Here is a 227177-nt window from a genome sequence, read left to right as displayed (position 1 = left end):
ACCCCTGCCACGACGTCACCGTCCTGGCCTGCGAGTACGCCGGGTTCGCCCCCCGTTTCGCGCACGTCTCCGACGACTTCCGCGCCGTCGTCGCCCTCGCCTCCGCCTCCGCCGGGGTGGCCCTCGTGCCCCGCTCGGCGCTGCGCGGGATGGACCTCACGGACGTCGAGATCCGCCCCGTGGACGGGGTCGCCCCCACCCGCCGGGTCTTCGCGGCGGTACGGCGCGGAGCCGAGGGGCACCCCCTGATCAGCCCGCTCCTCACGGAACTGCGCACGGCGGCGACCGACTGAGGACCCCCGGGGCCGCACCGGACCGAATCGGACCGGATCGCACCGGCCGGTCAGTCCCGGGCCGCCGTCCACCCCGCCGCCTCGATCCGCGCGCCGTCCGCCGGCCGGGCCTCGTCGAACAGCGGCCGGCCGGCGGCGTCGAGGACCCGCAGCCCGTCCACGTACACCCCGCGTCCGACGTACCGCGCGTCCGTCGCGTACCGCCACCGCAGCCGTACGGGGGCGGGGCCCCGGCCCGTCCCCGGCACCTCGGCCGCGAGCCGGTGCCAGACCCGCCCGGACCAGCCGCCCACCGCCCCCGCCGGGTGCGGCGACGACGCCGCACCCGGGCGTGCGGTGACGAACGGCACCGGCTCCCAGGTCGTCCCGCCGTCCCGGGAGGCCTCCAGGAAGGCGGCGTCCGCGTCCGGTTCGGTGTCCCACCACAGCGCGCACTCCAGGCGCGCCGCGCCGGGCACCGGGGGCAGGGTGAGGGTGGCCGTGGCACCGCTCCCCATCCCCGAGAACCAGGCCGTGCGCCCCCGGGCGGGCCATACGGGCACGGCCCTGGCCAGCCGGTTCGCGGTGGCGACGCGCGGCGCGGAACCGGAGCGCCAGGAGCGCACCGGGTGCACGGAGTTGCCGAGGACGATCAGGAACGAGTCGGTCGTCGGGTCCAGGACCAGGCTGGTGCCGGTGAAGCCGGTGTGCCCGGCCGTGCGGGGCGTGGCCATCGCGCCCATGTACCAGTGCTGGTGGAGCTCGAAGCCGAGCCCGTGCGCGTCGCCGGGGAAGGCGGTGTTGAAGTCGGTGAACATCAGCTCCACGGAGGCGGGGGAGAGGATGCGGGCCCGGCCGTACGCCCCGCCGTTGAGCAGGGCGCGGGCGAGGATCGCCAGGTCCCAGGCGCGCGAGAAGACCCCGGCGTGCCCGGCGACCCCGCCGAGCGCGTACGCGTTCTCGTCGTGCACCTCGCCCCACACCATGCCCCGGTCCAGGCCCGACCAGGGCGGCCGGGCGTCCTCGGTGGCGGCGATGTCCGGCCACCAGGAGGGCGGGGGGTTGAAGCGGGTGCGGTGCATCCCGAGCGGAGCGGTGATCTCGTCGTGGAGCAGGGCGTCCAGACCGCGACCGGTGATCTCCTCCAGGACCAGTTGGAGCGAGATCAGGTTGAGGTCGGAGTAGAGGTACGCGGACCCGGGCGGGTGCGCGAGCCGCTCCTCCCAGAGCAGCCCCAGCTTCCCCTCCCGCGTCGGCTCCCGGTAGAGCGGGATCCAGGACCGGAACCCCGACGTGTGGGTCAGGAGTTGACGCACCGTCACGTCCCGCTTCCCGCCACCGCCGAACTCCGGCAGGTACGTCGTGACCCTCGCCTCCAGGTCCAGGGCCCCGCGCTCGATCTGCTGCACCGCCAGGATCGAGGTGAACAGCTTGGAGACCGAGGCCAGGTCGAAGACGGTGTCCTCGGTCGTCGGCCGCTGCCGCTCCGGCGGCAGCTCGACGCCGGTGTCGGTCTTCTCGTCGTACGCCGCGTAGCGCACGGCCGAGCCGATCGCCCGGTGCAGGGCCACGGTCCCGCCGCGCCCGGCGAGCAGGACGGCGCCCGCGTACCAGGGGTGCGCGGGGGAGGGGGCGAGGAACGCCTCGGCCTCCGTCACCAGCCCGTCGAGGTGCGGCGCGAGCAGCCCGGCCCGCGCGGCCGGACCGCGCCGCAGGGTGGTCCGCCGCGCGACGGCCCCGGCCGCGAGGCCGGCCCCCGGCACCGCGCCGATCACCACCGCTCCTCCGAGGGCCAGCAGTCCGCCGCCGAACGCGCGCCGGGTCGAACGTCCTTGTCTCGCCGCATCCTCCGTCATGCCCACTGTCATCCCACCGCCGCCCGCCGCCAAACGGATCTTCCCGGATCGAACGGCCCTTCCCGTAGTATCGGCGGTGAAGATCTCTTTGCTTTCAAAGCAAAATGAAGAGTTTGAAATCGAAATGAAAGGGGAAGTGCGCGATGCCGGACGCCCACGAGGAGGACGAGGACCCCGGACCGGATCTGGACGAGGCCGTACGCGCGCTGCTGCTGCTGATGCCTCGGACGGTCGCCCGGGTCAAGCGCGTCAGGATCCCCGAGGACCTGAGGTCGCTCACCCTCGCACCCCGTCATCTCTCCCTGCTCGCCCACCTCCTCTTCGACGGACCGCTGAGCGTCAACGAGCTCGCCGCCGAACTGGAGGTCGCCCCCACCACCGCCAGCCTGATGGTCGGGGACCTGGCGAAGAAGGGCGTCCTGGAGCGCGTCGAGGACCCCGCCGACCGCAGGCGCAAGATCGTGTCCCTCTCCGAGCGGCACCGGCCCGCCGTCGACGGCTGGCTCGGACGCAGCGCCGGCGCCTGGCGCACGGCCCTGGCTCCGCTCGACGCGAGGGAGCGGCGGATGTTCGTCGAGACGCTCGCGGCGTACGAGCGCGGCCTCACCGAACCCCTGGAATGACCGAAATCGGGCGAAAGCTCCCTTTGTGGCAGGATGCGGATCATGAGTTCGAGCACGGCGGCAATGACACGTCAGTGGACCACCTGGGGGCCAGTGGTGGCGGCGATCGCCCTGGGCGCGGCCTGGGGGCGTGACCTCCCCGGCTTCGTCGTGGGGCTCATCGCGCTCTGCCTCCTCGCGGCGGTCCTCGCGGCGGTCCACCACGCCGAGGTGATCGCCCACCGCGTCGGCGAGCCCTTCGGCTCGCTCGTCCTCGCCGTGGCCGTCACCGTCATCGAAGTCGGGCTCATCGTCACCCTGATGGCCGGAGGCGGCGAGAAGACCTCGACCTACGCCCGCGACACCGTCTTCGCCGCCGTCATGATCACCTGCAACGGCATCGTCGGCCTCTCCCTCCTCGTCGGCGCGCTCCGCAACCGCGTCGCCGTCTTCAACGCCGAGGGCTCCGGCGGCGCGCTCGCCACCGTCTGCACCCTCGCCACGATGACGCTGGTCCTGCCGACCTTCACCACGAGCCACCAAGGCCCCGAGTTCTCCGGCGCCCAGCTCATCTTCGCCGCCGTCGCCTCCCTCTGCCTGTACGGCGTGTTCGTCGGCGTCCAGACGATCCGGCACCGCGACTACTTCCTCCCCGTGCCGCGCCCCGGCCACGAGTCGGAGGACGAGCACGCCGCCCCGCCGGGCAGCCGCGAGACCTGGACCAGCCTCGGCCTGCTCCTCCTCGCCCTCGTCGCCGTCGTCGGCAACGCCAAGCTGATCTCGCCCACCATCGAGGACGGCGTCCAGTCGGCCGGCCTGCCCAAGGCGGTCGTCGGTGTCGTCATCGCCCTGATGGTGCTGCTCCCCGAGACCCTCGCCGCCGTCCGCGCGGCCCGCCGGGACAGGATGCAGACCAGCCTCAACCTCGCCTACGGCTCCGCGATCGCCAGCATCGGCCTGACCGTCCCGGCGATCGCGCTCGCCTCGATCTGGCTGTCCGGGCCCCTGGTGCTCGGCCTGGGCCCCCTCCACCTGGTCCTGCTCGCCCTCACCGGCGTGGTGAGCGCCCTGACCGTGGTGCCCGGACGGGCCACGCTCCTCCAGGGCGGCGTCCACCTCGCGATCTTCGCCGCCTTCGTGTTCATGTCGTTCAGCCCCTGACGGGCCCCGGCCGGCCGGTCCCGGACGGCCGCCACCCGCGGTGCCGGCGCGCGCGGGACGTCCTCCTCGCGGAACCGGGAGGCCGCCCGGCGCCCGCCGGCGCGTCGCCGGGTACTTGACCTCCCGTGAGGCGCGCACGCAGGATCGCGCCATGAGCCGACTCCCCAGCCGCACCGTCGACGGCGTCCTGCGCGCGAGCGCCCGGCGCGTCCCCGACCGGACCGCCCTGCGGTACGCCGACCGGAGCTGGACGTACGCGGAGCTGGACGCGGCCGTCTCCACCGCCGCTGCCGTCCTGCGGGAGGCCCACCACGGCATCGGGCTGCCGGAGTACGCCCGGGTCGCCGCCTACGGCCACAACTCGGACGCCTACCTCATCGCGTTCCTGGCGTGCGCCCGGGCCGGCCTGGTCCACGTGCCGGTCAACCACCACCTGACCGGCGACGACCTCGCGTACGTCCTGGAGCAGTCGGACAGCTCGCTCGTCCTCGCCGACCCCGCCCTCGCGGACCGGATCCCGGACGGCTTCCCCGTCAAGACGCTGCGGGACGCGCCCGGTTCGCTGCTCGACGCGCTCGCCGAACCGGAGGCGTACGACACCGACCGCGACGCCCGCGACCTCGCCCAGTTGCTCTACACCTCGGGCACCACCGCCCTGCCCAAGGGCGCGGTGATGACCCACCTCGCCCTGGCCCACGAGTACGCGAGCGCCGTCGAGGCCCTCGACCTGCGCGAGGACGACCGGCCCGTGCACGCCCTGCCGCTCTACCACTCGGCGCAGATGCACGTCTTCCTGCTGCCCTACCTCGCCGTCGGCGCCGAGAACACCCTCGTCGACGGCCCCGACCCGGCCGTCCTGTTCGACCTGGTCGAGGCGGGCCGCGCCGACAGCCTGTTCGCCCCGCCGACGGTCTGGATCGGCCTCGCCGACCATCCGGAGTTCGCCACCCGCGACCTCTCCGCGCTCCGCAAGGCCTACTACGGGGCCTCGATCATGCCCGTGCCCGTCCTGGAACGCCTGCGCGCCCGGCTGCCGGAGCTGCGGTTCTACAACTGCTTCGGCCAGTCCGAGATCGGCCCGCTCGCCACCGTCCTCGGCCCCGACGAGCACGAGGGCCGGATGGACTCGTGCGGCCGTCCCGTCCGCCACGTCGAGGCCAGGGTCGTCGACGAGAACGGCGACGACGTCCCCGACGGCACCCCCGGCGAGATCGTCTACCGCTCGCCCCAGCTGTGCGAGGGCTACTGGAACAAGCCCGAGGAGACCAGGACGGCCTTCAGGCACGGCTGGTTCCACTCGGGCGACCTCGCGGTCCGCGACGCCGAGGGCTACTACACGATCGTCGACCGGGTGAAGGACGTCATCAACTCCGGCGGCGTCCTGGTCGCCTCCCGCCAGGTCGAGGACGCCCTCTACACCCACCCCGGGGTCGCCGAGGCGGCCGTGATCGGCCTTCCCGACGAACGCTGGATCGAGGCGGTCACCGCCGTGGTCGTCCCGCGCGGCGAGGTCACCGAGACCGAACTCCTCGCCCACGCCCGCGAGAAGCTCCCCCACTTCAAGGCCCCCAAGCGCGTCCACTTCCTCCCCGAACTGCCCCGCAACGCGAGCGGCAAGATCCTCAAGCGCGAACTGAGGGACCGGTTCGCGAAGGTCTGACGACCCGAAGGTCTGACGACCCGAAGGTCTAGGGGGCGTCCGTCCGCCCGGTGGCTTCGAGGACCGAGGCCAGGAAGCGGCGCACGGTCTCCAGTTCGTCCGGCCCGAACCCCTCCGCGACCGTCACCACCCCGCCGATGACCGGTCCGAAGAAGGCCCACCCCAGCTCCACGGCCCTCTCCTCCACCCGGAGCAGGACGCGCCGCCGGTCCTCCGTGTCCCGCTCCCGCCGGACGAGCCCGAGCCGTTCGAGACGGTCCACCAGGGCGGTGGTGCCCGCGGAGTTCAGCCGCAGCCGCTCGCCGAGCCATCCGGGCGTGGCCCGGGTGCCGTCCCGTGCCGCGTCCAGCAGATGGATCAGCGCCCGCACATCGGTGGGATGCAGCCCCTCGCGCGCGGCGAACTCCGCGCCGAGCAGGTCGAACTCCACGGTGACCGCCCGCAGCAGGTGCACCAGCCGCATCGCCGGACTTCGATCGTCCACCCGCACTCCCCGTGCCCTCGAACCCTTGCGTACTCTCTCGCTGAACGAGATTATCGCTCAGCGAGAGGAATGGGTATGCCTCCGTCCGCCCACGAACGCGCCTTCGGCCTCGCCTACGACGAACTCCGCGCCCGCTGGCCCGAGTCCACCGAGGAACGGGACGTCGACACCCCGTACGGGCCGACCCGCGTCCACGTCCACGGCCCGGTGGACGGCCCCCCGCTGGTGCTGCTGCCCGGCGGCTCCGCCACCGGCCTGGTCTGGTTCGCCAACGCGCCGGCCCTCGGCGAGCGGTACCGGATCCACGCGGTCGACCTCCTCGGCGACGCCGGCCGGACCGAACGCCGGGGCAGGCCCCTGAAGAACGCCGACGACCTGACGGCCTGGCTGGACGCGCTCCTGGACGGTCTCGGCCTCACCCGCGCGCACCTGTGCGGCCACTCGTACGGCGCCTGGCTGGCCGCCCGGTACGCGCTGCACGCGCCGGAGCGGATCGACCGCCTCGCCCTCGTCGACCCCACCCGGGTCTTCGCAGGCTTCCGTCCCGGCTACCTGCTGCGCGCGCTGCCCGTCCTGGTCCGCGCGAGCGAGGCCCGCGCCCGTGCCTTCCTGGCCTGGGAGACGGCGGGCACCCGTCCGGACGAGGCCTGGCAGCGCCTCTACGCCCTCGCCTCCACCGCCCCCGGACGCAAGCTCGTCACCGGCGGACGGCCCGCGGTCGCCGGCCTGCGCGCACCGCTCCTGGTGCTGCTCGCGGAGCGCGGCCGCACCCATCGCGCCACCGAGGTCGCCGACCGGGTCCGGCGCACGCTCCCGGAGGCCGAGGTGGTCCTGCTCCCCGGCGCCACCCACCACTCCCTGCCGCTCACCGCACCGGAGCGGCTCGACGAACGCCTGCTCGCCTTCCTGGGCTGACGGCACCGGCCGCCGCACGACCCGGTGCCACCGGGCGGGCCCTACGCGGACTCCCGCAGGTCCACGATCCGCCGGATCTTGCCCACCGAGCGCTCCAGCGTCCCGGGATCGACCACCTCCACCCCGACCGAGACACCGATCCCGTCCTTGACCGCCGCCGCGACCGCCCGGGCCGCCTCCGCCCGCTGCCCGGCCGTCGCGTCCGGCCGGGCCTCGGCCCGTACGGTCAGGGCGTCGAGCCTGCCCTCCCGGGTCAGGCGCAACTGGAAGTGCGGCGCCACGGCCGGGGTGCGCAGGACGATCTCCTCGATCTGGGTGGGGAAGAGGTTCACCCCGCGCAGGACGATCATGTCGTCGCTGCGCCCGGTGACCTTCTCCATCCGCCGGAAGACCCGCGCCGTCCCCGGCAGCAGCCGGGTCAGGTCCCGGGTCCGGTAGCGGATCACCGGCATCGCCTCCTTGGTGAGCGAGGTGAAGACCAGCTCCCCCTCCTCCCCGTCCGGCAGCACCTCGCCCGTGAACGGGTCCACGACCTCCGGATAGAAGTGGTCCTCCCAGACGTGCAGACCGTCCTTGGTCTCCACGCACTCCTGCGCCACGCCCGGCCCCATGACCTCCGACAGGCCGTAGATGTCGACCGCGTCGATCGCGAACCGCTCCTCGATCTCCTCGCGCATCTCCTCCGTCCACGGCTCGGCCCCGAAGACGCCCACCTTCAGGGAGGTCGACCGCGGGTCCACGCCCTGCCGTTCGAACTCGTCCAGCAGGGTCAGCATGTACGAGGGGGTCACCATGATCACCTCGGGCCGGAAGTCCAGGATCAGCCGCACCTGCCGGGCCGTCATGCCGCCCGAGGCGGGGATCACCGTGCAGCCGAGCCGCTCCGCCCCGTAGTGGGCGCCGAGCCCGCCGGTGAACAGGCCGTAGCCGTACGCCACGTGGACCTTGTGCCCGGGGCGCACGCCGGCGGCGCGCAGGGAACGGGCCATCACGTCCGCCCAGACCTCCAGGTCGCCGTCGGTGTAGCCGACGACGGTGGGCCGTCCGGTGGTGCCGCTGGAGGCGTGGATCCGCCGGATCTCCGACTGCTCGACGGCGAACATCCCGAAGGGGTAGTGGTCGCGCAGGTCCGACTTGGCGGTGAAGGGGAAGCGGGCCAGGTCCGCGAGCGTACGGCAGTCGTCCGGGGTCACCCCGGCCGCGTCGAAGGAGCGCCGGTGGAAGTCCACGTTCTCGTACGCGTGCCGCAGGGTCGCGCGCAGCCGCTCCAGCTGGAGCGCCGCCAGCTCCTCCCGCCCGAGCCGCTCGCCGCCGTCCAGCAGTTCTTCCGTCATGCGTCGCTCCTCCAGGCTCCGCGCCACACCCTCGACAGAACCTACCGATCATTCGGTAGATCCGCTCGGGCCAGTAAAACCGGAGGTACGGGGGGCTTGGCAAGGGGTCGGCGAGAGGAAGGCGGGGCCGCCCCGCTCCCGCCCGCCAAAACCCGTTGCCGCCCTCCGGCCCGGATGCTGGAGTGACCGCCATGGAACCCCGGCACCCGCGCGAACCGCGCGACCCCAGTGCACTGCTCGCCCTGTACGACCGCCAGATGCGCCGCGATGCCCGCCCCGAGGGCCCCGGCGGCCGCGTCGAGCGCGTCGGGGACGTCGTCCGCGCCACCGGCCCCGCGCACGCGTGGAACGGCGTCCTCTGGTCCGGCCTCGGCGTCCCCGGCACCGACGCCGCCGTCGCCGCGCAGATCGACCACTACCGGGCCGCGGGCCTCTCCTTCGAATGGAAGCTGTACGGGCACGACACCCCCGCCGACCTCGGCGACCGGCTCCGCGCGGCGGGCTTCACCGCGGGAGAGCCCGAGACCCTGATGGCCGCCGAGGCCGCCGCCCTGCCCCGCGACGTCCCGCTGCCCGAGGGCGTCGAACTCCGCGCCGTCACCGACGGGGCGGGCGTACGCCAGGTGGTCGAGGTCCACGAACGCGCCTTCGGCACCGACAGCGCCGCCATCGGCCGCCAACTCCTCGACCGGCTCGCGGCCGATCCCGGCGCCGTCACCGCCGTGGTCGCCCTCGCCGACGGCGAACCCGTCAGCGCGGCCCGCCTCGAACTCCACCCCGGCACCGACTTCGCCGGCCTCTGGGGCGGCGGCACCGTCGAGGGGTGGCGCGGCCGCGGCCTCTACCGCGCCCTGGTCTCCCACCGCGCCCGCGTCGCCGCCGACCGGGGCCACCGCTACGTCCAGGTCGACGCGGCGCCCACGAGCCGCCCGATCCTCCGCCGCCTCGGCTTCCTGGAGCTGACGACCACGACCCCGTACACGTACGAGGTCTGATCAGGGCACCGCTCCTCAGGCGGTCCAGTGCGCGGGCCGCTCGAAACCCTCCGGGAGACGGGTGGCGGCGTTCCCCCGGGCCGCGTTCAGCTGGGGCTGCGTGAGGAAGAGCGCGTCCGTCAGGTCCGCGTCCGACAGATCGGCGTCCCGCAGGTCGGCGCCGATCAGATCGGCGAGCGACAGGTCCGCCCCCGTCAGATCGGCGGCGATGAGCAGCGCCCCGCGCAGATCCGTACCCCGCAGCTTCGCCCCGCGCAGCCGCTTGCCGATCAGATCCGCCCCGCGCCGGCTCCTCGGCCGGCCGCCGGCCGTGGCGCGGACCAGCTCGCTCGTCCTGAGCAGCAGCGGGTTCACCTCGGCCCGTACGGCGTTCACGTCCAGCTTCTCCAGCGCGTCCGGCGTGCCCGCCGCGAGCGCCTCGACCCGGGCGAGCGCCGCCCGCACCTCGGCGTGGACGGGACGGGCGGCGGGCAGCGCCAGGGCCTCGGTGAGGTACCGCAGCAGCTCGTGGAGCCCGCGCACCACCGGGAACACCTCGTACATCGACCGGGCCGTCTCCGGCGCCTCGCGCCAGGACACCCCGCCGAAGGTCACCCGGGACACCCGCTGACCCGCGCCGAAGCAGTCGTACACCGTGCAGCCCTGGAAACCGCTCGGTCGCAGCCGCGTGTGGATGCCGCAGCGGAAGTCCTCCCGCAGATTGCGGCAGGGCTCGCCGGAGGACTTGTCCGCGGCGAAGTCCGCCGACCTGGCGAAGGGCAGCGCCACGCAGCACAGGCCGAAGCAGTTCGCGCAGTCGCCGCGCAGCGCGGATTCCTGGGTGTCGGGCACGGTGAAACGGTTCCTTAAGGGCGAGGGAGGACGCCGGGGACAGCAGCCCGTCCACCGTATCGCGCCCGGTTCCGCGCTCTCGGCGAAATGCGTTGCCAAGATCATCGGGGCCGATGAGGACCGCCCCATGCCGACGTTCACGACGTATGACGGAACCGAACTCGCCTACCGCACGCGGGGGGAGGGCGAGCCGCTGGTGTGCCTGGCGGGCGGGCCGATGCGCGACGCCGCCTACCTCGGGGACCTCGGCGGACTCGCCGCCCACCGCACGCTCGTCCTCCTCGACGCCCGGGGCACCGGGGCGAGCGCCGAGCCCGCCGACCCCGGCACGTACCGCTGCGACCGGCAGGTCGGCGACGTCAGAGGCGCTCCGCGCCCGCCTCGGCCTGGAGCGGATCGACCTCCTCGGCCACTCGGCGGGCGGTAACCTCGCGACCCTGTACGCCGCCGCCCACCCCGGGCGGATCCGCTCCCTCGTCCTCGTCACCTCCGCCGGCCGCGCGCTCGGCGTCACCACCACCGACGAGGAGTGGGACGCGGCCGCCGAGGTCTTCGCCGACCGGCACTGGTACCCGGAGGCCAGGGCCGCGCTCGACGCGATCGGCCCCGACGCCCCGCTGTCGCGCGTGCACGCGATCGCCGCGCCCTTCTCCTACGGCCGCTGGGACGCGGCCGCCCGGGAACACGCGGCCGCCGCCGACCGGCGGACCCGCTGGGAGGCCGCCGGCGCCCACCACGGCGAGGGCGCCTACGACCCGGCGGCGACCCGCCGCGCCCTCGCCGCGCTCACCGCGCCGGTCCTGGTCCTGGCGGGGGAGTACGACGCGGGACCGACCCCCGCCAAGGCCGCCGAGGCGGCCGCCCTCTTCCCGCACGCCGAACTCCTCGTCCAGGCGGGCGCCGGGCACCACCCCTGGGCGGACGACCCGGACGCCTTCGTCCGCGCGGTCGCCGCCTTCCTCGACCCGGCCGTCCGCACGGTCGCCGTGGACGGCGTGCGCCTCGCCTGCCGGCTCGCGGGACCGGAGGACGCCCCGCCCGTCGTCCTGGTCCACGGGCGCGGCGAGAACGGCACCACCTGGGCGGAGGTGGCGGCCGACCTCGCCGCCGACCACCGGGTGTACGCGCTCGACCTGCGCGGCCACGGACTCAGCGACCGGCCCGGCGGCTACGGCTTCGACGCCTTCCGCGACGAGCTCGGCGGCTTCCTCAAGGCCCTCGGCCTCACCGGCGCCACCGTCGTCGCCCGCTCGATGGGCGCCGCCGCCGCGTACCTCCTCGCCCGGGACGAGCCCGGTCTCGTCGGCCGCCTCGTCCTGGAGGGGCCCCCGGTCTTCTTCCCGCTCGACCCGCCGCGCCCCGTCGCCGAGCGCCCCGAGGGCCCCCTCGACTTCGACTGGGAGATCGTCCCGGCCACCGACGCCCGGCTCAACGACCCCGACCCCGACCGGCGCGACCGGCTCGCGTCGATCACCGCCCCCACCCTGGTCCTGGCCGGCGGCCCGACCAGCCACGTCCCCCAGGAACGGCTGTCCTGGCCGGCCGACCGGATTCCGGGAGCCCGCCTCGTCACCGTCGACGCCGGTCACCTCTTCCACACCGACCGCCCGACCGAATTCCTTTCTCTCATAAGGTAGTTCGGCCTGCAGGGAGAAGGGCTTCCCTCATCCGCCGCGGCGTTCCCGGGCGGCCATCACCTCGTCGCCGTACTCGAAGGCCCACGCCCCGAACGCGTCGATCGGATCGAGCAGGGTCCGCCCCAGCGGGGTGAGCCCGTACGTGACCCGGGCCGCCGTCCCCGCGTCGACGCGCCGCTCCACCAGGCCGTTGAACTCCAGCCGCCGCAGCGTCTCGGTGAGCACTTTTGAGCTGATCCCGCCGACGCGCCCGCGCAGCTCGACGTGGCGGCTCGGGCCGTCGCGCAGGGCCCAGAGCACCACCGAGTTCCAGGTGTTGGCGAGCAGGTCGAAGGCCAGCCGGGCACGGCAGTCGGCGAGATGTCCGTCGGAAGTCACGTACCAGATGGTGCCCGACCGGCTCCCTAGTGTCGTTCCCGGAGTGCCGGACATCGGCGCCGGAGAACCGGACGACCAGAAGGACGGGAACGATGAGGATCGGTGTACTGGGCACGGGCAACATGGCGGACGCCCTCGCCACCCACTGGGTGCGGGCGGGCCACGAAGTGCTCGTCGGCGGCCGCGACACGCGCCGGGCGGAGCGGCTCGCCGCCCGGCTGGGCGGCGGGACGCGGCACGGGAGCCTCGACGAGGCGGCCGGGTTCGGGGCCGTCGTCCTCGCCGCGCTGCCGTACGGCGCGGGAGCGGAGGTCGTCGCGGGCGTACGGGCCTCCCTGGCCGGGCGGGTCCTTCTGGACTGCTCCAATCCGGTGGGCCCCGGCTTCCGGCTGCTCACGGACGGCGGCCCCTCCGCCGCCCGCCGACTGGCCGACGCGGCGCCCGGGGCGCGGGTCGTCAAGGCCTTCAACCTCTGCCACGAGGACGTGTGGCGGACGACCCCGCCGGTCTTCGACGGCCGGCCCCTCGCCGTACCGGTCTGCGGGGACGACGGGGAGGCGCTCGCACTGGTCGCGGAGCTGGTGCGGGACACGGGCTGCACCCCGCTGACCGGGGGCGGCCTCGACCGTGCGGGACTGCTCGAAGCGACCGCCGCGCTCTTCATCGGCCTGTGGGTCGGAGAGGGCGCGGACGCCCAGGCGATAGCCCCGCCCCTGGCCTTCGCCACAGGCCCGGCGGAGGACCTCCTGCCGCACCCGTGACCGAGCCCCGCCTACCCTGGCGCGCATGAACGCGGAACGTGACCTGAACCGGCTCCTCGCCGGCCTGCGGCCGGAACTCGACCCCGGCCGGTACGTCTTCACCACGGTGGACGGCCCCGTCCCGGCCGGGCTCGCCCCGGTGGTCACCGTCACCGAGCCCGAGGGGCTCACCCTCGTCCTGCGGCAGGATGAGGCGGACGCGGCCTCCCTCCCGTACGACTACGTGGCGGGCCGGATCACCCTGCGGGTGCACTCCGCCCTCGACGCCGTCGGGCTCACGGCCGCCGTCGCGCGCGAACTCGCCGACGCCGGCCTGAGCTGCAACGTGGTGGCCGGGTTCCACCACGACCACCTCTTCGTCGAACGCACCCGCGCCGAGGAGGCGTTGGGCCTCCTGGACCGGCTGGCGGAGCGGTCGGGCGGCGACCGGGGCGAGTGACGCGGGCGAGGCGGTTCCGGCCGGTGCGGGCCGGCCTCGCGGGGCCCGTCGGCTCCGGACCCGGTCGCCCGTGCGGCGCACCCGGTGCGATCCTCCGGGCACCCCGGGTGACCGCCGGGGCGCCGGTCGCCCCGCGCGCGAGTCTCCCGGAGCGGGCCGCCGGGCGCCCGTCCGAGCCCCGCCGAGGGCCCCTCCGGACGTGGAACGGGCACCGCGGCACACCGGTGCGGTCAGGACGGCCGTACGGAGCCGCCCGGCGCGTCGCGCCCCGCGCCGGGGCACGTACCATGGCCGTATGTCCTTCCTCCGCCGCCGCAGCGCCGCCACACCCGCGGGCCCGGACTTCGACGTCCTGGCCATGGATCCGGGGGACTGGCCCGGCAATCTCGGCGCCGGTCTGCTGCCCGCGCCCGACGGCTCCTGCCAGGGGGTGTTCCTCCGGTACGACCTGTTCGGCGGCCGCGGCCCCGCGATGATCATCGGCAATCTGCCGGAGGGCTCCCCGGCCCGTGAGCTCGCGGACGGCCAGATCCCCTTCGAGGTGGCGCAGCTCCTCGCCGCCCTGGAGAACGACGAGCCGGTCGAGGTGCTCGACACCGAGGACGTCCCCGTGATGCAGGGCGACAACCTCCTCATCGTCCGCCGCCTCAAGCTCTCCGAGAGCCGCATCTCCTGCGTCCAGTTCGACCGCAGCGACAACGTCCTCGTGACGATCGCCAGTTGGGACCGGCCGATCACCGACGACCTGTACGCGCTGCTCAAGCCGCTGCCCGCCGAGCTGTTCCAGCAGGGCTGACGGGGGAGCGGGACAGCGTGAGCGCGCGCGTCGACAGCTGGATCTGGGCGGTCCGCCTGACCAAGACCCGCTCCCAGGCCGCGGCGGCCTGCCGGGCCGGACACGTCAAGGTCAACGGCGAGCGGGTCAAGCCCGCCCAGCCGGTGAAGCCCGGCGACGAGGTCCGGGTCTTCCACGGCGGTCGGGAGCGGATCGTCGAGGTCAAGGTGCTGCACACCAAGCGGATCGGCCCGCCGGTCGCCGCCGAGGCGTACGTGGACAACAGTCCGCCCCCGCCGCCGCGCGAGCACGTCGCGGTCGCCGCCGTCCGTGACCGGGGCGCAGGCCGCCCCACCAAGCGCGAGCGCCGGGAGATCGACGAGCTGCGCGGCCGTCGCCCCTGAGGAGACGTGAGGCCCCCGGGAATCTCCCGGGGGCCTTCCGCGTGCGTCAGCGGGGCGCGGACCCCAGCAGTTCCGTCACCCGCGCGGCCGAGGTGCCGAGCCCCCTCGGGCCCCGCCCGTGCCGCAGCAGCGGGGTCCCGGCGCCCGAGCGCACGTCCTCGGCCCCGTAACGCCGTACGTTCCGGTGCCAGTTGAGGATGCCGGCGAGCCAGTCCTCCAGCTCCCGCAGATACGCCCCGAAGGCCGCCCTGCCCTCCTCGTCGAGCGCGAAGTCCTCGAAAAGAAGCGGTACTTCGTGCTTCTTCACGTGCTCGTACTGGCGCAGCCGGCCCCGCATCAGGTCGTCGACCATCGCGACCGCCGTCGGGTAGTCGCAGTCGAAGAACTTCTGCAGCACCAGGACGCCGTTGTGCACCTCGCCCTCGACCTCGACCTCCTTCTGGTACGAGAAGAGGTCGTTGAGGAGCGTCGCGTAGTCCATGACCGACCGCTCCAGGGCGCGCACCGTGCCCGTGCGGTGGAGGGCGGCCGGCAGCGCGTCGGCGTGCCGCAGCCGGCACAGCAGGGTGGTCAGCTCCGAGCCGAAGGTGGAGCGGCGCATCTCGATGTAGTCGACCGGGTCGGGCACGCGGTGCTGCGCCTGGTTGTGCAGCTCCCACAGCCAGCCGTCCAGCATGGCGTCCAGCGCGTACCGCAGCTGCCCGCGCGCCTCCGGCGACATCGGGCCCGCCGTCCGCGCCCAGAGGTCGGCGAGGGAGCGCTCCATCGGGTTCACGGCGGACGCCGCACCCAGGGCCGGGTCCTCCAGCGGCATGCAGGCCCTGAACCGCTCGGTCTGCTCCTTCGCCCCGGCGAGGTCGCGCGACCGGCCGAAGACCAGCGGGTAGTGGTCGTCGCCGTACGTGCCCCAGACGAGCCACTCGGAGCCGAGCTCCAGCTCCTCCGGGGTGGCGTCCGGGTCGAGGCCCGCCGCGCACAGCGCCAGGTCGAAGCCCTCCAGCATCGGGCGGTCCCAGATGGTGCCCAGGAGCCCCATCCGCTCGGCCCAGTCCTCCGAGCGCCGCTTCGCCTCCGCGTGGTGCGGGCTGAGCGCCAGCGGATACGGCAGCTCGAACTCCGGGAGCAGCGAGGGCCCCACGTGCCGGTGCGGCACGTGGGTGAGCGCCCGCAGCCGCGAGGCCGCCGGCCGCCCGAAGAGGTTCCGCACGTCCAGGGCCGAGGTGCCGACGATCCCGTCCAGGTGCGAAGGACCGCCCACCATCCCCTCGTTCATGTACCGGCTGGAGCGCATGTGCCACTCGTGACCGCCGGACTGCCAGTCCTGGAGCCCCTTCACGTACGCGGCGACGGCCGCGCACTCCTCCGGCGAGAGCCCCTTCTCGGCGGCGAGCGGCGGCAGTTCGGTGAGGGCCGTGTTCTCGAACTGGTGGAGCCGCGAGGTCAGCAGGTCGTTGACGGCGTTCGCCGCCTCCTGCGTCGTGCAGCCGAGGAACCGCTCCAGGACGAGCACGCCGTTGCTGTTCTCGCCCTCCTCCTCCACCTCCCGCTGGTACGAGAAGAGGTCGTTGCGCAGGTGCACCGCGTCCGAGAAGGTGTCCCGCAGCACGCACAGCGGCCGGGAGCGCGCCACCCGGTCCGGGACCTCGGCCCCCGCCGCGTACTCGACGAGCCCCGCCGACCAGGGCGCCCCGCCCACCTTGCGGCGCATCTCGATGTACTCGACGGGGTTGGCGACGCGCCCCTCGTTGATGTTGTCGAGCTCCCAGAGCGACTCGTACAGCAGGTGCTCCGTGGCCTCCGCGAACCGCTCGCGCCAGCCCTGGGACATCGAGGGCACGGTCCGCCGCCAGAGGTCCGCGAGACCCGCCTCGACCGGGTTGGTCGGCTCCGGCGTGTCCGACGGGTCCGCCGGCATGAACATCGGCAGCCGGTCCAGATAGGCCTTGCTCCCCGCCCGGTCCTGGGTGCGCTTGAAGACCTCCAGGAAGTGGTCGTCGAAGAAGAAGACCCAGGTGTACCAGTCGGTGACGAGGTTCAGGGCCTCCTCGCCGCAGTCGGGATGGGTGTAGGCGCAGAGCAGCGCGTAGTCGTGGGAGTCGAGGTCGTGCTCCTCCCAGACCCCCGAGCCCTCCAGCATCCCCCTCTCCCGCGCCCACGCGCGCGTGTGCGTGCGGGCGGCCTCCACGTGGGGGTTGAGGCGTGCCGGATGCGGGACGTAGAAATCCGGCATGACGAAGGGCTGCGGCATGTGCTGGGGGGCCTTCCGGTGCGCGAGGGTCGGGTGACCGGGCCAGCCTTACCCCTCGCCCGTACGGCGCACACGATCTCCCGAATAGTCGTATGAACGCCGACGGGGTGGTGCCGGACCGCGCGTCCGGCACCACCCCGCGCCTTTCGGTCACCGTCCCGCTAGATCCGGGAAACCCGCACGTCGGCGGCCTTCACGAAGGCCACTCGGTGGCCGAACTGGATCTCGTAGTACTCCTCCTGGCCCCGGACGACCGTGTGCCCGGTCGTGTCGAACGTCGGTGCGAAGAGGTACTCGCCCGGGGTGCGGCCGCCCACCACGTACCGCTGACCGGCGAGCAGCCGGTACGGCAGCGGCGACACCGTCTGCACCGGCACGCCCGCCGGATAGGCCGAGGCCTCCGGATAGGCCCGCCCGTACACCGGTACCTCCGCGAGGCCCGGCCCGGGCGTCAGGACGAGGCCCCGCCCGTCCACCGCCGTCGGCTGCCGGCGCGGGTTGTGGAACCACGCCTCCTGCCCCAGGTACCAGACGGCCGTCCAGTCGCCCCGGCGCTCCGCCACCGCGAAGCTCTGCCCCGTCGAGGCACGCGCGCCCGTGTCGTTGACGCCGGTGGTGGAGCCCTCCCCGCCCGGCCGCAGCCCGATGTCCTTCACCAGGGGCGCGTCCGCGTCCGGCGCGGTGTGCAGGCGCACCGCCCCGCTGCCGTGCGGCGCGCACGCCTCGCCCGCCTTCGCACAGCCCGTGTAGACCGGCCGGTGGGCGTCGTAGTCCGGCCGGATCGTCACCACGCCCGCGTGCGGACCGGCGCTCGGGACGAACGGACGGCCGAGCAGCCGGAAGTAGTGCGCCCAGTCCCAGTACGGGCCCGGGTCCGTGTGCATGCCCCGGATCGAGGAGGTCACCGTGCCCGGCACGTTGTCGTGCCCCAGGACGTGCTGCCGGTCCAGCGGGACGTCGTACCGGGCGGCGAGGTACCGCACCAGGCGCGCCGACGTCCGGTACATCGCCTCCGTGTACCAGGAGTCCGGCGCGGTCAGGAAGCCCTCGTGCTCCAGGCCCACCGACTTGGCGTTCACGAACCAGTTGCCCGCGTGCCAGCCGACGTCCTTCAGGGGCAGGTGCTGCGCCACGTGCCCGTCGGAGGAGCGCAGCGAGTACTGCCACGACACGTAGGCCGGGTCCTGCACCAGGCCCAGGGTCACGTCCCAGGTGGCCTCGGTGTCGTGGATCACGATGTAGTCGATCGACTGGGAGGCGGGTCTGTTCGCCTTGTCGTGGTTGCCGTAGTCGCCGTCGCCGAACTCCTCGTACGGCGCGGGGATCCACTCGCAGGCCACCGTCCGCGGGCACTCCACGGGCCCGGCGGCCGGCGCGCGCAGGCCGAGCGCCGCCACCTGCTCCGTGGCGGGCGCGACCGCCGGGTCGGCCGGGAGCGTCACCACCTGTCCGCCGTCCGTCGTCCGGGACTCCCCGGTCCGGATCACGTCGAACACGTCGTCCGCGTACGTGGCCGCCGTCGCCGAGTCGTCCGCGCCGGAGTAGCGCGCCACCGCCCCGTACCAGTCGGCCGGGTCCGCGCTCGCGGGCAGCCCGGCCTCCCGCTGCGCGGCGGCGAGCAGGGCCGCGCCGCCCTCGATGTTGGCGGCCGTCCGGGTCCGCAGCTCCTCGGCCGGGATCCCGGACAGCGCGGACGCCCGCTCCAGGGTCCGCAGCCGCCCGGGCAGCCGGTCGGCGGACGGCACCGGCGCCGGCGCCTCCGTGCGCGCCGGGCGCGAGGAGTCGCCGCGCGCGTCCTCCTCGCCGTCCGAGTGGTGCGGGGCGGACCGCGCCAGGGCCGTCACGGCGTCCGTCAGGTGCATCGGCCCGTACCCGCCGGTCACACTCGGCGCGCCACCGTGGCCGTCCCACCGCGACTGGAGGTACGAGACGGCGAGCAGCACGCTCTCGGGCACGCCGTGGCGGGCGGCCGCCCGGGCGAACTGCCCCTGGAGGGACCCCGCCTCGGGCGCGTCGGCGCCGGCCGGCGGCGCGGCGGACAGCAGGGGGAGCAGCAGGGCGGCGGACGCCAGGGCGACCGCCGCCCTCGGCGCGCGGACCGGCGACGTACGTCTGCGGGACCCGGAACGGGGCAAGGCGGCCTCCAGAGGCGTGGATGACACGGAGCGTGCGGGGCCGAACCCGTACAGGGGTATCGGCTCCCGGACGATCCGTCAATCACACCCGCACCGAAGGAAGTTCCCACGTCAGAGCGGGAACTGCGGCCGGACGGCGGAGTTTCGCGGCGACGGGTCCCGGGCCTGGGACGCGTCACTGGAGTGGACCACTGGAGGGGCGGCCGCCGGGGAGGGCGGGGCCGGAGACACCGGTGCGCCGCGTCCCGGTGTGTCGGCACCGGGCACACGGCGCAACCACCCCCGTGGCCGGCGGGACCCGCCCTTCAGCGCGTCCCGACCGCCGCGCGCACGGCCCGCCGTGCCATGGCGCAGTCGTCGTGCAGCCGCCTGAGCAGCAGCCGCTGTTCCTCCCCGGGAGCGAGCCCCCCCGAGGGCACCGGCACGGAACCGGCCGGCGGAGCCTCCTTCATGGTGCGCTGCACCGCCGTCTCGTAGGTGCGGATCTCCCGCGTCAGCACGATCATCAGGTTCACCAGGAAGGCGTCCCGGGAGGCCGGGCCCGCCTGCTGGGCGAGCTGACTGATCTGGCGCCGGGCCAGCGGCGCGTCACCGAGCACCGCCCACAGGGTCGCCAGGTCGTAGCCGGGCAGGTACCAGCCCGCGTGCTCCCAGTCGACCAGGACCGGGCCGGCCGGGGAGAGCAGGACGTTGGAGAGCAGCGCGTCGCCGTGGCAGAACTGGCCCGCGCCCTGGCGTCCGCCCGCGTGCGCCAGACCGTGCAGCAGCTTCTGCAGGTCGTCCCGGTCCCGGTCGGTGAAGAGCCCGAGCTCATGGTAGCGGGCGATCCGGGCGCCGTAGTCCAGCGGGGCGTCGAACGTCCCGGCCGGCGGCCGCCAGGCGTTGAGCCGGGCGATCGCGCCGAGCGCGGCCCGCACGTCGGCGCGGGGCGGGGCCTCGACGGGGTGGCGCGAGAGCGCCGCCGCCCGTCCCGGCATCCGCTCGATCACCAGCGTGCAGTTCTCCGGGTCCGCCGCGATCAACCGGGGCGCCCGCACCGGCGGGCGGTGCCGGACGAAGGCGCGGTAGGAAGCTATCTCGTGCCGGAACCGCTCCACCCAGGCCGGCGAGTGGTCCAGTAAACACTTGGCGACCGCCGTGGTCCGTCCGGTCGTCCCGACGATCAGTACGGAACGACCGCTGCGCCGCAGGACCTGCACCGGCTTGAACTCCGGACAGATGCGGTGGACCGAGGCGATCGCCATCTTCAGCTGCGCGCCCTGGGGGCCGGACAGATCGATCCTCCCGCTGACCGGCTGGGTACCGGTGCCGCCCGCCCAGCGCCGCGGCCGGACGGCCTGGGGCACGGGGGCGAGGTACGGTCCGGCGCCGGCGGGGACGATGCGGTGCTGCGGCCGGGGCGGGGCGGACACGGAGGACGATGCTGTGTACATGGAGGTGACAGATCCCTTCGTGCGCCGACGAGTTGCGTGCGTCGCCCCGCCCGCCCCCGGTCCGCACCCTGGGGAATGAGGGCCGGTCGACGGGGCGGGGTGGCGCGTTCCTACCTGACACCCGCGCGCGGGTGGCGGAACATCGGGCGCACCCTGGCGAACCCTGGCGAATAGTCGCCAGCCCCATGACAGGGGGTTACTGTCAACTCAGCCGAGAACCTGGGGGCTTAGACGTGACCGGAGAAACCAACACCCGTCTCGCGGACCTGTTCGGCCTGGCCGGCTGGTCCAAGGGCGAACTCGCGAGACTCGTCAACCGGCAGGCGGCGGCCATGGGCCACCCCCAGCTGGCGACCGACACCTCGCGGGTGCGGCGGTGGATCGACCGGGGCGAGACCCCGCGCGACCCCGTTCCCCGGGTGCTGGCAGCACTGTTCACCGAGCGACTCGGCCGTGTCGTGACCATCGAGGACCTCGGGTTCGCGCGACGCGGGCGTACAGGGAGACGGCAGGACGTCGGCAAGACGGAGAACCCTGACCAACTGCCCTGGCCACCCGATCGTACGGCGGCGGTCCTCACCGAATTCACGGGAATGGACCTCATGCTCAACCGACGCGGCCTGGTGGGCGCGGGTGCCGCGCTCGCCGCCGGCTCCGTACTCAGCAACGCCATGCACGACTGGCTGCAGACCGATCCCGCCCGTCCGGGCGCCGCTCCGCGTGCCACCGATCCCCTCCACGCCGACCCCGCCGGGTTCGACCGCTACGAGGCCGCCCCCATCGGGTCGGAGGAGATCGAGGCACTGGAGCGCTCGGTGCAGGTGTTCCGCGCCTGGGACGCGTCCCGGGGCGGCGGTCTCCAGCGCAAGGCCGTGGTGGGCCAGCTCAACGAGGTGGGCGGCATGCTCGCCTACCGCCATGCCGACCACCTCCAGCGGCGCCTGTGGGGCGTCGCCGCCAACCTGGCCGTCCTCGCGGGCTGGATGTCCCACGACGTCGGCCTCGAACCCACGGCGCAGAAGTACTTCGTCATCGCCGCCCACGCGGCCCGCGAGAGCGGCGACCGGCCCCGGGCCGGCGAGGCGCTCTCCCGCGCCGCCCGCCAGATGGTGCACCTGGGCCGGCCCGACGACGCCCTCGACCTGATGAAGCTCGCCAAGACGGGCTCGGGCGACCGCCTGCTGCCCAGGACCCGGGCCATGTTCCACACCATCGAGGCCTGGGCGCAGGCGTCGATGGGCCGGGGCCAGGCCATGCGCCGGACTCTGGGCGAGGCCGAGGACCTGTTCGTGTCGGACCGGCGCGACGAGGCGACGCCGGACTGGATGCAGAACTTCGACGAGGCCGACATGCACGGCATGGAGGCCCTCGCCTACCGCACCCTCGCCGACCACGACCCGGCCGCCGCGGTCCCCGCGCAGCGCCACGCCAAGCTGGCGCTCGAACTGCGGGGCAAGGGGCACGAGCGGTCCAAGCTCTTCGACCACATCTCCCTCGCCTCGGCCTGCTTCCTCGCCGACGACCCGGAGCAGGCCGACCGGTACGCCCGGCTCGCCCTCACCTCCATGGGGGAGACCTCGTCCCACCGGACCTGGGACCGGCTGCGGGAGATGTACCGGCTCACCGGCCAGTACGCCGACTACGCCAGGACCGACGTCCTGCGCGAGGAGATCCAGCTGGCCCTGTCCCAGTCCCCGGTGAGCCGCCCGAGGCCCGGACAGGCCTGATCCCCGGCCCCTTCGGGGGCCGGGGACCAGGACCGGGGCCTGCCGGTCGGCTCAGTGGCCGATCCGGACCACCATCACGCAGGCGTCGTCCTCGCGCGACTCCTCGCCGAACTCCTCGACCACCGCCCGCACGCCCTCCTGCGCGTCCCGGGTCCCGGCGAGCCGGGGGCCGAGGGCGAGCAGCCGCCGCGCGCCCGTGTCGTCGTCCGTGCCGCCGCCCCGGGTCAGCCCGTCGGTGTGCAGGACGAGCAGGTCGCCCGGGAGCAGCCGGGTCTCGGCCTCGTCGTACGCGGCGCCGGCCGTCGCCCCGAGCAGGACGCCCTCGGGCCGCCGGAGGGCGCGCCCCGTCCCGTCGCGGAAGAGCAGCGGGGCGGGGTGGCCGGCCTGCGCCCAGCTCAGGGTCTGGGCCACGGGGTCGTACCGGCAGCACATGGCGCTGCCGAGCGCGGGCTGTACGGAGGTCTCCAGGAGCTGGTTGAGGTGGCCCATCAGGGCGGCGGGGCGGATCCCGGCGACGGCCATGCCGCGCAGCGCCCCGAGCAGCATCGCCATCGAGGAGGTGGCGGCGACCCCGTGTCCGGTCAGGTCGCCGACGGTCAGCAGGGCGTCCCCGTCCGGCAGCGCGAGCGCGTCGTACCAGTCGCCGCCGATCAGTCCGGTGCTGGCGGCCGGAAGGTAGTGCGCGGCCACGTCGAGCGGGGCCGGGCCGTCGTGGGCGAAGCGCAGCGAGCCGCGCCAGGGCGGCAGGACCGCCTCCTGGAGCTCGACGGCGACCCGGCGCTCGGTGCGCTCGATGTCCCGGCTGCGCTCCAGACCGGCCCGGCTCTCCCTGACCGCCCGCTCGCTGCGCCGCAGTTCGCTCACGTCACGGAGGACGGCCCACATGGAGGCGGTGCAGCCGTCGGAGTCGAGGACGGGCTCGCCCGTCATGTGGACGGTGCGCACCCGCCCGTCGGTCCGCACGATCCGGAACTCGCCGTCGATCGGCTTCCCGTCGATCAGACAGTCCGTCACCATCCCCTGGAGGACGGGCTGGTCCTCGGCGAAGACCATCGTGGGCATCTCGTCGAGCGACAACGGGCCGCTCTCCCGGGTGCGTCCGAAGATCCGGTACAGCTCCTCGGACCAGCTGACCTCGTCGGTGAGCAGGTTCCACTCGGCGCTGCCGACCCGGGAGAGCAGCGCGCCGGTGCGCGCCGGCGCGGTCTCGCCGTACGCTGTGCCGGGGTCGGTCGCGAACCCCGCGCCGCTCTTCGTCTCCGGCGGGACCCCCACCGGAACGCCCGCCCGCAGTTGCCCCAACTGGGCGCCTAAATCGTCGAGTTGGTGCACGGCCAGATCGCAGAGGGCCTGCTGCCACCGCTGCCGCGGGTCGTCCTCGTCCGCCGCGGCGTCCCGGCGGACGGCGTCGACCTCGCCGCGCAGGCGGCGGGTCTGCGAGATCAGCGCGTCCACCGCGCCCGGCTCCGGCGGCTGGGCGGGACGGTCCGCGAACAGAGGGGACGGCATGTCGTACTCCGATACAGGCGCGGCGCGGCCGAAAGTGAAGAGGAGGCCCGCATACGACTGTTGCACAGCCCGGGACGGCCCGTAAGAGGTTTGGCAACACTCGATCCGGTGGTGCTTCCGGCATATGTCAAAGGCCCGGCGATTATCGGCCGCGGAGGGTCGGATCGTGCCGGAGGACGGCGGGCGGTCACGGAAACGGCCTGGTGGGAGCACGGACGAGGAAGGGAGGGGACGGATGGCGGCAAAGGTTCGGTGATCGCGGATGTGTGTACGAGACCGGTCGCGGAGAGCGACGGGCGCCGGGCCCGCTTCTCGACCCCCGGCCGCGTCCCGCCTCCGGGCCGTCCGGATGATGGCTCCCATGACTCACACCTCCCGCAGCGGCGGCACGTCCCGGCGCACCCTGCTCACCGCGCTGACCGCCACCGCGGCCGCCGTCCCCCTCACCTCGCTGGCCGCCGCCCCGGCCCGGGCCGCGCTCCCGGCCGCTCCCGCCGCCCCGGCGGGCGCCGCGCTCCCGGCCGGCCTCGACGGCCCCCGTTCCGCCGTGACCGTCAGCCCCCTCGGCGCCGACTGGTTCACCTCCGTGACCCTCGGCGCGCTCGGCACCACCGTGCTCCCCGGCACCCCGGCCCGCACCGAGGTCACCTCCGGCGGCAAGCGCGTCGCGCTCCTGACGCACGGCGCCCGCACGGTGGTCCTCCCCGGCCCCGAGCGCACCTTCACCGAGGACAAGAGACCCTTCGCCGACGACTTCCGGCGCACCCTGCCGGACACCGCCCTCCCCGAGGCCGACCGCGTGTACTGGGGCACAGCGCCCGCCGGCGGCGGCTGGACCACCCTCGGCGGCCAGGCCGGCGACTACTCGGTGACCCCCGGCGCCGGCGTCATCAACCTGACCACGGACTACGCGAGCCGCCACGCCAGCATCCGCGACGGCGAGATCACCGACGTCGACGTGCGCGCGGTGGCCTCCTTCGACAAGGTGCCCACCGGCCAGGCCTGTTCGTACGCCCTGTCCTTCGGCTACCAGGACACGCACAACAACTACCGGGCCCGGCTGTCGTTCACGACCTCGGGGGCGGTCGAGCTCCGCGTCGAGAAGGAGATCGCCGACACCGTCACGCAGCTGGCCCCGGCCGTCCCCCTGGCCACCGGGGTCGCCGCCGGCACCGAGTGGACCATAAGGGTCCGCCGCGAGGGCACCGGGATCAGGGCCAAGGCCTGGCGCACGGCCACCGCCGAGCCCGCCGCCTGGACCGTCGAGACGAGCGACGCCGCCTTCGCCAAGGGGCGGGTGGGACTGCGCGCCCTCGCCAACGACGGCTGCACCAACCTGCCGGTCAAGCTGACCGTGAGCCGCTTCGAGGTGACCGCCGCGACCTGGGAGGTCCCGCCGACCGTCACCCACGGCGACTGGGTGCGCGTCCTGGACCGGCCGTTCGACGGCACCTGGACCCCGGAGCTGGAGGAGCGGATCCGGTCCTGGGCCGGTTCCACCGCGCCCGACGTGCTCGCCTGCGCGGCGATGTTCCTGCCGGGCGGCCCGGCCGTGACCGCGGGGGCCGGCCCGGCGGCCGGCCGGCAGGTCCTCGGCCGCGCCGGCTACGGCTACCTCGACCCGCGGGGCAACCGTTACGAGGGCGCCGACTTCCACGAGTACATGAACCTCGGCTGGACCTTCCCGGACGGCACGTACACCGGTCCGTCGAGCAAGCAGATGGGCAACCTGGACTGCTCCGGCTACACCCGGATGGTGTTCGGCCACCACCACGGCGTCCCCCTGGCGGCCGGGGCGGACACCTCCGGCACCCGACTGCCCCGCAAGTCCCGCGACATGGCCGACCACGCGCCGGGCGTCCGCATCGACCGGACGGCCGGCGGCACCCCGCCGGCCGCGGCCCTGCTGCAGCCGGGCGACCTGGTCCTCTTCAACGCCGACTCGGGCGACGACGGCCAGACCGTCACGGTCGACCACGTCGGCATCCACCTGGGCACGGACACGACCGGCAGGCGCCGCTTCCTCTCCAGCCGCAAGACCTGCAACGGACCGACCATGGCGGACCTGGGCGGAGCCTCCACCCTCGACGGCACGGGCACGTACGCCGTCAAGCTCCACACCGTGCACCGCGTCTGACACGCGGCCCCGGGGCCTCCGCTCCGCGCCGGGCTGAGAGGATGGAGCGGTGCCCACCTCAGCGAGCCCGGCCCGGGCCCCCGCACCACCACCGGCGGCGCGGCGGCCGCTCCGCACCGAGCGGCTGCTGCTGCGACCCGTCCGCGGCGCCGACCTCCCGGCCGTGACACGCCTGTGGACCGACCCCGACGTACGGCGCCACCTCGGCGGTCCCGTCACCGAGCCCGTCATCCGCATCCGGCGGCGGCGGATCGTCGGGGCGCCCGGATTCCACGCCGTGATCCGCGCCGGGGACGGCGTCCTCCTCGGGCTCGTCACGGTGGAGGACGGCGGGCGGGACGGCGAGACGGAGGTCTCGTACCAGTTCCTGCCCGAGCACTGGGGGCACGGGTACGCGCGCGAGGCGGTCGGCGCGGCCGTCGCGCGGGCCCTGGAGGGCACGCCGAGCGTGGTAGCGGTCACCCAGGAGGCCAACCACCGCTCCCGGCGGCTCCTGGAGTCCGTCGGCCTGGAGCACGCCGACTCCTTCGTGGAGTGGGACGCGCACCAGGTCCTGTACCGGCGGCGACGGGACGACCGGGCCGCCTGAGGCCCCTCCGCCCGCCGCTCCCACCGTGACCGCCCGCCCGCCCGCCGGGACCCCTGCACCGAGGAGCTCCGACCCATGTCCTTCCTGGTGATCGGCGAGTGCGTCGCCGACATCGTCCGCGCGCCCGCTGGCTCCGACGGCGCCGACCGGGTCCATCCCGGCGGCAGCCCCGCCAACGTCGCGTACGGACTCGCCCGCCTCGGCCGGGACGTCACCCTGCTCACCCAGCTCGCCGACGATCCCGCCGGGCGCCTGATCGGCGACCACCTGAAGGGGGCGGGCGTACGGGTGCAGGTCGGGGGTCACCCCGAGCGCACCCCGTCGGCGGTCGTGGGGCTCGACGCGGAGGGCCGGGCCACGTACGCCTTCGACATCGCCTGGACGCTGGAGACCGGGGCGCTGCCCGGGGAGGCGCCCGCCCATGTGCACATCGGCTCGGTCGCGGCCGTCACCGACCCCGGCGCGGCGGCCGTCCTGGCCGGGGCCGAGCGGTTCCGCGACCGGGCCACGGTCAGCTACGACCCCAACGTGCGGCCCGCGCTGATGGGGGAGCACGGGCCGGCCGTGGTCCGCGTCGAACGCTGCGTCGCCCTCGCCGACCTGGTCAAGGCGAGCGACGAGGACCTGGCCTGGCTGTACCCGGCGGAGACGCCGGAGGCCGTCGCCGCCCGCTGGCTGGCCCTCGGCCCGGCCGTCGTCCTGGTCACCCGGGGCGCGGCCGGCTCCTTCGCCGTCACCCGGCACCACACGGTCGCCGCCGGGGCGTCCCCGGCGGACGTCGTCGACACCGTCGGCGCGGGCGACTCGTTCATGTCCGCCGCCCTGGACACACTGGCCGCCCGGGACCGGGCGGCCCTCGGCGCGCTCTCCGCCGGGGAACTGGCCGGGCTGCTCGCCCGGGCCGGGGCGGCCGCGGCCGTGACCGTCTCCCGGGCCGGGGCCCGGCCGCCGGACCGGGCCGAACTGGACGCGGCCTGCGAGGACTCGGCCGGAAAGTGACCTTGCCGGGGCGTGACACGGCCGTGGCCCCCGGAGGATTCCTCCGGGGGCCACGGGGATGTGTGGTGCTTCGGCGCGGGGACCGTCAGTAGGCCGGGGCCAGCTTCGGGTTCGGGCCGTACGCGTTCTGCTGCTGCTCGCCCTCGAGGCAGTTGAAGACCAGCAGGATGATGCCGCCGACGAGCGGGATCAGGGCGATGAGGATCCACCAGCCGGAACGGCCGGTGTCGTGGAGACGCCGGACGGAGACGCCGAGGGACGGCAGGAAGACGGCGAGCGCGTAGACGGCGCTCAGGATCTGTATGCCGAGGACGGCGTCCAGGATGCTGAGGATGATCACCGCGATGACGTTGAAGAGCTGGAACATCCAGAATTCCTTGCGGCGCGCCCGGCCGCTGAACACCGCGTACTTCTTGAGAACGTCGAGGTACCAGTTCACTTTGTCCCCCCAAGGACTGCGTGTGCGTGCGGGAGCCTGTCCCTGTGGAGCAAGCTTTACGCAGAACTTATGTGGCCGAAAGAGCGTGGGTCAATTCGTTACCGCGCGGATGCGGTTCGCCCACGGGGAACGGGGAACGGCGGCACCTCCCGGGAGTTGGGATGCCGCCGTTCCGGACGAGGATCAGGAGGGTGACGGGGAGGAACCGGACGTCACGTCCTTCTCCTGCTCTTGCTCATGAGCAGTCCGCCGGCGGTGAGGGCGAACAGGCAGACGCACGCGCCGGTGATGACGTTGCTGAGGATCATGCCCGTGTCGGGCCCCCGGGAGACGACCCACGGCGAGACGATCAGCCACGCGCCGAGCAGCAGGACCACGAAGTTCAGGTCCTGCGCCCGCTCGGGGACCATCGACATGCACAGGCCGAGGACCGCGAGGGCGATGCCGACGACCAGGTTGCTGACGGCGAGTTCCGGCCGGGCCGCGGCGAAGTGGACCGTCCACGCGGAGATCGCGGCGTAGACACCGGCGAGGATCACCAGCTCCTCGACCGCCGCCACATCTCGGGTCTGGAGCATGCGGGCGTAACGGTCCCGCATTTCCGGTGCGTCGGGGTGCCCCGAGATGTCACCGGGGCGATGAGAGACGTCGGCCGTGTGACTCGCCTCCTTATGGCGTCTTGCGTGTCGGGCCGCTCTCGCGGCGCATCGCGCCGCTGTTTCATTGTGCTCTTACCCGGCCTTTATGTGGAGTTCTGTCCTCGAGGAACGTGCGCGGAATCCGGACCCCGGACGTGTCGGGTTCCGCCGGAGGAAGCCGTCCGTTCGGCGAGGACCCGGCGTAGCCTGGAAGGGAACTCGGGGAATCGGCCTTCCAGCGCCGGGAGCGGACGATGACCGGCATCGTGCGGAGAAGTTTCGACTCAGCGGACGAGACCCGTCCCTTCGAGGACGGCAAGGGCAGGCTGGACCTGCTGACCAGCGCGGGCGGCCCGGTCGGCCGCGCCGTGTTCGAGCCGGGCTGGCAGTGGACCAAGCACGTCAAACCGATCGCGGGCACCGACAGCTGCCGGGCCGCGCACGTCGGGTACGTCGTCAGCGGCCGGATGAAGGTCGTCATGGACGACGGCGAGACCGAGGAGTTCGGACCGGGCGACTTCATGCGGGTCGAACCCGGTCACGACGCGTGGGTCCTCGACGACGAGCCGTGCGTGGTCCTCGACTGGGCGGGCTTCGGGGACTACGCCAAACCTGCCTGACCTATTCGATCTGTCTGGCCCACCCCACTCGCCTGACGTGCGGCCGTGTGCCTCAGCGGTGTCCGAATCTCACCCCCTCCCACGGCACCCGGTCGTGCGGGAAGGACTCCGGACGCCGCTGGTCGAGCGAGCGGGGCGCGGCCGGCTCGATCACCGGCTCGGCCCCCTCCACCCGCAGCAGCCACCCGGCCAGCGCCTCCCGCAGTCCGTCGGCCACCTCCCGGTGCGAGGCGAGCCCCACCAGGTTCTCCAGCTCGTACGGGTCGGAGGCCAGGTCGTACAGCTCCGTCTCCCGGTAGCGGTCGGCCGCCGGCTCGCGCCAGGCGTCGGTCCCGGGCGGCGCCGACACCACGTACTTCCACCGCTCGGTCCGCACCGCCCGGCCGACCAGGTCCTCGCTGATCTGGACGAAGACCGACTCCGGCCGGCCGGGGTCCGTCCCGCCGCCGACCAGCGGCAGCAGCGACCGGCCCTGCACCCCCTCGGGCACGTCGAGTCCCACGGCCTCGACCAGCGTCGGCATCAGGTCGGCCGTGGACACCGGCCGCCGGACCAGGCCGCCGCCCCGGAAGCCGGGGCCGGTCAGCGCCCACGGCACCCGCACCGACGAGTCGTGCGCCGACCGCTTGTACTCGGAGTTCCGCGTGCGGAAGTGGGAGCCGTGGTCGGCGGTCCAGGCGAGGACCGTGTCGCCCTCGATGCCCAGGGAGCGCAGCGCGTCCCGGAGCCGGCCCACCCCCTCGTCCACCCGCTTGACCTGCCCGAGGTAGCCGCCGAGGTGCCGGTGCGCGCCGCCCTGCGGGGCGCCGGGGCTCAGCGCGGCGAGGTCCGGCGGCAGCCAGCGGCCCTCGTACCGCTCCCGGTATCCGGTGGGGGCCGGGTAGTCGTCCGTCGGGTTCTGGTGGTGCGGTTCGAGCAGCGAGAGGAAGAGCAGGAACGGCCGGTCGTGGTGGTCGGCCACGAACCGGATCGCCGCGTCGACCAGGGCGTCCGAGCGGTAGCCCGGCAGCCGGACCGGTTCGCCCTCCTCGTCGTGGACCACCGTGCGGTACGCGTCCGAGGTGAACTCCAGCCGGTCCGAGGCCAGCCAGTGGGCGTAGCCGCCCCGGCGCCCGGGCGGCACGGGGCCGTCCGGGTTCTCCTCGCCGGCCAGGTGCCACTTGCCGATGTAGCCGGTCGCGTACCCCGCCGCCCCGAGCACCGAGGCGAGGGTGGGGACGTCCTCCGGCAGCGCGAGGCCGTTGCGGAAGACCCCGGCGGAGGTCGGCCAGCGGCCGGTCTGCAACGCCGAACGGGCGGGCGCGCAGACCGGGTTGGGGGTGATCGCCCGCTCGATCAGCGTGCCCTCGCGGGCCAGCCGGTCGAACTCGGGGGTCACCCCCACCGGATTGCCGTGGACGCCCGCGGTGTCCCACCGCTGCTGGTCGGTGAGGACCACGATCACCCGGGGCGGGACACTCGTCATACGGCGGCGGCCTCCGCCGCGCCGGCCGTCGTACCGTCCGCCGAGCCGTCCGCCGCGTCCGTCGCCGCCGAGGCGCCGGAGGCGATGCCGAACGCCGGGTCCGGCACGGACTCGGGCGCGAGCAGCACCGAGGAGCGCCCGTCCACGCCGACCGGCACGTCACCGTCGATGGTCACCCGGCGCAGCTTGCGGTCGTGCTCGTCGGAGTCGTCCACGCCGTAGTGCTGGGTGGCGCGGTTGTCCCAGATGGCGACGTCGCCGACCTGCCACTGCCAGCGGACGGTGTTCTCCGGACGCTCGACGTGCCGCTGGAGGAGGGAGAACAGGTCCCGGGAGTCGGCGCCGGTCAGACCGCTGATCCGCTGGACGAAGTTGCCGAGCAGCAGCGTCCGCTCGCCGGTCTCCGGGTGGACCCGCACGACCGGGTGCTCGGTCAGGAACTTCGTGGAGGAGAAGATCTCGCGGAAGCGCGCGAGCTGCTCGGGCAGGACGCCGGGACGCAGGGCCGCGTAGTCGTAGTCGTTGGAGTGCACCGCGCGCAGGCTGTCGGTCAGCACCCGCAGCGGCTCGGGGAGGTTCTCGTACGCGGTCGCCGTGTTCGCCCACAGGGTGTTGCCGCCGTACGGCGGGACGACGACCGCGCGCAGGATCGAGAAGGCCGGGTAGGCCGGGACGAAGGTGACGTCGGTGTGCCACTGGTTGGCCCGGCCGCCGAAGTCCGAGTCGATCGGCAGCGAGTAGCGGCCGTCGGCGGAGGGGACGGTGGGGTGGGCGACGGGCGTGCCGAGGAGGCGGCCGAAGGCCTCGTGGGCCTCCTCGTCCAGGTGGTCCTGGCCGCGGAAGAAGACGACCTTGTGCGCCAGGAGCGCGGCGCGGATCTCGGCGACGGTCTCGGCGGGCAGGTCGCCGCCGAGGCGGACGCCGGAGACGACGGCGCCGAGACGGCCGCCGACCTTCCGGACGGCGATCTTCTGGGCTGCGGTCTTCTGGGCGGTGTTCTTCTGGACGTCGGGGGAGACGGTGGTCGACATGAGGTGTCCTTTCGGGGATCGCGGGAGTCCAAGGGCCCCGGAGCGGGCCCGGAGCAATTAATCTCGGAGCGGAAGTAATGAGCCGACGAGTGGGCCGGCGTGGACGTACGCCTCCACCGGACGCATGCGCCGTCCGGGTCGTGGAGCGGGGTGAAGGGCCCGGAGCGGTGCGGAGCGGTACGGAAGGACGTTGTTCGGGTGCGGTGGATCCGGAAAGGGCCGGGTCACGGGAGCGGGACCGGCGGACCGGTCACGCGAGGAGTCGCGAGGGTCAGGCGCCGGAGACGGCGGGACAGGAGGAGGTCGCGAACATGTCCCGGAGCCTCGCAGCGACCGCCGTCGCGCGTCAAGCGCCCGTCCGCTCCCCGAACCGCCGCCCCCGGTGGTTGAATCGGCGCCTGGCCGACGCCGCCGACCCGGCCTTCCGCACCCGGCCGTACCCGCTTTGACCAGCGACGATCCGCTCCCGGCCGGGGAGCGGGGCCGGTGCCGGACGGCGGAGGGCGGTCGCATCGGCGGTCGTCCCGGATTTCACACCGCCGCAACAGTGACCAGAGAGGCACCCATGACCGCGACCACCCCGCACGGGCCCCGGATGGCCGGTGACGGCAGGCGCGAGGCGAACGCCGCCACCGTCCTGCGGACCGTCCTCGACCACGGGCCGGTCGCCCGCGGCGCCGTCGCCCGGCTCTCCGGCCTCAGTCCCGCCGCCGTCTCGCGCCAGGCCACCGACCTCACCCGCCTCGGTCTCCTGCGCGAGCTGCCCGAGCTCGCCGGGGGCGGGGGAGTGGGGCGACCCCAGATCCCCGTCGACCTGCACGTCGGCGCCACCGGAGGACCCGTCGTCGGCGGCGTCCACCTCGGTGTCCCCGGTTCGACCTTCGCCCTCGTCGACCTGCGCGGCCGGGTCCTGGCCCGCCACACCCACACACACGAGGGCATCGCGCCGGACGCCCTGCCCGGGGAACTCGCCCGCGAACTGGGCGGATTCCTCGACGAGCACGCCCGGGGCCGCCCCCTCCTCGGGGTCGGCGCCGCGATCGGCGGCTGGGTGGACCCCGCCGGAGGGGTGGTGGTCCGCCACGACGCCCTCGGCTGGCGCCGCCGGCCGCTCGCCGCCGAACTCGCCCGTGGCCTCGGCGGACGCACCGTGCGGCTGGACAACCACGCCCGCTCCATCGCCCAGTCGGAGATCCTCTTCGGGCGGCCCGCCGCCCGCCGCAGCCTCGTGCACCTCTTCGTCGGCAACGTCGTCGACGCGGCCGTCGGACTCGCCGGGGTCGTGCACCAGGGGCCGGGGGCGGCGGCCGGCGACGTGGCGCACCTGCCCGTCCCGGACTCCACGGCCCCCTGTCCCTGCGGGCGTTCGGGCTGCCTGGAGGCGACCGCGTCGAACACCGCCCTCGGGCGCACCGCCGTGCGCCGCGGCATCGTGCCCGAGCCCGACACCTCCCTCGTGGTGGACGCGGCCGCGGCCGGGGACCGGCGCGCCGACCGGCTGCTGCGCGAACGGGCCCGCGCGGTCGGCCGCGCGGTGGCACTCCTGCTCGACGTCCTCAACCCCGACCTGGTCGTCGTGACCGAGCAGGCCAGCGTCATCGAACCGGACTACCTGGAGGAGATCCGGGGGGCCGCGATCGACCTCTCGCACGTCTGCGGAGACCCCGAACGCATCGTCAGTCCACATGCCGGACCGGCCACACTGCCCGTCGCGGCGGGTACGGTTCTGCTGAATCCCCTGTTCAGAAGGCCTCTTGAGACCCTCGAAGAACTCCTGCCGACAGAGGCGGGCCACTGACACCGTCTCGGAATGCGGTCAACGCCGGTTGACCACTCCGCGAAGCCGCTGTCATATTGCTCCCGTGAATCCGGACATGCGCCTCATCTCCCGCAGGCACGTCGACCTCTGTCGACAGGCCAGCGCGGTCTGTGCCGTCCGCGCCTGATCCCGGCGCCGGTCGTCGCACCGGCCGCACCGCTCCCGTACCGGCCCCGCAGGACCCGGGCCGCCCGCCGCACCCCCGTCACCGACGGCCGGCGAGCGCCCCGGCGTTCCGCCCGCCGGCCGGTCGCGCCGTCACGGCTCCGTGACACGAGGGGGCCGAAGCCCCCGCCGGCTCCGTGACCCCGGCCCCGTCGCCGTACCCCTCTCTCCGCAACCCCGTATCCGGCTCCGCGTACCCCCGTACCCGGCTCCGCGCCCCCCTCCACCTCCTCGTGGCCCATTCCTTCCGCAGCGGAAAGAAATCCGCGCGCCCTGCGGACCTCCACCCCTTTCACAGGCAGGCACCGATGACCGAGCTGTACCCCACCACGCCCACCGCCCTCTCCCGGCGCACCACCCTGCGTGCCGCGGGCGGCGGCACCCTGCTGCTCGGGCTCGGCCTGGCGGGCTGCCGCTCGGCGGTCTCCGAGGCCGGTTCCGAGGCGCCCGGCACCGAGGCGACCGCGGAGCCCCGGCGCGGCGGCACCCTCACCGTCGCCGTCAACTCGGACTTCACGCCCAGCCTGCTCTTCGCCCAGAGCAGCCAGTCGCTCCAGCAGCGCCTGGTCTACAACACGCTCATCCGCTACGACGACCGGCTGAAGCCGCAGCCGGAGCTCGCCACCTCCTGGGAGTACGCGAAGGACGGCCGCTCCCTCACCCTGAAGCTGCGCACCGGCGTCACCTACCACGACGGCCGGCCCTTCACCGCCGACGACGTGATCTTCGCGGTGAAGAACCTCCAGAACCCGCTCCGCGCCGCCCAGTTGCGGTCCACCGCCGCCGCGATCACCGGCTTCGAGAAGCGCGGCGACCACGAACTCGTCCTCAAGCTCGCCCACCCGGTGAACAACCTGTTCGACCTCTTCGAGTTCATGATCATCACCGACCGCAACAGCGTCGAGGACGCCGTCGCCGGCAAGAGGCTCAACGGCACCGGCCCCTTCAAGCTCACCAAGTGGAGCCCCGGCACCGGCCTGAGCCTCACCCGCAACGAGAAGTACTGGCAGCCCGACCGCCCCTACCTGGACGCCGTCGAGTTCCGCGTCATCGCCCAGGCCGACGCCCTCCTCTCCTCCCTGCGCACCGGCCAGACCCAGCTCTCCTACGGCGTCCCCGGCCGGAACCTCGCCGTCCTCACCGCCGACCCCGAGCTCGTCATCAGCCAGTACGCCACCGGCGGCGGCGCCCACTACCTCGGCGTCAACACCACCGTGGCCCCGCTGGACGACAAGACCGTCCGGCAGGCCCTCGCGTGGGGCATCGACCGCGAACGGATCCTCAAGCAGGTCCTCGGCGGCTACGGACTCGCCTCCGCCACCCCCTGGCCCAAGTCCTCGCCCGCCTTCAGCGAGGCCGGCCGCACCCACTACACCTACGACCCGGGCAAGGCCCGCGAACTCCTCAAGTCCGCCGGCCACACCACGCTCGACCTGCCGCTCCTCCACATCAACCTGCCCGGCGACACCGCGGTGGCCGAGGCCATCCAGTACGACCTCAAGCAGATCGGCGTCCGGGTCACCCTCGAACCCACCGACCCGGCCACCGCCCAGAAGAACCTCATCTCCCAGTCCATGCCCGGCCTCTGGACCATGAGCCACGGCTTCGCCCAGGTCCAGCCCTCCACCCTGGCCGTCAGCGCCTACCCCTTCAACGAGGCCAAGAACACCTCCGGGTTCCGCTCCGCCGCCTACACCGAGGTCGTCCGCGAGGCCTGGACCACCCCCGGGACCGGCGCCCGCGCCAACGCCCTGCGGCAGCAGATCACCGACACCCTCCTCGACGAGGCGTTCATCATCGACCTCGTCATCCGGGGCTCCGTCCAGGTCGCCGCCAAGAAGCTGCACGGCGTCACCCTCAACAAGTTCGCCTACCTCAACCTCGACGACGCCTACCTGGCGGGCTGAGATGCGCGGCTACCTGCTGCGGAGGCTCCCCTCCGCGCTCCTCGTCCTCCTCGTCGCCTCCTTCGTCGCCTTCGCCGTCCTCCGGCTCGTCCCCGGCGACCCGGCGGCCGTCCTCGCCGGACCCGACGCGAGCGCCGAGACCGAGGCCGCCATCCGGGCCCGCCTCGGCCTCGACGAACCCCTGCCCGCCCAGTACCTCCACTGGCTCGGCGGCCTCCTCACCGGCGACCTCGGGCCGTCCTACGCGATCGGCGGGCAGACCGCCGACCTCATCGGCGACGGGCTCGGCGCCACCGTCGAACTCACCCTCGCCGCCCTGCTGTCCGTCGTCGTCCTCGGCGCCGCCTTCGGCATCCTCGGCGCCACCTCCCGCAGCCGCTGGGTACGCACCGCCGTACGGGTCGTCACCACCGGCGCCCTCGCCGTGCCGCCCTTCGTCACCGGCGTCCTCCTCGTCCTCCTCTTCTCCGTCCTCCTCGGCGTCCTGCCCCCGGGCGGCCGCGTCCCCCTCCTCATCGCACCCGACCTGGGCGTCCAGTACCTGCTGCTGCCCGCCCTCTGCCTCGCCCTGCCCAGCGCCGCCGTCCTCGGCCGCTACCTCAAGGACGGCATCGAACGCGCCCTGGGCGAGGACTACGTCCGCACCGCCACCGCCGCCGGCGTCGCACCCCGCAGGCTGCTGTGGCGCCACGCCCTGCCGAACGCGCTCCCGCCCGTCGTCACCCTCCTCGGCATGCAGACCGGCAACCTCCTCGGCGGCGCCGTCCTCGTCGAGGCGATCTTCGCCTGGCCCGGCCTCGGCCAGCTCGCCGAACAGGCCCTGGTCCGCCGGGACTACCCCGTCGTCCAGGACCTCCTGCTCCTCCTCGTCACCGTCTTCGTCCTCGTCCAACTGCTCACCGACCTCGTCCACGCCTGGCTCGACCCCCGGATCAGGTGGGAGTGACCGCCATGACCACCCTCACGAAAGCCGCGCCGCCCCTCGCGCGCCGGCCCCGCCACCCCTACCGGGCCGCCCTCGCCACCGCCCGCGGCCGCACCGGACTCGCCCTCGTCGGCCTGGTCGTCCTCGCCGGACTCCTCGCCCCGCTGCTCACCGGCCACGGCCCCACCGACCAGAGCGCCCTGACGCTCGCGGGACCCGGCACCCCGGGACACCCGCTCGGCACCGACGACCTCGGCCGCGACCTGCTGTCCCGGCTGCTCCACGGCATCCGCGCCGACCTCGGCATCATCGCGGTCGCCGTGCCGCTCGGCGCGCTCCTCGGCTGCCTCTTCGCCCTGGCCGCCGCCGCGCACCCGGTCGCCGACACCGTCGTCCAGCGCGCCTTCGACCTGATCCTGGCCTTCCCCGGACTGATCCTGGCGCTCGCCATCACCGCGATCCTCGGCCCCGGCCGACTGCCCGTGATCACGGTGATCGCCCTGGCCGAGATCCCCGTCTTCGGACGGCTGCTGCGCACCGGGATCCTCGTCCAGCGCGGCCGGGAGTACGTGACGGCAGCCCGCGTCGGCGGCACCTCCGGCGGCCGGATCCTCACCCGGCACATCCTGCCCAACGCCGCCGACCCGCTCGTCGTCCAGATCGCCGTCTCCCTCACCGTCGCCGTCTTCATCGAAGGCGCCATGAGCTTCCTCGGCGTCGGCGTCCGACCGCCCGAACCCACCCTCGGCGCCGTCCTCAGCCAGTCCATGCCCTACCTGGCCCAGGCCCTGCACTTCGCCGCCGGACCGCTCGTGACCGTGACCGCGCTCGTCCTCGGCCTCTCCCTGACCGCCGAGGCACTGAACCGGGAGATACGCCGATGACCACCCCTCCGCTCCTCGAAGTCCGGGGCCTGGACGTGGGGTTCACCACCCCCGACGGCCGGCCCCTGCACGCCGTGCGGGACGTCTCCTTCACCCTCCGCGCGGGCGAGACGCTCGCCGTCGTCGGCGAGTCCGGCTCCGGGAAGTCCACCACCGCCCTGGCCCTGCTCCGGATGCTGCCCGGCACCGGCCGGATCACCGGCGGCTCCGTCCTCCTCGACGGGGAGGACCTCGCCACGGCCACGGAGGAACGGCTGCGGGAGGTGCGCGGCGCACGGATCGGCATGATCTTCCAGGACCCGATGACGGCCCTCAACCCCGTCCTCGGCATCGGCCGCCACCTCGACGAGGTGCTCAGGGCGCACGGCGACCGGAACCGAGACGACAGGACGGGGAACACCGGCGGGACGACCCGCCGCGACAAGGCCGCCCGCCGCGCCCGCGCCGTCGAACTCCTGCGCCTCGTCGGCATCCCCGACCCCGAGCGCCGCCTCGACGACCACCCCCACCAGTTCTCCGGCGGCCAGCGCCAGCGCGTCCTCATCGCCATGGCCCTCGCCGGCGAACCCGACGTCCTCCTCGCCGACGAGCCCACCACCGCCCTCGACGCCACCGTCCAGGACCAGATCCTCACCCTCCTCGGCGACCTCACCCGCACCACCGGCACCGCCCTCGTCCTCATCACCCACAACATGGGCGTCGTCGCCCGCGCCTGCGAACGCGTCCTCGTCATGTACGGCGGCACCGTCGTCGAGGACGGCCCCACCGCCGAAGTCCTCACCCGGCCCCGGCATCCCTACACCGCCGGCCTCCTCGCCGCCGTGCCCCGCCTCTCCGCGCCCTCCGGCACCCGCCTCACCGGCATCCCCGGCACCCCGCCCGATCTCTCCCTGCCGCTCGCCGGCTGCGCGTTCGCCGCCCGCTGCGCCCTCGCCGAGGACCACTGCCACACCACCGCGCCCCCGCTCACCGCCCTCACCGACACCGTCCGCGCGGCCTGCCTGCCCGCCGCCGAACGGGCCGAGCCGCTGCCGCCCCCGCCGCCCGCCCGGATCGACCGACCCGCGCCCGGCGCCGTCGTCCTGGCCGCCGAGGGACTCCGCAAGACCTACCGGGGCCGGGGCCGCCGCACCTTCACCGCCCTCGACGACGTCTCCCTGACCCTCGCGGCGGGCGAGACCCTCGGCATCGTCGGCGAGTCCGGCTCCGGCAAGTCCACCCTCGCCCGGGTCCTCGCCCACGCCCACCCCTCCGACGGCGGCCGGATCCTGCTCGACGGCCGGGACGTCACCCGCCCCGGCCGCGCCGAGCTGCACGCCGTGCGCCGCCGCGTCCAGATGGTCTTCCAGGACCCGTACGCCTCCCTCAACCCCCGCATGAGCGTCGGCGAGATCGTCGCCGAGCCGCTGCGGGCCTTCGGGACCGTCGCCCCCGCCGGGCGGGCCGGCCGCGTCGCGGAGCTGCTCCGCCTCGTCGGCCTCGACCCGGCCGCCGCCGGCCGGCACCCGCGCTCCTTCTCCGGCGGCCAGCGCCAGCGCATCGGCATCGCCCGCGCGCTCGCCCCGGAGCCGTCCGTCCTCATCTGCGACGAACCCGTCTCGGCGCTCGACGTCTCCGTGCAGGCGCAGATCGTCGGCCTCCTCACCGACCTCCAGCGCGACCTGGGCCTCGCCCTCGTCTTCATCGCCCACGACCTGGCCGTGGTCCGCCAGGTCAGCCACCGCATCGCCGTGATGCACGAGGGCCGGATCGTGGAGACCGGCGTCGCCGACGAGCTGTGCGAGCGGCCCCGCGACCCCTACACCCGCGCGCTGCTCGCCGCCGCGCCCGAACCCGTACCGGTCACGGCCGCACCCGTGCCCGCCACCGCCGGGGCGGTGTCCGCGTGAGCGCCTGCTGCGCCCCCGGCCGCGGCTGCGCGGGCGGGGCCTCCCCGGCGGCCGTCGAGCCGCTTCCGCCGCCGACCGTACGGACCGGCCCGCCGGACGTACCCCTGCTCGAACTGGCGGGCGGCACCTTCCTGATGGGCGACGCCTTCGACGAGGGCTACCCCGCCGACCACGAGGGGCCCGTACGGGAGGTGACCGTCGCGCCCTTCGCGATCGGCGCCACCGCCGTCACCAACGAGCAGTACGCGCGGTTCGCCGAGGCCACCGGACACCGCACCGACGCCGAACGCTTCGGCTCCTCCTTCGTCTTCCACCTCCTGCTCCACCCCGCCGCCGGACGCCACGTCCTCGGCCGGGTCCCGCAGGCCCCCTGGTGGCTCGGCGTCGAAGGGGCCTCCTGGCACGCCCCGGAGGGCCCCGGCTCCGACCTCGAAGGCCGCGCCGACCACCCCGTCACGCACGTCTCGTACGACGACGCCCTCGCCTACGGCGCCTGGGCGGACGTCCGGCTGCCCACCGAGGCCGAGTGGGAGTACGCGGCGCGTGGCGGCCTCGACGGCGCCCGCTACCCGTGGGGGGACGACCTCACCCCGGGCGGCCGGGAGAGGTGCAACACCTGGCTCGGGGACTTCCCCCACCGCTCCGACCGGCCCGGCGGACACGTCGGGACCGTTCCCGTCACCGCGTACGAGCCCAACGGCCACGGCCTGTACAACACCTCCGGCAACGTCTGGGAGTGGTGCGCCGACGCCTTCGATCCGAGCGGCCCGGCCGGTCCGGCCGAGCGCGTCATCCGCGGCGGCTCCTACCTCTGCCACTCCTCCTACTGCAACCGCTACCGGGTCGCCGCCCGCTCCCACAACACGCCCGACTCCTCGACCGGCCACGGCGGCTTCCGCGTCGCCCGCTCGCTCCCCCCGGAAGGACCCGCCCCCGCATGACCACCGGCACCTCGCACGACCCCGCCGCCTCCCGCCGCGACCCCTACGAGGGCTTCGCCGGACGCGTCGGCCGCACCTTCGCCGAGTCCGAGCCCGCCTGGCCCGCCCGTACCGCCCCGCCCGCCAAGGCCCCCAACATCGTCGTCGTCCTCGTCGACGACATGGGCTTCAGCGACATCGGCCCCTTCGGCTCCGAGATCCCCACCCCGGTCCTGGACGCCCTCGCCGACGACGGCGTGCGACTCACCAACTACCACACCATGCCGCTCTGCTCGCCGGCCCGCGCCGCCCTGCTCACCGGTCTCAACCCGCACCGCGTCGGCTACGCCATGGTCGCCAACTCCGACCCCGGCTTCCCCGGCTACGGCATGGAGATCGCCGACGACATCCCCACCCTGGCCGAACTCCTCCACGACGCCGGCTACGCCACCTACGCCGTCGGCAAGTGGCACCTGGTCCGCGACTCCGCCTCCAACGCCGCCGACCACCGGGGCAACTGGCCGCTCCAGAAGGGCTTCGACCAGTACTACGGCGTCCTGGAGGGCCTCACCAGCCTCTTCCACCCGCACCAGCTCGTCCGCGACAACAGCCCGCTCGACATCGACGAGTTCCCCGACGACTACTACTACACCGACGACATCACCGACCAGGCGATCTCCATGGTGAAGTCGCTGCGCGCCCACGACCCCGACAAGCCCTTCTTCCTCTACCTCGCGCACAACGCCGTCCACGGCCCCCTCCAGGCCAGGGCCGAGGACATCGCCCGTCACCGGGGCCGCTACGACGAGGGCTGGGACGTCCTGCGCGAGCGGCGCTTCGCCGCCCAGCTCGCCGCCGGACTCTTCCCGCCCGGCACCGAACTCCCCGCCCGCAACAGCGAGGCCGGACTCGACGTACCCGCCTGGAACTCCCTCACCGAGGAGCAACAGCGGCTCTACGCCCGCTACATGGAGGTGTACGCCGCCCTCGTCGACAACATCGACCAGAACCTCGGCCGGCTCACCGCCACCCTCGACGCGCTCGGCGAACTCGACAACACCGTCGTCGTCTTCACCTCCGACAACGGCGGCACCGGCGAGGGCGGCGCGGAGGGCACCCGCTCCTACTTCAGCCGCTTCGTCCACCACCCCCGCCTGCCCGGCGACTGGGACCCCGACGTCGACCGCGACCCCGAGCTGATCGGCGGCCCCCGCAGCCTGGTCCACTACCCGCGCGGCTGGGGCATGGCCTCCAACACCCCCTTCCGCCTCTACAAGGGCCACACCTACGCCGGCGGCGTCCGCGTGCCCTTCGTCCTGTCCTGGCCCGAGGGCGTCCGCGACGGCCGGCTCGCCGCCGGGCTCCGCCCCCAGTACCAGTACGTCACCGACATCGCCCCCACCCTCCTCGAACTCGCCGGCCTCGCCCGGCCGGAGAGCCGCAGGGGCGTCCCCCTCCAGGAACCGGACGGCGTCAGCTTCACCCCCGTCCTCGCCGACCCCTCCCACGACTCCACCCACCCCGAGCAGTACTGCGAGATGACCGGCAACCGCAGCCACTACCGCGACGGCCACAAGCTCGTCACCCTGCACCGCCCCGGCGCCCCCTACGACGACTCCGAGTGGGCGCTGTACGACATCCGGACCGACCCCACCGAGATCTACGACCTCGCCGCCGAACACCCCGAGATCGTCAAGGAGTTGTCGGCCGCCTGGGAGGACGCCGCCTGGCGCAACGGCGTCTTCCCGCTGCCTGACCACAGCGGAGCCCTCGCCCGCCGCAACCCCGCCGAGCAGCGCCTGTCCCGCCCGCTCACCCTGCTGCCCGGCACCCCCGAGCTGGAGCGCTACCGCTCCTCCCGGCTCGTCTCCCTGCGCTCCTTCGAGATCGCCGTCGCCGTCGAGGAGACCGGCGACGGGGTCCTCGTCTCCCACGGCGACCAGGGCGGCGGCTACAGCCTGTACGTCGAGGACGGGCGCCTGGTCCTCGCGTACAACGAGTACGGCACCCTCCACGAGACCGACGCCGGACCCCTCGGCCCCGGCCCGCACGAGATCCTCGTCTCCGCCACCGCCGAGGAGGGGCTGCGCTGGCGGTTCGCCGTCACGGTCGACGGCGAGCACCGGGCCGCGCCCGACAGCGTGCACCAGCTGATCGGCATGGCCCCCTTCCAGGGCATCAGCGTCGGTGTCGACCGCAAGTCCCCGGTCTCCTGGCCGCTCTACGAACGCCACCGCTCCTTCCGCTTCACCGGCCGCCTCCGCTCCGTCACCTACCGGCCCGGCGCCCCCGGCCCCGACGCGCCCGAGGCCGTCGCCGCCGCGCTGAAGGAGGCGGCCGCGGCCTTCGAGTAGGAGCCCGGCCCCGTCCCGGCCCCGGGCCGGGGCCGGTACGGCGGCTCGGCACAATGCCCCCCATGGAACAGGAAACGCGAGCCCACACCCCCGACACCTCCGGCCACCCCGACGTCGTCGAGGCCGTCGAGGGCGAACTGCGCCTGCTCGACCCGGCCGTACGCTCCTCCCGGCCGCTCGCCGCCGAACTCCTCGACCCCGAGTTCACCGAGGTCGGGGCCTCGGGCCGGCGCTGGACGTACGAGGAGATCCTCGCCGCCCTGCCCGACACGGCCGGCGACCCCGGGGACGGAACGCACCACCGGCCGTCCGCCGTCACCGGGACGCTGCTCGCGCCCGGCGTCGTCCACCTCACCTTCGAGACGGTCCGCGACGGCCACCGGGCCCGGCGCAGCTCTGTCTGGCGCCGCGCCTCCGCGGCGGACGGCGGCCGCATGCGCATGTACTACCACCAGGGGACGCCCGTGCCCGGCGAGGAGGCTCAGCCGTAGGCGTCCGTCACGCAGTCGGCGGCGCACCGCCCGTGCTCGTACCGGCGCCGCAGCGCCGCCGCCGCGTGCCGCCGCTCCACCCCGTCGTACCCGTAGCGCTCCTCGGCCGTCCGCACCACGGCCGCCACGGTGACGATCGCCGGTTCGCCCTCACCGGCGACCCGCCGCGCCGCCGCGATCACCAGGTCCGCCGACCGCCGCAGATCACGGGCGTACTCCCGCTGGGCGAACGCACGCGCGCGCGAGGCGGCGAACGGCCGCACGGACCACCCCTCGCGGAGCAGGCCCGTCGCGATGAGCCCCACGGCGGTCAGGACGACGAGCACCCCCACCAGGGCGTCGACGCTCCACCTCATCACCGGCCCCCTTCCGCAAGGACCCGCAGCTCCGCACGAACCTCCCGATCTTAGGTCCCGCCGCCCCGGCGCACGAGCACGCGTCCGGCCGGGGCGCCCGGCCCGGTGCCGTGTCACACGTTCTTCACGTCCCGTGCATGGTCCGCCGGGGCGGGCGCGTCCATGATCGGCGGTGAGCCGCGCCCCGCCTCCGTACCCCGCCCCCGCAAGGAGCCCCGCCATGCCCAGCCGCCGCCGTTTCCTCGCCGGATCCGCCGCCACGCTCGGTCTCGGCGCCCTGCCGGCGACCGGCACGGCCGAGGCGCGGGAGACCGGAACGGCACGGGAGGCGACCGGGACGGCCGCCGTCCGGCCGCCGAACCTGATCGTCGTCCTCGCCGACGACCTCGGACACGGCGAACTCGGCGCGTACGGCCAGAAGCTCATCACCACCCCGCGCCTCGACGCGCTCGCCGCCGGCGGACTGCGGTTCACCGACGCCTACTCGACGGCCGCCGTCTGCGCCCCCTCCCGCTGCTCGCTCCTCACCGGCCTGCACACCGGGCACGCGACCGTACGCGCCAACCCGTCCGGGGCCCAGGGCTCCCTCACCGCCGCCGACACCACCTTCGCCCAGGTGCTCCGGGCCCGCGGCTACCGCACCGGCCTCATCGGCAAGTGGGGCTTCGGACCGGAGAGCGCGGGCCAGGACAGCCACCCCAACGCCCGGGGCTTCGAGGAGTTCCACGGCTACATCGACCACACCCACGCGCACCAGTACTACCCGGCGTACCTCTGGCACGACGGCGCCAAGGAGACGATCCCCGCCAACGCGAACGGCGCCAGGGGCGCCTACGCGCCGGACCTGCTGCGGCGGCGGGCCCTCGACTTCATCGACCGGCACGCGGCCGAACCGTTCCTCCTGTTCCTCACCCCGACCGTGCCGCACGCCCCCAGCGACGTCCCCGACACCGGCGCGTACGCCTCCCGGAGCTGGAGCGAGGCCGACAAGGGGCACGCCGCGCAGGTGAGCCTCTTCGACGCCCTCGTCGGCGACGTCGTCGACCGGCTGCGCGCCCTCGGCCTGGAGGACGACACCGTCCTCCTCGTCACCAGCGACAACGGCCCCCACGAGGAGGGCGGGGTCAACCCCGACCTGTTCGACGCCAACGGCCCGCTGCGCGGCTACAAGCGCAACCTGTACGAGGGCGGGATCCGCGTCCCCCTCCTCGCCTGGGGCCCCGGCCGGGTCCCGCCCGGCACCAGCGACCGCCCGACCCCGCTCACCGACCTCCTGCCCACCCTCGCGGAACTCGGCGGCGCCCCCGCCCCCACCGACGTGGACGGCCTGTCGGCCGCGCCCCTCCTCACCGGCGCCACGGACACGGCCCGCCACGGCCACCTCTACTGGTACCGCGACGAGAGGGGCGTCACCTCCCGCGCCAACGCCCAGGACAAGCAGCGTGCGACCTGGCTCGCGGAGGCGCTCCGCAAGGACCGCTGGAAGGCGGTCCGGTTCGCTCCCGTCCGCGACCGCGCGCTCCCCGACGACCAGTGGCAGACCGAGCTGTACGACCTCGCCACCGATCCCGGCGAGACCTCCGACCTCGCGGCCCGCCACCCGGCCCGGGTCGCCGAACTGGTCGCCCTGATGCGCTCCTCCTGGCGCGACCAGTACCCGCGGGCCCCGTTCGGGGCGTCCCTGACGGTGCCGTCCCTCGCCGTCCCCGGAAAGCCCTTCACCGCCACCGCCGTGCTGGCCAACGGCTCTGCGCGCCCCTGGGCCCCGGCGGCCCTCGCCCTGAAGGCCCCGGCGGGCTGGACCGTACGCCCCACCACGGCCACCGCCACCGCGCAGCTCGCCCCCGGCGCGCGGCTCACCGCCGCCTGGCAGGTCACCCCGCCCGCCTCCGCCCCGGCGGGCGCGCCCCGGACGCTGACCGCCGAGGGCACCGCCACCGCTCCGGGCGGCCCGGTGCGGTACGCCGCCGACGCCACCGTCACCACCCCGCCCCCGGCCCCCACCCGGGACGGCTACCTCTCCGACCTGCCCTGGATCAGCGCCGTCAACGGCTGGGGCCCGGTCGAACGCGACGCCTCCAACGGCAAGAACGCCGCGGGCGACGGGACCCCGATCTCCTTCGGCGGCACCACCTACCCCAAGGGCCTCGGCGTCCACGCGCGCAGCGACGTCGCCTTCCACCTGGGCGGCGCCGCCGACCGCTTCACCGCCCTGGTCGGCATCGACGACTTCTCGGCCCGCCAGAGCTCCGCCGGTGCCACCCGGGCCACCGTCCACGGCGACGACCGCGTCCTGCACACCACCGGCGTCCTGACCGCCGCCACCGGCCCCGTCCCCCTCGACCTCGACGTCCGGGGCGTCCGGGTCCTCCGCCTGGAGGTCACCGACGCCAACGGCACGACCTCCTTCGACCACACCTCCTGGGCCCTGGCCCGCGTCACGGTCGTCCAGGGAGCGTGACCCGGACGGCGAGTCGATGCACTTCCGGCGGACACCGCACGGCCCGGACAACGGCCGCTCCCATGGGCTACGTTGGGGGGATGACCACCGGGATGGCTTCGCGCCGCGCACGGATCGGTGACCCGGTGCTCCTCTGAGCACCGCGCGGGCCGGTGCGGGCCCGCTGCCGGACCGAAGATCCCGCGCCGCCGCGCGGGCTCCGCCTCCGTCGTGTTGACCACAGGCTCGACACGTCAACCACGACAGGAGACTCCATGCCCGTCAAGACACTGCGGATTCCCACCGCGGACGGCCTCGCCGACGCGTTCGCCGCCCTCCCCGACGGCGGCGGACGGCACCCGGGGGTGCTGATGTACGCGGACGGCTTCGGCATCCGGCCCGTACTGCGGAGGATGGCCCGCGAACTGGCCGGGCACGGGTACTACGTACTCGTCCCCAACCCGTTCTACCGGCACGGCACGGCACCGCTGATCGACCTTCCCGAGCACGTCGGAGAAGAGGACCGGCCCGCGCTGCTCGCCCGGTTGATGCCCATGATCGAGGCGCACACCGCAGAACGCGTCCTCAGCGACGCCGACGCCTATCTCACGTTCCTCACCGCCCAGCCCGAGGTCGGCCCCGGACCGGTCGCGGTGACCGGCTACTGCATCGGCGGCCTCCTGGCGACGCGCACCGCCGTGGCGCACCCCGGCCGGGTGGCCGCCCTCGCGGCGTTCCACGCCCCCGTGGGAGCCGACGGACCCGACAGCCTCTCCGCGCTCACCGCCGAGGTCCACTTCGGCCACGCCGAGAGCGACGTGACGCCCGGGGCCCTCGGCGAAATCGACCGGGCCCTGGACGCGGCCGGTGTCGGCCACACCTCCGAGATCTACCCCGGCACCGCCCACGGTTTCACCATGTCCGACACCGACGCCTTCAGCGCCTCCGGCCTGAAGCGCCACTGGGACCGCCTGCTCCCCCTTCTGCACCGCACCCTGGGCGACGGCTGAGCCTCCGGCCCGAAGACCGGACCCGAAGCCCACGGCGCCCGGGGTCGCATCCGCGCCCCGCCGCTCCCACCACCCGGGCGGCCGTCACTCCTCCGGCGGCACACAGAGCACCGGCACCGTCGACATGTGGAGGAGCTTGTGCGGGGTCGAGCCGAGGAGGGCGCCGCGGATCGGGCTCTCGCCCCAGCTGCCGACCACGACGACCCGGGCCGCGTGACGGGTCGCCGCGTCGACGAGGGCCTGTGCCGGTCTGTCGTCGATCACCTCGACGACGGTCGGCACGCCCGCCCGGTCGGCCTCCGCCACCGCGTGTTCGAGACCGGTGCGGCCGGCCTGCCGGATCGCGTCGCGGTGGGAGCGGTACTCCTCCCCGGTGGGGCCGGGGACCGCCGCCCCGTAGACCAGGACGAGGGTCTCGCCGAAGGCGGCCGCCACCTCGACCGCGATCCGCAGTGCGCGGGCGGCCCCGGGCGACTCGTCGTACCCGAGCACGATCGACATCTCAGCCCTTCCCTCCGTGCTCGTCCCCGCCGCCCCGGATGCCCCGGACCACGTCGGGGTCGGCCACCCCCGGGCGCTCGTCCCAGAACGCGGGCGCCCGCAGCCGCCACACGATCATGATCAGGACCCCGGCGGCGGCGATGCCGAGGCCGATGACGAGCGGCGGGCCGAGACCCAGCCACGAGTCGCCGCTGTACGAGTTCGCCGGATCGGCCATGTCGGACACCGACCGCACGAGGAGCCACGTCAGGAGTCCCGCGCCCACCAGCGGGCCGAGCCCGATCAGCAGGAGGTTGTGCAGGCTCTCGAAGAGGTGGCGGCGGTAGTAGACCGCGCAGGCCACCCCGGTGAGCGCGTAGTAGAAGGCGATGAGCAGCGAGAGGGCGGTGAGCGAGTCCAGGAGCGCGTTCTCGCTGACCTGGTTCACCGTCAGGTACCAGACGATCGCGATCCCGGCGACCCACCACGTGCTCACGTCGGGGGTGCGGAAGCGCGGGCTGATGTGCCCGTAGCGGGCGGGCAGCGCCCGGCGGCGGGCCATCGACAGGGCGGTCCGCGAGGCCGGGATGATCGTGGTCTGGGTGGAGGCGATCGCCGACGTGCACACGGCGAGGAGCAGCACCCAGTCCCAGCCGCCCAGGACGTCCCCGGCGAGCCGGGCGAAGAGGAACTCCTCCTCGTCGGCGTTCTCGGCGAGGAACGCGGGACCGGCGTAAGCCACCACCGCGAACCCCACGGTCACGTAGGTCACGAGCAGGATCACGGTCGACCACAGGCCCGCCTTGCCGGGGGCGGTCGCGGAGTCCTCGACCTCCTCGGTGAGGTTGACCGCCGACTCCCAGCCCCAGTAGATGAAGACGCCGAGCAGCAGCCCGCCGGTGAGGGCCGCGCCGCCCGCGCCGAACGGGTTCAGCCAGCCGATCGCCGGCTCCACCGAGTCGTACGCGCCGGTCCCGGCGTACACCTCGGCGAGCGCCACGCACACGAAGACCAGCAGGAAGGCGACCTGCGCCAGGATCAGCACGTTCTGCACCCTGGCCGACAGCTCGGTGCCGATGACGCACACGGCCGTCATCGCGAGGATGAGCAGCACGGTGAGCAGCTGGCGCACGAACGTGTTCTCCACCCAGCCGTCGAGACCGACGGCGAGCAGCCCGAAGCTCACGGCCACGTCGGCGAGCGAGCCGACCACCAGGACGCCGGTCATCGTGATGGCCCAGCCGCCCAGCCAGCCCGCCCAGGGCCCCATCGCGCGCGTGACCCACGAGAAGGGAAGGTGGTGCCGCAGTCCTGGTCGACCTTGTTCAGGTAGTAGAACGCCGACGCGATCAGGAGCATCGGGACGAAGGACGCGACCATCACGCCGGGCGCGTAGATCCCCGCGAGCGCGACGATCGGGCCGATGACGGCGGCGACGGAGTACGCGGGGGAGGTGGAGTTCAGCCCGATGACGAGGGCGTCGACGAAGCCGATCGCGTTGTGCTTCAGCTCCGCCGGCCGGTCCTCGGACGCGGGGTCCTCGACTGCCATGTTCCCTCGCTCCCCTTCCGCGGCTTCCGTTCCGCCGCTTCCGTTCCGGCTCGGACAGGGCAGAGGGACGTGTCCCTCCAACGATCGTAGGAAGGGGCGGTTCCGCCCGCATGCCGGACGGCCGGTGCCCTCGTCCGTCCGGGGGCGGGCCGCTAGCATCACGGAGGTCCGTCACCCCGTCACGGAATGGAACGGAACGCCCGATGTCGAAGGATCTCGCCGGCTTCGCCGAACTCTCCACGCCCCTGGTCGCCGACGCCTGCGTGCGGCTCGGTGAACCGCTGCGCGCCGCGCCCGCCGGACTGCTGCCCGTCGTCGACGGACAGCGGGTCGCCGGACGGGCCCTCCCCGTCCGGCACTACGGAAGCGTCGACGTCTTCCTGGAGGCCTTCGCGCACGCGGAGCCCGGGGACGTCCTCGTCATCGACAACGCCGGCCGCCGCGACGAGGCCTGCATCGGGGACCTCGTCGTCCTGGAGGCCGAGGCGGCGGGCGTCGCCGGGATCGTCGTGTGGGGGCTGCACCGCGACACCCCCGACCTCGTCCGGATCGGCCTGCCCGTCCTCTCGTACGGGCGCCACGCCCCCGGCCCCGTACGCCTCGACCCCCGGGAACCGGACGCGCTGGGCTCCGCGCGGTTCGGGGAGCACGAGGTCACGTCGGACGACGTGGTGTTCGGCGACGACGACGGGGTGCTGTTCGTGGCGGCCGACCGGGCCGCGGCCGTCCTGGAGACCGCGCTGTCCCTCCTCCGCACCGAACGGGAGCAGGCCCGGCGCATCGGGGCGGGGGAGACCCTGCGCGACCAGACCCGCTTCGACGCCTACTTGGCGGGCCGGGCCGAGGACCCCTCGTACACCTTCCGGCGGCACCTGCGCCGGATCGGCGGGGCGATCGAGGAGTGAGGGACCCGGACCCGGCGCGCGGGGCTCAGCCCTCGAAGCCGACCGTGCCGTCCGGCAGGACCGCCTCGACCCGGGCGCCGTGCTCCACGGTCCGGCTCACCGTGCAGAACTTCTCGTGCGTCAGGCGCACCCCGCGCGCGAACACCTCCGCGGCCTTCGGGTTGTCGCTGTCCGTCAGGTCGAACTCGTAGCTGACCCGGATCCGGCCCAGCCGGCCGTCGTCCTCGGGACCCGAGACCGACTCCACCACGATCCGCAGGTCGTCGTGGTCCACCGCCCGCGCGGTCCGGTCGATCACGAGCCCGCCGCAGCCGCCCATCGCGGCGAGCAGCAGCTCGACCGGGGTGAACGAGGGCTGCGCGCCGGCGTCGTCCGCGGCGGCCATCCGCACCTCCGCGCCCCGGTCGTTGCGGGCGGTCCAGTTCCGGTACCCGGTGCGGACGGTCTCGATCCGGTAGTCGGCCATGGCGGCGGGGCTCCTTCGTGCTCGTACGGTCGGCCCGCCCACGGTACGCCGGGCCGGGGCGGCGGGCCCGCACGGAACCCGAGTAGCACGGCACGGGCCTCTGAGTACGCCGACCGATGCGCCGCCGGTCCGCCCCCCGCTTGACTGGGGCCATGACCTCCGAAGCCCGGCGCGCCCGCCCCCTCCACCACGTCACCGCCACCGGCACGGCCCTCGCGGTGGCCCTCGGCCCGGTCCTCGTCGGCGCCCTCGTCGCCCGGTCGGTCGGCGCGGACCCGATGGCCTCCGTCAACGCCCTGATCGCGAGCGGCGGCCAGCGCGCCCGGCTCTCCCGCGCCCAACTCAGGACGGGGGCGGCACTCCGGAGGAGCCCGCGCCTGCGATTCGGCACGCGTCTCCGGCCCGGCACGCGTCTCCGGCTCCCGCACCGGGCGGGCCGACTCGACGGGACCGGCCGCGACCGGGAGCTCCGCGAGCCGGTCGGGTGACCGGCGGTGGACGTCGAGGGCGACCGCGGTCGTCCCCGGTGTACAGGTCCACCCCGAAGGCCTCGGCGTCGATGCTCCGCGGAGGGGACGTCACCCGTCCCGGACGGGGACAGGGCGGCGGCCCACCCCCGGGGAGGGGTGGGCCGCCGTGGCGCGACTTCGCCTTCGCGCCGGGGAGCGTGAACTCCCGTACGGGGGGTGCCGCCCCGGCTCGCGGGGCGGCACCGGTCGGTCGTCGGCCGGTCAGCGCTTACGGCCGCGGGCGTCGGGGTCGTCCGGGTCGTCGAGGCCCTCGACCTCGATCTCCTCCTTGTGGACCTGGCCCGAAACGGTCTCCTCCTCCGTGACCTCGTCCGTCTTGAGGCTCACCCGTTCCACCGGAACGGTCCGGGTCTCCACGACGGGGCGCTCCTCGTGGAGGATGACCTCGTGCTCGGCCTCGGTGATCTCCGGGCCGGACAGGGCCTCGTCACGGTTGGCGTCCGTGATCGGCTCCCGCTCGATCCGCACCTCTTCGTGGCTCACGGGCACGGTCTGCTGGACCTCTTCGGTCACCACGTACTTGCGCAGCCTGACGCGTCCGGCCTCCGTGCGCTCGACGCCGACGTGCATCTGCTCCTCGGAGCGGGTCATCGCGTCGTCGTCCGTGCCCCTGGCGCGTCCGGCGGTGTCGCCCGCCATGTGCCCCTCGGAGGTGCCCATGGGGCCGGTCGCGGTGCCGGTCTGCATCCCGGCCGCGGTGCCGGTGCCCGCCGCTGTTCCGGTTTCGCCGTGGGCCCAGCCACCCTCGCCGGGCTCGTTGGCCTGCTGCCAGGCGTCGTCCCAGGCGATGCCGTAGTGCTCGAAGAGACGGTGCTCCTCGCTCTCGGAGAGGTGTCCGCCGGCGTCGACGTCCACGTTGGGCGCGTCCTTGATGGTGGACTTGGGGTACGGGACCTCCAGGTGATCGTCGACCAGAGCCGCGTCCTTGATGGGGACGAAGGATTCACTGGTGCCGAACATGCCGGTCTTCACCGTCACCCACTCCGGAAGGCCGGTCGCGTCGTCGACGAAGATGTGCTTCGCGTCGCCGACCTTCTTGCCCTCCGCGTCGTAGACGGGGTGGTCCAGCACGGCGTGGATCTGCTCTCGGGCGATCATGTCGACCCTCCTGCTCTCTCGTCTCGCTTATCCACGCCTCTTACCAGACGGATCGGAGGGAAACGGGGCAAACCCATCTAATTATGTTGAATGATCAATCACCTGTGGGGTCGGTTCCTGCCGGGGACGCGAGGGGGCCCCACCGCACCGGAGCGGTGGGGCCCCCGGCGGGCTCCGGAAGGGTCAGGCGGCCGGCGGGACCCGGGACGGGCGGCCCGCGCCGCGCGTCAGGACGTAGCCCCCGATGCCCGCGAGCGCCGCGAGGACACCGCCCGCCGCGGTCCAGAGCCAGCGGTCGGACCACCAGCCGGAGGACCAGCCGTCCTCCGGCGCCGCCGCCTCGACGGCGGACGGCCGGCCCGCGTCGGCGTCCGCCTCCGCCCCGTCGGCGGTCGTCGCGCCCGGCACGAGCGGCGCGGCGAGCGCCCCGTCGGTGGCGTGGGCGCCGCCCTCGTCCTTGACGTCCGCCCCGAGCCGTGCGTCGAACGGCTGGCCGAGATCCTCGTCCGGCAGGCCCGTGACGGTCAGGCGCACGTAGTAGCTGCCGGGCAGCGGGTCGTTCGCCCAGGCGTCGGCCGAGGCGCGCACCGGGCGCAGTACGCAGGCGAGTTCCACCTTCGCGGCGTCCTTCGCCGCCGTACGGGACTGCGCCCCGTACACGCACGGCTGACGGCGCCGCAGCCCGTCGTACACGTCGATCCGCCAGGTGGAGGGCCCGTGCCGCAGGGCCGCGTCCGGCAGGGTGACGGTGGCGGCCACCGTCGGCCGCTGCCCGGTGTCCGCGGGGAACACCCAGTACAGGTAGTCGCCCGTGGCGGCCTGCGCGGTCGCCTGCTGCCCCGGAAGGAACCTCGCGGCGGTGCGGAAGGTGGTGCCCGCCTCCGTCGGACCGGCGGTGGAGCGGGTGTCCGGGGTCGCCGTGCCGGAGGGGGAGTCGGCGACGGCGGCCGGGCCCGCGAGTCCGAGCAGGGCCGCGCCCGCGAGCGCGGCCACGGCGAGCGTGCGTACGGTGCGCATCAGTGGGTCCTCCAGACGGCGACGCGCCAGCGGGACAGCCAGCCCCAGATCAGACCGGCCAGGAAGCCGGCGAGCACCAGCGCGCCGAGCAGCCACCAGCCCCGGCCGAGACCGAACGAAGCCACGTCCGAGGCGCTCGAAGGGCCGTCGACGACGTCCACGACCAGCTCGATCGGCATGCCGGGCGTCGTCTTGACCGACGGGGGAGCGGAGAAGGAGTTGCTGACCTGGAGGCAGACCGTCTCGGCGGCCGGTTCGGCGTCGTCGGAGTCGGTGTCCGGCAGCTCCGCCTTCGGATAGCGCAGCCCGGTCGACATCACGTCCGTCCGTCCGTCGCCCGCCTCGGAGCCGCGCGTGATCTCCCGGCCGTGGCGGGTGACGGCGCGCAGCAGCACCCCGTAGTCGTCGTTGACGGCGCGGTCGGCCGACACGCTGACGGAGGCGCGCAGTTCCTGGCCGGGCAGCAGGTCCACCCGGTACCAGCGGTGCTCGCCGAAGGCCTCGCGGTCCGTGTACAGGCCGGGCTTCAGCTCCGGTGCGCCGGCGCACCGCGCGGCGCCCCGGGTGGCGACGGGAGTGACGACCGGGTCGGCCGCACGGTCGACCAACTGCCGGACCCGGCGGGAGAGTTCGTCGGTGCGGTGGACCGAGGTGTAGGTGCCCCCGGTCGCCTCCGCGATGCAGGTGAGCTGCCGGCGGGTCTTGGCGTCCGGCACCAGGCCCAGGGTGTCGATGACGAGGTGGATGCCCTTCGCCGCGATCTCCCGCGCCACCTGGCAGGGGTCGAGCGGGGCACAGGTGTCCTCGCCGTCCGTGATGAGCACGATCCGGCGGGTGGCGTCACCGCCCTCCAGGTCCTCCGCCGCGCCGAGCAGTGCCGGGCCGATCGGGGTCCAGCCGGTGGGGGCCAGGGTGGCCACCGCGGTCTTGGCCTCGGTCCGGTCGAGCGGGCCCACCGGATAGAGCTGACGGGTGTCCTTGCAGCCCCGCTTGCGGTCCTGTCCCGGATAATCGGCGCCCAGGGTCCGGATGCCGAGCCGCACCTCCTCGGGCACCGCGTCGAGGACCTCGTTGAAGGCCTGCTTCGCGGCGGCCATGCGGGACTTGCCGTCGATGTCCTCGGCCCGCATGGAGCCGCTGACGTCGAGCACCAGCTCGACCTTGGGGGGTTCCTTCGCCGTCGGCGCGTCGGCGACCGCGTGCGTCGGCAGGAGCGCGGCGCCCAGAGCGGCGAGCAGCGCGCAGGCCCCGGTCGCCAGCCGTTTTCTCGTGATCATCGCCGGATCGTATTGACGATCGTCCGACAAACCAAAACGGGGGTGGCGACGGAGGCCCGGGGCGGGAGGGGCCCGGTCTCAGGCGGAAGGAGCGGCTGGGTCCTCCGCGTCGTCCTCGGGGAGGGCCCGGGCCCGCACGGCGTGCGCCGGGTCCTGGTGACCTCCGGAGGGCATGACGCGCACCTCGCCCCGGTCGCTGATCTCCGCGCGGATGATGCCGGTCGCGTCGGTGTAGACGGGATGCCCGCCGGAGCCCTTGTAGAGGGTGCGTTCCACGACCACGACGTCCTGGGTGGCGCCCGTGACGTTGGTGAACACCAGCTCGTATCTGGATATGCTCATTTGCCCTATTTTACGCCGTTACCGAAACATCCCTGTCCGGGGCGCCGGAAACGCTCTTCAGGCCGTACGGGACACGGCGTCCACCAGGTGCGCCAGGGCCGCCCCGAGGGCCGCCGCCCCCGGGCCCGCCGCACCGCCCGGTTCGGGCATGTAGAGGTCCCGGCGCATCTCGACCATCAGCGCGTGGACCCGCGGATCCCGGCCGTGGTGCGCCAGCGGGACGTAGGTCCCGGCGAACGGGCTGTCCGTCCCCACCCCGCCGAACCCGCCGAAGGCCTCCCGCGCCGCGTCGAGGAGTGCGGAAGGCGTGTGGAAGGCGTCCGTACCGAGGCAGACCGGGGGCCGGGGACCCTCGCCGTGCAGCTCGTACGGCAGCGGCTCGCTCGGGTACGAGTGGACGTCGATCACCACCGCCCGGCCCGTCGCCGCCAGCCGGTCGGCCACGGCCTCGGTCATGGCCCGCGCGTACGGCGCGAAGTACCGGTCGAGCAGCGGCGCCGGGTCGAATCCGGCCGGCCGCAGCGCGGCCCGGTGCGTGGTGCGCGTGTACACCGCCCCCATGCCGACGGCCGCCATCTCCTCCCGCTCGTCCGGGAGGCGCTCGGGGTCGACGACGAGCCGGGAGAGCAGGTTGACGAAGCGCCAGGGTGCCGTGCCGGCCGCCGCCGCGGCCGAGGCGGCGATCTCCGCCGTGTGCGCGTCGGTGATGTGGTCCAGCTCCCGCGCCAGTTCGTCGTCGCCGAGCAGGATCCCGGCCCGTACGCCGGCGGGCACCGCGCGGGAGGAGTGCGGCACGTGCAGGAGGACGGGGGAGTCCGGGGCGCCGGGGAGGAGGGTGAAGGAAGGGGAGCGGGGAGGTTCGGCCGTGGCGGCGCGCGGGGTCTCGTTCATGCCGGGATCCTCCCGCGACCCCGCCCGCGGCGCCACGAAACCGCTGGTTAGAGTGGGGGAGGTTGCGCCGCCGCACCAGGACCGGGCGCGAGACCGGGCCGACTGTCGACCACAGGGACCCGTACGACCACCCCCCGTCCCCGCTTCGCCCGGCCCACGGCCGCCTGTCCCGGAAACGCCGCATCGCATGAGTACCGACACCGCGCTGTCCCCCGACGCCGCCCCCGCTGCCACTCCCGCCCCCGTTCCCGGTCCGGAAGGCCCCCGGCGGCCGAGGATGGCCGGGCGCGCCCCGGCCCGGCCCGGCCCCGCGGCCGCCGTCCACAGCGTCAGCGCCGCCACGGCCGCCCTCCTCGGGCTCGTCGCCCTCGGCGCCCTCCTGCACGAACCCGTCCTGATACCCCCGCTGGCCGCCAGCGCCGCCCTGGTGCACTGCGCCCCCGCGCTGCCCCTCGCCCAGCCCCGGAGCGTGGTCGTCGGCCACCTGCTCGGGGCCGCCGCCGGATACGCGGTGGGCGCCGCCGCGAGCGGCAGCGCCTGGGCCGCCGCGGTCGCCGCCGGCGTCACCCTCGCGCTCACCACCCTGTCCCGGACCCCGCACTCCCCGGCCTGCGCGACCGCCGTCGTGATCGTGCTCCAGTCGCCCGCCCCCGGCCGGTTCGTCCCCCTTCTGCTCGGCTCCACGGTCCTGCTCGTCCTGACCGCGTTCGCCGCCTCACGCGTCCGGCGCGCGGCCCCGAAGTACCCCGCTTACTGGTGGTGAACCCGGGCCACCCGCCCGCGTGAGCCCCGGCCGACATCTGAGTGGGCCTCGGCCGGTCGCCCGAGTGGACCGCGAGCCGGTCGCCTGCCTGAACCGCGCCTGCCGCCCGCGTGAGCCCCGGCCGGTCGCCCGCGTGAACCGCGAACCGGTCCCTACGTAAACCGCCCCCGGCACCCGAGTGCGCCCCGAGCCGGGCGCCCGTGTGAACCCGCCCCCGGCGCCCGCGTGGCCCAAGGCCCGGCGCCCGCCTGAGTTGCGTCCGGCCCCGCCTGAACCACCCCCGCCCCCCCGCGTGACCCCCGGCCGGGCGACCGTACGCCCTCCCGCCGTCCGCGTGTGCGGGCGCCTGTGTCCCGATGCGCCCCGTCACTCCGCGCCCCCGCGCGCCCTCCGGAGGGGGGATCGCGTCAACTTCCGTCCGGTTCCAGTCGGAAACCCCCCTGAGGACCCGGGTTGTTCACGGTCCTGCCCACCAGTGCGTATTACCCTTCGTTGGTCTTCGCTTGACCACTTCTTGGTGAAGCCTGATGCCGGTGGGACTCCGGGAAGGGACGTGCCGTGCCCGGCCACGGGCCGTCCGGACCGTCCCGGTCCGCTCCGTCCGTCCGCGCGACCACCGGCCCGTCCCCGCTCCTCGGATCCCGTGAGGGGAGATCCGCATGTCGCCCTCCTCGTCCCGCCCCCGGCAGTTCCCGTACCTCCGGCAGTTCCCGTACCTCCGGCAGGACTTCGCAGCGTCCCTCGTCGTCTTCCTCGTCGCACTGCCGCTCTGCATCGGCGTCGCCGTCGCCTCCGGCGTGCCCGCCGAACTCGGCCTCATCACCGGCATCGTCGGTGGAATCGTCACCGGTCTCATGCGGGGCAGCAGCCTCCAGGTCTCCGGACCCGCCGCCGGTCTCACCGTCCTCGTCCTGGAGGCCGTCCGGGCCTTCGGCCTCGCCGCCCTCGGAGTCATCGTGCTCCTCGCCGGACTGCTCCAGATCCTCATGGGCCTGCTGAGGTGGGGCCGCTGGTTCCGGGCCATCTCCCTCTCGGTCGTCGAGGGCATGCTCGCCGGCATCGGCCTCGTCATCGTGGCCGGCCAGCTCTACGCCGCGGCCGGGCTCGACGCCCCCGACTCCGGCCTCGCCCGGCTCGCCGGACTCCCGGCCGCCCTGGTGCGCGCGCTGACCTCCACCGCCAACCTGGTCCCGCTCGCCGTCGCCGCCGGCACGGTCCTCGTGATCGTGGGCTGGCGACGGCTCCCCCCGAGGGCGCGTGCCGTGCCCGGCGCGCTCGTCGCCGTCCTCCTCGCGGCCCTCGCCACCGCCCTCCTCGACCTGCCGGTCGCCACCGTGCGGGTGAGCGGCGTCCTGGACGCCGTGCGCGTGCCCGGCGCGGACGCCTTCGCCGGCCTGGCCGACGTCGCCCTGCTCGGCACCGTCCTCGCCTTCGCGCTGATCGCCTCGGCGGAATCGCTGTTCAGCGCGGCGGCCGTGGACCGGCTGCACGACGGACCGCGCACCGAGTACGACAGGGAACTGCTCGCCCAGGGGGTCGGCAACACGATCTGCGGCGTGCTCGGCGCCCTCCCCATGACCGCGGTGATCGTGCGCAGCTCGGCCAACGTCCAGGCGGGGGCCAGGACCAAGGCGTCCCGGGTGCTCCACGGCGTGTGGCTGCTGCTCTTCGCCGCCCTGCTGCCCGCCACCCTGGAGTACGTGCCGCTCGCCGCGCTCGCCGGGATCCTCGTCCACGCCGGCTGGAAGCTGATCCCCTTCAAGGGGCTGGTCGCGCTGTGGCGCGGTCACCGGGGCGAGGCGCTCGTCCTGGTCGCGACGGCCGTGGCGATCGTCACGGTCAACATGTTCGAAGGGGTCCTGATCGGTCTCGTGCTCTCCGTCGCCAAGGCGGCCTGGGACGCCTCCCACCTCCGCGTCGAGCGGACCGACGACGGCCACGGCCCGGTGCGCGTCAGCCTGTCGGGGAACGTCACCTTCCTGCGGCTGCCGAAGATACTCGACACGCTCGAAGCCCTCCCGGGGGACCGCCCGGTCGAACTGGACCTCTCCGGGCTCCAGCACCTCGACCACGCCTGCCGCGCCGCCCTGGAGGCCTGGGTGGAACGTCACTCCGCCGCCGGCCCCGACTCCGTACGGCTGCACGGCCCGCCGGAGCACGCCCCGGACCGGCCCGCGGACGGCGAACCCGCGCGGACGGGTTCCTGACCCCCGGTCACTTGTTCGCGCCCATGAGGGACATCGGGGATGAGGACGCCGGTCCGGGGTATTCGATGACCGTCCAACCCACTAGGGAGGAATCATGGGTCTGGGAGCTTTCATCATTCTGATCGCGGTGGGGGCCATTCTCACGTTCGCGTCCGACTGGGAGATGGAGGGGGTCAACCTCGATCTGGTCGGCCTGATCCTCATGGCCGTCGGCATCATCGGCACGGCGGCCTACGTCAGCGTGCTGCGCCGTCGCCGGATGATCGTCCCCCCGGTCGCCCCCACGGTCACCACCACCGAGGACGACCGGAGGGACCTGCTCTGAGCGAATGAGCGAACGGAACGCCACCGTTGCCGTCATCGTCCCGGAGGTACGACATGGGACACGACGCGATACACGACGCGAGAGGGGTGGCCGCGCTTCGGGCGTGGTCACCCCTCTCGTACCGTTCCCGTTCCGGGCTCCGCCGCGCCCGGCGGCGCGGGCGCCGCTCACCGGTCCACCGTCACCGCCGCGTGGATGGTCTTGCCGTCCGGCCGGGCGTCCACGGTGACCTCCCGGCACAGACGCAGCACGATCGGCCAGCCGAAGCCGCCGGGGCGCAGTTCGTCGCGGAGCTCGTGGCGGCGCGGCGTCTCCCCGCTGGCGTCCGCCACGGAGACGGTCACGCGGTCGGGTCCGACGGCGATGCCGAAGTCGGTGACCCCGCCGCCGTGCCGGTGCGCGTTCGTGACCAGCTCCGACGTGACGAGCAGCAGGTCGTCGACCTGGCCCGGTGGCAGGGGACCGAGGGCCGCGAGCGTGTGGCAGACCAACTCCCGTGCCTGCGCGGGGGTGCCGATCGACGACGGCCCGTACGATCCGGCGCCGGGGCGGGCCGTCGGGGCCGCCGGCGTACGGGACCGGGTGTCACTCGAAGTGTTCATCGCGGGGTCCCTTTCTTACCGATTCCTCAACAGGTGACGGAATTCGCCTGCCCGTTCGCACAGAAGTGATGCACGCCACCCGGACGGGAGCGGACACCCCGTTTCGGAGGAGTGTGTTCGGAAAGCGGGGGTACGAGAATCGGAACGGCCGAACGGACAGTGAGAAAGAGGAGGTTGTCGCGTGCGGACCGAGACTGCCGAGGCGATGGCGACGTACGTGACGAACGGTACGTGTGAGGACATGCCCGTCCTGGAGGCTCCCCACGAGGTGGCGCCACAGGACGCACGTGCCCTGACCAAGGTGTTCCTCCGTGAGCTGGCGGAGCGGGAGGAGGGCACCGAGGCGTACCAGTACGTCCGGAACACCCTGATCGAGATCAACATGTCGCTCGTGCGGTACGCCGCGGGGCGGTTCCGCGCGCGGGCCGACGAGATGGAGGACATCGTCCAGGTCGGCATGATCGGCCTGATCAAGGCGATCGACCGCTTCGACCTCTCGCGCGAGGTGGAGTTCGCGACCTTCGCCGTGCCGTACATCGTGGGCGAGATCAAGCGCTTCTTCCGGGACACCACCTGGGCGGTGCACGTCCCCCGCCGCCTCCAGGAGGCGCGGGTGGAACTGGCGAAGGCGACCGACGAGCTGAGTTCGCGGCTCGGCCGGGCCCCCCGGGTCGCGGAGCTGGCGATGCTGATGGGACTTCCCGAGGAGGAGGTGGTCGAGGCCCAGATCGCCTCGAACGGCTACAACTCGACCTCGCTGGACGCCGCGATCAACGGCGGCGACGAGGAGGACGAGGCGGCCCTGGCCGACTTCATCGGCGGGGAGGACCCGGCCCTCGAACTCTTCGAGGACTTCCACACCCTCGCCCCGCTCGTGGTGGCCCTCGACGAGCGCGACCGGCTGCTGCTCCACCTCCGGTTCGTCGAGGAGCTGACGCAGGCGCAGATCGGCGAGCGGCTCGGCGTCTCCCAGATGCACGTCTCACGGCTCCTGGCCCGCAGCCTCAACCGGCTGCGCGAGGGCATGTTCGAGCAGCCGCGCTCCACCCGCTGAGCGGCCGGCGCACACCGACGACAGGGCTCCCGCTCCGATTCCTCCGGAGCGGGAGCCCTGTCCTTTCGCGTACGCCACGGGCTACGGGCGCGCGGCGATGAAGGAGGGGCGCCGGACCGGGGCGGCGAAGGGCGCCTCCGGCAGGTTCTCCACACTGTTGAAGACCAGGAACACGTTGCTCCGGGGGTACGGGGTGATGTTGTCGCCCGACCCGTGCAGGGCGTTGCAGTCGAACCAGGTGGCCGAGCCGGCGGGGCCCGTGAAGTGCCGGATGCCGCACGCCTCGGCGAAGGTGGTGAGTGCCTCGTTCGAGGGCGTCCCCGCGTCCTGCATCTGGAGCGACCTCTTGTAGTTGTCCCGGGGGGTCTCCCCGGAACAGCCCAGGAAGGTGCGGTGCGAACCGGGCATGATCATCAGACTGCCGTTGGTGGTGAAGTTCGGCGTGAGCGCGATCGACACCGAGACCGTCCGCATCTGCGGCAGGCCGTCCTCGGCGTGCCAGGTCTCGAAGTCGGAGTGCCAGTAGAAGCCGCCGGCGCCGAAGCCCGGCTTCACGTTGACCCGCGACTGGTGCACGTAGACGTCGGAGCCGAGGATCTGGCGGGCGCGTCCGACGATCCGCGGGTCCTCGGCGAGCCGGCCGAAGACCTCGCTGATCCGGTGCACCTCGAAGACGGAGCGGATCTCCTGGGAGCGGGGCTCGGCGATCGCCCGCTCGTCGGTCCGGACGGCGGGGTCGGTGACGAGCCGGTCCAGCTCCGCCCGGAGCTCGTCGACCTCGTCCGGGGTGACCAGCTCGTCCACCGTGACGAACCCGTCCCGGTCGTAGTCCTCCAGTTCGCGCGCCCAGAAGGGGCCGGGCGTGCCGGGCTCGGACCACACGACGGGGTCCTTGCGGCCGATCAGCTCCTCCCGGGGGCCGCGGGTGGGGTAGAGGTCGACGGGGCGGGTGGGTGCGGAGACCATGGGGCGGTGTGCCTTCCTTTCGTGCGTCCCGTACGTCTCTGCGTCTCGTACGGGGGCGTGCGGGGCAGGTGGCGGGATGCGACGCGGTGCGGGGGGCCGGGTCAGGCGGCGTCGTCCGCGGCGTCGGTGTCGGTCGGCCCGGGCTCGGTGAGCAGCGGGTAGACGCCGTTCTCGTCGTGGTCCTCGCGCCCGGTCACGGGCGGGTTGAAGACGCACAGGCAGCGGAAGTCCCGCTTGACCTTGAGGGTGTGGCGCTCGTGCCCGTCGAGCAGGTACATCGTCCCGGGCACGATCGTGTACGTGAGTCCCGTCTCGTGGTCGGTGAGTTCGGCCTCGCCGGCCGTGCAGACGACGGCCTCGACGTGGTGCGCGTACCACATGGACGTCTCGGTCCCGGCGTACAGCACCGTCTCGTGCAGGGAGAAGCCGACCCGCTCGCGGGCCAGTACGATGCGCTTGCTCTCCCAGGTGCCCGAGGCGGCCTTCACGTGCCGCTCGGTGTTCTCCAGCTCGTCGAAGGAACGGACGATCACGGGGGTCCCCTTTCGCGGGTTCTGCGGTGGCGTGCGGTGTCAGGCGGTGTGGCGGACGGAGCGGGCCAGGATGCCGAGGCCCTCGTCGAGTTCGTCGTCCGTCGCGGTCAGCGGCGGGAGCAGCTTGACGACCTCGCCGTGCGGCCCGGACGTCTCCAGGAGCAGGCCGATCTCGAAGGCCCGCCGGCACACGGCGTCGGCGCGCTCCCCGTCGGCGAACTCCAGGCCCCACACGAGGCCGCGCCCGCGCACCGCGACGCCCGACCGCTCGTCGTCCCCGCACAGGTCGAGCAGGGCGCGTTCCACCCGGCCGGCCCGGTGCAGGGTGCGCTCGCACAGGGCGCCGTCGCGCCAGTACGCGTCGAGGGCGGCGGTGGCGGTGACGAAGGCCGGGTTGTTGCCGCGGAAGGTGCCGTTGTGCTCGCCGGGCTCCCAAAGGTCGAGCTCCGGGCGGAACAGGCAGAGGGCCATGGGCAGGCCGTAGCCGCTGATGGACTTGGACAGGGTGACGATGTCGGGCGTGATGCCCGCCTCCTCGAAGGAGAAGAAGTCACCGGTGCGTCCGCAGCCCATCTGGACGTCGTCCACGATCAGGAGCATGTCGTGGCGGCGGCACAGGTCCGCGAGGGCGCGCAGCCACTCGGCGCGGGCCACGTTGATCCCGCCCTCGCCCTGGACGGTCTCGACGATGACGGCCGCCGGGTGGTCGAGGCCGGAGCCGGGGTCCTCCAGGAGCCGCTCGAACCACAGGAAGTCGGGGACCTGGCCGTCGAAGTAGTGGTCGAAGGGCATCCGGGTGGCGTGGGGCAGCGTGACGCCCGCCCCGGCGCGCTTGGCGGAGTTGCCGGTGACGGCGAGCGAGCCGAGTGACATCCCGTGGAAGGCGTTGGTGAAGGAGACGACCGTCTCCCGGCCGGTGACCTTGCGGGCGAGCTTCAGGGCCGCCTCCACCGCGTTGGTGCCGGTGGGGCCGGGGAACATCACCTTGTAGGGCAGGGCGCGGGGCTCCAGGACCGCCGCACGGAAGGTCTCCAGGAAGTCGCGTTTGGCGGTCGTCGACATGTCGAGGCCGTGGGTGACGCCGTCGCGGGAGAGGTAGTCGAGGAGGGCGCGCTTGAGAACCGGGTTGTTGTGCCCGTAGTTCAGCGAGCCGGCTCCGGCGAAGAAGTCGAGGTACGGCCGTCCCTGCTCGTCGTACAGCCTGCTGCCGGAGGCGCGCTCGAAGACGACGGGCCAGGCGCGGCAGTAGCTGCGGACCTCCGATTCGACGGTCTCGAAGACGGAGGAGGGGGCGAGGTCGGTCAGGGTCACGGAGTCTCTTCTCCAAACGTGGTGCGAATGCGGGCGGGAGGGGGCTGCCGGGCGGCTCAGAAGGCCGCGGAGTCCAGGGGGCCGATGCGGTAGAGCATCTCGGCCTCGTGTCCCGCCGTGGGGAAGGAGGCGGCCGGGAAGAGGACCTCTCGCGTCACCTCGGCGCCGTGACGGCGCGCGTAGGACCGGAACATCCGGTCGGACGCCAGGTTTCCCGGCGTGACGGTCGCCTCCACGCGATCGAGTCCGTGCTCGGCCGCCACTCGGGCGGACAGAGCGTCGAGCAGGGTCCCCGCTACCCCGCTTCCGCGGTGCGAATCCTCCACGGCGACCTGCCAGACGAAGAGCGTGCCCGGCGCTTCGGGCCGCAGGTATCCGGTGACGAAGCCCACCGGCCGTCCGGAGGCGTCACGGGCGACGGCGGTCGTGTCGGCGAAGTCGCGGCACCACAGCAGGTAGCTGTACGGCGAATTGAGGTCCAGCTCTCCCGAGCCGCGGGCGATCCGCCAGAGGTCGGCGCCGTCCTCGATTCCGGCCGGGCCGACGGAGACGCCGCTGGTCCGGCATGTCGTAGGGGCAGTGGTCTGGGCAGTGGTCATGGGCGCCGAAGCTACCCAGCGGATCTTAGAACTTCCTGGGGCTGAGGGGTTGTTCGGGAGAGGGGAACGTGATAGTTGCACATGTCGCACCCATGAGGGGAATCCCACCTTTCCCCTACGGCGAATCCGACCAGAAGTAAACAAAACGACCGTTTATAACGGATGAGTAACGGCTCCACGGTGTGGGATTCGCGCTCTCGAAAAGCGTGAGAACATTTCGATTTTCGCGTTTGAAGACGCGAGAAGCGGTCAGGTGTAGAGGTCACCCCGTGCCGCGCCGTCCTCGTGACACGGCACGGAGTGCCCCGGTCGGCCTACCAGATCGCCTCGACCCACTCCGGGTGGTCGACGAACGGGTTCCGGTTGCCCTGGTAGGTGCCGAAGATGATGTCGTTGCGGCGCTTCTCGAAGGCGCTCGGCGGGTCCAGCTCGTTCCACTGCTTCAGGACCGAGAGCCGGCCGTGGTACGGGACGCTGCCGTTGGACGTCGAGTCGTTGGGCTCCAGGTCCGCCCAGGAGTCGTCGCCCTCGTAGCGGACGGCCATGTAGAGGAGCATCCGCGCCACGTCGCCCTTGTCCGCGTCGCGCGGCTCGAAGGAGTTGCTGTCCGTGTAGCTGCCGGGCGCGCCGCCGACCGCGCTGCCGCCGTTGTCGAAGTCCTTGTTGCCGCGGATGCTGTTGACCTGGACGTCCGCCGCGCGCAGATGGTGCAGGTCGGTGCCGGGGCCGGCCGAGGTGCCGAAGTTGCCGTGGGACTGGGCCCAGGTGTGCTCCCGGTTCCAGTCGCCCACGTCGCCCCCGTTGAGGGACTTGCTGCGCGATACCCCGCTGTAGAGCAGGATCACGTTGTTGGGGTTGCCCGGGTCCTGGTCGGTGGTCTTCAGGGCGTTCCAGACCGCGTCGTAAGAGATCTTGCTCTGGCTGCGGATGATGGTGTGCAGCGAGGACTTGAGGCCCGGACCGGTCTTGCCGATCGCGTCCTTGTAGTACGTGCTGTCGTACGGGGAGGTCGTGGCGCTCGCGGGAGCCGCGGCGACCGCGGGGAGGGTGAGGGTGACGAGGACGGCCGCTATGGAGGCCGCCCAGGCCTTCCGGCGACGGGGCTGTGCAACGGACATGGGGGGTGCCCTTTCCCGGTGGGGCACGCGGCCGAACGCGGCGACCGGCTCAAGGGCACCGCGCTCTACGCGTGTTGACTTCTTGTCAGCCGGGAGCGTGGCACGGGGGAGTGGCCCACCGTGTAACCGGGAGGAGGCGTTTCCGTGACGTTCTCGCATACGCGGGCACCGGAGGCCCGCCGAACGCGTCCGGGTGTCGTCAGAAGCCCCGGACGTCCACCGGTATCCCCTTCGGCTCCTTGATCCGCTTCATGATGATCTGGGAGTTGACCTCGGTCACCCCGGCCAGCGTCGTCAGCCGCTCGATCCACAGCCGCTCGTACGCCGCCAGGTCCGCCACCGCGATCCGCAGCAGACAGCCGGGACTCCCGAAGAGCCGGTACGCCTCGATCACGTCCGGCACGTCCCGGAGCGCCTCCTCGAAGGCCTCCACCGTCTCCCGGTCCCGCCGCACCTCCACCGAGACGAGCACCTCGAAGCCCCGCCCCACCGCCTCCGGATCGATGATCGCCCGGTAGCCCCGGATCACCCCGTCCCGCTCCAGCTGGCGCACCCGCCGCAGACAGGGGGAGGGGCTGAGGCCCACCCGCTGGGCCAGCTCCTGGTTGCTCAGTCGGCCGTCGTCCTGGAGCTCGCGCAAGATGTGGAGGTCGATTCGGTCCATGGCGCAACATCCTGCCACGAAGAGACGTTTCAGCGGCCCATTCGGCAATCGCATTGCGCACCGTTTGTCCTATCCTTGCGGACCCGGAGGCCTCTGGAGGGGCCTTTCGTGAGCCCTTTCCCCACGGGGTCGGGGCCCCCTTTCGGTACGGAGTCGAGGACGGCAGCCATGAAGCGGACGCACGACGGGGCAGCGCGCAGGATCGTCGTCATCAGCACCGGCGGCACGATCGCCAGCCGCTGGCAGGGCACCGGCTACGCGGCCGACGCCTCCGGCAGCGACGTCCTGGCCACGGCCCCCCTCCCGGAGGACGTCGCCGTCGAGGTCGTCGACCTCTTCAACGTCAACAGCTCGCGCATGACCGCGGCCCACCAGCTCGCCCTCCTGCGCACCGTCCACGAGACGCTCGCCGACCCCGGCGTCGACGGCATCGTGATCACCCACGGCACCGACACCCTGGAGGAGACCGCCTTCCTCCTGGACCTGCACCACACCGACGCCCGCCCGGTCGTCCTCACCGGCGCCCAGCGCCCCTTCGGCACCGGCGACGGCGACGGCCCCGGCAACCTCTACGACGCGCTCCAGGTCGCCTCCATCGTCCGCGACCTCGGCGTCCTCGTCGTCTTCGACGGACGCGTCCACGCGGCGCGCGGCACCGTGAAGTACCGGACCCTCGCCGCCGACGCCTTCTCCGACCCGACCGGCGAGCGCCTCGGCCGCGTCGGCTTCTCCCGCGTCGACGTCGAGCGCCGGCCCGAGCGCCCGGTCCCGCTGCCCCTCCCCGCCGCCGCGCGCACGGCGGAGCCCGGCGCCACCGGTGCCGCCCCGCTGCCCCGCGTCGACATCGTCACCCACCACTCCGACGGCGACCCGTTCCTCCTGAACGCGGCCGTCGCCGCCGGCGCCCGGGGCATCGTCCTCGTCGCCACCGGCGCGGGCAACGCCACCCCGGAGATCGCCGCCGCCGTCGCGGACGCGGTCGCCCGGGGCGTCCTCGTCGCCGTCACCACCCGCGTCCCCTCGGGACCGCTCGCCGAGATCTACACCGGCGGCGGCGCGGTCGACCTCGTCGCCGCCGGAGCCCTCCTCACCGGCACCCTCCGGGCCGCCCAGGCCCGGATCGCCGTCCTCGCCACGCTCCTCGCCGAGGAGGGCGGCACGGGCGCCCGCGCCACCGCGCTCCTGCGCCGGCTCCTCGACGGCCCGGTCCGCGCCGAACCGGCCCTCGCCACCCGCGCCTGACCGGCGCTCCCGGGACCCCGCTCGTCCAGCGCCCTCCTGAAGCCCCGCCCCCCGGGCCCGGTCAACCGCTTCCGCGGGCCGCCCTGAGGCACCGGGAGGGCGCGTCCGTACGGGTGAGGGCGCGGGACCGGCGGCAGCCCCGCCCGCCGAACGGGTACGGATCGCTGCACTGTCCCTCCGGTCAGATCGCCGCCCCGCCCCCGGTCAGGAGGAATGCCGTCCCATGCCCGTCCGCAAGGGCACCCCCGCGCTGCTGAGCGCCGGCACGCTGTGTGCCGCCCTGCTGCTCACCGCCTGCGGGACTCCCGCCGCCCCGCCCGCCCCCACGACCACTCCGGCCCGCACGACCACCCCCGCCGCCGCGCCAGCGCCCGCGCCCGCCGACGGCGCCCGTCCCGCCCCGGGCGCGCCGGGCGGAGCCGTCGGCGACCCCGCCGCCGCCCCGCAGTCCGCGGCCCGGCTCCCCGGTGTCGGCCCCGTCCTCCACGCCTCCGTCCCCGACGGCACCTCCCAGGCCCTCGTGGTCATCGGCGCCTCCGCCGACTCCAGCAGCTCCACCGCGACGCTCTACTCCCGCGACCCCGCCACCGGCTGGAAGGTCCAGGCCGGCCCCTGGCCCACCCACAACGCGCTCCGGGGCTGGACCGCCGACCACACCGCGGGCGACCTGCGCACCCCCATCGGGGTCTTCCGGCTCGGCGACGCGGGCGGCCGGCTGCCCGACCCCGGCGCCCTCCTGCCGTACGACCGGGACGACCAGTTCGCGATCAGCGGCACCGGCTTCCTGGGCGAACCCCTCGAAGGCTCCTTCGACCACGTCATCGCCATCGACTACAACCGGGTGCCCGGTCGCAGCCCCCTCGACAGGGAGCGCCCCCTCGGCGCCGAGAAGGGCGGCGGCGTCTGGATCCACGTCGACCACGACGGCCCCACCCAGGCCTGCGTGACCCTGGAGCGCGAGGACCTGCGCGAACTCCTGCGCGCCCTCGACCCGGCCCGGGAACCCGTCGTGGTCATGGGCCCCGCCACCGAACTGGCCCGCTGACACCGCCGTCCAGCACACACGCCGAAGGGCGCCCGGCTCTCCGCCGGGCGCCCCTCGGGTGTGTCTCCCGTCCCTCAGTTCCCGCCGGAGGCGACCGCCCCGCGGAACGACGCCGTGTGGCTGCGGACCTGATCCGGCGACAGGTACGCGTCGGTGTACTCGAAGTCCTTCAGCGTCCCCGCCTTCGAGGCCAGGAACCCGGTCCGCACGTAGTCGTCCCCGGCCAGGGCGTTGAGCACCCAGTTCGTCATCACCCGGGTCTTGGCCACGTTGGTCCGCAGCGCGCCCCAGTGGTAGGCGCGGGCCACGGCCTGCGCCGGCATCCCGTGCAGCTCGACGCCGAGCGGCTTCGACACCCCGTCCATCCCGCCGAGGTCCACCACGAGCCCCAGGTCCTTGTGCCGGTACGGGTGGAGCGGCTCGCCGCGCAGGGTCGAGACCAGGTTGTCGGCGACCGCCTTGCCCTGCCGCATCGCGTGCTGGGCCGTCGGCGGGCAGATCGCCCCCTCCTCGCCCTTGGCGAGGTCGGGCACCGCCGCCGCGTCCCCGAGTGCCCACACCCCGTCGAGCCCCGGCACGCACATCTCGGGCGTGACGACGGCCCGGCCCTTGAGGGTCTCCGTGCCGAGCGTGCCGATCAGCGGGCTCGCCGCCACCCCGGCCGTCCAGATCAGCGTCCGGCTCGGCAGCACGCGCCCGTCCGTGAGCGTCACCGTCTTCTCGTCCACCGAGGCCACCGACACACCGAGCGACACCTCGATGCCGCGCCGGGTCAGGATGTCCGTCGCCGCCTTCCCCAGCTTCTCGCCCAGCTCGGGCATGAGCCTCGGCGCGATGTCCACCAGGTGCCACTTGATGAGATCCGGATCGAGCCGCGGGTACCGCTTGACCGCGTTGTGGGTGAGCAGCTGGAGACAGGCCGCCGTCTCCGTCCCCGCGTAGCCGCCGCCGACCACCACGAACTGCAGCCGCGCGGCCCGCTCCGCCTCGTCGTTGCTGGCGTCCGCCAGGTCCAGCTGGGCGATGACGTGGTCGCGGACGTACACGGCCTCCGCGAGCGTCTTCATCCCGCGCGCGTACTCGGTGAGCCCCGGGATGTCGAAGGTCCGGGTCACGCTGCCGGGCGCGAGCACGATGTGGTCGTACGGCTCGTTCACGTACTCCCCGGAGATCGTCCGCACCACGCAGACCTTCGCGGCCGTGTCGATGCCGACCACCCCGCCGGGGACGATCCGGGTCCGGTGCCGTTCGCTGCGCCGCAGCGACAGGGCGACCGACTGCGGGGTCAGCACCCCCGCCGCCACCTGGGGCAGCAACGGCAGATAGAGCTGGTACGAGAACGGCGAAAGGAGCGTGATGACCGCCTCCCGCTCCGCCAGCCGCCTTTCGAGCCGCCGTACGCAGGCCACTCCGGCGAAGCCGGCGCCCACCACGAGAATCCTCGGTCGCGTCACGCTGTCCGCCCTTCCGTTATGAGCGTGCATGGAGCCACTGGTTGTGGCTGAGTATGACCATGGGGCAATTTTTCGCTGATTATCCGTGGTTCACCCTTTTTATCGTCATTGCGGCAGGATCGCTCTTCGGCATGGTCCGCTTCGGCCCCGTACGGCTGGGCGCCGCCGGTGTCCTCTTCGCCGGACTGCTGCTCGGCGCGCTCGACCCCGACATCGGTCCGGCCGTTCCGGCGGGCCTCTCCGTCCTCGGCCTCGCCCTGTACGTGTACACGGTCGGCCTGGAGGCGGGACCCGCCTTCTTCCGCGAACTCCGCCCGCAACTCGCCGTGATGACCGGAGCCGTCGTCGCCCTCGTCCTCACCGCCCTCGCCGTCGGCTTCCTCGGCAGCACCGTCCTCGGCATCGACGGCCCCTATCTGGCGGGCGGCTACGCGGGCATCGGCACCACCACTCCGGGTCTCGCCGCCGCCCAGGCCTCCTCTCCCGATCCGGCCCAGCCCGCCACCGGTTACGCCATCGGCTACCCCCTCGCGGTCGTTCTCACCATCCTTTTCGTGGCCGGTGTCGCCGCCGTGCGGAACTGGCCCTCCCGCCGCGACCCCGGCAGCGGCCTCCCCGCGGAGCTGATCACCCGTACCGTCGACGTCGCCCGGCCGGTCCGCTGGGCCGACGTCCCCGGCGCCGCCGACGGCCGGCTCCTCGCGAGCGTGGACCGTCCGGCGGGCGGCGTCCCCCGGGTCGCCCGCGCGCCCGACGCCCTCGCCCCGGGCGACCAGGTCGTCCTCGTCGGCGGCCCCGAGGCCGTCGCCGCCGGGGTCGAGGCCCTCGGCACCCTGGCCCCCGCCCACCTCCTCGACCGGCGCGACGTCGTCGACTACCGGCGCGTCCTGCTCACCAACCCCGACCTCGCCGGCCGCACCGTCGCCGAACTGGGCCTGGGCGACCGCTACGGGGCCAAAGCCACCCGCGTCCGCCGCGGCGACCAGGACCTCCTGGCCCACGACGACCTGCTGCTCCGGCTCGACGACCGGATCCGCGTCGTCATGCCCCGCGAACGCACCGCCGAGGTCACCGCCTTCCTCGGCGACACCGAGGCCCGGGTCAGCGAGGTCAGCGCCGTCAGCATGGGCCTCGGCCTCGCCGCCGGATTCCTCGTCGGCATCCCGAAGCTCACCGTCGGCTCCACGGTCCTCTCCCTCGGCACCGCCGCCGGACCCCTCGTCATGGCGATGGTCCTCGGCCGCCTCCGCCGCACCGGCCCCCTCGTGTGGGTCCTCCCGACCCGGGCCAACCTCACGCTCCGCCAGATCGGCCTGCTGCTCTTCCTCGCCTGCGTCGGCCTCACCTCGGGCTACGCCTTCCGCCGGGAGGCCTTCTCCCTCTTCGGCCTGAAACTCCTCGCCGTGCTCCTCGCCGGCGCCCTGCTCAGCTACGCCCTGATGGTCCTCGTCGCCCGGCTGCTCGGCCAGAGCCGCCCCCGCACCATGGGGCTCCTCGCCGGCTACGTGGGGAACCCCGCGATCACCGCGTACGCCAACAGCCGCGTCTCCGACAGCCGGGTCAACACCGGCTACGCGACCCTCTTCGCCCTCGCGATCATCGTCAAGATCGTCTGCGTCCAGCTGATCGTCGGCCTCTGAACCCCGCCCCGGGCCCCGGTGGTCGGCCTTCACGCCCCCGCCCGGGCCCCTCCGTTCAGAGCACCACGATCCCCAGGGGCCGCGACCCCGCCGCCAGCCGGCGGGTGTCGCCCGAGGCGAGGTCCACGACGGTCAGGCCGTCCCAGTACCCGTCCCGGGTGAACCCGCCGGTCACATAGGCCGTGCGCCCGTCCCGGGACACGGCCACGCTCTCGTGCGGCCCCTCCAGCGGATACACCCGCTCCTCGCCGTCCGGCGCGCGCACCGTCAGGGACGGCCCCCGGTCCGCGTCCGGATCGATCGGCCCCGCACCCACGGCGAGCAGCGTCCCGTCGGCCGTCACGGCCACCCCGTGCTGATGGGTGTTCGCGGCCATCGGCTCGACCGCCGTCCCGCCCGTCCGGGGATCGACCACGGCGAGCCGCTCGCCCTCGAACGGCAGGAGCAGCCTTCCGTCCGAGGGCCGCACCGCCGCGTAGTGCGGCTTGAGCCAGGAGCCGAGCCCGCCCTCCGTGCCGTACGGGGCGACCTCCACCCGCCGGGGCTCCAGCGTCCCCGCCGCGACGACCGTGACGTCGAAGGAGTCGTGGTTCGTCGCGTACACCTCGGTGCCGTCCCCCGACACGTCCACGTCGAACGGGCGCCGGCCGACCGGGACCGCGTCCGTGACCCGCAGCGCCGCCGTGTCGATCACCTCCAGGGCGCCGTTCCCGCCGGGCACGTTGACCCCCACGTACGCCCGGCTCCCGTCCGGCGCGAGCGCGACGCCCATGCCGCCGCCCCGGTACTCGCCCGTGGTCACGGGCCCGGTGTCCGTCCGGTACGGGACGAGGGCGAGCCGCTTCCGGGCGGCGGTGTCCACGACCGCCACCCCCTCGGCGGTCGCCACCCAGGCGCGCCCGTCGGCGCCGAGCGCCAGACCGTACGGCGCGGTGCCCACCTCCACGGACCCGGTGGCCCCCCGTACGGGGTCGACGAAGGTGACCGTGTCGGAGCCGAAGTCGGTGACGAGGAGGGTGCCGGGGGCGGGCCCGCCCCCGGGACCGGGGGAGGGGGCCGCGGTGACCGCCGGACCGGGGGCGGAGGAACCGGGGGCGGAGGAACCGGCGGCGGGGGAGCCGACGGCGGAGGAGGACGGTCCGCCGGACGCCGCCGGGTCCGTCGCGGCCGTGTCCCCGGAGCCCCCGGCGCACCCCGCGAGCAGCACGGCGGCCACCGCGCCGGGCAGGAGCACCCGGGCGGTACGGGACGGGCGGCGGGACTTCGTCATGACGGACTCCTCGGTACGGCGGCCGCGCGGACGGCCCCGGGGAGCCGGGCCCGCGCCCTGCACCGATCCTCCGCCCCGGCCCGCCCCCGTGCGGTCCGCCGGGCGGCCCCCGCCCCGTGGCGGGACGGACGACACCGGGGTCGGCCGAACGGACGATCCCGTTCCGCCCCGGGAGGGGCGCCCCGGTGGTTACGGTGACACGATGACCGCCCTCTGGCAGGAGTCCGCCCCGGGTGTCCTGCGGCTGCCCTCCGGGAGCCTGGTGCGCGGCCGGGGCCTGCGCCACCCGCTGCCCGGGGGCCCCGCCCCGACGTACGCCGTTCATCTCCTCGGCCGGACGCCGCCCGAGGTGTCCTGGGAGTCCGTCTGGCTGCGCTGGCCGGACTTCCGGCTCCCCGCCGACCGGGACACGGCCCGCGCCGTCCTCGCCGAGGCCCTGGAGCGCGCCGCCGGGGAGCGCGTCGAGGTCGCCTGCGGCGGCGGCCGAGGCCGTACCGGCACGGCCCTGGCCGTTCTCGCCGTCCTCGACGGGGTCCCGGCCGGGGAGGCGGTCGCGTACGTGCGCCGCCACTACGACCGGCACGCCGTGGAGACCCCCTGGCAGCGCCGCTACGTGCGCCGGTTCACGCCGTGACGCCTTCCGGCTCCTCCAGGAAGGACAGCGCCCGCTCGGCGCACAGCGCCGCCGCGTCCGGCGCGTAGGACGGCGTGCCGCGCTCCGTGAAGAGGTGCGTGCTCCCCGGGTACAGGAAGAGCTCCCGGTCCGCCGCGCCCGCCACCAGCTCGCGCGCCGCCGCCAGGTCCCCCTCACCGGCGAAGTACGGGTCCGCCTCCATGCCGTGCACCTGCACGGGCACGCCCTCCGGCCAGGCCGCGCCGAACGCGTCCACCGGCACGCACGCGCTGATCAGCAGGGCGCCGAGGGCTCCGGGACGGGTCTGGGCCAGTTTCTGCGCGGGCAGCACGCCGAGCGAGAGTCCGGCGTACACGAGGGCCTCCGGCAGTTCTCCGGCGATCCGGTCGGCGCGTGCCATGAAACCGGTCTCCGAGGAGTACGCGACTCCGGCCGCCAGGTCCTCGAACACACGCCCCTCGTACAGATCGGGCACGTGCACGGTGTGCCCGGCGCGCCGCAGTCCGTCGGCGAACGCACGCACGCCCTCCGTCAGCCCGAGCGCGTGGTGGAAGAGCAGAACCTCGGCCATGTCGTCGTCTCCTGGTCGCCGTGCGCGGCCCGCCCCCTCGTGGCACGAGCCGTCCCGGGAGGCAGCATGGCGCACGGCACCGACAACGCCCCGCCCCGAGGAGAGAGGACCGCTACCGCTGCGGCCGGTGCGCGACGACGGCGCCCGCCGCCTGACCCACGACGCCCATGGGACCGGTGACGCCCATCGGACCGCCCGGACCGCCCTGCCCCATCGGACCGCCCTGCCCTATCGGACCCCCGGCACCCATCGGACCCCCCGGGCCCGCCGGACCGCCCTGGCCCATCGGGGCCCCGGCGTGCGGCGCGCCCGCGTGCGCGACGCCGCCCTGCGGCGCGGGAGCGCCCGGCGGCGGAATCCGGATGACCCGGCTCAGGTCCCGCAGGACCTCCTCCGCGGTCTGGCGGACGTCACCGGGAACATCCCCCCGTTCCCGTATGAGCTCGGCGTAGATCGGTGCCGTGCCGTCCGCGTGGTTCATGGGGCTCGCTTCCTTCGTCTGCGCCGGCGTCCGTCACCGACAGGGCGACGGCGAGTCTACGGGGCACCGCCGACACCACCGGGCCCGGGAGCCCGGTCGTCACCCCGACGGACCCCTTCCGGTCCGATAATCACTGTTCTTCCCGTCGCTCCCGCCCGAGAATGGATCATCGCGACACCACGGGAGGGGACCCCATGAGCCAGGACACCCTGACTCTGCACGACCTGATGCCGTCCGACGAGCTCGCCGCCGCCCTCGCCGACGGGCACGTGACACGGAAGCGGCACCCCGAGCTGCCGCTGTCGATCTACACGTACACGCGCGCGTGCCAGTACGCCCAGCACTGGAACCGGGCCACCCTCCGCTGCCGCGGCCTCGTCGCCGACGACGGCACCGGCCGGATCGTCGGACTGCCCCTGCCCAAGTTCTTCAACCTCGCCGAGCACGCCACCGGCAGCCCCTACGCGCCCCCGCTGCCCGACGAGCCCTTCGAGGTGTACGACAAGGTCGACGGCAGCCTCGCCGTGGTCTTCCACTACGCCGGCCGCTGGCGCGCCGCCTCCAAGGGCTCCTTCACCAGCTCCCAGGCCGTCTGGGCGCAGCGCCGCCTCGACACCGCCGACACCACGGGCCTGACGCCCGGCACCACCTATCTCGCCGAGATGCTCTACCCGGCCAACCGGATCGTCGTGAACTACGGCGAGCGCCGCGACCTCGTGCTGCTCGCCGCCTTCGGCCCGGACGGCACCGAGGTGCCCCTCGCCGAGGCCGCCGCCTCCTGGGCGCCCCTCGGCAGCGTCGTCCGCACCTGGTCCGTCGCCACCCTAGGCGAACTTGTCGCCCTCACCGAGTCCAACACCCTGCCGGGCGGCCGCCCGGCCACCGGCACCGACGCCGAGGGCTTCGTGCTCCGCTTCGCCTCCGGGTTGCGCGCCAAGGCCAAGCTGAGCGAGTACGTCCGCCTCCACAAGGTGCTCACCGGCGTCACCGAGCGCGACATCTGGCGCGGTCACGGCATCCAGCGCTTCGCCGCCCTGCCCGCCGGCCGGGTCGCCAAGGGCCTCGGCTGCTCCCTCGCCGACGTCGAGGCCTCCGGCGGCAAGCCCCTCGACGCCCTCCTGGAGCAGGTCCCCGACGAGTTCGACCAGTGGGTGCGCGGGGTGGTCGCCGGTCTGGAGACGGCCGCCGCCGACCGCGAGCGGGCCGTCGAGGAGACGTACGCCCGTCTGTCCCACCTCGCCGGCGACCGGGCCGCCTTCGCCCGCGCCGCCGCCGGCCTGCCCGACAAGGGCCTGCGCGGCGCCCTCTTCCAGCGCCTCGACGGGCGCCCGACCGACCTCCTCGTCTGGCGGCAGATCCGCCCCGAGGCCACCGACCCCTTCGCCCACGACCAGGAGAACTGACCGTGCCCGTCGTTCACGTCATGACCGGACTTCCCGCCTCGGGGAAGACGACGGCCGCCCGCGCCCTCCAGGCCGACGCCGAGGGGCGCGTGCGCCGCGTCAACCTCGACGACCTGCGCGCCATGCTCGACCTGCCCGACCCGGAGCGCGGCCGCTCGCACACCCGGGAGCAGACCGTCCTCGCCGTCCAGGACGCCACCGTCCGCGCGGCCGTCGACGGCGGCTTCGACGTCGTCGTCGACAACACCCACCTCACCCCGCACATCCCCAAGCGGCTCAAGGCCGCCGTCGCGGGCCTGGACGTCACCTTCGCCGTCCACGACTTCACCGGCGTCCCCGTCGACGAGTGCGTCCGCCGCGACGCCGCCCGCGAGCGGCCCGTCGGCGAGGAGATCATCCGGATCCTCGCCGACAAGCACGCCAAGGCCACCCGGGGCGGCTGGCGCCTGACCGCCGACTGGCTGAACGACCGGCCCGCCGTCGAGCCCTACGTCGCGGACCCGGCGCTCCCCACCGCCGTCATGTGCGACATCGACGGCACCCTCGCCCTGCGCGTCGACCGCGGCCCGTACGACTTCACCCGCTGCGACCGCGACGCCCTCAACATCTCCGTCCGCGACGCCCTGCGGGCCTTCCGGAACGCCGAGCGCGACCGGATCGTCCTCCTGTCCGGCCGCAGCGAGGACCACCGGGCCCTCACCGAGGAGTGGCTCGCCCGGCACGAGGTGCCCTACGACGAGCTGTGGATGCGGGCCTCCGGCGACGGCCGGGGCGACGACCTCGTCAAGGCGGAACTCTTCGACACCCACGTGCGCCGCCGCTACGCCGTCCGCGTCTCCCTCGACGACCGCGACCGCGTCGTGGCCCTGTGGCGCCGCATGGGCCTCCCCACCTGGCAGGTCAACTACGGCGCCTTCTGACCGGCGGCCCGGGGGCGGCAACGGCCGCCCCCGGCGCCGTGTCAGGATCGTGGGATGGTGGAAAAGATCATCGCGGCGTGCGACGGCGCGTCGAAGGGAAACCCCGGCCCCGCGGCCTGGGCGTGGGTCATCGGCCGGGCCGACGGTTCGGTCGACCGCTGGGAGGCGGGCCCGCTCGGCCGGGCGACCAACAACGTGGCCGAACTCACGGCCCTGGAAAGACTCCTGGAGGTCCTCGACCCCGGCGTGCCCGTCGAGGTCCGCATGGACTCGCAGTACGCCATGAAGGCCGTCACGACCTGGCTGCCCGGCTGGCGCCGCAAGGGCTGGAAGACCGCCTCCGGCAGCCCCGTCGCCAACAAGGACCTGGTGGTCCGCATCGACGCGCTGCTCACCGGCCGCGACGTCGACTTCGTCCACACCCCCGCGCACCAGGTCGACGGCGACCCCCTCAACGACGCCGCCGACCGCGCGGCCAGCCACAGCGCCCGCACCCAGGAGGCCGCGGGCTCCGACTCCGGAGCCCCGCTGCCCCCGCCGGAGGCGCCCGCACGGGCCTCCGCGCCCCGCTCGCGCTCCTCCGCGCCCTCCGGCTCACGGACCGGGTCCGGCAGCACCTCCTCCGCCCGCCGGACACGCCCGTCCGGCGGCACGCTCAAGGCGAGATTCGCGGGCCGCTGCCGCTGCGGAAAGGCCTACGACAAGGGCGAGACCATCAGCAGGAACCCCGACGGCTGGGGCCACCCCACCTGCGTCTGAACGGCCGGGCCGTCCGACTGGCGGGCGGCCCCGTCCGTTGCGTGAGACCGACGGGTCCGGGGCGTACGAGAGGCTTCACCCACCCGTGTACGCGGGTTCGTCCGGGGTTCTGTTCTCCGGGGGGCCGGGGCTGCATACTGTCCTCCTCGCACCGGTGACGAACCGCTCTCACCTGCTCATTCGTCGTTCTCACGACATGGTCGGCATCGGCGAGAACCTCCCTCCAGCTGCCGTCGCGGACCCTCCGCGACGGGAGCCTCCCCTGCCCGTGAAAGACCCGAGGTTCCGTGCCAGTACCTGTTCTCCTGACCGGGCGCTCCGTGCGCCTGGAGCCGCTGGCGATGCGGCACGCCGAAGCCCTCGCCCGGGCCGGCGGGGCGGACCGATCGGCCTACGCCTTCACCCCCGTGCCCGACGGCCTCGAATCGGCCCTCGACTACATCGCCCGCGCCCTCGCGGACCAGGCGGCGGGCCGTTGCCTGCCCTTCGCCGTGGTCGGTACGGCCGACGAACGGGTCGTCGGTTCGACCCGTTTCCTCGAACTCGACTACTGGCGGGGCCCGCTGGTCTGGCCGCCCGTCCCCGGCATGCCCCACGGGGATCCCCTGGCCGCCGTCCCGGACGCCGCCGAGATCGGCAACACGTGGATCGCGGGCGCCGCCCGGGGAACCGGCATCAACACCGAGGCCAAGTACCTCATGTTCCGGCACGCCTTCGAGGTCTGGGGGGTCCGGCGCATCACCCTGCGCGCCGACGCCCGCAACACCCGCTCCAGGATCGCCATCGAACGCCTCGGCGCGACCTGCGAGGGCGTCCGCCGCGCCCACTCCCGCGGCCTCGACGGCGCCGTCCGCGACACGGCCTTCTACTCGGTCCTCGACGACGAGTGGCCCACCGTCCGCGACATCGTCGAACTCCGCATGGCCGCCCCGCGCCAGGTCCGCGTCCCCCAGGACCTGCTCCCGGCCTGAGGCCCGCGACCGCCGCCCCGGGGCTCCCGGGGCGGCGGTCGCACGCGTCCCGGTACGGTGGCCGGGACAGCGAGCCGTACCGCCCGAAGGGACCGAGTGACCGTGCCGACCGGAACCACCGACGTACTCCTCCGGACGGAGGGCCGCGCCGGGTTCGTCACCCTGAACCGGCCCCGTGCCATCAACGCCCTCACCCACGCCATGGTCCTCGCCGTCGACGAGGCCCTCACCGCCTGGGAGCACCACCCGGCCGTGGAGACGGTCGTGATCGACGGGGCGGGGGAGCGCGGCCTGTGCGCGGGCGGCGACATCCGCGCCATCCACGAGGACGCCCGCGTCGGCGGAACCGCCTCCGCGGCCTTCTGGCGGGACGAGTACCGGTTCAACGCCCGGATCGCCCGCTACCCCAAGCCGTACGTGGCCCTCATGGACGGCATCGTCATGGGCGGCGGCGTCGGGGTCTCCGCCCACGGCTCCCACCGCGTCGTCACCGAACGCTCCAAGGTGGCCATGCCCGAGACCGGCATCGGCTTCGTCCCCGACGTCGGCGGCACGTACCTCCTCGGACGCGCCCCCGGCGAACTCGGCACCCACCTCGCCCTCACCGGCACCCCCGTCGGGGCCGCCGACGCGATCCTCACCGGCCTCGCCGACCGCTACGTCTCCGCCGCCGAACTCCCCGCCCTGGCCGACGACCTGACGCGCCTGCCCGCCGAGGAGGCCCTCGCCCGCCACGCCTCCGTGCCCCCGCCCGGCGTCCTGGCCGGGCAGCGGGAGTGGATCGACGCCTGCTACGCCGCCCCGACCGTCGAGGAGATCGTCGAGCGCCTCTTCGACACCGGCCTCCCCGCCGCCAAGGAGACGGCCGCCACCCTCCTCACGAGGTCCCCGAGCGCCCTCAAGGCGACCCTGGCCGTCCTCCGTCGCTCCCGCGCCCTCGCCACCCTGGAAGAAGTCCTGGACCTGGAGTACCGAGTCTCCTGCGCCGCCCTGAGCACCCCCGACCTCGTCGAGGGCATCCGCGCCCAGGTCGTCGACAAGGACCGCGACCCGCACTGGACCCCCGCCGCCCTCGAAGCGGTCACGGACGCGGACGTCGCCCGCTACTTCGCGCCGCCGCCCGGCGGAGACCTGGGACTGGCCACCAGTGGGGACGGGACCGACCCGGATCCCGGGGCCCGCGCGTGACCACGACCGCCTCCTTCCAGCCGGTGCTCGACCGCATCGCCGAGGAGATCGCGGAGCTCGCCGACCGGGGCGCCCCCGCCGACTACATCCCCGCCCTCGCCGCCGGCGACCCGGCCGACTTCGGCATGGCCGTCGCCGAACTCGACGGCACCGTCCACGGGGTGGGTGAGTGGCGGCGCCCCTTCTCCACCCAGTCCGTCACCAAGGTCTTCACCCTCGCGCTCGCCCTCGCCGGAGAGGGCGACGCCCTCTGGAACCACGTCGGCCGGGAACCCTCCGGCGACCCGTTCAACTCCCTCGTCCAGCTGGAGTACGAGAACGGCATCCCGCGCAACCCGTTCATCAACGCCGGCGCCCTCGTCGTCACCGACCGCCTGCACCGCCTCACCGGCGACGCCTCCGGAAGCCTGCTCGCCTTCCTGCGCGCCGAGAGCGGCAATCCGGACCTCGCCTTCGACCCGGACGTGGCCGCCTCCGAAGCGGCCCACGGCGACCGCAACGCCGCCCTCGCCCACTTCATGGCCTCCTACGGCAACATCACGGGCCCCGTCCCCGACCTGCTGCGCGAGTACTTCCGGCAGTGCTCCCTCGAGGCCTCCTGCGCCGACCTGGCGCTCGCCACCGGCTTCCTCGCCCGGCACGGCCTGCGCGCCGACGGCACCCGGCTGCTCACCCGCAGCCAGGCCAAGCAGGTCAACGCCGTCATGCTCACCTGTGGCACCTACGACGCGGCCGGCGAGTTCGCCTACCGCGTCGGCCTCCCGGGCAAGAGCGGCGTCGGCGGGGCCGTCGTCGCCGTCGTCCCGGGCCGCTGCACCCTCTGCGTCTGGAGCCCCGGCCTGGACAGCCGGGGCAACTCGGTGGCGGGCGTCGCCGCCCTCGACCGGTTCACCACCATCACCGGCCTGTCCGTCTTCTGACGCGGGACCCGACGGGACGCGGGACCCGACGGTACGACCGGGCCTCAGGCCCGGCGCCGGCGCGCCCGCGGCGCCTCCACCGGACCCCCGCAGACACCCCCCAGGGCCGCCGGCTCGCCCAGCGCCCCGGCCGCCGTCCGCCAGGCCTCGGTGACGGCCCCGTGCGCGAGCGCCGTCGCCTCGGCCACGTCGGCGGGAAGCGTCAGCGGCGCCCCGATGTGGACGTGGAGGCCGGGCCTGCGGACGGGCGCGGTGAGCACCCCGGCGAGCTGCTTCGCCCGCCCGCCGGAGGTGATCCGCCGGGCCCCCGCCTGACCGATCGGCACGACCTGCGCCCCGGTGGCCAGGGCGAGCCGGGCGAGCCCGGTCCGGAACGCCTCGGGAGGGTTCTCGGCGGAGTCCCGGCGCGGCGGGATGCGCCCCTCCGCGTACAGCATCACGTGCCGCCCCGACGCGAGCGCGACCGCCGCCCGGTCGAGGGCGGCCGCCGCGTGGGCCGTGCCCCGGTGCACGGGCACGTGCCCCTCGCGGGTCAGGGCCCGGCCGAGGACCGGGACCCGCCAGAGCCCCGAGGTCGCCATCAGGACGGGCTCGACCGCGAGCCGCCGGCGGAGCGCGGCGAGCACGAGCGCCGGGTCCGCGAGCGAGGTGTGGTTCACGACCAGGATGCTGCCGGGCGCGAGACGCGCCCCCGGGTCGGCGGTGACGGTCAGTCGCCCGAAGAACGGGACGACGCGGGCGGCGATGCGGCTGAGCACGGACGGGCCCCCTGGAGCCGAGGAGGATGCGCTGACCCCGTCATCGTCGCGGGACCGGGACGGCCCGGCATGAGCGGACGTACTCAACCGTCGTACTCAGCACGAGAGCCGGTGACCGGGTACGTTCCCCGCCGGTCTACGCTGACCCCGGACGGCCCGGCACGACGGGCCGCCACGGACGGGGGAGGTGCCGGGCGGTGGAGCCTTCCGCACGGCGCCTCGCGACCCTCGTCCCCGCCCTGCTCTGCGCGCTCTGGTCCCTGATCCTGACCCCGGCCCCCGCGTCGGCCTCGGACCCGGTCCCGGCGACCCGTACGGCGGTGGCCTCCCCGGCCCCGGACCCGGCCGTCAGCCGGGTGCTCCGTACGGACCCGGCCTCCCCGGCCCGTGCGGCCCGGCTTCCCGCCCCGGCCCCCGGGGATCCGGCCGCCCTTCCGACGGCCCCCACGGCTTCCGTGCCTCCGGCCGTGAACCCGGTGTCCCGTACAGCGTCGGCCGTGACCGTGAGTCCCGCCCTCCCGGACCCGGCCGCGACGCCCCGTACCGCCCCGGCCCCGGTACCGGCCCCCGCCCACCGGCTCGCGCCGCCGGAGCCCCATCTCGCGCCCGCCGCCGTCGCGGGGCTCCCGGCGGCCGTCGAGCACTCCGTGCGGTTCCCGGCGGCGCCCGCCGCCCCCGTGGCCGCGCCCGTCGACCTCTTCCTCCCCCCGCGCGGCCTCCTCGTCGGCGATCCCCGCCGCGAGCGGGCGCCGCCCGGCGGGACGCACGTCCCGAGGGACCCCCGGGGTCCTCCCTCCGCCCGGCGCAGCTGACGTTCCCCCGCGTCGCCGTCCGGGCCCTCGGCATGCCCCGGGCCGGTCGCCGACGCGCCTCCGACCGTACGCCCGGCACGGGAACGGCCCGCGCGTCCCCAGGGACCGCGCCCGCCGGCCCGTGCGCTGCCCGTGGAGACACCCATGTCCTCTCGTGCCACGCTGTGGCGCGCGCTCCTCGCGCTCGCCGTCGTCGCGCTCTCCCTCTGGATCACCCTGACCGCCCCGCCCCGCCTCGGACTCGACCTGCGCGGCGGCACCCGCATCGTCCTCCAGACCGAGGACGGCCCCACCGCCCGCGCCGACACCGCGGCCACCGACCGGGCCCTGGAGGTGCTCCGCAAGCGCGTCGACGGCCTCGGCGTCGCGGAACCCTCCCTCGCCCGCTCCGGCGAACGCCGCATCGTCGTCGAACTCCCCGGCCTGCGCGATCCGCGCAAGGCCGCCGAGACCATCGGCCGCACGGCCCAGCTCACCTTCCACGCCGTCACCGGCGAGGCGAAGGGACCGGCGGGACCGGCCGCCGCCGACGGCACGCGCGTCCTCGCCGACCCCGACGCGTCCGGCCGTCTCCTCGCCCTGGCCGCCCCCGCCCTCACCGGCGACGGGGTCGAGAAGGCGGAGGCCGTCCTCGACACCACGAGCGGCCGGGGCTGGACCGTCGACCTCTCCTTCCGCGACCGGGCCGCCGACGACTGGGCGCGGATCACCGGCGCCGCCGCCTGCGCGTCCCCCGGCGACCCGGCCCGCAGGGTCGCCATCGTCCTCGACGACCGGATCGTCTCCGCGCCCGGCATGCAGACGGGCGTCCCCTGCGGGGCGGGCATCGGCGGCGGCTCCGCGCAGATCACCGGCGGCTTCTCCGGCCAGGAGGCCCGCGACCTCGCCGCGCTCGTCCAGGGCGGCGCGCTGCCCGTCCCGGTGACGACGGTCGAGCAGAGCACCGTCGGCCCGACGCTCGGCGCGGAGGCGATCCGGGCCAGCGCCCTGGCGGCGGTGATCGGCCTCGCCTGCACCGGGCTCTTCGTCATCGTCGTCTACCGGCTCCTCGGCCTCCTCGCCACCGTGGCCCTCCTGCTGTACGGCCTGATCTCGTACGCCGCCGTGGTCGCCCTGGGCGCCACCCTCACCCTGCCCGGCCTCGCCGGCTTCGTCCTGGCCGTCGGCATCGCCGTCGACGCCAACGTCCTGGTCTTCGAACGGGCCAGGGAGGAGTACGCGGCCCTGGGCAGGACCGCCGGGCGCGATCCGCGGCGGCCGGTGACGACGGCGTTCGGCAAGGTGTGGAGCGCGGTGGCCGACTCCCACATCACCACCCTGCTCGCCGCCGGCCTGCTGTTCGTCTTCGCCACGGGCCCGGTCAAGGGCTTCGGCGTGACCCTCGCCGTCGGCGTCGTGACCTCGCTCCTCACCGCCATGGTGGTCACCCGCCTCCTCGCCGACCTGACCCTCCGGCTGCCCGCCGTGCGCAGGCGGCCGGCGGTGACCGGCATCGCCGCGCTCGGCCGGCTGCGGACCCGGCTCACCCGCCGCGTCCCGCGCCTGACGGCCCACCGCCGCCGCTGGCTGACCGGCTGCGCCGGGCTCCTCCTCGCGGCCCTCTCCGGAATCGGCGTCCGGGGCATGGAGTTCGGCGTCGAGTTCACCGGCGGCCGGGTCGTCCAGTACGCGGCCGACCGCCCGGTGGACGCCGACGCGGCCCGCGCGGCCGTCACGGCCGCCGGCTTCCCCGACGCCGTCGTGCAGACCACCGGCGACGCCGACGTGTCGGTACGGGTGAAGGAGACCGGCGACGGTGAACAGCGGGAGATCAGGGAGGCGCTCACCGGGGTCGCCGGACCGGTGACGGTCGAGCGCGACGACCTGATCGGCCCGAGCCTGGGCAGCGAGCTGCGCACTCACGCCCTGCTCGCGCTCGGCCTGGCGGTGGCGGCCCAGCTCCTCTACCTGACGGTGCGGTTCCGCTGGACGTACGCGACGGCCGCCGTCGCCGCCATGACCCAGGACGTCCTCCTGGTGATCGGCCTCTTCACCTGGCTGGGCAAGCCGGTGGACAGCGTGTTCCTGGCCGCGCTGCTGACCGTCGTCGGCTACTCGGTCAACGACTCCGTCGTGGTGCTCGACCGGCTGCGGGAACTGCGGCGCCGCGGCGGCGGCGTACCACTGACCGACCTGGCCGACCGGGCGGTGGCCCAGACCCTTCCGCGTACGGTCAACACGGGCATGGGCGCGCTCTTCGTCCTGGTGGCGCTCGCCGTCCTGGGCGGGGACTCGCTCACGGACTTCTCGGTCGCGCTGCTCGCCGGTGTCGTCCTGGGCATGGCGTCCACGGTCTTCACCGCGATCCCGCTGGCCGTGACCCTGGAGACCCGCCACCCGGCCCCCGCCCCGGCGGTTCCCGCACCGCGCCGCCGTACGGGCGCCGTCGTCTGACCCCGCCGTCCCCGTCGCGCCGCCCGGCACGGGGTGACGGGGACGGCCCCGTCCGTGGGAGCCGTCAGCCCGGCAGTTCGGCCTCGATCAGGTCGGCGGCGTGCCGCGTGCCGCCCTCGCGGGCCATCGACTGCTGGATCCCGCGCGCGCGGCGGGCCACCTCGGGGTCGTCGACGAGCGCGAGGACGGACTCCCGCAGCCGCTCGGGGGTCACCTCCTCCAGCGGCAGGTGCCGTGCCACGCCCAGGGACCGGAGCGTGTCGGCGTTGCCGAACTGGTCGGTGGCCAGCGGCACGGCCACCATGGGGGTGGCGGTGGCCAGGCCCTCCTGGCTGCCGCCCGCGCCCGCGTGGGTGACGAAGGCGTCGGCCTGACGCAGGATCGACAGCTGGGGCACCCAGGAGTGCACTTCCACGTTGTCCGGCAGAGCGCCCAGCTCGGACGGGTCGACGAACTTCCCGATCTGCAGGACGACGTGCCAGCCCGGCAGCCCGCCGAACGCCTCGACGCAGGCCCGGTAGAAGGCGGGCTGCTTGGTGAAGGCGGAACCCAGGGAGACCAGGAGCACCTTCTCCGCGCCGGCCGGCCGCTCCCACGCGCCCTGGTCGGCGCGCTCGCCCTGACAGGCTCCGACGAAGGCGTACACGGACTCGTCGACCCGGTCGGCCTGCGGCTGGAGGGCGCGGGGGATGAGGACGATCGCGCGGCGCGGACGGGCGACGAACCGGTCGGGGCGGGTGTCGATCCCGTGCCCGGCGAGCCACTCCTCGAACCGCGCGTAGTACGCCTTGCCGCGCGGCGAGGCCTTGAGCTCGGCGTACATCGGTTCGGCGACCTCCTCCTCGTACCCCTCCCAGGGCACGAGGTTCGGCCAGAGGGAGACGGCGGGGACGCCCCACGTGTGGGCGAGGACGGGGGCCGGGTACGAGGTGATGTCGTGCAGCACCAGGTCTGGCCGGTCCCCGTCGAAGGCCTCGGCGAGCTGCGGAAGCGCCTGCACGGCGTCGGCCAGGAACGGCTCGATGTTGTCGATCAGTTCGGTGCCCCAGGCGTCCGGATCGTCGTCGGTCGGGAGCGTCGAGGTGTAGACGACGGGGGTGGCCCCGGTCTCCGCGACCTTCGCGGCGAAGGAGGCGGGGACGGCGTAGCTGACCCGGTGGCCCCGGGCGACGAGCTCGCGGACGACCTCCAGGCTGGGGTTCACGTGGCCGTGGGCGGCGATGGAGAACATGGCGATGTGCGCGGGGGAGGCAGTGGTCATGACGGCCACCTTAGACGAGACGGTACGTCTCGTCTAGTGATTTTCCCGGGAGTCTCCGGTGCAACCGGTCCATCGCCGGTCGGGTGGTGTTCACCGCCGGGAGTGTGTGGCGTCTCCCGATGTTGACGTGATCATGCCACGATGGCGCATGCGCCGTGCGGCACGCGTCGACGCCCGCCGTACGCCGTGAACCCTCACCCGCCGTCCGACCCCAGGGGGACGCAGTTGAAGACACCCGTGCACGCCACCCGGGGCGCCCTCGCCCTCGCCGGCGCCCTCGCGCTGGTCATCGCCCTCCCGGGCACCGCGCTCGCCGCACCGCCCCCCGCCCTGCCCGGCAATGCCGACGCCCTGGAACAGACCTTCCAGCCGGCCTTCGACTACGACACGGACGGCTGCTACCCCACCGCCGCCATCGGCCCCGACGGCACCCTCAACGGCGGCCTCAACCCCTCCGGCGCCCTCAACGGCCAGTGCCGCGACGCCTCCGACCTCGCCGCCACCAACGGGTACTCCCGCGCGAAGTGCAACAACGGCTGGTGCGCGATCCTCTACGGCCTCTACTTCGAGAAGGACCAGGCGGTGCCCGGCAGCAGCCTCGGCGGACACCGCCACGACTGGGAACACGTCGTGGTGTGGGTGCGGAACGACCGGGCGGAGTACGTCTCCACCTCCGCCCACGGCGACTTCGACACGTACGCCCGCGACCGGATCCGCTGGGACGGCACCCACCCCAAGGTCGTCTACCACAAGGACGGCATCGGCACCCACTGCTTCCGCCCCGCCAACACCCACGACGAACCGCCCGAGAACCACCGGGGCACCTGGCAGTTCCCGACCCTGGTCGGCTGGAACGGCTACCCCGCCGGCATCCGCGAGAAGCTCGTCGCGGCCGACTTCGGCAGCGCGCACTTCGGCCTCGGGGACGGAAGCTTCGCCGACCACCTCGCCAAGGCCGAACCCGCCGGGATCACCTTCGACCCGAACGGCTGACCCGACCCCCTCCGGCCGCCCACGAAGGGATGAATCCACACCGATGGCGCCCCGCCGCACCCGGCGGGGCGCCACGCTGCCGACGTGCGCAAAGAAGGCAACAAGGCCGTCCCCGGACAGCGGAACACCGCACGGGGACCCGGAGCGGCCCGGGCCGCGAACACCACGACCCCCCGGCCCCGGCCGCCGTACCCCGCCCCCTCGGCGGAGGCACGCCTCCGCTACTGGGTCGACACCACCCTCGCCCGCGGCATGCCGGCCCTCTGCGGCTGGCTCGCCCTCGGCTGCCTGGCACTCGTCGTCCCCGTCAGCGCCCTCCTGGTGTGGACCGACCGGAGCGCCCCCGCCACCCTCGGCGCGAGGATCGCGGCGGTCTGGCGCAACACCGGGCAGACCATGCGCCTGGGCGGCGAGGTCGGACCGCCCCTGCGCGTCGTCCTGTCCGTGCTCCTCGCCCTCATCGCCCTCCTCTACGTCTCCACCCTGGTCAGCCTCATCACCACCGGCCTCACCGACCGGCTGATGGCCCTCGACCGGGGCCGGGCCACGATCCTGGAGCGCGGCCACACCGTCGTCCTCGGCTGGTCCGAGCAGGCCCCGACCGTCGTCTCCGAACTGGTCGCCGCCCGCACCGCCCGGAGCCGCCGCGTGATCGCGGTCCTCGCCGACCGGGAGAAGTCCGCCATGGAGGAGGACCTCCACACCACCGCCCGCGCCACGGGCCGCACCCGCGTCCTCTGCCGCACCGGCCGCCCCGCCGACCCCGTCGCCCTCGCCCGCGTGAGCCCGGCCACCGCGGACTGTGTCCTCGTCCTGCCGCGCGACGACCCCCGGGACGACGCCGAGACCGTCAAGACCCTGCTCTCCCTCTCGGCCACCCTGGGGGAGGACCGGAGGGTCCGCGTCGTCGCCGCCGTGCGCGACGACCGGCACCTCACCGCCGCCCGGCTGGCCGGCGGCCCCCGGACCACCGTCCTGGACGTGGACGACCTCTCGGCCCGGCTCGTCGTCGACTGCGCCCGGCAGCCCGGACTCTCCCTCGTGCACCAGGAACTCCTCGACTTCACCGGACACGAGTTCCACACGCTGCGCGACCCCCGCCTGCCCGGCCTGACCTTCGGGGAGGCCGCCGGAGCCTGCCCGGAGTCCGTCGCCGTCGGCATCGCCCACGACGACGGCGCCGTGACGCTCAACCCGCCCCTGTCCGCCCGCTTCCGGGAGGGCGACGACCTCCTCGTGATCGCGCGGGACGAGCACGCCACCCGGCTGTCCGACCTCCCCGTGCCCCACGACCCGAAGGCGCTCATTCACGCGCCGCCCCCGGCCCCCGCCCCGGCCGAACGCGTCCTCCTCCTCGGCTGGAACCGCAGGGCGCCCCGGATCGTCGACCAGCTGTCACGGCGCACCCCGCCCGGCTCCACCCTCGACGTCGTCGCCGGGCCGCGCGCCGCGACGACCGCCGCCGTCCGGTCCGCCGCCGAGGCCCTCGCCCCCCGCATGCCGGTGCGTCACCACCCCGGGGACCCCGCCCTGCGGTCGACGACGGACGCCCTCGACCTCACCCGCTACGACGTCGTGATCGTGCTCGGACCCGACCCCCGCCCCGGCCGCGGCGACCCGGACGACCGGACCCTCGTCACCCTCCTGCACCTGCGGGCGGGGGAGGAGGAGACCGGCCGTCACGTGCCCGTCGTCACCGAGATGGCCGACGACCGCAACCGGCTGATCGCGCCGCGGCACCCCGGGGCGGACTTCGTCGTCAGCGGCAGGCTCGTCGGCCTCCTCATGACCCAGATCTCCCAGAACCCCCATCTGACCGCCGTGTTCGAGGAACTCCTCTCCCCGGCCGGCAACACCCTCCACCTCCGCCCGGCCGCCCACTACGTCACCACCGGCCGGACGACCTCCTTCGCCGCCGTCGCCGCGTCGGCCGCCCGCCGCGGCGAATGCGCCATCGGCTACCGCTCCGCGACCGCCTCCGACCACGGGATGCGCATCAACCCGCCCAAGGCCCGCGTACGGTATTGGCACGCGCGGGACCAGGTCGTCCTCGTCGCACCGGGCGACTGACACCCGGACCGCCCCCTTGAGCGCGCCGGAGAACACCTATGGTGGACACGACGTCAGGGCGGGTGGACGCGCGCGTGAACACGGGGGGAAGACGATGACGACGACGGCCGGTGCCGACGGCGACGACTGTGCCGTGCCCGAGGACGACCTCATGCAGGTCGGGTACGCGTGGGACGAGGGCGACGGGCTCACGGCCGAGGCCCGCGACCACGCCACCGCCTTCCTGGAGAAGGCCCGCACCGTCTGGGGCGTGCCCGTCTCCGAGCGGGCGACGGAGCTGACACGGCTCGTCGTCAGCGAACTGGTCACGAACGCCCGCCGGCACGCCCCGGGCCCGGTGCTGCTGCAGCTGAGCATCGACGCCGGGACCGTGGACGTCGTGGTGTGGGACAGCGAACCCACGGTCCCGGCGGCGCATGCCGCCGATCCGGACCGGATCGGCCAGCACGGCCTGGAGATCGTCAAGGCCGTCGCCCGGGACCTCCGCGTCCGGCGGGAGCCGGTCGGCAAGCGCATCACGGCCCGCATCGACCTGGACTGAACCCGCCCCCTTCCGGACGTCAGGGGCGCGGGCGGGCGGCGGTGTCGAGGTAGAAGGCGTCGATGCTCTGGACGGCCTGCTCGAACTCCTCCAGGTTGACCGGCTTGGTCACATAGGCGTTGGCGTGGCTGCTGTACGCCCCGGTCACGTCGTCGGGCGCCGTCGACGTGGTCAGGACGACCACGGGAATGGTCTGGAGGTCCTCGTCGGACTTGAGGACCTTCAGCAGCTCCCGGCCGTTCATCCGGGGCATGTTCAGGTCGAGGACGATGAGGTCGGGCCGGGCGGTGTCCGCGGCGCGCAGGTGCTCGAGGGCGGCGACCCCGTCGGTGACCTGGACCAGGTTGCGGGCCCCGCGCTCGGAGAGTGCCTCCTCGATGAGCATGGCGTCGGCGACGTCGTCCTCGACGAGCAGGACGTCGAAGGGGCGGGCGGGGGTGGTCATGATCGCTTGCTCCGTGGGTTTGTCGTGTGAGTGGTCGAAGAGCCCCGGCCAGCGCCGGCGGGCTCCTTGTCGGGTCATGCCGCAGGCCGCGCCGAGCTGCGGATAGCCGGCCCCCGCGCGGGCGCCGGCCACGACCGCTTCCTGCTGGAGCCGTTCGGCGGCCTTCTGGAGGTGATCCAGGACGTGGAGCAGGGCCAGGGCCTGCGCGCGGTCGTCCGGTGCCGGTCGCGAGGGATCGTTCATGAGCCGCCGGACGAGGCGCCGCGCGAGATCGCCGACCGCCGCGTCCGCCGCGGCGGCCGTTTCCTGCGGAGTGGTCCGCAACACGAAGTCATTGCCTGGCACATCCGGCACTCTAGGTCCCCGGGGGGCCCGGCGACAACAACCGTTGTCGCCCATTACAGTGATCGCGCCGCACCTTCGGCGGCTTTCGCAGTGAGGAGCGCGCACCATGACCGGCGATGGGAAGCAACCGCGTGAGCGGGGACTGTCCGCATGGACGACCCGGCGGTGGCTTCGCGGGGGCGTGGCCATCTCCCTGGCCGTCCTGGCCCTGCTCGGCGCGACGGGAGGCTGGGTCCTCACGCGGACCGAGACGCTCGTCAAGGAACTCGTGGACGTGCGGTCCCCCGCCCTGACCACGGCGACCCGCCTGGAATCGGCGGTCCTCAACCAGGAGACCGGGATCCGGGGCTACGGCCTGACCGGCACCCCGGACTTCCTCACCCCCTACCGGGAGGGCCTCGCCGAACAGGAGACGCGGACCGCGCAGCTCTCCGCGCTCCTCGCCGACGACCGGGCCGCCCTGGCCGACCTCGGGACCGTACGGGAAGCCGTGGCCGTGTGGCAGGAGAGGATCGCGCGCCCGGTCGCGGCCTCGCAGCCCGGCGCACCCTCGCCGCTGGCCGCCGAGCGGGCGACGGAGGGCAAGGAGGCCTTCGACGCCGTGCGCGCCGCCCTGGGCGAGCAGCAGGAACGGCTGCGCGTGGAGAGCGTCCGCACGCAGAAGGACCTGATGGTCATGATCGACGTCCGGAACTGGGTGTTCAGCTCCATCGCGGTGCTCATCCTCGTGCTGACGGTCCTGATCTTCGAAGGACTGCGCCGGGGCATCAACGAACCCCTCGACCGGCTCGGCGCGGACGCCCGGGCCATCGCCGGAGGTGACTTCGACCACCCCATCACCCCGTCCGGCCCCGCCGACCTGCGGCGCCTCGGCGAGGAGATCGACTCCATGCGACGGCGCCTCGTGCGGGAACTGGCCTTCACCGAGGAGGCCCGTATGCGCCTCGACGCGCAGGCCGCGGACCTCCAGCGCTCCAACGCCGAGCTGGAGCAGTTCGCGTACGTCGCCTCGCACGACCTCCAGGAGCCGCTGCGCAAGGTCTCCAGCTTCACCCAGCTCCTCCAGCGGCGCTACGGCGGGCAGCTCGACAGCCGGGCCGACCAGTACATCGACTTCGCCGTCGACGGGGCGAACCGCATGCAGGTCCTCATCAACGACCTCCTCGACTTCTCCCGCGTCGGACGCCTGCACAACGCCCACCAGAGCGTCGACCTGGACGACGTCCTGGAGCGGACCCTGTCCTCGCTGAGCGTCGGCATCGAGGAGGCCGGGGCGGTGATCACTCACGACCCGCTGCCGGCCCTGGTCGCCGACCCCACCCAGATGGGAATGCTCTGGCAGAACCTGATCGGCAACGCCGTGAAGTTCCGCCGCCCGGACGAGACGCCCCGCATCCACGTCACGGCGGCCCGGGAGGGCGGGCTGTGGCGGTTCACCGTCACCGACAACGGCATCGGCATCGCCCCCGAGTACGCCGACAAGATCTTCGTGATCTTCCAGCGACTGCACACCAAGGACGTGTACTCCGGCAGCGGCATCGGCCTCGCGATGTGCAAGAAGATCGTCGAGTTCCACGGCGGCACCATCGCCGTCGACACCGAGTACCGCGAGGGGGCGCGCATCACCTTCACCCTGGCGCCCGAGCCGCCGGAGACCGCCGTCCCGGCCGTCGTGCCGCAGGCCGTCCGCGCGGGCACGGAGCAGGCGCGATGACCGCGGCCGTGACCGGCCGGGCCGCGGCGCCCCGCGAGCGGACGTATCGCATCCTCCTGATCGAGGACGACCTGGGCGACGCCCTGCTCGTGGAGGAGCTCCTCCACGACACGGGACTGCGGTTCGAGCTGGTCACCCGGACCACCCTGGCGGGGGCCCGCGCCGAGCTGGCCGGCACGCCGATCGACTGCATCCTGCTCGATCTGCACCTGCCCGACGTGTCGGGCACCGACGCGGTCACCACGGTCCGGGCCATGGCCCCGCACACCGCGGTCATCGTCCTGACCGGACTCGCCGAGGCGCAGGCCGGACCCGACGCCATGGCCGCCGGGGCCCAGGACTACCTCGTCAAGGGCAAGGTCGAGGCGGACCTGCTGCACCGGACGGTCCGCTACGCCGTCTACCGCAGCGAGACCGAGCGCGCGAGTTCCGAGGCCCAGGCCGCCCGGCTGCGGGCGGAGGAGAACGCGCGCCTGGAGCGCGGTCTGCTGCCCCAGCCGATCCTGGACACCTCCACGGTGCGGGTGACCTCCCGCTATCTGCCGGGCGCCTCCCTGGCACTGCTCGGCGGGGACTTCCTCGACGTGGTGGAGGGGGACGGCGGGCTGCTGCACGCCGTCGTCGGCGACGTCAGCGGACACGGGCCCGACGCCGCCGCGCTCGGCGTCTGCCTGCGGATCGCCTGGCGCTCCCTCGTACTCGGCGGGCACCGCGGCGACGACCTGCTGCACCTGATGGAGCGCATCCTGCTCGCCGAGCGCGGCGGCCAGCAGATGTTCGCCACCTGCACCCTCCTCACCCTGGACCAGAACGCCGGCACCGCCACCCTCCACCTCGCCGGCCACCACGAGCCCCTGATCACCACGCCCGGGGGGACCCGGGAGCTGGAGGCCGCCCACGGCATCGCCCTGGGCATCTTCCCCGGGCCGCACCGCTGGCCCGCCACCGTCGTCCCGCTCCCCGCGACCGGCGCCCTGACCCTCTACACCGACGGACTCACCGAGGGCCACAGCGGGGCGGCGAACGAGCGGCTCGGCGTCGAGGGCCTGCTCGACCTGATCGACGCCCTGCCGTCGGAGGACCCGGCCGTCCAGGTCGACCTCCTCATCAAGGAGACCCACGAGCTGAACGCCGGCCGGCACTCCGACGACCTGGCCGTCCTGCGCCTCGACTGGGGGAGCCCGCCGGCACACCTCTGAGCGGGACGCCCGCGCCCGTCACGCGGCGGGCCTGCGCGCCTCGATCAGGGTCCGGGCGGAGTGGGCGACGAACGGGCCCTCCGCCCGGATCAGGGCGTCGAGGTCGCGCAGCCGGGACAGATGCGCCTCGACGGTGAACCCGGGCACGATCCAGATCACCTTGCGCAGGAACCAGACGACCGCGCCGACGTCGTGGAACTCCATCCGCAGCCGTTCGGTGCGCAGGTCCACCACGTCGAGCCCGGCCGCCCGCGCCGCCGCGGCCTCGTCCTCGGGGTGGCGTGCCCGGGCCGCCTCCGGCTGCGGACCGAGGAAGTGCTCCACCACCTCCCAGACGCTGGCGGGCCCGACGTGCTGGGCGAGGTAGGTGCCGCCCGGCCGCAGGACGCGGGCGATCTCCGACCACCACACGGTCGCCGGATGCCGGCTGGTGACGAGGTCGAAGGCGGCGTCGCCGAAGGGCAGCGGCGGCTCGTCGGGATCGGCGACGAGCACCACGCCACGGGGATGGAGGAGTCCGGTGGCCCGGGCGACGTTCGGGGGCCACGACTCGGTGGCCGCCATCGTCGGCGGCAGCACCGGCACCCCGGCCAGGACCTCGCCGCCGCCCGTCTGGACGTCGAGCCCGGCCGAGGCGGTGGCCAGCCGCTCGGCGAGGAGCCGGTGGTACCCCCAGGAGGGGCGCCGCTCGGTCGCCCGTCCGTCGAGCCAGGAGAAGTCCCAGCCGGCGACCGGAGCCCCGGCGGCCTCCGCGACGAGTTCTTCGAAGGTGCGCGTCATCCCCTCATCATCACGCGCGGTCTCCGGACCCCGCACCCACGTGAATGATCACGCGATCGCGCAAGGCCGCCCCGGGACACGGCTGCCCGGCTGCGGAGCGGAAACCGGACGGCGGGGGACCGACCGGACCGGCCGGGGCGGGAGCGGCGGAACCGGCGGCTCCCGCCCCATGGTCACGGAGGCGCGCGACGGGCACCCTGGACGGCACCACGGCGGGCGACCCGAGCACCCGCCCCCGACCTGAAGGGACGGGCCCCATGCCCCCGCACTTCGGCGACTACCAGAACGAGATCTACTTCGAGGGCCTCTTCGGCACCGTCCCCGCGCTGCCGATGACCTTCGCCGAACTGGAGTCGAAGGCGCGGTCGGCGCTGTCGCCCTCGCTGTGGTCGTACGTGGCCGGCGGCGCGGGCGACGAACACACCCAGGAGGCCAACGCCACGGCCTTCCGCAAATGGGGGCTCGTCCCGCGCATGATGGTGGGCGCCGCGCGGCGCGACCTGTCGGTCGACCTCTTCGGCATGACACTGCCCTCGCCGCTGTTCATGGCCCCCGTCGGCGTCATAGGCCTCTGCGCCCAGGACGGGCACGGCGACCTGGCGACCGCCCGTGCCGCCGCCCGCACCGGCGTGCCGATGATCGCCTCCACGCTCACCGCCGACCCCCTGGAGGAGGTCGCCGCCGAACTCGGCGACACCCCCGGCCTCTTCCAGCTCTACACGCCCACCGACCGGGCCCTCGCGGAGAGCCTGGTCCACCGCGCCGAGGCCGCCGGCTTCCGGGGCATCGTCGTCACCCTCGACACCTGGATCACCGGCTGGCGCCCGCGCGACCTCGCCACCAGCAACTTCCCCCAGCTCCGCGGCCACTGCCTGGCCAACTACACCTCCGACCCCGTCTTCCGGGCCCGCCTCCCCAAGCCCCCCGAGGAGGACCCGCGCGCCGCCGTCGTGGAATGGGCCGGCGTCTTCGGCAAGCCGCTCGTCTGGGACGACCTCCCCTGGCTGCGCTCCCTCACCGACCTGCCGATCCTCCTCAAGGGCATCTGCCACCCCGAGGACGTCCGCCGCGCCCGGGACGGCGGGATCGACGGCGTCTACTGCTCCAACCACGGCGGACGCCAGGCCAACGGCGGCCTGCCCGCCCTCGACGCCCTGCCCGGGGTGGTCGAGGCCGCCGACGGCCTGCCCGTCCTCTTCGACTCCGGCGTCCGCACCGGCGCCGACGTCGTCAAGGCCCTGGCCCTCGGCGCCACCGCGGTCGGCGTCGGCCGCCCGTACGCGTACGGACTCGCCCTCGGCGGCACGGACGGCGTCGTCCACGTCCTGCGCTCGCTCCTCGCCGAGGCCGACCTGATCATGGCCGTCGACGGCTATCCCACCCTCGGCGACCTGCGGGCCGACGGAGCCCTGCGCCCCGTCTGACCCGCCGGAAGGACCACCGGGGCCGTCAGGACGGGCGGCGCGCGCGGGACGCGAGGGAGACGACCTTCTGCCTGCGCGCCCGGCGCTCGCGCGTGTGCCGGTCCAGCTCCTCCATGAGGCGACGGCCCCGGTGGCCGGGGTCCAGCTCGTTCAGGACGCGGTCGATCTCGGCGAGCAGGGCGCCGTACAACTGCCAGCGGGCCGGGTCGTCCACCGCCTCCGCCCTCAGCATCCCCGCGACCCGGTCGCGGGCCTCGCGGGCCGCCTCCAACTGCTCGGCGAGACGGTTCTCCGCCGTCTCCGCGCCGGAACTGGAGTGCGAGGTGACGAGGACCGCGAAGCTCACGAGGGTGTCCCCGAGGTGCCGCACCACCTCCTGGAGGACGAGGGACGTCTCCCGGCGGAAGAGCACCGCCCCGTCCCGCTCCCGCGCCAGGTCGGTCAGGGTCCGGGTCAGCACGCGCAGCACCACGGCGGAGATCTCCAGGGTGTCGAGCCCCGTCCGCAGCACGATCCGGTGCAGCAGCCCCTCCTTCACGCGCGGGTTCAGCCGCAGGCTGTCCTCCGCCTGCCGCAGCGCCGCGTCCACGTCGGCGACGTCGTTGTCGAGGCGCCGCGCCTCGTGGAGCCGTGCCGCCGCCAGGTCCACGGACGACGGCCCGTCGAAGTCGCCGAACGGATCGGGCTCGGCGGGAACGCCCGGGTCCGTGAGCTCCTCGCCGAGCCCCAGGAGGAGTTGGCGCATCCGCCGTGCCAGGTCCACGATCGAGTCCCCGGCGGTGTCCACCCACACCGGCGGCACGAGCACCATGTTGAACACCATGCCGACGACCGCGCCGATCAGGGTCTCCAGGACGCGGTCCCAGGCCGTGTCGGCGACCTGGGTGACCCCGAGGACCAGCATCGCGCTGATCGCCACCTCGGCGACGAACTCCTCCACTCTGACGAACCGCCCCACCACCAGCGCCGCCAGGATGACCATGGCCAGGCTCCACCAGGTCAGACCGACGAGCACGCTGAACGCGATGGCGATGAGGACGCCGACGACGACGGAGTTCACCCGCCGCAGACTCGTCACGAGCGTCGAGTACAGCGTCACCTGCACGACGAGCAGTGCCGTCAGCGGCGCGGTCAGCGGCGCCGGCTCGGAGCTGAGCCGGAGGGCGACGACGTACGAGATCGTCGCCGCCGCGGTGGAACGCAGGGTCTGGACCGCAAAGGGGTCCCGCCGCTGACGCTCCCACCACTGCCACAGGCGCCACTGGCGCGGCTGGGCGAGCGATACGGAGCGGTGGGGCATGGGGGTACTCCTCCTCCGGTGGGTGGGGGACGCGTCCCGGGCCGGGCGCGATCTTGTGCGCGCCTACCCGCCCGACGCCTCCGCACCGCGATGCTCCGTGGTGCCGCCCCGGGAAGCCGCGCCGACGCGCCGAGGGGCCCCGACGAATCCGGGGCGGCGGCCGAACCCCGAGGTCGGGCGACTGAACGGGGCCGTTCCGGGTAGCCGCCGGGTGCCCGTCCCGCACCACCCCCGTGCCCCGTGAGGAGACCCGACCATGGACCGCGACCGCGCAGCGCTCTTCGACGTCGACGGAACCCTGGCCGACACCAACCACCTGCACGCCGTCGCCTGGTGGGAGGCGCTCCGCCAGGGCGGCCACCGGGTGACCATGCACGCCGTGCACCGGGCCATCGGCCTGCCGGGCGACCGGCTCCTCGACCACCTGCTCGGACAGGACCGCGACCGGTCGGACGACGAACGCCTGAGCACCGCGCACGACACCCTCTACGGGACGTACTTCGAACGGCTCCAGGCCTTCGACGGGGCCGCCGACCTGCTGCGGAAGCTCGCGGGCGACGGCTGGAAGGTCGTCCTGGTGACCTCGGCCAAGAGTCGTGAGCTGGAAGCCCTGCGCCGGGCGATCGACGCGGACGACGCGCTCACGGACACCGCCACCTCCGACGACGTCGACGAGGGCAAGCCCGCCCCCGACCCCGTCGAACACGCCCTCTCCCTCGTGGACGTACCGGCCGACCGGGCCGTGTTCGTCGGCGACAGCGTCTGGGACATGAAGGCCGCCCGCCGCGCCGGGGTGACCGTCGTCGGGCTGCTGTGCGGCGGCATCCCCGAGGCCGACCTGACCGGGGCGGGCGCCGTCGCCGTCCACGACGACCCGGCCGACCTCCTCGCCCGCCTCGACACCAGCCCCTTCGCCTCCGTACCGCCCTCCTAGAGGGCCTCCCACCGGTCGGCCAGCCCGGGGAGTTCGACCCGGGAGCGGATGCCCAGCCGGGCGAAGACGCCCCGGAGGTGGTGGTCGACCGTACGGGGGCTCAACGCGAGCCGGCCGGCGATCTCCCGGTTGGTGGCGCCCTGCGCGGCGAACCGGGCGATCCGCTGCTGCTGCGGCGTGAGCAGGCCCCACGCGGTCGGATCGGCGGCCCCGCCGCCGGCGCCGCCCGTGGCGCGCAGCTCGGACCGGGCGTGGTCGGCCCAGCCGTCCGCGGCCGCCCGCTCGAAGGTGACGAGGGCGTCGCCCAGCGGCCCCCGCGCCGCGCCCGGACGCCGTCGGCGCCGCAGCCACGTCCCGTACGCGAGGAGGGTCCGGGCCCGCTCGAAGTCGTTGCCGCAGCCGTCGTGGCGGCGCACGGCCTCGCCGAACCAGTACGCCGCCTCCTCGCCCTGCGCGAGCAGCGCCCGACAGCGGGCGAGCAGGGCCGGTGCCGTACGGTCGACGCCCTGCGCCGTCCAGAGCGCGTACTCCCCGGCCGCCGACCGGGCCTCGGCCGCCCGCCCCGCCGCGACGGCCGCCTCCACGAAGCAGGGCACCACCAGCATCCGCAGCGCGAAGTGACCGCCCCGGGGCCCGGCGCGCACCAGCGGTACGAGCCGCGCGGCCGCCTGCGCGACCAGACCGCTCCCCAACTCGGCCCGGGCCAGCGCCCACTCCGCGAGCGTCGCCGCCTGGGCGAGGCCGTGCGGGCGCGCCGTGCCGAGGGCGAGACCCGCGTGCTCCGCCACCGCGAGCCCGTCGCCCGCCACCGAGGCCACCAGGGCCAGGACGGCGTGCTGGTGGGCGGCCACGTTCGGCTGCCCCGTCAGCTCCGCCGTGCGCAGCCCCTCCCGGGCGGTGCGCGCGGCCCTGCTGTACCGCCCGGCCCGCAGCTCGGCGTACGCGAGGTGTTCGAGGGCGCGCGGCAGCAGGGCCGTGCGGTGCTCCGCCCGGGCCCGGGCGAGCGCGCGGGCGTGGACCCGGGCCGCCGCCGCGGTGTCGCCGAGCACCAGCGCGGCCGACCCCGCCCGCAGCAGCAGCCGGGGGTCGTCCTCGGCGCCGTCCCGCGCGACCACCCGCGCCAGGGACGGGCGGGCCTCGTCGAGCCGTACGGTCAGGGCGGCGCCGAGCCCGTCGAGGAAGTCCCGCTCCGTCCCCCCGGCGTCCCCGCCGCAGCCGAGCGCGGCCAGGCACGCGTCGACGTCACCGCCCGCCCAGGCGGCCTCCATCGCGAGGAACCGGGCGTCGGACGCCTCGTCCGGCGCCCGGTCCCGCAGCAGCTCCGCCGCCCGCAGGAGCGCCTCGTGCGCGTCCATGACCGGCCCGCCCGCCAGCGCCGCCAGACCGCGCACGAGCTGCGAACGGCCCCGCACCACGGGGGCGAGGGCGCGCACGGCGGCGGGCGGTCCCAGCCGGTCGGCGCGGTGGCTCTCGCCCCGGGCGAGCGCCGACGCCGTACGGGCCGGCCGGGGCGCGCCCGCCCGCCGGACCCCGTGGCACCCGGAGGCCGGAGCCGGAGCCGACGCGAGGACGACCAGACCGAGGAACGGGTCCTCGAAGCGGAGCATCCCGTCGGTACGGCACAGCAACCCGTCCGCGACCAGCCCTTCCAGCGGCTCGGCGGGGGTGCGCGTGGCCCGCGCGCCCCCGAGTACGGCGTCGACGGCGACACCGGCGAGCCGGGGCGCCCCCGGGCCCCCGCGCACGTCCGCGCCGGTCCGGCCCGCCACCGCGCCGGCGTCCTCGTCCCCGGCGCGGCCCGCGAGCGCCACCACCGTGAGCAGCCGCCGGGAGTCCGCGGGCAGGTGCGCCAGGAAGCCGCCGTACACCTCCGCGAGGACGGCCCCGTCGACCGGCGGCTCCGGGAGGGGCGCGCCGCCCGCGAGCTGGGCGGGGGTGAGACGCCGTACCGCCGAGACGAGGACACCGGGGTTCCCGGCCGCCTCCTCGACGAGCCGTCGTACGACCGGCGGCGCCGGGGGAGGGACGCACAGGGCGCCGAGGAGGGCCCGCGCCCCGTCCGGGCCGAGCCGCCCGAGCCGTACGGTCTCCGCCCCCGGCACTTCGGGCGGCCGGTGGTGCCGGGCGGCCGACACGAGCCAGCGGGGCCCCCGGCGCCCCGGCCCGCCCGCCCGCCACGCCGCGGCGAGCGCGGCCCGCGAATGGGCGTCCCAGAGATGCAGGTCGTCCAGGCAGATCAGGACGGGACGGTCCCCGAGGAGCCCGGTCACCGCCGTCGCGAGACCGTCCTCGCTCCGCGCGGTCCGCAGGGCCCGGCGCGCGTCCGGAGCGGCGGGCGCGAGGGCGGCGAACAGGGCCCGCGCGCCGCTCCACGGCGTCCGGTGGCCGGGGGCGGCGATCCGGTGCGCCGTGCCCGGGAAGTCGTCGGCCGCCCGGGCGAGCAGGGCGGAACGGCCCTCGCCGGGGCCTCCGGTGACGAACAGGACCCCGCCGTGCCCGGTGGCGGGGTCCGTCAGACGGGCCACCGCGGCGAGTTCGGCCGTGCGGTCGTACAGCCGGGGGCCGGGGGCGGTGCCGTGCGTCGCTCCGCTCACGGCCGTCACGTTACCGACCCGTACGGAACGGCGGAAGGCTCCCGGTCCTGGGCGGTGGCCCAGAACCGGGAGCCCCGTCCTGTGACGGCGCACAGACGGCGCACAGACGGTGTGCGGAGGGTGTGCTCGGAGGGCGTGGAATCCGTCAGGAGCCGAGCGGGCAGCTGCCCCGGTACTCCTCGATCGTGAGGTCGGGCCGCGGCAGCGGGCAGAGGAACTGCTCGTAGCGGGTGTCGTCGTCGACGAAGCGCTTGAGCCACGCGATGCCGTACTTCGCGATCGTCGTGTTCGAGGTGTTCGGGGTGAAGTGCGTGGCGCCGTTCAGCTCCAGGTACGCCTTGTCGAGCGAGTCCGGGAGGCTCTCGTAGAAGGGCTCCGAGTGGGTGGCGACGGGCGCGACCGTGTCGCCGTCCGCGCCGATGACCAGGGTGGGCGTCCGGACCTCGGGCCAGGTCTTGTCGGTGTTCCAGCCGGTGAGGGGGATGGCCGCCTTGAGGGAGGGCCGGCTCTTGGCGGCTTCGAGGGTCCCTCCGCCGCCCATGGAGTGCCCCATCACCCCGAGGCGGCTCGCGTCGATCCGGCCCCGCACGGCGCTGCGCTGGGTCAGGTGGTCGAGCGCGGCGAGGAGCTGCCGGCCCCGGCTGTCGGGCTGGTCGAGCGTGGTGAGGGTGTCGATGGTGAACACCACGAACCCCTGCGAGGCGAGGCGGGGCCCGAGCCAGGCGATGGAGGACTGGTAGGCGGTGAACCCCGGCGAGATCACCACCGCGCCGAAGGTGCCGTCCGCGGTGCTGGTCGGGTAGTAGATGGTCCCGCCGCCGAAACCGGTGGCGGCGAGGGAGGAGACGCTCGTCTCGGAGACGGCGTAGGGGCCCCGGAGCGCCTCCACGCTCGCCCGGGTCGGCGCGGGACCGCGCTCGTACGGATTGGCGGCGGCGCCCCCGGCGTCGGCGGCCCGGACGCCGGGGGCGAGGAGCAGGGTGAGGGAGGCGGCGGTGGCGGTGGCGGCCGCGGCAAGGTGTCGTCTCACGACGGAGTCGTCCTCTCGTGTCGTGCGGCGGCCGCCCTCCGACAGGGAAGCGGAGAGCGGCCGGGCCTGGACTGGCCCGGCCACTCTCCGCGTCCGGCGCCCGGTCGGCATCGGCAGAACCACCGGCCTCCGCCGCCGGCGTCCCTCGGTGTCAGTCGAGGGTGTCGGGGTCCGGCCCGGTGCGCAGTCCGCGGTCGAGGCCCGCCACGGTCTCCATCTCCTCCGGGGACAGGGCGAAGTCGAGGACGTCGAGGTTCTCGCGGATGCGGGCGGGGGTGACGGACTTGGGGATGACGACGTTCCCGAGCTGGAGGTGCCAGCGCAGCACCACCTGGGCGGGGGACTTCCCGTGCCGGTCCGCGATGCCGGTGACGACCGGGTCGGCGAGGACGGCGCCCTGGGCGAGCGGGCTCCACGCCTCGGTGGCGATTCCGTGGACGGCGTGCAGTGCGCGGAGTTCGCGCTGCTGGAGGCCGGGGTGGAGCTCGATCTGGTTGACGGCGGGCACGAGGTCACTGCTGTCGAGCAGCCGCTCCAGGTGGGCGGGGTTGAAGTTGGAGACGCCGGCGCTACGGACCCGTCCGTCCGCGACCAGCGTCCCGATGGCGCGCCAGGTGTCGACGTACAGGTCGCGTGCCGGGGCGGGCCAGTGGATCAGGTACAGGTCGACGTGGTCGAGGCCGAGCCTGGCGAGGCTGTCGTCGAAGGCCCGCAGGGTGGCGTCGTACCCCTGGTCGGCGTTCCACAGCTTGGTGGTGACGTACAGCTCGTCGCGGGCGATGCCGGAGGCGGCGAGCGCTCGGCCGACGCCGGCCTCGTTGCCGTAGACGGCGGCGGTGTCCACGGAGCGGTATCCGGCGTCCAGGGCGTGGGCGACGGCGGTGGTGGTCTCGTCGTCGGGGACCTGGAAGACGCCGAAGCCGATCTGGGGGATCGCGGTGCCGTCGTTGAGGGCGACGGAGGGCACGTGGGGGAGGGACATGGAAGTGCGGCTTTCTTGTCGGAACGGTGTGCGGTGGCGGGGAGGGGTCAGTGGTGTACGGGGACGCGGGCGCCGGCGGTCTCGGCGGTCTCGTCGGCGGGGGCCCGGCGTTCCAGCGCGGCGGACCAGAGGGCGAGGCCGAGCGCGGCGGCGGCGAGGACGGCGCCGACCCAGTTCGGGGAGGTGTAGCCGAAACCGGCGGCGATGACCGTGCCCCCGAGCCAGGCGGCGAGCGCGTTGCCGAGGTTGAAGGCGCCGATGTTGACGGCGGAGGCCAGGGTCGGCGCGCCGTGCGCCTGGTCGAGGACGCGCTTCTGGAGCGGGGGCACGGTGGCGAAGCCGAGCGCGCCGACGAGGAGGACGGTGATCGCGGCGAGGACCTTGTGGTGCGCGGTCACGGTGAACAGCGCGAGGACGAGCGCCAGGCCGCCGAGGGCCGCGTACAGCAGGGGCATCAGCGCGCGGTCGGCGAAGCGGCCGCCGAGGAGGTTGCCGAGGAACATGCCGACGCCGAAGAGCACGAGCAGCCACGTGACGGAGCCGTCCGCGTAACCGGCGACGTGGGTCATCATCGGTGCGATGTAGGTGATCGCGGCGAAGACGCCGCCGAAGCCGAGTACGGTCATGGCCATCGCGAGCAGGACCTGCGGGTTGCGGAAGGCCTTGAGCTCGCCGCGCAGACGGGCGCCTTCGGGGCGGGGCGTGGCGGGCACGAGCCTGGCGATGCCAAGGAGCCCGACCACACCGAGCGCGGCGACGACGGCGAAGGTGGTGCGCCAGCCCACGGTCTGCCCGATGAAGGTGCCGAGCGGCACGCCGACGATGTTGGCGACGGTCAGCCCGGTGAACATGGTGGCGATGGCGCCGGCCTTCTTGTCCGGCGCGACCAGCTCGGCGGCCACGACCGACCCGATGCCGAAGAAGGACCCGTGGGCGAGCGAGGCGACCACGCGGCCGGTCAGCATCAGACCGAAGGTCGGAGCGAGCGCGGAGAGCAGGTTGCCGAGCACGAACAGCCCCATGAGCAGCATCAGCATCCGCTTGCGGCTGACCCTGGTCCCGAAGACGGTGAGCAGGGGAGCACCGATGACCACGCCGAGCGCGTAGCCGGTGACCAGGAGGCCGGCGGTGGGGATGGTGACGCCGTAGTCGGCGGCGATCCGGGGCAGCAGACCCATGATCACGAACTCGGTCGTGCCTATGCCGAAAGCTCCGACCGTAAGAGCGAGTAGCGCGAGCGGCATGGTTCGCCCCCTTCCAGAATTGCTTGAGCGATCCCTTTGCACGCTCCGACAATAGTTGCACGCGCGCTATATATGCAAGCGCGGGCAAGGGGTGCGGTCTGGGTGGTGTCGACTGCGGGTGGAGCCGGGCCGGGGGCTGCGAGGGGCTGCTCGGCGTCTCCGGGGGCGGAGTGGTCACGGGCACGTCGGGCCGGTGGGTCGTGAGGCGGATCGTGGGGTGGACCGGTGATCGGCCGTCCGGAGGTCGCCCGGGCGTCGCCTGCTGGTCGGCGGCCTTGCCGCCCCCGCGCGTGAGGAGGCGGACCGGGGTGTTCCGCCGAACGGGAATCCCGCTCGGCAAGAGGTCTCCCCGGTCGCCTCCGCCTCACCCCCAGCGTTCGGACAGCTGGGCGAAGAACGCCTCCGGTGTCACCGCGTAGCCGCCAGGGCCGAGCACCGCGACCGGATCGCCGTCGGCGAGCACGGTCGGCGTCGCCTCGACCCCGCCGCGCTCGAAAGCGGCGGAGACGGTGCGCGCCCAGGGCAGGTAGACGCCCCCGGACACCTTGCTCGCGAACGCTTCGGTGGCCAGCCCCGGCACCTCCTCGGCCAGCTTCAGCAGCGTCTCGTCGTCGGCGAAGCCGTCCTCCTCCTCGGGAGGCTGCTCGGCGTAGAGCAGCCTCAGGTAGAGCGCGAACGGCTCGCTCCCCTCGTCCAGGGCCGCGCCCAGCGCGGCCAGGGCGTGCAGCGACCCGCTGCCGCCGGGGTCGTCGAGGAACGTCGCGAAGTGGTACTCGACCCGGAAGCGCCCGGCGTCGGCCGCCTCCCGGATCACCGTGCCCAGTCCGTTCTCCATTCGCTTGCAGTACGGGCAGCGCGGGTCCAGGTACACGCCGAGCACGTGCGCGGCGCCCTCGTCGCCGTAGCGCACGACGGTGTTGCCGGGGCCGGAGGTGTGCGCGGGAACGGGCGTCGCCCCGCCGGGGGTGTCAGAGGTCATGCGGCCAGGCTGCGCCCGCCGCGCCACCCGCGCAAAAGGAGCGTCCCCGACGGAAGGGCGCGGTCCGGCTGCCGTACGGGCCACGCGTGGGGACCGTGTGCGGAGGTCAAAGGGCGGGGGAGGGCGGGTGGTTGGCCGGGCGGGGAGGGAATCGGGGGTATGCGGACCCGGACCCGGCTATGGACCCGGATATGGACCCGGACTCGGATGCGGTCCCGGGCGCGGGCGCCGATCTTATGGCTGGAAACGATGTCCGGATTATTGCCGTTCTTTTCTGAAAAGACGGGTATCTGGGGTCGCACGGCAATCGAATCGGATGAAGCGGGATTCACTGTTCCGCAGGGAGGGGACGTCATGGCCGTACGTATCCTGAGGAAGAACACCGTTCTCGCCGCAGCGCTGGTCTGCGCGGGTGCCACCGCTCTCGTCGGCTGCGGGGACGGCGACTCGGACGAGGCCTTCGCCGGGCAGAGCGCCGACGCCATCGCGGCCGAGGCCGTGAAGGCGACCCGTGACGCCGACTCCGTGCGGATCACCGGCACTTCACAGGTGCAGGGCGCACCCGCGGCGATGAAGACGGAGTTCCAGGTCGACGAGAAGGACAACTGTCTCGGCACGCTGTCGATGAACGACGCGAAGGCCGACGTCCGACAGGCCGGCGAGAACGTCTACGTCCGGGGCAACGAGCGGTTCTGGCAGAACGCCCTGCAGGGCCGGCCCGGCACGGACACGGCCGTCGACCGGCTCCAGGGCAAGTGGGTCAAGAGCGGGCCCGGCGACAAGTCCACCCAGGGCATGTGCGACAAGCAGACCCTCCTGGCCGCCATGGACAGTGACAAGTCCGAGCGCGACGGCATGCGGCGCGGCGCCACCACCGAGGTGGACGGCGAGGACGCACTGATCCTCACCAAGCAGCAGGCCGGCGGCGAGAAGCTGACCTTGTACGTCGCCACCGAGGGCGCCCCCTACATCCTCAAGGCGGTCTCCGAGGGCGGCAAGCAGCCCGGCGAGACGCTGTTCAGCGACTACAACGAGAAGGTCGAGGTGGAGCAGCCGCCGGCCGGCGAGGTGGTCGACCCCAAGACCGTCACCGCGAAGGGCTGACCGGACCGCCCCGGCCGGGCCCACCTCCGCCCCGATCGGCCCCGCTCCCGCCCGGGAGGCGCGCGCTTCTTCCCCGGCGTACGGATCAGAGCGGCGCGAGGAGCATCAGGATCTCGTCGCGGTCGTCGTCCGCCGCGAGCCGGAGGGCGCCCGGCCACCGGCCGACCTCCCTCCAGCCGAGCCGTCCGTAGAAGTCCTCCAGACCGAGGCCGTCGCGGACGGCGAGGCGCAGCTGTTCCAGGCCCATCTCCTCCTTGGCCACCCCGCGCGCCTCCTCCATGAGGGCACGCCCGATCCCCCGGCCGCGTACGGCCGTGCGGGTCTGGACGTGGTGGACGGTGCCCCAGTGCGCGACCAGTCCGGACGGATCGCGGCGGACGACGAGCCAGCCCGCGAGTTCCCCGTCCACGGTCGCCGTGAGCAGTCGGCCGGTGTCGGGGGAGAGCCGGCCGACGACGCGGTCGAGGGCCGGGGCCACCGTGGCGGCGTCGACGGGCGGGAACGGGAATCCCGCGGCGCCGCCCGCGTTGGTGACCTCGACCCAGCACTCGACGAGAGCGCGCCGGACGCGTGGGGTGACGTCGTCCGGAGAGGTGAACTGCCGGAAGGCGGGTGCGGAGGTCATCCTGTGATAATCGCACCCGCCTTCCGGCGTACCCGGGAGCGGCCGCATCGGGCCTGCCGGGTGCCCGGACCCGTTCCCCTGGCCCTGGCCGCCCGCCAGGCCGACCCCGCGTCGCACGACAGCCCGCCTCCCTGGTGCCGCGATCAGCCGACGAGACGGTAGAGGCTCCTGCCGACGAGCCACATCCCCAGGAGAAGGCAGAGAGACACCACGGCCGGCTCCTTGCGGCGCGGCAGCCGTTCGCGCAGACCCGGCAAGGTGCGCCGGGCCTTCTCCGGTGAGAACACCACGTACAGCTCCATGGCGAGCAGGGTGGAAGTGGCCAGCAGGCAGAAGAACGCGAGCGCCGCGAAGGACGTGCCCCGGGAAAGGTCGGCCTGGACGATGGTGGTGCCCGCGGCGCCGACCATCCCCCAGGGCTGGAGGAGTACGGCGAGGATCATGGCGGACCGGACGGTGGCGCCCTCGCCCGGTTCCTCCGCGGACATCGCGGATGTCGCGGATGTCGCGGGCGTCGCGGAGGGACCGGACGGAGGGGCGGTCGGCGTACCGGCGGCACGGCGGTTCCGGCGACGCCGCCGCTCGCCGTGAACGACCAGGCCCACGCCGATGAGCAGCGTGGCCACGAGCGCGGCGACGGACGGCGGGGAGCGGGGCGGGGGCGGCTGTCCACCGGTGAGGAGGAGGACGGCCGCCGTCACCGCCACCAGGCACGCCGGCCAGGCGAGGATGAACGCCACCCCTTTTCGCGCTCCCCGGGAAGAAGCCAGCACCGGCACGAAGGCCATGAGGGGCAACGGGAAGAGAATGACCGCCAGACCGATGAGGACCAGGTCGATCACCACGGCGTCACCAGCCCCTTCGCTCTGTCCCGAACGGAGGGACGGACCGGGTCGTCGTGGATGCCGTCCTCACGGACGGGAGGCTCGTGCAACCATCGTGGCCCAGCCCCCGACCCGGGGCAACGCGACTCCCGCCCGGCTCAGGTGTCCTTCCAGACGAGCGGGTACGCCTCGCCCCCGGCCTGCTCCACCCACCGGAGCCGGTCGTGCACGAGGGCGCGCCGGTCGCCGGGGGTCCGCTCCATCAGCCTGCGCAGGAGGTCGCGCGTCCCGCGCAGGGCCATCGGTGACCCGTGGGCGGCGAGGATCACGTCGTCGACGGCGGTCCGGACGTACTGGCCCCACCCGGGAAACGGGACACTCACCCTCGTACGCCCGTCAGGATCGTCGAACCGGCCGACGTCCAGGTCCCGGTCGGCGAGGCGTACCAGCAGGTCCTCCAGGCGGACCAGGGCGTCCACCGCCGTGGCCGGATCGTTCACCGCGGACGACAGGGCGCGGAGGGCGATGTCGGCGAGAAGCCTGAAGGGCAGCTCGGGATCCTGGTCGAAGGTCCGCTCGACCCCCGTCGACAGGACCGCGCGAAGCGCGTCCTCCCCCGCGCCGCCCGGGGTGACCCGGGCGATCACCGTGCCTTCCGTCAGGGTCGTACCGGGGGAGACCCGGAAGACGACCGAGAAGTCGTCCTCCCGGGCGAGGCCGAGGAGGGCGGGCACGTCGATGTTCTGCAGCACGACCGGCGGCCCCGTCCAGCGGACCGCCACGCCCGTGCCGGCCGCCGGGAGCGGCGACGGGGCGGTGACCGGTCCGGCCGGGACGTACGGGTGGACGTAGAGGGTGTCGTACAGGCGGTGCGCGCGGGCGGCGATCGCGGTGAGCGAGTGGCCGAGCTGGATCGAGTCGAACGCCTTCATCTGCAGTGTGCGCATCATGCCGAGCGCGACCAGGGTGAGGGCCATGGCCGCGCCGGGAACGAGGACGGAGACGTCTTTCCGGAAACCGATGGCCAGACCCGAGGTGACGCAGAAGACGAACACGCCGATGGTGAGGGCGAACGTGCGCCAGACGACCGGTTCCTGACGGAACAGACCGAGGCGGGGGGTGAACGTGCTCGCGGAGAACTGCACCACGAGGAAGAGCACCGAGTAGATGATGCTGACCAGGCTGATGACACCGAACCCCAGGGTGAACAGCACGCCGACCACCCGGCCCGCGTCCACCCGGGGCCCCGCCGTGATCAGGGGGGCCAGCAGCCCCAGCCCCAGGCCGACGACAGCGCACAGCAACTGGGACAGGTCCCTGCGCATGGCACGCGTGGGCCGTCGGAGCGACGCGGTCCGCCGCCGTCGTGGTCGTACCCCGGAACAGGCGGCGACAGGGGCGCGGTCGGGCATCCGGCCTCCTCCGGGTCCCGTCACGGCCCTGCGGCGTCACGAGCCGGCGGTACGTGAAAGGGTACGTGTACGTGGCGGATCGAGAAGGGGCGCGCGTCCCGAGAGCCCTCGGGGCGGCCGGGCCCGGTGTGCCGACGGTTCCGCATCGGCACGTGTCAGGAGTGGTCCCTCCTGAGCGAGTCCCTGACGCCACGGGCGCGTTCACGGACGTCCCTCACGGCTTCACGGGCCTTCGCCCTCGTCCGGTCGGTCCTGCCCTCCGTCTCGAGCCTCTGGTCGCCGGTGATCCTTCCGGTGATCTCCTTGACCCTGCCTTTGAACCTGTCCGCGGCACCGCTCATGTCCGTGCTTCCTTCTTCCGATCGACCGTGCCGACCAGGGGAGACGGTCCCTCTCCGGCCGTGCGGTCGCCGGGCAACTCTCAGGACCGGGTGATCGACGCCGGGTGATCACCGGCTTCCCGTCCGACGGCCTCGCCGTGCTGATCGGGTGCGCACCGCCTCCCATTGCATCACCAAAGGTTCGTGTACGCATCAGAACCGGGCCCCCGGCACGTGAAACGCGCGCGCAGCGCGTTCTCCGCGACCCACAGGGGCAGGGGCACCGGATTCGCGGCCCGGAGTCGGGGCTTTCGGGAGGAACGTCGAGTGGTTCCGTCCCTGCGGGTGCGGGCACCGCCCCGGCTGCTCCTCGTGAGGTGAGGTGAGGTGAGGTGAAGTGGGGTGGGGTGCGGTGGGGCGAGATGGTGAGGCGGCGGGCGGGACAAGGGTGCACACTGATCCTGAAGTTCCGCACACTCCTGTTCCGTCCCGTCGCCGGCCAGGCCCATCCGTACGAACCGCCGGCCCCCTCCAGTCGTTCGACCCGAACGACGTGGAGACGTGGCGACTCCCGGAGCTCCGAGGAGTTCCGGGACGCTCCGCTCGGGCAAGCCGGAGGAGGACACATGGCGACGTCACGAGGCTCCGCGTCCCGTGCCGGACCGGAGGGCGGCGCCGGCGGAGCGCCGTCCCCCGCTCCCGCGGCCGACCCGGCGGACCAACTGGCCCGTCTGGGCCGCTCGTGGGTCTGGCTCCTCGGCGCCGCGACGGCGACGCTCGTCCCGGGCGTTCTGGCGCTCGTCTGGCCGGACGTCACCCTGCACGTCCTGGCCGTACTCATCGGGGTGTACCTGCTGCTGGCCGGCGCCTTCCGGTTCGTGGCCGTGTTCGGGCGCGACGGCGACCGCGTGCCCGGCCTCATCGTGGCCGTCCTGTGCTTCCTGGGCGGGGTGCTGTGCCTGCGGAACCCGCTCCAGACGATCGCCGCGCTCTCACTGATCACCGGCGCCGTCTGGCTGGTGTCCGGCATCGTCACCCTCTACACGGCCGTCGCCGCCAGGGACATGCCGCACCGCGGCGTCGTCATGGCCGTCGCGGCCCTCGGCATCGTCGCGGGGATCGTGGTCCTGGCACTGCCGACGGAATCGGCTCGGGCCCTGACCAGGCTGCTCGGCCTGTGGCTCGTCCTCCTCGGCCTGGCGGAGACGGCCGTCGCGCTGGCGTGGCGGTCGGCGCTGCGCAGGGCGGGCACCACGGGCCACGACCTGCCCGGCCCGGCCCTCTGACGACAGCCGTGTCGCCCCTCGGGGCCGGCCTCACGCATCCGTGTCCCCATGAGGGAGGGCTACGAGGCCCACCGCGCTCCCCGCAGGTGCGAGGTGCGAGGTGCGAGGTTCGTCACCGCGCGCCCGGCGATCCCGGAAACGGAGAGATCATGTACATCGCCTACGACTACCCGCTGCTCAACGTCTTCTGGACCATGCTCTGGTTCTTCCTGTGGGTCCTGTGGTTCATCCTGCTCTTCCGGATCATCACCGACATCTTCCGGGACAAGGACATGAGCGGATGGGCCAAAGCGGGCTGGCTCGTCCTCACCATCCTGCTGCCCTTCCTCGGTGTCCTCGTCTACGTGATCGCCCGCGGCAAGGACATGGGCCGGCGCGAGATCGCCCAGGCCCGCGCCCAGCAGAGGGACTTCGACACCTGCATCCGCGAGACCGCGGCCGGCGGCACGCGGTCCAGCAGCGTCGACGAACTGGCCAGGCTCTCCGAACTCCGCTCCCGCGGACACATCACCGCCGAGGAGTTCGACAGGGCGAAGGCGCTGATCCTGACCGACGACCGGCCCGCCCCGGGGCCCGGCTCCTCCGTGCCCCCCACCCCCGGACGCTGACCACGCCCGACGACCGACCGGGGGACGAGGGAGCGCGCTGACCGCCCTTTCCCCCCTTCCCCGCCGGGTCTGCCCGCCATCGGCTTGCGCGACCCGGCGCGGGGTTCTCAGAGGTGGCCGTCCAGGAACTCCCGCACCTCGGCGTCGGTCATGGGCCCCGTGCCGTGCGCCACCGCCTCCCCCTCCTTCAGGAGGACGCAGGACGCCGCTCCGGTGACCCCGTACCGCTCGGTCGCGGCCGGACAACGCGCGATGTCGGCACGGACGACCGTCAGACGGCCCGCGTACTCGTCGGCGACGCCGCCCACGACGAGGTCCATCGCCCGGCAGGCCTCGATCGCCTTGGGCCACGTCCCGATGAAGTACGCCAGGACCGGGACCCCGCTCATCCCGAGGACGAAATCGAACTCCGCGTCCTCGCGGGGCCGGTGCACCCGCTTCGTCATGGAGGCTCCTGTCCTCGTGATCCGTCTGTCCTCGTGATCCGTCTTCTCGCCCCATCATCTCCCGTACGACGGGCTCGGACGCGCGGTGCCCGAGGCGCCGGGCCGGTGGGTCCGGTCAGCCGAAAGTACGCCGGTAGGTCTGCGGGCTGACGCCGGTGGTGCGTTTGAAACGGTCGCGGAACGCGGTGGGCGAGCCGAAGCCGACCTGGCCGCCGATGCGCTCCACGGAGTGCTCCGTGGTCTCCAGCAGGTGCTGTGCCTGACGGATGCGGGCCCGGTGGAGCCACTGGAGCGGGGTGGTGCCGGTCTGGTCGCGGAACCGCCGGATCAGGGTCCGGGTGCTGGTGCCGGACCGCGCGGCGATGTCGGCCAGGGTGAGGTCGCGGGCCAGGTTCTCGCGGAGCCAGGCGAGCAGCGCCTCCAGTTCGGAGCCCTGCGGCGTGGGGGTGTGGTCGTGGACGATGAACTGCGCCTGGCCGCCCTCTCGTTCGAGGGGCATCACCGACAGGCGGGCGGCGTCGGCGGCGACCGCCGACCCGTAGTCCCGGCGGATCATGTGCAGACACAGGTCCAGGCCCGCGGCCGCGCCGGCCGAGGTGAGGAACCGGCCGTTGTCGACGTACAGGACGTCCGGGTCGACGTGGACGCCCGGGTGGAGGGAGGCCAGGAGCCCGGCCGCCTGCCAGTGGGTCGTCACGCGCAGCCCGTCGAGGAGCCCGGTGGCGGCCAGGGGGAAGGTGCCCACACAGATGGAGGCGATCCGGGTGCCGTCGGCGGCGGCCGACCGCAGCGCGTCGCGCACGGTGGGGGAGAGCGGGGCCGCGGGATCGGCGACGCCCGGCACGACGACCGTGTCCGCGTCCCGGAGGCCCTCCAGGCCCCAGGGGGCGCGCAGGGTGAAGGCACCGGCGTCGATCTCGGCGCGCTCGGCGCAGACCCGGACCTGGTAACCGGGCCGCCCGTCGGGCAGGCGGGTCCGCGAGAAGACCTCGATCGGGGTGGACAGGTCGAACGGGATCACCTGGTCCAACGCGAGAACGGCGACGGTGTGCATGGCCGGAACCTACCTCCTCGCCATCCGAAGGCTCCAGGAAGGCCCCTGGAAACCCCCACGTCATCGTGGTCCCGAAGCCCTGAAGGGCTCGTGGCAATTTCCCGTTGGAAACTGTCATTCCTGCCACTGGGCGACCGGGTCGGCGGACGGTTGACTTCAACGCGCCGCCTTCGGCACGTCGCCTTCGGCGTATGGCTCCACCGCGTCGGCTCCACCGAGCCGGCTTCAACGCGCTGGTTTCGGCGCGGCACAGAGAGACCGATTCCGAGGAACGCCCATGCACATCCAGATCGTCCTGTTCGACGGTTTCGACCCGCTCGACGTCGTCGCCCCCTACGAGGTGCTCCACGCCGGCGGCACGGCATCGGGCGGCGCGGTGACCGTCGAGCTGGTCTCCGCGGAGGGCCCCCGCGAGGTGACCAGCGGCACCGGAGGCCTTGCGCTGCGCGCCACCGGCACCCTCGACCCGGAGCGGGCGGACACGATCCTCGTGCCCGGCGCCTCCGGCCGCGTGGGCGAACCCGGCGAGCTCCCGGAGGAAGAGGCGGGCGCCGGCGAGCGGAAGCAGGACGAGACCGTCCCGGTCCTGCTGGGCCGTGTACTGACCACCGAACTCCCCGCGCTCCTCGGGCGGGCGATGGACGACCCGGACGTCACGGTCGCCACCGTGTGCGGCGGCTCCCTCGTCCTGGCCCTGGCCGGCCTGCTGGAGGGCCGCCACGCCACCACCCACCACCTGGGCCTGGACCTGCTGGACGCCACCGGCGCCCACGCGATCCGCGCCCGGGTCGTCGACGACGGCGACCTGGTCACCGGCGCCGGCGTCACCTCCGGGCTCGACCTGGGCCTGTACCTGCTCGAACGCGAACTGGGCCCCCGCGTCGCCCACGCCGTCGAGGAGCTGTTCGCCCACGAGCGGCGCGGCACCGTCTGGCGCGCCCGGGGCCCGGTCCCCGCCGCCCTCTGAACCCCACCACCCCTCCGTACCGCATCGCACCGCACAGTCAGGAAGAACCTCGGCATGTCCATCGAAGGCACCTGGGACCTGTCCCTCTCCACCCCCCTCGGCAGGATGGGGGCCGTGCTCGAACTCCGTGAGCAGGACACCGTCCTGACCGGCGTCGCCCACGGAGCCGGCGAGCGGGTACCGCTCGTCGACATCGTCCTCGACGGCGACCGTCTCACCTGGGAGCAGGCCGTCACCAAGCCCATGCGGCTGAACCTGGCGTTCGACGTGACGGTCGACGGCGACACCCTCCGGGGCACCTCCAGGGCCGGCCGCCTCCCGGCCTCGAAGGTCACCGGCGAGCGCCGGACCGTCCCGGAGCGCCGGGCGTGACCAAGCTCCTGCTGTCCCTGCACGTCCTGGCCGCCATCGTCGCCGTCGGCCCGGTCACCGTCGCCGCGAGCATGTTCCCCGCGACACTGCGCCGTGCCCTCGGCGACCCCGGTGACGGCGACGCCCGGACGACCCTGCGGACACTGCACCGCATCTGCCGGGTCTACGCCGGCGTCGGCATCGCCGTCCCCGTCTTCGGCTTCGCCACGGCCAGTGGTCTCGGCGTCCTCGGCGACGCCTGGCTGATCACCTCGATCCTGCTGACCGCGGCCGCCGCCGGCGTCCTGGCCCTGCTCGTCCTGCCCGCCCAGGACGGCGCGCTGGCCGGGACGACGGATCGCTCCGCGCCACCGATTCCCACGAACCCGGGACGACTGGCCATGCTCACCGGTGTCTTCAACCTGCTGTGGGCCACCGTCACCGTCCTGATGATCGTCCGCCCCGGCTCCACGACGGGGGTGTGACCATGGACTCGCGCCACCCCCGCTCCCTGCGCGTCGCGGCCCGGGTCGAGCTGATCTCGCTGATCGTGATGCTGGCCAACGCGTTCACCGTCCACCTCGCACCCGTCTCGTCCCTTATGGGCCCCACCCACGGCTGCGCCTACCTGTTCGTCGTGATCGCGACCTGGCGTCTCCGACGGGCCCCGGCCACCGCCAAGGCACTGGCCCTCGTTCCGGGCGTCGGAGGGCTGCTCGCGCTACGACGGTCCGACCGCGCCGGCACCGCCGGGACGGGAACGGACGGGCGATCGTACGGCCGGGCCCCGTCTCTACGGTCCGGCCCCTCGGCCCCGCCCGGCCGCGGACTGTGACGACCCGTGGGGCAGGGTAGGGGCATGTCCACCTACAACACGATGGCGTACCACCTGGAGACCGAGCGGCTGATCATGCGGCCGTGGGCCGAGTCGGACGCCCCCGAGTTCTGCGCCCTCCTCTCCGAACGCGGCAACGGGACGCCTCCGGTCGAACGCATCCGGACGGCCGTCGCGAAGCTGCTCGCCGCGACGGAGGAGACGGGCATCGCCCTGCTGCCCGTCCAGCGCCGCGACGAGGGCGACTTCATCGGCTACTGCGGGCTGATCATCGGCCGCACCACCCTGGAGGAGCCCGAAATCGCGTACGAGCTGTTCCAGCGCGTGCACGGACGCGGTTACGCCACCGAGGCCGCCGCCGCGGTGCTCGACGCCGCCGCGGCGACCGGACGGAAGCGGCTCTGGTCGACCGTCGGCACGTGGAACGGACCGTCGCTCCGCGTCCTCGAGAAGCTCGGGTTCGAGCGGGACCGCGTCTCCATGGAGGAGAACGGCGAAGTGGCTTGGCTCACGCGTGCGTTGCCGTGAGGCGCGTGCCGGTTCGCGGAGCGGGGTTCCGGCATCCGACGGTGTTCACGAGCGCGACGGGAGGATAGCTTTGTGATCATGAACTTATCGAGCGACAGCACCACCGACCAGGCACCGGCCGATCCGGCCGCCACGGACGACGTGCTCGCCCATCAGCCCATCGGTTACTGGAGCGGCCGCGTGCACGAGGCCGTGACCCGGCACCTGCGCGACGCCATGGCCCGGATCGACGTCACCCAGCCCCAGTACTGGGTGCTCAACCGGGTGAACGGCGGGCCCGCGGTGCCGAGCGTCGAAGAGGTGATCGCCCAACTGGCCCCCCTCGCGGGCGGACGGCACGAGATCTCCCGGACCGTCGGCCAACTGCTCCACCGCGGCTGGCTCCGGACCGATGCCGCAGGGAACCTGCACCTCACCGAGACCGGGGAGGCGGCCAGATCCCGACTGCGCGAACTGGCCACCGAACTGCGCGCCGAGGTCCACCGGGGCATCGACGACGAGGAGTACGTGGCCGCGCTCAAGGTGCTGCGCACGATGATCGCCAACGTCGAGGGAGCGGGAGAGTCCTGAGAGGGGCCCGGCGGGTGGCACCGGGAGAACCGGGCGCACCCCGGCGGGCGGCCATACCGGGACGGCTGGACGCACCCCGGCGATCAGCGTCATGGTGACCAGCAGGCCCGGGGCCCGGCCGCGACCGTCAGGACGGCGAAGGCCCCGATCGCGAAGAGCGCGTCCTCGTCCCGGTCCGGCCCGGCCCCGTCCACCCACGGGGCCGGTTCACTCGTCACGGTGATACGGGCCGCGCCGCCTCCCCGTCCCGTACGGGCTCGGGCAGCGTGGCCCCATGCACGCCCGCCGCACCCCGTACCTCCTGATCGTCGCGCTCCTCACGACCGGCTGCGTGGCCGTTTCGCACGAACCCGCCCCGGGCCGGCCTGACCGCCCCGCCGCCCTCGCCCCGGCCGCCGAACGCGGCCCCTCACCACTGCCGACCCGGCCGGACCCCGTACAGGCGGCCCCGCGCGAGGCGCTCGCCACCACGGAGCCCCGGACCGAAGCCGCCCGAGCGCCCGCCCACCACCGGCCGACGGCGGAGAAGAACGGGACGGGAGCCGCCTCCCAGTCCCCGAAGAAGACGGAGGCGGCGAAGAAACCGAGGAACCTGAAGAACCCGAAGAACCCGAAGAAGCCGAAGAAGAAACGGACGCGAGCCGTCCCCCGCCCCTCGAAGAAGAAGCAACACCTCCGGACCCGCAACCGCCCGTCCACCACCACCGCCGGGCAGCCCGAGCTGCGCCGGCTCTGCCGACAGGCCGAGCGGATCGACGCGCCCATGGGCGCGGCCGACCTCTGCCGGGGGATGTACGGCCGGTGAGCGCGCACCTCCGGGAGACTGCCGGTGAGCGCCCACCTCCGGGGGAACGGGCTCAGACCCCGTCGAAGGGCCAGGACTCGATGTCGCGGTAGCGGATCGGCCCCGGGCCGCGCCCGAAGTCGCTGCCGACCAGGTGCAGTCGCCCGGCCCGCCACCGGCGGCCGGTGAACCCGGTGAGTCCGGCGGCGGCCTCCGCCACGGAGGCGGTGTCGGTACGGCGGGCGCGGGCCAGCGTCAGATGCGGGCGCAACGGCCGGTCCTCGAAGGGGATCCCGCACGCCTTGACCACGGCACGGACCCCGGCCGCGAGCCCGTGCAGCCCCTCCAGGTCCCCGTCGATCCCGCTCCACAGCACCCGGTCGTCGAAGTGCCCGCCGCCGCGCAGCGCCAGCTCGACCGGCCGGTGCGAGGCCGCGAGTTCCGCGAGCGGCGGCCGGAGGAGCGGAACGGTCCCGACCGGGAGCTCACCGAGGAACGCCAGCGTGATGTGCCAGTCCTCGATGCGGTTCCACCGCATGCGCGGGTACGCCTCGTAGGCCGGGCCCAGCGCGTCGGCCAGCTCGTCCTTCGCGTCGTCGGGCGGCGCGAGCGCGATGAACACGCGTACGGTCGCGGACCGCGCCCGTACGTCCCCGCCGGACCCGCCGGGCTCACTAGACCCGTCGGACTCACCAGACCCACCGGCCCCACCGGGTCCGGGCCCTTCCCCCATGTTCCGTTCCCCGCTCACCGTTCGCCGTCCCGCTCTGCTCCGAGGCGAGGGTACGCGGCCGGCGCGCCGCGACCGGCGCCGGCCCCGGAGGCCCGGGACCGGAGCGCGGCCCGCGGGTTCACGCCCCGGGGCCACCGCCGGGGCCGTCGAGGGTGATCGCCTGTACGGGGCAGGCGCGGGCGGCCTCGCGGACCAGCGTCCCGCGGCCGTCCTCCCGGCCCGGCACGACCGTACCGAACCCGTCGTCGTCCTGGGTGAAGACGTCCGGCGAGGTCAGGGCGCACTGCCCGGCGCCGATGCAGACGTCCCCGTCGATCGAGACACGCACGTGTGTCGCCCCCTCACCAGGTCACGGGGAGTTCGAGCATCCCCTGGATCGTGTCGCCCGGCTTGAACGGGATCTCCTCGGCGGGGACGGCGAGCCGCAGCCCCGGCAGCCGGCGCAGGAGCGTCCCGAGCGCGATCTCCAGCTCCGCGCGGGCCAGATTCTGCCCCAGGCACTGGTGGATGCCGAAGCCGAACGCCACGTGGTGGCGGGCGGGGCGCTCCCAGTCGAGGGTGTCCGGGTCGCCGTAGGCGGCGGTGTCCCGGTTGATGACGGACGTCGAGAACACCACGCCCTCACCCGCCCGGATCACCGTCCCGGCGACGTCGACGTCCTCGCGCGCGACCCGCAGCAGCCCGTCCGCGATGGACAGGAACCGCAGCAGCTCCTCCACGGCGGCGGGCACGAGCCCGGGATCGGCCCGCAGCTCGGCGAGCCGCTCCGGGTGACGCAGCAGCGTGAACGCGCCGAGGGAGATCATGTTCGCCGTGGTCTCGTGCCCCGCGACGAGGAGGATCGTGGCGAGCTGCACCAGTTCCTGCCGGTCGGGCCCGCCGTCCCCGGCCTCCCCGCGCGCCACCAGGTCGTCGAGGACGCCCTCGCCGGGCTCCCTCCGCTTCCGGTCGATCAGGTCGCCGAGGTAACCCTCGAGGCGGGCGAGCGCGTCCTCGGTGTCCGTGCCCGTCGGCCCGCGCAGCAGCCGCCGCGACTGCTCCTCGAAGAAGTCGTGGTCCGCGTACGGCACGCCGAGCAGGTCGCAGATGACGATCGAGGGCACGGGCAGCGCGAACGCGCTCACCAGCTCGGCCGGCGGCCCCTGGGCCTCCATCGCGTCGAGCAGCCGGTCCACGGTCTCCTGGATGCGGGGCCGGAGGCGCTCGGCGCGCTTGAGGGTGAAGCTCGGGATGAGCATCCGGCGCTGGACGTTGTGCTCGGGGTCGTCCCAGCCGAGCAGCGCCGCGCGCCGCCGCCTGCGCAGGCCCGCCACCCGCTCGGTCGGCAGCGGGAAGTCGTCCCGCGTGGAGTCGGTCGACAGGCGCTGGTCCGCGAGCAGCGCCCGGGCGGTCGCGTGGCCGGAGACGAGCCACACCTCCCGTCCGTCCCAGAGGGTCACCCGCGACAGCGGGCCCTCGTCGTCGGCGCGGGGATAGGCGGCGGGCGGGTGGTAGGGACAGGTGCGGCTCTGGGGGAACGCCACGGGCTGTGTCACGGACTCCGCCTCGGACCGAGTCTCGGATTGAGCCTCGGACCGCGTCTCGGACCGAGTAGTGGACTGCGTCTCGGACCGTGTCACGGGTTGCGTCATGGGGGCCTCGCTAGGGGCGAATCGGTGGCTCTGACGTCGCTTCCGTCACCACTACATGCCTCAGGCACCTATCCGGTCTACGCACAGTTCGGCCAATCCACCGGAATGGCCCCGTACCTTCCGTCTTCCCCGTGTTCCTGCGGGTTCGCAGCACCCGAGCAGGGGACGGGAGGTGTCCGGTCGGACCATGGAAACCCCGCCCGACCCGATGTCAGGAGTGGCCGATAATCCGCCCTACCGCCCTACCGCCCTACCGCCCTACCGCCCTTCCGGGGCACCGACCCGCCCGCCCCGGGAAGGGAGTTCCCCCTCCGGGGCGGGCGGGTCCGGAATCAGTGCCGGCCGGGGACCCGGCGGCGCCGGGTGAGCACCAGGATCCCGGCGCCCGCGGCGGCGAGGACTCCGGCGGCCACCGTGTACGGGGTGAACTGCGCCCCCGTGGTCGCGAGCGAGCCGTCGCCGTGGCCGGTCGCGGACGGCGAGGGCGCCGTCGTGCCGGGCGCGGCGGGGGCGGAGGCGTCCTCCGTGGGCGGCGCGGAGGGCCCGGAGGTCCCCGGCGCCGTCGTCTCCGGGGCGCCGGGCGCGGTGCCGTCGCCGGTGGGAGGCGTGGTGGAGGGTGCCGGGCCGGAGGGCTCGGTGCCGGGCCGCGGGGAGGTCGGCGTCGGCGCGGGTGTGGTGCCCGGACCGTCCGGCGCCGGCTTGCAGCCGAAGGTCGAGGAGCCGTTCCACGGGTAGTTGTGGGTCTCGTTGCCCGTCCCGTGGGTCCGCAGGTCGCCGCCGACGTAGACGCGGCCGTTCGTACTGGCCGTCAGGTCCGCGGACGCCTTGGGCGCGAGGATCGAGCCCATGAAGTTCCCGCCGCCGCCGAGGGTGATCGCCGGGGACGCCTCGAAGTTGTAGAGGATCCGGGACGCGGCCTCCCCGAAGCGCGCGGACTCGTACGCGTCGACCCGGTCGCCGTCGAAGCCGACGGACAGGGGGGAGATGCCGACGGGGCTGCCGCCCGTCACGTTCACCACGACCGGGGCGCCGTCGGGGATCGACCGGAAGTCGAAGGACGAGGCTCCGTCGAGCTTCCCGGCGGAGATCTCGAACACCTGCGGGCTGCCGGAGCCGACGCCCTCGAAGGTGACGGTGCCGCCCGAGCGCACGCTCGTACCGGTCGGCCTCAGCGCGCCCAGGGACGTCGACTCGCCCCGCAGGGTGTCGCCGAAGGCGTCGTACGGGGTGAGGGCGCCCCGCGCGCCCAGCCCCGAGAAGCGGCTGCCGCCGTTCGTCTCCAGGTCGCCCTTCTCGTCGATCTTCCCCCCGACGCGGACGGCGCCGCCGTAACGGGGGCCGGCCGTGAGGCCGTGGCCGACGTCGACCCGCGTGCCCTCGGCGATCGTGAGGTCCCCGCCCACGGAGAGCATGACCGCTCCGGAGTCCGGCAGGATGCCCGAACCGGCTCCGACCCGGCCCACGTTGAAGACGCCGCCGGACGCCTTGGCGAAGGTGGCGTTCCCGCCGATGACGAGCAGGCCCTCGGCCTCGGCGGTCGCGCCGTCGGCGGTGTAGTCGCCGCCGGCGTAGAGGGCCACGTTGGCGTCGAGGAACCGCGGCTCGTGACCGATGCCGGGCTCCGCACCGGGAGCCGGACAGGTCCGGGCGGTGCCCGGCGCGGGGGCGAAGGGCACGGCCGGGGCGTTGCCCGCGGTGGTGAGGCCGAGGACGATCCCGACGGCCACGGCGCTGCTCAGCCGCGTGCGCGCTCTTCCGGTGTTGCTCATGTACGTGAACCTTTCCGATGTCCTGTGAGGGGTGTGAGGGCCAGGGGGTCAGGGGACAGGAGGGGAGGGGGCCTCAGTCGGTCTCGGCCCGCAGGACGGCGCGGGTGAGCGGGCCGTAGACCCCGTTCTCCTGCGGGATGTTCCGGGCCACCTGGTAGCGGCGCAGGGCCACTTCCACGGACTCGCCGAAGAGGCCGTCGGCCGGACCCAGGTACAGCTGGAGCTGCTGGAGCCGCCGCTGGAGATCGACGACTCCGGGCCCGGTGCTTCCCCGCGCGACGTCGCCCCGCCTGTTCTCGTCCCTCCGGTCCTCGTCCCACCCGTTCTCGTCCCGGCCGTCCTCGCCACGGCCGGGGCGCGGGGAACGGTGGCGGTGGTGCGACGGCGACGACGTGGCCGTCGGGGTGGCCGGAGAGGCCGTGGTGGGGGCGGCCGTGGCCGTGGGGGAGTCGGTGGCGGCGCCGGAGGACGGGGGTCCTGACACGGAGGGGACGGTCGAGGACGAGGCGGGCGGCGTCGTCCGCGCGGTGCTCACGCCGGGACCCCGGGGAGTCCCGGGGGCGGTGTCCCGGGCGGGGGACGGGGCGCGCGTGGCGAGTTCGGGAAGCGAGACGGACGGGTTCGACGCCGGTACGGAGTCGGGCCCGGCGGAGGACCACACCGCCACCGCGGCGCCGAGCCCCGCGGAGAGCGCACCCGCGAGCATCAGGGGAAGCGGCATGGACCGCCACGCCGGAACCGTCGCACGGGCGTGCCGGGACCGTCGGGACGCGTGGGCGGGACCCCTGCTCCCGGAGGGGACCTTCGGCAACCGGGCGGTCACGTCGAAGAGTTCGATGTCCTGCCCCCGCGCCCCGTTGCCGTCCGGACTCGGCTCGGCGACCTTCCCGAAGACGCGGTCGCCCCGGTGCTCCGCGCTCGCCGGGTCGTGAACGACGGAAGCGATCGCTGTGGTCGGGGCAGCCCTGTTGCGCATCACGTGCTCCAGACGAGGTAAAGCCGAGGGAAGTGTGGCGAAGTCGTGGAGATGTTGACCGCTGTTCAAAGCAAGCGTCAACTGTTCCCAAAGAAGGACGAATCGACCCTTCCGAGACCTTGTTTCTTAAAGGACTTTTAATGCGTGACGCAGGTCACATGGAAAGGTGGTCCGTACGGCCTTCCGGGCCGCCGACGCGACGTGTTCCGACGGCCTTTCCGGGAGCCGCCGCCCACCGGCCGCGAGGGCCCGGGCGTTGTCAGACCCATGGGCAAGGATGTTCCCATGACGAACGTTTCCGCCGTTGAGGCGTCTTTCAGCATGTCCGGTCGCGCCGAGTACGAGGCCGCCGTCCAGCGTCTGCGCGAAGCCTCCCGCACCTACTACGGCGCGGGCTACAGCCTCATGGACGACGCCACGTACGACCGGCTGCGCCTGACGGTGCTGAACTGGGAGGCGGAGCACCCCGACGAGACCGCTCCGGACTCACCCACGGACCGGGTCGCCGACGGTGTCGCTCCCGCCGGCGACGTCGCCCACACCTCGCGCCTCCTCAGCCTCGACAACGTCTTCGCTCCCGAACAGCTCGTGGCCTGGGGCGCGTCGCTCCGGCGCCGCCTGGGGCACGAGCCGGTGGGCGGGTTCACCGTCGAGCCGAAGATGGACGGCGCGGCCGTCGCCGCCCGCTACCGCGACGGCCGGCTCGTGCAGATCGTCACGCGCGGCGACGGCACCCACGGCGAGGACGTCAGCCATGTCATCGGCACCGTCGTGGGCCTCCCCGAGCAGCTGCCCGTGCCCGCCACCTTCGAAGCCAGGGGCGAAGTCCTGTTCACCCAGGAGCAGTTCGAGGCGGCGAACGAGATACGCGCCGCGCACGGCGCCGCCGTCTTCGTCAACCCCCGCAACGGAACGGCCGGCACGCTGCGGGCGAAGGACCGCCCGTACCGGCTCGCCATGACCTTCTGGGCGTACGGCGCCGTCGAACTGGACGGTGTGCCCTTCCTGCCCGTCGGCGCCGGACACGCCGAGACCCTCGCCGCCGTCGCGCGGGCCGGGGTGCGGACCACGGCGGACACCCCGGCCGGACTGCACGTGGTCGCCACGCTCGACGAGGCGCAGGAGCGGGTCGACGCCGTCGCCGCGATGCGCGCGAGCCTGCCGTTCGGCATCGACGGCGTCGTCGTCAAGGCCGACAGCGCCACCGAACAGGCGGCGGTCGGCTTCGGCACCCGCTTCCCCCACTGGGCCGTCGCCTACAAGCTCCCCGCCGTCGAACGGCAGACCGTCCTCCAGGACGTGTTCTGGGAGGTCGGCCGCACGGGCGTGCTCGCCCCCACCGGGGTGCTCGCCCCGGTGGAACTCGACGGCTCCACGGTCACCCGCGCCACCCTCCACAACCCGGCCGACATCCTCCGCCGCGACCTCCACATCGGCGACACCGTGACCGTGTACAAGGCCGGCGACATCATCCCGCGCGTCCAGGCCGCCGTCGTCGAGCTCCGCCCGCGGGACGCCGCCCCCGTCCCGCTGCCCCGGGAGTGTCCCCACTGCGGCGGCGGGATCGACAAGAGCCAGGAGCGGTGGCGCTGCGCGAAGGGCACCGCCTGCGCGCTCGCCCCGCTCATCGAGTACGCCGCCGGCCGCGACGTCCTCGACATCGACGGTCTCGGCAGGAAGTACGTCGACGCGCTGATCGCCTCCGGTGACGTCGGTGACGTCGCCGACCTGTTCACCCTCACCGAGGAGCAGCTCACCACCGCCTCCGGCAGCGCCAAGCGCGGCGCCGGACTGGCCGAGCAGATCCGGCTCGCCAAGGCCCGCCCCCTCAGCCGCGTCTTCTGCGCCCTCGGCGTCCCCGGCACCGGCCGCAGCATGTCCCGGCGCATCGCCGTCCACTTCGGCACGATGGAGGCCATCCGCGCGGCCGACGCCGACACCCTCCAGGACGTCGAGGGCATAGGCCCGGAGAAGGCTCCGGTCGTGGTCGAGCAGGTCGCCGCGCTCGCTCCCGTGATCGACAAGCTGATCGCGGCCGGCGTCACCATGACCGAGCCGCGGCCCGAGCAGGCCGAGGACGCCGTCGGGGGACCGCTGAGCGGGAAGACCGTCGTCGTGACCGGGAAGATGACCGGCCCCCTCGACGGCTGGGCACGCTCCGAGATGGGCGCCCTCATCGAGAAGGCCGGCGGCCGCATGGGCAGCGGCGTCAACTCCCGGACCGCCTTCCTGGTCGCCGCCCCGACGGCCAGCGGCAAACCGAGCTCCAAGGCGGTCAAGGCACAGGAGGCGGGCGTCGAGGTGCTGACCCCGGAGGACTTCGCGGTCCTGGTCGCCGACTACCTGGACTGAACCCGGGCCCCCGGGGCACGGCCGCCCGGACCATTGCTCGCCGTGCGGGCGGCCCGGAGATCGCACAGGGACGCACCCGCCGCGTCCGGAACGGACCGACGACTGCGGCCCGGACCGGCCCGGACCGTGAGTCTCCGGCGTCGCCGATGTCACGGCTCGGCCGGTGACGGCGTCCGGTCAGGCCGCCTTGCCCGATTCCTCGGGTGCGGAGGCGGTCACGACCCGGGGCAGGGCGCCCGGGTGCTCCCGTGCCAGCCAGCGCACGAGTTCCTCCCGTACGGCGCAGCGGGTCGTCCACAGGTCGTCGGCGTCCTTGGCGGTCACGATCGCGCGGACCGTGATGGAGGTCGGCGACGTGTCGGTGACGGCCAGGTCCCAGCCCCGCCCGTCCCAGGTCGAACAGGCGGCGAGGAACTCCCTCAGGTGCGCCCGCATGAGCGCGACGGGTGTGGAGTGGTCGCAGTGGACGAAGACCGCACCCGTCATCTGGGCACCGCCCCGCGACCAGTTCTCGAACGGACGCGAGGTGAAGTACGAGACCGGCAGCGTCACCCGGCGCTCGTCCCAGGTCCTGACCGTGAGGAAGGTGAGCGTCACCTCCTCCACGAGGCCCCACTCGCCGTCGACGACGACCGTGTCCCCGATGCGGACCATGTCGCCGAAGGCGATCTGGAAACCGGCGAAGAGGTTGCCGAGCGTCGACTGCGCCGCCACGCCGGCCACGATGCCGATGATCCCGGCCGAGGCCAGCAGGGACGTGCCGAGGGTGCGGAAGGAGGGGAAGGTGACGAGGGCGGCGGCGCCCGCGAGCACCACGACGGCGACCGCCACCACCCGTGTGATCAGCGTGACCTGCGTACGGACCCGGCGCAGCCGTGCGGCGTCCCGCGCGCGCCCGGCGTAGCGCGCGTACGAGGACTCGACGACGGCCGAGGCCGCCCGGATCGTCAGCCAGGCGCCGCCGCCTATCAGGCACAGCAGCAGCACGTGGAGCACCATTTGGGAGTGCTCCTCCAGTACGGGCGCGGCCGACGCCGGATAGGTCCAGCGGAGCAGGGCGGTCAGCAGGACGACGAACAGCGGCGTACGGCAGCGGCGCAGCAGCCCCCACAGTGGTGTCTCGTGGTGCCGCGCGTCCGCGTGGCAGGCCAGCAGATCCACCGCGCGGACCACGACGAACGCCACGAGGGCCGAGCCGCCGACGGAAGCCGCCAGCCGAAGAACGCTCTCCATGTGCTCCCCAGTCGATGAGTCGAACAGGTTCGTCGATTACGCCTGACCGTCGCCCGGCACCCCAAACATTCCGCCGGACCGCCACCGGCCCGGGGCCGCCCCACCTGGCCCTTCGGCGATCCCGTAGAGCGGGGCTCCGACGCCCGCGACGAGCAGGTCCGAACCGGGCGGATCCAGGGCCCCCGCCACGAGACCGACCCGCCCGCGTCCGGCTGCACGGCCCGATGGGGAGGACGTCAGGAATGAACCCGCCGTGTCACCCCGGAAGTCGGGAACGAGTTAACCGCTCGTCCACTTGTGATGACCGACGGGAACGTACGTTTCGTCACGTGGACGTACCCGTCGTGTTCCGCTGGCTCGTCGCCGCCCTGGCGCTCCTGCAACTCCTCACCCTCGTCCCGGTCCTGCGCCGTCTGCGCGACCCCGCACCGGAACGGCGTACCGAAGCCCGACTGCGCCTGCTCGACGCTGCCGGCAACCTGGCGGTCCTCGTCGGCATCGCCTTCGGCGAGTTCGTCCTCGTGCTGTGCGGCCTGGCATGCGTGGGCGCGGCCTACGCGGTGAAGGGGCTCCTCTGGTACCGCACCCGGGCACGGGCCTGACCCACGGAACCGGGGGCCTCGGGGAGCGCTCAGCGCGAAGCCCCGTCCTCCCGGCCGACGGTACGCGAGCGCCGGTGGGCCGCGACCCGTTCGCGGGTCGCGCACCGGCGGGAGCAGTAGCGGCGCTCCTGCCCGCCGCCCTGGGTGAGGAAGACGTTCCGGCACCCCGACGAGGCGCAGATCCCGCCCGGCGGGCGCCGGCGGTCCCACAGGAGGACGGTCAGGGCCATGCACGACGAGGCGAGGAGCCACTCGTCCCAGGGCGCGTCGTCGTCGGTGTCGAGGTGCGGGTGCCAGGGAGAGTCGCCGCCGTGGGAGGAGAGCCGGAGGGGCCCCGTGCGCTCCCGCAGAAGGTGGTTGAGGGCGGCGGCGGCCCCGTCGGTGTCCTCGGCGGCGAAGACGTCCCGCAGCAGCGCGGCCGCCACGCGCATTCCGGCGACGTCGTGGGCGGTGAGGCCGAGGGACTCGGCCTCACCGTACGCACGGAGCACCCCGGCGACCTCGGCCGGGTCGGGGGAGTCCTCGGAGAGGGCGTTGACCAGGGCGGCGGTCCGCCGCGCGGCGGCCTGCACGGAGGAAAGGGCGGACCGGTCGTCGATGGAGGGGGGCACCGGAGGAATGTAACGCACGTTGCCAGGTTTTGAGTTACCTCCGTAACGTCCTTCCGATGAAGAGGCGTTACTCCTTCCCCGCCCACCTCGCCGGAGCGGCGGTGGCCCGCACCGGAGACGAGATGTCGGGACCGGCGTTGATGCTGGCGGGGTTCGCCCTGACCGGGTCGGCCGCCGACGCGTCGCTGCTGCTCGCGGGCATCACGGTCTCCGCCGTGCTGGGAGGCCCGGTGCTCGGGTCGCTCCTCGACCGGGCGGACCGGCCGGGCCGCCCGCTGGCGGCGGCCCTCGCCCTGTACGCGGCGGGCCTGACGACGGTCCTCGTGGGACTCGACCGGCTGCCGTTCGCGCTCACCCTCGCCGCCGCCGTACTGACGGGGCTGCTCGGGCCGGCCCTGTCGGGCGGATGGACGGCCCAACTGCCCGCCGTCGTACGGGGCGACCGCCTGGCCCGGGCCAACGCCCTCGACGCCATGACGTTCGGCGCGGCCCCCGGGTGAGCGCGTACGGGCGAGTGCCGGGCGTCCTTCCGCCGGAACGCGTTCACGGCACGGACACCCGGAACCGGGTGGAGAGCCGACAGGGTCGCGTACGCATGTGGGCCGTACCGGTGACCGAAAGCCTGTCCGCGGTGACCGCCGGAGGGGTGAATCGTTCTGCCGGGCGTGAAGAAGATGCTCCTGGCGGCCCTCGCCGCCGCCTCCGCCACCGCCCTGATCCCTCCGGCCGTCGCCACCGCGGCCCCCGGAACCGCCGACGCCACCGCCACCGCCATCGCGGTCCCCGCCGTTCTCGACGCGACCGCCCTGCCCGGTGCCCGCACGACGGACCCCGCCGGGACGAAGGCCCGGTGGCCCGAGACCCTCGGGCTGCCGAAGGCCTGGGCCGAGAAGGTGATCCTGCGGGACCGGCCGGACCTGGAGATCGTGCACGTCCCCGAGGGCGCCCTGGTCACCATGGACTACAGGGAGAACCGCGTCCGGATCGTCCACAACCCCTTCGGCCTCGTCACCCAGGTCCCCACCATCGGCTAGGGCCCGCCCCGCCGGCCCGCGCCGGCCGGTCCGGTTCCCGCGCCCGGCCGGTCGCGTCGTGGTCCGGCACCGGATCGACCTCCGCCCCGCCCGCTACCGCGCCGCGTCCACCTCGTCCGGCATCTCCTGCTCCGCCCAGATCGTCTTGCCGTGCCGCGTGTAGCGGCAGCCCCACCGGGTGGTGAGCTGGGCGACCAGGTACAGGCCCCGGCCCCCTTCGTCGGTGAGCAGGGCGCGGCGCATGCGGGGCTGGGTGGCGCTCGGGTCGGAGACCTCGCAGACCAGGCGGCCCGCCCGGATCAGCCGTACCTCGACCGGACCGCCGGCGTAGCGGATGGCGTTGGTGACCAGCTCGCTCAGGACCAGCTCGGTGGTGAAGGCCAGCTCCGCGAGGCCCCAGTCGTCCAGCTGCCGGGCCGCGGCCCCGCGCACCTCCGCCACGGCGGCCGGATCGGCGGCCACCGGCCAGACGACGTGGTCGTACGACGGCACCGCGCGCGTACGGGCGAGCAGCAGGGTGATGTCGTCGGTGAGGTGGTCGACGGGACGGCCGGCGACGATCTCGCGCCCGAGCCTCCGCAGCGGCGTGTCGAAGACCCCCGGCGCCGCGAGACGCCGTGCGAGGTCGGCCATGCCCTCGTCGACGTCGTGCTCACGGCTCTCGATCAGGCCGTCGGTGTAGAGGGCGAGGATGCTCCCCGGCTCCACGTCGACCTCGGCGATCTCGAAGGGCAGCCCGCTCACGCCCAGGGGCGGCCCGGGGTTCACGGGGACGAAGGCGACGGTCCCGTCCGGGGCCGCCACGGCCGGCGGCGGATGCCCGGCGGAGGCCATGGCGAACCGCCGGGACACCGGGTCGTAGATCGCGTACAGACAGGTCGCGCCGATCGGATCGGTCCGGGGCCGGGCGGGCCCCGTCGGGTCGCCCGTCACGTCGTCGGACTCTTCGCTCCCGTCGGTCTCCACGCCGAGCTGGGAGACCAGGTCGTCGAGGTGCACGAGCAGCTCGTCCGGCTCCAGGTCGAGGTCGGCGAGGGTGCGGACCGCGGTCCGCAGCCGCCCCATCATCGCCGTCGCGGCGAGGCCGTGGCCGACGACGTCGCCGGCGACCAGGGCGACCCGGGCGGACGAGAGCGGGATGACGTCGAACCAGTCGCCGCCGACGCCGGTGCCGGTGTCGGCGGGCAGATAGACCCCTGCGGTGGTCACGGCGACGTTCTCGGCCTCCGACGGCGGCAGCAGACTGCGCTGGAGCCCCACCGACGCGCGGTGCTCACGGGTGTAGCGGCGGGCGTTGTCCAGGGCGAGCGCGGCGTGCCCGGCGATCTCGTGCAGCAGGTGCAGGTCGGCCGCCTCGTACGCCGGCTTCCCGGCGTCGCGGTGGACGGTCACGCGCCCGAGGACACTGCCCCGGGCGCGCAGCGCGACGGTCATCGAGGTGAGCGGGTCGGCCGGCTTCGCGGGCGCGTCGGGCCTGGCCAGGACGACGTGGTCGAGCGGCGCCTCCGCCGTCCTGTGCCCGGCCGCGGCGGTCCGGCGCAGCGGCATGCTGCCGTCCGGGGCGGGGGTGGGTTCCTCGCCGGTGAACACCTCCTCCGCGATCTCCACCACGGAGTGGTCGCCCACCGCCGGCACGAGCGCCGCCGCCAGGTCCTCGGCGGTGCCGACGACCGACAGCGAGCCGCCGACGGCCGCGGTCACGCGGTGCAGCACGGACAGCCGCTCACTGGTGCGGCGCAGCTCGGTGACGTCGGTGAACAGCGCGGTCACCCCGAACACCTGCCCGTCGGGCGCCTGCAGCCGGAACGCCGAGATGGCCATCACCGCCCCGCCCCCGGGCTCCTCCAGGGTGCGGACCGTCTCCTCCGCCCGCACGAGCGGCAGCCCGGTCCGCAGCACCTCGCGCAGCAGCCGCTCGACGGCCGCCGCGTCCTCGGCGTACAGGAAGTCCATGAGACGCCGGCCGCGCAGGTCCGGCGCGAGCCCGGTGTACGGGAGGAGGTGGGTGTTGGTCCTGACCAGCCGCAGGTCCAGGTCGAAGACGGCCAGGCCGAGCCGGTCCTGGAGGAACAGCTCCGTGGTGAACGCCTGGTCCTGCCGCCACCGGGCCGCCGTCCCCTCCGGGGCCGCGAGCACGAAGTACCGGGACGCCCCGGCGCACGCGCCGTCGTCCGTGAGCGGCAGGACCTGGAAGTCGACCCGCACCTCCCCGCCGGTGCCCGTGAGTGCCACGGCCACACCGGACCAGGCCTCCGGCCACCGGTCGGACGGCGGCACGCGCCGGGTGTCCGGATCCTTGAGCAGTTCCCCGATGTGCCGCCCGCAGGCCCGGTCGGCGGACAGGGAGAGCAGCTCCTCCGCAGCGCGCGTCCATCCGATGATCCGGCCCCCGGAGTCGAGCAGCGCCCCCGCGGCCTCACCGGCGAAGGGCAGCCCCCGGTATTCCGGTGCGAAGGGCGGGATCTCGTCGTCCACCTCGTGCTCTGCCTCCCTCACACGACACGGCACTCCCGCGCGGGCTCGCCTCGAGCGTTTCCTCCAGGCCACGCCGGGCCCCCTGCTGCGTGGGGCCGGATCTCCATCATCCCTCCGCATGCCCCGCCCGCCAGTCGGCCGGACCCGCCCCGGCCGCGGCCCGCGCCGGTGCGCCGCCGCCCGTGGCCCCACCGGTCCGGCCCAGGGCCGCGCGCACCGCCGCCCCGGCCGCGCTGGGCCGAAAGAGCCGGAAGGACGGCCCGGGGCCACCCCCGGCCGGGGCCCGCCGTACTCCCTCCCGGGAAGCTGCCCGCCGGTCACGTCGGACAGGCTCTAGTCCCCGCCCCCGCCTCCGCCGTCACCCCCGCCGTCGCTCCCGCCTCCGCCCCCGTCGCCGCCGTCCGATCCCCAGCCGTCGTTGCCGCCGGGTTCGTTGTCCTCGCCCCCGCCGCCGAGGTTGCTGAACCAGGGGCGGTCCCACCACTCGTCGACGGCGACCGGTTCCCCGTCCACCGGGGCCCGCCGCGACCGGAAGCGGGCCGAGCCCGTCGTGTCTCCGAGGCCGAAGGCGGTGGCGAAGGCGTGCGCCACGGCGGCGTCCAGCGGGTCGGAGGTCTCGTACCGCACCGGGGCGAGCGGCAGCAGGACCGTGCCCGGTTCGAGCACCGGCCGGGACGGGAGCCGGGTCAGCAGGGCGACGCGCCGCTCGTCGCGCAGCAGCCAGGAACTCCCCGAGTTCTCCCGCCGCAGCGCCCAGTGCCGTCCGGGCAGCCACATCTCCACCGAACTCCTGGACTTGCGCAGCTTCTTGGTGAGGACGAGCCGGGCCGCGGTGTCGCCGACGGTCAGACGCAGGCCCTTCGACGGGTCGGTGGAGTCGGCCCGGAAGCCGTGGGGCGCCCGGAGCCGTACGGCGGGAGCGTGCGCGCCGAACACGTCCACGCGCACCAGGCGCCGGTCCACGACGACGCCTATCGGCCCGGCGGGCCCCTCCGCGTACCGCCGCGCCATCCACAGCGGTACGTCGTCGGCCCGGGCCCGGGCCGCCAGCTCGGCCACCCGCTCCGGCCCGCCGCACCGCCGTACCGCCAGCTCGCCCAGGGCGCGGGCGAACTCGGCGGCCCGGCGCGCCCTCACCGGGGCGCTGCTGCCGGTGACCCGAGTGACCGGGACGACACCGGCCCCTTCCGGCAGCCGCTCCAGCGGACGTTCCGCCCCGCCGCCCCCGAGCCACCGGCCGCGCAGGAAGGCCTCGGCCGTGGCGGCCAGGTTCAGCTCCTCCAGGGGCGTGGTCCTGCCGCCCCTGCGCAGACCCTCCCCGGTCAGCACGACGACCCGTGCCAGTGGATTCCACGACTGCTCGCCGTAGAGCACCTCGCTCACGACACCCCCCTGTACGTCTGTTGTCCGGCCGAGGTTATCGGCGGGGCGGGGCGGAGGCCCCGGCCCCGGAGCCGCTTGGCACCGCGTGGTCCGGCACCGGCCGGTGACCGGGGTCCCGTCCGCCGGGGAGAACCCCGTTCACGAGGAGGCCGGACGCGAGACCGGGCCCTTGCCGGGCTTCGCGGCCGGGGCGTGGGGGCCGCAGGAGAAGCGCGCCGCCGCCAGGGCCGGATCGCCCTCCCGCGCGCCCTCGACGGGCAGGGAGCACTCCAGGACCCCCGAGCCGTCGACGACCCAGCTGGTCGCGCGGCCCGTCGTCCGTCCGGCGGTCCCGCAGGTGTACGTGAAGTCGGCGACGACCTGCTTCACCCAGGAGTAGTTCACGAAGGTTCCGGCGCCGTCCATCTCGGTGCCGACCGTCCGGGGGTCCGGGGCGGGCCTGTGCGCGTCGGTGAACCCGGCGTCGTCGTCGGCGCCGTCGACGTCCCCGGTGCGGGTGCCCAGCGAGCGGAGCACGGCCTTGGCGTCGATCGCCGGTCCCTCCTCGAAGGCGACCGCGACGCGCGGTGTGTGGAGCGGGGTCACCTCGTGCGTGAGCGCGCCGCCCCCCTTGCCCAGCTTCTGCTGCTCGGCGACGCCGGTCAGGACGTCCCGCCTGTCCACGTTGAACCACGCGTAGGTGCCGTTCTCACAGGCGTGCTCGGCCGTCGGCGCGGCCTCGGCCACCGGCTCGCCGCCGTCGGACGTGCAGGCGCCCGCACCCACGAGCAGCGCGGCGACGACGCCCGCCGCGAGACAGCCCTTTCTGATCTCCATGTGCGTTCCCCCTGAAAACCACTGGTCGATGGCGTGGTCGACGTTGCCGGTCCGGAGCCCCTCCCGGCAAGGGAGTTGAGCCACTTCTGAGCTCGGTGGGCCCGCCACCGGATCCGCGCGGGATCCGTGCGGTGCGGGGGCTGTCGCGGCCGTGCCACTCGACGGTGATCCGCCTCTTCGCCGATCGCGCCCCGCAGCGCGTCGTGCCGCGGGCCGAGCCTGAACCGCTCGTCGCTCCACAGGTCGGGCGGGTACAGCCACACCGGCCTGCCCACGAGGTCGGCCGGCTCCCGGTCGAACCGCGGCCGCACACGGGCGTGCAGGAACGGATCCGTGTTCCCCAGGATCTCCAGGTTCACCCGGCGGAAGGCCGGATCCAGACGCCGGCGGGCCCGCTCGACCGCCTCGCCGAGCAGGTCCGTCCCGGTGAGGAACGCTCGCCGCTTCGCCCTCGGCAGCTCGGACAGCCGCTCCACGCCCGGCTCGTCCACGAGGAGCACCGGGTAGCCCGGCAGGAACCGCACGTCGCCGATCACCGCGAAGGCCGCGTCGAGCCGCCGCGGCACCGTGGGGTTCTCGCCCCGCAGCGCGGCCCCGATCCGATCCGTACGCCAGTCGTCCGTCATGCCCGCGCACCTACCTGTCGGTGGCCAGGGTCCGTTCGGCACCCTTCCGCCCGGTGGTGCGCCGCTGCCACCACCGGGGCCGGACGCGCGGGTGCACCGCGCGGCCCAGACGCCGTCCGACGAGCAGATAGCCGAGCAGCGCGCCGGTGGTGTTGAGCAGGACGTCGTCGATGTCGAAGGCGCGTCCCGTGATGAGGGCACCCTGCACCAGCTCGACGAACAGCATCGTCACGATCGTCAGCAGGGCCACGCGCACCAGCCCGCGGGTCCTGCGCGAGAGCAGCGGCAGCAGGATGCCGAACGGCACCCCGAGCAGCACGTTGCCGCCGAGCTGCTTCAGCGTCTCCAGGAACTCGGGCTGTTGCAGATACGCGCGGATGGAGCTGCCCGGGGTCAGATTGCTGTGCGTGAGCGGCACGGACGCCGGTGACGCGTTCAGGGTGAGCCGGGCCAGGACGATCGCGAAGGCCACCATCCCCACGACGGCGACCAGCGCCACCAGCGCCCGGACCACCAGGCCGGGCCGGCGCGGCTCCTCCCGGTACGTCCTCCCCCGGGAGGGTTCCTCCCGGGGCGGCTCGGGAGGTACGGAAGGTCCGGCGGGTACGGGACCGTCGACCCTCACCGCCTTGTCCGAGCTTCGGCCACGTGTCCACATCCTCATGTTCCGCCCCCAGCGTCGGGTCTCTTCGAGGGGGTGCGGCTACCCGGGAAGCGGAGCGGCAACCCATGCGCGCCGGGCCGGCACGGCACCGGCCACAGCAGCCCCGTGAGCCCCAACCTCCCGCGGACGAGGCCGAGTTCCGCATGCCCGGGAGCGGGGCGGGCACGAGTACGCGCATGGGAGACGACACGGAGAGCAGACCCTCGCCCGAGCGCCGGCGGACCGGACGTGCCACCCGCGGGTGGCCCCTCGCCGCCGTACTCCTCGCCCTGATCCTGATACTGGTCCTGCTGGGCCGGTTCTTCCAGCCGCCCGGCCTGGCCGACCTGTTCGGGAGCCAGACCAAGGACCGCTCCGGTCCCGCCGTGCTGAAGTCGATCCAGGACATGAACCGCCACGAGGGGGCCGCCGGCGCCTACCAGGTCGTGGTCGACCTGGAGAAGGACGCCCGGTTCCTGCCCGACGCGATCCGCGGCACCCGCACGCTGTACGTGGCCAGTGGCAGCGTCAGCGCCTACGTCGACCTCTCGGCCCTCGGCCGGGACGCCGTCACCGTCGACGAGGAACGCACCACCGCCACCCTCCGCCTGCCGCACGCCCGGCTCGCCCGGCCGTTCCTCGACCCCGAGCGCTCCTACACGGTGTCGAAGCAGCGAGGGCTCCTGGACCGGCTGGGCGACCTCTTCTCCGACAACCCGGCGAACGAGCAGGCCGTCAACGTCCTCGCCGCCGAGCGCATCGGCGACGCCGCGAAGGAGAGCGACCTCACCAGCCGGGCCGAACGCAACACCACCGCCATGCTCCAGGGCCTCCTGCGCGCCCTCGGCTTCGAACGGGTCACCGTCACCTACGGCTGAGCGGGCGCCCCGGGCTCCGCCGGGCCCGGAGCGTCAGTCCAGCGTCTGGATCAGTTCGCCGCGCGCCGAGGTGTGCACGACCCGCCCCCGCGCTCCGTTGACCAGGGGCAGGTGCGGCGGGACGTGTCCGCACTCGACGTCGGCGATGATCGGTACGCCCAGCGGCCCGAGCGCGTCGAGCACGGCCTCGTGCTGGGTGAGCGAGCCGGTGCCGGGCGCCGAGGTCCGCCCGACGAGGACCGCGTTCGCCGCGTCGAAGAACCCGGCCAGCCTCATTCCGTGCAGGTTCCTGCAGATGGCGAACGCGTCGTCGCCTCCTGCCTCGACGTACACCAGGAGCCCCTCCGGGGACCGGGTCCGCGCGAACTCCCGGACGTCGAGGTAGGGCGTTCCCGTGAGGTTGCACAGCGTCTCGACGCAGCCCCCGATCAGGCGCCCCTCGACCTCCACGTCCCCGCACCCGTCCAGCCTGGTCCACCCGCCGGACGCGTCCAGCGTGTACTCGCGCACCCCGGGGTCGGTCCGGTAGTCGTCCCGGCCCTCGGCCCGGAAGCGGTTCGGAGGGACCTGCGTGAACCGGTGCCCCGGCGGGGCGGCGACGATGTCGAGCCACGACAGGAGCCCCTCCGGCACCCGGTAAGGGGTGTCCATGAGGTTGTTGCCGTGCACGGTCGCCACCCCGGTGAGGAGGGTCAGCGGCGTGATGAGGGTCGACAGGTCGGAGTAGCCGACGAGCCAGGTCGGTTCGGCGTCGCGCAACCGGCCCCGGTCGAGCAGCGGAAGCAGGTCGATGCCCGTCTCTCCGCCCCACGGCGGCACCACCGCCCGGATGCCGGGATCCGTCAGCATGGACATCAGCTCGTTCGCGCGATCGGCGGCGGGGGCACTGACGTGACCGGTGCCGTCCATGCAGCGGCCGACGACCACCTCGTACCCCCGAGCCTCCACCTCGCGGATCGCGACGTCGAGGCGCGCCCGCAATTCCTTCGGGACTCCGCTGGACGGGGAGGTGACGCCGACGCGGTCACCGGGACGCAGAGGACGCGGGTATCGAACTGGCATGCGCCGGAGTATGGCACGGTGCCGCACCGCCACGACGACGACTTCCGGCGTGCCCGGACTCGTGGGCAGCCCGGACTCGGGTCCGTGCGGGCGGAGTTGAAAACGCCTGCTGAGAGGGGCGGCGCGAAGTGCGTCACGGAGACGGAAGTGGGCATACGCGGGAGAAAGTCCCTGTCCCGTTCCGCTCGCGGCCCCTTCCGGGGCGGCCGGCGGAGCGGGGCATTCGCCGCAGTAAACAGGAGAGCCGATGCGCACGGTAGGAGTCGAGGAAGAGCTGATGCTCGTCAACGCCAGGACGGGCGAGCCGTTCGCCGTGTCGTCGGCGGTACTGGCGTCGGCGGCCCGGCGCGGCGAAGAGGCGGGGGAGGTCTTCGAGAAGGAACTGCACCAGGAGCAGCTGGAGTTCTCCACCCAGCCGCTGACGGACATGGCGGAGATGCGCAAGGAGATCGTACGGTGGCGGGGTGAGGCGCTGCGGTACGCGCGGGAGTCCGACGCGGTCGTCGCCGCCCTCGCCACCTCGCCCGTCCCCGTCGAGCCGTCGCGCCACCGGGGCGAGAGGTACCAGTGGATGGCCGAGCAGTTCGCCCTCACCACCAAGGAACAGCTGACGTGCGGGTGCCACGTCCACGTCGCCGTGGAGTCCGACGAGGAGGGCGTCGCCGTCCTCGACCGGATCAGGCCCTGGCTCTACCTCCTGAACGCGCTCAGCGCGAACTCCCCCTTCTGGCAGGGGGAGGACAGCGGGTACAGCAGCTACCGCAGCCGCGTCTGGAACCGCTGGCCGTCGGCCGGCCCGTACGAACTGTTCGGCAGCCCGGACGTCTACCACCAGCAGGTCGAGGCCATGGTGGAGACCGGCGTCCTGCGGGACTCCGGCATGATCTACTTCGACGCCCGCCTCTCCGCGAACTACCCGACCGTGGAGATCCGGGTCGCCGACGTCTGCCTGGAGCCCGACACCACCGTCCTCATCGCGACCCTCGCCCGGGGCCTCGTGGAGACCGCCGCCCGCGCCTGGCGCAACGGCGAGCCCCCCGCCCCCCTCTCCGCCGGCCTCCTGCGGCTCGCGTCCTGGCGCGCCGCCCGGTCCGGCCTCCGGGGGCCGCTCCTCCACCCCCTCACCCTGAAGGAGACCTCCGTCGAGGCGGCGTACGAAGCCCTCCTCGACCACGTCGAGGAAGCCCTCGCGGACACCGGTGACCTCGACGACGCGCGCAAGGGGATCGCCGCGCACCTGGCCCACGGCGGCGGCGCGGACCGCCAGCGGGCCCTGCGCGACGAGGGCCTGGACCTGCACGAGGTCGTGAAGGCCTGCGCCCGGATCACGACCGCCGACGAGTGAGGCCCCAACGGCCCGGAGGGCCGCCCCCCCGCGGGGGGCGGCCCTCCGGGCCGTTGGGGGACGGGATCAGGCGGGCCAGGTGCCCGTCACCCGGCGCACCGCCGTGGCCCCGCCACGGTCGACGGCGGCCTTCACCAGGGCGAAGATCGCGCCGTGCAGCGCCGCGGCGACCAGGACCTCGCTCCAGCCCCGGTGCTCGTCGGTGGCGTCGGGGGTGTCGTCCTCGTGTCCCAGGAGCTGCCACGTCTTCTTGAACGCGGCTCCCGCGAGCAGGCCGGTCCCGGCGCTCACGGCGAGCGAGAGCGGCTTGAACAGGAGACGTGACGGTTTCATGGCATTTTTCCTTTCCTGAGGTCACTGGCCGGTTACCCCGGCGGCCGACCCGCATGCGCCCCCGTGGTCAGCGGTGCTGCCGCAGGGCGAGGCGGGCGGCCTTGTACGCGCGGGCGGGGTCCCGGTGCGGCCCGGCGACCGGCTGCCAGGTGCCGTGGCGGTCGGCGTACGGATACCAGCGCCCGTCGGGTCCGTGGCGCAGCTGCACTCCGGCGGCCGGGTCGGTGAGCCGGTCGTGACGACGCTCGACGGGGACGTCGGCGAAGGGGCGCAGGGGCCGGATCGCGGCTTCCGCCCCGGCGAGCACGGCGGGGTCGGCGGGCCGGGGGGAGAGGCAGACGGCGGCGCCGTGCGGTCCGCCGTGGTGGTAGGCGGCGGTCAGGTGCCGCATCCGGAGGGGCGTGAGGCCGAGATGGGCGGCGGCTGTCTCCAGATGGGCGCCGCCGGTGCCGACGGTGAAGCGGACGATGTCGGTGACGGTGTCGTGGGCCTCGGGGACGTGGCCCTGGAGGAGTGCGGCGGCCCGCCGGGCCGCGTCCCGGGCGAGGGCGCGCAGGACGGCGAGTTCCGGCAGCGGGGCGGGCGGTTCGGCGGTGACCGCGTCGAGGACCGGCGCGACGCCGTGCGGGCCGAGCGGCGGAAGCGGCGGCAGGGCCCCGGTCCGTACGCCTTGGACGGGGAGGCGCGGCGCCCCGGCGGCCGCGGACGGCGGGGGCACGGCTTCGGCCACGGGTGCCCCGGACGCGGGGGCGGCCGGGACCCTCTTCCCGGTGGCCACCGCGCCGCTCTCCGCCCCCTCGTCGGCGGGACGCGCGGGGGTGGGGGGCCCGGCGGCGACACGTGGACGGGCCGGGGCGGGGTGGGACGGAACGGGGTGGGGCGGGGTCGGGCGGTACGGAATCGGGTGGGGCGGGGTCGGGTGAGACGGGACCGGGTGGTGCGGGATCTCGGTCATCGGGACGCCCCCAGGCGGACGAGTTCGGTGAGTTCGTGGTCGGTGAGGCGGGCGAGCCCGGTGCCGCCGGAGGCCAGGACCGTGTTCTGCAGGGCGCGTTTGTGGGCGAGGAGCCGGTCGATCCGGTCCTCGATCGTGCCCCGGGTGACGAGCCGGTGGACGGTGACGGTCCGCCGCTGGCCGATGCGGTGGGCGCGGTCGGACGCCTGGTCCTCGACCGCCGCGTTCCAGCTGCGGTCGAAGTGGACGACGTGGCTGGCCCGGGTCAGGTTGAGGCCGGTGCCGCCCGCCTTGAGGGAGAGGACGAGCAGCGGCGCCCCGCCGTTCTGGAAGGTGTCGACGAGCTCCTGCCGCCGTCGGGCGTCCAGGCCGCCGTGCAGGAACAGCGGGCGGTGGCCCAGGTGCGCGAGGTGCTCCTCCAGGAGCCGGCCCATGGCGACGTAACTCGTGAACACGAGGGCGGCCTCGCCGCGCCGGGCGATCGTCCCGGTGAGTTCGGTGAGCGCCTCCAGCTTGGCCGACCTCCGGCCGAACCGCCGTACGTGCGCGGGCCCGGGGTGCGGTTCCCGCAGGTAGTGGGCGGGGTGGTTGGTGATCTGCTTGAGCGCGGTGATCAGCTTCAGGACCAGACCGGAGCGGGTGGCGGCGGAGGAGCCGGCGATCCGGTCCATCGTCTCCCGGACGACGGCCTCGTACAGGGCGACCTGCTCGGGGGTGAGTTCGACGATCCTGCGCGTCTCGACCTTGGCGGGCAGCTCCGGCGCGATGCCGGGGTCGCTCTTGGTGCGGCGCAGGACGAACGGCGCGACGAGACGGGCGAGGGCCCGGGCGGCGGGGCCGTCGGGCTCGCGCTCGGCGGCGGCCGCGTAGCGGGACCGGAACGCCTCCAGGGTGCCGAACAGGCCGGGATTGGCCCAGTCGATCAGCGACCACAGCTCGGAGAGGTTGTTCTCCACGGGGGTGCCGGTCAGGGCGAGACGCGCCGTGGAGGTGAGCGAGCGCAGGGCCCGGGCGGTCGCCGAGGTGTGGTTCTTGGCGTGCTGGGCCTCGTCCGCGACCACCAGGTCCCAGGCCACGGCCGCGAGTTCCGCGTCCCGGCGCAGGATGCCGTAGGTGGTGAGGACGACCGTGTGCCCGCCGACGGCGTCGAGGCTCCGGTCGGCGCCGTGGTAGCGGACCACGTCCAGGTGCGGGGCGAACCGGTCGATCTCCCGCTGCCAGTTGGTGACCAGGGAGGACGGGCACACCACCAGGACCGGGCCGGTGCGCCCGGTCTCGTGGCGGTGGAGGGCGTAGGCGATCGCGGTGAGGGTCTTGCCGAGGCCCATGTCGTCCGCGAGCACGGCCCCGAATCCGACCCCACCGGTGTGGGCGAGCCACGCCAGGGCCCGCTCCTGGTAGCCGCGCGGCACGGCCCTCAGCCGGGACGGGACGGCGACGGGGGAGACGTGCTCGCCCCGGCGCAGCGTGGCGACGACACCGGCCAGGTCACCGGCCGCCCGGCAGGCGACCTGGTGGCCGTCGACGCCGACGGTGCCGGTGAGCGCGGCGGTGAGCGCGTCGACCCCGGCCAGCCGGCCGATCTCCCGGCGCCGCGCGCGGGCGCGCACGGTGGGGTCGAGCAGGACCCACCGGCCGCGCACCCGGACCAGGGGACGGGCGGCCTTGGCGAGCGCGTCCATCTCGGCCTCGTCGAGGGTGTCGTCGCCGAGCGCGACCTGCCACCGGAAGTCCAGCAGGGCCTGGAGACCGAACCCGGGCGCCCCGGTGCCGGCCGTCGTGGTCGTGGAGCCGACGACCGCGTACGAGGAGAGCCCCCGGCGCAGGCGGTCGGGCCAGCGCAGCCGCAGGCCGGCGGCGGCCAGCTCCTCCTCCGCCCGCAGGAGCCGCGTGACGCCCGCCGCGTCCACCGTGAACGCCCCGGGCCGCGAGGCGAGCCCCGACAGACCGGGGCACAGCCGCTCCAGCCGTTGCAGACGCCGCCCGACCCGCTCGCGCGACCGTCCCGGGTCGACGCCGCGCAGGAAGGCGCGCCCCGACCACAGCAGATCGGCCGCGACCTCGCCCTCCTCCCGCCCCGGCCCGGCGTCGAGCAGGAGACGGCCCGTCAGGCACCCGGCCAGGGCCTCCTGCTCGGAAGGCTCCTCCATCTCCAGGACCAGGCCGGGCGGCGGCCCGTCGTCCAGCCGGTCCTCCAGCGCGTCGAGCCACGGCCGTACCGCCTCGGCCTCGGCGGGCGGGACGCGCCCCCCGGCGGGACCCGTGAAAGGCCCGGAGCCGAACATGACCGCCGCGGGCGTGCGCACCAGGCCGTCGGCCACGGAGTCCAGGAAGACCAGGACCGCCTCCCGGGCCGGTGGGACCGGTTCCGGCGTCCCGGGGACGGGCGCGTCGCCGGCGACGGCGTGCGCGTGGGGCGACATGTGGCGCGCCAGCTCGTCCACGGCCCGTAACGCGGCGTCCGGAAGGGGGCCGACCCTCCACCGGCCGGTCCCGTCGGGGCCGAGCGCCGGACGGACGAGTCCGTCGGCCACCAGGCGCACGCCCAGGCGCGCGGCCTGCTCCCACTCCACGGCCGTGGGATGCCACGCGGCGAACCGGGACCGTCCGAGCAGGAGCGGTACGGCCTCGGCGAGGGGGAGGTGCCAGCCGGTCACCGGCACGGGCCCGTCGGCCGCCGGTACGACGAGCCGGCGGACGGTCGCGGTGAGCGGGGCGGGCAGCGGCACCTCGGGCATCGGCGCGCCGTCGGCCCGGTAGAGGAGCATCCCGGCCGCCGGCTCGCCCGGGGCCGGGGGGACGAGGGAGAGGGCGCACCCGGCCGCGAGCGCCTCACCGGCCACGGCGCCGGCCGGCAGCCCGTGTCCCGGGGCCTCCGGTGCCGGCACGTCCGGTGCCACGGGGGCTTCCGCGCGCGGCGCGGGCAGGAACACCGCAGGCCCCGCGGGTGGGGCCACCGCTCCACCCGTCGCCGGGCCCGCCTGCGGGACGGCCGCCGGTCCCGCCGGCCGGGGCCTCGGGATCGCGACGTGCGTGGGGGAGGGCGGGGCCGGAGGCGCGGACGGTTCCGGCCGGGAGCCGGTCCCCGCGTCCAGGTCGACCAGCTCTTCGAGGAGTGCCGCGGCCGCCGCCCGGCGGGCGTCCCCCTTCACCCGTGCCGTGCCCGTGCCCCGCACCGTCCTGCCCGTCGCCACGTGGCGGCACGTGTATGTGCAGACGATGCTCCGCGGCTTGGAGACGACGGTGGTCTCCGGCCGCGTGATCACCTCCAACTGGGTGTACTTGTTGAGGTACTTCACCGGGTCTCCGCCCGGCGGCACCGGCTGGATCCGGGGCGGGGCCTTCCGGGGCCTCTCCACGACCCGCTCCCGTGGCTCGGGCAGCCCGCACAGCAGGGCGAGGAGGGCGACCGCGGCGGCGTGCAGGGAGGCGCGCCGGTCGTCGGAGACCCGCTCGGGCCCCGTGCGGACCCGGCCGTCGGCCTCCTCCCAGCTCCACGCCGAGGCGAAGCCGCCGGGGCGCTCCACCGCCGTGTGGCGGAGCTCGGCGCGGCACGCCTCGGCCCGCCACTGGAGCAGGGTCGCCGCCGACGGCGGCACCCGTGCCGTGTGGTCGAGGGCGAGCAGCCGGACCTCCCGCCACCCGGGGGCCGTCGTGCCGAAGAGCAGCCGCAGGGCGTCGCGGTGCCGCAGCCGCGAGGCGGCCGTCCGCCGTACGAGCTCGGCGTGGAGCTCCTCGCCCGGGTACGTCGCGCTCTCGAGGCGCGTGCCCAGCAGCGAGTCGAACAGCTCCGCCGTCATCCCCGGAAGCCGCAGCCGCTCCGTCCCGACGCCGGCCAGGGCACGGAGCACGGCACCGGCCGCCGCCCGGCGGGCCCGCTCCGGCGAAGGGGCCGTCCGGGCGGGGCCGTTGACGACCGCGTCGGCCGGGCCGATCCGGAACTCCGCCCGGTGCAGGGGCTCCCCGTGCGGCGGCCGCTCGGACGACTCCGCGTACGCGGGCGGTGCCCAGGCCTCCAGCTGCGCGTGCAGGGCCAGTACCTGGTGCGGCAGCTCCGGACGGGCGTCCAGGGTCGCGAGCGCGCACCTCCGGGCGGGGAGCCACCCGGGGTGGCCGTCCGTCACGAGCAGCAGGATCCGGAGGTCGCGCGGGGTCAGCGCGCCCGCGAGCGCCAGCTCCTCCGCCTCGGCCGCGAGGCGCGGATCGAACCCGCCGAACGCGACGACGTCCCGCGCCCGCTCGTGCCACGGCGCTCCGGAGCCGCCCGGCGAGAGCGAGGACGAGTCGGTACCGGCCGTCCGGGACTGCGTACCCACCAAGAGACTCCCTGCACAGTGCGTGACGTGCTGAACACGTAAAGGATACGAACCGCTGCCCTCCGGACCGCCCCGATACCGCACCCGGAGGGCGCCGATCTCCCGGCTCCGTCAAGCACTTGAGTGCGTATCACTCGTTCCGGTGGTCAGCGGGAGCGCCCGCTCGCGCCGGGCGGCGTCCGCGCCCTCATTGGTATGGACATGTCCAAGTAGCGGGTCTAGCCTTTCACTTGGTCTAGACCGCATCGGACGCGTGTCCTCCGGTTGTCTGCCGTTCCGCCGCTCCGTCCCCACTCCTCGGACCGGCAGCACGGTCGGGCACGCGTCCCCCCCACTCGCCCTCCAGGACCACGGGAGCACCTCATGCGCAGGAAGATCACCTCCTTACTCCTCGGCCTCGGCCTCGTCGGCGGCACCCTGCTCACGGCCACCGGCAGCGCCCAGGGCCACGGCTACACCGACTCGCCCGTCAGCCGCCAGCAGCTCTGCGGCAACGGCACCGTCCGCGGCTGCGGACAGATCCAGTGGGAGCCGCCGAGCGTGGAGGGACCCAAGGGCTTCCCCGCGCGCGGACCGGTCGACGGGACCATCTGCGCGGGCGGCAACGGCCGCTTCTCCGAGCTGGACGACCCGCGCGGCGGGAACTGGCCGGCCACCGCCCTCACCGCGGGCCGGGACCACACCTTCGTCTGGCGGATCAGCGCGCGCCACGCCACCACCGACTTCCGCTACTACGTCACCAAGGACGGCTGGGACCCGACCAAGCCGCTGACCAGGGCCGACCTGGATCCGCAGCCGTTCCTGACGGTGCCCTTCGGCGGACGGCAGCCCAGCTCCACGGTCACCCACACGGGCGTCCTGCCCCAGAAGAGCGGCCGGCACCTCATCCTCGGCGTCTGGAACATCGCCGACACCGGCAACGCCTTCTACGCCTGCTCCGACGTGAAGTTCTGACACCGCCCCGGGACGGGGCCGGGGCGGGGGGCCGTACGCGCCGCGCGGAACCCCGCCCCGGCCCTCCCGGCCCCGGGCCCGCCGGACGGCCTTCAGCCGGACCGGCCCTCGTCGGGGAGCGTCCGCGGTTCGAGCGGATGGACGGCGGGGCCCTGGAGCACCGAGCCGTCGACGGCGAAGCGGGAACCGTGGCAGGGGCACTCCCAGGCCCGCTCGGCGTCGTTGAAGCCGACGAGGCACCCCAGGTGGGTGCACCGCGCGGACACCGCGTGCGTCCCGCCGTCCTCGTCGCGGTAGACCGCGCAACGCCGTCCGCCGACCCGTACGAGCGCCCCGGTGCCGGGCGCGATGTCCGCGACGTCGTCGGCGTGGGAGGGGCGGAGCCGGTCGCCCGCGAAGTGCTTGAGGACCGCGCCCTGCGCCTTGAGCAGCGACGGCACCTCGTGGGCGTGCAGGCGGCGGGGGTCGTAGAGGGAGGCCCAGGGCGACTCCCCGCCCGTGATCAGGTCGCCGAGGAGCCGGCCCGCCATCACGCCGTTGCTCATGCCCCAGCCACCGAAGCCCGTCGCCACGTACACGTGCCGGGAGCCGGGGTGGAACCGCCCCACGAACGGCACCCCGTCCGTGCTCGCGTTGTCCTGCGCCGCCCACCGGTGGGTGATCCGCGCGTCCGGGAAGTGCTCCAGGGTCCAGGCGGCGAGCCGCTCGTACCGCTCGCCCACCCCGCCCGCCCCGCCCTCGCCGGGCCTGAACTTCTCCCCGGTGACGATGAGCAGCCGTTCGCCCCCGCCGTACGGGGCGGTGCGCACGGACCGGGTGTTCCGCTCCGGCGTCAGGTACATGCCCCGCGGATCGCGCGCGGCGGGGAGGGCCGCGGCGACCACCAGCTCGCGGTGCGGTTCGAGCCGGGAGAACAGCAGGGCGCGGTCGAAGACGGGATAGTGCGTGGCCACGACGACGTCCCGGGCGACGACCACGGCCCCGTTCTCCGCGGTGAGCCGGCAGGGCTCGCCCTCGTGGAGCGAGACGATCCGCGTCCGCTCGTACACGGCCCCGCCCCGCGCGACGAGATCGGCCACCAGGCCCAGCAGGTACTTGCGCGGGTGGAACTGCGCCTGGTCCTCCACCCGGACCGCGCCCGCGACCGGGAACGGCAGTCCGGTGTCCGTGACGAAGGACGCCGCGAGACCCGCCTCGCGCGCCGCGTCGGCCTCCTCCCGCAGCCGGTCGGCCCTGTCCGCCGACTCCGCGTACACGTACGCCGGGACCCGTTCGAGTTCGCAGTCGACCCCCAGCTCCGCCGCGACCCGGCCGACGTGGTCGACGGCCTCCTGCTGGGAGCGGGCGTACCGCCGGGCCCCCTCGGCCCCCAGCGACCCGCGCAACTTCGCGTAGAGGGGCCCGTGCTGGGCGGAGAGCTTCGCGGTGGTGTAGCCGGTGACCCCCGCCGCCACGCGGTCGGCCTCGATCAGGGCGACGCGCCGGCCGGCGCGCGCCAGCTCCCAGGCGGCGCAGATGCCGGCGACACCGGCGCCGACCACCGCGACGTCGACCTCCGTCCCCTCCTCCAGGGCGGGGTGTCCGGGCCCCGTCCCGGTCTCCATCCAGTACGACTCGTAGGTACCGGGCAGTTCCGTCATCTCGGCGCTCTCCGTTTCCGTTGTTCTCGTGCCCCCGGCCGCTCCGGCACCACCGTGCCGCCCCCGGACGCCGGTTGCTTCCCGACGTCCCGCCTCTGCCCCCCGAACCCCGGACCACCCCTTCCCGTGGAAGGGGGCCCGTGGAGGGGGCGTGGTCACAGGTCGGCCAGGACCTCCCGGGCCGTGCGGGCGCCGGAGGCCAGGGCGCCCTGGACCGAACCCGTCGCCCGGTGGTCGCCGCACACGTACCGGCCGGGGGAGACCCGGCCGGTACGGGAGAGCGGGAGGGGCGGCGGCATGGCCGGGAGGGCGTCGCGCACCACGACGCGGTGCACCGGCTCCCAGGACCGGGCGTCCGTGCCGTAGACCTCGGAGAGGGCGGCCAGGACCGCCGCCTCCCGCGCCGGGTCCGGGTCCCCGAGGACGGAGGTCGCCACCAGCGCCCGGCCGTCCGGCGCGAAGCCGCGGTGCACCTCGGTCAGCACACAGGTGTTGAGGAAACGGCGGCGCGCGTCGACCACCAGGGTCGGCTCGGACAGCGGGGAGCGTTCCGCCGCGTGGTACAGGGTCGTGACGACGCGTCCGTCCGGCACGCCCAGGCCGGGGAGCAGCCGGGCGGCGGCGTCCTGGCCGGTGGCGACGACGACCGCGCGGGCGGACACCTCGCCGCCGTCGGCCAGGGCCACGCCCCGGCCGGTGAGCGAGGCGACCGGCTCCCCGGTGCGCAGCACACCGCCGGGGAGGCCGGACGCGAGCTGCGCGGGCACGGCGCCGATGCCGTCGGCCGGCAGGCACAGGGTGCCGCGCAGCATGGTGCGCCAGACGAGGTGGAAGAAGCGGGCGGAGGTCTCCAGCTCGTCCTCCAGGAAGATCCCCGACAGGAACGGCCGGAAGAAGGTCTCCACCAGGTCCGCCGAGACGCCGGCGTCGGCCAGCGCGGTCAGGGTGGTCGCGTCGGGCCGGCCCCGCAGGTACCGGACCGGCGCCAGGACGTCCCTGGCCGACAGGACGCCCAGGGCGGCCAGGTCCCGGGCGGAGGCGAGCCGGCCGGGCAGCAGGTCCCGGCCCTCGCGGGGCCGCCGGGTGGGGTCGACGAAGCGGCGGAACCCGTCGTCGGTGTGCACGAGGACGCCCGGAGTGAACGGCCTCAGCCGCAGGGCCCGCAGGTCCAGTCGTCTCTTCACCTGCGGATAGGAGGTGTTGAACACCTGGAAACCCCGGTCGACGGTGAAACCCGCGACCCGGTCGGTGCGCATCCGGCCGCCCACGGTGTCGGAGGCCTCGAACAGCCCCACCCGGAGGCCTCCGGCGACCAGGTCGGCCGTACAGGCCAGACCGGCCGCCCCCGCGCCGACGACCACCACGTCGACGCCGCCGTCCTTCCGCATCGTGGACCCCTGCTCCATGGACTCCTGCCCCATGGACTCCTGTCCCGTGGACCTCTGTCCCATGGACGTCGTCACTCCTCACCGGATCGCCGGACTCCGGGCCGTCACGTTACGGCGGGCCCCGGTCCGTGGAGGGAGGGCGCGCCGCTCGGACTTCCCCGCCACCGGTATTCCGGGGTCGCGCCCCCACCGGATTCAACGGCACCGCACGGGGATGCCCCGGCGTTCCCGGGGCACGCGTACCTCCGTGCCCGCGCACGGACGGGCCCGCGGCCCGGAGCGTACGGCGGCCGACGCCGTACCGGGTGGGCGAACGGCGGAAGACGGCAACGGAACGCAGGGAGCGTCGATGATGGTCCGTCCATGGTCGGTCCGACCGGATCTCCGGCTCACGGCCCACGCGGTCGCCGGACGGTACCGGCTGGACGGTCTGCTGGGACGCGGAGGCGCGGCCGACGTGTACGAGGCACTGGACATGCGGCTGCGGCGGCCGGTGGCGGTCAAGATCTTCCGGCCGGGCGGCGAGGCCCAGGGGGAGGAGCACTTCGACGACGAGGGCCGGCTCCTCGCCCGGATGGAACACCCCGGCCTGGTGACCCTGTACGACTCCGGACGGGAGGAGGGGCGGCCCTACCTCGTGATGCGGCTCGTCAGGGGAACGACCCTGCGCCGCCGCATCGCCGAGGCCCCCCTCACGCCCCGCGAGACCGCCCGGACCGGGGCCGCGCTCGCCTCCGCGCTCGCCCATGTGCACGCGGCCGGCGTCGTGCACCGCGACGTGAAGCCGTCGAACGTCCTCCTGGACGGGGCGGGCGTCCCGTACCTGGCCGACTTCGGCATATCCCGGCTGCTCGACGCCACGACCCGCGCCGAGACCGGCCCCCTGGTGGGCACCGCGGCCTACATGGCGCCGGAGCAGGTCCTGGGCAGGGGGGCCGGACCGGCGGCGGACGTCTACAGCCTCGGCCTGGTGCTCCTCGAATCCCTGAAGGGCGAACTGGAGTACGCGGGAGCCCCGTTGGAGTCCGCTCTCGCCCGGCTGCACCGGCCTCCCGTCATCCCCGCGGGCCTCCCCCCGCAACTCGCCGGGCTGGTGGCCGCCATGACGGACCCGAACGAGGCGGACCGGCCCGACGCCGACACCTGCTTCCGCGCGCTGACGGCCGTATCGGGCGGGGCGGTCGCGCCGCCCGGCGGAGCCCCGACCGCACCGTCCGGCGGACCCGCGCGCCCCGGTGCCCACCGTCCGGACCCCGTGTCCCGCCGTTCCGTCCGAGCCCTCACCGCCTGCGCGGCGCTGACCGTCCTCGGCGCGACCCTGACCGGCTCGATCGGGATTCCCACCGCGAGCGAGGAGACGCCCCGGCCCCGGGCGCCGCAGCGGATCACGGCCGAAGCGCCCGCGCCCCGGACGGGCCGCGACACCGGCTCTCCGTCCGGCCGCGCGGACCACCCCGCCCCGGCCGCCCTCCCGTCGACGGTGCCCACCGCCCCGCTCCGTCCCCGTACGGCGTCCTCCGACACGTCCGCCGAACGGCCGGCTCCGTCGGGCATCGGGCGTCCGGCCCGCGTCCCCGCCGCCTCTCCGAAGAAGCCGGGCTCCTCCCGCGCCGAGGCCGCCCGCGGCCCCGCACGGGACGGGTCCGGGCCCCGGCCGGCGAAGGCCGGGGCCAAGGAGAAGCCCAAGGAGAAGCACCGGAACTGACGCCGTCCGTCACCCGGGTCCGGTCGGCACGTCGGGGGACGGCTCCCGGCCGTGCGGCGAGGCGTCGGGCCGTGTGCGCGGAAGGACGGGCGGAGGAGGGCTCATCGCCCAGCGGATCCCGCCGATCGCCAGCCGTCCGCCCGTACGCGCCACCGCACGCACGGGCCGGGGGAGCGGCGGGAGCCCCAACTCCCCGAGGGCCCACGGCGGCAGGAGTTCCACGGCGCCCGCCGCGAGCAGCGCGTACGGTGCGCGGGCCCGGCGGGGGATCGGCGGGTCCCGCAGCAGGAACCGGGCGGCCTCCCGGGCCTCGGGGGTGCCGCCGAGCTCGTCCCGGTACGCCTCCATGCGCCGTGCCAGCTCGGCCAGGTTCCGGGGCGGGTCCTCGGCCCCCAGCTCCTCGGCGACACGGGCCGCGTCCGCCACGTAGCCGTCGTAGCCCGCACGGGTGAGCGGAGACGCCCCGTAGCGCAGGTGAGCCCGCAGGAAGCTGTGGACCTCCGCCACGTGCACCCAGCCCAGGAGGTGCGGATCGGAGGCCCGGTACGGACGTCCTCCGGACGTGGTGCCCCGCACCCGTTCGTGCACCGCGCGGACGCGCTCCACCGCGTGCCGCGCGTCCTCGGCCGTGCCGAACGTGGTGACCGCGAGGAAGGTGCTGGTCCGCTGCAACCTTCCCCACGGGTCGCCCCGGAAGCCCGAATGGGCCGCCACCGCGGCCATGGCCGACGGGTGCAGCGACTGGAGCAGCAGCGCCGTCAGACCCCCGACGAACATCGACGCGTCCCCGTGGACCGTACGGATCGGCCGGTCGGGACCGAACCACCGCGGCCCCGGCGTCCCGTGGACACGGGCGCGCGTCCGCTCGCCCGAGGGGCCGGCGACGCGTCGGAAGAGTTCGCTCCCGAGCCGTTCCCTCAGGTCGTCCACGAAGGGCGGCGACCACTCCACAGAGCCAGTATGCGCCCGGCGCGGTGAGGACTCCCGGGTGCGGCGAGTGGGCGCCCGCGACGGTCCGCGGTCAGTCGGCGAGGACGTCGAGGAGGGGCCGCCAGTCGAGGTGGGAGCTCTCGTCCCCGGCGGGCACGACGCTGTACGTCGTGTTCAGCCAGCGCAGCGCGGGGCCGCGTCCCAGGCTGATCAGGGCGGCGCGGGAGGGGTCGCCCAGGCGCAGGACGACCTGGTCGTAGGGGGCGGGGCGGATGTGCACCTCGCCGATGCCGACCGGCCCCTCGGTGCCGGCGAGGAGCATGTCACGGTCCAGCTGCCACACCGTGTCGCCCGTCGGGGTGTGCAGGGTGAGCTCGATGACGAAGGGGGAGCGGGACCGGTAGCGGACGGTGGCCCCGAGCGGGACGCGGCAGGAGTCGGTGACCAGGAAGGCGGTGGTCGTCCACTTGATCTCGCGGCAGAGCGGCGGGACGGAAGAACGGGAAGGGGACACGGAGGCTCCAACTTCGGACGGCACCCGGGGCGGTGGCACTTCACACCTCGGATACCCCGTGGGGCGTGATCACTCCTCGAAAGTGTGGAACTACGGAGGGGGATCTGTCGAGGGATGGTGAGGGGCGTCAACCGGCCGTGACGCACATCCCCCTTCCGGGTCTGCCGGAGTCCGCCGGGGCCCGAGCGGGAGGGCCGGGCGGCGCCGCGGCCCGCACCGTGTGAAACCGCGGCGGGGCGGAAATCCGGTGGTCATGGAACTTCTGACGAGACTGCGCGCCGCCGATCACGAACTGACCAGACACATGGCCGCATGGGACTCCCCGTGGGTCCGCGAAATCCTGCCCCCGGTGGAGGAGGCGGCCGAACGCACGAAGCTGTGGTGGGCGGCGGCCGCGCTCATGGCGGTCGGCGGAGGTCGGCGCGGCCGCCGGGCCGCGGCCACCGGCGTCACGTGCATGGCGGTGGCGGAACTGCTCTCCAACGGGGTCGGCAAGCAGCTGGTCGAGCGGCGCCGGCCGCCGGAGGAGTGGATCCCGCACGACGACGTGGAGGACAGGCCCGACAGCTCCTCCTTCCCCTCCGGGCACACCGCCGCCGCCGTCGCGTTCGCCGGGTCGGTCGCGCTGTCCTGGCCCGCGGCCGGGGCCGTCTGCGCCGTGCCGGCCGCGCTGGTGGCCGTCGAACGGGTCCACAGCGGCGCGCACTACCCCTCCGACGTCGTGGCCGGCGCCGCGATCGGTCTCGCGGCCGTCGCGCTGGTGCGGAGGGCGCCCCGCCTCCTCGTCCGCGCCGTGGCCCGATGAGAGCGGTCGGCTTCCCGGCCGGGCGCTCCGGAGTGGCGTCAACCGGCCGTCCGGAAGGCGCCACGATGGCCGGGGGGACCACTTTTTCCGGCGTGAGGTTGCCTTTCGGACGGGGCGCATACCCGGCGCACGGGAGCGCACCGCGCTTCCGGGGGGCGTAAGGGGGAACCGGCGGGTGCGTCGGGCGGTCAGCCGGAATGGTGCGGGTGATAAGCGGTCAAGTGGATGCCAAACGGACTTTCCGTGGCTGGATATCTGGCAGAGGATGGCTCCTGGCATATGACTGCTGACTTTTCCTGACTTTCTACTTGATGAATTACTGGAAAGTAACATGAAGGCTCGCATCCTTGGCCGAGGAGGATCCTTTAATGTGACCGGAGTGAGTTCGGTTTTAGGGGGAAGTCTTGGCCGGGGGTGCCCGGTCGCCCTGATTCGGAGCGAGGCGGACCGCCGGCCTCCGAGGTCGTGCCGGGACTCCCTTCGAAGGGGCGGCGTGCGCGCCGTGCCGTTCGGGGAAATCCCGCTCCGGTCACCCGGGGGATCCGGGTGGACCGCGTGTGAAAAAGACTGGAACGAGATATCGAGAACGGGTGGGAACGTGAGCAATCCCTTCGATGACGAGTCGGGGCGCTTCGTCGTACTGGTGAACCACGAAGCCCAGTACTCCCTCTGGCCCGCGCACCTCGACGTCCCCGGCGGCTGGGACCGCGAGGGCGTCGAGGGGTCGCGCCAGGAGTGTCTGGAACGGATCGAGAACGCCTGGACCGACATGCGCCCCGCCAGTCTGGTGGCGGCGATGGAGGCCGAGGCGGGTTGACGGGCCGCGCCGGGTCGCCGGGGGAGCCGTGCAGGTCAGGCCGCCCTTGAAGTGACTCACGCGTCAACTTCGTTCGAGTAGTGATCAGTTCCGTTCAAAAATAACCTCCTGTCGGTCACATGTGGCCGACAGGTGTCCGTGGTGCCCCGCAAGCCCCTTCGAAAGCCGGCGGCGGGGCGCCGCGCGACCTCCCTCCCCTCCTGTGCGGACCGTGCCGCCCGCGCGGTCCGCACAGGGCGGGCGCGTCCCCGCGCGAGATCTCCACGGCACCCGCGGCAAGGCCGCGCGGTGTGTCCCCCGTGTGTGCCGCCACGCGGGAAAAGACCGTCTCCGATCTCGGCTCGCCGAATGCCCGCCCGCCGCTCGACCGTCCCCGCAAAACCTCACCGAAGGTGTCGTCGGCATGCCTGAATACCCTTCCGTTCCGTCGGACGAATCCACCCCCGAATACCTCGAACTCACCACGGCCCAGCAAGGCGTGTGGTATGGCCAACTGATCGATCCGGGCAGCCCGAAATACAACATCGGGGAATGCATGGAGATTCGCGGAGGGCTCGACGAGGGATTATTCGCCACCGCGCTCAACCGGGCGGTCCACCTCTGCGACAGCCTGAACCTCGCGTTCACCACCGACGACGGCACCGTCCGGCAGCACGTCGTCCGCCCGCCGGCCGGAACCGACCGGCTGCACCGGGTCGACCTCACGGCAGCCGACGACCCCGCCGCGGCGGCCGAGCGGTACATGGCCGACGACATGGCCACCGTCGACCGCCTCGAAGCGCCGACCCACCACTTCGCGCTGCTGCGGCTCGGCCCGCGCCTCCACTACTGGTACGTCCGCTACCACCACATAGCCGTCGACGGCCTCGGCGGCGCGCTCTTCGCCCGGACCGTGGCCGACCTCTACGCGCGTGCGGCGCGTGGCGAGGACCTCTCGGAGGCGGAGCCGCCCACCGGCCCCCTGCGCGACCTCGTGGCCGACGAGAACGCCTACCGCGCCTCCGACCGGCTGGAGGCGGACCGCGCCCACTGGACCGGCAGGTTCTCCGACCGCGCCGCGGACGGGTCCGGCCCCGAGGACGGCAGCCCCCTCCTCAGGAGACGCACGGACCCGGCCCGCCCCGGGGACGACGACGACCCGCCCGGCCGCGCCGACCTGCACACGGGCGAGACCCTCCCCCCGCCCGTGTTCGACGGCCTGCGACGGCTCGCGGCCGGCCACCGCACCACCTGGAGCGCGGTCCTCGTCGCGGCGGTCGCCGCCTACACGGCACGGGTCACCGGACGCCGCGAGGTCTGCGTGGGCCTCGCCTCCCACGGCCGCCACGGCGCCCTCCGGCACGTGATCGGGATGACCTCCAACGTCCTGCCCCTGCGGCTGGCCGTCGACCCCGGCACGACGGTCGGGGAACTCGTCCGGAGCGTCGCCGCCGAGATGCGCGGAGCCCTGCGCCACCGCCGCTTCTCGCGCGAACAGCTGGCCCGCGAGCTGAACCTGGCCGACGGAGCGGCACGCCTCACGGACCTCGTCGTGAACGTCATGGGCTACGACTACGACCTGGACTTCGCCGGCAGCCCCGCCACCTCCCGCCTGCTGTCCATCGGCCCCGTCGACGACGTGTCCCTGTTCGTCTCCGAACGCGCCGAGGGAACCGGCCCGCTGATCGGCTTCGACACCAACCCGGCGCTCTACCACCCCGACGACGTCCGGCTCCACCAGCAGGCCGTGGCCGGCTTCCTCGCCACGCTCGCCGACACGGACCCCGACGCACTCGTGCGCGACCTCCCGCTGCTCGGCGGGGAGGCCGCCGAGGCGCTCCTCGACCGGGGACGCGGCGCCGGACTGCCCGCCGGGACCACGGCCACGAGCCTGCCCGAGGCGTTCGCCGCCCGCGTCCGCACGGCTCCGGACGCCCCCGCCGTCGTGGACGGCGCCACCACCCTCTCGTACGGCGAACTGGCGGAGCGGGCCGCGGACCTGGCCCGCTCCCTCACCGGCTGGGACCTCCGCGCCGAGGACGGGGTCGGCGTCCTCGTGGGCCGTTCGGCCGCCGTCGTGACCGCCTCGCTCGGCGCGGTGACGGCGGGGACCGCGTACGTGCCGATGGACGCCGACTGGCCGTCCGAACGCCTCGACCGCGTCGCCGGGACCGCCCGCGTCCGCGCCCTGGTCGTCGACGAGGACGCCGCCGGGCGCGACTGGGTGAAGGAGGCCGCCACCCGGCTGCCCGTCCTCGTGGTCGACCGCACGGGCACCGTCCTCCGGGGCGGCCCGGAACGGCCCGGCCCGCTGCCGGGACCCGTCCGCGGCGACCGGCTCGCCTACGTCATGTTCACCTCCGGCTCCACCGGCCTGCCCAAGGGCGTCGGCGTCGGCCACGCCGACGTCCTCGCCCTGGCCGCCGACTCCGCCTGGACCGGCACCTGCGACGCGGTCCTCCTGCACTCGGCGTACGTCTTCGACGCGTCCACCTTCGAGATATGGGTGCCGCTCCTCAACGGCGGCCGGGTCGTCGTCGCCCCCGCCGGACTCCTGGACGCGCGCCGGCTCGAGGACGCGACCGCCCGCGACGGCGTGACCGCCCTCTTCCTGACCACAGCCCTCTTCAACGTCGTCGCCGAGACCGACCCGACGGCCTTCGCGGGCCTGCGCCTGGTCGCCGCCGGCGGCGAGGCCGCCGCCCCCGACCTGATGGGACGGACGGCCGCCGCGGCGCCCGGAACCCGTTTCCTGAACGTGTACGGCCCCACCGAGACCACCACGTTCGCCTCCCGCCACCCGGTCCGGCCCGACGCCCCCGGCGTCCCGCCCATCGGCCGGGCCCTCGACGGCACGCGCCTGTACGTGCTCGACGACTCCCTCCGCCCCGTGCCGCCCGGCGTGGTGGGCGAGCTGTACGTGAGCGGCGCCGGCGTCGCCCGCGGCTACCTGGGCCGGCCCGGCCTCACGGCCACCCGGTTCGTCCCCGACCCGTACGACCCGGACGGCGGCCGCATGTACCGCACCGGCGACCTGGCGCGCTGGACGGCCCACGGGGACGTCGAGTACGCGGGGCGGACCGACGGACAGATCAAGCTCCGAGGGTTCCGGATCGAACCGGCCGAGATCGAGAACGCCCTGCTCGCCCGCCCCGACGTCCGCGACGCGCGCGTCCTGGTCCGCGAGGACGCGCCGGGCGACCGCCGGCTCGTCGCCTATGTCGTACCGGCCCCCGGCACACGGCCGGACGGACCGGAACTCGCCCGCGACCTCACCCGCGTCCTGCCCGCCTACATGGTGCCCGCCGCGTTCGTCCCCCTCGACGCGCTGCCCCTGAACGCCAACGGCAAGGTGGACCGGCGGGCCCTGCCCGCGCCCCAGGCCCCCACCGCCCGGGGGACCGCCCCGCGCACACCGCAGGAAGAGGTCCTGGCGGGCCTGTTCGCCGACGTCCTCGGCGTGCCCGCCGTGGGCGTCGACGACAACTTCTTCTCCCTGGGCGGCCATTCGCTGCTCGCCACCCGGCTCGTCGCCCGGGTGAGGGCCGCGACGGGCGCGGACACCGAACTGCGCGACCTCTTCGCGCACCCCACCGTGGCCTCCCTCGCCACCACCCTCGGCACGACCGGGGAGACCCGGCCCGCCCTCGCCCCCCGGGACCGGCCCGACCCCCTCCCGCCGTCCTTCGCACAGCAGCGGCTGTGGTTCCTCAACCGCGCCGAGGACGCGGGGGACACCTACAACGTGCCGCTCGTCCTCGACCTCGAAGGACCCCTCGACACCGGGGCGCTGCGCGGCGCCCTCGCCGACGTGGTCGCCCGGCACGAGAGCCTGCGGACCGTCCTCGCCGAGCACGACGGCGAGGCCCGCCAGGTCGTGGCCGACGCGCGGACCGCCGCGTCCCTCGTCCCCCTCGCCGTCGAGACGCCCCCGGCGGACGAACCGGCCGGGGACTGGGCCGAACGGACGGTACGCCGCCTCACCTCGGAACCCTTCGACCTCACCACCGACCCGCCCGTGCGCGCCCGGCTGCTCGCGACCGGCCCCGACCGGCACGTCCTGGTCCTCGTGCTCCACCACGTCGCCGCCGACGGCTGGTCGCTGGCCCCGCTCTGCCGGGACCTCGGATCCGCCTACCGCGCCCGGACCACGGGCACCGCCCCCGACTGGCCCGAACTGCGCGTCCAGTACGCCGACTACACCCTCTGGCAGCGGGAGCTGCTCGGCGACGACGGCGACCCGGAGAGCCCGGTGGCGCGTCGGCTCGCCTTCTGGCGCGACGCCCTGCGCGGCGCCCCCGACCTGCTCGAACTGCCCCTGGACCGGCCCCGCCCCACGGTCCCGGACCACCGTGGCGACGCGGTGCCGTTCGACCTGCCCGCCGATGTGTACGCGCGGCTCGGGGCACTCGCCCGCGACGCGGGCTGCACGCCCTTCATGGTCCTCCAGGCGGCGCTCGCGGTGACGCTCCGCGCGCACGGCGCGGGCACCGACATCCCGCTTGGCACCGCCGTGGCGGGCCGGACCGACGAGGCCCTGGACGAGCTGGTGGGCTTCTTCGTCAACACCGTCGTGCTGCGCACGGACCTCTCGGGGAACCCGTCCTTCCGCGAACTGCTGCGCCGGGTCGCCGCGTTCGACCTCGCGGCCTTCGACCGGGCCGACCTGCCGTTCGAGCGGCTGGTCGAGGAGCTCAACCCGGACCGGTCCGGCGGCCACCACCCGCTCTTCCAGACCATGCTGGTGCTCCAGAACCAGCGGGCGGCCGCGCTCGACCTGCCCGGCGTCACCGTCCGGGACAGGTCCCGGCACACCGGCATCAGCAAGTTCGACCTGACGTTCTCCCTCGTGGAGGTCCCGGAGAGCCCGGAGAGCCCGGGGAGCGTACGGCTCGGCGGCCACCTGGAGTACGCCACGGACCTCTTCGAGCCCGCCACCGCCCGCGCGCTCGCCGACCGGTTCGCCCGCGTCCTCACCCACGCCGTGGCCGACCCCGAGCGCGCCGTCGACGACTTCGACCCGCTCACCCCGGACGAGCGCGCGGACCTCCTGGAGCGCGGACGCGGCGAGCGGCGCCCGCTGCCGGACCTCACCGTGCCCGAGTCCGTGGGGGAGTGGGCCGCCCGCACCCCGGACGCGCCCGCCGTGCGCGACCCGCGCACCACCCTCACGTACGCCGGACTGCACGCGCGGGCCGACGCCCTCGCCCGGGTGCTGCGCGAGCGCGGCGCCGGCCGCGGCACCCTGGTGGCGCTCGCCGTTCCGGCCTCGGTGGACACCGTCGTCGCCATGCTGGCCGTGCTGCGGGCCGGAGCCGCCTACGTGCCCGTCGACCCGGAGTACCCCCCCGCCCGCATCCGCCAGATCCTGGACGACGCGCGCCCCGTGCTGCTCCTCACCGGGACGGACGTCCCCGCCGGCATACCGACGGGCGGCATACGCCGGCTCTCCCTCGACGACCCGGCCGTACGCGCCTCGGAACAGGCCGTACGGTCCGACGATCCGGCCGTACGCGTCCCGGACCCGGCACCCGGATCCGGGGAGCCCGCCGCCCCCCATCCGGCGGACGCCGCCTACGTCATCCACACCTCCGGGTCGACCGGCCGCCCCAAGGGCGTCGTCGTCCCCCACGCGGCCCTCGCCAACCACATGGCCTGGATGGCGCGCCACCTGGACCTCACCCCGGACGACCGGGTCCTCGCCCGCACCTCCACCAGCTTCGACGCCTCCGTCTGGGAGCTGTGGCTGCCGCTCACCCACGGCGCCGAGGTCTGCGTGGCGCCCCCCGGAGCCAACCGCGAACCGCGCGAACTCCTCTCCTGGATGCGCCGGTTCGACGTCACCGTGGCCCAGTTCGTGCCCTCCCACCTCGAACTCGTCCTCGCCGAGGGGACCGGGACACCGCCGCCCGCCCTGCGGGCCGTCCTGTGCGGCGGCGAGCCCCTCCCGCGCGCCCTCGCCGACGCCGTCGCCGCCCGGTGGCACGCCGAGCCGCACAACCTGTACGGGCCGACCGAGGCGACCATCGACGCCACCGCCCACCGGGTGGACCCGGAGGAGCCCTCCCGCACGGCGTCCGGCGGATCCGTGCCCATCGGGCGCCCCGTCGACGGGACGCGCGCCTACGTCCTCGACGAGCGGCTGCGCCCCGTACCGCCCGGCGTCACCGGCGAGCTGTACCTCTCCGGCCCCCACCTCGCCCGCGGCTACCTCGACCGCCCGGCCCTCACCGCCGGCAGGTTCGTGGCCGACCCGTTCGACGCCCCCGGCGCCCGCATGTACCGGACCGGCGACCTGGCCCGGTGGAACCGCGACGGACTGCTCGAACACATCGGACGCGCGGACGACCAGGTCAAGCTCCGCGGCTTCCGCGTCGAACCGGGCGAGGTGGCCGCGACCCTCCTCGACCTGCCCGGCGTCACGGCCGCCTGCGCGGTGGTCCGCGAGGACGCCCCGGGACGCCGCCGGCTCGTCGCGTACGCCGTCACCGCCGACCCGGCACCCGGCGCCACCGCCCTGCGGGACGCGCTCGCCGGGACCCTGCCGCACCACCTGGTGCCCGAGGCGGTCGTCGTCCTCGACGCGCTGCCGCTGCTGCCCAACGGCAAGGTGGACCGCGGCGCCCTGCCCGCCCCCGCCGACGACGACCGGGCCCAAGCCGGACCGGGCCCGCGCACCCTCCGGGAGGACCTGGTCGCGGGGATCTTCGCCGACGTCCTGGAACGCCCCTCGGTCGGACCCCACGACGGCTTCTTCGACCTCGGCGGACACTCCCTCCTCGCGATGCGCGTCGTCAGCCGGATCCGCGCCGTGCTCGGCGCCGACCTCGCCGTACGGACCCTCTTCGAGCACCCGACGCCCGCCGCCCTCGCCCGGGTCCTGGACCCGGCGGGACCGGCCAGGCCTGCGGTGGCGCCCGTCCGGCGGCGCCCCGACCCGCTGCCGCTGTCCTTCGCGCAGAGCCGGCTGTGGTTCCTCAACCGCCTCGAAGGGCCCAGCTCCACCTACAACGTCCCCCTCGTCCTGGAACTGCGCGGCGAGCTGGACGCGGACGCCCTGCGCGCCGCCCTGCTCGACGTCGTGGAGCGCCACGAGTCGCTGCGCACGGTCTTCCCAGAACGGGACGGGGTGCCCCGCCAGACGGTGCTGCCCGCCGCCACGGCCGCGCCCCGGCCGCCCGTCGAGAGCACCGCGCCGACGGACCTGGAGGCGGCCGTCCTCGCCGCCGTGCGCGAACCGTTCGACGTGCTCACCGACCCGCCGCTGCGCGCCCGGCTGCTGCGCGCCGCCCCCGAGCACCACGTCCTGGTCCTCGTCCTCCACCACATCGCGGGCGACGGCTGGTCCCTGGGGCCGCTGACCCGGGACCTGGGCGACGCCTACCGGGCCCGCCTCGCCGGCCGGGCACCCGAACCGGCGACCGGCACCCCGCTCCAGTACGCCGACTACGCCCTCTGGCAGCACGACCTCCTCCGGGAGGACGGCGACGTGCTCGACCGGCAGCTCGACCACTGGCGCGGCGCGCTCGCGGGCCTGCCCGAACTGATCGAACTGCCCCTCGACCGGCCCCGTCCCGCCGTCACGGACCCCCGGGGCGCCGTGGTCGCCCTCGACGTGCCGCCCGCCCTGCACGCGGGCCTCCTCGACCTGGCCCGCGCCTCCGGCAGCACCCTCTTCATGGTGCTCCGGGCGGCCGTGGCCGCCCTGCTGGGACAGCACGGGGCGGGCGACGACATACCGATCGGCTCGCCGGTCGCCGGCCGCACGGACGAGGCCCTGGAGGACCTGGTCGGCTTCTTCGTCAACACGCTGGTCCTGCGCACCGACCTGTCCGGCGACCCGACCTTCCGCGAACTGCTCGGACGCGTCAGGGAGTTCGACCTCGCGGCCTACGCCCACCAGGACGTGCCGTTCGAGCGGCTCGTCGAGAGCCTCAACCCCGTCCGCGCCCGGGACCACCACCCGCTCTTCCAGACCATGCTGGTCCTCCAGAACCAGCGGCCCGTCCGCCCCGACCTGCCCGGCCTCACCGTCGAGCACCGCCTCGTCCACAACGGACTGAGCAAGTTCGACCTCACCTTCGCCTTCGACGAGGACGAGGAGGGAGGCGGTCTCTCCGGCGGCGTCGAGTACGCCACCGCGCTCTTCGACCGCGCCACCGTCGAGGAGCTCGCGGCCCGGCTCGTCCGGCTGCTGGAACAGGTGGTCGCCGACCCGGACCGGCGCCTGTCCGGACACGACCCGCTCACCCCGGACGAGCACCTCCGCGTCACCCGCTGGGGCACCGGCCGTGCCCTCCCCGCCGGAGCCGGATCCGACACCGCGACCGGCGCCGGGAACGGCACCCTGCCCGCCCTCTTCGCGCGGTGGGCGCGCCGCACCCCCGACGCGCCGGCCGTCACGGACGGCGCCGACACCCTCTCCTACGCCGCCCTCGACCGGATCTCCGCCGAGCTCGCCGCCGCCCTCGCCGGGCTCGGCGTCGGCCCCGAGGACTCCGTCGGCGTCCTCCTGGGCCGGTCGCCCGCCGTGGTGACGGTCTCCCTCGGCACGGTCCGCGCGGCCGCCGCCTACGTCCCGCTGGACGCGCGCTGGCCCGGCGAACGGCTCGACCGGGTCGCCGCCGTGGCGGAGCCCCGCGTCCTGGTCGTCGACGAGGAGAACGCCGCCTCCCCCTGGGTGACCGCACGCGCCGGCCGCCTGCCGCTCCTCGTCGTGGACCGGCTCGGACGCGTCCTGCGCGGCGCCCCCGACCGGCCCGGCGCCCCGGCGCCCGTACCCGCCCCGACCGCCCTCGCCTACACCATGTTCACCTCCGGCTCCACCGGCCTGCCCAAGGGCGTCGGCGTCAGCCACGCGGACGTCGCCGCCCTCGCGCACGACGCGGCCTGGGCGGACGGCGCCGCCGACGCGGTCCTCATGCACTCCGCGTACGTCTTCGACGCCTCCACCTTCGAGATCTGGACCCCGCTCCTCAACGGCGGCCGGGTCGTCGTGGCGCCGGAGGGACTGCTGGAGGCCCGCACCCTCGACGCCGCCGTCCACGAGCACGGGGTGACGGCCGTCTTCCTGACGACCGCCCTGTTCAACGTCGTCGCCGAGACCGACCCGGGCGCCTTCGCCGGCCTCCGGACGGTGTGCGCGGGCGGCGAACTCGCCTCCCCCGACGCCATGCAGAAGGTCGCGTCGCTCGCCCCCGACACCCGGGTCCTGCACGTCTACGGGCCCACCGAGACCACCACCTTCGCCACCCGGTACGCCGTCGCCGCCGACCTCCCGGCCGGGCCGCCGCCCATCGGCCGCCCCCTGGACGGCATGCGCCTCCACGTCCTGGACGACGCCCTCCGCCCGGTCCCGCCGGGCGTGGTGGGCGAGCTGTACCTCGCCGGGCGCGGCGTGGCGCGCGGCTACACCGGACGCCCCGGCCCGACCGCCACCCGCTTCGTCGCCGACCCCTTCGCGGCCGACGGCGGCCGCATGTACCGCACCGGCGACCTCGTCCGCTGGACCCCGGACGGGCACGTCGCGTACGTCGCCCGCGCCGACGGCCAGGTCAAGCTGCGCGGCCACCGCGTCGAACCCGGCGAGATCGAGGGCGTCCTCGCCGGCCGCCCCGAGGTCGCCGACGCCTTCGTCCTGGTCCGCGAGGACGTGCCCGGCGACCGCCGGCTCGTCGCCTACGTCGTACCGGCCGCCGGCGCGCGCCCCGACCCCGGCGAACTGGCCCGCGAGGTCGGCCGCGTCCTGCCCGCCTACATGGTGCCCACCGCGCTCGTCCTCCTGGACGCGCTCCCGCTCACCCCCAACGGAAAGGTCGACCGCGCCGCGCTCCCGGCGCCCGGGCACGACGCCCCGGCCCCCGGCCGGGCCCCGCGCACCGCCCGCGAGGAGATCGTCTGCGGCCTCTTCGCCGACCTGCTCGGCCTGCGGACCGTGGGCGCCGACGACGACTTCTTCGCCCTCGGCGGCCACTCCCTGCTCGCCACCCGCCTCGCCGCCCGGCTGCGCACCGTGCTCGACGTGGAGATCGAGGTCAGGACCGTCTTCGAGCACCCGACGCCCGCGGCGCTCGCGGCCGCCCTCGACGGCGCGGGCACGGCCCGGGCACGGCTCGAACGGGCCGGCGCGCGGCCCGACCCGATGCCGCTGTCCCCCGCGCAGCGGCGCCTGTGGTTCCTCCACCGCTTCGAGGGCCCGAGCTCCACGTACAACGTGCCGCTCGTCCTGCGCCTGGACGGCCCGCTGGACACGGACGCCCTGACCCGCGCCCTCACGGACGTGGTCGAACGGCACGAGAGCCTGCGCACCGTCTTCCCCGACACCGGGGGCGTGCCGGGCCAGCGGGTGCTCGACGCCGCCGGCGCCGACCTCGACCTGACGCCCCGCGACGTCGCACCGGACCTGCTCGACGCGGTGCTGAGCACCGAGACCGCGTACGCCTTCGACGTGAGCGCCGAACGGCCGGTACGGGCCCGGATGCTCCGCCTCGGGGACGACTCCCACGTCCTGGTGCTCCTCGTCCACCACATCGCGGGCGACGGCTGGTCCCTCGCCCCCCTCGCCCGCGACCTCGGCACGGCCTACCGCGCCCGCGTCGCGGGGGAGGAGCCGGCCTGGGCCGAACTCCCCGTCCAGTACGCGGACTACACCCTGTGGCAGCGGGAACTCCTCGGCGACGAGGAGGACCCGTCCGGCACGGCCGCCCGGCAGCTGGAGTTCTGGCGGACCGCGCTCGCCGGACTGCCCGACCTCCTCGACCTGCCGCTCGACCGGCCGCGCCCGGCCGTCGCCACCCACCGGGGCGACGCGTTCGCCTTCCCGGTGGACGCCGCGACGCACCGCGTCCTCGCCGACCTCGCCCGGTCCCGGGGATGCAGCCTCTTCATGGTCCTCCAGGCCGCGCTCGCGGTGCTGCTGCGCGCGCACGGCGCCGGCGAGGACGTCCCGCTGGGCACGCCCGTCGCGGGCCGCACCGACGAGGCGCTCGACGACCTGGTCGGCTTCTTCGTCAACACCCTGGTCCTGCGCACCGACCTGAGCGGCGACCCCACGTTCGCCGAAGTCCTGGACCGCGTCCGGGAGTTCGACCTCGCGGCCTACGCCCACCAGGACGTGCCCTTCGAGCGGCTCGTGGACGCCCTCGACCCCGAGCGGGCCCAGAACCGCCACCCGCTGTTCCAGACCATGCTCGTGCTCCAGAACCACGCCGGGGCGAACGTGGACCTGCCGGGCCTCACGGTGACGGAGCAGCCGGTCCGCACCGGCATCAGCAAGTTCGACCTCACCTTCACGTTCACCGAGCGCCGGGACGAGGAGGGCCGCCCCGACGGCCTCGACGGGCACCTGGAGTTCGCCACCGACCTCTTCGCGCCCGCCACCGCGCACGCCCTCGCCGCCCGGCTGACCCGGCTCCTCGGCGCGCTCGCCGCCGCCCCGGACCGGCCCGTCCGCACGGCGGAGGTCCTGACGGCGGACGAGCGGGCCGCGCTCGTCCGGAGCGGACACGGCCCCGCCCGGACGGTGCGGGCGCGGACCGTGCCCGAGGCGTTCCGGGCCCAGCGCGACCGCACCCCCGGGGCGGTCGCCGTACGGGACGGCGAACGGCACACGACCTTCGCCGAACTCGACGCGCTCTCCGACGCCCTGGCGCGCCTGCTGCGCGGGCGCGGGGTCGGCCGCGGGGACGTGGTGGCGCTCGCGATGCCCGGCACCCTCCACCAGGTGGTGGCGATGCTGGCGGTCGCCAAGGCGGGCGCCGCGTGGCTGCCGGTCGACCCGGAGTACCCCGCCGCCCGGCTCGGCTTCGTGGTCGACGACGCCCGGCCCGCCCTCCTCGTCACCACCACGGCGACCCTGAGGACGCTGCCGGACCTGCCGGTGCCGGTCCTCGCGGTCGACGGACCGGAGACGGCGGCGGAACCCGCGCCCGAGTCCGTACCCGTACTCGTACCGGATGCCGTGCCACACCCGCAGGACGCCGTCTACGTCATCCACACCTCCGGGTCGACCGGCCGGCCCAAGGGCGTCGTCGTCACCCACGCCGCGCTCACCAACCACATGGCCTGGATGGCCGACCACCTCTCCCTCACCGGCACCGACCGCGTCCTCGCCCGCACCTCGCCCAGCTTCGACGCCTCGGTGTGGGAGACCTGGCTGCCGCTGCTGCACGGCGGCGCCACCTGCCCGGTGCCGCCGTCCCTCAACCACGACCCGGCCGGGCTCCTCGCCCGGATGCGCGGGGAAGGGGTGACGATCGCCCAGTTCGTGCCCTCGCTCCTCTCCCTCGTCCTCGGCGAGACCGGGCGCGAGGAGCCCCCCGCGTCCCTCCGGGCCGTCCTGTGCGGCGGCGAGCCGCTGACCGCGTCCCTGGCCGAACGCGCCGGACGGGCCTGGGGCGCCGAGACGCACAACCTGTACGGCCCGACCGAGGCGACCGTCGACGCCACCGCCCACCGCCACCGGCCCGCCGACGCCACGCCGCCCGACCGGGCCGCGTCCGACCCCACGGCGGTGTCCACGACGCGGGACACGGGCACGGTCCCCCTCGGCCGGCCGATCGACAACACCCGCGCGTACGTCCTCGACGACACCCTCTCCCCGGTCCCGCCGGGCGTCGTGGGCGAGCTGTACCTGGCCGGCGAGGGCCTGGCACGCGGCTACCTCGGCCGCCCCGGCCTGACCGCCGAACGCTTCGTCGCCGACCCGTTCGGACCCCCCGGAACGCGGATGTACCGCACCGGCGACCTCGTCCGCCGCACCGCGGACGGCCTCCTCTCCTACGTGGCCCGCGCCGACGACCAGGTCAAGCTGCACGGCCTGCGCATCGAACCCGGCGAGATCGAGGCCGCCCTCACCGCGCTCGACGGCGTCGCCGCCGCCACCGTGCTGGTCCGAGAGGACCGGCCCGGCGAACAGCGCCTCGTCGCCTACGCCGTCCCCGCACCCGGCGGCCCCGGGCTCCCCGACGCCCGCGACCTGCGGGAACGGCTGGCCGTCTCCCTCCCGCCGTACATGATCCCCGCCGACCTCGTCCCCCTGGACGCGCTGCCGCTGCTGCCCAACGGCAAGACGGACCGGCGCGCCCTCCCGGCCCCCGCCCGCCCCGCCGCCGGGACCGGACGACGGGACGGCGGAAAGCCGCGCACCGCGCGGGAGCGGATCCTGTGCGACGTGTTCGCCACGGTGCTGCGCGTCCCCGACGTGCGCACCGACGACGACTTCTTCGCGCTCGGCGGCGACAGCATCCTCTCCATCCAGCTCGTCAGCCGGATCCGGGAGAACCGGCTCGGCGTCACCCCCCGGGACGTCTTCCTGCACCGCACGCCCGAGGCGATCGCGGCGGTCGCCGAGGAACTCGGCGAACGGACCCCGGCACCGGCCGACGACGGCGTGGGCACGATGCCGCCCACCCCCATCGCCGCCTGGTTCCTGGACCGGCCGGGCCCCACGGACGGCTACAACCAGTCCGCGGTGCTGCGGACCCCCGAGGGCGCCGACGAGGAACACCTGGCCGCCGCGCTCCAGCTCCTCGTCGACCACCACGACATGCTGCGGGTGCGGGTCGTCCGCACGGCCGGGGGCGAACCGGCCCTGGAGACCCTGCCCCGGGGGACCGTACCGGTCCGCCCCCGCCTCACCCGGATCGACGCCACCGGGCGGGACGCGGACGAGGTCCGCTCCGCCCTCGCCGAGGCGGGCGAGCGGGCCAGGCGGCGGCTGCGGCCCGCGCACGGCGAGGTGTTCGAGGCGGTGTGGTGCGACGCCGGGCCCGACGCCCGCGGCCGCCTGCTGCTCGTCGTACACCACCTGGCGGTCGACGCGGTGTCCTGGCGCGTGCTCGCCGAGGACCTGGCGACGGCCTGGCGGGCCGTGACCGCCGCCGACCCCGTACCGGCTCCGGACGCCCCCGTCCTGCCGCCCGTCACCACCTCCTACCGGTCCTGGGCGCGCCTCCTCGCCGCCCAGGCCCGGGAAGGCGTCCGGGCGTCCGAACTCCCGCTGTGGGAGACGGTGGCGCGCGCCTCCGACCCGCCGCTCGCCGGCCGGCCCCTCGACCCCGCGCGGGACACGGCGGGCCGGACCCGGACCCTGACCACCCACCCGGCGGCCTCCCGCACCGGGGCCCTGCTCACCACCGCCCCGGCCGCCTTCCACGCGGGCGTGGACGACGTCCTGCTCACGGCGCTCGCCCTCGCCGTCCGCTCCTGGCGGGCGGGGCGCGCCGACCGGACCGGGGCGCCGCGCCCGGAGGGCACCGGCGTCCTGATCGACCTGGAGAGCCACGGCCGCGAGCAGATCGCCGGACACCTCGACCTGTCCCGTACGGTCGGCTGGTTCACCAGCCTCCATCCCGTCCTGCTCGATCCCGGCCCCCTCGATCCGCGCGATCCCGCCCGCTTCGACGCCGGCCTCGTGGACCGGGCCGTCAAACGCGTCAAGGAACAGCTGCGGGCGGTGCCGGACCACGGCATCGGCCACGGCGTGCTGTACCGCCTCGACCCCGGGGCGCGGGCCCGCCGCGAAGGCGCGGCCGAACCCCAGATCGGCTTCAACTACCTCGGCCGGTACGCGGCACAGGACCCGGCGGGCGACGGGGACGCCGACTGGCAGGTGGTGCTCGACGGCGGCGCCCCGGCCGCCCAGGACCGGGACATGCCCGTCCACCACGTCCTGGACATCAACGCCCACACCGAGGACCGACCCGGCGGGCCGCGCCTCGTGACGCGCTGGACCTGGCCCGCCGACCTGCTCGCCGAGGAGGACGTGACGGCCCTCGCCGACGCCTTCGACCGGGCCCTGGGCGCGATCGCCGAACACGCCGAACGGCCCGACGCGGGCGGCTGGACGCCGTCCGACCTTCCCCTGGTCTCCCTCGACCAGAACCAGCTCGACCGACTGAAGAACAAGTGGGGTGGCCGCAAGTGACCGGGTTCCAGCTCGAAGACGTCCTGCCGTTGACGCCGTTGCAGGCGGGCATGCTCTTCCACGCCCTGTACGACTCCGACGCCGTCGACGTCTACACCGCTCAGTTCGTCTTCACCCTCGAAGGCGCCGTCGACACGACCGCGCTGCACGCCGCCGTCGGCACGCTCCTGCGCCGGCACGCCAACCTCCGCGTGGGCTTCCTCCACGAGGACCTCGACGAGCCGGTGCAGGCCGTGGCCGCCGAGGTGCCGGTGCCCCTGGAGCGGTACGACCTCACGGCCCCGGACGACGGCCGGACGGTCGAGGAACGGGTCCGCGCCTTCCTCACCGCCGACCGCACCCGGCGCTTCGACCTCGCCACCCCCCCGCTGATGCGGTTCTCCCTGCTGCGCACCGGGCCCGGCCGCCACCGCCTGGTGATGACGAGCCACCACATCCTGCTCGACGGCTGGTCGATGCCGCTCCTGGTGCGCGAGCTGTTCGAGCTGTACGCCCACCGGGGCGACGACCTCACCCTGCCCCGCGTCACCCCCTACCGCACCTACCTCGCCTGGCTCGCCGGACAGGACGAGGCCGCCGCCCTCGACACCTGGCGCACCGCCCTGGCGGGCGTCGAGGCGCCGACGCTGCTCGCCGGGCGCGGCGCGGCGGAGGCGGCACGCCCGGACGAACTGCCCGAGACCCTGGTCCTCGAACTCGACGCGGTGACCAGCGAGCGGTTGAGGGCGACCGCCCGCGCCCACCGGCTCACCCTCAACACCCTCGTCCAGGGCGCCTGGGGCCTGCTGCTCTCCCGGCTCACCGGCCGCGACGACGTCCTCTTCGGCACGACCGTCTCCGGCCGCCCCCCGGAGCTGCCCGGCGTCGAGTCGATGATCGGCCTCTTCATCAACACGGTGCCGGTGCGCCTGTCCCTCCGCCCCGGCGAGACCCTCGCCGCACTCCTCACCCGGCTCCAGGACGAACAGGGCCGGCTGCTCGGCAGCCAGCACGTGGGACTGACCGGGATACGCGCGACGACCGGCCTCGACACGCTCTTCGACACCCTGGCCGTGTTCGAGAACTACCCCCTCGACGAGGAGACCCTGCGCACCGCCCGGCAGGGCCTCCCCGGCCTGACCGTCACCGGGTTCGAGGGCACGGACGCCGCGCACTACCCCCTCACCCTCACCATCGCCCCCGGCACCGCCCTGCGCGTCACCTTCGGCTTCCGCCCCACCCTCCTGGACCGCGCGGAGACGGCCCGCACGGTCGCCCGGATGCGCGCCCTCCTGACGACCCTGGCCGACGACCTCGACCGCCCGGCCGACACCGTGTCCGTCCTCCTCGACGGCGAGCACGAGACCCTGCTCGCCCGGGGCGGGGGCGCCCCCCTCCCGGCCGCCGTCCTCGCCACGGACCTCCCCGACGCCGTCGCCCGGCACGCCGCCGCCCACCCGGACGCGGTCGCGGTCACCGGAACCGGCGAACGGCTCACGTACGGGGAGCTGTGCGCCCTCGCCGACGACCTGGCCGGGACCCTGACGGGCCTCGGCGCGACCGCCGAGGAAGGCGTCGGCCTCCTCCTCGGCCGCTCGGCCGCCCAGGTCACCGCACCGCTCGGAGTCCTGCGCGCGGGCGCCTCCTACGTACCCCTGGACCCGACCTGGCCCGAGGAACGGCTCTCCCGGGTGACCGGGGCCGCCGCCCCCCGCCTCCTGGTCGTCGACGCGGAGACCCGCACCCACCCCTGGGTGCGGTCGCTCGGCCCCGGGGCGCGGATCGTGACCGTGGACGCCGCGGGCCGCGTACGGGACGGCCGCCCCGCCGCCCCCGGCCCGCTGCCCGCAGCCGCCGGCGGCGCCCGGCTCGCGTACACCATGTTCACCTCCGGCTCCACCGGCCTGCCCAAGGCCGTCGGCGTCACCCACGCCGACATCGCCGCGCTCGCGGCCGAACGCACCTGGGACGACGGCGCGACCGACGCGGTCCTGCTGCACTCGGCGTACGTCTTCGACGCCGCCACCTTCGAGATCTGGGTGCCCCTGCTGCGCGGCGGCCGGATCGTGGTGGCGCCGGACGGCGTGCTCCAGCCCGAGCGGCTCAGAGAGCTCGTCGCCCGTCACGGCGTCACCGCGGCCTTCCTCACCACGGCCCTGTTCAACGTCTTCGCCGAGACCGACCCGGACGCCCTCGGCCTGCTCCGCCTCGCCGCCGCCGGAGGGGAGGCCGCCGCCCCCGGAGTGCTCCAGCGGCTCGCCGCCGCCCACCCCGGCACCCGCGTCCTCAACGCCTACGGCCCCACCGAGGCCACCACCTTCGCCCTCCTGCACCGGGTCACCGCCGACGAGGACCCGGACGGCGTGCCGCCCGTCGGACGGCCGCTCGACGGGGTGCGCGCCCTCGTCCTGGACGCCTCGCTGCGCCCCGTGCCGGACGGCGCCGAGGGCGAGCTGTACCTGGCGGGCCCGGGAGTGGCGCGCGGCTACCTCGGACAGCCGGGGGCGACGGCCGCCCGGTTCGTCGCCGACCCCTCGGACCCGGCCGGCGGCCGCCTGTACCGCACCGGCGACCTCGTGCGCCGCACCCCCGACGGGCGCGTCGTCTACGTCGGCCGCGCCGACCAGCAGGTCAAACTGCGCGGCCACCGCATCGAGCCCGGCGAGATCGAGGCCGCCCTGCGCGCCCACCCGTCGGTGCGCGCCGCGTGCGTCGTCGTCCGCGAGGACCGGCCCGGCGACCGCGTCCTGACCGCCTACGTCGTCCCGGCCCCCGGCCGCACGCCCGACCCGGCCGTCCTCGTCGCGCACGTGGGCAGCCGTCTGCCCGCCTACCTGGTCCCCGCCGCCGTACAGACCCTGGAAGCGCTGCCGCTGACGCCCAACGGCAAGCTCGACCGGGCGGCCCTGCCGGCGCCCGCCGACGCGCCGGCCACCACCGGACGGGCCCCGCGCGGCGCCCGCGAGGAGATCCTCGCGGGGCTCTTCGCCGACGTGCTCGGCCTGCCCCGGGTCGCCGCCGACGACAACTTCTTCGCCCTGGGCGGCCATTCGCTCCTCGCGACCCTGCTCGTGGGCCGCATCCGCACCGCGCTCGACACCGAGACCGAGATCCGCACGCTCTTCGAACACCCCACCGTCGCCTCGCTCGCCGCCGCGCTGGAGGACGCCGGCCGCCCGGCCCGCCCGCCCCTGACGGCCCGGCCGCGACCCGACGCGCTGCCCCTGTCGTACGCCCAGCGCCGACTGTGGTTCCTCCACCGGCTCGACGGCCCCTCGGCCACGTACAACATCCCCTTCGCCGTACGCCTCGACGGCCCGCTCGACGTGGACGCCCTGCGCCTGGCCCTCCACGACGTCGTCGCCCGCCACACCCCCCTGCGCACCGTCTTCCCCGAGCGGGGAGGAGACCCGGCGCAGCACGTCCTCGCGCCCGAGGACGCCCGCCCCGCGCTCCTCCTCGACTCCGTCGACGAGGACAAGCGCGCGGACCGGATCGCCGCGGCCGTGGCCGAACCGATCGACATCGCACGCGAACTCCCGCTGCGGGCCACCCTGCTGCGGCTCGCGGACGAGTCCCACGTCCTCGTCCTCGTGATCCACCACATCGCCGCGGACGGCTCGTCCCTGGCCCCCCTCGTCCGCGACCTGGGCACCGCCTACCGCGCCCGCCTCGGGGGAGCCGCCCCGGAGTGGACCCCACCGCCCGTCGACTACGCCGACTACACGCTGTGGCAGCGGGAACTCCTCGGCGACGAGACGGACCCCGACAGCCCGGTCTCCCGGCAGCTCGCCTTCTGGCGGGACGCCCTGGCCGGACTGCCCGCGTGCGTCGAACTGCCCCGCGACCGCCCGCGTCCCCCCGCGCCCCGGCACGAGGGCGCCACCCACCACTTCGCCGTCGACGACGCCACCGCCCGGCGGATCGCCGCGCTCGCCCGCGAGAACGGGTGCAGCGTCTTCATGGTGCTCCAGGCCGCCCTGGCGCTCCTGCTCTCCCGGCACGGCGCCGGCGAGGACGTCCCCCTGGGCACGGCCGTCGCCGGACGCACCGACGAGGCCACGGCCGACCTGGTCGGCTTCTTCGTGAACACCCTCGTGCTGCGCACCGACCTGAGCGGCGACCCGACCTTCCGCGAACTCCTGCACCGCGTCAAGGAGTTCGACCTGGCCGCCCACGCCCACCAGGACGTCCCCTTCGAACGGCTCGTGGAACTCCTCAACCCGGCCCGCGCCCACCACCACCCGCTGTTCCAGACGATGCTGGTGCTCCAGAACCACGCCCCCGCCGCCCCCGTCGACCTCCCCGGCCTCACCGTCCACGGCGTGCCGGTCGACCTCGGCGTCAGCAAGTTCGACCTGGCGTTCACCTTCGTCGAGGCGCCCGGCGGCGAGGACGCCCCCGGCGGCATGCGGGCCTCCGTCGACTACGCGACCGAACTCTTCGACGCGGACACGGTGCGCGGCCTGGCCGACCGGCTCGTCCACCTGCTCGGCACCGTCACCGAGGACCCGGGCCTGCCCCTGCACGCCTACGACGTGCTCGACGACACCGAACGGGCCCGTCTCGTCCGGTGGGGGACCGGACCGCGCGGGAACCCGACGGAGCACACCTTCCCCGCGCTCTTCGCCGACCGGGTGCGGCGGGCCCCCGACGCCCCGGCCGTCCGCGACGCGCGCACGACCCTGACCTACCGCGAACTCGACGCGCGCGCCGAGGCCCTCGCCCGGCGGCTCGCCGCCCGGGGCGTCGGCCCGGAGGACCGGGTGGCCGTGGCCCTGCCCCGCGACGCCGGCCTGGTGGTCGCGCTGCTGGGCGTGCTCAGGGCCGGAGCCGCCTACCTGCCCCTCGACGCCGACTACCCGGCCGCCCGTCTGGCGCACATGCTCGACGACGCGGCCCCCCGCCTGCTGCTCACCACCCCCGAGCTGCACCGGCGCCTCCCGTCCACCGCGGTCCCGCACCTGTACCAGGGGGACGACGCGCCGGCCGCGGACCCGTCCGCCCCGCTGCCGCTCCCGGACGCGGCGCACCCGGCCTGCGTCATCTACACCTCGGGCTCCACCGGCCGCCCCAAGGGCGTGGCCGTCACCCACCGGGGCATCGGGGCGATGGCCGCGACCCAGCGGGAACGGCTGCGGCTCACCTCCGACAGCCGCGTCCTGCAACTCGCCTCGGTGAGCTTCGACGCCGCCTTCTGGGAGCTGTGCATGGCCCTGCTTTCCGGGGCCTGCCTGGAGCTCGACGCACGTGAGGCCCTGCTGCCCGGACCGGCCCTCGCCGCCCGGGTCCGCGACCACGGCATCACCCATCTGACGCTCCCGCCGGCCGCCCTCGCGGTCATGCCCCCGGAGTCCCTCCCCGCGGGGACCACGATCGTCCTGGCCGGCGAGACCTGCCCGCCCGCCCTCGTCCGCGCCTGGGCGCGCGGACGGCACCTCGTCAACGCCTACGGCCCCACGGAGACCACCGTCTGCGCCACCATGAGCGGCTTCCAGCACGCGGACGGGCCGCTCGCCCCGGACCGCACGGTGCCGATCGGCACACCCGTCGACGGCGCCCTGGTACGGGTCCTCGACGACCGGCTCGCCCCCGCACCGCCCGGCGTGGTGGGGGAGCTGTACGTGTCCGGAGGAGGCCTGGCCCGCGGCTACCACGACCGGCCGGGGCTCACCGCCTCCCGGTTCGTGGCCGACCCGTTCGACCGGACGGGCGGCCGCATGTACCGCACCGGCGACCTGGCCCGCTGGAACCACCACGGACAGCTCGAATACGCCGGACGCGTGGACGACCAGGTCAAGCTGCGCGGCTTCCGCATCGAACTCGGCGAGATCGAGGCGGCGCTCACCGCCCTGCCCGGCGTCGCCGCCGCCTGCGCCGTCGTACGGGAGGACCGGCCCGGCGACCGCCGCCTGGTCGCCTACACCGTCCCCGCCGAGGGGGCGACGGCACTCGACACGTCGGAGGTACGGGCCCGCCTGGCGGACCACCTGCCGGACCACATGGTCCCCGCCGCCCACGTGAGCCTCGGCGAGCTGCCCCTCACGCCCAACGGCAAGACCGACCGGAAGGCCCTGCCGGCGCCCGAGGAGCCGCGCACCGGCGGACGCGCGCCGCGCACCGACCGGGAACGGACGCTGTGCGAGGTGTTCGCGGAGACGCTCGGACTGCCCGGCATCGGCGTCACCGACGACTTCTTCGACCACGGCGGGCACTCCCTGCTCGCCGTGACCCTCGCCCAGCGGATCGAGGAGCGGTGCGGCCGGCGCCTGTCGCTGCGCGCCCTGTTCGCCGCCCCGACCGTCGAGGGCGTCGCCCGCCTCCTGGAGGACACCGAGGACGGCACCGCCCCGCCGGACGGCCCCGGACCGGTGGACTGGGCGGCGGAGGTCCGCCTGGCCGAGGACGTCACCGGCGCCGGACGGACCCCCGCGCCCGCCGGCCCGGGACGGCGCCGCCCCTCCCGGCCCTCGCCCCGGCCCCTCCTGACGGGCGCCTCCGGCTTCCTCGGCGCGTTCCTGCTGCGCGACCTGATCGAGACGACCGGCGGCCCGGTCGACTGCCTGGTACGGGCGTCGGACGAGGAGGACGGCGCGCACCGGCTGCGGGAGAACCTGCGGCGGTACGGCCTGTGGCGCGACCGCTACCGGGACCTGATCCGCCCCGTCCCCGGCGACCTGGCCGCCCCGGGCCTCGGCCTCGCCCCCGGGGTCCGCGCCGCGCTCGTGCGCGGGCTCGGCCCGGTGCTGCACAACGGCGCCCGGGTCAACTTCGCGGCCGGCTACGGCGACCTGCGCGCCGCGAACGTCGCCGGGACCGAAGAACTGCTGCGGCTGCTCGCCGACTCCGGCTCGCCCGGCATGCACTACGTGTCCACGACCGGCGTCCACGCCCCGTCGGCCGGACCCGTGACCGTCACGGAGACGACGCCGACCGGACCGCCCGAGGACCTGCCCGACGGCTACGCGCAGAGCAAGTGGGTCGCGGAGGGCCTGATCGGCCTGGCGCGCGAACGCGGCCTCCCCGTCACCGTCCACCGGCCCGGCCGCATCAGCGGCGACACCGCCACCGGGGCCTGCCAGGACCGCGACCTGCTGTGGCAGCTCATCAAGGGCTGCCTCCAGGCGAAGGCGGTCCCCGACCTGCCGCACGGCTCGACGGGCTGGGTGCCCGTGGACTACGTGAGCGCGGCGGTGGTGGCGCTCGCGTCGGCCGGACGCGACGGTACGGAGACCTTCCACCTCACCCATCCCGACGCCCCCGGCCTGGAACAGGTGTTCGCCGTCGCAGAGAAGCTCGGCCACGAGCTGCGCAGGGTGCCCGCGGAGGAGTGGCGGGCGCTCGTCGCGGCCAGCCCCGACAACGCCGCCCAGCTGTTCCTCGGCGAGGGCGGAGGCGCCGGGGAGGCCGGGGGAGCGGTGGACGGACGCCGCTTCGACTCCCGCCGCACGACCGCCGCGACGGCGGAACTCGGCGTACGGCCACCGGCCCTGACCGAGGAGGTCCTCGTGCGCTACCTGGCCTACTTCCGGGGGACGGGCTTCCTGCCGGCTCCGGACGCCCCCTGAGGGGCGAGGCGTTCCACCGTACGAGTGACGGAGTCGTAGCTCCGGGCGGAGGTCCACGCACCGTTCCGGACACCTGCCGGCGCACCGGCGGACGGGGAGAGCACCCCGTCCGCCGACACGTCCCAGGAGGCGTCGCGCCCGCGGCCGAGCGTGACGTGGGGGACCCAGCGGGCCGGATCGAGGAGGGGGTTCGGCCTTCCGCTCTCCGGTGCTTCGCGCAGGATCCGCCACACCGCCCCGTGCAGCCGGAGCAGGGCGTCGTCGGGCCGCACGGCCCACGCCAGCACGCGGACCCGGCCGGAGAACCGTACGAGCCCGTCGAGACGCAGGGGGAGGGGCAGCGCCTCCGCGAGCACACGGAGCAGTCGGGCGCGCGTCTCCGGCGGGAGGCCGTCGGCCGAGGCGAGGGTGAGGTGGGGCCGGTTCGTCGGATGGCGGTGCCCGTCCTGACTGGGCAGACCCGCGTCCGCCAGACGCCGCCACGCGTCCCGGACGGCCCGCTCGGTCGACGCGTCGGGCAGCAGTTCCACACTGTGCACACGCGCAGCCTACGGCCGCGCGCCGCGTGCGGGGGAGCGGCGGCGGTGTGACGATGGTGGTCCCGGACGGCGGTGACCGGCAGGTGAGGAGGTCGCCGCTCCGCCGGTCTTCCCGTCGAGGAGTGGGTGCGTCGCATGGACAGGTCCGGACTGATCGAGGCGGTCACGCGCAAGGTGGCGGACGGGGAAACTCCGTCCGCCGAGCAGATCGGCAGGGTCGTCGACGCCGTGTTCGGCACGGTCGAGGACGCGGGGGCGATCGCCGAGGCGCTCAAGGAGGGCGCGACCGTCACCCTCCTCGGTTTCGGCAGCTTCCACGACGAGGACGGCGAGGTGGGCCTGCGGCCGGGCAAGGCCCTCGACGAGTTCGTCCACGGCCGGGTCGGCTGAGGGCCGGGCGGACCGATGGCGGCCGTGACGCTGCGGGCCGTCGGCCGGGCCCCCGCCGGGGACGCCTGGGAACGCTACGCCGTGCCCGCCCTCTGGCCGACGTGGTCGCCGCAGATCAGGGCGGTGCGCGTGGACGGCGGACGGATCGCGCCCGGTGTGCGCATCGCGCCCGGCCTGCGGGGCGAGGCCGTCTCGTTCCTCGGCGTCTCCGCGAAGTTCGTCGTGGAGTCCGTCGACGAGGAACGGCGGCGGTGGACGTGGCGGGTCCGGTTCGGACCGGTGCGCCTGCGGCTGCACCACGCGGTCCTCACCCGGCCGGCCGGATCGGCCACGACACTGCGGATCGAGGGACCGGCCCTCGCCCTCGCGGCGTACGCGGGCCCGGCCCGATGGGCCATGGGGCGTCTGGTGGGCGAAGGGAGTCGTTCGTCCGCTTCGTCATGATTAGTGTGGGGATCATGGCCGACACGCACGACGACACCCCACCGCCCCACGAGGCCCCGGGAGGCGACGGCACGGGGCGGGAGGACGCGCGGGCCGCGCCGCCGCACGGGGCCCACGGCCGGCCGCCGAGCCGCTCCGAACGCTGGACGGCCTTCACCCGCTCGCCCTTCTTCCCGGCGACCGTGCTCGTCCTGATCCTGGCCGCGGCGGCCGCCCTGTTCGCCGGCTCGTACACGTACGCGATGGCGAACCCGACCCCCCGTCACATCCCGACGGCCGTCCTCGGGGCGGCGGACTCGCCGACGGGCGGGACGTTCACCGGGGGGATGGAGCGGGCACTCGACTCCTCGCTCGAACTGCGGCCCTACCGGACGCGCGCCGAGGCGCTGGAGGCGGTGAACGAGCAGGAGGTCTTCGCCGTCATGACCCTGCGGGACGGCCGCGTGGCCCTCGACGTCGCCGGCGCCTCGGGGGCCTCGGTGGCCCAGCTCCTCGCGGAGGCGGCGGTGGAGGTGGGCCGGGCGACCGGAGTGCCGGTCGTGGTGGCGGACGTCAAACCGTTGCAGAGGGGTGATCCGCGCGGCCTCGCGCTGTTCTACGTCTCGCTCGCCGCCGTGATCATCGGCTTCGTCGGGGCCATCCAGCTCAGCGTGCACGCGAAGCCGCTGAACCCCGCCGAGCGGATCGCCTTCACCGTGCTCTACGCCCTGCTGGGCGGATTCGCCGTCGCGGCGACCGTGGACTGGCTGCTCGGCGCGCTCGACCTGCCGTTCGTCGAGTCGTGGCTGATCCTCGCGCTGACCATGTTCGCCTCCGGCATGGTCTTCTCCATGTTCAACACCCTCATCGGGCGGTGGGCCATGCTCCCGACCTGGGGGCTGATGGTGCTCCTCGGCAACCCCTCCTCGGGGGGCGCGGTGTCCTGGCCGCTGCTGCCGTCGCCGCTCGGGCACGTCGGCCAGTGGCTGCCGCCGGGCGCCTCGGTGAACGCGCAGCACACCGCGGTGTACTTCGGCGGCCACCAGCACCTCTTCCCCTTCGTGGTGCTCGCGGGGTGGGCACTGGTGTCCTCCGCAGTGTTCTGGGTCTGGCGGCACCGCCATCCGGGCGGCAGGGAGCGGGGCGGGGCGCACGCGGCGCTGTGAGATCCCGCGCCGCCGATGCCCCGCCCCGCTCCCCGCGCCCCTCCTACCGCCGGGGGGTCGAACTGGTCAGAAGCCGGTTGAAGAACGAGCGGTACTCGCGCAGCGCCACCCGGAGGTCCTCCGTGTCGGCGTCCCGGCCCTCGTTCCACTGCTCTTCGAGGGTGTGCTTGTGGGCGGCGAAGGCCTCCGTCAGCGTCCGCATCACGTCGGCGACGAGTTCGTCGGCCGAGTGCACCGCCTCGCGCGGGTCGTCGACGAACCGGCCCTGGACCTCGCGCCAGCGCTCGCGGTACGCGTCGCCGTCCGCCCTGCCGAGCAGATCCGGCACGTGCTCGTCGTCCCCGCGCCCGGTGGCGCTCGCCAGCGGGGCGGGACGGACGGCCGGCTGCCCGGTAGTGGTGGGCCTTCCGGCGGGCGCCGCGCTCGACTCCGGGGGAACGGGGGGCTGTTCGTCCGCTTCGTACCGGTCCGTCGTTCCGCGCTCTTCGTTCGTTGCGTACCGCTGGTTCACGCCGTGCGGGTCCGTCGTCCCGTGCGGCTCCTTCGTCTCGTACCGGTCCTTCGTCTCGTACCGGTCCGTCGTTCCGTACGGGGCGGCCGACGCCCCTCGTTCGGCCGTGTCGTGGTCACGCATGTGTTCCGCCTCCGCGTCAGGACCGGCGGGGGCCGGTCGGTTCGCCGTCGGTGAGCAGGCCGTCGAAGAGGGCGCGGTAGTGCACCATCGCCTCCCGCAGCTGTTCGGTGGTGGCCGATCGCGAGGAGCTCAGCGCGTGCACCTCCTGGGCGGCCCGGTAGTGCTCCAGCGTGCGGCCGTGCCGCACGGACAGGTCGCGCATCCGCTGCTCGTACCCCTCGGTGGGGTAGCCGCGCTCGTGCATCAGGGCCGTCACCAGCCGGTCGGCCTCGTGCACCGCGCCCTCGGGCGCGTCGACGAACTCCTCCTGGAGCTCCTTCCACCGCTGCGCGTACTGCTCCCTCGTGCCGCTCGACAGCGGCTTGATGTCCAGTTCCTGATGGCGCCGTTCCCGGGCGTCGAGGTCCTGTTCGGCGGCCCGCTTGCTGCCCGTCTCCTCGACGGCCCGGTCGTACTCGGGTCCGAACCGGTCGCGCAGACGCGCCCGTCGCCGGTGGTTCACCGCGGCGACGGTGACGAGCGCGACCACCACGACGGCGGCAATGACGATGGCCAGGACGATTCCGGTCGACATCGACTCCCACCTCTCGCTGTGTCTTGTCCGTAGCACCTCGGCTGCCCTGCCGCCCGTGCTCCAAACGGACACGGCGTCACGTCACGTCCCGCTCCCGGCGAGCGCGTCCGCGCCGGAGCCGAAGGCGCGGCGGTAGGCGGCGGGGGAGACGCCCAACGCCGTCCGCATGTGCGCGCGCAGGGAGTTCCCGGAGCCGAGCCCGGCGCGGTGGGCGACGAGGTCGATCGGGAGGTCGGTCGTCTCCAGGAGCTGCTTGGCGAGTTCGAGGCGCTGGGCCGTGAGCCACTGCACGGGGGTCAGGCCGACCTCGTCGCGGAACCGGCGGGTGAAGGTCCGCAGGCTCATCCGCGCGTGCTCGGCGAGCCGGGCGAGGGTGAGCGGCTCCGCCAGGTGCTCCAGGGCCCAGGCGCGGGTGGCGGTCGTGTCGGCCAGCGTGGGCTCGGGGACGGGCCGGTCGATGAACTGGGCCTGCCCGCCGTCCCGCCAGGGAGGCACGACGCACATGCGCGCGGTGCGGTTGGCGGTCGCGGCGCCGTGGTCGCGGCGGATCATGTGCAGGCACAGGTCGACGCCCGCCGCCGCCCCCGCGGAGGTCAGGACGTCGCCGTCGTCCACGAAGAGCACGTCCTCGTCGACCCTGACCCTCGGATAGGCCCGGCGGAACTCCGGTGCCAGGTTCCAGTGGGTGGTGGCCGGCCGCCCGTCGAGGAGCCCGGCGGCGGCGAGCACGTACGACCCGCTGCATATGGACACCAGGCGGGTGCCGGGCCGGATGCCGGCGACGGCCGCCGCGACCTCGGACGGCAGCGGGGCACCGAGGAGCAGCTCGGGCATGGCATGCGTGGGCGGGACGATCACGGTGTCGGCGCCCGCGAGGGCCTCCGCGCCTGCCGTCGGCTGCACGGTGAAACCGGCGTCGCTGGGCACGGGGGCGCCGTCGACCGTGCAGACCGTGACCTCGTAGAGGGGGCGGCCCCCGGCGTCCACGGCGCTGCCGAAGACCCGGGAGGGGATGCCGAGCTCGAACGCGGGCACTCCGGGGAGCGCGAGCACGGCGATCCGGTGCGGCGCCGCGCGAGCCTCTTCCCGCCCGTTCCGTACCGTCCTGCCCCGTGTCGCTCCCATGGCCGGATCCTGTCACACAGTGGCCGGACGGCCAACACCAAGGGACGCCGCCGCACCGGATCGTGGACCCGTCGCCGCGGAAGGGTTCCGCGGCGCGCCGATCGAGACGGAAAGAGGCGGACGGCATGCGCGCGATGGTCGTGGAGCGGTGGGGCGGTCCCGAGAACCTGGTCGAGCGGAACGTGGAACGCCCCGAGCCCGGCCTGAACGAGGTCTTGGTGCGGGTCCGCGCGGCCGGGGTGAACCCCGTGGACTGGAAGACCCGCACGAGCGGGGCCCTGATCGACTGGGGCGCCGTCCCCGCCGTCGGCTGGGACGTGTCGGGCACGGTGGAGGCCGTCGGGCCCGGCGTGGGGCACCTCCACCCCGGGGACGAGGTCTTCGGCATGCCGCTCTTCCCCCGCCAGGCGGGCGGATACGCGGAGTACGTGGTGGCCCCGGCCCGGCACCTCGCCCCCAAGCCCGCCTCCCTGACCCACGTGGAGGCCGCGGCGCTGCCGCTGGCCGGCCTCACCGCCTGGCAGGCCCTCGTGGACGCGGCGGACGTCCGTCCGGGGGAGCGCGTCCTCGTGCACGCGGCGGCCGGCGGGGTGGGGCACCTCGCCGTGCAGATCGCCAAGGCCCGCGGGGCGTACGTGATCGGCACGGCGAGCGCGGCCAAGCACGCCCTGGTGCGGGAGCTGGGCGCGGACGAGGTGATCGACTACCGCGAGGTGCGCTTCGACGACGTCCTCCGGGACGTGGACGTCGTCCTCGACGGCATCGGCGGGGAGACGGCCGAGCGCTCCCTGAAGGTGCTCCGGCCCGGGGGCAGGCTGATCACCCTGCCGGGCCCGGACGACGTCCCCGCCGCCCCGGACGGCGTGCGGGCGGCCTGGGTCATGGTCGAACCCGACCACCTCGGTCTGCGCGAGCTCGCGGCCCTGGTGGAGCGCGGCGAGCTGAGGCCGGTGGCCGACACCGTCCTCCCGCTCGCCGAGGCGGCGAAGGCGCACGCGATCGGCGAGGAGGGCCGCACCACGGGGAAGATCGTCCTGACGGTCTCCTGACCGTCTCGACGTTTCCCTGACCGTCCTGACGGTCTCCCGACCGTCCGACGAGCGGGGACGGGGGTGGTCGGGGACGGTCGGGGACGGCGTGCAGAATGCCGGACGGCACGTCCCCGACCGGAAGGCACCCCCATGAACCTGCCCGCAACAGGCCGCCGCGTCCTCGTCAGCGGCGCCTCACGGGGCCTCGGCAGGGAGGTCGCCCGGGCGTTCGCGGCCAACGGCGACCGGGTCGCCGTCCACTTCGCCTCGCGCGCCGAGGACGCCCGGGCCACCCTGGACTCCCTCGAAGGGACGGGCCACGTCCTCGTCGGGGGCGACCTCACGGACCCGGCGGCGGCCGCGACCGTGGCCGGCACGGCGGCCGAGGCCCTCGGCGGGATCGACGTACTGGTCAACAACGCCGCGGTGAACCTCCGCCACCCCCTCGCCGAGACCCCCTACGAGGAGTGGGCGGAGATCTGGCGGCGACACGTATCCGTGAACCTGCTCGCGACCGCGAACCTGAGCCACCTCGCGGCCCGGCGCATGATCGACCGGGGCTCGGGCGGACGGATCGTCAACATCGGCTCCCGGGGCGCCTTCCGCGGCGAACCCGACCATCCGGCCTACGGGGCGACCAAGGCGGCCGTCCACGCGCTCGGTCAGTCGCTCGCCGTCTCCCTCGCCCCCCACGGGATCGCCGTCGCCTCGGTCGCGCCCGGCTTCTTCGCCACCGAGCGGGTCGCTCCGCGTCTGGAGGGGCCCGAGGGAGCCGCGATCCGCGCCCAGAGCCCCTTCGGGCGGGTGGCCGCCCCCGCCGAGATCGCGGCGGCCGTCCTGTGGCTCGCCTCTCCCGACGCGGAGTGGGCGTCCGGCTCGATCCTCGACCTCAACGGAGCCTCGCACCTGAGGAGTTGAACACCGGCGCATCCGCCGGAACGCCGCCCCGGCGGAAGGGGTGTGGTGCGAAGACACGGGATCGACGGCGTACGGGGCGCGGATCTCATGGTTTTCACCAGGGGCCACCGCGGGGCGGGTCCGGATACGTTCGCGCCGTCCATGCGTGGTGGGAGGGGAGTCGGCGTGAAGGCTGTGGCGTCCGTACTGGTGGCGGCGGTCCTGTGGGGCACCGTGGGACCGGCGCAGATCTGGGCCGACACCGGGGCGCACCCGGTGTCGCTCGGCGCCGCCCGGATGCTCCTGGGCGGCCTCGTGCTCACGGCCCTCATGGCCCGGCCGGCCGGACTGCGCACCCTGCGCCTGCCCGGGACGCGCCGGTGGCTGGTGGTGAGCGTGCTCGTCACGGCCTCCTTCCAGGTCTGCTTCCTCCAGGCGGTCGAGCGCTCCGGGGCGGCGCTGGCGACGGCGGTCGCCTTCGGGACCGTGCCCGTGGTCGGCGGGGCGTGCGGACTCCTGCTCTCCGGCGAACGGCCCTCACCGCGCTGGGCGGTGGGCACGGTCTGCGCCGTCGTGGGCATCGGACTGCTGCTGCTCCCGAGCGGCGGCGGCCGGGCGGACGTGCTCGGCGTCGCGTACGGGGTGGCGGCCGGAGCGAGCTTCGGCGTCTACATCGCCGCCACCAAGCAGCTGGGCGCGCGCGGGGCGGACCTGGACGCGGCGGCCCCGGTCAGCGTCCTGTGTGCCGGGCTGCTCGTCTCCCCGTACCTCCTGATCGCCCCCGAGGGCCTGGCCACGGCGCACGGCGTCGCCCTGGTGGGCTGGCTGGGGCTCGGCACGACCGCGCTCGGCTATCTGCTCTTCACCCGGGGGGTCGGCGGGCTCAGCGCCGCCACGGTGGGGACGCTGAGCCTGACGGAACCGCTGGTCGCCACGGTGCTCGGCGTGGCGCTGCTCGGCGAGCGGCCGGGGCCCCTCGCCACCGCCGGCGCCGCACTGCTCCTCGGCGGCCTGGTCACGGTCTCCGTGCCGGAGCGCCGCCGGACTCCGGAGGACCACCCGCCGGAGCCGGTCGGGCGCTGACCACCGCGGGCGGTGTCACCGGTCCCGGTAGGCGCTCATGTTCTCCCGCACGGTCGCGGAGAAGAACTTCGGCCCGATCCCGTCGGCCCGGGCCATCCCCTCCGGCGTCAGCAGGAGGACGCCGCCGCCGTCCCGCAGCCAGTTGTGCCCCAGGAGGGTGTCGAGCTGCGGGGCGAAGTCGTCCTCGAAGCGGCTGCCGAACCGGCGCTCGTAGTGGGCGGTGTCCAGCCCCGACGATTCGAGCAGGTGCTGGAGGACGTACATCCGCCGCCGCTCGTCCTCGTCCATGCGGAACGCCCACTGCGCCCGCCGGAACCGGTCGCTCGGGGTCGCGATGTAGTCGTCGATGATGCGGCGCACCTCGGGGACCGCGACGGCGTAGTCGGTCGTGTAGTGCAGGTCGGTCGTGAAGGAGCGGGCGCCCACGCCGAGCCCCACCATGCCGGCCTGCTGGTTGTACTCGCTGATGCTGCTGCCGTCGGTGTCCTCGACGGCGGCGGTGCCGATCCGGCGGAAGACCCGCATCGAGGTCTGCTCGTAGCCGGCCGAGAGGAGGTGGTCGCGGCCGAAGCGGTACAGGCGCAGCCGCTGGTCGTCCCACTCGGCGGGGGTGGCCGCGTGACGGGTGCTCAGCCCGGTCAGCGGACGCACGTACAGGGGGTAGAGGTAGATCTCCTCGGGCTCCCAGGCGAGGGCGGCGTCGAGCGAGACCTTGAAGGTGCGCTCGGTCTGGCCGTCGATGCCGTAGATGAGGTCGATGTTGAGCACGGGGAACCGCGCGTCCCTGAGGCGGGCCAGGGCGGTCTCGGCCTCCTCCCGCTTCTGCGGGCGGACGGCCGCGCGCGCCTCCTCGTCGATGAAGCTCTGCACGCCGATGCTCAGCCGGGTGGCGCCCCGCTCCGCGAGCACGGCGAGGCGGTCGGCGGTCGCGGTGGCCGGCGAGGTCTCCACCGACCAGGACACCGCCCGCAGGTCGACGCCCATGACGCGCTCGGAGATGTCGCAGAGCCGGACGAGCTCGTCGGCCGTCAGATAGGTCGGCGTGCCGCCGCCGAAGGCCGCGAGGGTGAAGTTCAGGGGCTTGCCCTGGGCGTCCAGGGCCTCCCTGGTGACCCGGGCCTGCCGCTCCAGGGTGTCGAGGAAGGCGCTGGTCACCTCCTCGGGGGCGCCGGTGCGGGTGAAGAGGTTGCAGAAGCCGCACCGCATCTCGCAGAACGGTATGTGCGTGTAGAAGGACAGGGCGTCGAGGCGTTCGCCCGCCCACAGGTCGCTCAGGAGCGGACCGTCGTCGAGAAGGCGGTAGGCCTTCTGGTGCGGATAGGCGTACACGTACTGCTGGTAGGGACTCTCCTCCTCGGAAACGGCGGAGACGGCGGAGGAGGTGGAACGGGCCGACGGCGACGGAAGCATGACTGGCTTGCCCATGACGCGATGTGACTCACTCTCGGACGACGACGTCACTTTGGGTGACAGATCGGGACCCTAGGGCGACGAGCGTGTCGACATCTGTAGTGCGAACGCCAAAAAATCGCTTTCATCGCATGGAGTTTCGTATGCACTTTTCGCGAAGAAGGTGCTTTTCTTCCAAATGCCTTTGTTTGTACGCCGGTCAAGGTCGCGGAATCGTTCACTCCGGGTGGCGGGGGAGGCGGCCCGTGCAGTTGGGTGTCCGCCATGAAGCGACTTCTCATCGCCGCGGGCGGTGGCGGTGACGCCATCACGGCGGCCATGGTGCACGCGGCGCTGTACGGGGCCGACACCCCGGCCCTGGTGCTCACCTACGCCTGGGAGAGGCTGGTCGTCGACCCCGTTCCCGGCCCGCGCGGCGCCGCGGACTTCACCGGTGCCCTCACGCCCGCGCCGGACCTGACCCTCATCACCCCGAGGACCGCGCCGAAGGCACCGGCCGGCTCGCTGCTGCCCCGGCTGGCCGCACAGCTGCGCCCCGCGCTGGGACTGCTCGACCCCTACGGCGGCACGCTCGGCCTCGCCCGCCAGATCGACGCGGCGGCCCGCTGGTGCGGAGCCGACCGGATCGACCTCGTGGACGTGGGCGGGGACATCGTGGCCCGGGGGGACGAACCGACCCTGCGCAGCCCCCTCGGCGACGCGCTGGCCCTGGCGGCCTGCGCCGCGACGGGCATCCCCACGACCGTGTACGTCGCCGGACCCGGCCTGGACAACGAAGTGCCCCTTCCCCTCCTGATGCCCCGGCTGGGCGAACCGGCCCTCACCCTCGCCGCCGAGGACACCGAGGACGTCCTCGCCGTCTTCGACTGGCACCCGTCCGAGGCCGGCGCCGTGCTCGTCGCGGCGGCCCGGGGCGTGCGCGGCGTCTGCGGCACCCGCGACGCCCCCCGCCCCCTGGTCCTCGACGACTCCGCGCACCAGGTGCACCGGCTCACCTGCGCGGAGGCGCTCCGGCTCAACCCGCTGGCGGGAGCGCTCGACCGCTGCTCCGGCCTGGAGGCCGCCGAGAAGGTGTCGTACGAGGTCTGCGGCTTCTCCGAGATCGCGCGCGAACGACGGCGGGCCGATGCGGCGCCCGCCGTGCCGCCCCCGCGCCGGCCGGCGGAACCCGGGACCCTCCTCGCCCGGTTCACCGCGTGGGAGCGGTCCCGGCGCGCCGAAGGCCTCGACTACGTCACCACCCGCAGGATCACCGAGGAACTCGCTCTCACCCCACTGGAGGCCGACCGCCTCCACCGGACCCTGCGGGCGGAAGCGCCACCGCGCCGCGTACCCCCTCTCTGGCGCCTGGTGGACGCCTGAGAGACGTACTTCCGGTCCCCTCGGGCCCGCGCCGCCGCTGCTCGCCGTCCTGCCGCGTGCTTCACGTGCGCCGTTTCCCGGAACTCCTTCGGGGCAGCCGCGCCCACGTGCCGTACAGCCGAAAGGGATCCGACGTGACCGAGCAGACGCCCGACACCCCCCGGCGCGACGGACCCGGGCGGAGGGACCCGGGGGCCCGCGCCGGTCTCTTCACCCGCTCCTTCGGCCCCCCGGCGCGGGCGGGCGGGACGCCCGTGGTCCTGGTGCACGGACTCGGCCTGTCGGGCCGGTACTTCGCCCCGCTGGCCCGGCGCCTCGCCGCGAACGGGGCCACCGTGCTCGTACCGGACCTGCCGGGCAACGCGCGGTCGCGGGCCGCCGCGCGCCGGATGCCCGACGTGGAGCAGGCCGCCGACGCCCTGGCGCGCTGGCACCGGCGGCTCTCCCCGGGGCCGAGCCTGCTGGTGGCCAACTCGGTCGGCTGCCAGGTGGCCGCGGCCCTCGCCGTCCGCCATCCACGGCTGGTCCGAGGGCTCGTACTGCTCGGTCCGGCGCTCGAACCGGGCGTGTCGGGCCCGCGCCACTGCGGCCGGCTCCTCGCGGACGCGCCCCGGGAACCCCTTTCCCTGCTCGGGACGGCCGCGACGGACTACCTGCTCACCGGCCCCCTTCGCTTCGCCGCGTCCCTGCGCCACGCCCTGCGGGACGCGGCCGGGGCATTCGAGGGGCATCTGGCCCGGGTCGACGTGCCGACGCTCGTGGTCCGCGGCGCCGGTGACACGATCGCCTCCCACGCCTGGATCCGGCACGTGGCCCGGCTCGTCCCGGACGGGCGCGCGGTCGACGTCCCGGGCGCCGCGCACGCGGCGCACTACAGCGCGCCGGAAGCCGTGGCCGGACTGATCGAGGAATTCACAGCAGTGGAGACGGCAGAAGCGGCAGAAACAACAGAAGAAGCAGAAAAGCATCAGAAGGAACAGAAGCAGAAGAGGTAGGAGAGGCAGGAAAGAAGGCATGACGCCCTCGCACGTCCCACGGCCGCCCGGCCGTCCGCCGTCCACACCCACGACCCACCGGTCGCCCTGGCTTCGGCTCCTGCCCGGCATCTCCTCCGAGCGGCGCGGCTTCGTCCTGGCGTGGTGGGGCTTCGCCCTCACCTTCGGTGGAATGCGCCTGCTCACCTGGCTGATCCACATCGACGTGGCCGGCATCGGCGACGTGCAGGCCGGCGGAGTGCACATCCACCACTACGTGTGGGGGATCCTGCTGCTCGCCGTGGTGGGCGCGGCGGGCCTCGTGGAACGCTCGGCACGCGCGCGTGCCTGGATGGGGCTCGCCTACGGCGTCGGCATGGCCCTGATCGTCGACGAGGCGGCGCTGCTGATCAGCCTGGAGGACGTCTACTGGGACACCGAGGGCTGGGTGAGCATCGCCCTGGCCCTCGCGGTGATCGCCGTCGTGGGGGGAGTACTGGCGTCGACGCGGGGGCGACGTTCTCCGGCGCGGAAACGGGACGACGGCTGAGACGGCTCGACGCGTGGAACGGTTCGGCGGCGCCGCACACTGTTCGCCGTTCGCCGTTCGTTGTCCGTCGGAGGGGGAAACGGCGTGCGGCCCGCACCCTGCCCGGTACGAGCCGCACGCCCTGTCCGGCGGGTCCGCGGAACGGGGGATGCCGCGGAGCCACCGACGAGAGCGGTCCCATGCGCTCTCCCCTCCGCCTGCCCCCGAACGACCCGCCCATGCACGCCTCTTGCCCGGCCGGCCGCCGAACCGACCACCGAATCGCCCCACCGAACCGTTCCGTCGAACCGCCCACGGAACTGCCCGCCGAACCGCTTCACCCCGCGGGCCTACCGTCCGTCCACCGAGCGCATGCTGTCGCGGTAGTGCGAGGGCGAGACGCCGTAGTGGCTGGCGAACGCCTTGCGAAGGGACTCCGGCGTGCCGAAGCCGCAGCGCACGGCCACCGAGGCCAGGGGGAGCGCGGTGGACACCAGGAGCTGCGCGGCCGCCTCGGCGCGGACCGCGCGGACGTACCGGCCGGGCGGCCGCCCCAGGTGCTCCGTGAACAGCCGGGTGAGGTGACGAGGCGTCACCCCCGCCCGGGCGGCCAGGACCGGCGTGCTCAGGTCGTCGTGGGGGCGGGCGGCGATGTGCGCGACGAGGGCGCGGACCGTGTCGTCCCGGGGCGGGGGGGCCGTCGTGAAGAGGCTCATCTGGTTCTGGTTGCCGGGCCGCTGCATGTGGACGACGAGGTGCCGGGCGACCCGGCGCGCCAGTTCGGGGCCGTGGTCCTCCTCGACGAACGCCAGGGTCAGGTCGAGCGCGCTGGTGATGCCCGCCGACGTGTACACGTTCCCGTCGCGGATCCACAGCGGTGCCGGGTCGACCGAGACGCCCGGATACCGCGCGGCCAGCCGGGGAGCGAACTGCCAGTGCGTGGTGGCCCGCCGGCCGTCGAGGAGTCCCGCCGCGGCCAGGACGCCCGCGCCCGTGCACACGGAGGCCACCCGGCGGCTCTCCCGGGCGAGGCGCCGGACGTGCCCGACGAGACGGGCGTCCGCGGCGAACCGCTCGACGCCCAGACCGCCCGAGACGACGAGCGTGTCCAGCGGCCCCCTCGTGCGCTCCAGCGACCCGTCGCTGCCCAGTGTGAGCCCGGTGCCGCAGCGGATGGCGCCCCCGCCGGGTCCGACCACCCGCACCCGGTACGGCACGCCGGTGTCCCCGAGCCCGTTCGCCATGGCGAGCCCCGTCGTCACGCAGGCGATGTCGAGCAGCTCGGCCGCCTCGAAACCGACGACGGCCACCAGGCGCTCGGCGCGTCCCTCCATGCGAACGACCCTATCCCGCACGGACACGCGTCCCAAGGGGACGGACATACGGGACCGGGAACCGCCGCCTCCCGCCCTCCGCGCCGGACAGTGGGGCCATGACGATCCGCTTCCTCGCCCACCGATGGCCGACCCTGCTCGCCCTCGCCCTGACCCTCGTCACCTTCGTCGACGGCGTCCCGCCGACCGGCTTCCTCGCCGCGCTGCTCGTGGTCATGCCCCTCTGCTACCTGGGCTTCGGGGCGGCCCGGGGCGAGCTCCGCGACCGGCGGACGCTCGCCGTCCAGCTCGCCGGTCTCGCCGTCTTCTGCGCGGCGGCCGTCCTCGTCCTCTCCCTGGACGGCCGGGCCGCCCTGTACGTCCTGGCCGCCGGCTGGCTGGCCCACGGCCTGTGGGACCTCGTCCACCACCGCTCGGGCCGCGTCGTGCCCCGAGCCTGGTCGGAGTGGTGCGGCGTCGTCGACACCGCGGGCGCGTTCGCGATCCTCCTGCTGGCCTGAACGACCGGCCGACGGGGCTTGAAGCGCACGACACCGGGTACCGGAACGCGTACAAAAGAGGTCGTACGGCAACGAAACGCGAGGAAGAGGCACGCATGTCGCAGCACCGCGCCACCGAGGGGAACGCCGACCACCCGAGGACCGCCGCCGAGGAGGTCCTGAAGGAGTTCGAGGAGGCCGAGACGGACGTACGGGACGACCCGCGCCCCGACGAGGACGGCGCGGCCGCCGATGCCCTCACGCCCAGCCGGAGCGCGCAGGAGGACGCCCGGCGACGTGCGGGCGGGGACCGGGGGACCGGGCGGGCGGACGAACCGGGGAACGACGCGTAGCCCGCCGTCCACGGTGTTCACGACGCCCCCGCGCCACCGGTTCCCGGTCGGCGCGGGGGCGTCTCGTCTCACCGGGACTCGGACCCGACCGCCGGCTCCGGGTCCTCCGTCGTGATCTCGGGCTCCAGGCCCTCGGCGGGAGTGGTGCGGGGACGGCCGATGTCGCCGCGCCACGCCTCGAAAGCGAGCGTGGTCGCGGTGACCACCGCGATCCCGAGCAGCCAGCCCCCGACCACGTCGCTCACCCAGTGCACGCCGAGCGCGATCCGCGTGTAGCCCACGCCGAGCACCGACACGGCGGCCAGGGCCCACGGCAGCGGCCGCCACGCGCGCGGGACCAGCGGGAGCAGGACGAGCAGCAGGACGGCGCAGGAGGTCATGGCCGTCATGGCGTGACCGGAGGGGAAGGAGAAGCCGGGCGCGTGGGAGACCGGATCCGGCAGGTGCGGCCGGGCCCGCTCGACCACGTTCTTCACCAGCAGGCCCAGCAGACCGCCGGCGATCGCCGTGACGGCCGCCCAGGCGGCCAGCCGGAAGGCCCGCCGCCACAGGAGCCACACCACCACCGCGGCCACCAGGATCCGCATGGTCGCCGGTCCCCACACGACGTGCGTGAGGAAGTCGAGCACCCGCACCCAGGCGGGGTGTTCGAGCGCGGAACGGTGCAACCGCTCGGCCACCCCCTGGTCGAGCCGGTGCAGTGGGCTCCAGTGCGACTCCACGAGGACCAGCGCGAGGGAGAACGGCACGGCCGCCAGCGCGGTGAGGGCCGTGCCCGCGAGCAGCCGTGCGCCGAACCGCGCGTCGGGCCCGCCGTGTCCGGTCACGAGCCGTCCGAGGCGGTGACGCCAGGGCCGGGTGGAACGCTCTGTCATGGTCGGTACGGTTCCTTTCCGTGGTGCGCGGGCGGAGGCGGGGGAGTGGTTCAGACCCCCGGGTCCTCGCTGATCGGGGTGTCCACCCCCGCCCGTACGGCCTCCAGCTGGGCCGCGAAGGACAGGCCCAGGAAGAGCGAGAGCGAGGTGAGGTACGACCACAGCAGCAGCGCCACGAACGCGCTCAGCGGGCCGTACACGGTGGTGAAGGAGCCGCCCGAGCCGACGTAGAAGCTCAGGGCCCACGTCGCGCCCAGCCACAGCAGCAGGTGGACGGTGGCGCCGAAGGCCAGCCAGGTGTGTCCCGGCTGGGGGCGCCGGGGCGAGCGCCGGAAGACGAAGCTGGTGGCCACCACGGCCAGCAGGATCCCGATGGGCCAGCGCAGCAGGTCCCATGCCAGTCGGGTGCCCGGTTCGAGGTGGTAGACCTCGATCAGGGCACGGCTCAGGTCGGACCCCAGGACGGTGACGCAGAAGCTCAGCCCGAGGGGCAGGCCGGCCAGCACCGACATCACGAGTCCGCGGACGTACTTCTGGAGGAACGGGCGGTCGCGCTCGACGCCGTAGATGCGGTTCGCGCCGCGCTCCACCTGGCACATGCCGGTGGTGACGTTGGAGATCGAGAACAGCAGGCCGAACCAGAGGGCCAGCGCGCCGCCGTTCCCGGCGTGCCGCCGGCTCGCCCGCAGGGCGTCGTCCACGACGTCCTGGCTGGGGCCGCTGATCCTGCGTATCAGCAGCTCGGCGATCCGTCCGACGTCCTCGGTGTGCAGCGCCCCGGAGAGCCCTATGACCGCGATGGCGAAGGGGAGGATCGCCAGGACGGTCTGCAGGGCGAGGGCCCGGGAGTGGCTGAACCCGTCGGCGTAGCGGAACCGTACGAAGGAGTCCCGTACGAGCGCCCAGCCCCCGTAGCGGCGGAGCGTCGCCCAGGCGTCCTCCCCGGACAGGGTCTCGCCCTGGAGGCGCAGTTCGGCCTCCACGGCCCTGACCTCACTGAGCTGCGGTACGCGCGTCGCGGTTCCCATGCTCCTCCACCTCCGTCCCGTCCTTCTCGTCCTGCCCGTCCTGTCCGCCCACGACCGGCGTGCCGGTCCGGGCCGGCGCGGGCAGGCAGACGCGCAGCGCCCCCGGCTCGATCTCCGCCGTCAGGCGGGTGCCCGCCGGCAGGACGTCGCCGTCGACCTCGCGCGGCTGGGGACGGGCGAAGCGGAGGTCGACGCGGGCCGCGCCGAAGTACTCCAGAGCGCCGTGCGCGGCGGTCCGCTCCCGGGCGCCGGAGGGGCGCGGGGCCCGTCCGCCCGGTCCGCGGGAGACGAGGTACCCGGCGGCGGCGAGCCAGCCGGTCACCCCGCGCGGGTCGAGCAGGACGACCTCGAGCCGGCCGCTGTCGGGCCGGGCCTCCGGCAGCAGCGGCAGCCCGCCCTGGAGGGAGCCGACGTTGCCGATGACGACCATGCGGGCCCGCCGCTCCAGCGGGGCGCCCCCGTCGAGCCGGATCGAGAGCCGCATCCGGGGGTCCCGCAGGTGCCGTGCGGCCGAGAGGACGTACGCGGCCCAGCCCAGGTGCTCCTTGAGCCGGGGCGAGGCGTCCCGGACCATGGCGGCGTCGAACCCGGCGCCCGCCATGACCGCGAACCGGGTCGGTTCGAGCCCGTCGCCCCGTATCCGGCCCACGTCGAGCCCGGCGGCCCGCCCGGACAGGGCCTCCCGCAGCGCGGCCACCGGTTCGGCCGGCAGGCCCAGGTTGCGGGCGAGGAGGTTCCCGGTGCCGCAGGGGACGATCGCGAGGGGGATCCCGGTCCCGGTCACCACGTCGGCGCAGGCGCGTACGGTGCCGTCCCCGCCGCAGACGACGACCAGGTCGAACGGATCCGCTTCCGCCCCGGTCAGGCGCGCGGCCAGGCCGCCGGAGGGGTCCTCGGGCGTCGTGTCGGTCCACCGCTGCTCCGCGTACCCGTGGTGGCGCAGGACGGACCGCACCCGGGCGGTGTCCTCGTCGCCGCACGCGTGCGGGTGGCGCACCACGACGGCCCGCCGCGTGCCGGGGACGGCCGGTTCCGGGTCCGCCTCTTCCTTCCGGGCGTTCGGCAGCAGCGCGGACCCGACGACCAGCAGGGTGCAGACGCCGTTCAGGAGTCCCACCGCCACGTCGGTGGGGTGGTGCATGCCCCGGTACAGCCGGGAGAAGGCCACGGCCAGGGGGACCAGCAGGAGCAGTCCCACCACGAGGTTCCGCCAGAAGCCGCGCAGGTGCCGGACGGCGAGCACGGCCAGGCCTCCGTAGAGCGCGACGGAGGCCCCGACGTGGCCGGAGGGGAAGCTGGACGTCGGCGGCGCCCCGTCCAGGCGGGGCACGTCGGGACGGTCGCGGTTCACGACGATGGTGACGAGCAGGAAGATCGCGGACTGCGCGGCCACGGACACGGCGAGGAACCCCGCCTCCCACCACCGGGGCGCCCGGGGGACGAGGAGGAGGGCCAGCACGCAGAGCAGCGTCAGACCGATCACGCTCTGCGTGTCGGCCGCCAGGGACAGCCAGTCGGTGAGCGCGGTGGCGGAAGGGGCGCGGTGGGCGGCCAGGAAACGATTGACGTCGTCCTCCGCGGACAGCGGCCAATGGTCCGTCAGGGGCCCGGTGACCAGCAGTCCCAGGGCGGCGACCAGAGCCGTCTGCACGGGCAGCAGCAGGAGCGCGCGGCCCGGTCTGGCTCCCGCGTCGTGTGCGTTCGTCATTGCCGCCGTGTTACCCGCCGGAGGCGGGTCATGCGTGGGCCGCCCGCGCCGTTCTCGCAAGGATGTTCGCGTTCGTCGCGGCCCGCGCACCCCGGGGGAGCGCGGGCCGGACGCGCGTCAGATGCCGCAGCCGGAGGCGGACCAGAAGCGGCTGGGCCGGTGATCGACGTGGGCGTGGTCGCCGTGCCCCGGGTAACCGGGCCCGAGGATGCCGTTGAAGCCGTGGTTGCGGGCCTGCTGGGCGAGCCGGCACAGCGAGTGGGGTCCGGCGCCGAGGTCGGCCGCGTCACCGTACAGGTGGCGGCTGGAGGAGGCCCCGCCGACCGCGCTGTTGCAGGCCTGGCTGCGGAAACCGCTGGTGACGCGAATGGACTGGTCGCCGAGGGCGTGCCGCAGGGCCTCCAGCTTCCACATGGTGCGCAGCGCGTTGGACTTGGCGGTGGCCGCGCTCACCGCGCCCCCGGCCCAGGTGCTGTTGCAGTTGTTCAGCTCCGCGTAGGAGAAGTGGAGCGGGGTGCAGTCGTCGTCCTGGAGCGCGTAGATCCTGCTGAACGTCGCGGGGCCCGCGACGCCGTCGGCGGCCAGTCCGTAGGCGGCCTGGAAGCGCTTGACGGCGGCGGCGGTCGCCGGTCCGTAGGAGCCGTCGATGCCGAGCACCGCGCCGTAGCCGGGGTAGCCGGCCACGCGGATCTGGAGCGCCGTGACGTCGGCGCCGGTCGCCCCCTGGGAGAGGGTGCGCGACCAGGTGTAGCAGCCGTCGGCCTGCGCGGTGCCCGCGGTGGCCACCACCCCGGCCAGCGATGCGGACATGAGCATGACAATAGAGAGAAGAAAGCGCAGAGGGAGGGAACGTACGGTCCGTCCGGCCACCGGGCCTCCAATGCCTCACGAATCGGATGTGACCCGTGGAGGTGATCCACGGGGTGAGCACTCAGAGACTGGCGGGCCGGTCGACGCGCGTCAACCCGGCACGGCCGCCGCCATTCGTCGGCCCAATGACGGCGGCGGGACGACACCCCCGCCTCACACCGTCCCCGGGTCCGGCCCCGCCCCCGGATTCGGCCCCGCTCCTGCCCCTGTATCCGGTCCTGCTTCCGGGCCCGGCCCCGCCCCTGGATTCGCTCCCGCTCCTGCTTCCGGAGCCGGCCCCGCTCCCGGAGCCGGAGCCGGAGCCGGAGCCGGGTCCGCTCCCGGACCCGGATCCGGATCGCCCCCGCCCGCGGGCCGTTCCGCCGCACGCGCCTCCCGCAGCGCCGTGACCACCGACCACACCACCGACACCAGCGGCACCGCCACCACCGCGCCCACGATGCCGGCCGCGATCGAGCCCGCGACGACCGAGACCGCCACCACCAGCGGATGCAGCCGTACGGCCCAGCTCATCACCAGCGGGTGCAGCAGATGCCCCTCGATCTGGCCGATCACCACGATCAGGGCGATCACGACCGCCGCGACGAACGGGCCCTTCGCCGCCAGGGCGACGACCGCGGCGACCGCGAGGGCGACCGGAGAACCGATCAGCGGGACGAACGCGGCCGCGAACTCCAGGAGCGCCAGCGGGAGCGCGAGCGGCACCCCGAGCAGCCACAGCGCGATCCCCACGAGCACCGCGTTCACCGCGGCCACGAGCACGATCCCGTGCGTGTACCCGGTGAACGTGCGCCACGCCGCCCGCCCGCCGGTCTCCGTCCGCCCCCGCAGGAACGCCGGCAGCTGTTCCCGGAACCACGCCCACTGGCGGTCGCCCGAGTGGAGGAAGAACACCGAGGAGAACAGCGCGAGCGCCAGCGTGGTCAGCACCGCCACCACATGGTGCGCCCCGCTCACCGCGTCGCTGACCAGCGTCGAACGGTGGTCGGAGAGGAACCGGCCGATCCTCTCCTGCACGTCCGACAGCGCCCCGGGGTCCAGCCGGAACGGCGGCCGCTCCAGCCAGTGCTCGATCCGCCCGACGCCGTCCCGGAACTCCCGCACCAGCGTCGTGCGCTGCTCCGCCACCGCCTCGCCGATCAGCGCGAGCACCCCCAGGACCAGCGCGATGCCGCCGAGGAGGGTGAGGGCGACCGCCGCCGACCGGGGCAGTCCCCGGGCGACGAGGTCCACGACCGGCCGCAGCAGCGCGGTGACGACCAGACCGAGGAACACCGCCACCCCGATCTCGTGGAACCGCCCGAGCAGGGCGAACAGGGCGTAGACGAGGGTGCCGACGACGAGCAGCCGCCACGCGTACGCGGCGGCCGTGCGGAGGAACGGGGCCACCTGCGGTGGGGAGCCTGGCTGCATGACCGACGACCTACCACCGCGGCGGCGCCGGGCCACACCGGCGGGCCCCGCATTCGCCCGACCAGGACCGGCATTGACCCGACCGGGTCCCCGGCCGGTTCCCCCGTACGGGCGTCCGGCCGGTGTCGCCGCCCCCGCGCGGGCGCCGTCCGGTCAGGATCGGTGCATGGGCGTCGTCCTGCCGGTCCTGTTCTCCCTCTTCGCCGCGTTCAGCAACGCGCTGGCCACGGTGCTCCAGCGGCGTGCCGCGCTCACCGTCCCGCAGTCCGACTCCTTCCGGCCCGGGCTGGTCCTCGACCTGCTGCGCCGCCCGCTCTGGCTGGCGGGCATCCTCGCCGTCGTCGCCGCCGGCGTCGGACAGGCGGCGGCCCTCGCGACCGGGCCGCTGGCCCTCGTACAGCCCCTGTTCGTCCTCGAACTGCCCCTCGCCCTCCTCATCGCCTCCCTCATGGCGCGCGAACGGCTGCCCGCCCGCCTCTGGGCGGCCGTGGCGGCGGTCGTGGCCGGTCTCGGGGCGGCCCTCGTCGCCGCCTCGCCCTCCGGCAACCGCACGCACGTGGCCCTGGACCGCTGGCTTCCGGTCCTGGTGGCCTGCGCGGTCGCCGTGGTGGCGCTCACCGCCGCCGGACTGCGCAGACCGCCCGGCCGGGCCAGGGCGGGCTGCCTCGGCGCCGCCACGGCGATCTGCTACGCGCTCACCGCCGCCCTCATGAAGACGTCCATGCACGTCCTCGACGACGGCGGGATCGGCGCCTTCCTGACGGCCTGGCAGACCTATGCCTTCTGCGCGGCGGGGATCATGGCCCTCCTGCTGCTCGAGCACGCCATGCAGGGCGGCCCGCTCGTGGCCTCGCAGCCCGCCCTGACCCTCGGCGACGCCACGGTGAGCCTGGCCCTGGGCGTCCTGCTGTACGAGGAGCACATCCGTACGGGCTGGTGGCTGCTGCCCCAGCTGGCCGGCGTCGCGCTGATCGTCCTCGGGGTGTTCGCCCTGGCCCGCGGCGGGGCCGCCGCGTCCTGACCCCGCCCGCGGCGGCCGGAGAGACCGACCCGGACGGGACCGGCGGCGGAGGAACCGGTGAGACCGGCGCCAGCGGGTACAGGCAGGTTCCGAAAGGACGTGCGAAGGGAACGGGGTATCCGATGACCGGCGTGAACGGTACCGGTGGCGAGCGGGCCGAGGAGGACCGGGATCCCGCACCGAACCTGCTCGAAGGGCTCAGCGTGGACACCAGCAGGCCCGAGCAGCCGCTCCTGCTCGGTGCCGGGGGCGAACCCATCCGCACCTGGCGGGAGAACTACCCGTACACCCGCAAGGTGCGCCGCGCCGCGTACGAGCGGGAGAAGCGGATCCTGCAGATCGAACTGCTCAAGCTGCAGCGCTGGGCCAAGGAGACCGGCGCCCGGATCATGGTGCTGTGCGAGGGGCGGGACGCCGCGGGGAAGGGCGGCACCATCCAGCGGTTCACCGAACGGCTCAACCCGCGCGGCGCCCGGATCGTGGCCCTCGACAAGCCGACCGAGCGCGAGGCCGGACAGTGGTACTTCCAGCGCTACGTGGCCCACCTCCCGGGCCCGGGCGAGATCGTCTTCTTCGACCGCTCCTGGTACAACCGGGCCGGCGTCGAGCGGGTGATGGGCTTCTGCACCGAGGACGAGTACCGGCTCTTCCTCCACCAGTGCCCGCTGTTCGAACGCATGCTGGTCGAGGACGGCATCCACCTCGTGAAGCTCTGGTTCTCCGTCTCCCGCTCCGAACAGCGCACCCGTTTCGCCATCCGCCAGGTCGACCCGGTGCGGCAGTGGAAGCTCTCGCCCACCGACCTCTCCTCCCTGGACCGCTGGGACGACTACACCACCGCGAAGGTCGCCATGTTCAGGGCGACGGACACCGACCACGCCCCCTGGACCGTGGTCAAGAACAACGACAAGCGCCGGGGCCGCCTCGAAGCCATGCGCAGCCTCCTGTCCCGCATCGACTACGAGAACAAGGACGTGGCGGCGGTCGGCACCCCCGACCCCCTCATCGTCGGAGCGGCGGACACCCTGCTCGAACCGGGGGAGGAGACCACCGACCTCTCTCCCACGCCCCTGGCCCCCGCCCGGCAGGGCCCGGGGGAACACCCCCCGGCCCCCTGACGCCGGTCCGGCTCCTCCCCCGCGTACCGGGGAGGAGCCGGACCTGCGCCGTGGCGTCGCCGTCCTCCGTCCGCGGCGGCTCCTCCGGCCTCCGGACGCGGTCGCTCTCGTCCTGGACGAGCAGGGAGAGCAGCGAGGCCACGGGAAGGCCCGCTTCCGCCGGATGGCGAAGCACCCGGTCGGGCGCGATGCGATATGTGTTGCCGCGCCCGTCACGCGTGTGGGAGAGGTAACCGTCCTGTTCGAGGTCGGAGATGATCCGCTGCACCGCCCGCTCCGTGAGCCGGCAGTGGGCGGCGATGTCGCGGATCCGGACGCTCGGGTCGTCGGCGATCGTCGCCAGTACGCGCGCGTGGTTGGTGACGAACGTCCAGCCGCTGTGTGATTCGGGCACTCCCACCATGCACGGCATCGTATGACCGTCATTGCCGGATACCTCATACGTGACATACCTTTCGTGTCACAGATGACGTGATTCCGTGAAGGTCGCGGGGAGGGTCCGGAAATGTCCTTGGGCGAGACCGCCACGGCGGAGCACGCGATCGGTGCCGACGGGAGCGGGGGAGCGGCGGCCGGACCGCTCGACGCGCCGTGCGTCCCGGACCGGTCGGCGGTGACGCAGTACGAGGCGCACGGCGCCCGGGTCGTCGTCGCGCACGGCGACTACGACATGCAGACGATCGCGCCCCTGGCGGCGGTCCTGCGCGCCGCGGCCGAGGAGCACCGGAGCGTGGTCCTGGACGTCTCCGGCGTCACCTTCGCGGACTCGGCCTTCCTGAACCTGCTGATCCTCACCCACCGGACGACCGACCTGCGCCTGGCCGGACCGAGGACGCCGGTCCGGCGGATCCTGGAGCTCACCGGGGTCGACAGCGTCCTGAAGGTGCGCGAGACGGTGGAGGACGCCGCCGCCTGCTAGGGCCCGTCCGGTGTCCGGCCTCGCCCGACACCGGGCGGCGGCGTGCTTCCGGGACGGCGCCCGCTCCGGCCGGAACCGGAGCGCGTACTCTGTTGGCGGCGGCCGGGCGGTCCGCGGTGTGCACGACCGGCGCCGGGGTAGGAGCGGGCGTACGCAAGCGCCGAAGAGCGACGGACAGGACGAAAGATCCCCACATGGCCATCCCGGTCGGGAAGCAGGCGGCAGGCGAACGGGGCACGGACGCACATGCCCCGCTGCGCCACGAGACCACCTGGCACGACGGTGCGGCCCAGGCCGCGGAAGCGCGGCACGCCGTGCGAGCCCTCTTGGCCGACGCCTCGCGGACCGGGCGCGCGGCACCGCCGCCCTCCCTGGCGATGGACGCGGAACTCGCCGTCAGCGAACTCGTCACCAACGCCGTCCTGCACGCCCCCGGCCCGTGCGGCCTGATTCTGCGGCTGTCCGGCGACGAACTGACGATCACCGTCTGGGACACCTCCACCGCCGGACCGACGGTGAGGGGAGTCGACCCGAGCCGGATCGGCGGACACGGACTGCGCCTGGTCCACACGGTCAGCGACGGGGTCGTGGTCACCCCGCACGCCGGGGGGAAACGAATCACCGCCCACTTCTCCCTGACCCCGGCTCCCGGCGCCGACCGGCCCGACCGGACCGTTCCGGCGGACTCGTCCGCGACGGAACGCGACGGGACCCACGGCCGGTCCGCGGCTCTGGACGGCGCGAAGTACTGACCCGGGCCCTCGCGCCGGGATGAGCCGGTCGGCTCCCCGGGCGGGCCCGGGGAGCCGACCGCACGCTAGAGGAACCGGCGGATGGGCAGAACGGCCGCCTCCCGCATCCGCTGAAGGGCGGCGCGCCGCCGCCAGCGGGCGGGGTCGACGGGGGAGCTGCGCAGCAGGTCGTCCTCGAAGTCCCGGTCCAGGCCGGCGGTGAACTCCTCGTCGAGGACGGCCAGCATCACTTCCTCGTCGTGGCTCATCGAACGCCGGTTGAAGTTGGTCGAGCCGATCAGCGACGCCACCCCGTCGACCGTCATGACCTTGGCGTGCATCATCGTCGGCTGGAACTGGTGGATGGTGACCCCCGCCTCCAGCAGGCGTTCGTAGTGGTACTGACCCGCCAGCCGGCAGGCCCGCTGATCGGTGTAGGGCCCGGGCAGCAGGATCTCCACCTGGACCCCGCGACGCGCGGTCGCGCACAGCAGGTCCACGAAGTACGTGTCCGGGGCGAAGTAGGCGGTGGCCAGCCGGAAGCGCTCCTCGGCGCTCGTGAGCACGACCCGGATCAGCGTCTGCATGTCCTGCCAGCCGATGCTCGCGGAGCCGCGGATCACCTGCACGACGCAGTCCCCGGACTGCTCGTGTCCGGTGAACCGGTCCCGGTCGTCGTACAGCTCGTCGTGGCACTCGGCCCAGTTCTGCGAGAAGGCCGCGGCTATGCCGTCCACCGCCGGACCCCGGACCTTGACGTGGGTGTCGCGCCACTCGCCGGGATTCCGGGCGTCGCCGCACCACTCCTCGGCGATGCCCACGCCGCCCGTGAACGCCGTGTGCTCGTCGACGATCAGCGCCTTGCGGTGGCAGCGGTGGTTCTGCTTGAGCGGTGACAACCACAGCGGCTTGCGGAACCAGGCCACCCTCACGCCGGCCTCGTCCATCCGGTCGAGGAGGTCCTGCTCGATCCGCATGGCGCCGAAGCCGTCGAGGAGCAGGCGCACCCGCACACCGGCGGCGGCCCGTTCCGCGAGGGCCTCGGCGAAGTCCCGGGCGATCTGCCCGCGCCAGTAGACGAAGGTCATCATGTCGATGGTGTGCTCGGCCGCCCTGATGGTGTCGAGCATGGCCGGAAAGATCTGATCGCCGTTGCGCAGCGCGACCAGTTCGTTCCCTTCGGTGGCGGCGACGCCGATCAGGCGTTCCAGTCGTCGACGCAGATGCCGGATGCGGGCCTCGGCAGGTCTGTGACGCTCTTCCACGGTAACCATTGCATTCCCCTTCGAGCCGTTCGGAAAGCCTGTGCCGTACGCCCGGCCCCGGTCGGTCCGGGAGCGGTGGTCCCCGGCCTTCCCCGCCGAACCGGCTTTCGTTTCCACGACCTCCGCATGCCCTGCCGTCGGGTCCGCATACGGCGGTGCGAGCAAGATCTCACCGCCGGTCCGCGCGGACGGTGTCAGACCATGACCAGGAGCCGTGTGCTCGGCACGAGCTTCCGGTTCACGCTGGTGCTCTGGACGAAGATCGTGAAGTCGTCGTTGTGGTCCGGCTTGACGCGCACCTCCACGTCGGGCAGGCCGAGCAGGGCCCGGGCCTCGGGGCCCGTGTACACCCGGTCCGTCTTCTTCTCCACCACCGCGATCCGCTTCCGGGCCTGGACCTTCTCCGACTTGCTCAGCTGGTAGAACGCGCAGCCGGTGCGGTACGCGTGCCCGGACTCGACGACCCGGTCCCGGATCGCCACGTCCCGGTCCACCGGGACCAGCCGGTACTCCGACGGGTCCACCGGCGTGAGGCCGGCCGCCTCGACGGTGTCCTTGTTGACGGCCTCCGCGCCCGTGGAGAACACCGCCCGCGACCCCCGGATGCCCTTGGTGCGGCCCACCATGAACTTCTCGGTGGCCTCCTGGATGACCTGACCGGCCTCCTCCAGCCCCCGCGTGCTCGTGGCGTCCCAGACCGCGACGTTCTCCCCCGGGAAGCCGCACTGCACGGCCTCGCGCCTCCCCACCTGGTCCGGCACGAGGACGGCCAGCGTCCAGTTGTCCTGCTGCGCCCCGATCATGTCGGCCACCGCCTTCACCAGTTCACGCGGCTTCCCGGACGGAGCGTCCGGGCAGCGGTGGCTCGCGTTCTCCTGGCCGTCCGTCAGCACGAACGTCAGGAAGCTGTGGTCGCCGTACAACTGGGCCGTCAGCGCCAGTTCCCGCTGCGACTTCAGGGTGGCCGCCAGCAGGGACGTCATCCCGCCGACCCGGTACAGCTCCTTCAGCGACGGCATCCGGAGCACGTCCTTGTCGTAGATGACGCACTCCACCCCGTCGGCGAAGACGTACACCGTGACCCGGGTCTCCTGGTCCAACTCCTCCGACCGGCGGGCGAGGTACGCGATCTGCTGGTCGGCGACCTCCACGACCTTGCCGCTCAGGTGCGACATCGACGAACTGGCGTCCAGCACGAGCGCGACGTGATTGATGTAGTTCTGGTTTCCGGACATGACGGCTCCCCCTCGTTTCCGAGTCTCCGATTTCCGACTGGATGCTCCTACCGTCCCACCCACCACTGACAATCGGCCTCGGCTCCGCCGGCCCCGCGCGCTCCGGACACATCGGCCCCGGCTCCGTTCCGCCCCCCTGTGCGGCCCGGACACGGACGGCACGGCCCCCGTCACTCCTCCAGGGCCTCCAGGGCCTCCAGTCCCCGGCTCCAACGGGCCCTCCGCTCCGCCGGACTCTGCTCCCACCACGGCTCCCCGCGCTCCCCGAGGGCCACTTTCGCCGTGTGCACGCGCGCCCGTGCGGCGCGTTCGGCCCGGGTGTCGTCCTCCCGGCGCGCCGCTCCCACGGCACGCCGGGCCGCCATGAGGAGGGAGCGCAGCCGCGCGGCCTCCTCCGGAGGGATGTCCGGGTCGGTGGCGCGCCACCGGCGGCCACCGACGACGATGTAACGCCCGTCGGGCGTGTGCTCCACGTGAGACCTCGACGTCATGGGCACCGTCTTCCTTCGATTCCGCCTCCCGGGGCGCGCCCGGAACGAATCCTCCGACGGGCCCCGCGGCGGCCCGCCCGGACCCGGGGCCGCCCTCCCCGCCATCCTGCGACAGGAGCGGCGTCCCCGCTTCCTCCCCGGGCCCGAAAAGCGTCGCGCGGACCCCCGGTGAATCGCACGGCACGGGGTATACGGGGCGGCATGGCAGCGAAGACCGATCACCTCACCCCCTTGCGGGCCACGCGTCAGTTGCGCCGGATCCGCACCTTCTACGCGACGGCCGCCCTGCTGTGGGCCGTCGCGGCGACCTGGACGGCGTGGACGCATCCGGGGTCCCGGCAGATGTGGGTCTCCGTGGGTCTTCTGGCCGTCTTCGTCGCCCTGCTGGGCACCGTCGCCCTGTGGCTGCGCGGTCTGCGGACCGCCGGACACCGTCCGGCGCACCGCGCCGCACCGCGACGGGCGTCCACCCCCCGTCACGCGAACGCCTGAGGCCGGTCCGCGCGGAACCGCCTCCCGGTGCGTCGCGGGAACCTTCCGGTACGGCTTCGTCAGGAGAATCGAGCGGACCCGGTCCGACGGTCGGGCCGGGTCCCGTTGAGGAGCAGTCATGACCACGTTCGTCATCACCGTCCCCGGGACGTTCACCTCGGGCATCACCGACTCCGAACGTTCCGCCCTGGAGAGGGAGCTGGCCCCCCAGCACACCGACGTGAGCGAGAGCGAGGGCCTGAACCTCCTCACGCTGAACGAGGGGGGCACCTTCTCGGTCCGTCTCGAAGTCGAGGCCCCGGACCGGTACGAGGCCGAGCTGGACGCCGTCCGGATCGTCTCGGAGGCGCTGGGGAAGGCGGGAGTCGCCGAGGGCGACGCCCCGCTCGGTCCGCCGACCGTCACCGGCATCGACAGCGACCTCTAGGGCCTGTCCGGCGGATCAGGGCCGGGCAGACCCTGGATCCTCACCGGCCCGCCTTCCCCCGGCGGGTCACAGCTCCTTCAGGCATCCCTCGAACTCGGGCAGGGAGACCAGACCGTCGCCGTCGACGTCCGCCCTGCGGAAGAGGTGCCGCAGGGCGTCGTCGTCGAGCGTCCGTCCGGTCAGCCGTTCCACGGCGCCGCCGAACTCGTGGACGTTCAGCAGCCAGTCGTCGTCCGTGTCGAACTCCCCGAACACCGACCTGGTCCCGTTCGGTGCGTCCGCCTCGATCATGTGAAACCCCCTCGTCCTTCCCGGGCCCTCCGCCGCGGGTGATGTCCGGTTGCCCCTCCTCCGGGGCCACAAACGGTGTCGCCCCGCTCACGCCGCCGGGTTCCTCGCGCGGTGTCCGGTCCGGACGCGGCGCGCCTCGGCCGGGTGGGCGGGCGTCCGTGGAGGATGGGCGGGACGGCGTCCCGGGGCGGGCCGACGTCTTCCCGACGCCCGAGGAGGACCCCTCATGGACCGGCCCGACCGTCCGGAACCCGACCCGCGCGGCACCGACCCCGGCACGGAGGGCGACCCGGGTGGCGGCCGGTACGGCGAGGTCGTCTTCCGTCCCGACCGGACCGGCGAGGGCGTGCGCGTCGACCACGGCGCACTCGCCTACGACGACATCAGCATGCACCGGCTGCGGGCCCTGGGAGCGGGCCCGGGATGGCGCTGTCTCGACGTGGGCGCCGGTACGGGCACGATCGCCCGGAGGCTCCTGGACGAGGCGGGGGTGGCGAGCGTGCTCGCCGTCGACCGCGACGTACGCTTCCTCGCCGGGCGGCCCGTGGCGGGACTCGAACTCCTGGAGGCCGACGTGACCGCCCCGGACTTCGCCCCCGGCCGGTTCCGGCTCGTCCACGCGCGATTCGTCCTGATGCACCTGCCCGAGCACGAGCGCCTGATCGGAAAGCTGGCCGGGCTGCTCGAACCCGGGGGAGTGCTGGTGCTCGGCGACGCGGTGGACCTGACGAGCGACCGCGCGCCCCTCACGCCGTACACCGCCGCCATGCGGGCGATGTGGCAGGGACTGCGGACCGCCATCGGCACCGACGTCTCCCGGGTGCCCTCCTACCCGCACCTTTTGCGCGGGGCGGGGCTCGAGGTCGTCGCGGCCGAGATCCACGTGCCGCCGCTGCTGCCCGGCAGCCCTCTCAGCCGTTTCTGGGCCGACACCTGGGAACGGAGCAGGGCGGCGATGACCGCCACCGGCCTGGTCGACGACGAGGCCGTCGACACGGCGATCCGCCACCTGGAGTCCGGCGAGTGCGCCGCACTGTCGGCCGGCATGCTCACCGCTTGGGGAAGGAGACCCCTGGAGACGCCGCGCTGACGCGCCCCGGGCCGTCGTCCGATGCTCCCGGGCCCCGGCGCCCGCCCCGTCGGGCGGGGTTGCGCCGCGCCAGGGACAGGTTCAGAGCGGTGGCGAAGAGGCACCAGGCCGTATAGGGGAGGAGCGCGCGACCGGCGGTGCGGTCCACGGGGTACGTCCTCCGGAGGAGCCGGACGTTGCCGACGTCCAGCAACACGGTGCCGGCCACACCCGCCCACGGGCGGCGGCTCCGGAAGAACAGGTGGTTCCAGGCCGCGTTCAGCACCAGGTCCGTCCCCAGGGACGCGGCCAGCGCGGTCCGCCGCGAGCCGCGCGCCCGGGCCAGCCCCCGCCCGCCGGCCCAGGCGAGCGACACGTACAAAGGGGTCCAGACGGCCCCGAACGCCCAGGACGGCGGCTGCCACGGCGGCTTGTCGAGCGACCCGTACCAGGGGCTGTCCGCGTCCACCGCGCGCGCCCCGACCACGGCGGTCGCGGCCACCGCCACGGCCGCGGCCGCGTAGGAGGTCCATCCGCCGTCGGCGGGCGTCGTCTTCTCACCGTTGATCCTCACACCGGCGCGTGTGCCCGCGTTCCCCGTTCCCGACGCCCCCTCTTCGTACGCGTTCCCGCTCGGTTTCCGTCCTCCTCTCCGCGCGCGTTCCCCCGGCCGGTCCCAAGGGCCGGAAGGACGGGAATGGCCCCGGATCCCGAGGGCACGCGAACCCCGTGACGGTGTGCGTCCGCCCCCCTGGGCGCAGCCGAGAACGGAAGGGGGAAGAGGGAGAGTGCGTATGACAGGGCGGACCGCGTCGGGGCCGGAGCGACGGCTGCGACTGGTGGATCGCGGTGACGTCCCGACACCGCCCCTGAGGCCCGGCGGCTACGATCCGGCCGACTACGCGCCGTGCGTCCTGCGCAGCGCGGAGGAGGTCGGTGTCTCCCCGGTGCTGGTGATGACCGTGCTTCACAACGAGGCGTACAAGCCGCACCACCCCCTCCTCGAACGGCTCTGGCAGTGGTGGAAACCCGGGGCCTCCTTCGGTCTCGCCAACATGCACCGCGCGGCCTTCGAACAGGTCCGCCGGTCGCACGGTCTGGCGGAGCGGTGGCAGGACCTCCGCGACGACCCCGCCTTCGCCGTCCACACGGCCGCCCTGCATCTGAAGGACCTCGACCGGAGCCTCCCGGAGCGCCACGCGCGCCGCTACACCCGCGACGAACTGCTCGCCCTCGGCTACAACACGGGCGCGCGCAACATGCGCCTCTTCGCCCGGGGCGTTCCGCCCGGCCCCATGGCACGCTCGTACCTGCGCCGCTTCCGCGACCACCGGAGCAGGGCGGCCGACATCCTGGCGGACCACCGCGAGCCGTACGACAGCGCCGCCGGCTGATCCCGGAAACCGCGGGCGGACGTTCACCGCTCCGGCCGCATGAACCGCCCCATGGGTGGCATACGGGACCGGAAGCCGTTCATCGGACCCACCGCCGCGCGGCGGCCCACCGGGCCCCGGCGGAAGAGGAGGACAGCATGTCGCAGGTCGAAGAGTCCGTCGAGGTCGACGTCCCGGTCACCACCGTGTACAACCAGTGGACCCAGTTCGAGGAGTTCCCCGAGTTCATGGAGGGCGTCGAGCGGATCGAGCAGCGCACCGACACCCTCACGCACTGGGTGACCCGGATCGACGGGGTCCAGCGGGAGTTCGACGCGGAGATCACCGAGCAGATCCCCGACGAGCGCGTCGCCTGGACCACCGTGGGCGGCGAGGTCAGGCAGGCGGGAGTGGTGACGTTCCACCGCATCGACGACCGCACCACCAAGGTCATGCTGCAGCTCGACCACCACCCCGAGGGGCTGGCCGAGACCGTCGGCGACAAGCTCGGCGTCGTCAAGCGGCAGGCCGCCGGCGACCTCAAGCGGTTCAAGAAGTTCATCGAGTCCCGCGGCGGGGCCGAGACCGGCGGCTGGCGCGGCGAGGTCTGACGGCGCCCGGCCCCCGCGGCGCCCGCCCCACGACCCGGGACACCCGCCCGCCGGTATCGGAGCCCGGCCGTCCCCCGACGGCCGGGCTCCGCCGTGCTCCCGGCCGCTGACCGGCACGCGCCCGCCCGGATGCCCGTCCCCCCGTGCGAACGGGGGCGCGGGGGAGGACCCTGGTCCTCGGGGACACGACGAACCGGGGGCCGTGAGGAGAGAACGATGGCGAAGAAGGACGACCTGGGCGCGGGCGACGACGTCTCGTGGAAGAGCCACGGCCGGACCGTCGGGGGAAAGGTCAAGAAGAAGATCACCGACCGGACCCGGGCGGCGGGCCGGACCGTCGACGCCTCGAAGGAGGAGCCGCAGTACGAGGTGGAGAGCGACAAGACCGGTCGCTCCGCCGTGCACAAGCCCGGCGCCCTGCGCAAGAAGGACGGGAACTCCTGATGGCCCGCGAACGGCAGGACCCCGACCGGGACGAGATCGTCTCCGCGTTCGACGAGGCCGTCAACATGACCGCCGCGCAGATGGAGAAGTGGCTGGACACGGAGGAGTCGAAGAACGCCGGGCAGAGCGACGGGGGCGAGAGCGTCGGCCACGCGTCCGGCAGACGCATCGTCGAACTCCTCCGCACCCGGAAGGCCGACCTCGACGACGACGACCTGGCGCACATGCGCAAGGTGACCGGCTACGTCCACCGCCACGTCGAGCAGCGCCCGAAGGGCGACGTCACGGACACCAAGTGGCGCCACTCCCTCATGAACTGGGGCCACGACCCCGAGAAATGACCCACCCGGGAAATGACCCGTGGGCCCGCCCGTACGGCGGATGCGCGGAAGAGTGCGCCCGGGGCCCCCGGCCCCGTCGGCGCGGCCGTTCGCGTCCTGCTCCGTGGAGCAGGCGCGCGAGCGGTCCGTCGACTCCCGCCCACCGTGCTCAGCCCCGTCCAGCACGGTGACGCGGTGCGTCGTACCCCGGGCTCCTCCCGGTCCGTCGCGACGGGCGCGAGGGCCCGGAACGCCCGGTGACGGCGAGTGCGCCGATGACCGATCATGGCGCGAACCCGACGGCCGGGCCATGGGGAGAAGTGCGTATGGACAGCGGCCGGTTACCGTGGACCGACACGGTTCGTCGGGGTCCTCGGGAGAAGCGGTCATGCGGGATCGGCACGCGCGGATGCTGGACCTGGCGGTCGGGGTGATGGACGCCGAGGACCCGGAGCACGTCTGGTCCCTGCTCACCGAGGAATTGCTCACGGCGCTCGACGCGACGCTGGTCGTGGTCAAGGAGGAGCCCTGGACGCGGGAGCGGGGCCGCGTCGCGCTCCGGTCGTACGGGACGGAGCCGTACGGGACGGGGGCGGAGGACCTCCACGACGAGTCGGTCCGGCGTCGCATCCGGGAGGGCTACCCCTTCGCGGGGCACTACGGGGGCGGCGGGGACCGGGCCCCGCAGAGCGCCGCGCGCATCGCGGGAGGACGGGTCTGGCGGCACAGCGCGACGGCCGACGCCCTCCACCGGGCCTTCGGGACACGGCACATGCTCGGCATACCGTTCCCCGGTACGGGCCCGCACGTCAGCGGTTTCGTGGTGCACCGCCCCGGCGGGGACTTCACCGTCCACGACGTGCGGTACGCCACGCGCGCGCAGCCGCTGCTCAAGGCGGCGGCGCGCCACCGGTCCCTCCTGAACGGGCTGCGGGCGGTGCCGGGCGGTGACCGGACGCGGCGGGCCAACCGGTCCCTCGCCGCGCCGCTGACCCCCCGCGAGCTGAACGTCCTGCACCTGCTCGCCACCGGGCTGCCGGCCGACTCCATGGCACGCCGCCTCGGCATCTCGCCGCGCACCGTGCACAAGCACCTGCACGCCCTCTACCGCAAGCTGGGAGCCGCGGACCGGCTCGACGCGGTGCTGCGCGCCCAGGACGCCGGCCTGCTCGCCGGGGCCGGCGGCCCTCGCGAACCGGGCGCCCGGCCCTCCCCGGGTCGGTGACCCGGCGACGTTCGAACCCCTCCTCACGCGGAGGACTTGGGACCGGCCGCCGACCCGAAAACTGGTCCAGACCTCTTGACGATTGGTCCAGACCTTCTTAGGGTCGCCGCAACGCACTGCGGTGACCGCAGGGCAGGGCACCACGTACTCAGGGCCACGCAGGGCGTGCGGGTCACGGATCACCTCCTGCGCGCCGGATCCCATTCGAGGAGCATCGTTGAGCACCGAAACACCCCGCCGCCGACTCCGGTCGCCGCGGAGCGTCCCCCGGTCCGGCCGGGCCAAGGCCGTCGCGGGCGTCACCGCGCTGTTCCTTCCCCTGGCCGCCATGGTCGGGCTCGCGGCCCCCGCCGAGGCAGCCGCCTCCGCCACCGCGACGTACACCAAGAAGTCCGACTGGGGCTCCGGCTTCGAGGGCCAGTGGACGGTGAAGAACACCGGCACCACCACGCTCTCCTCCTGGACCGTCGAGTGGGACTTCCCCACCGGCACCAAGGTCACCTCCGCGTGGGACGCCACCGTCACCAACTCCACGAACCACTGGACCGCCAAGAACCTGGGCTGGAACGGCACCCTGGCCCCCGGCGCCTCCATCTCCTTCGGGTTCAACGGCAGCGGCACCGGCGCCCCCAGCGGCTGCAAGCTCAACGGCGCCTCCTGCGACGGCGGTTCCACCAACCCCGGTGACAACGCCCCCTCCGCGCCCGGCAAGCCCACCGCGAGCGACATCACCGACACCTCGGTGAAGCTCACCTGGGCGGCCGCCACCGACGACAAGGGCGTCAAGAACTACGACGTCAAGCGCGACGGGGCCACCGTCGCCACCGTCACCGGCACCACCTACACCAACACCGGCCTGACCGCCGGCACCGACTACAACTACACGGTCGTCGCCCGCGACACCGCCGACCAGACCGGCCCGGCCTCCGCCGCCACGGCGGTCCGCACCACCGGCGGCGGTGGCGGCGGCGAGAACCCCGGCGGCAACGGGAAGATCAACCTGGGCTACTTCACCAACTGGGGCCCCTACACGGTGAAGAACCTGGTGACCTCCGGCTCCGCGTCGAAGATCACGCACATCAACTACGCCTTCGGCAACGTGCAGAACGGCAAGTGCACCGTCGGCGACTCCTACGCCGACTACGAGAAGTCCTTCACCGCCGACCAGTCGGTGGACGGCAAGGCCGACGTGTGGGACCAGCCGCTGCGCGGTCACTTCAACCAGCTCCGCAAGCTGAAGGCGCAGTACCCGCACATCAAGGTGCTGTGGTCCTTCGGCGGCTGGACCTGGTCCGGCGGCTTCGGCCAGGCCGTGCAGAACCCGAGCGCCTTCGCCCAGTCCTGCTACGACCTGGTCGAGGACCCGCGCTGGGCCGACGTCTTCGACGGCATCGACCTGGACTGGGAGTACCCCAACGCCTGCGGTCTGACCTGTGACACCAGCGGCCCGGCCTCGATCAAGAACATGATGCAGGCCATGCGCGCCAAGTTCGGCCCGAACAACCTGATCACCGCGGCCATCACCGCCGACGGCTCCACCGGCGGCAAGCTCGACGCCGCCGACTACGGCGGCGCCGCCCAGTACATCAACTGGTACGACGTGATGACGTACGACTACTTCGGCACCTGGGCCGCGCAGGGCCCGACCGCCCCGCACTCCCCGCTGACCTCGTACCCCGGCATCCCCGCCCAGGGCTTCAACTCGGCGGACGCGATCGCCAAGCTGAAGGCCAAGGGCGTCCCCGCCTCCAAGCTGCTGCTCGGCATCGGCTTCTACGGACGCGGCTGGACCGGCGTCACCCAGTCCGCCCCCGGCGGCACCGCCACCGGCCCGGCGGCCGGCGTCGAGCCGGGCAACCAGTACTACAAGGTCCTCAAGACCACCTGCCCGGCCACCGGCACCATCGCCGGCACGGCGTACGCCCACTGCGGCACCGACTGGTGGAGCTACGACACCCCGGCCACGGTCACGTCCAAGATGTCCTGGGCCAAGGGCCAGGGTCTGGGCGGCGCGTTCTTCTGGGAGTTCAACGGCGACACCGTCGACGGCGAACTGGTGAACGCGATCAGCAACGGCCTGAAGTAGGACCCGGCGGCGGTCTTCGCGCCGCGCCGGTACCGAGCGGTCCCGCCCGCCCCGGACAGGGGCGGGCGGGACGTCTTCGTTCGCGGCTCCTCCTCCGGGCCGGCCCCGCCCCGGCGCGGCACACCGGTCAGGAGGTGCGGCCCCCGCGGTCGCGGTCGCGGTCGCGCAGCCGCACGGTCACGTAGGCCACGAGGGCGAGGACGCCCAGGACCAGGACGGCCTTGGAGACGAGACCGACGTACTTCTCCACCACGTCCCACTGGTCCCCCAGCCAGTAACCGGCCAGGATCAGGGCGGCGTTCCAGATCAGGCTGCCGAGCGCGGTCAGCGCGACGAACAGGGGGAGCGGCATGCGCTCCACCCCGGCCGGGGCGGAGACGAGGCTGCGGACGACGGGCACCATGCGGCCGAGGAAGACCGCCTTGCTGCCGTGCCGGGAGAACCACTCCTCCGCGCGCTCCAGGTCGGAGGTCTTCACCAGCGGCAGCTTCGCCCAGAGCGCGTGCATGCGTTTCCGCCCGAGCCGCATCCCGATCCAGTAGAGGACCAGGGCCCCCACGACCGAGCCGAGCGTGGTCCAGAACATCGCCGAGAACAGCGTGAGCACGCCCTGCCCGGCCGCGAACCCGGTCAGCGGCAGGATCACCTCGCTCGGCAGGGGAGGGAAGAGGTTCTCCAGCGCGACGGCCAGGCCGGCCCCGGGACCGCCCAGGGTCTCGACGAGGCCGGCCGCCCAGCCCGCGAGGCCGTCCGAAGGCTGTCGTGCCGCCGCGTACATGAGGTGCATGGTGTTCTCTCCAAGCCGCCGGACCGATGGGTCACCCGGGGCCACGCTCCTGCTTCCCCCGCCTCGTCCTCGGCGGGCCGCGCACGGGCCGGTGACGGGCCGCGGCCCGGGAGTGCTCTTCCGGGTACCCGCTCCGCCGCGATCCCCACGTGCGAGTCCGGAACCGGTGACGACGGATCTCCCGGTGGGTGGCCGGGACGGACGACCGGGGCGGAGCCGGAGGGCCTCCGCTGCGGGCGGTACGGGATTCTTCTCAGGGACGCGCATGTCCGGACGTACACGGGGCAGACGGGCACCACTTGTTGGACCGTGAAAGGCCGGCCTGTGCTGATACCCGATTCCCGTCTCCTCCGTTCCCTGCTCACCCGTTACGCGGACCTGCGCATCGCCGAGGCGCGCGGCGAGAGGAGGGAGGGGGAGCGTCTGGAGGACGTCTCGTACACCCTGTGCGTGGTCACCGGTACGACCCGCGTCGAGGACGCTCTGGCGGCCGCCGACACCCTGCTGGCCGCCCGCCGCGTGCCGAGGGTCCGCCCGGTGCCGGCTCCCGTCGACCGGACGGCGGCGGAGCTGGCCGCCTGACGTACCCGCGGACCCGCGGACCGCGGGTCCGGCACACCGTCCCGCTCCGTACGGGGAACGCCGGAGGGGCCCGGTACCGACCGGGCCCCTCCGGCGTTCCCCGTACGGAGCCCGCCCTCAGCGGTGGCCGGCCTCGTGCTCGGCCATCCTCCGGAACTCGCCCAGGTCGTAGTTGGCCAGCGTGGCGTCGAGGTTCGTCACGGCGCCCAAGTGCTCGACGAAGCCCTTCGGTTCGTACTCGACCTGGAGCGTCACCCGGCTCTCCGTGTCGCTGAGCCGGTGGAAGGTGACCACTCCCGCGTGGTGGACCCCCTCCGTCGTCCGCCAGGCGATCCGCTCCTCCGGCACCACTTCGGTCAGTTCGGCCACGAAGGCCTTGTCGGCGCCCGGCAGGGACACCTGCCAGGCGAACGTCCCGGCGTCGATGCGGTCGACGCGCCTGACGTGGCTGAGAAAGGTGGGCCAGCGCTCGACGTCGGCCCAGAGGGACCAGCTGACGGCCACCGGTGCCTTGATGTCGACCGCTTCCAGCAACGAGGACGCCATGGACGTCTCCTCCTCCTGTGTGAAACGACGGGGTCCTCCGTCCGTACCCCCGAAGCCGCGTTTCACCGCCCGGGCCCCCGGCTCCGCCCGGAAGCCGGCCCGGTGAAAAATATCGAGTTTTTGTGACGGCCGTGAGCTTGCATCTATACGACTCCGGCGTTCTACTGGAAGGGGAATTCACCCTAAAGATCCCGTTTTGTCGGGTTGAGTTTGTGGAAAGGGATGGTGGCATGGCTTCCACCGAGCGAGTCGTCCACGAGAGCACGTGGAACGACATCGACATCGAAGAGGCCCTGAACCCGTGCGAGCCGGGCGGCACGGCCCGTGACACCAGGGAATGCGCGGCGCTGGCGCTCGCCGGCGGCTCGGGCGGTCTCCTGCTGTCGCCGCCGACGCCCCGCCCGAAGAAGGGCTGATGGAGCGGTCAGAGGCGTCCGCCCGGGTGGCGGAAGCGGTCCATGACCTCGCCTCGGACGTGGTCTCCGCCCTCAAGGGCGGGGACCACTCCGCTGCCCGGGGCGGGGTGACCGGTACGGAGGGCGACGGCCCGTGGCTCGCGGCCGTGCGCATGCTCGGACCGGACGTCCTGCTCCCCGCCCTCGTGCACGGCAGGCCGCCGCATCCGCAGGACGTCGACGCGTGCCGACGGGCCGCCGCCACCTTCCCGCCCCGGGCCGACTCCTCTCCGGTGACCGTCTGGAGCCACTGGGCCCTGACACGGATGTCGGACCACCCCGACGCGCGGCCCGCCGCCCCCGGAGCACCCGCCGGGTCCGCGCCGGATTACGGCTCCGACCACGACGCCGGGGCCGACGGAGCGCGGGACGCGTGGCCCGCCGCCGTCCCCTGGCAGCAGCTGGCGCACCAGCTCGCGCTCCTCGCCCCGCTCGCCGTCCCCGGCGACACGGCGACGGCCGCCGCCCACGGACACGCCGCGCTCGCGGAGTCCGCCGTCGCACGGGTCGCCCGGCAGCGGCCCGTCGACCTCGCGCGCGGCTTCGTCCGGGCGGTGCGCCGACGGGACTGGCTCCAGGCGGCCGCCGCGGGCCGCTGGCTCGCGGTCGTCGACGGCGTGCCGGAGACCCTGGGCCTGGACTCCGGCCTGGACTTCGTCCTGCTGATGGGCGGCGCCGACCCCCGGGTGGACCTGCACGTGCACGCCGCACAGCACTTCCGTACGCTCCGGTCGGCACGCGCCGGGCGGGAGGACGGCGCGGAGGTGCGCGCATGACGGCGGCGGTGCCGGACCGGGACCTCGGCGCCCGGACGGCCGGACCGGTCGGCGGCGGGCCCCGTACGTCCTCCGGCGACACCGCCCGCCCGCCCGCCGACGGCGTCGCGCGCCCCTCCGCGGCCCCGCAGGTCGTGGAGGTGGCGTGCACCGCCCTGGACTGGGTGTACGACCACCGCTCCTGCTTCGCGCTGCCCGAGGACGTGCTGGCGCCCGACGTGCTCGTCGACCGCACCTGGAAACCGCTCGGCGAACTCGCCCAGCTCGGCGACGGCATCCGCCGCCACACCGCCTCCGGCCCGGCCCGCCGACGCGCCGCCGAACTCCTGGAGTTCGCCTGGGGGCAGACGCGCCGGGGCTCCCTGCTCCTCGAACAGTTGCGCGCGGAACCGATGTCCACCTACCCGCTGGAGATCTACGCGGCCTTCCGGTCGGCGGGTTTCCGGCATCCCGGCTTCGAGGAACTGGCCCGCGCGCTGGCCCGCACCCGCAGCTGGGCGCACACGGAGCAGGACCCGACCCGCCGCCTGGGCATCCTCAACGCCGAGCACCGCACCGGCCTGCCCCCGCACGCCCCGCCGTGCACCGCCCTGCACCGCACCTGGCTGGGCAGCCTGCCCGAACCGTGGATGTTCGAACGCTCCTCCGGCTACGCCCTCACCCACGTCGTCTTCCACCTCACCGACTGGGGCAACGCGCCGCACCGCATGCCGCCCCGGCTCGCGCGCTACCTCCACCACTGGCTGCCCGCCTGGCTGGACTCGTGCCTGGAGGAGGAGCTCTGGGACCTCGCCGGGGAACTGCTGGCCGTAGCGGCGGGCCTCCCCATCCCCGTCCCGGCCCGGATCGTGGAACCCGCGTGGGCACGGCTCGCGGCCGCGCAGGACGCGGCGGGCGGACTGTGCGAGGTCGGCCCGAGCCGCCGCGACGGATCCGCCGAGCCGGGTTTCCTCCACTGCTACCACTCGACGCTGGTGGCCGCCTACGCGGCGACCCTCACCGTCGCCCGTCTGTACGGGGTTCCCCCCGTGTCCCTCACCGCCACGGTCCTTCCGGGCCCCGAGACCGCGCCGCCGGGTGATGTCCCATGACCGTCCACCAGCCGCCCGCTCCCTCCGGTCCCTCCGCGCAGGACGGACCGGACCCCGTGGACGCCGCGCTCTTCCACCGCGTCGGCCTGCGGGCCATGGAGTGGCTGTACGAGCACCGGGAGGGATTCCGCCTGGAGCCGGACCCCGACCCCGAGACGGGCTTCCTCGACCGCTTCAAACCCGTCGGGGAAGTCGCCATGATCTGCAAGGTCCTCTTCCGCGAGGGCGTCGCCGGCTCCCACCAGGTCGACCTGGCCCGCCGGCTCCTGGACCACCTGTGGCGCGACGTCCTCGACGGCGGCCGGATGCTGGAGGAGGGCCAGCGCCGCGAACCGATCTCCCCCGTCCCCTTCGACGTCTACCTGCCGTTCTGGGAGATGGGCCACCGCCGGCCGTACGTCGACCGCGCGGTCCGGCTCAACCAGCGCCTCGACAGCTGGGCGGCGATGGAGATGAAGCCGGTGCGGCGCCTGGGCCTGAGCGCCTTCGAGCACCGCTTCGGGCTGACCCCGCGCATCCCGGTGGAGGAGGCCGCGGCCCGCACCTGGCTGGCCCGCGCGCCGGAACCGTGGACGGTCGAGGGACACGCCGCCTACGACGTCACCCACACCGTCTTCCACCTCACGGACTGGGGCGCGCGCCCCGCCGACCTGCCGCCCGCCACCGCCGACTACCTCGCCACCTGGCTTCCCGTGTGGCTGGACGACTGGCTGGACCTGGAGCGCTGGGACCTGCTCGGCGAACTCCTCGTCGTCGACGCCTGCCTGGAGCACCCCACGCTGGACGCCCGCGCCTGGCGGGGCTTCGCCGCCGCGCAACAGCCCGACGGCGCCATGCCCGCCGTACGGGGCATGCCGGAGACGGACGACGAGGAGACGGTGTTCGACACGGTCTACCACTCCACCGTCGTCGCCGCCTTCGCCGCCACCCTGGCCACCTCCCGCGCCTTCTCCCGCCTCGCCGGCGCGCCGTCCTCCCCGGGGCCGGCGACGTGAAGCCGTACACGGACGGGCCGGGCGCCGCTGACGGCGGGGGCGAGCCGCCGGCACGGGCCGCCGCCGGTCCGCCCGGTGGGGGGACGGCCGCGCCCCTGGCCGACAGACTGGCCGCCGCCGTCGCGTCCGTCGACGCCCCCGACGTCGTCTTCGCCGCCTCCGTGAGGGGTCGCAGGACACTGTGCAGCGGCGGTACGCCCGACGCGACGGCCGCCGGGCGCCGGGAACTGCGCTACGAGATCGGCTCGGCGTCCAAGACCTTCGCCGGCCTGCTCCTGGCCCATCTCGCCGCCTCCGGACGCGTGCCCCTCGGACACCCGGTGGACGCCGCGCTGTTCCCGGACCGGCCGCCCGGCCGCGACCCCGTCACCCTCCACCACCTGATCACGCACACCTCCGGCCTGCCCGGCCTGCCCCGCGACCTCTACCCGCGGGCCCTGCGGCACCGGAACACCAACCCCTACGCCGGATACGACGGCCGGCGCGTCGTCGAGGCGTTCGCCCGCGCCCGCCCCCGCCGCCCCGGCACCCGCTGGCGCTACTCGAACTTCGGCGCGGCCGTCCTGGGCCACGCCCTCGCGGCCCGTACCGCGACGCCGTGGGACGTCCTCCTGCACGAGCAGGTCCTGGACCCGCTCGGCCTGTCCGGCACCGCTCTGCGGGCCGGAGGCGGGACGGGCCGGGACGCGACCGGCCACGCCCGTGACGGCACCACGCCCCTGCCGCCCCTGGACATCGCGGGGTTCGCCGCGGCGGGAGCCGTACGCGCCACCCCGCACGACCTGCTCGCCTTCCTGGAGGCCCATCTGGAGCCGAACGGGCCGCTCGCCGACGCACTGCGCGAGGTGCGCCGACCGGTACTGAGCCACGGTCGCGGGCGGCACCGCCAGACCCACACGCTGACCTGGTTCCAGCAGCCCACCCCGCGCGGACCGGCCTTCTTCCACTGCGGGGCCACTCCCGGACAGCAGGCGTTCCTCGGTTTCTGCCCGGCCACGGGCTTCGCCCTGGCCGCGACCGCCACCCGCCGGTACCGCCTCGCCGACCCCTTCTCCGCCGAGGCCCTCACCCTCCTGTGCGAGGGCCCGTGACCACCGCCTCCGGTCCGTCGCCCGTCGCTGTCGTCGGGCGGCGCGTCCCCGGCGTCGTTAACCGGCCGTACTGAATGGCTGTTCGGTAAAGCGCACGCGTCTTCGGGCAGGTCGGCGGCCGGTGGGGGAGGAGAACGGCACGCCACGGAGCCGCGCCGGGGGACCCTCGCACCGCTCCTGAGCAGCCTCGACGACCCGTACACACCGATAACCGCGCCGACGTGTCCGGATAACGGCCATGAAGGTGCGGTGGCTCACCGTGTCGGACACACTCCGAAGCGCAAGGTGGGCGGGAAATCGCAGGAGAAACGCCGCCCACTCCCGTCGATCCGAAAGAGAATCTTCTCGTGCTTCGTCGTTATGCCGCGATTTCCGCAGCCGCCCTTCTCTGTCTCACCGGCGCCGCCGGTACCGCGGAAGCCGGGTCCACCAGCCTGTACGCACCCTCCGCCGTCGTCCTCTCGATCGGCAAGGGCGCGGACTCCGGCTCGCTCACCGTCCTCCGCGCCACCACGCTCAGCTGCATGCCCGGCCCCTCCGGGACGCACCCCGACCCGGAGGCCGCCTGCGCCGAACTCAAGGGCGGATTCGCGGGCGCCGGGTTCGACGGGCTGCTGGCGTCGCCGGACCGCGACCGGGCGTGCCCGCAGCACTTCGACCCCGTCACCGTCACCCTGGACGGCGTCTGGGAGGGGGCCCGCACGTCCTGGCAGCACACCTTCTCCAACGCCTGCGTCATGGGGACCACCCTGAACGGCGGGGAAGCCTTCGCGTTCTGAGCGCACGCCGGCCCCGACGCGGACGGGGACCGGGGATCTCGGCCGGATGGAGCAGCGGAAGGGCGAGGGGCGCCGGAGCGTCCGATGCTGGGGCGGATCCCACTCGCCGGACGCGCGTCCGCCCGGCGCCCCACCGAGAAGGAGCCCCCGTGTCGGCACGCCCAGCCCGTTTCCGCTCGCGCGCACGCCTGCGCCTGTCCGCCGCCGCCCTCGTCGGCGCCCTCTCCGGGGCCCTGGCGCTGGGCGGCGCCGGCCTTCCGGCCCGGGCGGCCGGAGCGTCCCCGTCCTCCTCGCCCTCCCCGCCCCCGTCCTCGTCCTCGGACAAGGCCCTGCAGAGGCAGTTGGAGGACCTGGTCAGGACGGCCGGCGGGCCGCCCGGCGTGATCGCCCTGATGCGGGTGGGCGACCGGACGACGGTCCACCGGGCCGGCGTGGCCGACACGAGGACCGGCAGACCGCCCCGGGCCGACGCGTACATGCGCCTCGCCAGCGTCGCCAAGGCGTACAGCGGGGCGGTCGCCCTGCGCCTGGTCGACCGGCACCGCCTCGACCTGGACGACACGATCGGCCGGCGCCTCCCCGCCCTGCCCGAGGCATGGCACCGGGTGACCCTCCGGCAGTTGCTCAACCACACCAGCGGACTGCCCGACTTCTCGACCGCCCCGTCGTTCCTCGAGATCCTGACCGCGGACCCGAGGCACCGCTTCGACTCGCGCCGGCTGCTCGACTTCGTCGCCGACCGGGGACTGGAGTTCCCGCCGGGATCGCGGTACGCGTACTCCAACTCCGACAACATCGCCGTCGCGCTGATGGCGGAGGCGGCGACCGGCCGGCCGTACGAGCGGCTGCTCGAAGAGCTCGTGTACCGGCCCCTCGACCTGCGGCGGACCGTCCTCCCGCAGGGCTACCGGATGCCGAGGCCGTACCTGCACGGCTACGACGTCACGCCGCCCGCCCCGCCCGAGGACATCAGCGAGGTCCTCAGCGCCTCCGGCGTGTGGGCCTCCGGCGGCATCGTCGCCACGCCCGAGGACCTGAACTCCTTCATCCGGGCCTGGGCGGGCGGTCGCGACTTCCTGTCCCCGCAGGTCAGGAACGAGCAGCGGCGCTTCATCCCCGGCGCGGCCTCGGAGCCCGCCGGCCCCGGGGCCAACGCGGGCGGACTGGCGATCTTCCGGTACACGACCCGCTGCGGCACGGTCTACGGCCACACCGGCAACTTCCCCGGCTACACCCAGCTGGCCGCCGCGACGGCGGACGGCGAGCGGTCCCTGACGTTCTCCCTCAACACCCAGACCAGCAAGACCCTCAAGCCGGACCTGCTGGCCAAGGTCCGCGCCGTCCAGGAGAACTTCGTCTGCGCCCTCCTGCGGCGCTGAGACCGCGCTCCCGCCGCCCCGGACGGAGTCCGTCGCGGTGCGCGGGACGCGCAGGAATTGCAGGGGCGTGCCGGCCGGGCGAGGCTGGGAACCCGCAGCTTGAAGTGGAGCAGCCAGCTATGAGCGATCTGGTCGTGGTCGGGGTCGACGGCTCGGAGATGAGCCTCACCGCCGTGGAGGCAGCCGCCGGCGCGGCGGCGCGGCGCGGCGCGAAGCTGCGGGTGGTGCACGTCGAGGTCCCGATCAAGCCCAGGTACGTGGTGCCGGACCCGGCCTCCGCGACACTGGTCCACGAAGCGGCGGCCCACGCCCTCGACGCGGAACCCGGGCTCGTGGTGACCAGGGCCGTCGTGACGGGCGACGTGGTGCACGTGCTGGAGGCCGAGTCGCGGGCCGCGGACCTGATCGTCGTCGGCTCCAGAGGGCTGGGAGGCATCACGGGCCTGCTCCTCGGGTCGACACCGGTGTCCCTGGCCGCCCGCAGCCACTGCCCCGTGATGACGGTCCGCGAAGAACACGGGGCGGTCGCCGGCGCGGGACCCGTCGTCCTGGGGGTCGACGGCTCCCCGGACAGCGCCGAGGCCGTCGACGTGGCCTTCGCCGAGGCCGCGCGACGCCGGGCCGAACTCGTGGTGGTGCACGCGCGGCAGCCGGACGAGGCCGCCGCCGACACGACCCCCGAGACCGCGGCGCGGTCCCTGGCCCAGACGGTCGCCGGCCGCGCGGACACCCATCCGGACGTCACCGTCCGACGCGACGTGGTGGACGGCAGGCCACGCGACGTCCTGATCGAAGCGAGCAGGACGGCCCAGCTGCTGGTCGTCGGCGCCCGCGGCCGCAGCGGCATCGCCGGACTGCTCCTCGGCTCGGTCAGCCAGGCCGTGATGACCCACGCGCACTGTCCCGTGGTCACCGTACGCCGAACGGACTGAGCTGCCCGCCCGGTGCCGGCGCCCCGCCCCCGTACCGAAAGGTTCCTCCACCCCGGTGAAAGACCGTGCCCCCGGTGCCTTTCCCCGGCACACGGTCCGTGACCCGCCCCCTCCATGATCGTTACCCGCTGTGTCGCCGCCTCACGGCGACGTTCCCGCCCCTTCGGACCACCACGGGGCGTACGGGAAAAGGTCGTGGCGGGAAAGGACGGTCCATGGGCGGCTGGATCAGTGTCGGTCTGGGGGCCGCGGCGGCCCTGTGCCCGCTGCCTCAGCACGGCGGCACCCTGGTGGTCATGGACCACACCCCGACCACCGACCGTCTGGTGGTGTGCGCCCCGGACGTGTGGGTCGACATGGGCCACGACCGTCCGGGACTCCCCCCGGAGGCACCGTGCCCCGCGCCCCCGCCCGCCCCCGCGCCCCCGCCCGCCCCCGCGCCCCCGCCCGCCCCCGCGCCTCCGTCCGCCCCCGCGCCCCCGCCCGCTTCCACGCCCATGCCCGCCCCCGCGCCCCCGCCCGTTTCCCGGCCCTCGCCACCGTCGCCGTCCGCCCCGGCGCCCGAACCGCGGCCCCCGGCGCCACCGTCGTCCGCGCCGGCGCCCGAACCGTCCGTGACGCCCCCGCCCGCCGCCCCCCACGTGCTCTCCCGCACCACCGCGCCGAAGTCCGCCGAGCCGGCCGGGGAGTTCGTACCGGCGGCCGACCCTGCCCCCAGCACCCCTCCGGCCGCGGCGCCGGCCCCGATCCCTGCTCCGGTCCCGCCGAAGGCGCGGCAGGCCTTCCGGTGGGTGCCGCGCCCGTACTACACCGGCGGTCCCACGCGCCCGGCCCCGGTGGGGATGTCGACGACCATGACCACGGTCGTCGTCACCCTCCCGGGCGTCCTGGCCGCGGCCGCCCTGCGGCCCCGTTCCCGTCGCCGCAGGCGCGGCTGACGACCGGTCCGCCTTCCCCCTCCCCTCCCTCCTCCTCCCCCTCTCGCTTCGTTCGTCCTGGAGTTGCGCTGTGCCGGAATGGCTCGTCTACACCCTCGCCTCGGTCCTGGTCTGCATGCTCGTCATCGCGACCACCGTCATGCGGCACCGCAGGGTGGCCGCGGACGAGGACACCTCCGAGACCCCGGACGTGCTGGAGTACATGGTCATGATGGTCGGCGTCGTCTACGCCATCGTGCTCGGCCTGGCGATCGCCGGCGTGTGGGAGGCCCGCGGCGCGGCCGAGGACACCGTCCAGCGCGAGGCCCAGGCGCTGTACGAGATCGACCAGCGACTCGACGTCTACCCGGTCGCCTTCCGCGCCAAGGTCAAGGAACACATCGACGCCTACGCCCGGCACGCCGTCACCACCGAGTGGCCCGCCATGAAGGACGACGTGCCGGTCGACGCCACCGGTGCCGGTCTGCTCGGCCGCATCCGCGGCGACATCGCCCACCACACGCCGGCCGATGAACTGCAGGCCCAGGCCTACCAGCCCCTCCTCGACCAGGTCGCCGCCGCGGACAACGCCCGCCACCAGCGCCTGGACAGCGCCGGCACCACCCTGCCCGGCGCGGTCTGGTTCGGCCTCGTCGCCGGCGCCGTGGTCACCCTCGGCCTGCTCTACACCCTGCAGATCCGCCGCTCCGCCCGCGAACTGCTGCTCGCCACCACCTTCAGCGCCCTGGTGGTCTTCCTGCTCTTCCTCGTCTGGAGCTTCGACGCCCCCTTCGGCCACTCCGGCACCGACTCCGCCCAGCCCCTGAGCGACCTGATCACCCCGACCGCCTGACCCACGACGACGCGGACCGGCGGGCCCGCAGACGAACGGCCCCGCCCCGTCCCCACCTTCGCCGACGCGATCCGCGCGCCCCACGCCAACGGCCGGTCGTGACCCCGAGTCACGACCGGCCTTTTCGGTTGCCTCCGCTCGTTGTGATCATGTCCACCCTGTCGCTTAGCCGGATATGGGTGATTCATCAGCATAATGCCGTCAATGAAGGGTCAACTCATGAATATTCTCGTCTTTCTTTTCGTAGACCCCTGACCAAGGTTGACACTTCATGAATACGGCTCCACCGGCCCGACAGGGCCGCCGAGCACCGCGCACCACGCGCGCGCTTCCACGCGCCGCCGTCCTCGCGCTCTCCCTGAGCCTGCTCGGCACCTCCGCCGCGGCGGCTCCCCTCCTCCCCCCGACCGCCTCCGCCGGCGCGGCCGTCACGGCGCCCGCCCCGGGGCAGGCGGCGGACGTCCCGGCCGCGCTCGCCGCGGCCGCACGCTCCGGGAACAGGGTGGAGGCGCTCTCCGAACGCAGCCGGACCACCACCACCTGGGCCAACCCCGACGGGACCCTGACCACCGAACTCGCCGCCGGACCGGTCCGGTTCGACCGCGACGGCGCATGGGTCCCCGTCGACACGGACCTGGCCGAACGGCCCGACGGCACCGTCGCCGAGGCCGACCCGGCGGAGGCCCGGAAGCAGCCCGCCTGGGCACCGGCCACGCCGGGCGCCACGGGCTCGCGCTCACCCGGGAACTGAACACCACCGCGCCCCGCGCCCCCGGCCTCACGGTCCGGGGGCGCGGGGCGTTCCCGTACCTCCCCTTCGTACGAGGGGGCGCGGCCGGACCCGTGTCGACCGGGCCCCGGTCGGGAGCAGGGCGACCCGGCCCACCGGGCCCGTACCCCCGTCGCGGTCGTGTGCCTTCAGGCGATGGTGACGACACGCGCCCAGGCGGGCGGCGCGTCGGGTACGTAGTCGGGGTCCTGCTCGTCCACGGGGCGGGCGGGCCGGGGGAAGAGGCCGACGACGGTGCGGCAGGGCGGCTGCGCGGAGGGCCAGGGCGTCTGGCCGTCCGTCAGGACGACGACGACGTCCGGGCGCGGCCGGGCACGGAGGGCCCGGGCGAAACCGGAGCGCAGGTCCGTTCCGCCGCCCCCGATCAGCTCGATGTCCTCCGCGCGGCAGATCGGCACGGCGACACCGGCCGCCGCGTCGCACGAGATCACCGAGACCAGGTCGCGCCGCCCGCCCACCGCCCGCGAGATCGCCGCCACCTCCAGGAGCGCGCCGCCCAGCTCGGCGTCGCTCACCGACCCGGAGGTGTCGATGACCACGCAGACCCTGGGCGGCATGCGGCGCAGGGCCGGCAGCACCACCCCCGGAACGCCGGCCGAGCGCCGGGACGGACGCCGGTAGCTGTGGTCCTCGCCCGCCCCCGACGCCCCCACCGCCGAACGGACCGCGGCTCCCAGCAGACGCCGCCACGGCTGCGGCGGACGGAACGCCTCCTCCGCCCACCGGCGCCACCCCTCCGGCGCGTCACCGGGACGCCCCTTGATGCCCTCCGCGACCCGGAAGCGGACCGCGTCCCGCTGCTGTCCGCTCAGTCCGTGCGCACCGTCGGGACCCAGCTCCCACGGCCTCGTGTGACCGTCGGCGCCACTGCCGCAGTCCAGCCAGGCCAGATCGGCGGCGAGCCCCGACATCGACGCCGTCCGCAGGTACTCCTCCATCAACCGCCCCTCGGGCAGCCGCAGCAACGAGGGCAGCACCGCCCCGGCGGGCCGGGGGAGCCCGTCGCCGTAGATGTCGTCGTTGATCTCGAAGTCGGCGGCGATGTTGCGCCGCAGCCGCTCGCCCGGCCCGTGCTCGCCGTGCTCCCTCGCGTACCGCTCGCCCCGCCCGTGGTGGTCCCTGAGCAGGTGGGAGACCTCGTGCACCCAGACCCCCGCCAGCTCCTCCACCGGGGTGGCCGCCACGAAACCGGGGGAGACGTAGCAGCGCCAGTGCACGTCCACCACCATCGTCGGCACCGACCGGTCCTCCACCACGTGCAGGGCGAAGAGCGCCGCCGCCAGATAGGGGCGCACCTTGACCGCGTGCAGCCGGGCGGCCAGCAGCTTGTCCATGTCCAGGGGGAGTCCGGCCGTGCCGACCGACCCGCCGGGACCGGTCGGTCCACCCGTACGGGCCGGCCCGCCGGAACCGGCCGGCGGCGTCGGCACGGAGGCCCGCACCGGGCGCGGCGGCGGGGGAGGAGCCATTGGCCGGGGCAGCGGGGACGGAAACGTCCGGTGCGGCGTCCGGGGCCGCGCGGCCCCCGTCACCGGCACGCCTTCGCCACACGCCCGGCGGCCGCCGCGGCGGCACGTTCCACCGACCGGTCCGCGCGCCGGGCCAGTCCGATCACCCCGGCCAGCCGTTCCACCGACTCGGGGATCTCCCAGTCGTCGCGGCGCAGCGTGGCCAGTACCGTCGCGGGGGCGACGAGCAGGTCCGGGGCACCGGTCTCCAGGGCCCGGACCAGCACGGCCCAGCCCGCCTCCCACCGCTCCCGCTCCGGGCGCGCCCCGACGGCGGCCACCACCGCGTCGAGCGCCGCCTGGCGCAGGTCGCCGCGCTCCGGCAGTTCGGCGGAGGCGGGATCGGCCAGCAGGGACTCGGGGTCCGGCAGGTCCATCCGGTCCAGGTGGGCGAGGAGTTCGAGCCCGGGGCCGTCACCCACCGCTCCCCGCACCAGGAGCGCCAGCACCTCCCGCGAGACGGAGGCCGCCGTACCGAAGGCGAGCAGGGTCAGCGCGGCCTCCCAGCTCCGGGGCGAGGGCCAGGCGCCCCCGCGCCGCGTCTCGGTGGTCGGCAGCCGGTGGATCATCGTCGGCCGGGCCTTCAGGAAGCCGCAGACCGCACGCCGGGCGAGGGCCACCGCCTCCGGAAGCCTCCCCGGGTCCAGCCGGGGCAGCTCCGCCCGGGGCCAGACCCCGCCGAGACCGCGCACCACCACCTCCTGGTCGTGCACCCAGTACAGGTGCACGAACCGGTTGGCCAGCGGAGGGCTCAGCTCCCATCCGTCCGCCGCCGACGCCCGGGGGTTGGCGGCGGCCACGATCCGTACGTCCGGGGGCAGCCGCAGCGTGCCGACCCGCCGCTCCAGGACGACCCGGAGCAGCGCGGCCTGCACGGCGGGGGTGGCGGTGGAGAGCTCGTCCAGGAAGAGCAGGCCCCGCCCGGCGCGTACGAGTTCCACGGCCCACTGCGGGGGCGCCATCGGCACTCCCCGTACCGCGGGGTCGTCGCCCACGATCGGCAGCCCGGAGAAGTCGGACGGCTCGTGGACGCTGGCGATGACGGTCGTCAGGGGCAGGCCGAGGGAGGCGGCGAGCTGTGTGAGGGCGGCGGTCTTGCCGATGCCCGGCTCGCCCCAGAGCAGTACGGGCAGGTCGGCTGCGACGGCCAGGGTGAGCGCTTCGAGCTGTTCGTCGCGGCGCGGCTCGGTGGTCGTCGTCCGCAGCAGCCCGAGGAGCTCGCCGGCCAGGGCGAGGCGGACACCGGTACCGGACGCGCCGTCGGTCGCCGGAGCAGTGGCAGGGGCAGGGGCGGACGTGAGGGTGCTGGGCGTCATGGGCATCACCTGAGGGGAATGGGGGGACGGAGCGACCCGTCCCGGATCTCGTGGGGCCGCTCGAAGCGCGGTACGAGCGGAGAAGTTCGGGAGTTCGGGAGTTCAAGGGCCGGGAAGAGCCAGGGAGTTCAGGAGAACGGGCCGTTCACCGGGGACAGCCCGGTCCGGGGCCGGGACAGGGCGCTCCGCTTGCGGCGCACCGCGAGAGGAGCGTGGCGGTCGAGCCGGGGACGATGGCCCGTCTCCACGGCCCCCGTGCCCGCGGCGCCCCCGCCGCCCGCCGTGTCGGTACGGACACCGGTGGCGGGACGCCCGGCGACCAGCCCCGCACGGAAGAGTCCGTGGTCGACGCGACGGGCCGCGGCGGACATCAGCTCCTCCCGGAGCGGACCGTCCCGCAGGACCGCCTCGGGACCGAGGAGCCCCGTCACGACGGCCAGCGCCCCGGAGACGTCGCCGTGGACGAGTCGTTCCCGGACGGCGGGCAGGGCTTCCGGGTTGCGGTGTGCCGCGTCGATCGCCCGCAGGCAGGGCAGCGCCGGCCCGCCGAGGGCCACCAGCAGCTCCTCCCGCCGCAGGGTGTCCCGGTCGTGGTCGACCGCCGACAGCACTCCGTCCTTCAGGGCGATCCGGTGGGCCTCGCCCCGGCACTCCACCCGGTGCGGATCACCGGGCACGTGGACGGCATCGGGCCCGTGAACAGGACCGGGACACCCTGCGGAGGCGACCGGGACGGACGCGGCCAGGGCCCCGGCGACGAGGGGGTGCAGCCGTTCCGGCGTGATCAGCCCCGCGCGCAGCAGGTCCAGGTCGGGAAGGGTCCGGGCCGCCGCTTCCGGCAGCACCGGAAGCGCCGCCACCTCCTGCGGAGGCAGTGCTTCTCGCAGCGGCCCGAGGACCGGGGCGTGGCCGTCGTCGGGAGCGACGAGTCCGAGCACGGCCCGTCGTCCCGTGCCGAGCCGTACGGTGAAGGCGCCCCGAGGAGGGAGCCCCTCGGCCCGCAGCAGCGTCTCCGCCTCGGCCGCCCACCTCCCGACCGCCCAGGGGGAGTCCTGGGGGAAGGGCGGGCCGGGCGGCGACGCGGACGGTGGCCCGTCGGCGCCGCACCGCCGTGCCAGGTCGCCGGTTCGCCCCGCGTCCCAGAGGTGCCGGTGCAGGTCGAACCGGAAACGCCGTTCGGGATGCGGATGCGGATGCGGACGGGCGTGGGAGGGGCGGCCGGGACCGTCGTTCCCCGACCCCTCCCACAGGGCGAGCGACATCCGCTGTCCGCCGTCCGCCCAGGCCGGCGGTGTCCGTACCACCAGGCTCAGCGGCACGGTGCCGGGACTTCCGTAACGGGCCAGGGCCAGGGTGAGGCCCGGGCGGAGCCGTCCGTCGGGGGCGATGCGGGGCATGTGCCAGCGGAGCAGGTCCGGCGCCAGGCGGCGCAGGTCGGCACGGAGCAGGGCGGCGAGACCGGTGCCGTGGCGGTCGGCCACGGCGCGCAGATCGAGATCGACGTCGATCCGGGCGGCGGCGCAGGCCCCCGCCCAGTCACCGGCCGCACGCCGTGCGGTCGCGGTCTCGATCATGGACGGTGGCACGGCGTACTCGCGCACGCGCTGCCACATCGACAGGTGGGGCGGAATCCCGTTCACGGGGTGAAGTGCCATCAGCACTCACCTTGTGTGAACGAGTCCCCCAATCGGTACGAGGAGAAGTTCATCATCACGGGGATCGTAGACCATGGTCGTTCGATTCCCCAGGCGGTTTCGTCGGGCGGTTTCGTCGGGCGGTTCCGCCGGGGGAGCGCGTCACCCCCGAGGGTGACCCCCGGCGGTCAAACGGGGCGCACGGAGCGTCGGGCGTACGAGCGGGTGAGGGCGCGCCCCTCCGCGCCACCGGGCGCCGTTGGGGCACGGCCGCTCGTGGGCAGGATCGCCGCAGATCCCGACGGAAGGGCCGACCGTGGCAAGTGAGTTCCAGCGCGACAAGCTCGTCGACATGTTCCGCGCGTTCGACGCCGACGACAACGGCTACCTCGACCGGCGCGACTTCCGGGCCCTGGCGGAACGCTGGAAGGCCCTGCCCCGCGTACGGCCGGGGTCCGAACTGGCCGCACGCGTGGAGGCGGTCATGCTGGGCTGGTGGGACCACCTCGCGGCCCACGTGGACGCGGACGGGGACGGCAGGGTCGACCTGGACGAGATCCTCGCCATGGTGGACCTGCTGCCCACGATGCGCGAGGTCGTCGCCGCGACCGCCGAGACCGTCTTCGACGCCGTCGACGAGAACGGCGACGGCCGCATCTCCCCGGCCGAGCACCGGCGGCTCGTCGACACGTGGCACGGCCGGAGCGTCGACGTCGCCGATGTCTTCGACCGCCTCGACCGGGACGGGGACGGTTACCTCGGCCGCCCCGAATTCACCGAGCTGTGGATCCAGTTCTGGACCAGTGACGACCCCGCCGAACCGGGCAACCACCTGTGCGGCCCCGTGCCGACCCGGAGCTGACGTCCACGCCCGGCCTCAGGCCGGCCGTCACCCGGTTCGATCGCTTCGCCGAAGGGCCGTGAACCCCGGCCCGCCGGGGGTCTGTACCCGGTCCGACCTCATGGGACGCAGCCGTTCGTACCGCCCTGAGACCGCATCGAGTGCTTCTCTCAATCCGCCGGGCCGCAGCATGCCGGCTTCCCGGGGCTCGCCCGCCCAGCCCGCACCGGCCAGCAGGACCATCGGCGCGGTCCGTGCCCCCCGAGGTCCGAAGGCGGTGCCCGCCACGTGCGCGGCCAAGGGGCGGTCGGCCGTGGCGCGCGCCTGGGACCACAGGGTCACGACCGCGGGGCCGCACCGTCGTACCGCGGCGTCGAGTGCCTCGGCCGGGATCGCGCCGCCCAGTACGAGGACCGGCAGCGCCCGTTCGGCGAGCCCCGCGGCCAGCGCCTCCAGCGGAAGGGTGTGGATCTCGGTGGGCGTGCACGCCAGGAGGACGGGCGGCGCCGTCGAGCGTGCCGCGGATCCTGCCACGATCATCCGGCGCAGGGCCGTCGAGACGTGCCACGACAGCAGGTGCTCGACCTCGACGTAGCGCTCCTGCGTCGATTCCCGCTTCTTGCCGACCGCGTGGAGAGCGGGCGCGATGACCTCCTCCCAGGCGACGACCAGACCGTACTCCTGGACGGCCCGCTCCAGCAGGTCGTCCATCGCCGGACCGTCCAGTCTCACCGCGGCGCGTCCCAGACCCCGGCATTCCGCACGCACCGGGCCCAGGGGCGGGTCGTGACGCGAACCGGGCCGACGGGCACCTGCCGGAACGGCCGTTCTTCCTCCTCCGGCGGAGGGATCCGGCGACCGGGCGGGGCCAGAGGCGCCGCCGGTGGCCGTGTCGCGGCTCGCCAGGACCGTGCGCGCGGCCTCGGCGGGGGAGACCCCGGAGGCCGTCAGCCGGCACAGTCCTTCGAGCATCGAGACGTCCTCGGCCGTCCAGCGCCGGTGTCTTCCCTCCTCGCGGGCTACCGGACGCAGGCCGTACCGCTGTTCCCAGGAGCGCACGGTGGTCGGCGACACCCCGAGGTGCCTGGCGACGGCCCCGGTGGTCATCCCGTATCGGTTTCCGGCCATGCCCTCACTTCCCGCCGGTGGAGGACGACGGCACGTCCTCCTCTTCCCGGACGTGGTGCGCGTACGGGCCTTCGCGCCCTGGTACACCACACCGCTGTCCCGACTTACCGACGAGGGGAGCGCGCGGATGCAAGGACGGGCGAAGACGCCGGGTCCGCCGGGCGCGTGGGCGGGAGCCGACGAGGAGAACCGACCGGACTGCATCCGCACGGCGAACTTCGAGGAAGTATGTCCGAAATGACCTTTCAGGTGATCTTCGGGAGATGAGGAGAGGGAAGTGTCCCGAGCCGAGTTGTTCCATCCCGGTGGGTGCACTCCGGGCGCAGGCACGTTCGTGTGCGACTGCGCCGAGGAGCACGTGTGGCGCATCGACCTGGCCCGCCATGTCTTCCCGTCCCTCCCGCTCGGGTGTTCCGGAAGTTCGTGGCGGCTGTCCGAGGGGCAGGGGGCGTCACCGGATCCGGAGCCGCGGGCCTTCGTCTGAACGGACAGGGAAACGGCTTCCGCAGTCGGAGGCCCTCATGGCGCAGGAGGAGGAGATGATCGTCAAGAAGCTGCACGAGTCGGGTGTGCGCAGTGAGCACGCGTACCTGGCGGCCGTGGGGTCGATCGGGCTGTCGTTGGTCTCGTGGCTGACGTCCAACCGGCAGGAGAACCTGGAACGGGCGGACCGCTGGGGCATCTTCGTGGGGGAGTGGGCCCCGACCTTCTTCGCGCTGGGCCTCGCGCTCGCGAACTACGAACGCGACGAGACTGCACGGTCCGCCGGTTTCGGGGTGGATGCCTGACGGGAGGTCGTCGAACTCCGTCGCGCTGCGCCCGCGACCTCCGGCGGCCCTGTGAGAGGACCATCTCTCTTCCTGGCCGGGCCGCCCGGACGTCATTTGTACGGGCTGTCGGCGCCGGCCGCCGCGGGCCGTTCCGTCCTGGCCGGGCAGCAGCCGATCGGGCACAGGTCGTGGGAGGGTCCGAGCGCGCCCAGGGCGCACCGGTCCACCCGGATCCGCCGCTCCCCCGCGGCCCGTTCCAGGACGAGTTCGCGGACGGCGGCGGCGAAGCGCGGGTCGGAGCCGACGGTGGCCGAGCGCCGGACGGGCAGGC

At 74.4% G+C, this 227177-nt stretch carries 202 protein-coding genes and 4 pseudogenes (1 of these 206 running past the window's edge); 112 read left to right on the top strand and 94 right to left on the bottom strand.

The annotated features are described in order from the left end of the window. Positions 1–293, top strand: partial view of a LysR family transcriptional regulator gene (locus ACFY7E_RS19675; protein WP_389486497.1) — the 3' end only. Its footprint begins 610 nt before the window's first position; 293 of the gene's 903 nt are visible here — the last part of the coding sequence; its start codon lies beyond the left edge, outside the window; it ends in the stop codon at positions 291–293. Positions 294–343: 50 nt separating this feature from the next. Here the strand turns inward: ACFY7E_RS19675 and ACFY7E_RS19670 are convergent, their stop codons facing one another. Further along, positions 344–2128: a serine hydrolase gene (locus tag ACFY7E_RS19670; protein WP_389486495.1), complete on the bottom strand. Its 1785-nt coding sequence runs from the start codon at positions 2126–2128 to the stop codon at positions 344–346. 143 nt (positions 2129–2271) lie between these two features. On the opposite strand from ACFY7E_RS19670, the gene ACFY7E_RS19665 reads away from it, so the two are divergent. The 3 genes from ACFY7E_RS19665 (at position 2272) to ACFY7E_RS19655 (ending at position 5551) form a co-directional block, all read left to right on the top strand. Then, positions 2272–2751: a MarR family winged helix-turn-helix transcriptional regulator gene (locus ACFY7E_RS19665; RefSeq protein ID WP_389486493.1), complete on the top strand. Its 480-nt coding sequence runs from the start codon at positions 2272–2274 to the stop codon at positions 2749–2751. Between the two features lie 42 nt (positions 2752–2793). Next, positions 2794–3891 carry a calcium:proton antiporter gene (locus ACFY7E_RS19660; protein WP_389486491.1) on the top strand — a complete coding sequence of 366 codons (1098 nt, stop codon included), beginning with the start codon at positions 2794–2796 and terminating at the stop codon, positions 3889–3891. Positions 3892–4042: 151 nt separating this feature from the next. Further along, positions 4043–5551 carry a fatty acyl-CoA synthetase gene (locus ACFY7E_RS19655; protein WP_389486489.1) on the top strand — a complete coding sequence of 503 codons (1509 nt, stop codon included), beginning with the start codon at positions 4043–4045 and terminating at the stop codon, positions 5549–5551. 28 nt (positions 5552–5579) lie between these two features. Here the strand turns inward: ACFY7E_RS19655 and ACFY7E_RS19650 are convergent, their stop codons facing one another. Beyond that, positions 5580–6014, bottom strand: a complete 435-nt coding sequence (locus ACFY7E_RS19650; protein ID WP_389486538.1) for a MarR family winged helix-turn-helix transcriptional regulator — start codon at positions 6012–6014, stop codon at positions 5580–5582. A gap of 90 nt (positions 6015–6104) precedes the next feature. On the opposite strand from ACFY7E_RS19650, the gene ACFY7E_RS19645 reads away from it, so the two are divergent. Beyond that, on the top strand, positions 6105–6950 hold the full coding sequence (locus tag ACFY7E_RS19645) for an alpha/beta fold hydrolase (protein ID WP_389486487.1): 846 nt from the start codon (positions 6105–6107) through the stop codon (positions 6948–6950). Positions 6951–6991: 41 nt separating this feature from the next. Here ACFY7E_RS19645 and paaK read toward each other — a convergent pair whose 3' ends face one another. Further along, a complete protein-coding gene (paaK, locus tag ACFY7E_RS19640) occupies positions 6992–8284 on the bottom strand; it encodes a phenylacetate--CoA ligase PaaK (protein WP_389486485.1) in 1293 nt (430 codons plus the stop codon). Between the two features lie 191 nt (positions 8285–8475). Here paaK and ACFY7E_RS19635 point away from each other — a divergent pair, with 191 nt between their 5' ends. Beyond that, positions 8476–9279: a GNAT family N-acetyltransferase gene (locus tag ACFY7E_RS19635; protein ID WP_389486483.1), complete on the top strand. Its 804-nt coding sequence runs from the start codon at positions 8476–8478 to the stop codon at positions 9277–9279. Positions 9280–9294: 15 nt separating this feature from the next. Here the strand turns inward: ACFY7E_RS19635 and ACFY7E_RS19630 are convergent, their stop codons facing one another. Then, the gene (locus ACFY7E_RS19630; protein ID WP_389486481.1) at positions 9295–10110 is read right to left on the bottom strand and encodes a pentapeptide repeat-containing protein; all 816 of its coding nucleotides are present in this window, start codon (positions 10108–10110) and stop codon (positions 9295–9297) included. A gap of 146 nt (positions 10111–10256) precedes the next feature. Here ACFY7E_RS19630 and ACFY7E_RS19625 point away from each other — a divergent pair, with 146 nt between their 5' ends. Continuing rightward, positions 10257–11747 carry an alpha/beta fold hydrolase gene (locus tag ACFY7E_RS19625; protein ID WP_389486479.1) on the top strand — a complete coding sequence of 497 codons (1491 nt, stop codon included), beginning with the start codon at positions 10257–10259 and terminating at the stop codon, positions 11745–11747. A 27-nt stretch (positions 11748–11774) separates the two neighbouring features. Here the strand turns inward: ACFY7E_RS19625 and ACFY7E_RS19620 are convergent, their stop codons facing one another. Continuing rightward, positions 11775–12125 (bottom strand): winged helix-turn-helix transcriptional regulator, encoded by a 351-nt coding sequence (locus ACFY7E_RS19620; protein ID WP_389486477.1) that lies wholly within the window; start codon positions 12123–12125, stop codon positions 11775–11777. A gap of 92 nt (positions 12126–12217) precedes the next feature. On the opposite strand from ACFY7E_RS19620, the gene ACFY7E_RS19615 reads away from it, so the two are divergent. The 4 genes from ACFY7E_RS19615 to ACFY7E_RS19600 all read left to right on the top strand — a co-directional run bounded on the left by ACFY7E_RS19615 (position 12218) and on the right by ACFY7E_RS19600 (position 14504). After that, complete coding sequence (locus tag ACFY7E_RS19615; RefSeq protein ID WP_389486475.1) at positions 12218–12886, top strand: NADPH-dependent F420 reductase; 669 nt, start codon at positions 12218–12220, stop codon at positions 12884–12886. A 25-nt stretch (positions 12887–12911) separates the two neighbouring features. Continuing rightward, positions 12912–13325: an ACT domain-containing protein gene (locus ACFY7E_RS19610; protein WP_389486473.1), complete on the top strand. Its 414-nt coding sequence runs from the start codon at positions 12912–12914 to the stop codon at positions 13323–13325. 295 nt (positions 13326–13620) lie between these two features. Further along, positions 13621–14121 (top strand): hypothetical protein, encoded by a 501-nt coding sequence (locus tag ACFY7E_RS19605; protein ID WP_024757478.1) that lies wholly within the window; start codon positions 13621–13623, stop codon positions 14119–14121. A 17-nt stretch (positions 14122–14138) separates the two neighbouring features. Continuing rightward, positions 14139–14504 carry an RNA-binding S4 domain-containing protein gene (locus tag ACFY7E_RS19600; protein ID WP_030208147.1) on the top strand — a complete coding sequence of 122 codons (366 nt, stop codon included), beginning with the start codon at positions 14139–14141 and terminating at the stop codon, positions 14502–14504. A gap of 46 nt (positions 14505–14550) precedes the next feature. Here ACFY7E_RS19600 and ACFY7E_RS19595 read toward each other — a convergent pair whose 3' ends face one another. The 3 genes from ACFY7E_RS19595 to ACFY7E_RS19585 form a co-directional block, all read right to left on the bottom strand. Further along, positions 14551–16752, bottom strand: coding sequence for a germacradienol/geosmin synthase (locus ACFY7E_RS19595; protein ID WP_389486471.1), 2202 nt, complete (start codon positions 16750–16752; stop codon positions 14551–14553). Between the two features lie 161 nt (positions 16753–16913). Further along, entirely contained in the window at positions 16914–18887 is a 1974-nt protein-coding gene (locus ACFY7E_RS19590) for an N-acetylmuramoyl-L-alanine amidase (protein WP_389486469.1), read from the bottom strand. A gap of 305 nt (positions 18888–19192) precedes the next feature. Then, complete coding sequence (locus ACFY7E_RS19585; protein WP_389486467.1) at positions 19193–20320, bottom strand: aminoglycoside phosphotransferase family protein; 1128 nt, start codon at positions 20318–20320, stop codon at positions 19193–19195. Positions 20321–20553: 233 nt separating this feature from the next. On the opposite strand from ACFY7E_RS19585, the gene ACFY7E_RS19580 reads away from it, so the two are divergent. Beyond that, the gene (locus tag ACFY7E_RS19580) at positions 20554–22047 is read left to right on the top strand and encodes a hypothetical protein (RefSeq protein ID WP_389486465.1); all 1494 of its coding nucleotides are present in this window, start codon (positions 20554–20556) and stop codon (positions 22045–22047) included. A 51-nt stretch (positions 22048–22098) separates the two neighbouring features. On the opposite strand, the gene ACFY7E_RS19575 is transcribed toward ACFY7E_RS19580, so the two are convergent. After that, entirely contained in the window at positions 22099–23556 is a 1458-nt protein-coding gene (locus ACFY7E_RS19575; protein ID WP_389486463.1) for a PP2C family protein-serine/threonine phosphatase, read from the bottom strand. A 361-nt stretch (positions 23557–23917) separates the two neighbouring features. Here ACFY7E_RS19575 and ACFY7E_RS19570 point away from each other — a divergent pair, with 361 nt between their 5' ends. The 3 genes from ACFY7E_RS19570 to ACFY7E_RS19560 all read left to right on the top strand — a co-directional run bounded on the left by ACFY7E_RS19570 (position 23918) and on the right by ACFY7E_RS19560 (position 27281). After that, on the top strand, positions 23918–25693 hold the full coding sequence (locus ACFY7E_RS19570) for an NlpC/P60 family protein (protein ID WP_389486461.1): 1776 nt from the start codon (positions 23918–23920) through the stop codon (positions 25691–25693). Positions 25694–25742: 49 nt separating this feature from the next. Beyond that, positions 25743–26282: a GNAT family N-acetyltransferase gene (locus ACFY7E_RS19565; RefSeq protein ID WP_389486459.1), complete on the top strand. Its 540-nt coding sequence runs from the start codon at positions 25743–25745 to the stop codon at positions 26280–26282. Positions 26283–26357: 75 nt separating this feature from the next. Then, positions 26358–27281 (top strand): carbohydrate kinase, encoded by a 924-nt coding sequence (locus ACFY7E_RS19560; protein ID WP_389486457.1) that lies wholly within the window; start codon positions 26358–26360, stop codon positions 27279–27281. An 85-nt stretch (positions 27282–27366) separates the two neighbouring features. Here the strand turns inward: ACFY7E_RS19560 and ACFY7E_RS19555 are convergent, their stop codons facing one another. Beyond that, complete coding sequence (locus tag ACFY7E_RS19555; protein ID WP_389486455.1) at positions 27367–27720, bottom strand: DUF805 domain-containing protein; 354 nt, start codon at positions 27718–27720, stop codon at positions 27367–27369. Positions 27721–27932: 212 nt separating this feature from the next. After that, positions 27933–28298 carry an SPW repeat protein gene (locus ACFY7E_RS19550; protein ID WP_389486453.1) on the bottom strand — a complete coding sequence of 122 codons (366 nt, stop codon included), beginning with the start codon at positions 28296–28298 and terminating at the stop codon, positions 27933–27935. A gap of 314 nt (positions 28299–28612) precedes the next feature. On the opposite strand from ACFY7E_RS19550, the gene ACFY7E_RS19545 reads away from it, so the two are divergent. Further along, on the top strand, positions 28613–28978 hold the full coding sequence (locus tag ACFY7E_RS19545; protein WP_383440039.1) for a cupin domain-containing protein: 366 nt from the start codon (positions 28613–28615) through the stop codon (positions 28976–28978). A 52-nt stretch (positions 28979–29030) separates the two neighbouring features. Here ACFY7E_RS19545 and ACFY7E_RS19540 read toward each other — a convergent pair whose 3' ends face one another. Both ACFY7E_RS19540 and ACFY7E_RS19535 read right to left on the bottom strand, forming a co-directional pair. Then, on the bottom strand, positions 29031–30443 hold the full coding sequence (locus ACFY7E_RS19540; RefSeq protein WP_389486451.1) for a sulfatase-like hydrolase/transferase: 1413 nt from the start codon (positions 30441–30443) through the stop codon (positions 29031–29033). Then, positions 30440–31474, bottom strand: a complete 1035-nt coding sequence (locus ACFY7E_RS19535) for a TauD/TfdA dioxygenase family protein (protein WP_389486449.1) — start codon at positions 31472–31474, stop codon at positions 30440–30442. The genes ACFY7E_RS19540 and ACFY7E_RS19535 overlap by 4 nt, the downstream gene beginning before the upstream one ends. 565 nt (positions 31475–32039) lie before the next feature. Between ACFY7E_RS19535 and ACFY7E_RS19530 the strand changes: the two genes are divergently transcribed. From ACFY7E_RS19530 to ACFY7E_RS19490, 9 genes are all read left to right on the top strand, one after another. Then, the gene (locus ACFY7E_RS19530; RefSeq protein WP_389486447.1) at positions 32040–33272 is read left to right on the top strand and encodes an ROK family protein; all 1233 of its coding nucleotides are present in this window, start codon (positions 32040–32042) and stop codon (positions 33270–33272) included. A 76-nt stretch (positions 33273–33348) separates the two neighbouring features. Then, positions 33349–33420 carry a putative leader peptide gene (locus ACFY7E_RS19525; RefSeq protein ID WP_313896399.1) on the top strand — a complete coding sequence of 24 codons (72 nt, stop codon included), beginning with the start codon at positions 33349–33351 and terminating at the stop codon, positions 33418–33420. A 346-nt stretch (positions 33421–33766) separates the two neighbouring features. Continuing rightward, entirely contained in the window at positions 33767–35365 is a 1599-nt protein-coding gene (locus ACFY7E_RS19520; protein ID WP_389486445.1) for an ABC transporter substrate-binding protein, read from the top strand. Position 35366: 1 nt separating this feature from the next. Further along, the gene (locus ACFY7E_RS19515; protein ID WP_389486443.1) at positions 35367–36311 is read left to right on the top strand and encodes an ABC transporter permease; all 945 of its coding nucleotides are present in this window, start codon (positions 35367–35369) and stop codon (positions 36309–36311) included. 5 nt (positions 36312–36316) lie between these two features. Further along, entirely contained in the window at positions 36317–37174 is an 858-nt protein-coding gene (locus ACFY7E_RS19510; RefSeq protein ID WP_389486441.1) for an ABC transporter permease, read from the top strand. Next, positions 37171–39063: a dipeptide ABC transporter ATP-binding protein gene (locus tag ACFY7E_RS19505; protein WP_389486439.1), complete on the top strand. Its 1893-nt coding sequence runs from the start codon at positions 37171–37173 to the stop codon at positions 39061–39063. The genes ACFY7E_RS19510 and ACFY7E_RS19505 overlap by 4 nt, the downstream gene beginning before the upstream one ends. Then, entirely contained in the window at positions 39060–40004 is a 945-nt protein-coding gene (locus tag ACFY7E_RS19500; RefSeq protein WP_389486437.1) for a formylglycine-generating enzyme family protein, read from the top strand. Before ACFY7E_RS19505 ends, ACFY7E_RS19500 begins: the two co-directional genes overlap by 4 nt. Continuing rightward, the gene (locus ACFY7E_RS19495) at positions 40001–42337 is read left to right on the top strand and encodes an arylsulfatase (RefSeq protein WP_389486435.1); all 2337 of its coding nucleotides are present in this window, start codon (positions 40001–40003) and stop codon (positions 42335–42337) included. Before ACFY7E_RS19500 ends, ACFY7E_RS19495 begins: the two co-directional genes overlap by 4 nt. 62 nt (positions 42338–42399) lie before the next feature. Then, positions 42400–42828: a DUF4440 domain-containing protein gene (locus ACFY7E_RS19490; RefSeq protein ID WP_389486433.1), complete on the top strand. Its 429-nt coding sequence runs from the start codon at positions 42400–42402 to the stop codon at positions 42826–42828. On the opposite strand, the gene ACFY7E_RS19485 is transcribed toward ACFY7E_RS19490, so the two are convergent. Beyond that, positions 42819–43184, bottom strand: coding sequence for a hypothetical protein (locus tag ACFY7E_RS19485; protein ID WP_389486431.1), 366 nt, complete (start codon positions 43182–43184; stop codon positions 42819–42821). The genes ACFY7E_RS19490 and ACFY7E_RS19485 overlap by 10 nt on opposite strands. 220 nt (positions 43185–43404) lie before the next feature. On the opposite strand from ACFY7E_RS19485, the gene ACFY7E_RS19480 reads away from it, so the two are divergent. Next, a complete protein-coding gene (locus ACFY7E_RS19480) occupies positions 43405–45645 on the top strand; it encodes a sulfatase-like hydrolase/transferase (protein WP_389486429.1) in 2241 nt (746 codons plus the stop codon). A 254-nt stretch (positions 45646–45899) separates the two neighbouring features. Continuing rightward, the gene (locus ACFY7E_RS19475; protein ID WP_389486427.1) at positions 45900–46634 is read left to right on the top strand and encodes a dienelactone hydrolase family protein; all 735 of its coding nucleotides are present in this window, start codon (positions 45900–45902) and stop codon (positions 46632–46634) included. 84 nt (positions 46635–46718) lie between these two features. Here ACFY7E_RS19475 and ACFY7E_RS19470 read toward each other — a convergent pair whose 3' ends face one another. Together ACFY7E_RS19470 and ACFY7E_RS19465 are read right to left on the bottom strand one after the other, a co-directional pair. After that, positions 46719–47135: a universal stress protein gene (locus ACFY7E_RS19470; RefSeq protein WP_383440058.1), complete on the bottom strand. Its 417-nt coding sequence runs from the start codon at positions 47133–47135 to the stop codon at positions 46719–46721. Between the two features lies 1 nt (position 47136). Continuing rightward, positions 47137–48665: pseudogene (locus ACFY7E_RS19465) on the bottom strand (APC family permease). Positions 48666–48868: 203 nt separating this feature from the next. Between ACFY7E_RS19465 and ACFY7E_RS19460 the strand changes: the two are divergent. Further along, complete coding sequence (locus ACFY7E_RS19460; protein ID WP_389486425.1) at positions 48869–49570, top strand: RraA family protein; 702 nt, start codon at positions 48869–48871, stop codon at positions 49568–49570. A gap of 25 nt (positions 49571–49595) precedes the next feature. Here the strand turns inward: ACFY7E_RS19460 and ACFY7E_RS19455 are convergent, their stop codons facing one another. After that, positions 49596–50036 (bottom strand): OsmC family protein, encoded by a 441-nt coding sequence (locus tag ACFY7E_RS19455; RefSeq protein WP_389486423.1) that lies wholly within the window; start codon positions 50034–50036, stop codon positions 49596–49598. A 152-nt stretch (positions 50037–50188) separates the two neighbouring features. On the opposite strand from ACFY7E_RS19455, the gene ACFY7E_RS19450 reads away from it, so the two are divergent. Continuing rightward, complete coding sequence (locus ACFY7E_RS19450; protein WP_389486421.1) at positions 50189–50524, top strand: hypothetical protein; 336 nt, start codon at positions 50189–50191, stop codon at positions 50522–50524. A gap of 243 nt (positions 50525–50767) precedes the next feature. Here ACFY7E_RS19450 and ACFY7E_RS19445 read toward each other — a convergent pair whose 3' ends face one another. The 5 genes from ACFY7E_RS19445 to ACFY7E_RS19425 form a co-directional block, all read right to left on the bottom strand. Further along, on the bottom strand, positions 50768–51664 hold the full coding sequence (locus tag ACFY7E_RS19445; protein ID WP_389486419.1) for a DUF2382 domain-containing protein: 897 nt from the start codon (positions 51662–51664) through the stop codon (positions 50768–50770). Positions 51665–51847: 183 nt separating this feature from the next. After that, complete coding sequence (locus tag ACFY7E_RS19440; RefSeq protein ID WP_389486417.1) at positions 51848–52681, bottom strand: hypothetical protein; 834 nt, start codon at positions 52679–52681, stop codon at positions 51848–51850. Further along, positions 52681–53958: a VWA domain-containing protein gene (locus ACFY7E_RS19435; protein WP_389486415.1), complete on the bottom strand. Its 1278-nt coding sequence runs from the start codon at positions 53956–53958 to the stop codon at positions 52681–52683. Before ACFY7E_RS19435 ends, ACFY7E_RS19440 begins: the two co-directional genes overlap by 1 nt. Before the next feature lie 78 nt (positions 53959–54036). After that, positions 54037–54300: a DUF6296 family protein gene (locus ACFY7E_RS19430; protein ID WP_389486413.1), complete on the bottom strand. Its 264-nt coding sequence runs from the start codon at positions 54298–54300 to the stop codon at positions 54037–54039. Positions 54301–54357: 57 nt separating this feature from the next. Continuing rightward, positions 54358–55191 carry an N-formylglutamate amidohydrolase gene (locus tag ACFY7E_RS19425; protein WP_389486411.1) on the bottom strand — a complete coding sequence of 278 codons (834 nt, stop codon included), beginning with the start codon at positions 55189–55191 and terminating at the stop codon, positions 54358–54360. 187 nt (positions 55192–55378) lie between these two features. Between ACFY7E_RS19425 and ACFY7E_RS19420 the strand changes: the two genes are divergently transcribed. The 3 genes from ACFY7E_RS19420 (at position 55379) to ACFY7E_RS19410 (ending at position 58486) form a co-directional block, all read left to right on the top strand. Beyond that, complete coding sequence (locus tag ACFY7E_RS19420; RefSeq protein WP_389486409.1) at positions 55379–55954, top strand: HPP family protein; 576 nt, start codon at positions 55379–55381, stop codon at positions 55952–55954. A 659-nt stretch (positions 55955–56613) separates the two neighbouring features. Then, entirely contained in the window at positions 56614–58161 is a 1548-nt protein-coding gene (locus tag ACFY7E_RS19415; protein WP_389486407.1) for a SulP family inorganic anion transporter, read from the top strand. 94 nt (positions 58162–58255) lie between these two features. After that, positions 58256–58486: a DUF6458 family protein gene (locus ACFY7E_RS19410; RefSeq protein WP_383447355.1), complete on the top strand. Its 231-nt coding sequence runs from the start codon at positions 58256–58258 to the stop codon at positions 58484–58486. Positions 58487–58653: 167 nt separating this feature from the next. On the opposite strand, the gene ACFY7E_RS19405 is transcribed toward ACFY7E_RS19410, so the two are convergent. Then, positions 58654–59088, bottom strand: a complete 435-nt coding sequence (locus tag ACFY7E_RS19405; protein ID WP_389486405.1) for an ATP-binding protein — start codon at positions 59086–59088, stop codon at positions 58654–58656. A gap of 205 nt (positions 59089–59293) precedes the next feature. Between ACFY7E_RS19405 and ACFY7E_RS19400 the strand changes: the two genes are divergently transcribed. After that, positions 59294–60142 carry an RNA polymerase sigma factor SigF gene (locus ACFY7E_RS19400; protein WP_389486536.1) on the top strand — a complete coding sequence of 283 codons (849 nt, stop codon included), beginning with the start codon at positions 59294–59296 and terminating at the stop codon, positions 60140–60142. An 81-nt stretch (positions 60143–60223) separates the two neighbouring features. On the opposite strand, the gene thpD is transcribed toward ACFY7E_RS19400, so the two are convergent. The 6 genes from thpD to ACFY7E_RS19370 all read right to left on the bottom strand — a co-directional run bounded on the left by thpD (position 60224) and on the right by ACFY7E_RS19370 (position 65333). Continuing rightward, complete coding sequence (gene thpD, locus ACFY7E_RS19395; protein WP_389486403.1) at positions 60224–61108, bottom strand: ectoine hydroxylase; 885 nt, start codon at positions 61106–61108, stop codon at positions 60224–60226. Between the two features lie 101 nt (positions 61109–61209). Next, complete coding sequence (locus ACFY7E_RS19390) at positions 61210–61641, bottom strand: ectoine synthase (protein ID WP_389486401.1); 432 nt, start codon at positions 61639–61641, stop codon at positions 61210–61212. 39 nt (positions 61642–61680) lie between these two features. Continuing rightward, positions 61681–62946 (bottom strand): diaminobutyrate--2-oxoglutarate transaminase, encoded by a 1266-nt coding sequence (ectB, locus tag ACFY7E_RS19385; RefSeq protein WP_389486534.1) that lies wholly within the window; start codon positions 62944–62946, stop codon positions 61681–61683. A gap of 62 nt (positions 62947–63008) precedes the next feature. Next, on the bottom strand, positions 63009–63551 hold the full coding sequence (gene ectA / locus ACFY7E_RS19380; protein WP_389486399.1) for a diaminobutyrate acetyltransferase: 543 nt from the start codon (positions 63549–63551) through the stop codon (positions 63009–63011). Between the two features lie 314 nt (positions 63552–63865). Further along, the gene (locus ACFY7E_RS19375; protein WP_389486397.1) at positions 63866–64669 is read right to left on the bottom strand and encodes an endonuclease I family protein; all 804 of its coding nucleotides are present in this window, start codon (positions 64667–64669) and stop codon (positions 63866–63868) included. 199 nt (positions 64670–64868) lie between these two features. After that, positions 64869–65333 (bottom strand): Lrp/AsnC family transcriptional regulator, encoded by a 465-nt coding sequence (locus ACFY7E_RS19370; RefSeq protein WP_389486395.1) that lies wholly within the window; start codon positions 65331–65333, stop codon positions 64869–64871. A gap of 168 nt (positions 65334–65501) precedes the next feature. On the opposite strand from ACFY7E_RS19370, the gene ACFY7E_RS19365 reads away from it, so the two are divergent. Together ACFY7E_RS19365 and ACFY7E_RS19360 are read left to right on the top strand one after the other, a co-directional pair. After that, positions 65502–66575 (top strand): asparaginase, encoded by a 1074-nt coding sequence (locus ACFY7E_RS19365; RefSeq protein WP_389486393.1) that lies wholly within the window; start codon positions 65502–65504, stop codon positions 66573–66575. Between the two features lie 223 nt (positions 66576–66798). Further along, entirely contained in the window at positions 66799–67620 is an 822-nt protein-coding gene (locus ACFY7E_RS19360; protein ID WP_389486391.1) for a hypothetical protein, read from the top strand. Positions 67621–67694: 74 nt separating this feature from the next. On the opposite strand, the gene ACFY7E_RS19355 is transcribed toward ACFY7E_RS19360, so the two are convergent. Continuing rightward, positions 67695–69074 carry an NAD(P)/FAD-dependent oxidoreductase gene (locus ACFY7E_RS19355; protein ID WP_383446762.1) on the bottom strand — a complete coding sequence of 460 codons (1380 nt, stop codon included), beginning with the start codon at positions 69072–69074 and terminating at the stop codon, positions 67695–67697. A gap of 53 nt (positions 69075–69127) precedes the next feature. On the opposite strand from ACFY7E_RS19355, the gene ACFY7E_RS19350 reads away from it, so the two are divergent. Continuing rightward, positions 69128–70714 (top strand): TrkA C-terminal domain-containing protein, encoded by a 1587-nt coding sequence (locus ACFY7E_RS19350; protein WP_389486389.1) that lies wholly within the window; start codon positions 69128–69130, stop codon positions 70712–70714. Positions 70715–70769: 55 nt separating this feature from the next. Here the strand turns inward: ACFY7E_RS19350 and ACFY7E_RS19345 are convergent, their stop codons facing one another. Continuing rightward, complete coding sequence (locus tag ACFY7E_RS19345; RefSeq protein WP_389486387.1) at positions 70770–71984, bottom strand: YncE family protein; 1215 nt, start codon at positions 71982–71984, stop codon at positions 70770–70772. Between the two features lie 202 nt (positions 71985–72186). Between ACFY7E_RS19345 and ACFY7E_RS19340 the strand changes: the two genes are divergently transcribed. Next, on the top strand, positions 72187–72618 hold the full coding sequence (locus ACFY7E_RS19340) for a protein-tyrosine phosphatase family protein (protein WP_389486385.1): 432 nt from the start codon (positions 72187–72189) through the stop codon (positions 72616–72618). On the opposite strand, the gene ACFY7E_RS19335 is transcribed toward ACFY7E_RS19340, so the two are convergent. Together ACFY7E_RS19335 and ACFY7E_RS19330 are read right to left on the bottom strand one after the other, a co-directional pair. After that, positions 72608–73189, bottom strand: a complete 582-nt coding sequence (locus ACFY7E_RS19335; protein WP_389486383.1) for a dienelactone hydrolase family protein — start codon at positions 73187–73189, stop codon at positions 72608–72610. The genes ACFY7E_RS19340 and ACFY7E_RS19335 overlap by 11 nt on opposite strands. A 112-nt stretch (positions 73190–73301) precedes the next feature. Further along, positions 73302–73670, bottom strand: a complete 369-nt coding sequence (locus tag ACFY7E_RS19330; RefSeq protein ID WP_389486381.1) for a hypothetical protein — start codon at positions 73668–73670, stop codon at positions 73302–73304. A 194-nt stretch (positions 73671–73864) separates the two neighbouring features. Here ACFY7E_RS19330 and ACFY7E_RS19325 point away from each other — a divergent pair, with 194 nt between their 5' ends. From ACFY7E_RS19325 to ACFY7E_RS19300, 6 genes are all read left to right on the top strand, one after another. After that, positions 73865–75073, top strand: coding sequence for an RNA ligase (locus ACFY7E_RS19325; protein WP_389486379.1), 1209 nt, complete (start codon positions 73865–73867; stop codon positions 75071–75073). Between the two features lie 2 nt (positions 75074–75075). Continuing rightward, positions 75076–75993 carry an AAA family ATPase gene (locus ACFY7E_RS19320; RefSeq protein ID WP_389486377.1) on the top strand — a complete coding sequence of 306 codons (918 nt, stop codon included), beginning with the start codon at positions 75076–75078 and terminating at the stop codon, positions 75991–75993. A 54-nt stretch (positions 75994–76047) separates the two neighbouring features. Beyond that, positions 76048–76752, top strand: a complete 705-nt coding sequence (locus tag ACFY7E_RS19315) for a ribonuclease H (protein WP_389486375.1) — start codon at positions 76048–76050, stop codon at positions 76750–76752. A 287-nt stretch (positions 76753–77039) separates the two neighbouring features. Then, on the top strand, positions 77040–77723 hold the full coding sequence (locus tag ACFY7E_RS19310; protein WP_389486373.1) for a GNAT family N-acetyltransferase: 684 nt from the start codon (positions 77040–77042) through the stop codon (positions 77721–77723). A gap of 96 nt (positions 77724–77819) precedes the next feature. Continuing rightward, positions 77820–78911: an enoyl-CoA hydratase/isomerase family protein gene (locus ACFY7E_RS19305; RefSeq protein WP_389486371.1), complete on the top strand. Its 1092-nt coding sequence runs from the start codon at positions 77820–77822 to the stop codon at positions 78909–78911. Next, complete coding sequence (locus tag ACFY7E_RS19300) at positions 78908–79831, top strand: glutaminase (protein WP_389486369.1); 924 nt, start codon at positions 78908–78910, stop codon at positions 79829–79831. Before ACFY7E_RS19305 ends, ACFY7E_RS19300 begins: the two co-directional genes overlap by 4 nt. Before the next feature lie 44 nt (positions 79832–79875). On the opposite strand, the gene ACFY7E_RS19295 is transcribed toward ACFY7E_RS19300, so the two are convergent. Beyond that, entirely contained in the window at positions 79876–80589 is a 714-nt protein-coding gene (locus tag ACFY7E_RS19295) for a lysophospholipid acyltransferase family protein (protein WP_383442105.1), read from the bottom strand. 197 nt (positions 80590–80786) lie between these two features. Between ACFY7E_RS19295 and ACFY7E_RS19290 the strand changes: the two genes are divergently transcribed. Together ACFY7E_RS19290 and secD are read left to right on the top strand one after the other, a co-directional pair. Then, the gene (locus ACFY7E_RS19290; protein WP_389486367.1) at positions 80787–81401 is read left to right on the top strand and encodes a hypothetical protein; all 615 of its coding nucleotides are present in this window, start codon (positions 80787–80789) and stop codon (positions 81399–81401) included. Between the two features lie 144 nt (positions 81402–81545). Then, positions 81546–83834, top strand: a complete 2289-nt coding sequence (gene secD, locus ACFY7E_RS19285) for a protein translocase subunit SecD (protein WP_389486365.1) — start codon at positions 81546–81548, stop codon at positions 83832–83834. Between the two features lie 64 nt (positions 83835–83898). Here secD and mgt read toward each other — a convergent pair whose 3' ends face one another. Next, on the bottom strand, positions 83899–85095 hold the full coding sequence (gene mgt / locus ACFY7E_RS19280; protein WP_389486363.1) for a macrolide-inactivating glycosyltransferase: 1197 nt from the start codon (positions 85093–85095) through the stop codon (positions 83899–83901). Between the two features lie 186 nt (positions 85096–85281). Between mgt and ACFY7E_RS19275 the strand changes: the two genes are divergently transcribed. From ACFY7E_RS19275 to ACFY7E_RS19265, 3 genes are all read left to right on the top strand, one after another. Further along, entirely contained in the window at positions 85282–86088 is an 807-nt protein-coding gene (locus ACFY7E_RS19275; RefSeq protein ID WP_389486532.1) for an NPP1 family protein, read from the top strand. Positions 86089–86172: 84 nt separating this feature from the next. Further along, positions 86173–88158, top strand: coding sequence for an NAD-binding lipoprotein (locus ACFY7E_RS19270; RefSeq protein ID WP_389486361.1), 1986 nt, complete (start codon positions 86173–86175; stop codon positions 88156–88158). 94 nt (positions 88159–88252) lie between these two features. Beyond that, positions 88253–88699, top strand: coding sequence for an ATP-binding protein (locus ACFY7E_RS19265; RefSeq protein WP_383442122.1), 447 nt, complete (start codon positions 88253–88255; stop codon positions 88697–88699). A 19-nt stretch (positions 88700–88718) separates the two neighbouring features. Here ACFY7E_RS19265 and ACFY7E_RS19260 read toward each other — a convergent pair whose 3' ends face one another. After that, entirely contained in the window at positions 88719–89489 is a 771-nt protein-coding gene (locus ACFY7E_RS19260) for a response regulator (RefSeq protein WP_389486359.1), read from the bottom strand. 106 nt (positions 89490–89595) lie between these two features. Here ACFY7E_RS19260 and ACFY7E_RS19255 point away from each other — a divergent pair, with 106 nt between their 5' ends. Next, positions 89596–91203 (top strand): CHASE3 domain-containing protein, encoded by a 1608-nt coding sequence (locus ACFY7E_RS19255; RefSeq protein WP_389486357.1) that lies wholly within the window; start codon positions 89596–89598, stop codon positions 91201–91203. Then, positions 91200–92402, top strand: a complete 1203-nt coding sequence (locus tag ACFY7E_RS19250; RefSeq protein WP_389486355.1) for a PP2C family protein-serine/threonine phosphatase — start codon at positions 91200–91202, stop codon at positions 92400–92402. The genes ACFY7E_RS19255 and ACFY7E_RS19250 overlap by 4 nt, the downstream gene beginning before the upstream one ends. Before the next feature lie 18 nt (positions 92403–92420). Here ACFY7E_RS19250 and ACFY7E_RS19245 read toward each other — a convergent pair whose 3' ends face one another. After that, entirely contained in the window at positions 92421–93182 is a 762-nt protein-coding gene (locus ACFY7E_RS19245) for a class I SAM-dependent methyltransferase (RefSeq protein WP_389486353.1), read from the bottom strand. Between the two features lie 257 nt (positions 93183–93439). Between ACFY7E_RS19245 and ACFY7E_RS19240 the strand changes: the two genes are divergently transcribed. Further along, positions 93440–94606, top strand: coding sequence for an alpha-hydroxy-acid oxidizing protein (locus ACFY7E_RS19240; protein ID WP_389486351.1), 1167 nt, complete (start codon positions 93440–93442; stop codon positions 94604–94606). Positions 94607–94631: 25 nt separating this feature from the next. Here the strand turns inward: ACFY7E_RS19240 and ACFY7E_RS19235 are convergent, their stop codons facing one another. Further along, complete coding sequence (locus ACFY7E_RS19235) at positions 94632–95906, bottom strand: aromatic acid exporter family protein (RefSeq protein WP_389486349.1); 1275 nt, start codon at positions 95904–95906, stop codon at positions 94632–94634. Between the two features lie 256 nt (positions 95907–96162). Between ACFY7E_RS19235 and ACFY7E_RS19230 the strand changes: the two genes are divergently transcribed. Continuing rightward, the gene (locus tag ACFY7E_RS19230) at positions 96163–96840 is read left to right on the top strand and encodes an HAD family hydrolase (RefSeq protein WP_389486347.1); all 678 of its coding nucleotides are present in this window, start codon (positions 96163–96165) and stop codon (positions 96838–96840) included. Here ACFY7E_RS19230 and ACFY7E_RS19225 read toward each other — a convergent pair. The 5 genes from ACFY7E_RS19225 to ACFY7E_RS19205 all read right to left on the bottom strand — a co-directional run bounded on the left by ACFY7E_RS19225 (position 96837) and on the right by ACFY7E_RS19205 (position 103669). Continuing rightward, on the bottom strand, positions 96837–99434 hold the full coding sequence (locus ACFY7E_RS19225; RefSeq protein ID WP_389486345.1) for a LuxR C-terminal-related transcriptional regulator: 2598 nt from the start codon (positions 99432–99434) through the stop codon (positions 96837–96839). The two genes, ACFY7E_RS19230 and ACFY7E_RS19225, sit on opposite strands and share 4 nt — an antisense overlap. 145 nt (positions 99435–99579) lie before the next feature. Continuing rightward, positions 99580–100464: an alpha/beta hydrolase family protein gene (locus ACFY7E_RS19220; RefSeq protein ID WP_389486343.1), complete on the bottom strand. Its 885-nt coding sequence runs from the start codon at positions 100462–100464 to the stop codon at positions 99580–99582. 151 nt (positions 100465–100615) lie between these two features. After that, on the bottom strand, positions 100616–101446 hold the full coding sequence (locus ACFY7E_RS19215; RefSeq protein WP_389486341.1) for an aldo/keto reductase: 831 nt from the start codon (positions 101444–101446) through the stop codon (positions 100616–100618). A gap of 47 nt (positions 101447–101493) precedes the next feature. Further along, positions 101494–102690 carry an MFS transporter gene (locus ACFY7E_RS19210; RefSeq protein ID WP_389486338.1) on the bottom strand — a complete coding sequence of 399 codons (1197 nt, stop codon included), beginning with the start codon at positions 102688–102690 and terminating at the stop codon, positions 101494–101496. Positions 102691–103054: 364 nt separating this feature from the next. Further along, positions 103055–103669 carry a DsbA family protein gene (locus ACFY7E_RS19205; RefSeq protein ID WP_389486336.1) on the bottom strand — a complete coding sequence of 205 codons (615 nt, stop codon included), beginning with the start codon at positions 103667–103669 and terminating at the stop codon, positions 103055–103057. Positions 103670–104023: 354 nt separating this feature from the next. Here ACFY7E_RS19205 and ACFY7E_RS19200 point away from each other — a divergent pair, with 354 nt between their 5' ends. Then, on the top strand, positions 104024–104773 hold the full coding sequence (locus tag ACFY7E_RS19200; protein ID WP_389486334.1) for a hypothetical protein: 750 nt from the start codon (positions 104024–104026) through the stop codon (positions 104771–104773). Positions 104774–104858: 85 nt separating this feature from the next. Here the strand turns inward: ACFY7E_RS19200 and ACFY7E_RS19195 are convergent, their stop codons facing one another. From ACFY7E_RS19195 to ACFY7E_RS19180, 4 genes are all read right to left on the bottom strand, one after another. Then, the gene (locus tag ACFY7E_RS19195; protein ID WP_389486332.1) at positions 104859–105398 is read right to left on the bottom strand and encodes a GNAT family N-acetyltransferase; all 540 of its coding nucleotides are present in this window, start codon (positions 105396–105398) and stop codon (positions 104859–104861) included. Between the two features lie 143 nt (positions 105399–105541). Then, entirely contained in the window at positions 105542–106243 is a 702-nt protein-coding gene (locus tag ACFY7E_RS19190; RefSeq protein WP_389486330.1) for a GAP family protein, read from the bottom strand. 137 nt (positions 106244–106380) lie between these two features. Then, the gene (locus ACFY7E_RS19185; protein ID WP_389486328.1) at positions 106381–107547 is read right to left on the bottom strand and encodes a DUF2254 family protein; all 1167 of its coding nucleotides are present in this window, start codon (positions 107545–107547) and stop codon (positions 106381–106383) included. A gap of 242 nt (positions 107548–107789) precedes the next feature. Then, positions 107790–107975, bottom strand: a complete 186-nt coding sequence (locus tag ACFY7E_RS19180; RefSeq protein ID WP_389486326.1) for a CsbD family protein — start codon at positions 107973–107975, stop codon at positions 107790–107792. A gap of 605 nt (positions 107976–108580) precedes the next feature. Between ACFY7E_RS19180 and ACFY7E_RS19175 the strand changes: the two genes are divergently transcribed. Together ACFY7E_RS19175 and ACFY7E_RS19170 are read left to right on the top strand one after the other, a co-directional pair. Further along, entirely contained in the window at positions 108581–109240 is a 660-nt protein-coding gene (locus ACFY7E_RS19175) for an HdeD family acid-resistance protein (protein ID WP_389486324.1), read from the top strand. A gap of 149 nt (positions 109241–109389) precedes the next feature. Next, positions 109390–109848 (top strand): SHOCT domain-containing protein, encoded by a 459-nt coding sequence (locus ACFY7E_RS19170; protein ID WP_389486322.1) that lies wholly within the window; start codon positions 109390–109392, stop codon positions 109846–109848. A 107-nt stretch (positions 109849–109955) separates the two neighbouring features. Here the strand turns inward: ACFY7E_RS19170 and ACFY7E_RS19165 are convergent, their stop codons facing one another. Together ACFY7E_RS19165 and ACFY7E_RS19160 are read right to left on the bottom strand one after the other, a co-directional pair. After that, a complete protein-coding gene (locus ACFY7E_RS19165) occupies positions 109956–110294 on the bottom strand; it encodes a thioredoxin family protein (protein ID WP_389486320.1) in 339 nt (112 codons plus the stop codon). A 115-nt stretch (positions 110295–110409) separates the two neighbouring features. Next, positions 110410–111348 (bottom strand): GlxA family transcriptional regulator, encoded by a 939-nt coding sequence (locus tag ACFY7E_RS19160; protein ID WP_389486318.1) that lies wholly within the window; start codon positions 111346–111348, stop codon positions 110410–110412. A gap of 277 nt (positions 111349–111625) precedes the next feature. Here ACFY7E_RS19160 and ACFY7E_RS19155 point away from each other — a divergent pair, with 277 nt between their 5' ends. The 6 genes from ACFY7E_RS19155 to ACFY7E_RS19130 all read left to right on the top strand — a co-directional run bounded on the left by ACFY7E_RS19155 (position 111626) and on the right by ACFY7E_RS19130 (position 114599). After that, positions 111626–112315 (top strand): DJ-1/PfpI family protein, encoded by a 690-nt coding sequence (locus tag ACFY7E_RS19155; RefSeq protein WP_389486316.1) that lies wholly within the window; start codon positions 111626–111628, stop codon positions 112313–112315. A 54-nt stretch (positions 112316–112369) separates the two neighbouring features. Next, positions 112370–112687 carry a hypothetical protein gene (locus ACFY7E_RS19150; protein WP_389486314.1) on the top strand — a complete coding sequence of 106 codons (318 nt, stop codon included), beginning with the start codon at positions 112370–112372 and terminating at the stop codon, positions 112685–112687. Further along, positions 112684–113151 carry a hypothetical protein gene (locus ACFY7E_RS19145; protein ID WP_389486312.1) on the top strand — a complete coding sequence of 156 codons (468 nt, stop codon included), beginning with the start codon at positions 112684–112686 and terminating at the stop codon, positions 113149–113151. The genes ACFY7E_RS19150 and ACFY7E_RS19145 overlap by 4 nt, the downstream gene beginning before the upstream one ends. A 2-nt stretch (positions 113152–113153) precedes the next feature. Continuing rightward, positions 113154–113501, top strand: coding sequence for a DUF3817 domain-containing protein (locus ACFY7E_RS19140; protein ID WP_389486310.1), 348 nt, complete (start codon positions 113154–113156; stop codon positions 113499–113501). 24 nt (positions 113502–113525) lie between these two features. Then, a complete protein-coding gene (locus tag ACFY7E_RS19135) occupies positions 113526–114029 on the top strand; it encodes a GNAT family N-acetyltransferase (protein ID WP_389486308.1) in 504 nt (167 codons plus the stop codon). 78 nt (positions 114030–114107) lie between these two features. Next, positions 114108–114599 (top strand): MarR family winged helix-turn-helix transcriptional regulator, encoded by a 492-nt coding sequence (locus ACFY7E_RS19130; RefSeq protein WP_389486306.1) that lies wholly within the window; start codon positions 114108–114110, stop codon positions 114597–114599. Between the two features lie 89 nt (positions 114600–114688). Here the strand turns inward: ACFY7E_RS19130 and ACFY7E_RS19125 are convergent, their stop codons facing one another. After that, positions 114689–114817, bottom strand: a complete 129-nt coding sequence (locus ACFY7E_RS19125; protein WP_389486304.1) for a hypothetical protein — start codon at positions 114815–114817, stop codon at positions 114689–114691. A 56-nt stretch (positions 114818–114873) separates the two neighbouring features. On the opposite strand from ACFY7E_RS19125, the gene ACFY7E_RS19120 reads away from it, so the two are divergent. After that, a complete protein-coding gene (locus tag ACFY7E_RS19120; protein ID WP_389486302.1) occupies positions 114874–115404 on the top strand; it encodes a hypothetical protein in 531 nt (176 codons plus the stop codon). A gap of 52 nt (positions 115405–115456) precedes the next feature. Here ACFY7E_RS19120 and thpR read toward each other — a convergent pair whose 3' ends face one another. The 5 genes from thpR to ACFY7E_RS19095 form a co-directional block, all read right to left on the bottom strand. Beyond that, positions 115457–116005 carry an RNA 2',3'-cyclic phosphodiesterase gene (gene thpR / locus ACFY7E_RS19115; protein ID WP_389486300.1) on the bottom strand — a complete coding sequence of 183 codons (549 nt, stop codon included), beginning with the start codon at positions 116003–116005 and terminating at the stop codon, positions 115457–115459. Positions 116006–116234: 229 nt separating this feature from the next. Further along, on the bottom strand, positions 116235–116444 hold the full coding sequence (locus ACFY7E_RS19110; protein ID WP_383439828.1) for a ferredoxin: 210 nt from the start codon (positions 116442–116444) through the stop codon (positions 116235–116237). Between the two features lie 13 nt (positions 116445–116457). Continuing rightward, positions 116458–117747 carry a cytochrome P450 gene (locus ACFY7E_RS19105; RefSeq protein WP_389486299.1) on the bottom strand — a complete coding sequence of 430 codons (1290 nt, stop codon included), beginning with the start codon at positions 117745–117747 and terminating at the stop codon, positions 116458–116460. 332 nt (positions 117748–118079) lie between these two features. Continuing rightward, positions 118080–119516, bottom strand: a complete 1437-nt coding sequence (locus ACFY7E_RS19100) for a choice-of-anchor A family protein (protein ID WP_389486297.1) — start codon at positions 119514–119516, stop codon at positions 118080–118082. Between the two features lie 73 nt (positions 119517–119589). Beyond that, a complete protein-coding gene (locus ACFY7E_RS19095) occupies positions 119590–120492 on the bottom strand; it encodes a peptidoglycan-binding protein (protein WP_389486295.1) in 903 nt (300 codons plus the stop codon). Between the two features lie 285 nt (positions 120493–120777). Here ACFY7E_RS19095 and ligA point away from each other — a divergent pair, with 285 nt between their 5' ends. Next, complete coding sequence (ligA, locus tag ACFY7E_RS19090; protein ID WP_389486293.1) at positions 120778–122844, top strand: NAD-dependent DNA ligase LigA; 2067 nt, start codon at positions 120778–120780, stop codon at positions 122842–122844. Between the two features lie 177 nt (positions 122845–123021). On the opposite strand, the gene ACFY7E_RS19085 is transcribed toward ligA, so the two are convergent. Then, positions 123022–124077, bottom strand: a complete 1056-nt coding sequence (locus tag ACFY7E_RS19085; RefSeq protein WP_389486291.1) for a mechanosensitive ion channel family protein — start codon at positions 124075–124077, stop codon at positions 123022–123024. A 329-nt stretch (positions 124078–124406) separates the two neighbouring features. Between ACFY7E_RS19085 and ACFY7E_RS19080 the strand changes: the two genes are divergently transcribed. Continuing rightward, positions 124407–124679, top strand: a complete 273-nt coding sequence (locus ACFY7E_RS19080) for a hypothetical protein (RefSeq protein WP_389486289.1) — start codon at positions 124407–124409, stop codon at positions 124677–124679. Between the two features lie 29 nt (positions 124680–124708). On the opposite strand, the gene ACFY7E_RS19075 is transcribed toward ACFY7E_RS19080, so the two are convergent. After that, positions 124709–125290 (bottom strand): CGNR zinc finger domain-containing protein, encoded by a 582-nt coding sequence (locus tag ACFY7E_RS19075; protein ID WP_389486287.1) that lies wholly within the window; start codon positions 125288–125290, stop codon positions 124709–124711. A gap of 56 nt (positions 125291–125346) precedes the next feature. Here ACFY7E_RS19075 and ACFY7E_RS19070 point away from each other — a divergent pair, with 56 nt between their 5' ends. Further along, on the top strand, positions 125347–125790 hold the full coding sequence (locus tag ACFY7E_RS19070; protein WP_389486285.1) for a hypothetical protein: 444 nt from the start codon (positions 125347–125349) through the stop codon (positions 125788–125790). 174 nt (positions 125791–125964) lie between these two features. Further along, a complete protein-coding gene (locus ACFY7E_RS19065) occupies positions 125965–126324 on the top strand; it encodes a serine protease inhibitor (protein WP_389486530.1) in 360 nt (119 codons plus the stop codon). A gap of 93 nt (positions 126325–126417) precedes the next feature. Here ACFY7E_RS19065 and ACFY7E_RS19060 read toward each other — a convergent pair whose 3' ends face one another. The 5 genes and pseudogenes from ACFY7E_RS19060 to ACFY7E_RS19040 form a co-directional block, all read right to left on the bottom strand. Then, positions 126418–128820, bottom strand: a complete 2403-nt coding sequence (locus tag ACFY7E_RS19060) for a SpoIIE family protein phosphatase (RefSeq protein ID WP_389486283.1) — start codon at positions 128818–128820, stop codon at positions 126418–126420. 312 nt (positions 128821–129132) lie between these two features. After that, a complete protein-coding gene (locus ACFY7E_RS19055; RefSeq protein ID WP_389486282.1) occupies positions 129133–130182 on the bottom strand; it encodes a hypothetical protein in 1050 nt (349 codons plus the stop codon). Between the two features lie 138 nt (positions 130183–130320). Further along, a complete protein-coding gene (locus tag ACFY7E_RS19050; protein ID WP_389486540.1) occupies positions 130321–130998 on the bottom strand; it encodes a hypothetical protein in 678 nt (225 codons plus the stop codon). Positions 130999–131165: 167 nt separating this feature from the next. Beyond that, a pseudogene (locus ACFY7E_RS19045) lies at positions 131166–131624 on the bottom strand (diadenosine tetraphosphate hydrolase); the annotation flags it as partial. Between the two features lie 10 nt (positions 131625–131634). After that, positions 131635–132249 carry a VanZ family protein gene (locus ACFY7E_RS19040; RefSeq protein WP_389486280.1) on the bottom strand — a complete coding sequence of 205 codons (615 nt, stop codon included), beginning with the start codon at positions 132247–132249 and terminating at the stop codon, positions 131635–131637. Between the two features lie 215 nt (positions 132250–132464). Between ACFY7E_RS19040 and ACFY7E_RS19035 the strand changes: the two genes are divergently transcribed. Further along, positions 132465–133145 carry a DUF4230 domain-containing protein gene (locus ACFY7E_RS19035; protein ID WP_389486278.1) on the top strand — a complete coding sequence of 227 codons (681 nt, stop codon included), beginning with the start codon at positions 132465–132467 and terminating at the stop codon, positions 133143–133145. 33 nt (positions 133146–133178) lie between these two features. Here the strand turns inward: ACFY7E_RS19035 and ACFY7E_RS19030 are convergent, their stop codons facing one another. Next, entirely contained in the window at positions 133179–134207 is a 1029-nt protein-coding gene (locus tag ACFY7E_RS19030; protein ID WP_389486276.1) for a S66 peptidase family protein, read from the bottom strand. Between the two features lie 247 nt (positions 134208–134454). On the opposite strand from ACFY7E_RS19030, the gene ACFY7E_RS19025 reads away from it, so the two are divergent. Further along, a complete protein-coding gene (locus ACFY7E_RS19025; RefSeq protein ID WP_389486275.1) occupies positions 134455–135552 on the top strand; it encodes a glutamate--cysteine ligase in 1098 nt (365 codons plus the stop codon). A 66-nt stretch (positions 135553–135618) separates the two neighbouring features. Here ACFY7E_RS19025 and ACFY7E_RS19020 read toward each other — a convergent pair whose 3' ends face one another. From ACFY7E_RS19020 to ACFY7E_RS19010, 3 genes are all read right to left on the bottom strand, one after another. Then, positions 135619–135885: a DUF4235 domain-containing protein gene (locus ACFY7E_RS19020; RefSeq protein WP_389486273.1), complete on the bottom strand. Its 267-nt coding sequence runs from the start codon at positions 135883–135885 to the stop codon at positions 135619–135621. Positions 135886–135952: 67 nt separating this feature from the next. After that, entirely contained in the window at positions 135953–136663 is a 711-nt protein-coding gene (locus ACFY7E_RS19015; protein WP_389486272.1) for a hypothetical protein, read from the bottom strand. Positions 136664–136836: 173 nt separating this feature from the next. Further along, on the bottom strand, positions 136837–141156 hold the full coding sequence (locus tag ACFY7E_RS19010; protein WP_389486270.1) for an SNF2-related protein: 4320 nt from the start codon (positions 141154–141156) through the stop codon (positions 136837–136839). A gap of 363 nt (positions 141157–141519) precedes the next feature. On the opposite strand from ACFY7E_RS19010, the gene ACFY7E_RS19005 reads away from it, so the two are divergent. Next, a complete protein-coding gene (locus tag ACFY7E_RS19005; protein ID WP_389486268.1) occupies positions 141520–142110 on the top strand; it encodes a lytic polysaccharide monooxygenase in 591 nt (196 codons plus the stop codon). Between the two features lie 92 nt (positions 142111–142202). On the opposite strand, the gene ACFY7E_RS19000 is transcribed toward ACFY7E_RS19005, so the two are convergent. Next, positions 142203–143750 (bottom strand): FAD-dependent oxidoreductase, encoded by a 1548-nt coding sequence (locus ACFY7E_RS19000; protein ID WP_389486266.1) that lies wholly within the window; start codon positions 143748–143750, stop codon positions 142203–142205. Between the two features lie 155 nt (positions 143751–143905). Beyond that, complete coding sequence (locus tag ACFY7E_RS18995; protein ID WP_389486528.1) at positions 143906–145138, bottom strand: NAD(P)/FAD-dependent oxidoreductase; 1233 nt, start codon at positions 145136–145138, stop codon at positions 143906–143908. 349 nt (positions 145139–145487) lie between these two features. On the opposite strand from ACFY7E_RS18995, the gene ACFY7E_RS18990 reads away from it, so the two are divergent. Beyond that, positions 145488–146843, top strand: coding sequence for a protein kinase (locus tag ACFY7E_RS18990; RefSeq protein ID WP_389486264.1), 1356 nt, complete (start codon positions 145488–145490; stop codon positions 146841–146843). Between the two features lie 9 nt (positions 146844–146852). Here the strand turns inward: ACFY7E_RS18990 and ACFY7E_RS18985 are convergent, their stop codons facing one another. Continuing rightward, entirely contained in the window at positions 146853–147794 is a 942-nt protein-coding gene (locus ACFY7E_RS18985; RefSeq protein WP_389486262.1) for an oxygenase MpaB family protein, read from the bottom strand. A gap of 70 nt (positions 147795–147864) precedes the next feature. Beyond that, positions 147865–148287 carry an SsgA family sporulation/cell division regulator gene (locus ACFY7E_RS18980; protein WP_389486260.1) on the bottom strand — a complete coding sequence of 141 codons (423 nt, stop codon included), beginning with the start codon at positions 148285–148287 and terminating at the stop codon, positions 147865–147867. A gap of 253 nt (positions 148288–148540) precedes the next feature. Here ACFY7E_RS18980 and ACFY7E_RS18975 point away from each other — a divergent pair, with 253 nt between their 5' ends. The 4 genes from ACFY7E_RS18975 to ACFY7E_RS18960 all read left to right on the top strand — a co-directional run bounded on the left by ACFY7E_RS18975 (position 148541) and on the right by ACFY7E_RS18960 (position 172361). After that, on the top strand, positions 148541–149092 hold the full coding sequence (locus ACFY7E_RS18975; protein ID WP_389486258.1) for a phosphatase PAP2 family protein: 552 nt from the start codon (positions 148541–148543) through the stop codon (positions 149090–149092). A 598-nt stretch (positions 149093–149690) separates the two neighbouring features. Then, positions 149691–149909, top strand: a complete 219-nt coding sequence (locus ACFY7E_RS18970; protein WP_383443565.1) for an MbtH family protein — start codon at positions 149691–149693, stop codon at positions 149907–149909. Between the two features lie 403 nt (positions 149910–150312). Then, positions 150313–164814, top strand: coding sequence for an amino acid adenylation domain-containing protein (locus tag ACFY7E_RS18965; protein WP_389486255.1), 14502 nt, complete (start codon positions 150313–150315; stop codon positions 164812–164814). Next, complete coding sequence (locus ACFY7E_RS18960) at positions 164811–172361, top strand: amino acid adenylation domain-containing protein (protein WP_389486253.1); 7551 nt, start codon at positions 164811–164813, stop codon at positions 172359–172361. The genes ACFY7E_RS18965 and ACFY7E_RS18960 overlap by 4 nt, the downstream gene beginning before the upstream one ends. Here the strand turns inward: ACFY7E_RS18960 and ACFY7E_RS18955 are convergent. Beyond that, positions 172316–172900 carry a 2'-5' RNA ligase family protein gene (locus ACFY7E_RS18955; protein ID WP_389486251.1) on the bottom strand — a complete coding sequence of 195 codons (585 nt, stop codon included), beginning with the start codon at positions 172898–172900 and terminating at the stop codon, positions 172316–172318. The two genes, ACFY7E_RS18960 and ACFY7E_RS18955, sit on opposite strands and share 46 nt — an antisense overlap. A gap of 135 nt (positions 172901–173035) precedes the next feature. Here ACFY7E_RS18955 and ACFY7E_RS18950 point away from each other — a divergent pair, with 135 nt between their 5' ends. From ACFY7E_RS18950 to ACFY7E_RS18940, 3 genes are read left to right on the top strand one after another with little or no spacing between them, the layout of a single operon-like run. After that, a complete protein-coding gene (locus tag ACFY7E_RS18950) occupies positions 173036–173290 on the top strand; it encodes a DNA-binding protein (protein WP_389486249.1) in 255 nt (84 codons plus the stop codon). Between the two features lie 15 nt (positions 173291–173305). Then, positions 173306–173734 (top strand): SRPBCC family protein, encoded by a 429-nt coding sequence (locus ACFY7E_RS18945; RefSeq protein ID WP_389486247.1) that lies wholly within the window; start codon positions 173306–173308, stop codon positions 173732–173734. A 14-nt stretch (positions 173735–173748) separates the two neighbouring features. Next, complete coding sequence (locus ACFY7E_RS18940; RefSeq protein ID WP_389486245.1) at positions 173749–174879, top strand: ABC transporter permease; 1131 nt, start codon at positions 173749–173751, stop codon at positions 174877–174879. Between the two features lie 43 nt (positions 174880–174922). On the opposite strand, the gene ACFY7E_RS18935 is transcribed toward ACFY7E_RS18940, so the two are convergent. The 3 genes from ACFY7E_RS18935 to ACFY7E_RS18925 form a co-directional block, all read right to left on the bottom strand. Continuing rightward, complete coding sequence (locus ACFY7E_RS18935; protein WP_389486243.1) at positions 174923–175513, bottom strand: hypothetical protein; 591 nt, start codon at positions 175511–175513, stop codon at positions 174923–174925. Positions 175514–175529: 16 nt separating this feature from the next. Further along, positions 175530–176087: a hypothetical protein gene (locus tag ACFY7E_RS18930; RefSeq protein WP_383447527.1), complete on the bottom strand. Its 558-nt coding sequence runs from the start codon at positions 176085–176087 to the stop codon at positions 175530–175532. Between the two features lie 81 nt (positions 176088–176168). Further along, positions 176169–177212, bottom strand: coding sequence for a GlxA family transcriptional regulator (locus tag ACFY7E_RS18925; protein ID WP_389486240.1), 1044 nt, complete (start codon positions 177210–177212; stop codon positions 176169–176171). A 125-nt stretch (positions 177213–177337) separates the two neighbouring features. Here ACFY7E_RS18925 and ACFY7E_RS18920 point away from each other — a divergent pair, with 125 nt between their 5' ends. From ACFY7E_RS18920 to ACFY7E_RS18910, 3 genes are all read left to right on the top strand, one after another. Beyond that, on the top strand, positions 177338–178261 hold the full coding sequence (locus tag ACFY7E_RS18920) for an NADP-dependent oxidoreductase (RefSeq protein WP_389486238.1): 924 nt from the start codon (positions 177338–177340) through the stop codon (positions 178259–178261). Positions 178262–178393: 132 nt separating this feature from the next. Further along, a complete protein-coding gene (locus ACFY7E_RS18915) occupies positions 178394–179161 on the top strand; it encodes an SDR family NAD(P)-dependent oxidoreductase (RefSeq protein ID WP_389486236.1) in 768 nt (255 codons plus the stop codon). A gap of 165 nt (positions 179162–179326) precedes the next feature. Then, positions 179327–180223 (top strand): DMT family transporter, encoded by an 897-nt coding sequence (locus ACFY7E_RS18910; RefSeq protein ID WP_389486234.1) that lies wholly within the window; start codon positions 179327–179329, stop codon positions 180221–180223. Positions 180224–180238: 15 nt separating this feature from the next. Here the strand turns inward: ACFY7E_RS18910 and ACFY7E_RS18905 are convergent, their stop codons facing one another. Then, positions 180239–181633 carry an STM4012 family radical SAM protein gene (locus ACFY7E_RS18905; RefSeq protein WP_389486526.1) on the bottom strand — a complete coding sequence of 465 codons (1395 nt, stop codon included), beginning with the start codon at positions 181631–181633 and terminating at the stop codon, positions 180239–180241. Between the two features lie 264 nt (positions 181634–181897). Here ACFY7E_RS18905 and ACFY7E_RS18900 point away from each other — a divergent pair, with 264 nt between their 5' ends. The 3 genes from ACFY7E_RS18900 (at position 181898) to ACFY7E_RS18890 (ending at position 184519) form a co-directional block, all read left to right on the top strand. Then, complete coding sequence (locus ACFY7E_RS18900) at positions 181898–182995, top strand: DUF1152 domain-containing protein (RefSeq protein ID WP_389486232.1); 1098 nt, start codon at positions 181898–181900, stop codon at positions 182993–182995. A gap of 134 nt (positions 182996–183129) precedes the next feature. After that, positions 183130–183990, top strand: a complete 861-nt coding sequence (locus tag ACFY7E_RS18895) for an alpha/beta fold hydrolase (protein ID WP_389486230.1) — start codon at positions 183130–183132, stop codon at positions 183988–183990. 19 nt (positions 183991–184009) lie between these two features. Then, on the top strand, positions 184010–184519 hold the full coding sequence (locus ACFY7E_RS18890; protein ID WP_383442084.1) for a hypothetical protein: 510 nt from the start codon (positions 184010–184012) through the stop codon (positions 184517–184519). Between the two features lie 329 nt (positions 184520–184848). Here ACFY7E_RS18890 and ACFY7E_RS18885 read toward each other — a convergent pair whose 3' ends face one another. Next, positions 184849–185832, bottom strand: coding sequence for a GlxA family transcriptional regulator (locus ACFY7E_RS18885; RefSeq protein ID WP_389486227.1), 984 nt, complete (start codon positions 185830–185832; stop codon positions 184849–184851). 98 nt (positions 185833–185930) lie between these two features. On the opposite strand from ACFY7E_RS18885, the gene ACFY7E_RS18880 reads away from it, so the two are divergent. Continuing rightward, entirely contained in the window at positions 185931–186332 is a 402-nt protein-coding gene (locus tag ACFY7E_RS18880) for a hypothetical protein (RefSeq protein WP_389486225.1), read from the top strand. 95 nt (positions 186333–186427) lie between these two features. Then, positions 186428–186664: a hypothetical protein gene (locus ACFY7E_RS18875; protein ID WP_389486223.1), complete on the top strand. Its 237-nt coding sequence runs from the start codon at positions 186428–186430 to the stop codon at positions 186662–186664. Positions 186665–186732: 68 nt separating this feature from the next. Here the strand turns inward: ACFY7E_RS18875 and ACFY7E_RS18870 are convergent, their stop codons facing one another. The 5 genes from ACFY7E_RS18870 to ACFY7E_RS18850 all read right to left on the bottom strand — a co-directional run bounded on the left by ACFY7E_RS18870 (position 186733) and on the right by ACFY7E_RS18850 (position 192558). Next, complete coding sequence (locus ACFY7E_RS18870; RefSeq protein WP_389486221.1) at positions 186733–187539, bottom strand: phosphatase PAP2 family protein; 807 nt, start codon at positions 187537–187539, stop codon at positions 186733–186735. A 50-nt stretch (positions 187540–187589) separates the two neighbouring features. Beyond that, a complete protein-coding gene (locus ACFY7E_RS18865; RefSeq protein ID WP_389486219.1) occupies positions 187590–188567 on the bottom strand; it encodes a YihY/virulence factor BrkB family protein in 978 nt (325 codons plus the stop codon). Next, positions 188533–190275 carry a diacylglycerol kinase family protein gene (locus tag ACFY7E_RS18860; protein WP_389486217.1) on the bottom strand — a complete coding sequence of 581 codons (1743 nt, stop codon included), beginning with the start codon at positions 190273–190275 and terminating at the stop codon, positions 188533–188535. Before ACFY7E_RS18860 ends, ACFY7E_RS18865 begins: the two co-directional genes overlap by 35 nt. Before the next feature lie 117 nt (positions 190276–190392). Continuing rightward, positions 190393–191085, bottom strand: coding sequence for a D-Ala-D-Ala carboxypeptidase family metallohydrolase (locus tag ACFY7E_RS18855; RefSeq protein ID WP_383442063.1), 693 nt, complete (start codon positions 191083–191085; stop codon positions 190393–190395). 213 nt (positions 191086–191298) lie between these two features. After that, complete coding sequence (locus ACFY7E_RS18850; protein WP_389486215.1) at positions 191299–192558, bottom strand: AI-2E family transporter; 1260 nt, start codon at positions 192556–192558, stop codon at positions 191299–191301. 166 nt (positions 192559–192724) lie between these two features. Between ACFY7E_RS18850 and ACFY7E_RS18845 the strand changes: the two genes are divergently transcribed. Next, positions 192725–193579, top strand: a complete 855-nt coding sequence (locus ACFY7E_RS18845; protein ID WP_389486214.1) for a DMT family transporter — start codon at positions 192725–192727, stop codon at positions 193577–193579. Positions 193580–193701: 122 nt separating this feature from the next. Beyond that, positions 193702–194697, top strand: a complete 996-nt coding sequence (gene ppk2, locus ACFY7E_RS18840) for a polyphosphate kinase 2 (RefSeq protein WP_389486212.1) — start codon at positions 193702–193704, stop codon at positions 194695–194697. Between the two features lie 85 nt (positions 194698–194782). On the opposite strand, the pseudogene ACFY7E_RS18835 reads toward ppk2, so the two are convergent. Next, a pseudogene (locus ACFY7E_RS18835) lies at positions 194783–195100 on the bottom strand (helix-turn-helix transcriptional regulator); the annotation flags it as partial. Between the two features lie 102 nt (positions 195101–195202). Between ACFY7E_RS18835 and ACFY7E_RS18830 the strand changes: the two are divergent. Together ACFY7E_RS18830 and ACFY7E_RS18825 are read left to right on the top strand one after the other, a co-directional pair. Next, positions 195203–195616 carry an STAS domain-containing protein gene (locus ACFY7E_RS18830; RefSeq protein ID WP_389486210.1) on the top strand — a complete coding sequence of 138 codons (414 nt, stop codon included), beginning with the start codon at positions 195203–195205 and terminating at the stop codon, positions 195614–195616. A gap of 194 nt (positions 195617–195810) precedes the next feature. Further along, positions 195811–196368 carry an ATP-binding protein gene (locus tag ACFY7E_RS18825; RefSeq protein WP_389486208.1) on the top strand — a complete coding sequence of 186 codons (558 nt, stop codon included), beginning with the start codon at positions 195811–195813 and terminating at the stop codon, positions 196366–196368. A 65-nt stretch (positions 196369–196433) separates the two neighbouring features. Here ACFY7E_RS18825 and ACFY7E_RS18820 read toward each other — a convergent pair whose 3' ends face one another. The 3 genes from ACFY7E_RS18820 to ACFY7E_RS18810 all read right to left on the bottom strand — a co-directional run bounded on the left by ACFY7E_RS18820 (position 196434) and on the right by ACFY7E_RS18810 (position 199338). Then, positions 196434–197621: a phosphatidylserine/phosphatidylglycerophosphate/cardiolipin synthase family protein gene (locus ACFY7E_RS18820; RefSeq protein WP_383442044.1), complete on the bottom strand. Its 1188-nt coding sequence runs from the start codon at positions 197619–197621 to the stop codon at positions 196434–196436. Between the two features lie 185 nt (positions 197622–197806). Continuing rightward, positions 197807–198847, bottom strand: coding sequence for a vWA domain-containing protein (locus ACFY7E_RS18815; protein WP_389486206.1), 1041 nt, complete (start codon positions 198845–198847; stop codon positions 197807–197809). A gap of 170 nt (positions 198848–199017) precedes the next feature. Continuing rightward, positions 199018–199338, bottom strand: a complete 321-nt coding sequence (locus tag ACFY7E_RS18810) for a hypothetical protein (protein ID WP_389486204.1) — start codon at positions 199336–199338, stop codon at positions 199018–199020. A gap of 201 nt (positions 199339–199539) precedes the next feature. Here ACFY7E_RS18810 and ACFY7E_RS18805 point away from each other — a divergent pair, with 201 nt between their 5' ends. Then, positions 199540–199830, top strand: a complete 291-nt coding sequence (locus tag ACFY7E_RS18805; RefSeq protein WP_389486202.1) for a hypothetical protein — start codon at positions 199540–199542, stop codon at positions 199828–199830. Between the two features lie 118 nt (positions 199831–199948). Then, entirely contained in the window at positions 199949–200257 is a 309-nt protein-coding gene (locus ACFY7E_RS18800; protein WP_389486200.1) for a hypothetical protein, read from the top strand. Between the two features lie 66 nt (positions 200258–200323). Here ACFY7E_RS18800 and ACFY7E_RS18795 read toward each other — a convergent pair whose 3' ends face one another. Then, positions 200324–200548 (bottom strand): EF-hand domain-containing protein, encoded by a 225-nt coding sequence (locus ACFY7E_RS18795; RefSeq protein ID WP_389486198.1) that lies wholly within the window; start codon positions 200546–200548, stop codon positions 200324–200326. Between the two features lie 226 nt (positions 200549–200774). Here ACFY7E_RS18795 and ACFY7E_RS18790 point away from each other — a divergent pair, with 226 nt between their 5' ends. Further along, a complete protein-coding gene (locus ACFY7E_RS18790) occupies positions 200775–201638 on the top strand; it encodes a class I SAM-dependent methyltransferase (RefSeq protein ID WP_389486196.1) in 864 nt (287 codons plus the stop codon). Here ACFY7E_RS18790 and ACFY7E_RS18785 read toward each other — a convergent pair. Continuing rightward, a complete protein-coding gene (locus tag ACFY7E_RS18785; protein WP_389486194.1) occupies positions 201598–202191 on the bottom strand; it encodes a TspO/MBR family protein in 594 nt (197 codons plus the stop codon). The two genes, ACFY7E_RS18790 and ACFY7E_RS18785, sit on opposite strands and share 41 nt — an antisense overlap. Before the next feature lie 220 nt (positions 202192–202411). Here ACFY7E_RS18785 and ACFY7E_RS18780 point away from each other — a divergent pair, with 220 nt between their 5' ends. From ACFY7E_RS18780 to ACFY7E_RS18755, 6 genes are all read left to right on the top strand, one after another. Continuing rightward, the gene (locus ACFY7E_RS18780) at positions 202412–203011 is read left to right on the top strand and encodes a lytic transglycosylase domain-containing protein (protein ID WP_389486192.1); all 600 of its coding nucleotides are present in this window, start codon (positions 202412–202414) and stop codon (positions 203009–203011) included. A gap of 137 nt (positions 203012–203148) precedes the next feature. Further along, a complete protein-coding gene (locus ACFY7E_RS18775) occupies positions 203149–203601 on the top strand; it encodes an SRPBCC family protein (RefSeq protein ID WP_383448095.1) in 453 nt (150 codons plus the stop codon). A gap of 216 nt (positions 203602–203817) precedes the next feature. Beyond that, complete coding sequence (locus ACFY7E_RS18770; RefSeq protein WP_389486190.1) at positions 203818–204045, top strand: DUF2945 domain-containing protein; 228 nt, start codon at positions 203818–203820, stop codon at positions 204043–204045. Then, complete coding sequence (locus tag ACFY7E_RS18765) at positions 204045–204386, top strand: DUF3140 domain-containing protein (RefSeq protein ID WP_383448022.1); 342 nt, start codon at positions 204045–204047, stop codon at positions 204384–204386. Before ACFY7E_RS18770 ends, ACFY7E_RS18765 begins: the two co-directional genes overlap by 1 nt. Before the next feature lie 367 nt (positions 204387–204753). Further along, entirely contained in the window at positions 204754–205590 is an 837-nt protein-coding gene (locus tag ACFY7E_RS18760; protein ID WP_389486187.1) for a response regulator transcription factor, read from the top strand. A gap of 217 nt (positions 205591–205807) precedes the next feature. Next, positions 205808–207676 carry a glycosyl hydrolase family 18 protein gene (locus ACFY7E_RS18755; protein WP_389486185.1) on the top strand — a complete coding sequence of 623 codons (1869 nt, stop codon included), beginning with the start codon at positions 205808–205810 and terminating at the stop codon, positions 207674–207676. A 127-nt stretch (positions 207677–207803) separates the two neighbouring features. Here ACFY7E_RS18755 and ACFY7E_RS18750 read toward each other — a convergent pair whose 3' ends face one another. Beyond that, positions 207804–208463: a DedA family protein gene (locus tag ACFY7E_RS18750; protein WP_389486183.1), complete on the bottom strand. Its 660-nt coding sequence runs from the start codon at positions 208461–208463 to the stop codon at positions 207804–207806. Between the two features lie 324 nt (positions 208464–208787). Here ACFY7E_RS18750 and ACFY7E_RS18745 point away from each other — a divergent pair, with 324 nt between their 5' ends. Then, positions 208788–209045, top strand: a complete 258-nt coding sequence (locus ACFY7E_RS18745) for a DUF5133 domain-containing protein (protein WP_389486181.1) — start codon at positions 208788–208790, stop codon at positions 209043–209045. A gap of 117 nt (positions 209046–209162) precedes the next feature. On the opposite strand, the gene ACFY7E_RS18740 is transcribed toward ACFY7E_RS18745, so the two are convergent. Beyond that, on the bottom strand, positions 209163–209591 hold the full coding sequence (locus ACFY7E_RS18740; protein WP_389486179.1) for an SRPBCC family protein: 429 nt from the start codon (positions 209589–209591) through the stop codon (positions 209163–209165). Positions 209592–209821: 230 nt separating this feature from the next. On the opposite strand from ACFY7E_RS18740, the gene ACFY7E_RS18735 reads away from it, so the two are divergent. From ACFY7E_RS18735 to ACFY7E_RS18685, 11 genes are all read left to right on the top strand, one after another. Beyond that, the gene (locus tag ACFY7E_RS18735; protein ID WP_389486177.1) at positions 209822–210007 is read left to right on the top strand and encodes a hypothetical protein; all 186 of its coding nucleotides are present in this window, start codon (positions 209822–209824) and stop codon (positions 210005–210007) included. Beyond that, complete coding sequence (locus tag ACFY7E_RS18730; protein ID WP_389486175.1) at positions 210007–210822, top strand: hypothetical protein; 816 nt, start codon at positions 210007–210009, stop codon at positions 210820–210822. The genes ACFY7E_RS18735 and ACFY7E_RS18730 overlap by 1 nt, the downstream gene beginning before the upstream one ends. Further along, positions 210819–211913: a DUF6895 family protein gene (locus ACFY7E_RS18725; protein WP_389486173.1), complete on the top strand. Its 1095-nt coding sequence runs from the start codon at positions 210819–210821 to the stop codon at positions 211911–211913. The genes ACFY7E_RS18730 and ACFY7E_RS18725 overlap by 4 nt, the downstream gene beginning before the upstream one ends. A gap of 95 nt (positions 211914–212008) precedes the next feature. Next, complete coding sequence (locus ACFY7E_RS18720; protein ID WP_389486524.1) at positions 212009–212908, top strand: DUF6895 family protein; 900 nt, start codon at positions 212009–212011, stop codon at positions 212906–212908. After that, entirely contained in the window at positions 212905–213999 is a 1095-nt protein-coding gene (locus ACFY7E_RS18715) for a serine hydrolase domain-containing protein (RefSeq protein ID WP_389486171.1), read from the top strand. Before ACFY7E_RS18720 ends, ACFY7E_RS18715 begins: the two co-directional genes overlap by 4 nt. 347 nt (positions 214000–214346) lie before the next feature. Next, positions 214347–214778 (top strand): subtilase-type protease inhibitor, encoded by a 432-nt coding sequence (locus ACFY7E_RS18710; RefSeq protein WP_389486169.1) that lies wholly within the window; start codon positions 214347–214349, stop codon positions 214776–214778. 149 nt (positions 214779–214927) lie between these two features. Beyond that, positions 214928–216157, top strand: a complete 1230-nt coding sequence (locus ACFY7E_RS18705) for a serine hydrolase domain-containing protein (protein WP_389486167.1) — start codon at positions 214928–214930, stop codon at positions 216155–216157. 119 nt (positions 216158–216276) lie between these two features. Then, positions 216277–217089 carry a universal stress protein gene (locus tag ACFY7E_RS18700; RefSeq protein ID WP_389486165.1) on the top strand — a complete coding sequence of 271 codons (813 nt, stop codon included), beginning with the start codon at positions 216277–216279 and terminating at the stop codon, positions 217087–217089. Between the two features lie 215 nt (positions 217090–217304). Continuing rightward, a complete protein-coding gene (locus ACFY7E_RS18695) occupies positions 217305–218027 on the top strand; it encodes a hypothetical protein (protein ID WP_389486163.1) in 723 nt (240 codons plus the stop codon). A 70-nt stretch (positions 218028–218097) separates the two neighbouring features. Then, complete coding sequence (locus ACFY7E_RS18690; protein ID WP_389486161.1) at positions 218098–218859, top strand: hypothetical protein; 762 nt, start codon at positions 218098–218100, stop codon at positions 218857–218859. Between the two features lie 271 nt (positions 218860–219130). After that, positions 219131–219610: a hypothetical protein gene (locus tag ACFY7E_RS18685; protein ID WP_389486159.1), complete on the top strand. Its 480-nt coding sequence runs from the start codon at positions 219131–219133 to the stop codon at positions 219608–219610. Positions 219611–219777: 167 nt separating this feature from the next. Here the strand turns inward: ACFY7E_RS18685 and ACFY7E_RS18680 are convergent, their stop codons facing one another. The 3 genes from ACFY7E_RS18680 to ACFY7E_RS18670 form a co-directional block, all read right to left on the bottom strand. Continuing rightward, entirely contained in the window at positions 219778–220983 is a 1206-nt protein-coding gene (locus ACFY7E_RS18680) for a VWA-like domain-containing protein (RefSeq protein ID WP_389486157.1), read from the bottom strand. A 194-nt stretch (positions 220984–221177) separates the two neighbouring features. Next, entirely contained in the window at positions 221178–222473 is a 1296-nt protein-coding gene (locus tag ACFY7E_RS18675; RefSeq protein WP_389486155.1) for an AAA family ATPase, read from the bottom strand. A gap of 128 nt (positions 222474–222601) precedes the next feature. Beyond that, positions 222602–224128, bottom strand: coding sequence for a hypothetical protein (locus ACFY7E_RS18670; protein WP_389486153.1), 1527 nt, complete (start codon positions 224126–224128; stop codon positions 222602–222604). Between the two features lie 295 nt (positions 224129–224423). Between ACFY7E_RS18670 and ACFY7E_RS18665 the strand changes: the two genes are divergently transcribed. After that, positions 224424–224969, top strand: coding sequence for an EF-hand domain-containing protein (locus tag ACFY7E_RS18665; protein ID WP_383445132.1), 546 nt, complete (start codon positions 224424–224426; stop codon positions 224967–224969). 27 nt (positions 224970–224996) lie between these two features. On the opposite strand, the gene ACFY7E_RS18660 is transcribed toward ACFY7E_RS18665, so the two are convergent. Further along, the gene (locus ACFY7E_RS18660; RefSeq protein ID WP_389486151.1) at positions 224997–226076 is read right to left on the bottom strand and encodes a MerR family transcriptional regulator; all 1080 of its coding nucleotides are present in this window, start codon (positions 226074–226076) and stop codon (positions 224997–224999) included. A gap of 521 nt (positions 226077–226597) precedes the next feature. Between ACFY7E_RS18660 and ACFY7E_RS18655 the strand changes: the two genes are divergently transcribed. After that, positions 226598–226864: a hypothetical protein gene (locus tag ACFY7E_RS18655; RefSeq protein ID WP_389486149.1), complete on the top strand. Its 267-nt coding sequence runs from the start codon at positions 226598–226600 to the stop codon at positions 226862–226864. A 92-nt stretch (positions 226865–226956) separates the two neighbouring features. Here the strand turns inward: ACFY7E_RS18655 and ACFY7E_RS18650 are convergent. Beyond that, positions 226957–227177: pseudogene (locus ACFY7E_RS18650) on the bottom strand (ferrochelatase); the annotation flags it as partial.

Source organism: Streptomyces sp. NPDC012825 (genome assembly GCF_042900925.1).
GTDB lineage: Bacteria > Actinomycetota > Actinomycetes > Streptomycetales > Streptomycetaceae > Streptomyces.
The sequence above is the reverse complement of the archived record's forward strand: the minus strand, read 5'-3'. Positions and strand labels throughout refer to the sequence as shown.

Bases quoted from the DNA above. Each gene is read 5' to 3' on its own strand.
- ACFY7E_RS19255 (WP_389486357.1), top strand. From the start codon at position 89,596: ATGACCGGCGATGGGAAGCAACCGCGTGAGCGGGGACTGTCCGCATGG.
- ACFY7E_RS18805 (WP_389486202.1), top strand. From the start codon at position 199,540: ATGGCAGCGAAGACCGATCACCTCACCCCCTTGCGGGCCACGCGTCAG.
- ACFY7E_RS19585 (WP_389486467.1), bottom strand. From the start codon at position 20,320: ATGTACACAGCATCGTCCTCCGTGTCCGCCCCGCCCCGGCCGCAGCAC.
- ACFY7E_RS19100 (WP_389486297.1), bottom strand. From the start codon at position 119,516: ATGAGCAACACCGGAAGAGCGCGCACGCGGCTGAGCAGCGCCGTGGCC.
- ectA (WP_389486399.1), bottom strand. From the start codon at position 63,551: ATGACCACTGCCCAGACCACTGCCCCTACGACATGCCGGACCAGCGGC.
- ACFY7E_RS18990 (WP_389486264.1), top strand. From the start codon at position 145,488: ATGATGGTCCGTCCATGGTCGGTCCGACCGGATCTCCGGCTCACGGCC.
- ACFY7E_RS18925 (WP_389486240.1), bottom strand. From the start codon at position 177,212: ATGGGAGCGACACGGGGCAGGACGGTACGGAACGGGCGGGAAGAGGCT.
- ACFY7E_RS19410 (WP_383447355.1), top strand. From the start codon at position 58,256: ATGGGTCTGGGAGCTTTCATCATTCTGATCGCGGTGGGGGCCATTCTC.
- ACFY7E_RS19560 (WP_389486457.1), top strand. From the start codon at position 26,358: ATGTCCTTCCTGGTGATCGGCGAGTGCGTCGCCGACATCGTCCGCGCG.
- ACFY7E_RS19120 (WP_389486302.1), top strand. From the start codon at position 114,874: ATGCACGCCCGCCGCACCCCGTACCTCCTGATCGTCGCGCTCCTCACG.
- ACFY7E_RS19515 (WP_389486443.1), top strand. From the start codon at position 35,367: ATGCGCGGCTACCTGCTGCGGAGGCTCCCCTCCGCGCTCCTCGTCCTC.
- ACFY7E_RS18885 (WP_389486227.1), bottom strand. From the start codon at position 185,832: ATGGAGGGACGCGCCGAGCGCCTGGTGGCCGTCGTCGGTTTCGAGGCG.
- ACFY7E_RS18750 (WP_389486183.1), bottom strand. From the start codon at position 208,463: ATGCACCTCATGTACGCGGCGGCACGACAGCCTTCGGACGGCCTCGCG.
- ACFY7E_RS19480 (WP_389486429.1), top strand. From the start codon at position 43,405: ATGCCCAGCCGCCGCCGTTTCCTCGCCGGATCCGCCGCCACGCTCGGT.
- ACFY7E_RS19340 (WP_389486385.1), top strand. From the start codon at position 72,187: ATGACCGCCCTCTGGCAGGAGTCCGCCCCGGGTGTCCTGCGGCTGCCC.
- ACFY7E_RS19420 (WP_389486409.1), top strand. From the start codon at position 55,379: ATGAGTACCGACACCGCGCTGTCCCCCGACGCCGCCCCCGCTGCCACT.
- ACFY7E_RS19415 (WP_389486407.1), top strand. From the start codon at position 56,614: ATGTCGCCCTCCTCGTCCCGCCCCCGGCAGTTCCCGTACCTCCGGCAG.
- ACFY7E_RS19570 (WP_389486461.1), top strand. From the start codon at position 23,918: ATGACTCACACCTCCCGCAGCGGCGGCACGTCCCGGCGCACCCTGCTC.
- mgt (WP_389486363.1), bottom strand. From the start codon at position 85,095: ATGACCACTGCCTCCCCCGCGCACATCGCCATGTTCTCCATCGCCGCC.
- ACFY7E_RS18905 (WP_389486526.1), bottom strand. From the start codon at position 181,633: ATGCTTCCGTCGCCGTCGGCCCGTTCCACCTCCTCCGCCGTCTCCGCC.
- ACFY7E_RS19170 (WP_389486322.1), top strand. From the start codon at position 109,390: ATGTACATCGCCTACGACTACCCGCTGCTCAACGTCTTCTGGACCATG.
- ACFY7E_RS18920 (WP_389486238.1), top strand. From the start codon at position 177,338: ATGCGCGCGATGGTCGTGGAGCGGTGGGGCGGTCCCGAGAACCTGGTC.
- ACFY7E_RS19030 (WP_389486276.1), bottom strand. From the start codon at position 134,207: ATGCCAGTTCGATACCCGCGTCCTCTGCGTCCCGGTGACCGCGTCGGC.
- paaK (WP_389486485.1), bottom strand. From the start codon at position 8,284: ATGACGGAAGAACTGCTGGACGGCGGCGAGCGGCTCGGGCGGGAGGAG.
- ACFY7E_RS19330 (WP_389486381.1), bottom strand. From the start codon at position 73,670: ATGAACCACGCGGACGGCACGGCACCGATCTACGCCGAGCTCATACGG.
- ACFY7E_RS19135 (WP_389486308.1), top strand. From the start codon at position 113,526: ATGTCCACCTACAACACGATGGCGTACCACCTGGAGACCGAGCGGCTG.
- ACFY7E_RS19350 (WP_389486389.1), top strand. From the start codon at position 69,128: ATGACCATGGGGCAATTTTTCGCTGATTATCCGTGGTTCACCCTTTTT.
- ACFY7E_RS19160 (WP_389486318.1), bottom strand. From the start codon at position 111,348: ATGCACACCGTCGCCGTTCTCGCGTTGGACCAGGTGATCCCGTTCGAC.
- ACFY7E_RS19660 (WP_389486491.1), top strand. From the start codon at position 2,794: ATGAGTTCGAGCACGGCGGCAATGACACGTCAGTGGACCACCTGGGGG.
- ACFY7E_RS19450 (WP_389486421.1), top strand. From the start codon at position 50,189: ATGACCTCCGAAGCCCGGCGCGCCCGCCCCCTCCACCACGTCACCGCC.
- ACFY7E_RS18890 (WP_383442084.1), top strand. From the start codon at position 184,010: ATGACGCCCTCGCACGTCCCACGGCCGCCCGGCCGTCCGCCGTCCACA.
- ACFY7E_RS18940 (WP_389486245.1), top strand. From the start codon at position 173,749: ATGGCCGACACGCACGACGACACCCCACCGCCCCACGAGGCCCCGGGA.
- ACFY7E_RS19430 (WP_389486413.1), bottom strand. From the start codon at position 54,300: ATGAGCATATCCAGATACGAGCTGGTGTTCACCAACGTCACGGGCGCC.
- ACFY7E_RS19070 (WP_389486285.1), top strand. From the start codon at position 125,347: ATGAAGAGGCGTTACTCCTTCCCCGCCCACCTCGCCGGAGCGGCGGTG.
- ACFY7E_RS18735 (WP_389486177.1), top strand. From the start codon at position 209,822: ATGGCTTCCACCGAGCGAGTCGTCCACGAGAGCACGTGGAACGACATC.
- ACFY7E_RS18790 (WP_389486196.1), top strand. From the start codon at position 200,775: ATGGACCGGCCCGACCGTCCGGAACCCGACCCGCGCGGCACCGACCCC.
- ACFY7E_RS19345 (WP_389486387.1), bottom strand. From the start codon at position 71,984: ATGACGAAGTCCCGCCGCCCGTCCCGTACCGCCCGGGTGCTCCTGCCC.
- ACFY7E_RS19180 (WP_389486326.1), bottom strand. From the start codon at position 107,975: ATGAGCGGTGCCGCGGACAGGTTCAAAGGCAGGGTCAAGGAGATCACC.
- thpD (WP_389486403.1), bottom strand. From the start codon at position 61,108: ATGGTCTCCGCACCCACCCGCCCCGTCGACCTCTACCCCACCCGCGGC.
- ACFY7E_RS19470 (WP_383440058.1), bottom strand. From the start codon at position 47,135: ATGTCGATCGTGCTCGGGTACGACGAGTCGCCCGGGGCCGCCCGCGCA.
- ACFY7E_RS18795 (WP_389486198.1), bottom strand. From the start codon at position 200,548: ATGATCGAGGCGGACGCACCGAACGGGACCAGGTCGGTGTTCGGGGAG.
- ACFY7E_RS19370 (WP_389486395.1), bottom strand. From the start codon at position 65,333: ATGGACCGAATCGACCTCCACATCTTGCGCGAGCTCCAGGACGACGGC.
- ACFY7E_RS18855 (WP_383442063.1), bottom strand. From the start codon at position 191,085: ATGTCCGCATCGCTGGCCGGGGTGGTGGCCACCGCGGGCACCGCGCAG.
- ACFY7E_RS18740 (WP_389486179.1), bottom strand. From the start codon at position 209,591: ATGGCGTCCTCGTTGCTGGAAGCGGTCGACATCAAGGCACCGGTGGCC.
- ACFY7E_RS18965 (WP_389486255.1), top strand. From the start codon at position 150,313: ATGCCTGAATACCCTTCCGTTCCGTCGGACGAATCCACCCCCGAATAC.
- ACFY7E_RS19200 (WP_389486334.1), top strand. From the start codon at position 104,024: ATGGCCGTACGTATCCTGAGGAAGAACACCGTTCTCGCCGCAGCGCTG.
- ACFY7E_RS18680 (WP_389486157.1), bottom strand. From the start codon at position 220,983: ATGGACAAGCTGCTGGCCGCCCGGCTGCACGCGGTCAAGGTGCGCCCC.
- ACFY7E_RS19490 (WP_389486433.1), top strand. From the start codon at position 42,400: ATGGAACAGGAAACGCGAGCCCACACCCCCGACACCTCCGGCCACCCC.
- ACFY7E_RS19155 (WP_389486316.1), top strand. From the start codon at position 111,626: ATGCACATCCAGATCGTCCTGTTCGACGGTTTCGACCCGCTCGACGTC.
- ACFY7E_RS19360 (WP_389486391.1), top strand. From the start codon at position 66,799: ATGCCCGTCCGCAAGGGCACCCCCGCGCTGCTGAGCGCCGGCACGCTG.
- ACFY7E_RS19670 (WP_389486495.1), bottom strand. From the start codon at position 2,128: ATGACGGAGGATGCGGCGAGACAAGGACGTTCGACCCGGCGCGCGTTC.
- ACFY7E_RS18760 (WP_389486187.1), top strand. From the start codon at position 204,754: ATGCGGGATCGGCACGCGCGGATGCTGGACCTGGCGGTCGGGGTGATG.
- ACFY7E_RS19615 (WP_389486475.1), top strand. From the start codon at position 12,218: ATGAGGATCGGTGTACTGGGCACGGGCAACATGGCGGACGCCCTCGCC.
- ACFY7E_RS18830 (WP_389486210.1), top strand. From the start codon at position 195,203: ATGTCCTTGGGCGAGACCGCCACGGCGGAGCACGCGATCGGTGCCGAC.
- ACFY7E_RS18820 (WP_383442044.1), bottom strand. From the start codon at position 197,621: ATGGTTACCGTGGAAGAGCGTCACAGACCTGCCGAGGCCCGCATCCGG.
- ACFY7E_RS19085 (WP_389486291.1), bottom strand. From the start codon at position 124,077: ATGGAGAGCGTTCTTCGGCTGGCGGCTTCCGTCGGCGGCTCGGCCCTC.
- ACFY7E_RS18810 (WP_389486204.1), bottom strand. From the start codon at position 199,338: ATGACGTCGAGGTCTCACGTGGAGCACACGCCCGACGGGCGTTACATC.
- ACFY7E_RS18770 (WP_389486190.1), top strand. From the start codon at position 203,818: ATGGCGAAGAAGGACGACCTGGGCGCGGGCGACGACGTCTCGTGGAAG.
- ACFY7E_RS19315 (WP_389486375.1), top strand. From the start codon at position 76,048: ATGGTGGAAAAGATCATCGCGGCGTGCGACGGCGCGTCGAAGGGAAAC.
- ACFY7E_RS19365 (WP_389486393.1), top strand. From the start codon at position 65,502: ATGAAGCGGACGCACGACGGGGCAGCGCGCAGGATCGTCGTCATCAGC.
- ACFY7E_RS19510 (WP_389486441.1), top strand. From the start codon at position 36,317: ATGACCACCCTCACGAAAGCCGCGCCGCCCCTCGCGCGCCGGCCCCGC.
- ACFY7E_RS19020 (WP_389486273.1), bottom strand. From the start codon at position 135,885: ATGAAACCGTCACGTCTCCTGTTCAAGCCGCTCTCGCTCGCCGTGAGC.
- ACFY7E_RS19065 (WP_389486530.1), top strand. From the start codon at position 125,965: ATGCTCCTGGCGGCCCTCGCCGCCGCCTCCGCCACCGCCCTGATCCCT.
- ACFY7E_RS19650 (WP_389486538.1), bottom strand. From the start codon at position 6,014: ATGCGGCTGGTGCACCTGCTGCGGGCGGTCACCGTGGAGTTCGACCTG.
- ACFY7E_RS19240 (WP_389486351.1), top strand. From the start codon at position 93,440: ATGCCCCCGCACTTCGGCGACTACCAGAACGAGATCTACTTCGAGGGC.
- ACFY7E_RS19025 (WP_389486275.1), top strand. From the start codon at position 134,455: ATGCGCACGGTAGGAGTCGAGGAAGAGCTGATGCTCGTCAACGCCAGG.
- ACFY7E_RS18675 (WP_389486155.1), bottom strand. From the start codon at position 222,473: ATGACGCCCAGCACCCTCACGTCCGCCCCTGCCCCTGCCACTGCTCCG.
- ACFY7E_RS18725 (WP_389486173.1), top strand. From the start codon at position 210,819: ATGACGGCGGCGGTGCCGGACCGGGACCTCGGCGCCCGGACGGCCGGA.
- ACFY7E_RS19215 (WP_389486341.1), bottom strand. From the start codon at position 101,446: ATGTCCCTCCCCCACGTGCCCTCCGTCGCCCTCAACGACGGCACCGCG.
- ACFY7E_RS19495 (WP_389486435.1), top strand. From the start codon at position 40,001: ATGACCACCGGCACCTCGCACGACCCCGCCGCCTCCCGCCGCGACCCC.
- ACFY7E_RS19165 (WP_389486320.1), bottom strand. From the start codon at position 110,294: ATGACGAAGCGGGTGCACCGGCCCCGCGAGGACGCGGAGTTCGATTTC.
- ACFY7E_RS19035 (WP_389486278.1), top strand. From the start codon at position 132,465: ATGGGAGACGACACGGAGAGCAGACCCTCGCCCGAGCGCCGGCGGACC.
- ACFY7E_RS18825 (WP_389486208.1), top strand. From the start codon at position 195,811: ATGGCCATCCCGGTCGGGAAGCAGGCGGCAGGCGAACGGGGCACGGAC.
- ACFY7E_RS18800 (WP_389486200.1), top strand. From the start codon at position 199,949: ATGACCACGTTCGTCATCACCGTCCCCGGGACGTTCACCTCGGGCATC.
- ACFY7E_RS19250 (WP_389486355.1), top strand. From the start codon at position 91,200: ATGACCGCGGCCGTGACCGGCCGGGCCGCGGCGCCCCGCGAGCGGACG.
- ACFY7E_RS18975 (WP_389486258.1), top strand. From the start codon at position 148,541: ATGGAACTTCTGACGAGACTGCGCGCCGCCGATCACGAACTGACCAGA.
- ACFY7E_RS19610 (WP_389486473.1), top strand. From the start codon at position 12,912: ATGAACGCGGAACGTGACCTGAACCGGCTCCTCGCCGGCCTGCGGCCG.
- ACFY7E_RS18860 (WP_389486217.1), bottom strand. From the start codon at position 190,275: ATGACGAACGCACACGACGCGGGAGCCAGACCGGGCCGCGCGCTCCTG.
- ACFY7E_RS19425 (WP_389486411.1), bottom strand. From the start codon at position 55,191: ATGAACGAGACCCCGCGCGCCGCCACGGCCGAACCTCCCCGCTCCCCT.
- ACFY7E_RS19625 (WP_389486479.1), top strand. From the start codon at position 10,257: ATGACGGAACCGAACTCGCCTACCGCACGCGGGGGGAGGGCGAGCCGC.
- ACFY7E_RS18850 (WP_389486215.1), bottom strand. From the start codon at position 192,558: ATGCAGCCAGGCTCCCCACCGCAGGTGGCCCCGTTCCTCCGCACGGCC.
- ACFY7E_RS19095 (WP_389486295.1), bottom strand. From the start codon at position 120,492: ATGCGCAACAGGGCTGCCCCGACCACAGCGATCGCTTCCGTCGTTCAC.
- ACFY7E_RS19265 (WP_383442122.1), top strand. From the start codon at position 88,253: ATGACGACGACGGCCGGTGCCGACGGCGACGACTGTGCCGTGCCCGAG.
- ACFY7E_RS19520 (WP_389486445.1), top strand. From the start codon at position 33,767: ATGACCGAGCTGTACCCCACCACGCCCACCGCCCTCTCCCGGCGCACC.
- ACFY7E_RS19405 (WP_389486405.1), bottom strand. From the start codon at position 59,088: ATGAACACTTCGAGTGACACCCGGTCCCGTACGCCGGCGGCCCCGACG.
- ACFY7E_RS18915 (WP_389486236.1), top strand. From the start codon at position 178,394: ATGAACCTGCCCGCAACAGGCCGCCGCGTCCTCGTCAGCGGCGCCTCA.
- ACFY7E_RS18815 (WP_389486206.1), bottom strand. From the start codon at position 198,847: ATGTCCGGAAACCAGAACTACATCAATCACGTCGCGCTCGTGCTGGAC.
- ACFY7E_RS18865 (WP_389486219.1), bottom strand. From the start codon at position 188,567: ATGGGAACCGCGACGCGCGTACCGCAGCTCAGTGAGGTCAGGGCCGTG.
- ACFY7E_RS19455 (WP_389486423.1), bottom strand. From the start codon at position 50,036: ATGGCCGACTACCGGATCGAGACCGTCCGCACCGGGTACCGGAACTGG.
- ACFY7E_RS18900 (WP_389486232.1), top strand. From the start codon at position 181,898: ATGAAGCGACTTCTCATCGCCGCGGGCGGTGGCGGTGACGCCATCACG.
- ACFY7E_RS19655 (WP_389486489.1), top strand. From the start codon at position 4,043: ATGAGCCGACTCCCCAGCCGCACCGTCGACGGCGTCCTGCGCGCGAGC.
- ACFY7E_RS19575 (WP_389486463.1), bottom strand. From the start codon at position 23,556: ATGCCGTCCCCTCTGTTCGCGGACCGTCCCGCCCAGCCGCCGGAGCCG.
- ACFY7E_RS19140 (WP_389486310.1), top strand. From the start codon at position 113,154: ATGGACTCGCGCCACCCCCGCTCCCTGCGCGTCGCGGCCCGGGTCGAG.
- ACFY7E_RS19375 (WP_389486397.1), bottom strand. From the start codon at position 64,669: ATGTCCGTTGCACAGCCCCGTCGCCGGAAGGCCTGGGCGGCCTCCATA.
- ACFY7E_RS19235 (WP_389486349.1), bottom strand. From the start codon at position 95,906: ATGCCCCACCGCTCCGTATCGCTCGCCCAGCCGCGCCAGTGGCGCCTG.
- ACFY7E_RS18660 (WP_389486151.1), bottom strand. From the start codon at position 226,076: ATGGCCGGAAACCGATACGGGATGACCACCGGGGCCGTCGCCAGGCAC.
- ACFY7E_RS19400 (WP_389486536.1), top strand. From the start codon at position 59,294: ATGGCGACGTACGTGACGAACGGTACGTGTGAGGACATGCCCGTCCTG.
- ACFY7E_RS19605 (WP_024757478.1), top strand. From the start codon at position 13,621: ATGTCCTTCCTCCGCCGCCGCAGCGCCGCCACACCCGCGGGCCCGGAC.
- ACFY7E_RS18875 (WP_389486223.1), top strand. From the start codon at position 186,428: ATGTCGCAGCACCGCGCCACCGAGGGGAACGCCGACCACCCGAGGACC.
- ACFY7E_RS19335 (WP_389486383.1), bottom strand. From the start codon at position 73,189: ATGGCCGAGGTTCTGCTCTTCCACCACGCGCTCGGGCTGACGGAGGGC.
- ACFY7E_RS18930 (WP_383447527.1), bottom strand. From the start codon at position 176,087: ATGTCGACCGGAATCGTCCTGGCCATCGTCATTGCCGCCGTCGTGGTG.
- ACFY7E_RS18845 (WP_389486214.1), top strand. From the start codon at position 192,725: ATGGGCGTCGTCCTGCCGGTCCTGTTCTCCCTCTTCGCCGCGTTCAGC.
- ACFY7E_RS19005 (WP_389486268.1), top strand. From the start codon at position 141,520: ATGCGCAGGAAGATCACCTCCTTACTCCTCGGCCTCGGCCTCGTCGGC.
- ACFY7E_RS18950 (WP_389486249.1), top strand. From the start codon at position 173,036: ATGGACAGGTCCGGACTGATCGAGGCGGTCACGCGCAAGGTGGCGGAC.
- ACFY7E_RS18730 (WP_389486175.1), top strand. From the start codon at position 210,007: ATGGAGCGGTCAGAGGCGTCCGCCCGGGTGGCGGAAGCGGTCCATGAC.
- ACFY7E_RS19245 (WP_389486353.1), bottom strand. From the start codon at position 93,182: ATGACGCGCACCTTCGAAGAACTCGTCGCGGAGGCCGCCGGGGCTCCG.
- ACFY7E_RS19535 (WP_389486449.1), bottom strand. From the start codon at position 31,474: ATGTCGACCACCGTCTCCCCCGACGTCCAGAAGAACACCGCCCAGAAG.
- ACFY7E_RS18945 (WP_389486247.1), top strand. From the start codon at position 173,306: ATGGCGGCCGTGACGCTGCGGGCCGTCGGCCGGGCCCCCGCCGGGGAC.
- ACFY7E_RS19545 (WP_383440039.1), top strand. From the start codon at position 28,613: ATGACCGGCATCGTGCGGAGAAGTTTCGACTCAGCGGACGAGACCCGT.
- ACFY7E_RS19435 (WP_389486415.1), bottom strand. From the start codon at position 53,958: ATGATCACGAGAAAACGGCTGGCGACCGGGGCCTGCGCGCTGCTCGCC.
- ACFY7E_RS18935 (WP_389486243.1), bottom strand. From the start codon at position 175,513: ATGCGTGACCACGACACGGCCGAACGAGGGGCGTCGGCCGCCCCGTAC.
- ACFY7E_RS18880 (WP_389486225.1), top strand. From the start codon at position 185,931: ATGACGATCCGCTTCCTCGCCCACCGATGGCCGACCCTGCTCGCCCTC.
- ACFY7E_RS18695 (WP_389486163.1), top strand. From the start codon at position 217,305: ATGGGCGGCTGGATCAGTGTCGGTCTGGGGGCCGCGGCGGCCCTGTGC.
- ACFY7E_RS19440 (WP_389486417.1), bottom strand. From the start codon at position 52,681: ATGCGCACCGTACGCACGCTCGCCGTGGCCGCGCTCGCGGGCGCGGCC.
- ACFY7E_RS19530 (WP_389486447.1), top strand. From the start codon at position 32,040: ATGACCGCGACCACCCCGCACGGGCCCCGGATGGCCGGTGACGGCAGG.
- ACFY7E_RS18670 (WP_389486153.1), bottom strand. From the start codon at position 224,128: ATGGCACTTCACCCCGTGAACGGGATTCCGCCCCACCTGTCGATGTGG.
- ACFY7E_RS19475 (WP_389486427.1), top strand. From the start codon at position 45,900: ATGCCCGTCAAGACACTGCGGATTCCCACCGCGGACGGCCTCGCCGAC.
- ACFY7E_RS19150 (WP_389486314.1), top strand. From the start codon at position 112,370: ATGTCCATCGAAGGCACCTGGGACCTGTCCCTCTCCACCCCCCTCGGC.
- ACFY7E_RS19635 (WP_389486483.1), top strand. From the start codon at position 8,476: ATGGAACCCCGGCACCCGCGCGAACCGCGCGACCCCAGTGCACTGCTC.
- ACFY7E_RS19550 (WP_389486453.1), bottom strand. From the start codon at position 28,298: ATGCTCCAGACCCGAGATGTGGCGGCGGTCGAGGAGCTGGTGATCCTC.
- ACFY7E_RS19000 (WP_389486266.1), bottom strand. From the start codon at position 143,750: ATGACGGAACTGCCCGGTACCTACGAGTCGTACTGGATGGAGACCGGG.
- ACFY7E_RS19205 (WP_389486336.1), bottom strand. From the start codon at position 103,669: ATGACCTCTGACACCCCCGGCGGGGCGACGCCCGTTCCCGCGCACACC.
- ACFY7E_RS19210 (WP_389486338.1), bottom strand. From the start codon at position 102,690: ATGCCGCTCGCGCTACTCGCTCTTACGGTCGGAGCTTTCGGCATAGGC.
- ACFY7E_RS19540 (WP_389486451.1), bottom strand. From the start codon at position 30,443: ATGACGAGTGTCCCGCCCCGGGTGATCGTGGTCCTCACCGACCAGCAG.
- ACFY7E_RS19230 (WP_389486347.1), top strand. From the start codon at position 96,163: ATGGACCGCGACCGCGCAGCGCTCTTCGACGTCGACGGAACCCTGGCC.
- ACFY7E_RS19185 (WP_389486328.1), bottom strand. From the start codon at position 107,547: ATGCGCAGGGACCTGTCCCAGTTGCTGTGCGCTGTCGTCGGCCTGGGG.
- ACFY7E_RS18700 (WP_389486165.1), top strand. From the start codon at position 216,277: ATGAGCGATCTGGTCGTGGTCGGGGTCGACGGCTCGGAGATGAGCCTC.
- ACFY7E_RS19645 (WP_389486487.1), top strand. From the start codon at position 6,105: ATGGGTATGCCTCCGTCCGCCCACGAACGCGCCTTCGGCCTCGCCTAC.
- ppk2 (WP_389486212.1), top strand. From the start codon at position 193,702: ATGACCGGCGTGAACGGTACCGGTGGCGAGCGGGCCGAGGAGGACCGG.
- ACFY7E_RS18765 (WP_383448022.1), top strand. From the start codon at position 204,045: ATGGCCCGCGAACGGCAGGACCCCGACCGGGACGAGATCGTCTCCGCG.
- ACFY7E_RS19105 (WP_389486299.1), bottom strand. From the start codon at position 117,747: ATGACGCAACCCGTGACACGGTCCGAGACGCAGTCCACTACTCGGTCC.
- ACFY7E_RS19445 (WP_389486419.1), bottom strand. From the start codon at position 51,664: ATGATCGCCCGAGAGCAGATCCACGCCGTGCTGGACCACCCCGTCTAC.
- ACFY7E_RS19050 (WP_389486540.1), bottom strand. From the start codon at position 130,998: ATGGAGATCAGAAAGGGCTGTCTCGCGGCGGGCGTCGTCGCCGCGCTG.
- ligA (WP_389486293.1), top strand. From the start codon at position 120,778: ATGACGAACGTTTCCGCCGTTGAGGCGTCTTTCAGCATGTCCGGTCGC.
- ACFY7E_RS19460 (WP_389486425.1), top strand. From the start codon at position 48,869: ATGTCGAAGGATCTCGCCGGCTTCGCCGAACTCTCCACGCCCCTGGTC.
- ACFY7E_RS18995 (WP_389486528.1), bottom strand. From the start codon at position 145,138: ATGCGGAAGGACGGCGGCGTCGACGTGGTGGTCGTCGGCGCGGGGGCG.
- ACFY7E_RS18655 (WP_389486149.1), top strand. From the start codon at position 226,598: ATGGCGCAGGAGGAGGAGATGATCGTCAAGAAGCTGCACGAGTCGGGT.
- ACFY7E_RS18870 (WP_389486221.1), bottom strand. From the start codon at position 187,539: ATGACAGAGCGTTCCACCCGGCCCTGGCGTCACCGCCTCGGACGGCTC.
- ACFY7E_RS19325 (WP_389486379.1), top strand. From the start codon at position 73,865: ATGAGCCAGGACACCCTGACTCTGCACGACCTGATGCCGTCCGACGAG.
- ACFY7E_RS19665 (WP_389486493.1), top strand. From the start codon at position 2,272: ATGCCGGACGCCCACGAGGAGGACGAGGACCCCGGACCGGATCTGGAC.
- ACFY7E_RS18720 (WP_389486524.1), top strand. From the start codon at position 212,009: ATGGAGTGGCTGTACGAGCACCGGGAGGGATTCCGCCTGGAGCCGGAC.
- ACFY7E_RS19175 (WP_389486324.1), top strand. From the start codon at position 108,581: ATGGCGACGTCACGAGGCTCCGCGTCCCGTGCCGGACCGGAGGGCGGC.
- ACFY7E_RS18775 (WP_383448095.1), top strand. From the start codon at position 203,149: ATGTCGCAGGTCGAAGAGTCCGTCGAGGTCGACGTCCCGGTCACCACC.
- ACFY7E_RS19505 (WP_389486439.1), top strand. From the start codon at position 37,171: ATGACCACCCCTCCGCTCCTCGAAGTCCGGGGCCTGGACGTGGGGTTC.
- ACFY7E_RS19195 (WP_389486332.1), bottom strand. From the start codon at position 105,398: ATGACCTCCGCACCCGCCTTCCGGCAGTTCACCTCTCCGGACGACGTC.
- ACFY7E_RS19485 (WP_389486431.1), bottom strand. From the start codon at position 43,184: ATGAGGTGGAGCGTCGACGCCCTGGTGGGGGTGCTCGTCGTCCTGACC.
- secD (WP_389486365.1), top strand. From the start codon at position 81,546: ATGTCCTCTCGTGCCACGCTGTGGCGCGCGCTCCTCGCGCTCGCCGTC.
- ACFY7E_RS19130 (WP_389486306.1), top strand. From the start codon at position 114,108: ATGAACTTATCGAGCGACAGCACCACCGACCAGGCACCGGCCGATCCG.
- ACFY7E_RS19595 (WP_389486471.1), bottom strand. From the start codon at position 16,752: ATGCCGCAGCCCTTCGTCATGCCGGATTTCTACGTCCCGCATCCGGCA.
- ACFY7E_RS18685 (WP_389486159.1), top strand. From the start codon at position 219,131: ATGAATACGGCTCCACCGGCCCGACAGGGCCGCCGAGCACCGCGCACC.
- ACFY7E_RS18780 (WP_389486192.1), top strand. From the start codon at position 202,412: ATGACAGGGCGGACCGCGTCGGGGCCGGAGCGACGGCTGCGACTGGTG.